This window comes from Humibacter ginsengisoli, assembly GCF_054780095.1.
The window spans coordinates 114,484-341,727 of the sequence record NZ_BAAGWZ010000006.1; the positions used below are offsets into that span (position 1 = coordinate 114,484).

Annotated in this window: 210 protein-coding genes, 5 tRNA genes and 1 riboswitch (2 of these 216 cut by a window edge); of the genes, 75 read left to right on the forward strand and 140 right to left on the reverse strand. The window is 67.7% G+C overall.

Annotated features, from left to right (window positions below):
- From leuA to hrcA, 14 genes are all read right to left on the reverse strand, one after another.
- A protein-coding gene (gene leuA / locus ACYVI5_RS08850) for a 2-isopropylmalate synthase (RefSeq protein ID WP_460579876.1) crosses the window boundary here: on the reverse strand, nucleotides 1-545 show its 5' portion. It extends 1,222 nt beyond the left edge of the window; the window shows 545 of its 1,767 coding nt (coding positions 1-545); its start codon is at nucleotides 543-545; its stop codon lies beyond the left edge, outside the window.
- A gap of 177 nt (nucleotides 546-722) precedes the next feature.
- On the reverse strand, nucleotides 723-1,601 hold the full coding sequence (locus ACYVI5_RS08855; RefSeq protein ID WP_460579877.1) for a fumarylacetoacetate hydrolase family protein: 879 nt from the start codon (nucleotides 1,599-1,601) through the stop codon (nucleotides 723-725).
- A 119-nt stretch (nucleotides 1,602-1,720) separates the two neighbouring features.
- Nucleotides 1,721-2,476, reverse strand: coding sequence for an alpha/beta fold hydrolase (locus tag ACYVI5_RS08860; protein WP_460579878.1), 756 nt, complete (start codon nucleotides 2,474-2,476; stop codon nucleotides 1,721-1,723).
- Between the two features lie 82 nt (nucleotides 2,477-2,558).
- The gene (locus ACYVI5_RS08865) at nucleotides 2,559-3,320 is read right to left on the reverse strand and encodes an ABC transporter ATP-binding protein (protein WP_460579879.1); all 762 of its coding nucleotides are present in this window, start codon (nucleotides 3,318-3,320) and stop codon (nucleotides 2,559-2,561) included.
- A 93-nt stretch (nucleotides 3,321-3,413) separates the two neighbouring features.
- On the reverse strand, nucleotides 3,414-4,070 hold the full coding sequence (locus ACYVI5_RS08870; protein WP_460579880.1) for a transcriptional regulator: 657 nt from the start codon (nucleotides 4,068-4,070) through the stop codon (nucleotides 3,414-3,416).
- The gene (locus ACYVI5_RS08875) at nucleotides 4,067-5,275 is read right to left on the reverse strand and encodes a sensor histidine kinase (protein ID WP_460579881.1); all 1,209 of its coding nucleotides are present in this window, start codon (nucleotides 5,273-5,275) and stop codon (nucleotides 4,067-4,069) included. The genes ACYVI5_RS08870 and ACYVI5_RS08875 overlap by 4 nt, the downstream gene beginning before the upstream one ends.
- 102 nt (nucleotides 5,276-5,377) lie before the next feature.
- The gene (gene era / locus ACYVI5_RS08880) at nucleotides 5,378-6,319 is read right to left on the reverse strand and encodes a GTPase Era (RefSeq protein WP_460579882.1); all 942 of its coding nucleotides are present in this window, start codon (nucleotides 6,317-6,319) and stop codon (nucleotides 5,378-5,380) included.
- The gene (locus ACYVI5_RS08885; RefSeq protein ID WP_460580570.1) at nucleotides 6,316-7,698 is read right to left on the reverse strand and encodes a hemolysin family protein; all 1,383 of its coding nucleotides are present in this window, start codon (nucleotides 7,696-7,698) and stop codon (nucleotides 6,316-6,318) included. The genes era and ACYVI5_RS08885 overlap by 4 nt, the downstream gene beginning before the upstream one ends.
- 11 nt (nucleotides 7,699-7,709) lie before the next feature.
- Nucleotides 7,710-8,171, reverse strand: a complete 462-nt coding sequence (gene ybeY, locus ACYVI5_RS08890; protein WP_460579883.1) for an rRNA maturation RNAse YbeY — start codon at nucleotides 8,169-8,171, stop codon at nucleotides 7,710-7,712.
- Between the two features lie 55 nt (nucleotides 8,172-8,226).
- Nucleotides 8,227-9,234, reverse strand: a complete 1,008-nt coding sequence (locus ACYVI5_RS08895; RefSeq protein ID WP_460580571.1) for a PhoH family protein — start codon at nucleotides 9,232-9,234, stop codon at nucleotides 8,227-8,229.
- Nucleotides 9,235-9,304: 70 nt separating this feature from the next.
- Nucleotides 9,305-9,661 carry a histidine triad nucleotide-binding protein gene (locus tag ACYVI5_RS08900; RefSeq protein ID WP_460579884.1) on the reverse strand — a complete coding sequence of 119 codons (357 nt, stop codon included), beginning with the start codon at nucleotides 9,659-9,661 and terminating at the stop codon, nucleotides 9,305-9,307.
- A gap of 93 nt (nucleotides 9,662-9,754) precedes the next feature.
- Nucleotides 9,755-10,492 carry an RsmE family RNA methyltransferase gene (locus ACYVI5_RS08905; protein ID WP_460579885.1) on the reverse strand — a complete coding sequence of 246 codons (738 nt, stop codon included), beginning with the start codon at nucleotides 10,490-10,492 and terminating at the stop codon, nucleotides 9,755-9,757.
- 6 nt (nucleotides 10,493-10,498) lie between these two features.
- Nucleotides 10,499-11,599 (reverse strand): molecular chaperone DnaJ, encoded by a 1,101-nt coding sequence (dnaJ, locus tag ACYVI5_RS08910; RefSeq protein ID WP_460579886.1) that lies wholly within the window; start codon nucleotides 11,597-11,599, stop codon nucleotides 10,499-10,501.
- Between the two features lie 58 nt (nucleotides 11,600-11,657).
- Nucleotides 11,658-12,704: a heat-inducible transcriptional repressor HrcA gene (gene hrcA / locus ACYVI5_RS08915; protein WP_460579887.1), complete on the reverse strand. Its 1,047-nt coding sequence runs from the start codon at nucleotides 12,702-12,704 to the stop codon at nucleotides 11,658-11,660.
- A gap of 338 nt (nucleotides 12,705-13,042) precedes the next feature.
- On the opposite strand from hrcA, the gene ACYVI5_RS08920 reads away from it, so the two are divergent.
- Both ACYVI5_RS08920 and ACYVI5_RS08925 read left to right on the forward strand, forming a co-directional pair.
- Nucleotides 13,043-13,648: a DUF4870 domain-containing protein gene (locus tag ACYVI5_RS08920; RefSeq protein WP_460579888.1), complete on the forward strand. Its 606-nt coding sequence runs from the start codon at nucleotides 13,043-13,045 to the stop codon at nucleotides 13,646-13,648.
- Between the two features lie 50 nt (nucleotides 13,649-13,698).
- Complete coding sequence (locus ACYVI5_RS08925) at nucleotides 13,699-14,106, forward strand: DUF4870 domain-containing protein (RefSeq protein ID WP_460529614.1); 408 nt, start codon at nucleotides 13,699-13,701, stop codon at nucleotides 14,104-14,106.
- Here the strand turns inward: ACYVI5_RS08925 and hemW are convergent.
- The 4 genes from hemW to ACYVI5_RS08945 are packed head-to-tail and all read right to left on the reverse strand — an operon-like array spanning nucleotide 14,099 to nucleotide 17,992.
- Nucleotides 14,099-15,325: a coproporphyrinogen-III oxidase family protein gene (gene hemW, locus ACYVI5_RS08930; RefSeq protein WP_460579889.1), complete on the reverse strand. Its 1,227-nt coding sequence runs from the start codon at nucleotides 15,323-15,325 to the stop codon at nucleotides 14,099-14,101. The genes ACYVI5_RS08925 and hemW overlap by 8 nt on opposite strands.
- Nucleotides 15,300-16,133, reverse strand: coding sequence for a DUF1990 family protein (locus ACYVI5_RS08935; RefSeq protein ID WP_460579890.1), 834 nt, complete (start codon nucleotides 16,131-16,133; stop codon nucleotides 15,300-15,302). Before ACYVI5_RS08935 ends, hemW begins: the two co-directional genes overlap by 26 nt.
- Nucleotides 16,134-16,145: 12 nt before the next feature.
- Entirely contained in the window at nucleotides 16,146-16,829 is a 684-nt protein-coding gene (locus ACYVI5_RS08940; protein WP_460579891.1) for a transcriptional regulator, read from the reverse strand.
- Entirely contained in the window at nucleotides 16,826-17,992 is a 1,167-nt protein-coding gene (locus ACYVI5_RS08945; RefSeq protein WP_460579892.1) for a sensor histidine kinase, read from the reverse strand. Before ACYVI5_RS08945 ends, ACYVI5_RS08940 begins: the two co-directional genes overlap by 4 nt.
- Before the next feature lie 164 nt (nucleotides 17,993-18,156).
- Between ACYVI5_RS08945 and ACYVI5_RS08950 the strand changes: the two genes are divergently transcribed.
- Nucleotides 18,157-18,849, forward strand: coding sequence for a hypothetical protein (locus ACYVI5_RS08950; RefSeq protein WP_460579893.1), 693 nt, complete (start codon nucleotides 18,157-18,159; stop codon nucleotides 18,847-18,849).
- Nucleotides 18,850-18,895: 46 nt separating this feature from the next.
- Here ACYVI5_RS08950 and lepA read toward each other — a convergent pair whose 3' ends face one another.
- Nucleotides 18,896-20,749 carry an elongation factor 4 gene (gene lepA / locus ACYVI5_RS08955; RefSeq protein ID WP_460529632.1) on the reverse strand — a complete coding sequence of 618 codons (1,854 nt, stop codon included), beginning with the start codon at nucleotides 20,747-20,749 and terminating at the stop codon, nucleotides 18,896-18,898.
- A 112-nt stretch (nucleotides 20,750-20,861) separates the two neighbouring features.
- Entirely contained in the window at nucleotides 20,862-22,085 is a 1,224-nt protein-coding gene (locus tag ACYVI5_RS08960) for an amidohydrolase (protein WP_460579894.1), read from the reverse strand.
- 176 nt (nucleotides 22,086-22,261) lie between these two features.
- On the opposite strand from ACYVI5_RS08960, the gene rpsT reads away from it, so the two are divergent.
- Nucleotides 22,262-22,522: a 30S ribosomal protein S20 gene (gene rpsT / locus ACYVI5_RS08965; protein ID WP_460529637.1), complete on the forward strand. Its 261-nt coding sequence runs from the start codon at nucleotides 22,262-22,264 to the stop codon at nucleotides 22,520-22,522.
- Nucleotides 22,523-22,633: 111 nt separating this feature from the next.
- Here the strand turns inward: rpsT and holA are convergent, their stop codons facing one another.
- From holA to ACYVI5_RS09015, 10 genes are all read right to left on the reverse strand, one after another.
- Entirely contained in the window at nucleotides 22,634-23,611 is a 978-nt protein-coding gene (gene holA / locus ACYVI5_RS08970) for a DNA polymerase III subunit delta (RefSeq protein ID WP_460580572.1), read from the reverse strand.
- Nucleotides 23,612-23,811: 200 nt separating this feature from the next.
- Entirely contained in the window at nucleotides 23,812-26,193 is a 2,382-nt protein-coding gene (locus ACYVI5_RS08975; protein WP_460579895.1) for a ComEC/Rec2 family competence protein, read from the reverse strand.
- 16 nt (nucleotides 26,194-26,209) lie between these two features.
- Nucleotides 26,210-26,881 carry a helix-hairpin-helix domain-containing protein gene (locus ACYVI5_RS08980; RefSeq protein ID WP_460529643.1) on the reverse strand — a complete coding sequence of 224 codons (672 nt, stop codon included), beginning with the start codon at nucleotides 26,879-26,881 and terminating at the stop codon, nucleotides 26,210-26,212.
- A 123-nt stretch (nucleotides 26,882-27,004) separates the two neighbouring features.
- Nucleotides 27,005-29,578 carry a leucine--tRNA ligase gene (leuS, locus tag ACYVI5_RS08985; protein ID WP_460579896.1) on the reverse strand — a complete coding sequence of 858 codons (2,574 nt, stop codon included), beginning with the start codon at nucleotides 29,576-29,578 and terminating at the stop codon, nucleotides 27,005-27,007.
- An 83-nt stretch (nucleotides 29,579-29,661) separates the two neighbouring features.
- Nucleotides 29,662-31,122: an anthranilate synthase component I family protein gene (pabB, locus tag ACYVI5_RS08990; RefSeq protein ID WP_460579897.1), complete on the reverse strand. Its 1,461-nt coding sequence runs from the start codon at nucleotides 31,120-31,122 to the stop codon at nucleotides 29,662-29,664.
- Between the two features lie 9 nt (nucleotides 31,123-31,131).
- Nucleotides 31,132-32,061, reverse strand: coding sequence for an ABC transporter substrate-binding protein (locus ACYVI5_RS08995; protein ID WP_460579898.1), 930 nt, complete (start codon nucleotides 32,059-32,061; stop codon nucleotides 31,132-31,134).
- A gap of 43 nt (nucleotides 32,062-32,104) precedes the next feature.
- The gene (locus tag ACYVI5_RS09000; protein ID WP_460529656.1) at nucleotides 32,105-32,839 is read right to left on the reverse strand and encodes an ABC transporter permease; all 735 of its coding nucleotides are present in this window, start codon (nucleotides 32,837-32,839) and stop codon (nucleotides 32,105-32,107) included.
- A complete protein-coding gene (locus ACYVI5_RS09005; protein ID WP_460579899.1) occupies nucleotides 32,836-33,525 on the reverse strand; it encodes an ABC transporter permease in 690 nt (229 codons plus the stop codon). Before ACYVI5_RS09005 ends, ACYVI5_RS09000 begins: the two co-directional genes overlap by 4 nt.
- A complete protein-coding gene (locus ACYVI5_RS09010) occupies nucleotides 33,522-34,427 on the reverse strand; it encodes an ABC transporter ATP-binding protein (RefSeq protein ID WP_460579900.1) in 906 nt (301 codons plus the stop codon). The genes ACYVI5_RS09005 and ACYVI5_RS09010 overlap by 4 nt, the downstream gene beginning before the upstream one ends.
- A 113-nt stretch (nucleotides 34,428-34,540) precedes the next feature.
- Nucleotides 34,541-35,188: a TetR family transcriptional regulator gene (locus ACYVI5_RS09015; protein ID WP_460529665.1), complete on the reverse strand. Its 648-nt coding sequence runs from the start codon at nucleotides 35,186-35,188 to the stop codon at nucleotides 34,541-34,543.
- A gap of 143 nt (nucleotides 35,189-35,331) precedes the next feature.
- Between ACYVI5_RS09015 and ACYVI5_RS09020 the strand changes: the two genes are divergently transcribed.
- From ACYVI5_RS09020 to ACYVI5_RS09030, 3 genes are all read left to right on the forward strand, one after another.
- Nucleotides 35,332-36,384 (forward strand): App1 family protein, encoded by a 1,053-nt coding sequence (locus ACYVI5_RS09020; RefSeq protein ID WP_460529667.1) that lies wholly within the window; start codon nucleotides 35,332-35,334, stop codon nucleotides 36,382-36,384.
- Between the two features lie 36 nt (nucleotides 36,385-36,420).
- The gene (locus tag ACYVI5_RS09025) at nucleotides 36,421-37,497 is read left to right on the forward strand and encodes a winged helix DNA-binding domain-containing protein (protein WP_460579901.1); all 1,077 of its coding nucleotides are present in this window, start codon (nucleotides 36,421-36,423) and stop codon (nucleotides 37,495-37,497) included.
- A gap of 87 nt (nucleotides 37,498-37,584) precedes the next feature.
- On the forward strand, nucleotides 37,585-38,277 hold the full coding sequence (locus tag ACYVI5_RS09030; RefSeq protein WP_460579902.1) for a TMEM175 family protein: 693 nt from the start codon (nucleotides 37,585-37,587) through the stop codon (nucleotides 38,275-38,277).
- 15 nt (nucleotides 38,278-38,292) lie between these two features.
- On the opposite strand, the gene ACYVI5_RS09035 is transcribed toward ACYVI5_RS09030, so the two are convergent.
- The 5 genes from ACYVI5_RS09035 to ACYVI5_RS09055 all read right to left on the reverse strand — a co-directional run bounded on the left by ACYVI5_RS09035 (nucleotide 38,293) and on the right by ACYVI5_RS09055 (nucleotide 44,580).
- Nucleotides 38,293-39,273, reverse strand: a complete 981-nt coding sequence (locus ACYVI5_RS09035) for a carbohydrate ABC transporter permease (protein ID WP_460579903.1) — start codon at nucleotides 39,271-39,273, stop codon at nucleotides 38,293-38,295.
- A complete protein-coding gene (locus tag ACYVI5_RS09040) occupies nucleotides 39,270-40,223 on the reverse strand; it encodes a carbohydrate ABC transporter permease (protein ID WP_460579904.1) in 954 nt (317 codons plus the stop codon). Before ACYVI5_RS09040 ends, ACYVI5_RS09035 begins: the two co-directional genes overlap by 4 nt.
- A gap of 4 nt (nucleotides 40,224-40,227) precedes the next feature.
- Complete coding sequence (locus ACYVI5_RS09045; protein ID WP_460579905.1) at nucleotides 40,228-41,610, reverse strand: type 2 periplasmic-binding domain-containing protein; 1,383 nt, start codon at nucleotides 41,608-41,610, stop codon at nucleotides 40,228-40,230.
- A 37-nt stretch (nucleotides 41,611-41,647) separates the two neighbouring features.
- Nucleotides 41,648-43,303, reverse strand: a complete 1,656-nt coding sequence (locus ACYVI5_RS09050; RefSeq protein ID WP_460580573.1) for a glycoside hydrolase family 13 protein — start codon at nucleotides 43,301-43,303, stop codon at nucleotides 41,648-41,650.
- A 269-nt stretch (nucleotides 43,304-43,572) separates the two neighbouring features.
- Nucleotides 43,573-44,580, reverse strand: a complete 1,008-nt coding sequence (locus ACYVI5_RS09055) for a LacI family DNA-binding transcriptional regulator (RefSeq protein ID WP_460579906.1) — start codon at nucleotides 44,578-44,580, stop codon at nucleotides 43,573-43,575.
- 92 nt (nucleotides 44,581-44,672) lie between these two features.
- Between ACYVI5_RS09055 and ACYVI5_RS09060 the strand changes: the two genes are divergently transcribed.
- Nucleotides 44,673-45,524 carry a UbiA family prenyltransferase gene (locus ACYVI5_RS09060; RefSeq protein WP_460579907.1) on the forward strand — a complete coding sequence of 284 codons (852 nt, stop codon included), beginning with the start codon at nucleotides 44,673-44,675 and terminating at the stop codon, nucleotides 45,522-45,524.
- Here the strand turns inward: ACYVI5_RS09060 and ACYVI5_RS09065 are convergent.
- Entirely contained in the window at nucleotides 45,484-46,986 is a 1,503-nt protein-coding gene (locus ACYVI5_RS09065) for an MFS transporter (protein ID WP_460579908.1), read from the reverse strand. The two genes, ACYVI5_RS09060 and ACYVI5_RS09065, sit on opposite strands and share 41 nt — an antisense overlap.
- Nucleotides 46,987-47,153: 167 nt before the next feature.
- Here ACYVI5_RS09065 and ACYVI5_RS09070 point away from each other — a divergent pair, with 167 nt between their 5' ends.
- From ACYVI5_RS09070 to ACYVI5_RS09085, 4 genes are all read left to right on the forward strand, one after another.
- Nucleotides 47,154-48,344 carry a coiled-coil domain-containing protein gene (locus ACYVI5_RS09070; protein WP_460579909.1) on the forward strand — a complete coding sequence of 397 codons (1,191 nt, stop codon included), beginning with the start codon at nucleotides 47,154-47,156 and terminating at the stop codon, nucleotides 48,342-48,344.
- Nucleotides 48,345-48,386: 42 nt separating this feature from the next.
- A complete protein-coding gene (locus ACYVI5_RS09075; protein ID WP_460579910.1) occupies nucleotides 48,387-49,400 on the forward strand; it encodes an LLM class flavin-dependent oxidoreductase in 1,014 nt (337 codons plus the stop codon).
- A gap of 93 nt (nucleotides 49,401-49,493) precedes the next feature.
- Nucleotides 49,494-50,333: a MerR family transcriptional regulator gene (locus ACYVI5_RS09080; protein ID WP_460579911.1), complete on the forward strand. Its 840-nt coding sequence runs from the start codon at nucleotides 49,494-49,496 to the stop codon at nucleotides 50,331-50,333.
- A gap of 206 nt (nucleotides 50,334-50,539) precedes the next feature.
- Nucleotides 50,540-50,920 carry a septum formation family protein gene (locus tag ACYVI5_RS09085; RefSeq protein ID WP_460579912.1) on the forward strand — a complete coding sequence of 127 codons (381 nt, stop codon included), beginning with the start codon at nucleotides 50,540-50,542 and terminating at the stop codon, nucleotides 50,918-50,920.
- Between the two features lie 80 nt (nucleotides 50,921-51,000).
- Here ACYVI5_RS09085 and ACYVI5_RS09090 read toward each other — a convergent pair whose 3' ends face one another.
- On the reverse strand, nucleotides 51,001-51,828 hold the full coding sequence (locus tag ACYVI5_RS09090) for a helix-turn-helix transcriptional regulator (protein WP_460579913.1): 828 nt from the start codon (nucleotides 51,826-51,828) through the stop codon (nucleotides 51,001-51,003).
- Between the two features lie 112 nt (nucleotides 51,829-51,940).
- Between ACYVI5_RS09090 and ACYVI5_RS09095 the strand changes: the two genes are divergently transcribed.
- The gene (locus ACYVI5_RS09095; RefSeq protein WP_460579914.1) at nucleotides 51,941-52,630 is read left to right on the forward strand and encodes an SDR family NAD(P)-dependent oxidoreductase; all 690 of its coding nucleotides are present in this window, start codon (nucleotides 51,941-51,943) and stop codon (nucleotides 52,628-52,630) included.
- Nucleotides 52,631-52,660: 30 nt separating this feature from the next.
- Here the strand turns inward: ACYVI5_RS09095 and ACYVI5_RS09100 are convergent, their stop codons facing one another.
- The gene (locus ACYVI5_RS09100) at nucleotides 52,661-53,149 is read right to left on the reverse strand and encodes a MarR family winged helix-turn-helix transcriptional regulator (RefSeq protein WP_460579915.1); all 489 of its coding nucleotides are present in this window, start codon (nucleotides 53,147-53,149) and stop codon (nucleotides 52,661-52,663) included.
- Nucleotides 53,150-53,335: 186 nt separating this feature from the next.
- Between ACYVI5_RS09100 and ACYVI5_RS09105 the strand changes: the two genes are divergently transcribed.
- The 5 genes from ACYVI5_RS09105 to ACYVI5_RS09125 all read left to right on the forward strand — a co-directional run bounded on the left by ACYVI5_RS09105 (nucleotide 53,336) and on the right by ACYVI5_RS09125 (nucleotide 58,257).
- Nucleotides 53,336-54,376, forward strand: coding sequence for an LLM class flavin-dependent oxidoreductase (locus ACYVI5_RS09105; protein ID WP_460580574.1), 1,041 nt, complete (start codon nucleotides 53,336-53,338; stop codon nucleotides 54,374-54,376).
- Nucleotides 54,373-55,047 carry an NADPH-dependent FMN reductase family protein gene (locus tag ACYVI5_RS09110; protein WP_460579916.1) on the forward strand — a complete coding sequence of 225 codons (675 nt, stop codon included), beginning with the start codon at nucleotides 54,373-54,375 and terminating at the stop codon, nucleotides 55,045-55,047. The genes ACYVI5_RS09105 and ACYVI5_RS09110 overlap by 4 nt, the downstream gene beginning before the upstream one ends.
- 30 nt (nucleotides 55,048-55,077) lie before the next feature.
- Entirely contained in the window at nucleotides 55,078-56,004 is a 927-nt protein-coding gene (locus ACYVI5_RS09115; RefSeq protein ID WP_460579917.1) for an alpha/beta hydrolase, read from the forward strand.
- 265 nt (nucleotides 56,005-56,269) lie between these two features.
- On the forward strand, nucleotides 56,270-57,472 hold the full coding sequence (locus ACYVI5_RS09120) for an MFS transporter (RefSeq protein ID WP_460579918.1): 1,203 nt from the start codon (nucleotides 56,270-56,272) through the stop codon (nucleotides 57,470-57,472).
- A 38-nt stretch (nucleotides 57,473-57,510) separates the two neighbouring features.
- Entirely contained in the window at nucleotides 57,511-58,257 is a 747-nt protein-coding gene (locus ACYVI5_RS09125) for an SDR family oxidoreductase (RefSeq protein ID WP_460580575.1), read from the forward strand.
- Nucleotides 58,258-58,408: 151 nt separating this feature from the next.
- On the opposite strand, the gene ACYVI5_RS09130 is transcribed toward ACYVI5_RS09125, so the two are convergent.
- From ACYVI5_RS09130 to rplU, 10 genes are all read right to left on the reverse strand, one after another.
- Nucleotides 58,409-58,484: transfer RNA gene (locus ACYVI5_RS09130), tRNA-Ala, on the reverse strand.
- Nucleotides 58,485-58,561: 77 nt separating this feature from the next.
- Nucleotides 58,562-58,936, reverse strand: coding sequence for an RsfS/YbeB/iojap family protein (gene rsfS / locus ACYVI5_RS09135; protein ID WP_460529729.1), 375 nt, complete (start codon nucleotides 58,934-58,936; stop codon nucleotides 58,562-58,564).
- A gap of 105 nt (nucleotides 58,937-59,041) precedes the next feature.
- Nucleotides 59,042-60,286, reverse strand: coding sequence for a hypothetical protein (locus tag ACYVI5_RS09140; RefSeq protein WP_460579919.1), 1,245 nt, complete (start codon nucleotides 60,284-60,286; stop codon nucleotides 59,042-59,044).
- A gap of 161 nt (nucleotides 60,287-60,447) precedes the next feature.
- The gene (gene nadD / locus ACYVI5_RS09145; protein WP_460529735.1) at nucleotides 60,448-61,068 is read right to left on the reverse strand and encodes a nicotinate-nucleotide adenylyltransferase; all 621 of its coding nucleotides are present in this window, start codon (nucleotides 61,066-61,068) and stop codon (nucleotides 60,448-60,450) included.
- A 12-nt stretch (nucleotides 61,069-61,080) separates the two neighbouring features.
- Entirely contained in the window at nucleotides 61,081-61,320 is a 240-nt protein-coding gene (locus tag ACYVI5_RS09150) for a hypothetical protein (protein WP_460579920.1), read from the reverse strand.
- Nucleotides 61,321-61,436: 116 nt separating this feature from the next.
- Nucleotides 61,437-62,726: a gamma-glutamyl-phosphate reductase gene (locus ACYVI5_RS09155; protein WP_460579921.1), complete on the reverse strand. Its 1,290-nt coding sequence runs from the start codon at nucleotides 62,724-62,726 to the stop codon at nucleotides 61,437-61,439.
- A gap of 57 nt (nucleotides 62,727-62,783) precedes the next feature.
- A complete protein-coding gene (proB, locus tag ACYVI5_RS09160) occupies nucleotides 62,784-63,605 on the reverse strand; it encodes a glutamate 5-kinase (protein WP_460579922.1) in 822 nt (273 codons plus the stop codon).
- Nucleotides 63,606-63,609: 4 nt separating this feature from the next.
- Nucleotides 63,610-65,124 carry a GTPase Obg gene (obgE, locus tag ACYVI5_RS09165; protein WP_460579923.1) on the reverse strand — a complete coding sequence of 505 codons (1,515 nt, stop codon included), beginning with the start codon at nucleotides 65,122-65,124 and terminating at the stop codon, nucleotides 63,610-63,612.
- A 129-nt stretch (nucleotides 65,125-65,253) separates the two neighbouring features.
- Nucleotides 65,254-65,505 (reverse strand): bL27 family ribosomal protein, encoded by a 252-nt coding sequence (gene rpmA / locus ACYVI5_RS09170; protein ID WP_460529750.1) that lies wholly within the window; start codon nucleotides 65,503-65,505, stop codon nucleotides 65,254-65,256.
- 21 nt (nucleotides 65,506-65,526) lie between these two features.
- Nucleotides 65,527-65,835 carry a large ribosomal subunit protein bL21 gene (gene rplU / locus ACYVI5_RS09175; RefSeq protein WP_460579924.1) on the reverse strand — a complete coding sequence of 103 codons (309 nt, stop codon included), beginning with the start codon at nucleotides 65,833-65,835 and terminating at the stop codon, nucleotides 65,527-65,529.
- Nucleotides 65,836-66,033: 198 nt separating this feature from the next.
- Between rplU and ACYVI5_RS09180 the strand changes: the two genes are divergently transcribed.
- Nucleotides 66,034-66,330: a DUF4031 domain-containing protein gene (locus ACYVI5_RS09180; protein ID WP_460579925.1), complete on the forward strand. Its 297-nt coding sequence runs from the start codon at nucleotides 66,034-66,036 to the stop codon at nucleotides 66,328-66,330.
- A gap of 37 nt (nucleotides 66,331-66,367) precedes the next feature.
- Here the strand turns inward: ACYVI5_RS09180 and ACYVI5_RS09185 are convergent, their stop codons facing one another.
- A complete protein-coding gene (locus ACYVI5_RS09185; RefSeq protein ID WP_460579926.1) occupies nucleotides 66,368-68,995 on the reverse strand; it encodes an Rne/Rng family ribonuclease in 2,628 nt (875 codons plus the stop codon).
- A 381-nt stretch (nucleotides 68,996-69,376) separates the two neighbouring features.
- On the opposite strand from ACYVI5_RS09185, the gene ACYVI5_RS09190 reads away from it, so the two are divergent.
- On the forward strand, nucleotides 69,377-69,988 hold the full coding sequence (locus ACYVI5_RS09190) for a vitamin K epoxide reductase family protein (RefSeq protein WP_460529762.1): 612 nt from the start codon (nucleotides 69,377-69,379) through the stop codon (nucleotides 69,986-69,988).
- A 72-nt stretch (nucleotides 69,989-70,060) separates the two neighbouring features.
- On the opposite strand, the gene ndk is transcribed toward ACYVI5_RS09190, so the two are convergent.
- From ndk to ileS, 4 genes are read right to left on the reverse strand one after another with little or no spacing between them, the layout of a single operon-like run.
- Nucleotides 70,061-70,477 carry a nucleoside-diphosphate kinase gene (gene ndk / locus ACYVI5_RS09195; RefSeq protein ID WP_460579927.1) on the reverse strand — a complete coding sequence of 139 codons (417 nt, stop codon included), beginning with the start codon at nucleotides 70,475-70,477 and terminating at the stop codon, nucleotides 70,061-70,063.
- Nucleotides 70,474-70,887, reverse strand: coding sequence for a DUF4233 domain-containing protein (locus ACYVI5_RS09200; RefSeq protein WP_460579928.1), 414 nt, complete (start codon nucleotides 70,885-70,887; stop codon nucleotides 70,474-70,476). The genes ndk and ACYVI5_RS09200 overlap by 4 nt, the downstream gene beginning before the upstream one ends.
- A gap of 37 nt (nucleotides 70,888-70,924) precedes the next feature.
- Nucleotides 70,925-72,286, reverse strand: coding sequence for a bifunctional folylpolyglutamate synthase/dihydrofolate synthase (locus ACYVI5_RS09205; protein WP_460580576.1), 1,362 nt, complete (start codon nucleotides 72,284-72,286; stop codon nucleotides 70,925-70,927).
- A gap of 5 nt (nucleotides 72,287-72,291) precedes the next feature.
- Complete coding sequence (ileS, locus tag ACYVI5_RS09210; RefSeq protein WP_460579929.1) at nucleotides 72,292-75,627, reverse strand: isoleucine--tRNA ligase; 3,336 nt, start codon at nucleotides 75,625-75,627, stop codon at nucleotides 72,292-72,294.
- Between the two features lie 340 nt (nucleotides 75,628-75,967).
- Here ileS and ACYVI5_RS09215 point away from each other — a divergent pair, with 340 nt between their 5' ends.
- From ACYVI5_RS09215 to ACYVI5_RS09245, 7 genes are all read left to right on the forward strand, one after another.
- Nucleotides 75,968-77,512: a multicopper oxidase family protein gene (locus ACYVI5_RS09215; protein WP_460579930.1), complete on the forward strand. Its 1,545-nt coding sequence runs from the start codon at nucleotides 75,968-75,970 to the stop codon at nucleotides 77,510-77,512.
- 81 nt (nucleotides 77,513-77,593) lie between these two features.
- On the forward strand, nucleotides 77,594-78,943 hold the full coding sequence (locus ACYVI5_RS09220) for a sensor histidine kinase (RefSeq protein ID WP_460579931.1): 1,350 nt from the start codon (nucleotides 77,594-77,596) through the stop codon (nucleotides 78,941-78,943).
- 25 nt (nucleotides 78,944-78,968) lie between these two features.
- Entirely contained in the window at nucleotides 78,969-79,604 is a 636-nt protein-coding gene (locus ACYVI5_RS09225; protein WP_460580577.1) for a response regulator transcription factor, read from the forward strand.
- A gap of 95 nt (nucleotides 79,605-79,699) precedes the next feature.
- Complete coding sequence (locus tag ACYVI5_RS09230; protein WP_460579932.1) at nucleotides 79,700-81,067, forward strand: MFS transporter; 1,368 nt, start codon at nucleotides 79,700-79,702, stop codon at nucleotides 81,065-81,067.
- A 104-nt stretch (nucleotides 81,068-81,171) separates the two neighbouring features.
- Nucleotides 81,172-83,790: a valine--tRNA ligase gene (gene valS, locus ACYVI5_RS09235; protein ID WP_460579933.1), complete on the forward strand. Its 2,619-nt coding sequence runs from the start codon at nucleotides 81,172-81,174 to the stop codon at nucleotides 83,788-83,790.
- Between the two features lie 167 nt (nucleotides 83,791-83,957).
- The gene (locus ACYVI5_RS09240) at nucleotides 83,958-84,413 is read left to right on the forward strand and encodes a GNAT family N-acetyltransferase (protein WP_460579934.1); all 456 of its coding nucleotides are present in this window, start codon (nucleotides 83,958-83,960) and stop codon (nucleotides 84,411-84,413) included.
- A gap of 2 nt (nucleotides 84,414-84,415) precedes the next feature.
- Nucleotides 84,416-84,670 carry a hypothetical protein gene (locus tag ACYVI5_RS09245; protein ID WP_460529789.1) on the forward strand — a complete coding sequence of 85 codons (255 nt, stop codon included), beginning with the start codon at nucleotides 84,416-84,418 and terminating at the stop codon, nucleotides 84,668-84,670.
- Between the two features lie 54 nt (nucleotides 84,671-84,724).
- Here the strand turns inward: ACYVI5_RS09245 and ACYVI5_RS09250 are convergent, their stop codons facing one another.
- Both ACYVI5_RS09250 and ACYVI5_RS09255 read right to left on the reverse strand, forming a co-directional pair.
- On the reverse strand, nucleotides 84,725-84,925 hold the full coding sequence (locus tag ACYVI5_RS09250) for a hypothetical protein (protein ID WP_460579935.1): 201 nt from the start codon (nucleotides 84,923-84,925) through the stop codon (nucleotides 84,725-84,727).
- On the reverse strand, nucleotides 84,922-85,578 hold the full coding sequence (locus tag ACYVI5_RS09255) for a helix-turn-helix domain-containing protein (RefSeq protein ID WP_460579936.1): 657 nt from the start codon (nucleotides 85,576-85,578) through the stop codon (nucleotides 84,922-84,924). The genes ACYVI5_RS09250 and ACYVI5_RS09255 overlap by 4 nt, the downstream gene beginning before the upstream one ends.
- Nucleotides 85,579-85,682: 104 nt before the next feature.
- On the opposite strand from ACYVI5_RS09255, the gene ACYVI5_RS09260 reads away from it, so the two are divergent.
- Nucleotides 85,683-87,710 carry a M3 family metallopeptidase gene (locus ACYVI5_RS09260; RefSeq protein WP_460579937.1) on the forward strand — a complete coding sequence of 676 codons (2,028 nt, stop codon included), beginning with the start codon at nucleotides 85,683-85,685 and terminating at the stop codon, nucleotides 87,708-87,710.
- 24 nt (nucleotides 87,711-87,734) lie between these two features.
- On the opposite strand, the gene ACYVI5_RS09265 is transcribed toward ACYVI5_RS09260, so the two are convergent.
- The gene (locus tag ACYVI5_RS09265; protein WP_460579938.1) at nucleotides 87,735-87,923 is read right to left on the reverse strand and encodes a hypothetical protein; all 189 of its coding nucleotides are present in this window, start codon (nucleotides 87,921-87,923) and stop codon (nucleotides 87,735-87,737) included.
- Between the two features lie 140 nt (nucleotides 87,924-88,063).
- On the opposite strand from ACYVI5_RS09265, the gene ACYVI5_RS09270 reads away from it, so the two are divergent.
- Nucleotides 88,064-88,399 (forward strand): hypothetical protein, encoded by a 336-nt coding sequence (locus ACYVI5_RS09270; RefSeq protein WP_460579939.1) that lies wholly within the window; start codon nucleotides 88,064-88,066, stop codon nucleotides 88,397-88,399.
- Nucleotides 88,400-88,401: 2 nt separating this feature from the next.
- On the opposite strand, the gene ACYVI5_RS09275 is transcribed toward ACYVI5_RS09270, so the two are convergent.
- From ACYVI5_RS09275 to ACYVI5_RS09305, 7 genes are all read right to left on the reverse strand, one after another.
- On the reverse strand, nucleotides 88,402-88,827 hold the full coding sequence (locus tag ACYVI5_RS09275) for a four-helix bundle copper-binding protein (RefSeq protein WP_460579940.1): 426 nt from the start codon (nucleotides 88,825-88,827) through the stop codon (nucleotides 88,402-88,404).
- A 67-nt stretch (nucleotides 88,828-88,894) separates the two neighbouring features.
- Nucleotides 88,895-90,175, reverse strand: a complete 1,281-nt coding sequence (clpX, locus tag ACYVI5_RS09280; RefSeq protein WP_460529810.1) for an ATP-dependent Clp protease ATP-binding subunit ClpX — start codon at nucleotides 90,173-90,175, stop codon at nucleotides 88,895-88,897.
- 152 nt (nucleotides 90,176-90,327) lie between these two features.
- Nucleotides 90,328-91,002: an ATP-dependent Clp protease proteolytic subunit gene (locus ACYVI5_RS09285; RefSeq protein ID WP_460579941.1), complete on the reverse strand. Its 675-nt coding sequence runs from the start codon at nucleotides 91,000-91,002 to the stop codon at nucleotides 90,328-90,330.
- Nucleotides 91,003-91,038: 36 nt separating this feature from the next.
- Nucleotides 91,039-91,623, reverse strand: a complete 585-nt coding sequence (locus ACYVI5_RS09290) for an ATP-dependent Clp protease proteolytic subunit (RefSeq protein WP_440294764.1) — start codon at nucleotides 91,621-91,623, stop codon at nucleotides 91,039-91,041.
- A 156-nt stretch (nucleotides 91,624-91,779) separates the two neighbouring features.
- On the reverse strand, nucleotides 91,780-92,256 hold the full coding sequence (locus tag ACYVI5_RS09295; RefSeq protein ID WP_460579942.1) for a tetratricopeptide repeat protein: 477 nt from the start codon (nucleotides 92,254-92,256) through the stop codon (nucleotides 91,780-91,782).
- 101 nt (nucleotides 92,257-92,357) lie between these two features.
- Nucleotides 92,358-93,728, reverse strand: a complete 1,371-nt coding sequence (gene tig / locus ACYVI5_RS09300; RefSeq protein WP_460579943.1) for a trigger factor — start codon at nucleotides 93,726-93,728, stop codon at nucleotides 92,358-92,360.
- Between the two features lie 45 nt (nucleotides 93,729-93,773).
- Nucleotides 93,774-93,851: transfer RNA gene (locus tag ACYVI5_RS09305), tRNA-Pro, on the reverse strand.
- A 166-nt stretch (nucleotides 93,852-94,017) separates the two neighbouring features.
- Between ACYVI5_RS09305 and ACYVI5_RS09310 the strand changes: the two genes are divergently transcribed.
- From ACYVI5_RS09310 to ACYVI5_RS09320, 3 genes are all read left to right on the forward strand, one after another.
- A tRNA-Gly gene (locus tag ACYVI5_RS09310) sits at nucleotides 94,018-94,091 on the forward strand.
- A 147-nt stretch (nucleotides 94,092-94,238) separates the two neighbouring features.
- Entirely contained in the window at nucleotides 94,239-94,844 is a 606-nt protein-coding gene (locus ACYVI5_RS09315) for a hypothetical protein (RefSeq protein WP_460579944.1), read from the forward strand.
- An 84-nt stretch (nucleotides 94,845-94,928) separates the two neighbouring features.
- On the forward strand, nucleotides 94,929-95,414 hold the full coding sequence (locus ACYVI5_RS09320) for a Dps family protein (protein ID WP_460529825.1): 486 nt from the start codon (nucleotides 94,929-94,931) through the stop codon (nucleotides 95,412-95,414).
- Between the two features lie 59 nt (nucleotides 95,415-95,473).
- Here ACYVI5_RS09320 and ACYVI5_RS09325 read toward each other — a convergent pair whose 3' ends face one another.
- The 3 genes from ACYVI5_RS09325 to ACYVI5_RS09335 form a co-directional block, all read right to left on the reverse strand.
- A complete protein-coding gene (locus ACYVI5_RS09325) occupies nucleotides 95,474-96,484 on the reverse strand; it encodes an Fpg/Nei family DNA glycosylase (protein WP_460579945.1) in 1,011 nt (336 codons plus the stop codon).
- Between the two features lie 5 nt (nucleotides 96,485-96,489).
- Nucleotides 96,490-96,978: a ribose-5-phosphate isomerase gene (locus ACYVI5_RS09330; RefSeq protein WP_460579946.1), complete on the reverse strand. Its 489-nt coding sequence runs from the start codon at nucleotides 96,976-96,978 to the stop codon at nucleotides 96,490-96,492.
- 81 nt (nucleotides 96,979-97,059) lie between these two features.
- Nucleotides 97,060-97,659, reverse strand: a complete 600-nt coding sequence (locus tag ACYVI5_RS09335; protein ID WP_460579947.1) for a mycothiol-dependent nitroreductase Rv2466c family protein — start codon at nucleotides 97,657-97,659, stop codon at nucleotides 97,060-97,062.
- 166 nt (nucleotides 97,660-97,825) lie between these two features.
- Between ACYVI5_RS09335 and pepN the strand changes: the two genes are divergently transcribed.
- The 6 genes from pepN (at nucleotide 97,826) to ACYVI5_RS09365 (ending at nucleotide 105,952) form a co-directional block, all read left to right on the forward strand.
- Entirely contained in the window at nucleotides 97,826-100,366 is a 2,541-nt protein-coding gene (gene pepN, locus ACYVI5_RS09340; RefSeq protein ID WP_460579948.1) for a M1 family aminopeptidase, read from the forward strand.
- Between the two features lie 92 nt (nucleotides 100,367-100,458).
- The gene (locus ACYVI5_RS09345) at nucleotides 100,459-101,370 is read left to right on the forward strand and encodes an ABC transporter ATP-binding protein (protein ID WP_460579949.1); all 912 of its coding nucleotides are present in this window, start codon (nucleotides 100,459-100,461) and stop codon (nucleotides 101,368-101,370) included.
- Complete coding sequence (locus ACYVI5_RS09350) at nucleotides 101,367-102,245, forward strand: ABC transporter permease (protein ID WP_460579950.1); 879 nt, start codon at nucleotides 101,367-101,369, stop codon at nucleotides 102,243-102,245. The genes ACYVI5_RS09345 and ACYVI5_RS09350 overlap by 4 nt, the downstream gene beginning before the upstream one ends.
- Nucleotides 102,246-102,459: 214 nt before the next feature.
- Complete coding sequence (locus tag ACYVI5_RS09355) at nucleotides 102,460-103,704, forward strand: mechanosensitive ion channel family protein (protein ID WP_460579951.1); 1,245 nt, start codon at nucleotides 102,460-102,462, stop codon at nucleotides 103,702-103,704.
- Entirely contained in the window at nucleotides 103,701-104,093 is a 393-nt protein-coding gene (locus ACYVI5_RS09360; RefSeq protein ID WP_460579952.1) for a globin, read from the forward strand. The genes ACYVI5_RS09355 and ACYVI5_RS09360 overlap by 4 nt, the downstream gene beginning before the upstream one ends.
- 137 nt (nucleotides 104,094-104,230) lie before the next feature.
- Nucleotides 104,231-105,952 carry an FAD-binding dehydrogenase gene (locus tag ACYVI5_RS09365; RefSeq protein WP_460579953.1) on the forward strand — a complete coding sequence of 574 codons (1,722 nt, stop codon included), beginning with the start codon at nucleotides 104,231-104,233 and terminating at the stop codon, nucleotides 105,950-105,952.
- Between the two features lie 4 nt (nucleotides 105,953-105,956).
- Here the strand turns inward: ACYVI5_RS09365 and ACYVI5_RS09370 are convergent, their stop codons facing one another.
- Nucleotides 105,957-106,646, reverse strand: coding sequence for a hypothetical protein (locus ACYVI5_RS09370; RefSeq protein ID WP_460529855.1), 690 nt, complete (start codon nucleotides 106,644-106,646; stop codon nucleotides 105,957-105,959).
- Nucleotides 106,647-106,764: 118 nt separating this feature from the next.
- Here ACYVI5_RS09370 and ACYVI5_RS09375 point away from each other — a divergent pair, with 118 nt between their 5' ends.
- On the forward strand, nucleotides 106,765-107,634 hold the full coding sequence (locus ACYVI5_RS09375; protein ID WP_460529858.1) for an acyl-CoA thioesterase: 870 nt from the start codon (nucleotides 106,765-106,767) through the stop codon (nucleotides 107,632-107,634).
- Between the two features lie 172 nt (nucleotides 107,635-107,806).
- On the forward strand, nucleotides 107,807-108,301 hold the full coding sequence (locus tag ACYVI5_RS09380; protein ID WP_460579954.1) for a QcrA and Rieske domain-containing protein: 495 nt from the start codon (nucleotides 107,807-107,809) through the stop codon (nucleotides 108,299-108,301).
- 94 nt (nucleotides 108,302-108,395) lie between these two features.
- Here ACYVI5_RS09380 and ACYVI5_RS09385 read toward each other — a convergent pair whose 3' ends face one another.
- The 4 genes from ACYVI5_RS09385 to ssb all read right to left on the reverse strand — a co-directional run bounded on the left by ACYVI5_RS09385 (nucleotide 108,396) and on the right by ssb (nucleotide 111,989).
- Nucleotides 108,396-108,887: an acyl-CoA thioesterase gene (locus ACYVI5_RS09385; RefSeq protein WP_460579955.1), complete on the reverse strand. Its 492-nt coding sequence runs from the start codon at nucleotides 108,885-108,887 to the stop codon at nucleotides 108,396-108,398.
- An 81-nt stretch (nucleotides 108,888-108,968) separates the two neighbouring features.
- Nucleotides 108,969-110,651 (reverse strand): ABC transporter ATP-binding protein, encoded by a 1,683-nt coding sequence (gene ettA, locus ACYVI5_RS09390; RefSeq protein ID WP_460579956.1) that lies wholly within the window; start codon nucleotides 110,649-110,651, stop codon nucleotides 108,969-108,971.
- A 75-nt stretch (nucleotides 110,652-110,726) separates the two neighbouring features.
- A complete protein-coding gene (locus tag ACYVI5_RS09395) occupies nucleotides 110,727-111,239 on the reverse strand; it encodes a DUF6993 domain-containing protein (RefSeq protein ID WP_460579957.1) in 513 nt (170 codons plus the stop codon).
- 174 nt (nucleotides 111,240-111,413) lie between these two features.
- A complete protein-coding gene (gene ssb, locus ACYVI5_RS09400) occupies nucleotides 111,414-111,989 on the reverse strand; it encodes a single stranded DNA-binding domain-containing protein (protein ID WP_460529873.1) in 576 nt (191 codons plus the stop codon).
- Between the two features lie 186 nt (nucleotides 111,990-112,175).
- On the opposite strand from ssb, the gene ACYVI5_RS09405 reads away from it, so the two are divergent.
- Together ACYVI5_RS09405 and ACYVI5_RS09410 are read left to right on the forward strand one after the other, a co-directional pair.
- A complete protein-coding gene (locus ACYVI5_RS09405; RefSeq protein WP_460579958.1) occupies nucleotides 112,176-113,183 on the forward strand; it encodes an aldo-keto reductase family protein in 1,008 nt (335 codons plus the stop codon).
- Nucleotides 113,184-113,259: 76 nt separating this feature from the next.
- Nucleotides 113,260-114,000, forward strand: coding sequence for a hypothetical protein (locus ACYVI5_RS09410; protein WP_460579959.1), 741 nt, complete (start codon nucleotides 113,260-113,262; stop codon nucleotides 113,998-114,000).
- 123 nt (nucleotides 114,001-114,123) lie between these two features.
- On the opposite strand, the gene nadE is transcribed toward ACYVI5_RS09410, so the two are convergent.
- From nadE to ACYVI5_RS09430, 4 genes are all read right to left on the reverse strand, one after another.
- Complete coding sequence (gene nadE / locus ACYVI5_RS09415; protein ID WP_460579960.1) at nucleotides 114,124-114,963, reverse strand: ammonia-dependent NAD(+) synthetase; 840 nt, start codon at nucleotides 114,961-114,963, stop codon at nucleotides 114,124-114,126.
- A gap of 54 nt (nucleotides 114,964-115,017) precedes the next feature.
- Nucleotides 115,018-115,632 (reverse strand): hypothetical protein, encoded by a 615-nt coding sequence (locus ACYVI5_RS09420; RefSeq protein ID WP_460579961.1) that lies wholly within the window; start codon nucleotides 115,630-115,632, stop codon nucleotides 115,018-115,020.
- 76 nt (nucleotides 115,633-115,708) lie between these two features.
- Nucleotides 115,709-117,442 carry an FAD-dependent oxidoreductase gene (locus tag ACYVI5_RS09425; protein ID WP_460579962.1) on the reverse strand — a complete coding sequence of 578 codons (1,734 nt, stop codon included), beginning with the start codon at nucleotides 117,440-117,442 and terminating at the stop codon, nucleotides 115,709-115,711.
- 159 nt (nucleotides 117,443-117,601) lie between these two features.
- On the reverse strand, nucleotides 117,602-117,997 hold the full coding sequence (locus ACYVI5_RS09430) for a VOC family protein (protein WP_460579963.1): 396 nt from the start codon (nucleotides 117,995-117,997) through the stop codon (nucleotides 117,602-117,604).
- 687 nt (nucleotides 117,998-118,684) lie between these two features.
- Between ACYVI5_RS09430 and ACYVI5_RS09435 the strand changes: the two genes are divergently transcribed.
- The 3 genes from ACYVI5_RS09435 (at nucleotide 118,685) to ACYVI5_RS09445 (ending at nucleotide 122,331) form a co-directional block, all read left to right on the forward strand.
- A complete protein-coding gene (locus ACYVI5_RS09435) occupies nucleotides 118,685-119,425 on the forward strand; it encodes a phosphotransferase enzyme family protein (RefSeq protein WP_460579964.1) in 741 nt (246 codons plus the stop codon).
- A 976-nt stretch (nucleotides 119,426-120,401) separates the two neighbouring features.
- Nucleotides 120,402-121,055 (forward strand): hypothetical protein, encoded by a 654-nt coding sequence (locus ACYVI5_RS09440; RefSeq protein WP_460579965.1) that lies wholly within the window; start codon nucleotides 120,402-120,404, stop codon nucleotides 121,053-121,055.
- Between the two features lie 55 nt (nucleotides 121,056-121,110).
- Entirely contained in the window at nucleotides 121,111-122,331 is a 1,221-nt protein-coding gene (locus ACYVI5_RS09445) for an HAD-IA family hydrolase (protein ID WP_460579966.1), read from the forward strand.
- 36 nt (nucleotides 122,332-122,367) lie between these two features.
- On the opposite strand, the gene ACYVI5_RS09450 is transcribed toward ACYVI5_RS09445, so the two are convergent.
- From ACYVI5_RS09450 to ACYVI5_RS09460, 3 genes are all read right to left on the reverse strand, one after another.
- Nucleotides 122,368-123,084, reverse strand: coding sequence for an HAD family hydrolase (locus ACYVI5_RS09450; protein WP_460579967.1), 717 nt, complete (start codon nucleotides 123,082-123,084; stop codon nucleotides 122,368-122,370).
- Between the two features lie 174 nt (nucleotides 123,085-123,258).
- Nucleotides 123,259-123,331 (reverse strand) — tRNA-Arg (locus ACYVI5_RS09455).
- Between the two features lie 34 nt (nucleotides 123,332-123,365).
- Complete coding sequence (locus ACYVI5_RS09460) at nucleotides 123,366-123,626, reverse strand: YbbN family protein (RefSeq protein WP_460529895.1); 261 nt, start codon at nucleotides 123,624-123,626, stop codon at nucleotides 123,366-123,368.
- A gap of 100 nt (nucleotides 123,627-123,726) precedes the next feature.
- Between ACYVI5_RS09460 and orn the strand changes: the two genes are divergently transcribed.
- Together orn and ACYVI5_RS09470 are read left to right on the forward strand one after the other, a co-directional pair.
- Nucleotides 123,727-124,347: an oligoribonuclease gene (gene orn, locus ACYVI5_RS09465; protein WP_460529898.1), complete on the forward strand. Its 621-nt coding sequence runs from the start codon at nucleotides 123,727-123,729 to the stop codon at nucleotides 124,345-124,347.
- Nucleotides 124,348-124,382: 35 nt separating this feature from the next.
- A tRNA-His gene (locus ACYVI5_RS09470) sits at nucleotides 124,383-124,458 on the forward strand.
- 132 nt (nucleotides 124,459-124,590) lie between these two features.
- Here the strand turns inward: ACYVI5_RS09470 and ACYVI5_RS09475 are convergent.
- Nucleotides 124,591-126,069, reverse strand: a complete 1,479-nt coding sequence (locus tag ACYVI5_RS09475) for a protein kinase domain-containing protein (protein ID WP_460579968.1) — start codon at nucleotides 126,067-126,069, stop codon at nucleotides 124,591-124,593.
- Nucleotides 126,070-126,238: 169 nt separating this feature from the next.
- On the opposite strand from ACYVI5_RS09475, the gene ACYVI5_RS09480 reads away from it, so the two are divergent.
- A complete protein-coding gene (locus tag ACYVI5_RS09480; protein WP_460580578.1) occupies nucleotides 126,239-126,586 on the forward strand; it encodes a metallopeptidase family protein in 348 nt (115 codons plus the stop codon).
- A 6-nt stretch (nucleotides 126,587-126,592) separates the two neighbouring features.
- Here the strand turns inward: ACYVI5_RS09480 and ACYVI5_RS09485 are convergent, their stop codons facing one another.
- Genes ACYVI5_RS09485 through ACYVI5_RS09505 form a run of 5 tightly spaced genes read right to left on the reverse strand, consistent with a single transcriptional unit; the run spans nucleotide 126,593 to nucleotide 130,358 of the window.
- Nucleotides 126,593-126,853, reverse strand: coding sequence for a hypothetical protein (locus ACYVI5_RS09485; RefSeq protein ID WP_460529904.1), 261 nt, complete (start codon nucleotides 126,851-126,853; stop codon nucleotides 126,593-126,595).
- Nucleotides 126,850-127,482: a nucleoside/nucleotide kinase family protein gene (locus tag ACYVI5_RS09490; protein ID WP_460579969.1), complete on the reverse strand. Its 633-nt coding sequence runs from the start codon at nucleotides 127,480-127,482 to the stop codon at nucleotides 126,850-126,852. Before ACYVI5_RS09490 ends, ACYVI5_RS09485 begins: the two co-directional genes overlap by 4 nt.
- On the reverse strand, nucleotides 127,469-128,248 hold the full coding sequence (locus ACYVI5_RS09495; protein ID WP_460579970.1) for an energy-coupling factor transporter transmembrane component T family protein: 780 nt from the start codon (nucleotides 128,246-128,248) through the stop codon (nucleotides 127,469-127,471). The genes ACYVI5_RS09490 and ACYVI5_RS09495 overlap by 14 nt, the downstream gene beginning before the upstream one ends.
- Nucleotides 128,245-129,741 (reverse strand): ABC transporter ATP-binding protein, encoded by a 1,497-nt coding sequence (locus ACYVI5_RS09500; protein ID WP_460579971.1) that lies wholly within the window; start codon nucleotides 129,739-129,741, stop codon nucleotides 128,245-128,247. The genes ACYVI5_RS09495 and ACYVI5_RS09500 overlap by 4 nt, the downstream gene beginning before the upstream one ends.
- Nucleotides 129,738-130,358 carry an ECF transporter S component gene (locus tag ACYVI5_RS09505; RefSeq protein ID WP_460529916.1) on the reverse strand — a complete coding sequence of 207 codons (621 nt, stop codon included), beginning with the start codon at nucleotides 130,356-130,358 and terminating at the stop codon, nucleotides 129,738-129,740. Before ACYVI5_RS09505 ends, ACYVI5_RS09500 begins: the two co-directional genes overlap by 4 nt.
- Nucleotides 130,359-130,418: 60 nt before the next feature.
- A riboswitch (TPP riboswitch) is annotated at nucleotides 130,419-130,529 on the reverse strand.
- A gap of 136 nt (nucleotides 130,530-130,665) precedes the next feature.
- On the opposite strand from ACYVI5_RS09505, the gene ACYVI5_RS09510 reads away from it, so the two are divergent.
- Nucleotides 130,666-130,875 carry a hypothetical protein gene (locus ACYVI5_RS09510; protein ID WP_460529919.1) on the forward strand — a complete coding sequence of 70 codons (210 nt, stop codon included), beginning with the start codon at nucleotides 130,666-130,668 and terminating at the stop codon, nucleotides 130,873-130,875.
- Nucleotides 130,876-130,929: 54 nt separating this feature from the next.
- Here the strand turns inward: ACYVI5_RS09510 and ACYVI5_RS09515 are convergent, their stop codons facing one another.
- A complete protein-coding gene (locus ACYVI5_RS09515; RefSeq protein WP_460579972.1) occupies nucleotides 130,930-131,271 on the reverse strand; it encodes a hypothetical protein in 342 nt (113 codons plus the stop codon).
- Between the two features lie 10 nt (nucleotides 131,272-131,281).
- Entirely contained in the window at nucleotides 131,282-132,556 is a 1,275-nt protein-coding gene (locus ACYVI5_RS09520) for a Y-family DNA polymerase (RefSeq protein ID WP_460579973.1), read from the reverse strand.
- Between the two features lie 193 nt (nucleotides 132,557-132,749).
- Between ACYVI5_RS09520 and ACYVI5_RS09525 the strand changes: the two genes are divergently transcribed.
- Nucleotides 132,750-133,754: an aldo/keto reductase family protein gene (locus ACYVI5_RS09525; protein ID WP_460529927.1), complete on the forward strand. Its 1,005-nt coding sequence runs from the start codon at nucleotides 132,750-132,752 to the stop codon at nucleotides 133,752-133,754.
- A 13-nt stretch (nucleotides 133,755-133,767) separates the two neighbouring features.
- On the opposite strand, the gene ACYVI5_RS09530 is transcribed toward ACYVI5_RS09525, so the two are convergent.
- The 3 genes from ACYVI5_RS09530 to ACYVI5_RS09540 form a co-directional block, all read right to left on the reverse strand.
- Complete coding sequence (locus tag ACYVI5_RS09530) at nucleotides 133,768-134,418, reverse strand: hypothetical protein (protein WP_460579974.1); 651 nt, start codon at nucleotides 134,416-134,418, stop codon at nucleotides 133,768-133,770.
- Nucleotides 134,419-134,503: 85 nt separating this feature from the next.
- Nucleotides 134,504-134,866: a gamma-glutamylcyclotransferase family protein gene (locus ACYVI5_RS09535; RefSeq protein WP_460579975.1), complete on the reverse strand. Its 363-nt coding sequence runs from the start codon at nucleotides 134,864-134,866 to the stop codon at nucleotides 134,504-134,506.
- The gene (locus ACYVI5_RS09540; protein ID WP_460529936.1) at nucleotides 134,863-135,198 is read right to left on the reverse strand and encodes a hypothetical protein; all 336 of its coding nucleotides are present in this window, start codon (nucleotides 135,196-135,198) and stop codon (nucleotides 134,863-134,865) included. The genes ACYVI5_RS09535 and ACYVI5_RS09540 overlap by 4 nt, the downstream gene beginning before the upstream one ends.
- Before the next feature lie 70 nt (nucleotides 135,199-135,268).
- Here ACYVI5_RS09540 and ACYVI5_RS09545 point away from each other — a divergent pair, with 70 nt between their 5' ends.
- From ACYVI5_RS09545 to ACYVI5_RS09560, 4 genes are all read left to right on the forward strand, one after another.
- On the forward strand, nucleotides 135,269-135,934 hold the full coding sequence (locus tag ACYVI5_RS09545) for a Rossmann-fold NAD(P)-binding domain-containing protein (protein WP_460579976.1): 666 nt from the start codon (nucleotides 135,269-135,271) through the stop codon (nucleotides 135,932-135,934).
- A 60-nt stretch (nucleotides 135,935-135,994) separates the two neighbouring features.
- Nucleotides 135,995-136,657 (forward strand): DinB family protein, encoded by a 663-nt coding sequence (locus ACYVI5_RS09550; RefSeq protein ID WP_460579977.1) that lies wholly within the window; start codon nucleotides 135,995-135,997, stop codon nucleotides 136,655-136,657.
- A gap of 28 nt (nucleotides 136,658-136,685) precedes the next feature.
- Nucleotides 136,686-138,395, forward strand: coding sequence for an acyl-CoA synthetase family protein (locus ACYVI5_RS09555; protein ID WP_460579978.1), 1,710 nt, complete (start codon nucleotides 136,686-136,688; stop codon nucleotides 138,393-138,395).
- Nucleotides 138,396-138,465: 70 nt separating this feature from the next.
- The gene (locus tag ACYVI5_RS09560) at nucleotides 138,466-139,119 is read left to right on the forward strand and encodes a DUF1345 domain-containing protein (RefSeq protein WP_460579979.1); all 654 of its coding nucleotides are present in this window, start codon (nucleotides 138,466-138,468) and stop codon (nucleotides 139,117-139,119) included.
- Here ACYVI5_RS09560 and ACYVI5_RS09565 read toward each other — a convergent pair.
- The 9 genes from ACYVI5_RS09565 to ligA form a co-directional block, all read right to left on the reverse strand.
- Nucleotides 139,109-140,041 (reverse strand): oxygenase MpaB family protein, encoded by a 933-nt coding sequence (locus tag ACYVI5_RS09565; protein WP_460579980.1) that lies wholly within the window; start codon nucleotides 140,039-140,041, stop codon nucleotides 139,109-139,111. The two genes, ACYVI5_RS09560 and ACYVI5_RS09565, sit on opposite strands and share 11 nt — an antisense overlap.
- Before the next feature lie 26 nt (nucleotides 140,042-140,067).
- Nucleotides 140,068-140,484 (reverse strand): DUF3054 domain-containing protein, encoded by a 417-nt coding sequence (locus tag ACYVI5_RS09570; protein WP_460579981.1) that lies wholly within the window; start codon nucleotides 140,482-140,484, stop codon nucleotides 140,068-140,070.
- A gap of 24 nt (nucleotides 140,485-140,508) precedes the next feature.
- On the reverse strand, nucleotides 140,509-142,161 hold the full coding sequence (locus tag ACYVI5_RS09575) for a DUF7059 domain-containing protein (RefSeq protein ID WP_460579982.1): 1,653 nt from the start codon (nucleotides 142,159-142,161) through the stop codon (nucleotides 140,509-140,511).
- 12 nt (nucleotides 142,162-142,173) lie between these two features.
- On the reverse strand, nucleotides 142,174-142,500 hold the full coding sequence (locus tag ACYVI5_RS09580) for a YciI family protein (RefSeq protein ID WP_460529960.1): 327 nt from the start codon (nucleotides 142,498-142,500) through the stop codon (nucleotides 142,174-142,176).
- A 181-nt stretch (nucleotides 142,501-142,681) separates the two neighbouring features.
- Nucleotides 142,682-144,187, reverse strand: coding sequence for an Asp-tRNA(Asn)/Glu-tRNA(Gln) amidotransferase subunit GatB (gene gatB, locus ACYVI5_RS09585; RefSeq protein WP_460579983.1), 1,506 nt, complete (start codon nucleotides 144,185-144,187; stop codon nucleotides 142,682-142,684).
- Complete coding sequence (gene gatA, locus ACYVI5_RS09590) at nucleotides 144,187-145,740, reverse strand: amidase (RefSeq protein WP_460579984.1); 1,554 nt, start codon at nucleotides 145,738-145,740, stop codon at nucleotides 144,187-144,189. The genes gatB and gatA overlap by 1 nt, the downstream gene beginning before the upstream one ends.
- Nucleotides 145,740-146,039, reverse strand: a complete 300-nt coding sequence (gene gatC / locus ACYVI5_RS09595) for an Asp-tRNA(Asn)/Glu-tRNA(Gln) amidotransferase subunit GatC (RefSeq protein ID WP_460529969.1) — start codon at nucleotides 146,037-146,039, stop codon at nucleotides 145,740-145,742. Before gatC ends, gatA begins: the two co-directional genes overlap by 1 nt.
- A gap of 44 nt (nucleotides 146,040-146,083) precedes the next feature.
- Nucleotides 146,084-147,994: an alkaline phosphatase family protein gene (locus ACYVI5_RS09600; RefSeq protein WP_460579985.1), complete on the reverse strand. Its 1,911-nt coding sequence runs from the start codon at nucleotides 147,992-147,994 to the stop codon at nucleotides 146,084-146,086.
- Nucleotides 147,991-150,393, reverse strand: coding sequence for an NAD-dependent DNA ligase LigA (ligA, locus tag ACYVI5_RS09605; RefSeq protein ID WP_460579986.1), 2,403 nt, complete (start codon nucleotides 150,391-150,393; stop codon nucleotides 147,991-147,993). Before ligA ends, ACYVI5_RS09600 begins: the two co-directional genes overlap by 4 nt.
- Nucleotides 150,394-150,491: 98 nt before the next feature.
- On the opposite strand from ligA, the gene ACYVI5_RS09610 reads away from it, so the two are divergent.
- Nucleotides 150,492-151,034, forward strand: a complete 543-nt coding sequence (locus ACYVI5_RS09610; protein ID WP_460579987.1) for an RBBP9/YdeN family alpha/beta hydrolase — start codon at nucleotides 150,492-150,494, stop codon at nucleotides 151,032-151,034.
- Nucleotides 151,035-151,082: 48 nt separating this feature from the next.
- On the opposite strand, the gene mnmA is transcribed toward ACYVI5_RS09610, so the two are convergent.
- Together mnmA and ACYVI5_RS09620 are read right to left on the reverse strand one after the other, a co-directional pair.
- Nucleotides 151,083-152,189: a tRNA 2-thiouridine(34) synthase MnmA gene (mnmA, locus tag ACYVI5_RS09615; RefSeq protein ID WP_460579988.1), complete on the reverse strand. Its 1,107-nt coding sequence runs from the start codon at nucleotides 152,187-152,189 to the stop codon at nucleotides 151,083-151,085.
- Between the two features lie 118 nt (nucleotides 152,190-152,307).
- Nucleotides 152,308-153,555 (reverse strand): cysteine desulfurase family protein, encoded by a 1,248-nt coding sequence (locus ACYVI5_RS09620; RefSeq protein ID WP_460579989.1) that lies wholly within the window; start codon nucleotides 153,553-153,555, stop codon nucleotides 152,308-152,310.
- Nucleotides 153,556-153,574: 19 nt separating this feature from the next.
- Here ACYVI5_RS09620 and glgX point away from each other — a divergent pair, with 19 nt between their 5' ends.
- Together glgX and ybaK are read left to right on the forward strand one after the other, a co-directional pair.
- Nucleotides 153,575-155,623: a glycogen debranching protein gene (gene glgX, locus ACYVI5_RS09625; protein ID WP_460579990.1), complete on the forward strand. Its 2,049-nt coding sequence runs from the start codon at nucleotides 153,575-153,577 to the stop codon at nucleotides 155,621-155,623.
- 2 nt (nucleotides 155,624-155,625) lie between these two features.
- Nucleotides 155,626-156,123: an aminoacyl-tRNA deacylase gene (gene ybaK, locus ACYVI5_RS09630; RefSeq protein ID WP_460579991.1), complete on the forward strand. Its 498-nt coding sequence runs from the start codon at nucleotides 155,626-155,628 to the stop codon at nucleotides 156,121-156,123.
- 8 nt (nucleotides 156,124-156,131) lie between these two features.
- Here the strand turns inward: ybaK and glgP are convergent, their stop codons facing one another.
- Nucleotides 156,132-158,690 (reverse strand): glycosyltransferase family protein, encoded by a 2,559-nt coding sequence (glgP, locus tag ACYVI5_RS09635; RefSeq protein WP_460579992.1) that lies wholly within the window; start codon nucleotides 158,688-158,690, stop codon nucleotides 156,132-156,134.
- Nucleotides 158,691-158,827: 137 nt separating this feature from the next.
- Between glgP and ACYVI5_RS09640 the strand changes: the two genes are divergently transcribed.
- Together ACYVI5_RS09640 and glgB are read left to right on the forward strand one after the other, a co-directional pair.
- The gene (locus ACYVI5_RS09640; protein WP_460579993.1) at nucleotides 158,828-160,894 is read left to right on the forward strand and encodes an alpha-1,4-glucan--maltose-1-phosphate maltosyltransferase; all 2,067 of its coding nucleotides are present in this window, start codon (nucleotides 158,828-158,830) and stop codon (nucleotides 160,892-160,894) included.
- A gap of 9 nt (nucleotides 160,895-160,903) precedes the next feature.
- The gene (gene glgB, locus ACYVI5_RS09645) at nucleotides 160,904-163,144 is read left to right on the forward strand and encodes a 1,4-alpha-glucan-branching protein (protein WP_460579994.1); all 2,241 of its coding nucleotides are present in this window, start codon (nucleotides 160,904-160,906) and stop codon (nucleotides 163,142-163,144) included.
- On the opposite strand, the gene ACYVI5_RS09650 is transcribed toward glgB, so the two are convergent.
- Together ACYVI5_RS09650 and ACYVI5_RS09655 are read right to left on the reverse strand one after the other, a co-directional pair.
- Nucleotides 163,145-164,104, reverse strand: a complete 960-nt coding sequence (locus ACYVI5_RS09650) for a tetratricopeptide repeat protein (protein ID WP_460579995.1) — start codon at nucleotides 164,102-164,104, stop codon at nucleotides 163,145-163,147.
- Entirely contained in the window at nucleotides 164,101-166,023 is a 1,923-nt protein-coding gene (locus ACYVI5_RS09655; protein WP_460579996.1) for a hypothetical protein, read from the reverse strand. The genes ACYVI5_RS09650 and ACYVI5_RS09655 overlap by 4 nt, the downstream gene beginning before the upstream one ends.
- Nucleotides 166,024-166,375: 352 nt before the next feature.
- Between ACYVI5_RS09655 and ACYVI5_RS09660 the strand changes: the two genes are divergently transcribed.
- Entirely contained in the window at nucleotides 166,376-167,824 is a 1,449-nt protein-coding gene (locus ACYVI5_RS09660; RefSeq protein ID WP_460579997.1) for a coiled-coil domain-containing protein, read from the forward strand.
- Nucleotides 167,825-167,846: 22 nt separating this feature from the next.
- Complete coding sequence (locus ACYVI5_RS09665) at nucleotides 167,847-168,887, forward strand: AI-2E family transporter (RefSeq protein ID WP_460579998.1); 1,041 nt, start codon at nucleotides 167,847-167,849, stop codon at nucleotides 168,885-168,887.
- 10 nt (nucleotides 168,888-168,897) lie between these two features.
- Here the strand turns inward: ACYVI5_RS09665 and ACYVI5_RS09670 are convergent, their stop codons facing one another.
- The 10 genes from ACYVI5_RS09670 to ACYVI5_RS09715 all read right to left on the reverse strand — a co-directional run bounded on the left by ACYVI5_RS09670 (nucleotide 168,898) and on the right by ACYVI5_RS09715 (nucleotide 178,548).
- Nucleotides 168,898-169,194 carry a hypothetical protein gene (locus tag ACYVI5_RS09670; RefSeq protein WP_460530008.1) on the reverse strand — a complete coding sequence of 99 codons (297 nt, stop codon included), beginning with the start codon at nucleotides 169,192-169,194 and terminating at the stop codon, nucleotides 168,898-168,900.
- Nucleotides 169,195-169,243: 49 nt separating this feature from the next.
- Nucleotides 169,244-170,980 (reverse strand): cation:proton antiporter, encoded by a 1,737-nt coding sequence (locus ACYVI5_RS09675; RefSeq protein ID WP_460579999.1) that lies wholly within the window; start codon nucleotides 170,978-170,980, stop codon nucleotides 169,244-169,246.
- 18 nt (nucleotides 170,981-170,998) lie between these two features.
- Entirely contained in the window at nucleotides 170,999-171,580 is a 582-nt protein-coding gene (locus ACYVI5_RS09680; RefSeq protein ID WP_460580000.1) for a lysozyme family protein, read from the reverse strand.
- A gap of 278 nt (nucleotides 171,581-171,858) precedes the next feature.
- Entirely contained in the window at nucleotides 171,859-172,401 is a 543-nt protein-coding gene (locus ACYVI5_RS09685; protein ID WP_460580001.1) for a DivIVA domain-containing protein, read from the reverse strand.
- An 83-nt stretch (nucleotides 172,402-172,484) separates the two neighbouring features.
- Nucleotides 172,485-173,498 carry a phosphatidate cytidylyltransferase gene (locus tag ACYVI5_RS09690; protein WP_460580002.1) on the reverse strand — a complete coding sequence of 338 codons (1,014 nt, stop codon included), beginning with the start codon at nucleotides 173,496-173,498 and terminating at the stop codon, nucleotides 172,485-172,487.
- A 7-nt stretch (nucleotides 173,499-173,505) separates the two neighbouring features.
- A complete protein-coding gene (frr, locus tag ACYVI5_RS09695; RefSeq protein WP_460530022.1) occupies nucleotides 173,506-174,060 on the reverse strand; it encodes a ribosome-recycling factor in 555 nt (184 codons plus the stop codon).
- A gap of 69 nt (nucleotides 174,061-174,129) precedes the next feature.
- Nucleotides 174,130-174,843 carry a uridine monophosphate kinase gene (pyrH, locus tag ACYVI5_RS09700; RefSeq protein ID WP_460580003.1) on the reverse strand — a complete coding sequence of 238 codons (714 nt, stop codon included), beginning with the start codon at nucleotides 174,841-174,843 and terminating at the stop codon, nucleotides 174,130-174,132.
- Nucleotides 174,844-174,958: 115 nt separating this feature from the next.
- A complete protein-coding gene (tsf, locus tag ACYVI5_RS09705) occupies nucleotides 174,959-175,786 on the reverse strand; it encodes a translation elongation factor Ts (protein WP_460580004.1) in 828 nt (275 codons plus the stop codon).
- 38 nt (nucleotides 175,787-175,824) lie between these two features.
- Nucleotides 175,825-176,796: a small ribosomal subunit protein uS2 gene (rpsB, locus tag ACYVI5_RS09710; protein WP_460580005.1), complete on the reverse strand. Its 972-nt coding sequence runs from the start codon at nucleotides 176,794-176,796 to the stop codon at nucleotides 175,825-175,827.
- Nucleotides 176,797-177,054: 258 nt separating this feature from the next.
- Nucleotides 177,055-178,548 carry a sugar porter family MFS transporter gene (locus tag ACYVI5_RS09715; RefSeq protein WP_460580006.1) on the reverse strand — a complete coding sequence of 498 codons (1,494 nt, stop codon included), beginning with the start codon at nucleotides 178,546-178,548 and terminating at the stop codon, nucleotides 177,055-177,057.
- A 166-nt stretch (nucleotides 178,549-178,714) separates the two neighbouring features.
- Between ACYVI5_RS09715 and ACYVI5_RS09720 the strand changes: the two genes are divergently transcribed.
- On the forward strand, nucleotides 178,715-179,305 hold the full coding sequence (locus tag ACYVI5_RS09720) for a murein hydrolase activator EnvC family protein (RefSeq protein WP_460580007.1): 591 nt from the start codon (nucleotides 178,715-178,717) through the stop codon (nucleotides 179,303-179,305).
- Between the two features lie 244 nt (nucleotides 179,306-179,549).
- On the opposite strand, the gene ACYVI5_RS09725 is transcribed toward ACYVI5_RS09720, so the two are convergent.
- From ACYVI5_RS09725 to nirD, 12 genes are all read right to left on the reverse strand, one after another.
- The gene (locus ACYVI5_RS09725; RefSeq protein WP_460580008.1) at nucleotides 179,550-180,455 is read right to left on the reverse strand and encodes a tyrosine recombinase XerC; all 906 of its coding nucleotides are present in this window, start codon (nucleotides 180,453-180,455) and stop codon (nucleotides 179,550-179,552) included.
- 45 nt (nucleotides 180,456-180,500) lie between these two features.
- Nucleotides 180,501-181,877 carry a DNA-processing protein DprA gene (gene dprA, locus ACYVI5_RS09730; RefSeq protein WP_460580009.1) on the reverse strand — a complete coding sequence of 459 codons (1,377 nt, stop codon included), beginning with the start codon at nucleotides 181,875-181,877 and terminating at the stop codon, nucleotides 180,501-180,503.
- Nucleotides 181,874-183,409, reverse strand: a complete 1,536-nt coding sequence (locus tag ACYVI5_RS09735; protein ID WP_460580010.1) for a YifB family Mg chelatase-like AAA ATPase — start codon at nucleotides 183,407-183,409, stop codon at nucleotides 181,874-181,876. Before ACYVI5_RS09735 ends, dprA begins: the two co-directional genes overlap by 4 nt.
- Nucleotides 183,409-183,774 carry a YraN family protein gene (locus tag ACYVI5_RS09740; RefSeq protein WP_460530050.1) on the reverse strand — a complete coding sequence of 122 codons (366 nt, stop codon included), beginning with the start codon at nucleotides 183,772-183,774 and terminating at the stop codon, nucleotides 183,409-183,411. Before ACYVI5_RS09740 ends, ACYVI5_RS09735 begins: the two co-directional genes overlap by 1 nt.
- Nucleotides 183,775-183,941: 167 nt before the next feature.
- Nucleotides 183,942-184,265, reverse strand: a complete 324-nt coding sequence (locus ACYVI5_RS09745; RefSeq protein ID WP_170024148.1) for a DUF2469 domain-containing protein — start codon at nucleotides 184,263-184,265, stop codon at nucleotides 183,942-183,944.
- Nucleotides 184,266-184,440: 175 nt separating this feature from the next.
- Nucleotides 184,441-185,283: a ribonuclease HII gene (locus ACYVI5_RS09750; protein WP_460580011.1), complete on the reverse strand. Its 843-nt coding sequence runs from the start codon at nucleotides 185,281-185,283 to the stop codon at nucleotides 184,441-184,443.
- A 10-nt stretch (nucleotides 185,284-185,293) separates the two neighbouring features.
- Nucleotides 185,294-186,058, reverse strand: a complete 765-nt coding sequence (gene lepB / locus ACYVI5_RS09755; RefSeq protein ID WP_460530056.1) for a S26 family signal peptidase — start codon at nucleotides 186,056-186,058, stop codon at nucleotides 185,294-185,296.
- A gap of 113 nt (nucleotides 186,059-186,171) precedes the next feature.
- Complete coding sequence (gene rplS, locus ACYVI5_RS09760; protein WP_460530059.1) at nucleotides 186,172-186,519, reverse strand: 50S ribosomal protein L19; 348 nt, start codon at nucleotides 186,517-186,519, stop codon at nucleotides 186,172-186,174.
- A gap of 213 nt (nucleotides 186,520-186,732) precedes the next feature.
- Nucleotides 186,733-187,224 carry an MFS transporter gene (locus tag ACYVI5_RS09765; protein WP_460580012.1) on the reverse strand — a complete coding sequence of 164 codons (492 nt, stop codon included), beginning with the start codon at nucleotides 187,222-187,224 and terminating at the stop codon, nucleotides 186,733-186,735.
- A gap of 97 nt (nucleotides 187,225-187,321) precedes the next feature.
- Complete coding sequence (gene trmD / locus ACYVI5_RS09770; protein WP_460580013.1) at nucleotides 187,322-188,008, reverse strand: tRNA (guanine(37)-N(1))-methyltransferase; 687 nt, start codon at nucleotides 188,006-188,008, stop codon at nucleotides 187,322-187,324.
- A gap of 31 nt (nucleotides 188,009-188,039) precedes the next feature.
- Nucleotides 188,040-189,677 (reverse strand): acyl-CoA dehydrogenase family protein, encoded by a 1,638-nt coding sequence (locus ACYVI5_RS09775; protein WP_460580014.1) that lies wholly within the window; start codon nucleotides 189,675-189,677, stop codon nucleotides 188,040-188,042.
- 123 nt (nucleotides 189,678-189,800) lie between these two features.
- Entirely contained in the window at nucleotides 189,801-190,181 is a 381-nt protein-coding gene (gene nirD / locus ACYVI5_RS09780) for a nitrite reductase (NAD(P)H) small subunit family protein (RefSeq protein WP_460530071.1), read from the reverse strand.
- 327 nt (nucleotides 190,182-190,508) lie between these two features.
- On the opposite strand from nirD, the gene nirB reads away from it, so the two are divergent.
- The 7 genes from nirB (at nucleotide 190,509) to ACYVI5_RS09815 (ending at nucleotide 200,846) form a co-directional block, all read left to right on the forward strand.
- On the forward strand, nucleotides 190,509-193,139 hold the full coding sequence (nirB, locus tag ACYVI5_RS09785; protein WP_460580015.1) for a nitrite reductase large subunit: 2,631 nt from the start codon (nucleotides 190,509-190,511) through the stop codon (nucleotides 193,137-193,139).
- Nucleotides 193,136-193,969 (forward strand): uroporphyrinogen-III C-methyltransferase, encoded by an 834-nt coding sequence (gene cobA / locus ACYVI5_RS09790; protein WP_460580016.1) that lies wholly within the window; start codon nucleotides 193,136-193,138, stop codon nucleotides 193,967-193,969. The genes nirB and cobA overlap by 4 nt, the downstream gene beginning before the upstream one ends.
- Entirely contained in the window at nucleotides 193,966-195,105 is a 1,140-nt protein-coding gene (locus ACYVI5_RS09795; RefSeq protein ID WP_460580017.1) for a uroporphyrinogen-III synthase, read from the forward strand. The genes cobA and ACYVI5_RS09795 overlap by 4 nt, the downstream gene beginning before the upstream one ends.
- 138 nt (nucleotides 195,106-195,243) lie before the next feature.
- Nucleotides 195,244-196,635 (forward strand): MFS transporter, encoded by a 1,392-nt coding sequence (locus ACYVI5_RS09800; protein ID WP_460580018.1) that lies wholly within the window; start codon nucleotides 195,244-195,246, stop codon nucleotides 196,633-196,635.
- Complete coding sequence (locus tag ACYVI5_RS09805) at nucleotides 196,635-198,266, forward strand: FAD-dependent oxidoreductase (protein ID WP_460580019.1); 1,632 nt, start codon at nucleotides 196,635-196,637, stop codon at nucleotides 198,264-198,266. The genes ACYVI5_RS09800 and ACYVI5_RS09805 overlap by 1 nt, the downstream gene beginning before the upstream one ends.
- On the forward strand, nucleotides 198,263-200,374 hold the full coding sequence (locus tag ACYVI5_RS09810) for a molybdopterin oxidoreductase family protein (RefSeq protein ID WP_460580020.1): 2,112 nt from the start codon (nucleotides 198,263-198,265) through the stop codon (nucleotides 200,372-200,374). Before ACYVI5_RS09805 ends, ACYVI5_RS09810 begins: the two co-directional genes overlap by 4 nt.
- A 238-nt stretch (nucleotides 200,375-200,612) precedes the next feature.
- Nucleotides 200,613-200,846, forward strand: coding sequence for a hypothetical protein (locus ACYVI5_RS09815; RefSeq protein ID WP_460580021.1), 234 nt, complete (start codon nucleotides 200,613-200,615; stop codon nucleotides 200,844-200,846).
- Between the two features lie 39 nt (nucleotides 200,847-200,885).
- Here ACYVI5_RS09815 and ACYVI5_RS09820 read toward each other — a convergent pair whose 3' ends face one another.
- The 8 genes from ACYVI5_RS09820 to aroA form a co-directional block, all read right to left on the reverse strand.
- The gene (locus tag ACYVI5_RS09820; protein WP_460580022.1) at nucleotides 200,886-202,298 is read right to left on the reverse strand and encodes a PQQ-binding-like beta-propeller repeat protein; all 1,413 of its coding nucleotides are present in this window, start codon (nucleotides 202,296-202,298) and stop codon (nucleotides 200,886-200,888) included.
- A 229-nt stretch (nucleotides 202,299-202,527) separates the two neighbouring features.
- The gene (rimM, locus tag ACYVI5_RS09825) at nucleotides 202,528-203,193 is read right to left on the reverse strand and encodes a ribosome maturation factor RimM (RefSeq protein ID WP_460580023.1); all 666 of its coding nucleotides are present in this window, start codon (nucleotides 203,191-203,193) and stop codon (nucleotides 202,528-202,530) included.
- A gap of 6 nt (nucleotides 203,194-203,199) precedes the next feature.
- On the reverse strand, nucleotides 203,200-203,427 hold the full coding sequence (locus tag ACYVI5_RS09830; RefSeq protein WP_460521038.1) for an RNA-binding protein: 228 nt from the start codon (nucleotides 203,425-203,427) through the stop codon (nucleotides 203,200-203,202).
- A gap of 4 nt (nucleotides 203,428-203,431) precedes the next feature.
- Nucleotides 203,432-203,851: a 30S ribosomal protein S16 gene (rpsP, locus tag ACYVI5_RS09835; protein WP_460580024.1), complete on the reverse strand. Its 420-nt coding sequence runs from the start codon at nucleotides 203,849-203,851 to the stop codon at nucleotides 203,432-203,434.
- A gap of 174 nt (nucleotides 203,852-204,025) precedes the next feature.
- A complete protein-coding gene (locus ACYVI5_RS09840; RefSeq protein WP_460580025.1) occupies nucleotides 204,026-206,119 on the reverse strand; it encodes an FAD-dependent oxidoreductase in 2,094 nt (697 codons plus the stop codon).
- Nucleotides 206,120-206,130: 11 nt separating this feature from the next.
- The gene (locus tag ACYVI5_RS09845; RefSeq protein WP_460530107.1) at nucleotides 206,131-206,994 is read right to left on the reverse strand and encodes an SDR family oxidoreductase; all 864 of its coding nucleotides are present in this window, start codon (nucleotides 206,992-206,994) and stop codon (nucleotides 206,131-206,133) included.
- A 66-nt stretch (nucleotides 206,995-207,060) separates the two neighbouring features.
- Nucleotides 207,061-208,248 carry an acyl-CoA dehydrogenase family protein gene (locus ACYVI5_RS09850; protein ID WP_460580026.1) on the reverse strand — a complete coding sequence of 396 codons (1,188 nt, stop codon included), beginning with the start codon at nucleotides 208,246-208,248 and terminating at the stop codon, nucleotides 207,061-207,063.
- On the reverse strand, nucleotides 208,245-211,355 hold the full coding sequence (aroA, locus tag ACYVI5_RS09855) for a 3-phosphoshikimate 1-carboxyvinyltransferase (protein ID WP_460580027.1): 3,111 nt from the start codon (nucleotides 211,353-211,355) through the stop codon (nucleotides 208,245-208,247). Before aroA ends, ACYVI5_RS09850 begins: the two co-directional genes overlap by 4 nt.
- 246 nt (nucleotides 211,356-211,601) lie before the next feature.
- Between aroA and ACYVI5_RS09860 the strand changes: the two genes are divergently transcribed.
- The gene (locus ACYVI5_RS09860; protein ID WP_460580028.1) at nucleotides 211,602-212,768 is read left to right on the forward strand and encodes a glutamate--cysteine ligase 2; all 1,167 of its coding nucleotides are present in this window, start codon (nucleotides 211,602-211,604) and stop codon (nucleotides 212,766-212,768) included.
- Nucleotides 212,769-212,817: 49 nt separating this feature from the next.
- Here the strand turns inward: ACYVI5_RS09860 and ffh are convergent, their stop codons facing one another.
- The 3 genes from ffh to ftsY are packed head-to-tail and all read right to left on the reverse strand — an operon-like array spanning nucleotide 212,818 to nucleotide 215,839.
- Nucleotides 212,818-214,413: a signal recognition particle protein gene (gene ffh, locus ACYVI5_RS09865; protein WP_460580029.1), complete on the reverse strand. Its 1,596-nt coding sequence runs from the start codon at nucleotides 214,411-214,413 to the stop codon at nucleotides 212,818-212,820.
- Between the two features lie 33 nt (nucleotides 214,414-214,446).
- Nucleotides 214,447-214,947, reverse strand: a complete 501-nt coding sequence (locus ACYVI5_RS09870; RefSeq protein WP_460580030.1) for a DUF2004 domain-containing protein — start codon at nucleotides 214,945-214,947, stop codon at nucleotides 214,447-214,449.
- Between the two features lie 19 nt (nucleotides 214,948-214,966).
- The gene (ftsY, locus tag ACYVI5_RS09875; protein WP_460580031.1) at nucleotides 214,967-215,839 is read right to left on the reverse strand and encodes a signal recognition particle-docking protein FtsY; all 873 of its coding nucleotides are present in this window, start codon (nucleotides 215,837-215,839) and stop codon (nucleotides 214,967-214,969) included.
- 57 nt (nucleotides 215,840-215,896) lie between these two features.
- Here ftsY and ACYVI5_RS09880 point away from each other — a divergent pair, with 57 nt between their 5' ends.
- On the forward strand, nucleotides 215,897-217,255 hold the full coding sequence (locus tag ACYVI5_RS09880; RefSeq protein WP_460580032.1) for an FAD-binding oxidoreductase: 1,359 nt from the start codon (nucleotides 215,897-215,899) through the stop codon (nucleotides 217,253-217,255).
- A gap of 10 nt (nucleotides 217,256-217,265) precedes the next feature.
- On the opposite strand, the gene smc is transcribed toward ACYVI5_RS09880, so the two are convergent.
- Nucleotides 217,266-220,823 carry a chromosome segregation SMC family protein gene (smc, locus tag ACYVI5_RS09885; RefSeq protein ID WP_460580033.1) on the reverse strand — a complete coding sequence of 1,186 codons (3,558 nt, stop codon included), beginning with the start codon at nucleotides 220,821-220,823 and terminating at the stop codon, nucleotides 217,266-217,268.
- A gap of 138 nt (nucleotides 220,824-220,961) precedes the next feature.
- Between smc and ACYVI5_RS09890 the strand changes: the two genes are divergently transcribed.
- Nucleotides 220,962-222,035, forward strand: coding sequence for a GNAT family N-acetyltransferase (locus ACYVI5_RS09890; RefSeq protein WP_460530134.1), 1,074 nt, complete (start codon nucleotides 220,962-220,964; stop codon nucleotides 222,033-222,035).
- A 3-nt stretch (nucleotides 222,036-222,038) separates the two neighbouring features.
- Here ACYVI5_RS09890 and ACYVI5_RS09895 read toward each other — a convergent pair whose 3' ends face one another.
- The gene (locus tag ACYVI5_RS09895; RefSeq protein ID WP_460580034.1) at nucleotides 222,039-222,755 is read right to left on the reverse strand and encodes a hypothetical protein; all 717 of its coding nucleotides are present in this window, start codon (nucleotides 222,753-222,755) and stop codon (nucleotides 222,039-222,041) included.
- Between the two features lie 200 nt (nucleotides 222,756-222,955).
- Between ACYVI5_RS09895 and ACYVI5_RS09900 the strand changes: the two genes are divergently transcribed.
- From ACYVI5_RS09900 to ACYVI5_RS09910, 3 genes are read left to right on the forward strand one after another with little or no spacing between them, the layout of a single operon-like run.
- Nucleotides 222,956-223,684, forward strand: a complete 729-nt coding sequence (locus ACYVI5_RS09900) for a response regulator transcription factor (protein ID WP_460580035.1) — start codon at nucleotides 222,956-222,958, stop codon at nucleotides 223,682-223,684.
- Between the two features lies 1 nt (nucleotide 223,685).
- Nucleotides 223,686-225,089 carry a sensor histidine kinase gene (locus ACYVI5_RS09905; RefSeq protein WP_460580036.1) on the forward strand — a complete coding sequence of 468 codons (1,404 nt, stop codon included), beginning with the start codon at nucleotides 223,686-223,688 and terminating at the stop codon, nucleotides 225,087-225,089.
- A gap of 24 nt (nucleotides 225,090-225,113) precedes the next feature.
- Nucleotides 225,114-226,136, forward strand: coding sequence for an alcohol dehydrogenase catalytic domain-containing protein (locus ACYVI5_RS09910; protein ID WP_460580037.1), 1,023 nt, complete (start codon nucleotides 225,114-225,116; stop codon nucleotides 226,134-226,136).
- A 79-nt stretch (nucleotides 226,137-226,215) separates the two neighbouring features.
- On the opposite strand, the gene mutM is transcribed toward ACYVI5_RS09910, so the two are convergent.
- Together mutM and rnc are read right to left on the reverse strand one after the other, a co-directional pair.
- Nucleotides 226,216-227,175, reverse strand: a complete 960-nt coding sequence (mutM, locus tag ACYVI5_RS09915; RefSeq protein ID WP_460580579.1) for a bifunctional DNA-formamidopyrimidine glycosylase/DNA-(apurinic or apyrimidinic site) lyase — start codon at nucleotides 227,173-227,175, stop codon at nucleotides 226,216-226,218.
- Nucleotides 227,153-227,244 carry the final stretch of a ribonuclease III gene (gene rnc, locus ACYVI5_RS09920; RefSeq protein ID WP_460580580.1) on the reverse strand. It continues 652 nt past the right edge of the window, so 92 of the gene's 744 nt are visible here — the last part of the coding sequence; its start codon lies beyond the right edge, outside the window; the stop codon is at nucleotides 227,153-227,155. The genes mutM and rnc overlap by 23 nt, the downstream gene beginning before the upstream one ends.

The window sequence follows — 227,244 nt, forward strand, 5'->3', positions numbered from 1 at the left end:
TCGTAGTAGATCGTCGTACCGGGAACCGTCGACTCGAGCTCTTTGCACTTACGGGCCCCGCGCAGGGCGATGTCGACGATGCCCCGCTGGTCGGTGCGGAACACCACGGCACGTTGCAGAACGCTCGTGGAGTTGTACAGGTGCACGATGGCCTGCTTGGCGCCCCGGATGGCCTCGTACGTACGCTCGATGAGGTGGTCACGGGCCTGCGTCAGCACCTGGATAGTCACGTCGTCGGGGATGGCTCCGGTCTCGATCAGGCTGCGAACGAAGTCGAAGTCCGTCTGGCTGGCGCTCGGAAAACCGACCTCGATCTCCTTGTAGCCCATGCGCACCAGAAGGTCGAACATGATGCGCTTGCGCTCGGGGCTCATGGGATCGATCAAGGCCTGGTTGCCGTCGCGGAGGTCGACGGCGCACCACCGTGGTGCCTTGGTGATGCGGGCATCCGGCCAGGTGCGGTCGGGAAGCTCGACACGGATCTGCTCGTGAAACGGCCGATACTTGTGGATCGGCATTGCAGACGGCTGCTGGGTGTTCTGCATGGTCTTCTCTTCTTCTCGTTCTCGCGAAACTTGTTCAGCCGACGACGAACTCCGCGACGAGGGAGGCCGAGAGACTAGGCCTCGTCGCGGCAGCTAAGAAGGAGCATGCCGAAGCGCACGAGATCAGGGTACACCCGTCGCCCAGGCGTTCCGTCACCGCGGCATCCGGGCGGCCTGTCAGATCTGCCGAGTGCTCGCTGCCACAAAACGCTGACGGATGCTTCCCAGTCCCTCGATCTCGCTCGTCACGCTCTGTCCCGGCTCCAGGTACACACGGGGGCTACGCCCGAGGCCGACGCCCTCGGGGGTGCCGGTGAAGATCACGTCTCCCGGCAGCAGCTCGACGAGCGCGGAGAGGCGGGCGATGAGCGACGGCACGGAGAAGATCATGTCGCTCGTGCGTCCGTTCTGCAAAACCTCGGTCCCGCCGTCGGCGCGGGTGAGCGTGCATCCGATCGAAAGGTCGGATCGGTCCGCAATCGTCGCCAGTTCGTCCAACGTGACGACGGCCGGACCGATCGGGGCGAAACCCTTCAGGGATTTGCCGATCGAGAACTGCGCGGGCGCACCCCAGAATTGCACGGTGCGGTCGCTGATGTCCTGGCCGATGGTGAGGCCGGCGACGTGGCTCCAGGCGTCCTCCTCGCGGATGTCGCGACCACCCTCGCCGATCACGGCCACCAGCTCGACCTCCCAGTCGACGGTGTCGCTGGTGAGTTCGACGTCGACGTCGGCCCCGGTGAAGCTCGAGACGAACTTCGTGAACACCATGGGATTCTCCGGGATGTTCAGTCCGGACTCTCCCGCGTGGCTCGCGTAGTTCAGCCCGATCGCGAACACCTGCGGCGGCCGCGGAACGGCCGGCCCGAGGTCGCGAGCCACGAAGGGGGCACCGGCTGAGGCATCCTGCGCGCCTGCCCACTGCACGAACTCGCGCCAGCGGTCGTACACGGTCTGCGGATCCGACGAGAAGCGTCCTTCGCTGGCCTGCTCCACGTCGAGGGCGCGGTCATCGGAGAGGAGCACGAGTCGTCCGGAGAGGTTGGCGATGCGCACAGCTACCTGCTTTCGGTGCAATACGGAGTGAGAATCTGCGACAGAGCCGGAGGAAACATCCGACCAATCGAGCGTAGCGGAACTCTGTCTGGGCGTTCCCGCTGGGAGGCTCAATCGCGTCAGCGAACGAGGAAGTCGCGCATGGCGATCCCGAGCGCCGGATCGGTGACCGCGCTCATGTGGTTGCCCGGGATCTCGACGAACCTCGCCAGCGGCATGGCATCGGCCAGTTCGGGACCGGAACCGTGCCCGCGGTCATCCTCGCCCATGACGACCAGTGTCGGAGTGGCGATGCCGGCGAGCTCCTCCATCGTTGCTCCCACCGAGGTCTCGAGCACGAGACGCAACGGCACCGGGTCGCCTCCGGTGGTATGCATGAAGGCCTCCGAGCGCCACTCCTCGGTGCCCCTCTCGTGCGTTCCAAGGCCGTCGAAGACGCGAGCGAAGAACTGGTTGCGCTTCTCCACCTCGGTGATGCCGCCGAGACCCATGCCCGCGACTATCGCGCGACGGGGCTGGGCGCCGCGCACGAGCATCCGCACCGTCGTGCGCGCCCCGAGCGAGTAACCGCCCAGGTCGTACTCGGTGAGCCCGAGCTGTTCGATAAGGCCGAAAGCATCGTCCGCGAGCACGTCACGCGGATAGTGCTGCGGATCGTGAGCCTTGTCGCTGTCGCCGTGTGCGCGCAGATCGGGCATGATCACCCGGAAGCCGGAGTCGGCCAGCAGCTTCGCGTGTCCGTAGCGAATCCAGTTCACGTAGGCCGTGGAGAAGAATCCGTGGATCAAGACCACGGGGCGACCGTCGCCGAGCTCGCGATAGGCGAGGGCTGCGCCGTCGCGTCCTCGGTAGCGGTTCACGGGCAGATCGGGCATGCGCGGCATCCCTCCAGCCTACGGATGCCTGACCGCCTGCTGCGCTATGAGGCGAACGCTCGGCTGCCGGTGTCACCGGCGGTCATCGCACCGCCTCAGCGGACAGCATGAGCTCCGCCACGTCGGACGCGGCCATTCGCGGCCCATCGTGCACGATGCGGCCGTCGGCGAGCATGATGATGCGATCCGCGTGGCTTGCGGCGACCGGATCGTGGGTCACCATGGCGACGCTCTGCCCATAGCCGGCGGATGCCTCGGCCAGCAGCGCGAGCACCTCCCGTCCCGTACGGGAGTCGAGGTTGCCGGTCGGTTCGTCGGCGAAGATCACCTCGGGCCGTGTCGCGAGCGCCCTGGCGATGGCCACCCGCTGCTGCTGGCCGCCGGAGAGCTCGTACGGGCGGTGCGCCGTGCGGGCTGCGAGGCCGAGCGCGCCGATCAGCTGATCGATCCAGCCGAGTTCCTCGGCACTCGGCCTCCTCCCGTCGAGTTCGAACGGAAGCAGGATGTTCGCGCGCACGTCGAGCACCGGCACGAGGTTGAACGACTGGAACACGAACCCCGCCGAGCGACGGCGGACTCGAGTGAGCTCGCGGTCGCCGAGCGCGGTCAGTTCCCGGTCGCCCAGCCACGCACGCCCGCTCGTCGGGCCGTCGAGCCCTGCCATCACGTGCATCAGAGTCGACTTGCCCGAACCGCTTGCACCGATCACGGCGGTGAACTCGCCGCGGCGGATGCCGACGGAAACGTCGTCCAGAGCGGTCACGGCACTGCTTCCCGTGCCGTAGGTCTTCGTGAGGCCTGCGACGCGCGCGGCAAGCCCGAGGTCCGAAGGAGAGATCTGCATACCTTCGACGCTACGGATGACCCCTGGCGTCATCGTCGGCCGAGCGGGCCATTCCGATGCGACCTCAGGATGACCCGCACCGTTGCCGTCGGTCTACTCCACGAGGCCGTTCTCGTAGGCGTACGCGACCAGCTGCACGCGATCGCGCAGCCCGAGCTTGGTCAGCACGCGCGAGATGTGCGTCTTCACGGTCGCCTCGGAGAGGTACTCGCGCTCGGCGATCTCGCCGTTGCTCAGAGCCCGCGCGGCGAGATCGAAGATCTGCCGTTCCCGAGTGGTCAGCGTCTGCAGCTCGGCAGGAACCCGCTTCTGAACGCGCGTCGTGAACTGCTCGAGCAGCCTGCGGGTGGCTGACGCCGCGATGACGGCGTTGCCGGCATGCACGGTGCGGATGGCGGCGAGCAAAAACTCGGGGTCGGCATCCTTCAGCACGAATCCGCTCGCGCCGGCCTGGATGGCCCTCGCCGCACTCTCGTCGACGTCGAAGGTCGTGAGCACGAGCACACGCGGCGTCGCGCCGGTGTTTCGGGCGACGATCTGCGCTGTGGCGGCGACGCCGTCGAGCTCCGGCATCCGCACGTCCATCAGGATGACGTCGGGTCGCTCACGCGTCGCCAGCTCGACCGCCTCTCGTCCGTTCGCGGCTTCTCCGGCGAACTCGAGGTCGGCTTGCGACTGGACGAGCATGCGCACGCCGGCCCGGAACAGCGCCTGGTCGTCGACGAGTGCCACTCGGATGCGATCGGTCACTCTGCAGCCTCTCCTCGGGGCGCCACCGTGGTCGGCAGCATCGCGAACACTTCGTACATCCCTGCCGTGTCGGGCGCGGGTCCAGCGGACACCGTGCCACCCGCCAGTGCTGCTCGCTCGCGCATGCCGGGAAGGCCGTGCCCCGCCGATCGTACGGCGTCGACGGGGGCTGTTCCGGCGGGAACGCTCACCACAGCATTGCGCACGCGCAGATACAGGGCTTGCGGCTCCCAGAGCAGCTCGACGCTCACCGCTCGCGCGGGGTCGCCATGTCGAAGCGCATTCGTCAGCGCCTCCTGCAGGATGCGGTACGCGGCGAGTCCGGTCCCTTGCAGCAGCGGAACGGGGGTGCCGCTCGTGGACTCGGCGATCCTCAGCCCCGCACCCCGCATGCCGGCGATCAGCGCAGGCAGGTCGTCGAGCGAGGGCTGCGGGCCATCGGGCACTTCCTGCCGCAATTGGGTGAGCAGCAGACGCACCTCGGTGAGCGCGGATCGCGCGGTCGCCGAGATCGTGCCGAGGGCATCCGACTGCACTTCCGGACTGGTCGCCCCCGCGTAGCGTGCACCATCGGCTTGTGCGATCACCACGGCCAGGGAGTGAGCGACGACGTCGTGCATGTCCCTGGCGATGCGTGTGCGCTCCTGCTCGATCGCGGACTCGTACGCGGCACGCTGAGCGGCGACGGCCGCCTGCACTTTCGCCTCCCGCGACTGGCGCACCGTGCGGGCCAGCAGCCCCAGAGTCCAGCTCAGCACGAACAACGTGAGCATGCCGATGCCGAGGGCGATCAGCGTCACGAGGGTGTGCGTCGGGGACCCGACCGGGTTGAAGTACTGGTCGCGTGACGACAGCGACAGATACACCGCGGCGATAGCACCGCCCGCGATCGAGGATCCGAGCCCGATGAGCCGCACGGTGCGGGAACCGTAGGATGCCGATGCGTAGGCGACGCCGAGCACGGCGGCATCCGCAGGGGTGACGGCCATGAGCACCGCGATCTGCAGCAGCGCGCCCGCCCAGGCTCCGATTACCGCCAGTGCAGGGCTGAGCCGGCGCACCGCGAGAGCGCCGCAGAGCAGCAGGGCGACGACGGGTCCCGCGATGACCGACTCGGCTGTGGCGCTCCAGATCACGAACAGCAGCAGCACGCTCGCGACGACGATGTCGACGATGAGCTGTGTGCGGCTGATGGATCGGATCACCCGTCAACGGTACTGGCGGCGACCGCACGCCCGATGCCGATCCCGGCCGGAATCATCCTCGAGGCGGATGCGCGTGCATCCGATCGACGGAGGCCATCCGGTTCAGAATCCGAGACGACCGAGCTGCTTCGGGTCGCGCTGCCACTCCTTGGCCACCTTCACCCGCAGCGAGAGGAAGACCTTTCCCCCCACCAGCGGCTCGATCTGAGCCCGCGCGGTCTCGCCGATGGTTCGCAGCCGCGAACCGCCCTTGCCGATCACGATGGCCTTCTGGCTGTCGCGCTCCACGAACAGGTTCGCGTAGATCTCGGTGAGCGGCTTGTCGTCGCGCTCCACGATGTCGTCGATCGTCACCGCGAGTGAGTGCGGAAGCTCGTCTCGCACATCTTCGAGCACTGCCTCGCGGATGTACTCGGCAATCCTGTCCTGCAGCTGTTCATCGGTGATCGTGTCATCCGGGTACAGCTGGGGCGAGACGGGCAGAAGCCGGATCAGCTCCTCGACGAGGATGTCGAGCTGGTCATTGCGCACCGCAGAGAGCGGGATGATCGTATCCCACTCGCGCAGGCTCGACACGGCAAGCAGCTGGTCGGCGACTGCGGCCTTGGATGCCGCGTCCGTCTTGGTGACGATCGCCACCTTCTTGGCGCGCGGGAAGTCGTCGAGCCGCTCGTTGATGAAGCGGTCGCCCGGCCCGACCTTCTCGTCGGCGGGCACGCAGAACCCGATCGCGTCGACGTCGCCGAGCGTCGACTGCACGAGCGAGTTCAGGCGCTCTCCGAGCAGCGTGCGCGGGCGGTGGATGCCCGGGGTGTCGACGACGATGAGCTGACCGTGCGGCCGGTTCACGATCCCGCGGATCGCCCGCCGTGTCGTCTGCGGCTTGGAGCTCGTGATGGCCACCTTCTCGCCCACGAGCGCGTTCATCAGGGTCGACTTGCCCACGTTCGGGCGCCCGACGAACGAGACGAATCCTGCCCGGTACGGCTGGTCGTGCTCGGCCGGATCGTCCTTGGGCTCGTGGGTGCGCTTCGCGCGGCTCATTCGTTGTTTCCTCTCGCCCGCCCCGCCGGCTGTGCCGGAACGGGGCCCGTTCGCTCACGCCCGTCGTCGGAGCGACCTCGTGTCGGCGCCGCTTCGATCGCACCGCCGGATGCCTCGGCGATGCCGAACAGGGCGGCGTCGCGTTCCGCCAGCACCGTGCTGATCCGGCGCCTCCGACCCTCCGCTCGGTCCGCCGTCAGCCGCAGCCCGCCGATGGTGGCCACCGACCCTTCTACCGGCAAGCGCCCCAGCGCCTTGGCCAGCAACCCGCCAACTGAATCCACGTCGTCGTCATCGAGCTCGATGCCGAACAGGTCGCCGAGCTCGTCGACCGGCAGCCGTGCGCTGACCCGGAACCTGTCCTCCCCGAGCGGTTCCACGAGCGGCACGTCGTGGTCGTACTCGTCGGAGATGTCGCCAACCAGCTCCTCGATCAGGTCCTCCAGGGTGACGAGGCCGGCGATGCCGCCGTATTCGTCGACAACCATCGCGAGGTGGTTCGACTCCAGCTGCATCTGCCGCAGCAGGGCATCCACCTTCTTCGACTCCGGCACGAACAGCGCTGGGCGGGCGAGAGCGCCGATGGTGGCGACGTCCACGTCGAGCGGCCGCTCGTACGCCTCCTGCGCCAGGTCGCGCAGGTACAGGATGCCGGACACCTCGTCGACGTCGTCGCCCACAACCGGCATGCGCGACACGCCCTTCGCGAGGAACAGGCTCATCGCGGCCGAGACGGTGGCGTCGGCATCCACGGTCACCATGTCGGTGCGAGGGATCATCACCTCGCGCACGAACGTCTCGTTGAACTCGAAGATGGAATGGATGAGCTCCCGGTCGTCCTCCTCGAGCACATCGAGGTCGGCGGCCTCGTCCACGATGCTGAGCAGTTGTTCCTCGTTGGCGACCGCCGCCGATCTCGCCCGAGACGGAGTCACCCGGTTGCCGAGTTCGACGAGTCCACGGGCGATCGGGCCGATCAGAACCCGGATGCCGTGCACGAGCGGAGCCGTCGCGACGAGCAGTCCCTTCGCGTGCGCGCGACCGACGCTGCGCGGACTGGTGCCGACGAGCACGAACGACGCTCCCGTCATGAGCGCGGCGGAGAGGATGAGTGTGAGCCACCACTGCGAGAACACGCTCGCGAACGCGAGGGTGACGAGCACGGCGGCCGTCGTCTCGGCGACGATGCGGGAGAAGCTCACCGCGTTCAGGTGCGCTCCCGGATCGGTGGAGATCGCCTCCAGCGACCGACGGAAGCGCGACGTCTGCGCCAGCTCCGCGACATCTGCACGTGACTGCACCGAGATGGCCGCATCGACGGCCGCCATAAGACCGCCGAACGCCACCAGCAGCAGCGCGATGACGAAGAACAGAGCGATCACGTGAGCGCCTATCGTCGTCGTTCGGCGACCGCGAACCCCACGAGCACGTCGCGCTGGATGGCGAACATCTCGCGCTCCTCATCCGGCTCCGCGTGGTCGAATCCGAGCAGATGAAGGATGCCGTGCGCGGTGAGCAGCTTCAGCTCGTCCATCAGCCCATGCCCAGCAGCTTCGGCCTGAGCGCCCGCCACCTGCGGGCAGAGCACGACGTCGCCGAGCAGCCCCGCCGGCGTCGGCTCGTCTTCGGTGCCCGGCCGCAACTCGTCCATGGGAAAGCTCAAGACATCCGTGGGCCCAGGCTCATCCATCCACTGCACGTGCAGCTGCTCCATGGCCGCCTCGTCGACGAGAAGGATCGCCAGCTCCGCCTCGGTCGACACGTGCATCATGTCGAGCGCGTAGGCGGCGAGGCGCTGCAGCGCCGCCTCGTCGACCTCGATGGCCGATTCGTTGTTGACTTCGATGCTCACGGGGGTCCTCTTCGCGTGTCTTGGCTTCGGCTGCTGCGTGCGATCGTGCTCGGCGTCAGCGACGCTTGGGCGGCAGGTGGTCGCGCGGAATCGATCCGCGGCGTTCGGCGCGGTTCGCGAACTCCCTTGCCTGCTCACGCTCGTAGTGCTCGGCCTGCTTGCGCGCGTCGTACTCGGTGTACGCATCCACGATGCGTCCGACGAGCGTGTGGCGTACGACGTCGTCGCTGGTCAGCCGTGAGAAGTGGATGTCCTCGATGCCGTCGAGCACGCGCGTCACCAGCCGCAGACCGCTCGCCGATGTGGGTAGGTCGATCTGCGTGATATCGCCGGTCACGACCATCTTCGAGCCGAACCCGAGTCGCGTGAGGAACATCTTCATCTGCTCCGGCGTGGTGTTCTGCGCCTCGTCGAGCACGATGAACGAGTTGCTCAGGGTTCGCCCGCGCATATAGGCGAGCGGTGCGATCTCGATGGTGCCGCTGGCGAGCAGCTTCGGCACGAGCTCGGGGTCCATCATCTCGTTCAGCGCGTCGTAGAGAGGACGCAGATACGGGTCGATCTTGTCTGTCAGCGTGCCGGGCAGGTAACCGAGCCGCTCTCCCGCCTCGATCGCCGGCCGGGAGAGGATGATGCGCTCGACTTCCTTGCGCTGCAGCGCCTGCACGGCCTTAGCCATCGCCAGATAGGTCTTGCCGGTGCCGGCGGGTCCGATGCCGAACACGATCGTGTTGTGGTCGATCGCGTCGACGTACTCTTTCTGCCCGAGCGTCTTCGGCCGGATGGCCTTGCCGCGAGACGTGAGGATCGCCTGACCGAAGACGTCGGCTGGGCTCGATCCGTTCTCGATGATCCTCGCCGAGCTCGTCACCTCCACCGGTGAGAGGTCTTGTCCTTCGCGCACCATGACCAGCAACTCCTCCACGAGCGTGCGGGCGGACTCGACTTGGGCCGGATCGCCCGTGATCGAGATGTCGTTGCCTCGCACGTGCACGCTGACCAGCGGGTACTGCTTCTCGATCGTCGTCAGCAGGCGATCCTGCGCCCCGAGCAGTCGCACCATGGCGACGCCGTCGACGTGCAGCCGGGCTTCCGCGTTGTCGCGGGCGACGTCGGCCGCGGCCGACGTCTCATCACTTCGAGCCAAGTGTTCCTTCCGCTAGATCCCCACCGAGCACATGTGCGTGCACATGGAAGATCGTCTGGCCGGCCGATTCGCCGTTGTTGAAGATGAGACGGAACTCGCCGCCGGCGCGCTCATCGGCGACTTGCTTCGCCACCTCGACGACGTGCGCCAGCAGCACCGGGTCTTCTGCGGCCAGCTCGACAACGTTACGGTAGTCGGCCGTCTTGGGCACAACGATGACATGCACGGGCGCCTGCGGAGCGATGTCGTTGAACGCGATCACCGAGTCGTCCTCGTACACCACGTCGGCCGGGATCTGCCGTTCGATGATGCGCGTGAAGATGCTCGGCTCCGTCTGAGTCATACCTTTCATTCTACGAAGAACGACCACGCCGGCGGGCTTGGTTCTGCACGGCCATCGCGTCGCGATCGTCGGTCGATCGCCGCCGGCCGCCGATCACCAGCGTCCGATCGCTGCATTCAGCACCGCGATCGCCGCCGGCCCTGCGCTCGACGTGCGCAGCACGGAGTCGCCGAGGCGAACCGAGGTCGCGCCCGCGGCCGTCAACCGTTGCGACTCCTCCGGGGCGATGCCGCCCTCCGGGCCGATCACCACGACGAGGTCACGATCATCTCCGGCGACCAAGCGGATGCCCGTGAGCGGCACCACCGCGCCCGGCTCGAGCACGAGCATCCGGCTGGTGGACGCGCGCTCGGCCAACCGTGCGGTCGTCACCGGTTCGGCCACGTCGGGCAACCATGCGCGCACCGACTGCTTCGTGGCTTCGCGCACGATGGCGCGCCAGCGCTCAACGCCCTTGCGTGCCTTGTCACCCTGCCAGCGCGACACGGACCGGGACGCCTGCCACGGCACCACCTCGTCGACGCCGAGTTCGACCGCGGCCTGCACGGCCAGCTCGTCCCGGTCGCCCTTCGCCAGCGCCTGCACCAGCGCGATCCGGGGCCGTGCGCGGTCGATCTGCGAGACGGCATGCACGCGGACGACCACCCTCGACGGCTCGGCCGTGAGCACGGCACCCTCGACGACGAGCCCGCGCCCGTTCGCCACCTTCAGTGCGTCGCCCACCCGGGTGCGGCTCACGCTGACGATGTGCCTGGCCTCCGCGCCCTCGAGCACGACCTCGGCACCCGTGGCGGCATCGTCGAGGTCTTCGCGCAAGTAGAGGTTGGCCATGCGCGTCTAGAGGAATCTGTCGCGCAGCTTGGCGAACAGTCCCTGCTGGAACCGCGCGAGCGACGGCTCTTCCGTCTTGTGATGTTTGGCGAACTGCTCGATGAGGTCGCGCTCCTTGCGGTCGAGCTTGGTCGGGGTAACGACCTGCACGCCCACCCGCAGGTCGCCGCGTCCCGTGCCGCGCAGGTGCGTGATGCCCCTGCCCTTCACGACGATGACGTCCGCGCTCTGCACACCCGGCTTGAGTTCGAGGTCGATGTCGCCGTCGAGCGCCTTCACCTTCGTGTGGGTGCCGAGCACGGCATCCGCCATCGACACCGTCAGCGTGCACAGCAGGTCATCGCCGTCGCGGCTGAACACGTCGTGGTGGCGCACCTTGATCTCCAGATAGAGGTCGCCGTTCGAACCGCCCGCCGGACCCGCCTCGCCACTGCCGGGCATCTGGAGCCGGAGTCCGGTGTCGACACCGGCTGGAATGTCGACCGGCACGGTCCGCCTGGCCCGCACCCGCCCCTGCCCCTGGCAGGTCACGCACGGCGTGGCGATGACCGTGCCGTATCCGCGGCAGGTGCCGCACGGCGAGGAGGTCATGACGTTGCCGAGCAGCGAGCGCACCGTGCGCTGGATGCTTCCCGTTCCGTGGCAGATGTCGCATGTGACGGGCGCGGTGCCGGGCTGGCAGCAGGAACCCCCGCAGGTCTCGCACACAACGGCGGTATCGACCTCGAGATCGCGGTGAGCTCCGAAGATCACCTCGTCGAGGTCCACCTCGACCCGCAGCAGGGCATCCTGTCCGCGTTCCCGGCGCGAGCGCGGGCCGCGTTGAGCGCCGCCGGTCGCGCCGCCGAAGAACGTCTCGAAAATGTCGCCGAAGCCGCCGAAGCCTCCCCCGTCGAAGCCGGGTTGTGGTCCCAGGTCGTACTGCTGCCTCTGCTGGGGGTCGCTGAGCACGTCGTAGGCGTGCGTGACGAGCTTGAACCGCTCGGCGGCGTCGGGGCTCGGGTTCACGTCGGGGTGCAGTTCACGCGCGAGCCGGCGATATGCCTTCTTGATCTCGTCGGGGCTGGCGTCGCGGGCGACGCCGAGTACTTCGTAGTGGTCGGCCACGGAAGAGGGGTTTCCTTAACTGATCGTGTACTGAACGTTTCTCACCGCCACGGCAGGGTCACTCGCCGAGCAGCCGGGAAAGATAGCGGGCCACCGCACGCACGGCGGCCATGTTGTTGGAGTAGTCCATTCGGGTCGGTCCGAGCACACCCAGCCTGGCAGCGTCGATGCCCGAACCCGCATAGCCGGTGGCCACGACGGATGCCTCGGAGAACGGCGAGACCGCGTTCTCGCGTCCGATCCGTACCGAGACGCCGTACTGCTCTCTGTCCAGCTCGCGGGCCATCTCGCCGAACAGCTTCAGCAGCTCCACCTGCTCCTCGATAGCCTCCAGCACGGGCGTCACGCTGCCGGTGAAGTCGTTCTCGGTGCGCACGAGGTTCGCGGCTCCCGCCATGATGAGACGCTCCTGACGGGTCGCCTCGATCTGATCGACGATCACCTGGCACAACGAGGCGACGGTCTCCCGCGCCTGCGCGGTCCACCGCTCGGCCGGAAGAGTGGAAGGAAGGCGACGGAGCACGACTGCCGCATCCGCCAGTCGCAGCCCCGCGCTCTGGGCGTTCACCTGTGCGCGCACCTCGGCGAGGGCATCCTCTCCCAGGTCGCCATCCGGTTCGGCGACGCCCTGCTCCACGACGCCCGAGTCCGCGATCAGCACGCACAGCACGCGGCGCGGGGCGAGCGGCACGAACTCGATGTGCCGCACCCTGGCGCGTGACACCGACGGGTACTGCACGAGAGCGACCTGGTGGGTCAGCTGCGCGAGGAGGCGCACCGTGCGCGCCAGAACGTCGTCCACGTCGACGGACTGGCCGAGGAACACCTCGATCGCCTGGCGCTGAGCGCTGGAGAGCGGGCGCAGTTCGGACATCCTGTCGACGAACAGCCGGTATCCCTTATCGGTGGGCACACGCCCTGAGGAGGTGTGCGGGGCCGCGATGAGCTCCTCCTCCTCGAGGGCCGCCATGTCATTGCGGATGGTCGCAGCGGAGACGTCGAATCCGTGCCGCTCCACGATACTCTTCGAGCCGACCGGCTCTCGGGATGCCACGTAGTCCTGCACGATGACCCGGAGGACCTCGAGGCTGCGTTCTGTCACCATGGCGCCAGCTCCCTTCCGGTCATCGACTCCGGCCCGCACGCGATTGGCACTCGTTGCGGTCGAGTGCCAATCATATCCCGGGCGCACGACGAGGGCGTCTCCGTCCACGGTGCGGCACAGCATCCACCCGCTGCGTTCCGAACAGATGAAAGGAGTTTCAGGCTAGCGACCCACGATGCCCACCGTGAAACTGCTCCTCTTCGGCCACCGGTGGTAGAGGTCGAGTCCGCTTACTACGGCGCGGAATCATTGCAGTCGAGCATGGCGAGCAGTACTTTTAGCGCTATCTCGCAAAGGGCGAGATACGCATCTTGCATGCCGTCGAAAGGCGCACCGTCATGAGCGATCCGAATCTCCCTCAACAGCCGGCCGGTGAAAACGCACCCCCGGCGCCGCCCCCTCAATACGGGCAGCAGCCTCCGCAGTACGGGCAGCAGCCTCCGCAGTACGGGCAACAGCAATACGGCCAGCAACCGCCCGGGCAGCAGCAGCAGCCGCAGTACGCGACTCCGGCTCCGGCCGGGCCCCTGACACCCGAGCAGGACAAGTCCTACGCCGCGTGGTCGCACTTCGGCGGCGCGATCGCCTTCCTCGCCTTCTTCAGCGGGTGGCTCGCCATCCTGGCGATCGTCCCGTCGCTGGTGTTCTATCTGGCATTCGGGAAGCGCGGAGAGCGGGTGCGCAATGAGGCGAAGGAGGCGCTGAACTTCCAGATCACCATGGTGGGAGCCATGATCGTCTGGGCGATCGTCGCCGCCATCATCTACGCGGCCCTGTTCGTTCCCCTCGTGCTCGGCGGCGGCTGGTTCGTGCTGGGGCTGATCCTCGCCCTGGTCGGGTGGGCGCTCGTGGTGATCGACGTGGTCTTCTCGATCATCGGCGGCGTGCGCGTCAACGCGGGAGGCAGCTACCGCTACCCGTTCGCGGTGCGATTCATCAAGTAGCCGACCGTCGCAACACGCGGACGGCATTCATCACCTACGAAGGAGAGCTCATGAGCAACGTCCCACCCCCTCCCCCGCAGAATCCGTATCCGCAGAGCCAGGCGCGCCAGATGCAGCCCGCCGACGAGAAGCTGTGGTCGATGCTCATCCACCTGGGTGGCGCGATCATCTCATTCCTCAGCTACGCGAGCCTCGCCTTCCTGCCCGCGCTGATCGGGTTCCTCGTACTGAAGGACCGGGGGCCCTTCGTGCGCGAGAACACGAAGAACGCCCTCAACTTCCAGCTGACGATGCTGATCGGTGTCATCATCGGCTGGATCACGGCGTTCATCCTGATCGGATTCCTGATCCTTCTCGCGGTCTGGATCGTCAACATCGTGTTCAGCATCATCGCGGCGGTCAAGGCCAACCACGGGGAGAACTACCGGTACCCGATCACCATCCAGTTCATCAAGTAGCAGTCAGCCGTCGCACGACGGCGTCGGCCAGAAGCCGTCCTGTGCGGGTCAGTTCCACCGATCCGTGCAGGGCGGCTCTCGCATTGACCAGACCGTCCGCGATGAGGCCGGCGACCGCGGCGCGTCCTGTCGCGCCGAGCGCTTTCGTCGGCAGTCCGTCGCGGATGCGCACCCGCAGCAACACGTCCTCGAATGCCCGCGTCGCGGCATCCAGAGTCTCCCGCCCTGCCGCGGGCGAGTCGCCGGAGAGCACACGTTGCGCGTAGGCGGCAGGGTGCTTAACGTTCCACCAGCGCACGCCGCCGACGTGACTGTGTGCACCTGGACCGACTCCCCACCAGTCGTGCCCCAGCCAGTAGCCGAGGTTGTGCCGGGAGCGGTGTGCGGCATCCGCGGCCCAGTTGCTCACCTCGTACCATTGGAGTCCGGCGGACTGCAGCCGGTCGTCGGCGAGTTCGTACATGTCCGCCTGCAGGTCGTCGTCGGGCCCCGGAAGGTCTCCTCGACGGATCTGCCGCGCCAGCTTCGTGCCATCCTCGACGATGAGCGCGTAGGCGGAGAGGTGATCGGGCTTGCACTCCAGCGCGGCGTCGACCGACGCCGACCAGTCGGCGAGGGATTCCCCCGGGGTGCCGTAGATGAGGTCGAGGCTCACCTGCAGGCCGGCATCCTTCGCCCAACGCACCACCTGCGGCACGCGTTCCGGATCGTGCGTGCGCTCGAGCGTGCGCAGCACGTGCGGAACGGCCGACTGCATGCCGAACGAGACCCGGGTGAATCCGGCGGCGGCGAGCTCCGCGAGGTACCGGGCGTCCACGCTGTCGGGATTCGCCTCCGTCGTCACCTCGGCCCCTGCGGCGAGGCCGATCGTGTCTCGGACCGCGCTCAGCATCGAGTTCAGATCGCTGGACGGGAGCAGAGTCGGCGTGCCGCCGCCGAAGAACACTGTGGCGGCGGGACGAGCCGCAACGCCGGAACGCTCCAGAACACCGGCCGCGAATCGCACCTCCATGGCCGCCTGCTCCGCGTAGTCCGCCTGGCGTGCACCGCGCAGTTCCGTTGCCGTGTAGGTGTTGAAGTCGCAATATCCGCAGCGCACGCGGCAGAACGGCACGTGCAGATACACGCCGAGGTCGCGCGTGGTCGCGCCATCGGCTGCGCTCGCCGGCAGCAGCCCGTCGGCAGGAGCGGGATCAGCGATCGGGAGTGTGCTCGGCACCCTCGACCCCATCGGAGTCGTCGTCCGTCTCGCCGGCAGCCACATCGGCAGCTGCCGGAAGCTGCGGTTCGTCATGCACCGTCACGTGCGTCACCGTGAGCGCGGTCGGCGCGTTCCGCTGTGCGTCATCGCCGCCGGCCCCGGGGGTCTGCGCGACGCCAGGGCTCCCGGTGACCGGGTGCAACGCACGCAGGTAGCGCTTGCCCAGCCGGCGCTGCGAGGCGAACGACACCGGGGCGATCATCTTGCGCACGCCACCGGCGGCCCGGGAGAACGACCGCATCGTGAGCCACACCGAGTCGTCTTCGCGCTGCTCGAGCACGAACGACTCCTCGCCGGAGAGCGGATGCCCGTTCATCGTTCCGTAGCCGAAGCCGACGCGGTGCTCCTCCTCGATCACATACACGACACGCACGGGGGCGTTCACATGGAACGGACCGAACGGAACGCGCAGCACCGCTGTCATGCCGTTGGCTATGTACGGATGCCCGTCCTCGTCGAAGACCGCCTCGGTACCGTGGTGCGGCTCGAGTCGCTCGGGGGTGCCGTCGGCCGCGTAGCGCACGCCGGCGTACTCCTCGCCGGTTCCGGGATCCACGTGGGTCACCTCGACGCCGCTCCCGCGCTGCACGCCCCACGTCATGAGCGCTCGCGCCGACGTGGTGAAACGCTCGTCGCCGCTGCCGAGCCTGATCGAACGCGACGTCGGGCGGTAGCCCTTCGGGGGATGCTGCGTGAGGTCGTGGGCGAGCGTCGCTCCGACCGCAGCGTAGGTCACCGGCTGGTCGGTGAAGGTACTGCGTCGCATGGCCATCAGAGTCTAACCAAGGTTGCTGCCCGATCCCTGACCCGGTTCCACCAGCCCCGACTCGTACGCGGCGATCACCGCCTGCACGCGGTCGCGAAGTCCGAGCTTGAACAGCACCCGGCTCACGTGCGTCTTCACGGTGCCTTCCGCCATGTGGAGCCTTGCGCCAATCTCCGCATTCGTGTGTCCGTGCGCTATCTCGGCGAGCACCTCGCGTTCGCGCTCGGTGAGCGTGCTCAGGGGTGGGTCATCCGCTCCAGGCGGAGGCGGGCGATGCACGAACTGCTCGATGAGCCTGCGCGTGAGCGAAGGAGCCAGCAGCACATCACCGCTCGCCGCGGCTCGCACGCTGTTCACGAGAGCCTCGGGCGTCACGTCTTTCAGCAGGAAACCACTGGCGCCCGCGCGGAGGGCCTCGTAGACGTACCGGTCGACGTCGAACGTCGTCAGCATCACGATCCGGATGCTCGCGTGTGCACTGAGCACGCCCCCGATGGCGTCGATTCCGTCCACCCCCGGCATACGGATGTCCATCAGCATCACGTCTGGCGCGGTGCGCCTGGCCAGTGCGATCGCCTCTCCTCCGTCGCCGGCCTCACCGGCGATCCGCATGTCCGGTTGCGACTCGATGATCAGCCGCAGTCCGGCTCGGATCAGGGGCTGGTCGTCGACGAGCGCTACGGACACTTCGCTCATACCGGGTCTCCCCGCAACGGCAGCATCGCCGACAGCGTGAACGAGCCGTCGGCATCCTCGTGCGAGGTCAGCTCACCGCCCATGAGCTCCACCCTCTCGCGCAAACCGGAGAGCCCGCGTCCGGCACCCGGAACGGTATCCGACTTCGTACCCGGTCCGCTGGTCACCGTGATCAGGAGGCGGTCTGCCGGTTCTGCAATGCCAACCCGGACGACGGTGTCGACCGTCCCCGAGTGCTTCAGTACGTTGGTCAGTCCTTCCTGCACGACCCGGTACCCGGTGAGTTGAAGGCCGAGCGGAAGCGACTCTGCACGCTCGGACACGAACAGCGAGACGGGCAGCCCGAGGCGCCGCATCCGCTCGCAGAGATCCGCGAGCCCGGCGAGCGTGGGCTGCGGGTCACCCCTCTCGTCCGTGTCGCCTCGGAGGACCGTGAGCAGCGCTCTCAGCTCCCCGAGCGAGTCCCTGCCCAGTTCCTCGATCTGCGCCAGCGCCGTCACGGCCGCGCCCGGGTCGCGCGCTGCGGCCACCCGTCCACCGCCGGCTTGGACCACGATCACGGTGATGGTGTGGGCGATGACGTCGTGGAGTTCGCGGGCGATTCGTGCGCGTTCCTGTTCGCTTGCCCGTTCCGCTGCCTGGGTGCTCTCGATCTCGGCACGCAGGGAGTTGTCACGATGAACGGCCCAGCTGCGCGCGAACAGCCCAAGAGTCCACGACGCGACGAGGAAGGCGCCGTTGTAGAGCACGTCTCCCGGGTCGCTCATCTCGGGAAAACGCACTGCTATGGATGCGAGCGTCGCCGCGGCCGTCGCGAGCGCGATAAGCGGACGGAGCATGCCAGGCTCGTGCCGAGCGCACGAGTACGCGGCTACCAGCCAGGGTATGAACTCGCCCCAGTACGTGAGCGCGACGGGGAAGACCCAGGGCGGAATCGCGATCACCGCGACGATGACGATCAGGATGGCGAGCGGCTGCTTGCGCCGGAAGGTCAGCGCGGCACAGGCGATAACGGTCGGGATGACCGCCGTCACGGCCGGTGCCCTGCCCGTCGGCTGGCTGAGGCCCGTTGCGATGTCCAGGAGACCGACGACGAGGAGCAGCACCGGCGGTACGCCATCGATCGCGATGTTGCGCCAGTCGAACCTTCCCGGCCTCGCCATGGCATCACGGTAGCGCCGGACGGCGTCTGCCGCGTCTGCCACACGACAGATGCGGCATCAGTCCCGCGACCGATCGATCAGGGCTGGCTGATGGATGTCTGCGCGGCGACCGCGAAGCAGCCTGCCATGTAAGCGGTGTCCGGACACGCCGCCAGGAGGACATCATGAATTGGACATCAACCGACGGCGTACGTCGATCCGTCGTCGTCACCGGCCTGATCGCCGGTCCCGTGCTGCTCGTGGCGTCGAACGCGTTCATCGTGCCCGACGCCGCTGGCGGGATGCGCGCCGAGTTCGCCGCGATGGCGGCGCAGCCGTGGCTTCTGCTCGTGCAGTCGCTGCTCGAGGCGCTCGGCTTCACGATCGCGATGGCGTCGTACGCAGGGGTTCCGCACGCACTCCGCGGCAGAGGCGGTGCGCTCGGAACTTGGGGAGCCGCCCTCTGCATCGTTGGCATCCTCGGGTTCGTTCTCTCCGCTGCGGGCGGGCTCTTCCTCTACGTCGTCGCCCGGATGCCGGACGCGGACGCCGGATTCGCCGCGGGCGCCGCGCTGAACGCCGATGCGGTCACCGGGAACATCGTGATGATCCTGATGCTGGCCGGCGAAGTGGGAGTCTGCCTGATCGTGATCGGGCTGATGCGAGCCCGCCTGATCAGCCTCTGGCCCCTCGTGATCGTGCTGGCCGGCATCGTCGCGGACTACGTGCTGCCGTCCGTCTTCTCCGGGCTGACCGCAGACGTGCTGCTGCTCGCCGCGAGCACCTGGGTGGGGATGCGACTGGCGAGGGCCCCGAGGCCCGTGTGGCTGGGCGACCCGGTCGACGCTCGCCGGCCGCAGTCCGCAGCTGCGCGCTGACCCGTCGCGCCGGCGGACCGAGGCAGGCTGCTGTCGTCCGCCGGCGCTACTTCGACTTGTCCTTGCCCTCGACGTCGCCGGAGAGTGCGGCGATGAACGCCTCCTGGGGCACCTCAACGCGACCGACCATCTTCATGCGCTTCTTGCCCTCCTTCTGCTTCTCGAGGAGCTTGCGCTTGCGGGTGATGTCACCGCCGTAACACTTGGCGAGCACGTCCTTGCGCATGGCACGGATGGACTCGCGGGCGATGATCCGCGCGCCGATGGCGGCCTGCACCGGCACCTCGAACTGCTGGCGTGGGATGAGCTTCTTCAGCCGCTCGGTCATCATCACGCCGTATGCATAGGCCTTGTCCCGGTGCACGATCGCGCTGAAGGCATCCACCTGCTCGCCCTGCAGCAGGATGTCGACCTTCACAAGGTCGGCCTCCTGCTCGCCGGAGGGTTCGTAGTCCAGGCTCGCGTAACCCTGCGTACGGCTCTTCAGCTGATCGAAGAAGTCGAACACGATCTCGCCGAGAGGCATCGAGTACCGGATCTCCACCCTGTCCTCGCCCAGGTACTCCATGCCCAGCATCGTTCCGCGCCGTGTCTGGCACAGCTCCATCACTGTGCCGACGTAGTCCTTGGGGGTGAGGATGGCCGCCTTCACCATCGGCTCGCTCACTGCGCGCACCTTGCCTGTGGGGTATTCGCTGGGGTTCGTGACCGTGACCTGCTTGCCGTCCTCCGTCTGAACGTCATAGATCACGCTAGGAGCGGTGGTGATGAGGTCGAGGCCGAACTCGCGCTCGAGCCGTTCCGTGACGATTTCGAGGTGCAGCAGGCCGAGGAATCCGCATCGGAAGCCGAAGCCGAGCGCGACCGAGGTCTCCGGCTCGTAGACGAGCGCGGCATCCGAGAGCTTGAGCTTGTCGAGCGCTTCACGCAGGTCGGGGTAGTCACTGCCGTCGATCGGGTACAGCCCGGAGAACACCATGGGCTTCGGGTCGGTGTAGCCGGCGAGCGGTTCGGACGCCGGCCGCCCGGCATTGGTCACGGTGTCGCCGACGCGGGACTGGCGCACGTCTTTCACGCCCGTGATGAGGTAGCCCACTTCGCCGACACCGAGGCCCTTCGTCGGCACCGGCTCCGGAGAGCTGACACCGATCTCGAGCAGCTCGTGCGTGGCGCGGGTGGACATCATCTGGATGCGCTCCCGCGGAGTGAGCTGTCCGTCGACCATGCGCACGTAGGTGACGACGCCGCGATAGCTGTCGTACACGGAGTCGAAGATCATGGCACGTGCCGGGGCATCCGCCACACCGGTGGGCGCGGGCACCAGCTCGGTCACGCGGTCGAGGAGAAGATCGACGCCCGCCCCGGTCTTCCCGCTCACCCTGAGCACGTCGTCCGGGCTGCCGCCGATCAGGTCCGCGAGTTCACGCGCGTACTTCTCAGGCTCGGCGGCGGGCAGATCGATCTTGTTCAGCACCGGGATGATCGTCAGGTCGTTCTCCAGGGCGAGATAGAGGTTCGCGAGCGTCTGCGCCTCGATGCCCTGTGCGGCATCCACCAGCAGGATCGCGCCCTCGCACGCCGCCAGCGATCGCGAGACCTCGTAGGTGAAGTCGACGTGACCGGGAGTGTCGATCATGTTGAGGGCGTACGTATCGCCGCCGTACTGCCACGGCATCCGCACCGCCTGGCTCTTGATCGTGATGCCGCGCTCGCGCTCGATGTCCATGCGGTCGAGGTACTGAGCACGCATCGCCCTTTCCTCGACCACACCGGTCAGCTGCAGCATGCGGTCGGCGAGCGTGGACTTGCCGTGGTCGATGTGCGCGATGATGCAGAAATTGCGGATGCGCGCGGGGTCGGTCGCGGCGGGCTCGAGAGCCTTGGTGGCACGTGGGGACATCGTTCGGCAATTCTCCCATGAGCACGCCCGTGCTCATGGCGCCAGTCCCGGGCGTTCGGCACGACGGCGTACCCGCTTCGAGCAGCGTGCCGGCAGCACCATGCCGGTCTGCCTATCCGGCGAAGCGCTCCGCTCGCTCCACGACCACGCCGCGACCGTCGCGCCAGCTGTACACCTCGCGGCCCGAGATGAACACCTGCTCGGCGCGGCTCATCACCTCGAGCGGATCGCCCGACCACAGCACCAGATCGCCGTCGAGTCCGGTGCGGATGGCGCCGACCCGGTCGTCGAGGCCCAGGAACGACGCCGGGTTCACGGTGAGCGCCTCGAGCGCGACGACCGGGTCGAGGCCCTCCTTCACCGCCAGCGAGGCCTGATGCACGAGGAAGTTGATCGGAACGACGGGGTGGTCGGTCGTGATCGCGACCCGCACGCCGGCCGACGCCAGCTTGCCGAGGTTCGCGATCGCACGGTCGCGCAACTCCACCTTCGAGCGTGACGTGAACATCGGCCCGTAGATGACCGGGATGTCCCGCTCGGCCAGCACGTCGGCGAGCTTCGCACCCTCGGTGCCGTGATTGATCACGAGCCGGTATCCGAACTCGTCGGCCAGACGGAGCGCTGTGGCGATGTCGTCATGGCGATGCACATGCTGGTCCCAGGCGAGCTCCCCGTCGAGCACGCGTGTGAGCGTCTCCTTGGCGAGATCGCGGGCGAACGGCTCGCCCTTCGCCGCTGCCGCATCCCGCGAGGCCGCGTAGTTCTGCGCGTCCACGAACGCCTGCCGCAGCACGTATGCGACACCGAGGCGCGTGCTCGGCGTCTGCTTCTTCTCGCCGTACACGCGCTTGGGGTTCTCTCCGAGTGCGGACTTGACGCTCACGGCCTCCTTGATGACCTGCTCGTCGATGGTGCGTCCGCCCCAGGTCTTGATGGCCACCGTCTGGCCGCCGATGACGTTGCCGCTTCCCGGCTTCACCACCACCGAGGTGATGCCGCCGCTCAGCGCGTCGCGGAAGCCCTCGTCGTCGATGTCGATCGCATCGATGGCGCGCACACCGGCCGTGTTCGGGTCGGTCATCTCGTTCGTGTCGTTGCCCGCGCTGCCGTTGGCCTCCTCGTGGATGCCCACGTGACCGTGGGCCTCGATGAAGCCCGGCAGCAGCCAGCGGCCGGCCGCATCCACGACCCGAACGCCCTCCGGAGGAGCGATGTCACGGCCGACGGCGGTGATGACGCCGTTCTCCACGACGACGGTGCCGTTCTCGATCGGCTCGGAGGCGACCGGAACGACGTGGGCTCCTACGATGGCGATGGATGCTGCTTGTGCGCTCATCCCTCCACCCTAGGATTCAGGGTGGCCCGCTGTGATTCGTGTGCGGCAGGCGGTGTCTGGTATCGTGGTCTGCTGGCTTGCGTGTGGTTCCGGCCGCACGAAAAGTCACGCGACGCCCTCTCTCGTCTCGTGACACATCCCATCTGAAGCATTTCGAAAGAAGGACGTATCCACTCGTGGCAAACATCAAGTCGCAGCTGAAGCGCATCAAGACCAACGAGAAGGCTCGCGAGCGCAACAAGGCTGTGAAGAGCGAGCTCAAGACTGCTGTGCGCTCCACTCGCGAGGCCGTCGCCGCCGGCGACAAGCAGAAGGCCACCGCGGCGCTGGCTCACGCCAGCAAGAAGCTCGACAAGGCTGTCAGCAAGGGCGTGATCCACAAGAACCAGGCCGCCAACCGCAAGTCGGCCATCGCCAAGCAGGTCGCCTCGCTCTGAGCAGCAGACTCGTTCACTGAGCGTTGAAAGAACCCCGTCTCCGGACGGGGTTCTTGTCATTTGCCGCTTCGCCCATCACGTGCCACGGGCCCATCACCTGCCACGGGCCCATCACCTACCACGGGCACTGAGCACGCCGATCATGCGCTCGAGCGCGAACACCGGGTCACGCCCGGCGCCTTTGACGTTCGCGTCGGCGTCGGCGACCTCCTCGATGCTGCGCGCAAGGCCCTCTTCGGTCCACCCCTGCAGGTCGCGGCGGGCGCGATCCACCTGCCATGGGGCGAGACCGAACTGCGAGGCTAGCCCCGCGGAGCTGCCGCGCGCGCCGTACAGCTTCGCCATCGTGCGCAGCTTGCTGGCGAACGCCGCCACCATGGGCACCGGATCTGCACCGGATGCCAGCGCGTGCCGCAGCGTGATCAGCGCCTCGCCGTAGCGGCCGGCGAGGGCGGCGTCTGCCACTCTGAAGGCATTGGTCTCGACCCGGCCGCCGTAGTAACGGTCCACAGTTGATTCGGTGACCTCGTCGCCGGCATCCGAGATGAGCTGCTGGCAGGCGGCTGCCAGCTCGGCGAGGTCATCCGAGAACGCGCTCGTCACGGCACGAAGGGCACCGGGAGTGACTCGCTTGCCCGCCATGCGGAACTCGGCCTGCGCGAAGTCGTACTTGTCGGCATCCCGTTTCAGCTCTGCACAGACAATCTCGACTCCGCCGCCTGCACCCGAGCGGATCGCGTCGAGGAATCGCTTGCCGCGTTGTCCACCGCCGTGGCGGACCAGCACCGTGGTGTCGTCCGCTGGCGCCTGCAGGTACGCCACGAGATCGTCGACGAATGCGTCGTTCGCACGCTCTGCGCCGGTCACCCTGATCAGACGCGGCTCGCCGAAGAGTGACGGACTCGCCACCGATGCGAGCTCCCCGGCCGCGTAGTCCGCTGCGACGATGTCGGTGACCTCGAGGCTGGGATCTGCCTCGCGCAGCGAGTCCCGCAGGACGCGGATCGCGCGGTCGGCGAGCACGGTCTCGGTACCGCTGACGAGCACGACGGGCGCCTGCCGCACCTGGTGCCATGCCAGTTGAGGAATGACCGTCTTCGCGCTCGCGGAGCGTCCCGAGGATGCGCGTGCGGAGCCGCTGCGCGCCGAGGGCGATCGTGTCGACGACGAACGCGATCCACTCGACCGGGATCCCGCTCCCTCTGTTCTCGCCGCCACTCTCTTTACTCCGTTCGACGTGCTCGCGCTGCTGGTCAAGCCTATTCGGCGCGACCGACACGGCTGGCACATCATCCCGGCCGGGCAAGTTCCGCGGGCGTCGCGTGCCGCTGCGTCCACGTACGGAGGCCACCCGCGCCCTCCGCCGAGACCATGAGCATCCCTTCGACGTCGGTGCGCATCACCCTGCTGCCCGAACGACGCAGGATGCCCAGCGCCGTCGCCGTGGGGTGGCCGTAGTCGTTCCCGGTGCCGCACGAGATGAGTGCGACGGCCGCGCGGATGTGGCGGTACAGCGGCTCCGCCTGGTCGCGCGATCCGTGGTGCGCGACCTTGACGATATCGACGCGAGGAACACGGCCCGTCTTCAGGAGGGCATCCTGCGCGCGTTCGTCGAGGTCACCGAGGAACAGCGAGCGGATGCCGTCACCGCTGAACAACACGGTGACGCTCTGCTCGTTGCCCGGTTCCATGCCGTGCGACTCCACATCGGGCCACAGCACTCGCCACGACACGTCGCCGAGCCTGCCGTGGTCGCCCGTGTGCGCGACGTGCACGGTCGCTCCACCGCGCTTCAGCTGCTCCTCCATGCGGCGGCCGCGCGCGTCCGACGGCGGGCCGATCATCGCGACACCCACCTTGCCGATGACAGCCTGCGTGCCACCGACATGGTCCAGGTCGTAGTGGGTCAGCACGAGCAGGTCGATCCGCGATACACCGAGTTCGTTCAAGCAGGCAGTGAGCCGTGCGGGATCCGGTCCGGTGTCGACCAGAGCGCGCGTCCCATTGCTGCTGACCAGCACCGCGTCGCCCTGGCCGATGTCGCACGCGGCGATCGACCACCGGGCGGGCCGGTCGATCGCCTCGGCGATCTGCGCTCCCGCCACGCCGGCGAGCGAGCAGACGGAGATGGCCGCCGCGGCGGATAGCGCCGCGATCCGCGCCACCCGAGCGATGCGGTGCACCGGGCGCGCGACGACCAGCATGATCGCAACGGTCAGCACCGCCATGAGAACGACGCCCAGGGCCCCGTCGGCCCAGCCGATTCCGCTGGAGGGCAGCGCCGCGCTCACCCTGGCCACGGCGGCGATCCATGCCGATGGCACCCAGGCGAGATGCGCCAACAGCGCGCCGGCCGGAGCCCAGAGCGGAATGACGACACAGGATGCCAGCCCCAATACCGTCGCCACCGGTGCGGCGGGCTCCGCCACAAGGTTCGCGAGCACGCCGTACAGCGGCACCGTCGGATTCAGCATCAGCAGCACGGGCTGGCACACGACCTGCGCCGCGATCGGCACCGCGAGCAACGCTGCGAGGCGGGACGGCATCCACCGGGCCAGCCGCTCTGCCAGCGGTGGTGCGAGCAGCAGAAGCGCACCTGTGGCCAGAACCGAGAGCGCGAAACCGTAGCTGACCGCCAGCCACGGGTCGATCGCGAGCAATGCCACGACGGCCAGCGCCAGCGCTGGCACGGCGCGTCCGGGTCTGCCGGCCCAGCCGCCGAACACGATCACCGCCGCCATCACCGCCGCCCGTAGCACGCTCGGCTGCGGCGTGACCAGCACCACGAAGCCGGCCAGTGCGGTGAGCGATGCGATGGTCCTGCCGCCCCTGCCGAAACCGAGCGCGGCCGCAGCCGCTCCGACCAGGGAGACGACCACCGCGCAGTTCGCGCCCGACACCGCGGTGAGATGTGTCAGGCTCGCCTGCTTCATGTCGTCCGAGAGGGACGACGGCAGCTCGTGCACGTCTCCGATGGCGAGACCGGGCAGGAGCTTTCCTCCGTCTCCCGGTAGGCCGCGTGCCTGCGCCGAGAACGCCGAACGCACGGAGTCTGCAGCAGCGAGTAACGGCGGAGGCGGCGCCAGGGATCGGGGCCGAGAAGATGCGTAGACGAGCGCCGCTGTCTCCGATGACGTCGGCAGAACCTTCATCGTTCCGCTCACCGCGACCGTCTCGCCGATGCGCACCCTCGTGCCCGCCGGCGCGAACACGAGCACGGGCATCCTCGCGGCGTGCGACCGCGTTCCTGCGCTCATACCCACCGCGGTGGCCGAGAATCGCATGCCAGATGCACCGGGTCGGCCGAACCCGCCGCCGCTCCCCGAAGCCTGCGCGACAGAGGCGACCTCGAGGCGGAAGGCGACCGTGTGGTGCTCGAGCTGGGCCACGGCATCCGGATGTCGCGACGGCATCCCGGCGGCAGCCGCGCTCGCGACCAGTGCCGCGGCCGCCGCGGAGACGCAGACGGCCGCGGCGATGGCGGATGCTCTGCCGGGTGCGCGGTCGCGAGGAGTAGGACGCGTCATGCGGATCACCACCGCCGCCCCCGCGGCGGCGATCGCCAGCGCCCAGAGCGCGAGAGCCAGCCACCAACCGTTCGGCAGCGCGATCGCGACACCGCCGCCCACCCACGCCACCATCGCCGGCACTGCGAGTCTCAGGTCGATCATCCGAAGACCCCGCGCATCAGACGGTCACCAGGTCTTTCAGCCCGTCGAACGTCTTCTGACCGATACCGCTGACGTTCATCAGGTCTTCGATCGACGTGAAGCGCCCGTTCTGAGTGCGCCACGCAAGGATCTTCGCCGCCATCGCCGGGCCCACCCTCGGCAGCGACTCGAGTTGCTCCTCCGTCGCCGTGTTGAGGTTGACCTTGCCGCCGGGCACGGCGCCCGTCGACGTACCGGCCGGACCGGCAGCGCCTTGCGCGGGTTGCACAGGGTCGCCGACGTGCGGCACGACGAGTTGCTCGCCGTCGGTGAGGGGCCGGGCGAGATTCACGCCCGCCTGCTCGGCGTCCGCTGTCATCCCACCTGCGACGCCGACGGCGTCGACCACCCGCGAGCCGGCCGGCAGCGTGTACAGCCCTGGCCGAGCGACGGCGCCGAGCACGTGTACATACAGAACGGCTGCGGGGGTGGGAGTCGGTGTGCTCGTGCCCGAGTCTCCTGCCGTCACGCTCACCGCCGGAACGTGCCCGGATTCCCCGTGCGGCGAGAGCATTCCGACCAGCACGGCTGTGGCGAAGGCCGCGATCAGCAGCACGGCGGCGGCGCCGACCCCGATCCGCACCTTGACGGAACGGGGAACGGCACGCGAACGCTGATTCAGCTGGTCGAAGGGGTCGTCGGCATCCACTCCCGCGACGCTATGACGGCGCCGACGAGCTCTGCGGCGCTCTCAGCGGGGACGGGGATGACTGCCCTGCCGATGCAGTTGTGGAGGACGACTACGCACCGATCGCACGGCGCGGGCGTCGCGCTATTTCTTCGTGGCGATGTTGACGACGCGCGGGGGACGCGCGATGACCGCCGCCACCTCCCGGTCGCCGAGCGCACGCTGCACGGCTTCGGATGCCCGGGCCAGTGCCTCCAGCTCCTCTGCACCGATGCGTGGCGACACCTCGAGGCGATCCCGCACCTTGCCGTCCACCTGAACCACAGCGGTGACGGACTCTTCCACGAGCAGGCTGGGGTCGGCTTTCCGCCACGTCTGGGCTGCGACGGTCGGTTGGTATCCGAGCGTCGACCACATGTCTTCGGCGGTGTACGGCGCGAACAGGTTGAGCGCCAGTGCGACGCTCTCCGCCGCTTCGCGTACCGCGGCATCCTTCGGCCCAGGGCCGGAATCGATCGCCTTCCTCGTCGCGTTCACCAGTTCCATGAGCCGTGCGATCACCACATTGAACTTGAACGACTCGACCAGTGCCGGCGCATCGGCCAGGAACCGGTGTGTGATGCGTCGCAGCGAGACATCACCGGTGCGCCAGTCGACCTCGGGAGCGCTTTCGACGTCACGGGCAAGCCGCCAGGCGCGCGCCAGGAACTTGGCGCTGCCTGCAGCCGAGACATCCGCCCAGTCGATGTCGTCCTCCGGCGGCCCGGCGAACGCGAGCGTGACGCGAAGAGCGTCGGCGCCGTGCTGACGCAGCTCATCGGCGAACTCGACGAGGTTGCCCTTCGACTTGCTCATGGCGGCGCCATCCAGGATCACCTGCCCCTGGTTGAGCAGCGACGTGAACGGCTCCGTGAACGACACATAGCCGAGGTCGAACAGCACCTTCGTGATGAAGCGCGAGTAGAGCAGGTGCAGGATCGCGTGCTCCACGCCACCCACGTACTGGTCGACCGGCGCCCACTTCTCCACCTCGGCGGGATCGAACGCCTGAGTACCGTCGTTCGCGGACAGATAGCGCAGGTAGTACCAGGAGCTGTCGACGAACGTGTCCATGGTGTCGCTGTCACGTGTGGCTGTGCCGCCGCACTTCGGGCACTCCACCGTCGACCACTCGGTCGCGGCGCCGAGAGGGCTTGTGCCCTTCGGTTTGAGGTCCAGGCCCTCCGCATCGGGCAGGAGCACCGGCAGCTGGTCTTCCGGCACCGGCACCTCGCCGCACTCCGGGCAATGGATGATCGGAATCGGCGTGCCCCAGTACCGCTGCCGCGAGATGAGCCAGTCGCGCAGCCGGAAGTTGCGCGACGCATGCCCGATCGACGCGGCATCCAGTGCCTCCGTGATGCGGTGGATCGCGTTGTTCTTGCTCAGCCCGTTGAACGGCCCGGAATTGATCAGGCGACCATCGCCGGTCAGCGCCACGCCGGTGGATCCGGGATCCAGCGGTGGAAGGTCCTCGGGCAGCAGCGCCTCGCCTGTCGCCGGGTCGGTGGGAATGACGGGAATCGCACCGGTCACGGGCGCATTCGTGTCGACCACCACCCGTACCGGCAGACCGAACTCACGCGCGAAGTCCAGGTCGCGCTGATCGTGCGCAGGCACGGCCATGATGGCGCCGTGACCGTACTCGGCCAGCACGTAATCCGCCGCCCAGATCGGGAGTCGCTCCCCGCTCAGTGGATTGATGGCGTACCGCTCGAGGAACACCCCGGTCTTGGCGCGGTCCGTGCTGAGCCGGTCGATGTCGGTGATGGACTGCGTCTCCCGCAGGTACTGGTCGAAGCGTTCGCGCACCTCGGGAGAGGCATCCTGCACCAGTTCGGCAGCCAGATCGGACTCGGGTGCCACGACCATGAACGTCACGCCGTAGAGCGTGTCGGGCCGCGTCGTGTAGACGGGGACCGGCTCGTCGCGACCTTCGATCCTGAAGTTCACGTCGGCGCCGATCGACCGGCCGATCCAGTTGCGCTGCATGGTCAGCACGCGAGGCGGCCATGCGCCCTCGAGCTGATTGAGGTCGTCGAGCAGCCGATCCGCGTAGTCCGTCACGCGGAAGTACCACTGCGTGAGCTTCTTCTTCTCGACCAGGAAGCCACAGCGTTCGCAGTGCCCGTCGATCACCTGCTCGTTGGCGAGAACGGTCTGATCGTTGGGACACCAGTTGACGGAGCCGTCCTTGCGGTAGGCCAGCCCCTCTTCGTACAGCTTGAGGAACAACCACTGGTTCCACTTGTAGTACTCAGGATCGCTCGTGTGCAGCTCACGGCTCCAGTCGAACGAGGGCGCGTAGATGCGGAAGCTGCGCTTCTGCTGGGCGATGTTGTCGTACGTCCAACCGCGAGGGTCGATGCCGCGCTTGATCGCGGCGTTCTCGGCGGGGAGCCCGAACGAGTCCCAGCCGATCGGGTGCAGCACGTTGAATCCCTGTTGACGCCAGTAACGTGCGACGACGTCGCCGAACGCGAACGCCTCGGCGTGACCCATGTGCAGGTCTCCGGAGGGGTACGGGAACATGTCGAGCACGTACTTGCGCGGACGGTTGTCACCGGGAGCATCCGTGCGGAACGGACGCAACTCCTCCCACACCGGCAGCCACTTCGCCTGAATGGCAGCGAAGTCGTACCGGGCGTCAGTCGCTTCTCGCTCGTCGTGTTGTGACACGTCGCTCTCAATCTCTGTGCGGGACGGGTGTGCGGACCCCGGCGTCCGCAGAAGAAAAAGGGGGCTCGGAAAAGATTACCCGGTCAGGGGTGCCCAAGGGCTGCCAGCAGTGCCGCCGCCTTCAGCCGGGTCTCGGCCAGCTCGTTCTCGGGCACCGACAGAGCGGTGATGCCGCCACCCGTGCCGACCGAGGCTTCTCCCCCGGCCATGACGATCGTGCGGATGACCATGGCGAACTCGGCGGATCCGTCCAGTCCCAGGCGACCCAGGCATCCGCTGTACACACCGCGGGGTCCTCCTTCGAGCTCGTGAAGGATGCCCATCGCGCTGAGCTTCGGCGCACCGGTCATCGAACCCGCGGGAAAGCATGCGTGAAGAACATCGAGCGCGTCGACGGCCGGAGCCAGTTCGGCTCGCACCGTGCTGACCAGCTGGTGCACGTGGGTGTGAGTCTCCACCGCCAAGAGCTCAGGAACGGACACGCCGCCGACGCGCGCCACCCGGCCGAGGTCGTTGCGCATGAGATCGACGATCATCAGGTTCTCCGCGCGCTCTTTGGGGTCGGCCATCAGCTCGCGCTTCAGTGCGGCGTCCTCGCTCTGTGATGCGCCGCGGCGTCTCGTTCCCTTGACCGGTCTGGTCACCGCGACGCCCTCGCGCACGCGAAGGAACAGCTCTGGCGATGCGCTCAGCACGGACACGTCGTCGACACGGATGAACGCGCCGTGCACGGCGTGGGAGATGCGCCGCACTGCCTTGTAGACGCCCAGTGGATCTGCCGGAGTGGATGCCTGCACTTCGTTCGTGAGACACAGCTGGTACGCGTCGCCTGCGCGAATGAACCTCTGACACTCCGCGATCATCTGCAGGTAGTCGTCATCGCTGTGCCGCCACAACGGCTCCGGCGGATGCTGAGCCTCGGGGAGCTCTGCTGGGGGCCGATGCTCGTTACGCGATGTGCTCGCCGTACGGGCGCCGCCATCCTGCTCCGACGCCTCAGGCAATGAACGGAGAAGCTCCTCCGCCTCGGCGGCCCACGCCCGACCGTCTGCGTCGTCGAAGAACCACAGTGCGGACTGACCGGCGTGATCGATCTCGATCACGCGGTCGGCGGCCAGCATCACGGCATCCGGATAACGCGACGACGCGGCGGCCACCCCGAGCCGCCGCGCACCGTACTCGTAGCCGAACCAGCCGACCCAGCCCAGCGGGCACGGTCCCGCCGAGACATCCGTCCGACCGACCGCCGCGAGGCGCTCGGGCAGCCAGGAGCGCAGAACATCCTCTAACGTGCCGGCCACGGGCATCCGCTCGCCGCCGAGCATGCGTACGAGCCCCTCCCCCGTCAGCAGCCAACTCGGCCGAACCGGCGACGCCGCGCCCAGGTAGCTGAAGCCGGTGCCGGCGTGGATGCCCGCATCAAGCCAGAACGCGTGCCTCTCCCCCGAGAACATGGCCTCGAACACGCGCTCGGCGTCGACAAGAACGGGAAGCCGTTCCCGGCGCACGGGCACGGATGCGCCCCGCGCCGAGAACGGCTCCATGTGCGCCGCCTACTTGAAGAGGTTCTTCGAGGCGAGCCACTCCTTCGCGATCTGCGCCGCGGACTCTTTCGCGGAGCCGGAGCTCTTGTCGTTCATCGTCACCAGATCGTCCGTGGTCAACGTGCCGGACACCTTGTTCAGCACGTTCTTCACGGTGTCGGTCACCTTGCTCTCGTTGATGATCGGCACCACGTTCTCGGCGATGATGATGTTCTTCGGATCCTTCAGCGTGACCAGGTTGTTGTCCTTGATCGCGGAGCTCGTCGTGTAGATGTCGGCCAGCTGCACCGTTCCGTCCAGGAGAGCCTTCACCGTCAGCGGTCCGCCGCTATCGCTGATCGGGTCGAGCGTCGCCGTGACGCCGTAGGCGGACTTGAGCCCCTTGATCCCGTACGGCCGATCCGCGAACTCCGGGTTCGCGCCAACGGTGAGCGGAACCGTGACCTTCTTCAGGTCGGAGAGGCTCTTCACCCCGTACTTGTCCGAGAACGCTTTCGTGACGTTGTACGAGTCCTTGTCCTGCGCCTTCGACTGGTCGAGCACTTCGAAGCCCTTCGGGAGGGCGTCGCTCAGAGCCGCGTACACGTCGTCGCTGGACTGTGCCGTGCTCTTCGCGTTGTAGTACTGCAGAAGGCTTCCGGAGTACTCGGGCACGAGGTCGATCGAGCCGTCTTGCAAGGCCTTCAGGTACACCTCGCGCGCACCGATGTTCGGCTTGATGCTCGCATCCACCCCGTTGTCCTTCAACGCCTGGGTGTAGATCTGCGCGATGATCTCCGACTCGGGGAAGTTGGCCGAACCGACGACGATCGCACCGCCGGATTTCGACGCAGCGGTCGACGAGGAGTCAAGCGGGTTGCCCGACGAGCAGCCGGCAAGAGCGAGGGCACTCACCGTCGCAACGGCTGCGAGGGCGATAGCGCGTGTTCTCAGTGACATGGTGCTTCGCTTTCTTCTGTGGGGCCGAATCGCCGTGAGCGGCTCAGCCTGCTGTGGTGGACTGCGAGGTCGTGGTGAGCCTCTTGGACGACCGCGCACGCACGTCGGATGCACGCCCGACGACGACGCCACGCGGCACTACGAGTCGCTGAACGACGACGAAGATGCCGTCCGCGATCAGCGCGAGCAGGATGACGAGTACGGACGCGCCGAGCATCTCGGCGTAGTTCTGCACGGCGTACCCGTCGTAGATGAACCGGCCGAGGCCGCCGAGCGGCAGATACGCCGCCACTGTCCAGGTCGCGATCACCTGAAGGCACGCCGAGCGCAGGCCGCCGATGATGATCGGCATGGCCAGCGGCAGCTCGACCTTGACCAGCACCTGCCAGCCGGTCATGCCGATGGATTTCGCCGCATCGATCGTCGCCCGGTCGACGGCATCCACTCCCGCGTACGCACCAGCCAGAACCGGCGGGAGCGCGAGCAGCACCATCACGATGAGAGCTGGCCCGATGCCCAGCCCGATCCAGAGCGCGACAAGCAGCAGCACGCCGAGAGTAGGCAGGGCGCGCAGCGCGCCCGACAGTTGCACGGCCACGGCACGGCCTTTGCCGGTGTGACCCACGGCCACACCGACCGGAACCGCGATCACGACAGCGATCACGAGAGTGATCAGCGTGTACAGAACATGCTCGCCGAGGCGCGTCGGGATGCCACCGGGACCGGCCCAGTTGGCGGGGTCGACCAGCCACGCGAACGTCGAGTTCCACAGGCTCATGCAGCGCCCACCACCTCGAGCTCGGGGTCGACCCGCGCGCGCCGAACGCGCCGTGTGCCGCGCGTCCACGGCAGCAGCAGCCGGCCGAGCAAGGCAAGGATGAGGTCGAAGATCACGGCGATCACGATCGTGCCGACGATGCCGACGATGATCTCGAGCGGGAAGTTGCGCTGGAACCCGTCGAGGAAGAAGTAGCCGAGACTCGTCACTCCGATGACGGAACCGACGCTGAGCAGGCTGATCGTGCTGACGGAAACGACCCGGATCCCCGAAAGCAATACCGACCCGGCCAGCGGAAGCTCCACCGACCAGAACCGGCGCCAGGTGGAGAATCCGACGGCGGTGGCCGAGAGCTTGACGTCGATGTCGACGGAGGCGAAGGCATCCGATGCGGTGCGCACCATGATCGCGAGCGCATACAGGCTCAGCGCGACGATGATGTTCAGCGGGTCGAGGATGCGCGTCCCCAGGATGCCCGGCAGCACGATGAAGAGCGGCAGCGACGGAATCGCGTACAGCAGTCCGACGATGGCAAGCACCGTGCCGCGGCTCGCACGGTAGCGGTTAGTGAGCCATCCGACCGGGATGGCCAGCACGAAGCCGACCACGATCGGCACGGCGGAGAGGCCGGCATGAACCAGGGTCAGCTGCAAGATCTGACCCGCGTTCTCGATCAGCCAGCTCACGGCTGCCGATCACCCTGCGCCGAAGCACCCGAAGCGGCGGCGGCCGCTCCGGCCTCATCGATGACTGAGTCGCGGTGGCCGGATGCGGCGTCGCGTACGAGAACGCCGGCGGGACGACCATCGCCGTCCACGACGACGTCGCTCCCGGATTCCGGCCTCAGATGCAGCACGCGCTTGCCGCGATCCGCTCCCACGAATCGGGTGACGAACTCGTCGGCCGGGTGGGCCAGGATCTGCTCGGGCGTACCGACCTGGGCCACGATGCCGCCCGGCTTGAAGATGACGATCTGATGGCCAAGCAGAAGGGCCTCGTCGATGTCGTGCGTGACGAAGACCACGGTTTTGTCGAGCTCGTGCTGCAACCGCACGAGCTCGTGCTGCAACTCGGCGCGCACAAGCGGGTCGACCGCGCCGAACGGCTCGTCCATCAACAGGATGTTCGGGTCGACGGCAAGCCCGCGTGCCACGCCGACGCGCTGCTGCTGACCACCGGAGAGCTGGCTCGGGTACCTGTCGGCGAGTGAGCGGTCGAGACCGACGGTGTCCATGAGCTCGAGCGCCCGCGCACGGGCATCCCTGCGGTTCACTCCTTTCAGGAGCGGCACGGTGGCGATGTTGTCGGCCACCTTGCGATGAGGCAGAAGGCCGGAATTCTGCATGACGTAGCCGATGCTGCGACGCAAGCCGACCGGTTCCAGCGTGGCGATATCGTCGCCGTCGATCTCGATCGTGCCGCTCGTCGGGTCGACCATGCGGTTGATCATGCGCAGGATGGTCGTCTTGCCACTCCCGGACGAGCCGACGAGAACGGTGGTCTTGCGCGAGGGGATGACGAGACTGAAGTCCCGCACCGCGACGGTGCCGTCAGCGAATTGCTTGGTCACCGATCGGAATTCGATCACCGCACCACTATGTCGTACCCCACCGACATTCGCTTGCGATGCTCAGGAAATACGCCGTAACAGGTGGCCCTCGTGTGGGCTCCGATCCCGCGCGACCGGGCGCCGACGAGCGCCTATGAGTAGTACTTCTCCAGGTAGGCGATGGCGACCACGCCCGCCTCGGCGAGCACGCGATCGTCGCCCTTCGGCTCACGCAGGTAAGCGCGCTCGATGAGCGACTCCGCCATCTGGCAGGCGATGTCGAGCCGGAACACGAGCTCCTCGCTGTAATCGAAGCCGTAGCTGGCGGCGAGGATCTCCGCGACGCGCTCCGCGAACTCGTGCACGTGATCCACGGTGACGGCGCCCTCGTCGACGCCGCGCACTTCCTCGAACCGCATGATGCGGAACCCGGGCTCGGTGCGGAACATGCCTGCGAACCGGGCGACGAGCAGTGCCATGGCATCCTGCCAGGTCGCGGGCTGCTTGCGCTCGAGCTCTTCGGAGGCCGCCAGGCGGTATCGCCTCACGGCGCGGTCGCGCAGCGCGACGAGCAAGGCGATGCGATCCGGGAAGTAGCGGTACACCGTACCGATGGATGCCCCGCTCAGCTCGGCGACCTGTGCCGTGGTCAGCCGGTCGAAGCCGACCTCGTCGACCACCGATGCCGCCGCGTCGAGCAGGGCGTCGATCCGCGCCAGACTCCGCTCCTGAGCCGGCTCGACGCGCAGCGCTCCCGCGTTCACGATCTCCTGCGTTCCGACGAGGATCTCTTCGATCATCTTCCGGCCAGCTCCCTTCCTCCGTGCACGACGCTGCGCCCGCTCGTCGAATATGCCCGATGCGACGGTACCCGACTGTTCTTCAGGTTGACAGGGATACCGCCCCTTCTCATCGAGGTCGCGGCCCGTGAAAGACTGTACCGATGGCCCGACGTCCCCGCTCCGTGACGAGGATGCATCGCGCCGCGCGCATCGAGGATGCCTTCCACGGTTTTCGGGCTCGACGTGCGCTGAAGCGCGGGTACTTGCCGACGGTGCTCTCCTACACGGGATACGGGACGACCGAGTGGATCAGGGTGCTCGGACGCGTCGTGCTCGCGAAGGATCCGCGGCCCGGCTCTCGCGCTGAACGCAAGAATCGCAAGCGCGAGGAGAGCGTGCGCGGATGGCGCAGCTTCGTCAGCGTGCCGTACAGCGAGGTCGACGTGGTCGTCGAGGTCGACGGCACGAAGCTCGCCGTGCGACCGGACCGCGGTGGTGTCATCGACGAGGTGATCCCCGTGCGGCTCGAGCCAGGCACCCACACCGTGACGCTGCGTGCGGACACCAGCGACCACGCCGCGACGTCGCCCGTGCTGGTGGCGCCCGATGAGGCATCCTTCGGGCTGATCTCCGATGTCGACGACACCGTCATGGTGACGGCGCTCCCTCGCCCGCTGCTTGCGGCATGGAACACGTTCGTGCTCGACGAACACGCTCGGGTGCCCACGCCGGGGATGGCCGTGCTGCTGGAACGGCTCGCGGCGACGCATCCGAACGCGCCCGTGCTCTACCTCTCCACGGGTGCTTGGAACGTGGCGCCCGCGGTGACGCGGTTCCTCTCCCGTAATCTCTTTCCGGCCGGGGCCCTTCTGCTCACCGACTGGGGGCCGACGCACGATCGCTGGTTCCGCAGCGGCCGTGAGCACAAGGAGCAGAGCCTGCAGCGCCTGGTCCGCGAGTTCCCGGCCGTTAAGTGGCTGCTGGTCGGCGACGACGGCCAGCACGACGAGGCGATCTACGCCGCGTTCGCGAAGGAACACCCCGGCAACGTGGCAGCGGTGGCCATCCGGCAGCTCTCGAACGCGGAGTCCGTACTCGCCGGCGGTCGTTCGACGGCGGAGAAGCACGCCCAGACGAGCGGGGTCCCGTGGGTGTACGGCGCTGACGGCGCCGACCTGCTGACGCAGCTCAAGGACCTCGGCATCCAGGTCTGAGCGCTGAGTGTCGCCGGCTGCTGCGATCATGAGCGGATGACGGCCCCGCCTCAGCAAGCATGGTTTCGCGCCCAGCGTCTCCGTTCGCAGCACCTGGACGGCCGAGCGGCCAGCCCGCTCGAGGTCGTGCGCACGCTGGGAGCCGTTCAGGCGCAGAACGGATCGGCTGCCCGATGGGCCATCGGCGTGCGCTCCCCCGGATGCGCGCAGGCCGACATCGAGCGGCTCTTCGATTCCGGCGACCTGGTGCGTTCGTGGACGATGCGCGGGACTCTGCACATCGTCGCCGCGGACGACCTCGGATGGATGCTCGCACTCACGTCGGCCAGGCAACGTGCGGCGGTCGCGCGTGAGGCCCGCATTCGCGGCATGGACGAATCGGAGTTCGAGCGCGCATCCGAGCTGATCGTTCAGGACGTGGAGCAGAACGGGCCGCGTACGAGGGCGGAGGCGCTGAGCACGTTGGAGGGGGCCGGCATCCCTGTCGGCGACGAACGCGGATACCGCTTCATCAGAGACTCAGCTCTGCGCGGGCGAGTCGCCTGGGGGCCGATGCGCGGCAAACAACCGCAACTCGTGCTCGTGCAGCCCGCAGGTGAGCACGACCGTGACGAACTGCTGGCAAGGTACCTGGTGCGATATGTCGCGGGACACGCACCGGCGACCGTCCGCGATTTCGCCTGGTGGTCCGGCCTGACTCTCACGGACGCACGGCGCGCGCGCGAGGCGGCCGGCTCGGCGCTCGAGACCGCCGGCGACGAGGAATGGCTGATCGAAGCAGGGCGCACGCAGAGCGACGCAATTGCCTCGACGCCCTCTGGGGTGCAGGCGGTCCCCGGCTGGGACGAGTACGTACTCGGCTATGCCGATCGCAGTCCGGTGCTCGACCCGGAGTTCGCGCCGCGAGTCTCTGCGACGGGCAACGGTGTATTCCTTCCGACCATCCTCTCGGCCGGCCGTGTCGTGGGGACATGGCGGCAGAGTGTGCAGGGACCGCGCGTTGTCGCGGAAGCGCAGCCGTTCACGCGGCTGACGGCGGCGGAGCAGCGCGGCTTCGACGGCTCGATGCACAGGCTCTCCCAGTTCCTCGGTCTCGAGGCCGCGCCGCGATAGAGGCGATTGAGGCGAGGACGAGCAAGCTTGCTCGCTCGTCGGAGCCGATTGAGCCAGTGGGCGCCGAAGGCGCGATAGGTTCGGCGTATGCCAGACGACCTGACGAAGGCGCCGAAGGCCGGCGACCTTCCGAAGACGCTCTCCCCTCGTCGCCTCGAGGCGTACTCAGACGGCGTCTTCGCCATCGCCGCGACTCTGCTGGTGCTAGACCTCAGCATCTCCGAATTCCACGTCGGTTCGAATCCCTCGGACGCCGCAGTGTGGAAGGCACTCTTCGACATCAGCGACAAGCTCGTCAGCTTCGTCATCAGCTTCCTGATCCTCGGCGTGCTGTGGGGCATTCACGTTCGTCAGTTCGAGTTCGTGGAGCGCGTGGATCAGGTCGTGCTCACGCTCAACACGTTCCGTCTGCTCGGGGTCGTGCTCGTGCCGTTCACGACGACGGTCACCGACAACTTCAGCGGTACCGTCCCCGGACGGTTCCTGCTGCCGCTCAACTTCTTCTTGATCGTCGCGGTGAGCCTCTGGCAGTGGTGGTACATCTCCTCGTCGGCACGCAACCTCACACCGAACATCTCCGATCGCTACCGACGCATCTCGCGTCGCAACGCGCTGGTCGCGGCGATCATGGCGGGCATCATTGCGATCGCGTCGATCTGGATCGGCTCGTTCGCGTTCCTGCTCTTCCTGCTGAACAACGTGGTCGACGTGCTCGATCGGCGCGAGGCGAAGAAGGAGCCTGGCCGGCGCACCCGCGCGGAACGACGCGGCGGAGCGTGACCGGCGCGACCGCGATCATCCCTTGACCGCCCCGCCGAGCCCGCCGCCGCGCAGGAACGTGCGCTGGAAGATGAGGAAGATGACGACCGGGATGAGCGTGGCGATCGTGAGGGCCGCCAGATACACACCCAGGTCGGTGGAGGACTGGATCTGCGGGAGCCGCACCGACAGCGGCTGAATGCCGATGTCTTTCAGCACGAGGTTCGGCCAGAGGAAGTCTGCCCACGCCGCGTTGATCGCGAACACCGAGACCACGCCGAGGATGGGCTTCGACATGGGCAGCACGATCGACCAGAACAACCGGAACGTTCCCGCCCCGTCGGTCTTGGCCGCCTCGAACACCTCCTTGGGGAGGCTGTCGAAGAATCGCATGACGAGGAGCACGTTGAACGCGCTCGCACCCGCGGGCAGCCACACCGCCCAGAACGTGTTGATCAGCGAGTGCCCGATGAGCGGCGGGTGCAGCACCGTCAGATACAGCGGAACGAGCAGCACCACGGCGGGCACGAAAAGCGTCGCGAGCACGAGCCCGCTGATCAGCTTGCCGTACTTGGGTCGCAGCACCGAGAGCGCGAAGCCGCCCGTGGTGGCGACCAGGAGCTGCACGGCCCACTCGCCCGCGGCCATCCAGATCGTATTGAAGAAGAAGTCGCCGATCTGCACGTCATTCCATGCCTTCACGACGTTCGACCAGTCGACGCCGCCCGGAAAGAGGGCGAGCGGATGCGCGAGCGTGTCCTGAGTCGGCGTGATCGCCGATTTGAGCAACCAGAGCAGGGGCAGCAGTCCCGCCACGACCAGGCAGACGCCGAGCAGCACGTTCAGCGCGGTGCCGAGCACGCGCACATGCGGTCGTCTCCGATCAGCGGCAGAAAGAATGCCCCTGTCGCCGGCCTCCTGCACGATCTGTCTGCGCTTTCGCGCTTTCGCTTCGAGCCTCTGCCCGGGGAGCTCGGCTTCCTGCACGGGCTGCTGAGTCGGAACGGTGGTGGTCAATTGTCGCTCCATCTCGCGGTGAGCCGGAAGTACACGATCGACAGGATCGCCAGGAAGGCAGCAAGCATCAGGCTGAGCGCGGTCGCCTGGCCGTAGGCGCCCCCGAGGGACTGCGTGAACGCGTACTGGTAGATGAGCAGCAGGATCGTCGTGGTCGAGTTGACCGGGCCGCCGCCGGTGAACAGAAACGGCTGAAGGAACACCTGGGCGGTGGCGATGATCTGCAGGATCAGCGTGATGAAGAGGATGCCCCGCAGCTGCGGCAGCGTCACGTGCCAGATCTTTCCCCAGATGGATGCGCCATCCACCTCTGCCGCGTCGTACAGGTCGGGCGACACGGAGGTGAGCGCGGCCAGGTAGATGATGATCGTTCCGCCTGCGCCCGCCCACGTCGCCTCCAGCACCAGGGAGGGCATGGCGGTGACGGCATCCTGAATCCATGGCTGTGGAGGAATGCCGACCCAGCCGAGGATCGTGTTGAACACACCGTTCGGGCTCGCGTCGTAGAAGATCTTCCAGAGCAGCACCGAGACGACCGGCGGGATCACCACCGGAAGGTAGGCGAGCACGCTGTAGAAGCCCTTCATGCGCTTCACCTCGCTCATCAGCACGGCGGCGATGAGCGGGATCGGGTAGCCGAAGAGCAGCGCGAGCAGGGCGAAGAAGCCGGTGTTGCGCACGGCGATCCAGAACACCGGGTCCTCGAAGACGACGACGAAGTTGTCCCAGCCGACGAAGACGGGTGCAGTCACGAGGTTGGTCTTCTGGAAGCTCATGATCACGGCTTCGACGATCGGGGTCCAGGAGAAGACGCCGAAGATGATCAGGAGCGGCAGGAGGAAGAGGAGCGTGGTCAGCCCGCCGCGCTGCACCCACGTGACCGGGTTGTGGCGGCGCCGGGTGCGGGCGGCCTTCGCCACCCGCACCCGCGCCGGGGAATCAACGGTCATCGTGCTACTTGCTGTCGGCGTCGACCAGCGCCTGCACCTTGGTGTCGACGCCCTTCAGCATGGCGTCGACGTCGGCGTTCTGATTCGTCAGCACGGCCTGCACGACCGCGTCGAGCGCCCCGTACAGATCCTGGGTGTGCGACGGCGGCTCCGGTGAGATCTTCTGGTTGAAGATGTTGTCGTTGAACGGCTTCAGATTCTCGACCGGGATGTTGTCGTACGGCTTGATCCACTCCTGGTTCTGCTCCCAGGTGGCCTTGTCGAACACCGGCAATGTCGGAGCATTCACGGCCTGATCCCCCTTCGCGAGGGTCTTCGCGTTGTTCACTGCCGCCGTCTTGTCCACGGTCGGCTGCGTGCGGTAGAAGTCGATCCACTTCACCGCCGCCGCGATCTGCTCAGGGCTGTCCTTGACGTTCACCACATCGACGTTGCCGCCGGAGAGGATGCCCGCATTCGGGCTCGAAGAGAGCGGGAACGTGGTCACCCCGTACTTCTTCTGGTCGAAGCCGTTGGCCTGCATGAGCGAGCCGATGACATCCGATCCGCTCATGTACATGGCCACCTGGCCTGAGGCGAACGCCTGGTTGATGCCGCTCCAGTCGAACAGGAAGTTGCTGCCCATCGCGTTGTCGTCCCAGCGCAGCTTCTTCAGCCAGGCGAGGGCCTGCTTCGTCTGCGGGTTGTCGGCCGTGACCGTGACCTTGCCGTCGGAGCCCACCTTCTCGAGCTTGCCGCCGAGTGACTGCGTGAGAGTCGCCAGCTCCCATCCTCCGGTGTTGTCCTTCGTCATCTGCATGTAGCCGGCGACGCCGGGCACCTTCTGGGAGATGATCTTCGCGTCCTGCTCGATCTCATCCAGAGTGGTCGGCGGCTTGTCGGGGTCGAGCCCCGCCTTCGTGAAGATGTCGCGGTTGTACGACAGCGCCATCGCGTACGGGCCCCACGGGATGCCGTACACCTTGCCGTCTTTGCCGGTTGCGACATCCAGCACGTTCTTGTTCCACTTGCCGGCGGTCGCGGTCTGCTTGAAGTACTTCGTGATGTCGGCGAGCTGGCCATTGTTCGCGAGCGTCTTCGAGTCGGTGAACGGCACGTTGAACACGTCGGGCAGCGTTCCGCCGGCAAGCTCGGCCGCGAACGTCGTGCCGGTCCACTGGTACTCGATCGCCTTGACGTTGATGTTCGGGTACTTCTTCTCGAACTGCTGCACGCGATCGTGCAGCGCCTTCAGCGCGTCGGCCGTCGCTCCGGGCAGCACGGGCGCGACGACGAGGTTGACCTTGCCGTCGTCGCCTCCGCCGCTGCTCGAGGAGCATCCGCTCAGGATGCCCACACCGGCCAGTGCCGCTGCGGCGAGTACCGCGAGCTTTCCTGGTGACTTCATTGTCGTGTCCTTTCGTTCGAAGGTGATTGCAGGTTGGTCAAGTGGTTGCGGGGTTGGCGAGCCATGCCGTGGAGTCGGGTGGCAGCATTCCGTTCTGCAGCGGGCTGCTGGCCAGAAGGATGCCGCCGCTTTCGGGCAGCTCGATGCTGTGCGTGGAGAGATTGGTGACCGAGAGGAAGTGCTCGCCGCGGTCGAAGGCGAGCACGTCGGGCTTCGATTCGCGCCAGGAGAAGGACGCGCCGGATTCCCGGTTCAGTGCCCTGCGGATGCGCAGCGCCTGCTTGTACAGCCAGAGCATGGACGACGGGTCGGCCTGCTGCGCCTGCACCGTGAGCGCTGCCCAGGAGTCCGGCTGCGGAAGCCACGGTTTCGCGGCCGCCTCTGCCGGGCTGAACCCGAAGGGCGGGCGCACACCGCTCCACGGAAGCGGCACCCGGCATCCGTCTCTCCCAGGATCGACGCCGCCGGAGCGGAAGTGCATGGGATCCTCCAGCAACTCCTCGGGAAGGTCCTCCACCTCGGGCAGTCCCAGTTCGTCGCCCTGGTAGATGTACAGGGCGCCGGGGAGCGCTGCCGTGAGCAGGGCTGCCGCCCGCGCACGGCGGGTTCCGTGGGCGAGGTCCGTCGGTATGCCCGCGCGCTTCTTGGCGAACGCGAACGAGCTGTCCTCCCGGCCATACCTGGTCACCGGGCGTGTGACATCGTGATTGGAGAGAACCCAGGTCGATGGGGCGCCGACCGGAGCGTGCGCGCGCAGGGTCTCGTCGATCGACGCCCGCAGCTCACGGGCATCCCACGGGCGCGCCAGGAAGTCGAAGTTGAACGCGGTGTGCAGCTCGTCGTCGCGCAGGTACTTCGCGAAGCGATCGATGTCGGGCAGCCAGAGCTCGCCGACCAGCACCCTGCTGCCCGGGTACGAGTCCGCGATGGTGCGCCAGTCGCGGTAGATGTCATGCAGCTCGTCGCGGTCCTGGCTGGGATGCTCGCCTGGCCTCGGGTGCTCCGGAACCTCTGGCAGGGCCGCATCCTTCACCAGCAGCGCGGCGGAGTCGACGCGAACGCCGCCGACGCCGCGATCGAACCAGAACCTGAGCACGTCTTCGTGCATGCGGCGCACGTCGGGATGATTCCAGTTCAGGTCCGGCTGCTGAGGCGTGAAGAGGTGCAGGTACCACTCCCCTGGCGTGCCGTCGGGATTCGTCGTGCGCGTCCAGGTCTCGCCCGAGAAGTTGGACTCCCAGTGCGTCGGCATCTCGGCGCCGTCGGAGCCCTTGCCGGGGTGAAACCAGAATCGTTCGCGCTCAGGCGAGCCGGGGCCGGCCGCCAGGGCGGCCTGGAACCATGCGTGGCGGTCGGAGATGTGGTTCGGAACGATGTCGATGATCGTGCGGATGCCTAGGGTCAAGGCGTCCCGGATCAGTGCCTCGGCCTCCTCCAGAGTTCCGAAGCGCGGGTCGATCGACGTGTAGTCGGCGACGTCGTAGCCGCCGTCCGCCAGCGGCGATGCGTACCAGGGCGTGAACCAGATGGCGTCGACGCCGAGGTCCTTCAGGTATCCCAGCCGGCGGCGGACGCCCGCGAGGTCGCCGATGCCGTCACCGTTGCCGTCGGCAAAGCTGCGCGGATAGATCTGGTAGATCGTCGCGTGGCGCCACCACAGCGGGTCGTCGTCCGACGGGCCGGCCGGAGCGATGGGCGCGGGAGATACCGCATCGGCGAGGGAGGGCACGTTCAAGGAAGGAGCCTTTCGTAGGCAGCGACCGTGGTGCGAAAGGCGGCGCTGCCGGAGCACGAGAGCGAATGGTGAGTCGGCCGACATCGGATGCCCGTGCGGCTTGAGAACTCAAGGTAGCTATCTCGACAAAATGACGCAAGAACTAAACATCGAGCAATTGGCTTGCGCGGGATTGCGCTCGGTTGCAGTCGTGAGTCTCTCGAAAGACCCGTCGAGCAGTGCGGAGTTCAGCGCGGAGCCGGTCCCGTTGACGCGCGGACCACAAGCTCCGGCTCGAAGAGGAACTCGTCGACCGAGGGCCTCACGCCGCTGATCTGCGCGGTGAGCAGTTCCATGACCATCCGGCCCATAGGCTCGATCGGCTGACGCACAGTCGTCAGCGGCGGCTCCACGCATCCCATCAGAGCCGAGTCGTCGTATCCGACGACCGATACGTCTTCGGGCACGCGTAGCCCCGCGCGACGAACTGCCCGGATCACACCGAGCGCGAGAGGGTCGCTCGCGCAGACGATCGCAGTGACGCCGGTGCCCAGCAGCTTCGTGGCTGCCGCCTGGCCGGCTTCGAGGGAGTACAGGGATCGCACCACGAGCCGTTCGTCGAGCTCGTTTCCCGCACGGGCGGTCTCGGCCTTCGCGGACTCGTACTTGCGCTTCGACGGCACATGATCGTGCGGGCCCAGTACGTAGCCGATCCGGCTGTGGCCGAGTTGGTGGAGGTGTCGCACAGCGAGCCGGGTGGCGACGCCGTCGTCGCACGACACGGTCGGAAAACCGATGCCCTCGGCCGGAGCACTCACGAGAACGGTCGGCAGCTTCACCTCTCGCAGCTTCTCGTAGTGATCGTGCGCGCCGAGCTCTTGCGTGTACAGGCCGCCGGCGAACACGACGCCGGAGACATGCTGTTCCAGGAGCAGGTCGACGTAGTCGGCCTCTGAAATGCCGCCGGCCGTCTGGGTGCAGAGCACCGGCGTATAGCCGTTCTGCGCGAGGGATCCGCCCACAACCTCGGCGAAGGCCGGGAAGATCGGGTTCGACAGCTCAGGCAGCACAAGTCCGACGAGCCGGGCGCGCTCCCCGCGCAGCTTCGTCGGTCGCTCGTAGCCCAGCACGTCGAGCGCCGTCAGCACCGCCTGCCGTGTCGCCTCGCTCACTCCGGGCTTCTCGTTCAGCACGCGACTCACCGTTGCTTCACTGACGCCTACCTTGCGCGCCACTTCGGCGAGTCGTTTGGCCATGGAGCAATTCTTGCAATTGCTTGCAGCGAAACGCAAGATCCCGACAAGACCGGCCATCCTTCGCGGAGTCCCTCGGCCCATAGCATGTCTGCATGCCCAAAGCCGTGCGCGGTCTCGCTCTGGCCTGTCATCCGGGGCCCGCGCTCGTGGTCACTGTGATCGCCGCGGTGCTGGGGGCATCCGTCGGCTATCCGGCTGCCCGAGTGGCGCTACTCGCGGCCGCGATACTAGCCGGCCAGCTCTCCGTCGGTTGGTCGAACGACTGGATCGACGCCGAACGAGACCGATCGGTGGCCCGCGCCGACAAACCCATCGCCGTGGGACTGGTCTCTCGCGGCACGGTCGGTGCGGCGGCCTGGATCGCTCTCGCGGCCGCGCTGGTACTGACCGTCCCGCTCGGCGTGCCCGCGCTCGTCGCCCATGCGATCGCGATCGGCAGCGCGTGGGCCTACAACGCCTGGCTGAAGCGCACCGTGTTCTCGGTGATCCCCTATCTCGTAAGCTTCGGCATTTTGCCGGCGATCGTCACCCTGGGGTCCATCGATCCGACGTTCCCGACGTGGTGGGTCGTGACGGCGGGATGCCTGCTCGGCGTGGCTGCACACGTCACGAACGTTCTCCCCGACCTCGAGCAGGACCGTCTCACGGGCATTCGCGGCTTCGCGCATGTGCTCGGAGCACGCGTCGGCGGACTTGTCTCGTTCGGCGCGCTCGCGTTGGTCGGCATCGTCATCGCGGTCGGCGCGATCGGTATCGGCGGCCTGAGCGGTGCAGCAGCCGTGCTCGTGCTCGCCGGCAGCGTCATCACCCTGATGGTGGCGGTGGCAGGGGTACTGCTGACGCTGCGCGGCGAGCGCTCACGGTGGCTGATGCGCCTCATCATGGCTTGCGCGATCGTCGACGTCATCGCGTTGGTCGCTGCGGGTCCGGTGCTGTCGGCCTGATCCGCCCGATCGATGTGCCGAGTCGAGGCGTCGACGTGTCCGAGTGACCAGGGGACGCGGTTGCGGGTGTCGAACCGATGGCGGGCGGCGGGGTCTCGGTATCTCCAGCGGCGACGGCCGAACGACGCTTGTTCTGGATGCCGATGCCCGACACCACACCGCCCACCAGCAACAGTGCGACGCACACGAGCAGCACGCGCTGCAGCCCGGCCTGCGCGAGCGGCCCGGCCACGATGAAGCCGGCGCAGGCGACCGCGACCAGGCCCGCTATGCGCGCTACCGCATTGTTGATCGCTGAACCGATCCCGGCGTGCTCGGGCGGCACGGCGCCGAGGATGGCCGCCGTGAGCGGCGCGACGGTGATGGACAGACCCAGACCGAACACGAGAATGCCTGGCAGCACTTCGAACCAGTAATCGACGTGCGTGCCCATGGTGAGCATGAGCGCGTAGCCGCCTGCGGCGACGATGGGACCGATCGCCATGAAGAGCCGGGGGCCGATCTTGCCGGAGAGCGCGCCGAAGCGACCGGAGAGCAGGAGCATCACGACGGTCGACGGGATGAGTGCGAGTCCGGCGAGCGTCGCTTTGTAGCCGGCGACCTCCTGCAGATAGATGCCGATGATCAGGGTGCCAAGCGACAGTGCCGCGTAGACGACGAGAGTGGCGAGATTGCCGACGCCGAAGTTGCGGATGCGGAAGAGGGCGAACGGGAGCATCGGCTGCCGAGAGCGCAACTCGACGATCGCGAACGCGGCGAGTGACAGGCATCCGACCGCGCCTATCCCCCACACCAGAGGGCTCGCCCATCCGACCTGGCTTTGTTCGATGAGGCCGAAGACGACGCCGCCGAGCCCGAGCGCTCCGAGAACGGCGCCGAGGTAGTCGACGTGGCCGTGAGCGTGCTCGTGATCGAGTTGCACGCGCCACAGGATGATCACGGTCACCGCGATGGGCAGCGGGTTGATCCAGAACACGAGGCGCCACGACAACGTGTCGACGAACAGCCCGCCGAGCAGCGGACCGGCCAGCATGGCTGCGGACGTCCAGGCAGTCCAACGTCCGATCGCTTTCGGCTGGTCGTCCTCACTGAAGACCTGGATGATGATGGCGAGCGAACTCGGCACGAGGAGCGCACCGGCGATCCCCTGCAGTGCGCGAAACAGCACGAGCGACACACCGTCCGGTGCGAGCGCGCAGGCGATGGAGGCGACGCCGAAGCCGAACAGGCCGATCATCAGGATGCGCTTGCGGCCGAACGCGTCGGAGAGCGAGCCGGCGAGCAGGATGAGCGCACCGAGGGTGATGAGGTAGGCATCCACCACCCATTGCTGCAGCACGAGGCCGCCGCCCAGCTCACGCTCGATCGCCGGCAGGGCAACGTTCACGACCGACCCGTCGAGGAACGCGACGAGGGATGCCAGGATCGCCACAGTCAGCACCGCGCGTTGCAAGGAGCTCACCCGGCTCAGTCAAGCACTCGCCCCCGTCATGCGCGCCACCGATTTTCGTCAGGCCATCCGGACCCGGGAACTTGGGCTTATGTCCGCAGGGATGGGCGCCCGACGAGCTCGCGGCATGCCGCGGGATCGCGATGGATCCGCGACAAGATCTGCCTATGGTGGAACCCGTGGCTGTGCGCGCAAACCGGACAGGGACCGACCGACGACGTGTCGGGGCCCGGCTGCGCCTGGCTGCGCTCGGTGCCGCCGTCGCGGTCGCGATCCCGCTCGTGACCGCGCTGCCCGCACACGCCGACGACTATCCGAGCTGGGACGAGGTGCAGGCCGCGAAGGCGAATGCCGCCGCCGCGCAAGCGGAGTACAACAAGATCGCCGGTCTTATCGTTCAGTTGCAGCAGCAGGCGCAGGCCGCCGCCGCGGACGAGCTCAAGAAGGCGTTCGAGTACACCCAGGCGAAGAGCGCGCTGGACGACCAGACAGCAAAACTCCAGTCGATCAACGAGCAGGTCGCCACTGCCCAGAAGAGTGCCGGTCAGGCGAAGTCCCAGTACGGAAAGCTCGCTTCTCAGCTCTATATCTCCGGCGGGGGAAGTCTTACAGCCAAGCTCCTGCTCGGCAACGGCAACGGCACCGGCAAAACGACCGGCGGGAATGACAATCTGCTCGACCAGCTCGGTGCCATGAGCCAGCTGACCGACCACATGTCTCAGCTGCAGAACTACGCGAAACAGAAGCAGAACGTGGTCACGTCTCTGCAAGGGCAGGCGAAGCAGGCCGAAGACATCCGGACGAGCCTTGAGCAGGACGCGAACACGAAGTACCAGGCTGCGCAGGCCGCGAAAGCAGCGGCAGACGCCGCGCTGGCGACTCAGGAACAACAAGGCGCGGTCCTGCAAGCCCAAGCGGCGACCCTCAACGCACAGGCGGCTCAACTCGCCCAGGAGCGTGCCGCCGGGATCGCACGCGATCAGGCCAATCAGAACGTCACGACGGGAGGCGGAAGCGACAGCAATGTCGACCTGTCGGCATCGTGCACAGGCGGATGCTCGCCCGGGGCCGCTCAGTCGTACGCGAGCAGCGTCCTCGGCAGCTATGGCTGGGGTCAAGATCAGATGTCGTGCCTCGTCAGCCTGTGGAACATGGAATCCGGCTGGCGCTGGAACGCGTACAACTCGTCCAGCGGCGCTTATGGCATCCCACAATCACTGCCGGCGGACAAGATGTCGTCGTCAGGCGGCGATTGGATGACCAACGGGAACACTCAGATCAGGTGGGGACTCTCATACATCTCGGGCCGTTACGGCACCCCCTGCGCGGCGTACGACCACGAGATGTCGCAGAACCCCCACTGGTACTGACCGTACGGGAATAGCCGGACCGCACACCGGGCTGGAGATGCAGTGAAACGCATAGGCTTTCTCTCCTTCGGGCACTGGTCTCCGGCGCACGGAGCAGTGGTGCGCAGTGCCTCCGATGCCCTGCTGCAGACCATCGAGCTGGCCGTGGCTGCCGAAGAGCTCGGAGCGGACGGCGCATTCGTGCGCGTGCACCACTTCGCGCCTCAGTTGGCGTCCCCGTTCCCGCTGCTCGCGGCGATGGGCGCGCGCACGTCTCGCATCGAGCTCGGCACCGCGGTGATCGACATGCGGTACGAGAACCCGCTGTACGCGGCAGAGTCCGCTGCCGCGGCCGACCTCATCGCCGGTGGCAGGCTGCAGCTCGGCATCAGCCGGGGTTCTCCCGAGACCGCAGACAAGGGCTACGAGTCGTTCGGCTTCATTCCCGCCGAGGACCAATCGGATGCCGACATGGCGCGTTCGCACACGGAGCTCTTCCGCGCCGCGATCGCAGGCGCGGGTCTCGTCTATTCGAACCCGCAGATGACCGGTCAGCGGGTGCCGCTCGCGATCGAGCCGCGCTCGGAGACGCTTCCCGATCGCATCTGGTGGGGCGCTGGCAGCCGCGCCACCGCCGTGTGGACGGCCGAGCAGGGCATGAATCTCATGAGCTCGACGCTGCTCACCGAAGACACCGGCGTGCCGCTGTCGGAGCTGCAGGCGGAGCAGCTACGACTCTTCCGTGACACGTGGAAGCAAGCAGGGCACGAGCGTGAACCGCGGGTTTCGGTGTCGCGGAGCATCCTGCCGATCATCGATGACGAGACGCAACGCTACTTCGGGTTGCGCGCGCAGGCCGATGCACACGACCAGGTCGGCTACATCGGCGACGAGCTCGCCCGGTTCGGACGCAGCTACATCGGCGAGCCCGACGTCATCGCAGGGGAACTGGCGCAGGATGCCGCCGTGCAGGAAGCCGACACGATCCTCGTCACCGTGCCCAACCAGCTCGGTGTGGACTTCAATGCGCGGGTGCTCGAGTCGATCGTGCGCGACATCAGACCGGCGCTGGGCTGAGCACGGGCATCCTTCTCTCCCACACCGATTCTGAGAGTCTTCGACGCTGTCGTTGACCCTCACACGGTGTCAGACTCCAACGTTGGAGGCGTCATGTTGTTCATCGGAGAGTTCGCGTCGATCGGAAGGGTATCCGTACGGATGCTCCGCCACTACGACCGGATCGGCCTGCTGCGTCCCGCGCGGGTCGATGCGCTCACGGGATACCGCGCGTACGCCGCCACGCAGTTGACACTGCTCAGCCGGATCGTGGAGCTCAAGGGTCTAGGACTCACACTCGAGCAGGTCTCGCATGTGGTCTGGGGCGACGTGGACGACGGCCAGGTCGAACGGATGCTGGAATCCGCTCGCACGGAGCTTCAGTCCACCATTGCGGATGCCGAGGCACGGCTGAGGCGCCTCGACGCGAGCCTCAAAAGAATACGAGGAGAAACAGTCATGCCCAGCTCACAGACCATCACCGCCGAGGTGCGATCCATCGAAGCGCAGCGAGTGGCCACGCTCACGCGCAAGGCGCCGGGATTCGGACCCGCCAACGTCTCGCCCGTCATCGGGCCGATGTTTCCCGAGTCGGCCGACCTCATTCAGGCCGCAGGGATCCAGAAGTTCGGCCCCGCAGTCGCACTCTACGAGGCGGACGAATCCGGCGACGGAACCGGTGCACTCGTGACCGCAGGCTTCGTGGTGCCCGACAACACGGCGTCGATCGACGGCCTCGACGTCGGAACCCTCCCGGGCATCGCCCAGGCCGCGGTGACCGTGCATCGCGGCGAAGTCGCCGGAATCGGAGAGTCGTGGAACGCGCTCATCGAGTGGGCGCGTGAACACGGCTACGAGCTGGACGGCATCTGCCGCGAGGTCTACTGGACGCCCGGCGACCGCCCGCAGTCGGAGTGGGTGACCGATCTCATCCAGCCGGTACGTCTACTCTGAGGCTCGTGCCACGACAGCAGCGCCGTTTCCCTTCTCGGCACGCTGTTGCCTGTGCCTCCGTCGTGGCGGCGATCGTCGCCTGCTCTCTGGCCGGATGCACCACAGCTCATCCCGCACCCGTCGCGTCGGCGTCTCCCCGTCCATCGTCTGCAGCGACTGCCGCTCTCACATCCACTCCCAATGCAACGCCGACCGCCGGCGTGCCCGTGTCCGCGCTGGCGGTTGGCGACTGCCTGACGAACCCGGCCGGATCCGACCAGGTTGAAGACGTCCGATTCCTGGTGGTGCCCTGTTCTCTCGCGCACTCGTCGGAGGTGATCGGGTTGCCGTCGCTCGAGGGCGGCGCCTATCCCGGAGACGACTCGGTGTCGGCTCAGGCGGATGACACGTGCAACTCGGTGTTCACCGCCTACGTCGGCGTGAGCATCTACGACACGACCGCGATCGACGTGAGCGCCTATACGCCGGGCCGGGCGGACTGGGCAGCCGGGCGTCACACCGTAGTCTGCGTGGCCTTCTCCCCCGCCGGAGACACCATCGGAACCGTCAAGGGGATCGGAGCGGCGGCACCCCGGACCGCGCCGTAACCGACGGGCGCGCCACCAGCATCATGTCGCCCGCGACATCGCACACCGGCATCCAATCGCTCCCCCGGCGGCGTTCCGCCTCACGGCGCGACCGGTTGTATCTCCAGCGAGGCCAGCAGGGCCAGAGAGTCGGCGCCGGCTGTTCCCGGTGCTGCGGTGAACAGCACGACCCTCAGATCCGATCCGTGCACAGTGAGCACGTCACAGTCGAGGTCGAGCCGACCGAGTTCGGGATGCTCGATCGTCTTGTGCGTGTCGTGCACCGTCTCGACAAGCTCGGCGCTCCACAGTTCGCCGAATCGCGGGTCCGTCGCACGAAGAGCCGTGATCAACCGGTGCACACGCGGATCGTCGGGAAATCGGGCGGCTGTAACGCGCAGGTCCGACACGTACGCCCTGAGGTAGTCGTCGCCCTCGCCCGGCCGGCGACGCACCCGGGTAGGCGCGCCGGTGAGGTACCGCCAGAGCAGATTCGTCTCCAGACCCTGCCATTGACCGGGGTTACCGAACAGCACCGCATATGCCCGGTTCCAGGCGAGCTGAGTCCACAGCGCGTCGTAGACCATGACAGGTGTCTGCAACTGGGTCAGCAGCCTGCTCACGCTCGGCGTCAAGTCCACTCGCATTCGGTCCCGACGCGGCGCGTGCCGGCCCAGCATGAACAAGTGATCCCGTTCCTCGGAAGAGAGGCGCAATGCCCGCGCGAGCGATTCAAGCACCTGCGCGGAGGGCGCGGCCGCCCGGCCTTGTTCCAGGCGAGTGATGTAGTCAACGGAAACCGCCGCCAGCTGGGCGAGGTCCTCGCGCCGTAGGCCCGGCGCGCGTCGTCGCGTGGTGACCGGGAGACCCGCATCGGCCGCCGAGAGGCGGTCGCGCCAGCCGCGGAGGGCGGCCCCCAGTTCCGTCATGGTGCCGATTTTCGCACGCACGGCGCCGGATGCCCAGGTCAAGCGTGGTATCGGCATTCCCAGGACAGCGAGACCACTGGGTAGCCGCGCGCCTGCCTTACACGCTTGGTACATGACGACAACGCTGGTTACCGGGGCCTCGCGAGGTCTGGGGTACGAGACCGCTCGCCGATTGACGGATGCAGGTCACACCGTCTACCTGGGAGTCCGGGACGTGACGCGGGGAAGATCCCTGGCCGCCACCATCGGAGCAACAGCGATTGAACTCGACGTCACCGAGGAGGCGACGGTGCGGGCGGCGGCTCAGCAGGTTCGCGACGGCTCTGGTCGACTTGATGTCTTGATCAACAACGCCGGAATCGCCGGAGACCAGCGCCCTCCGGACGAAGCGACCATCGACGACCTGCGGCTGGTGCTGGAGACGAATGCGATCGGTGCGGCGCGAGTGCTTTCCGCATTCACGCCGCTTCTCGAGGCCTCCGAAACCCCGGTCGTGGTCAACGTGAGCAGTGCCGTCGGGTCTCTCACCCTGAACTCGGAGCCGGAAGCGTCGTGGTCGATGGTGGCGTACCCCATGTCGAAGGCTGCACTGAACATGCTCAGCATTCAGTACGCACGTGCCTTTCCCCGGTGGCGGGTCAACTCGGTGACTCCGGGTCTGACCGCCACGGGATTCGCGCCGCCGGTCGCGGGCGGACACTCGGTCGAAGAAGGCGCGGAGGTGCTCGTGCGAATGGCGAGAATCGGCTCGGACGGGCCGACCGGCTCCTTCATCAGCAGTCTGGGAATCGTGCCGTGGTAGTCGCTCCTGTCTGTCGCCCTGTGCCGCCCCTCACTGGCCGGCCGAGTTCGTTCGCTGTCGTTCCGGCTCGTCCGGTGCCTCCTGCTCGCTCAGCCGGCGCCAGACGTCGGCCAGCCTGGACAGGTCGTCGGAGTCGAGCCGGTCGAAGAACAGCTGGCGAAGTTGGGCGTACTGCTTGCGCCAGGCCTTGCGCAGCAGCGAGCGGCCATGGCTCGTCAGGACCGCCTCACTTCCCCGGCCGTCCGCCGCCGAGCGGCGGCGTTCGATCAGGCCGCGCCGTTCCAGGCGATCGGCCAGCCGGGTGAATCCACCGGTGGACATCAGCCGGCGGGCGGCGAGATCGGACATCCGCATTCCGCTCGGCCCCGCCTCGCCGAGCAGCGCAAGCACGCTGTACTCCGCCATGCTCACATCGAGAGCGGAGAGCCCGGCCTCCAAGGCACGCCACAACCGGTCATGGGTGAGCAGGAATCCCCGCCAGGCGGCATCCTCTAGCTCGCTCATCTTCTCCGTTGTCATATGCGGAACTCTAACGTCCTGCTTCGGCGGCACCGACGCGATCATTGACCTCAATTTCGGCCGACGCGACCAGGGAATAGAGCGAGCGTAACGTCAGTTATCTGCCTGCGCAGGCACCTATATTGCCAATCGATACCGCGAGTCGGTGCAGGAGAGAGGTCAGTGATGAGTTTCGAGATCGGGATCATGACGTTCGGCGAAGTGACCAAGGATCCACGGACAGGGCGGCTGCCTTCGCCGCGGGAACGGGTTCTGCAGACGATCGAGCAGGCACAGCTGGCCGATCAGGTCGGACTGGACGTATTCGGCATCGGCGAGCACCACCGCAGCGACTTCGTGGGATCCGCGCCGACGATTCTGCTTGCCGCGGCGGCCCAGGCGACCCGGAACATCCGGCTGACCAGTTCGGTGACCGTGCTCAGTTCGGAGGATCCGGTGCGCGTCTGGGAGCAGTTCGCCACCATCGATCTGCTTTCGGCCGGTCGAGCCGAGATCATCGCCGGACGCGGCTCGTACACCGAGTCGTTCCCGCTGTTCGGTTATGACCTGGCGGATTACGCCGACCTCTTCAGGGAGAAGCTGGATCTGCTGCTGAGGATCCGCGAACAGAACCCGCTGAGCTGGTCCGGAAAATTCCGGGCGCCGTTGGTCGATGCCGACATCGCCCCACGCGCCGACGGCGCATCGATCCCGATCTGGGTCGGGGTCGGCGGTTCTCCCGCATCGGCTATCAGCACCGGTCGGCTCGGGCTGCCGATCGCTCTGGCGCAGCTTCTGGGACCGATCACGCTGCATGAGCAGACGGTCGAGCTGTATAGAACGGCCGCCGAGCAAGCCGGCCACGATGTCACGTTGATGCCCATCAGCATCAACACGCACGGTTACGTGGGCGGCACCAGTCAGGAAGCCCGGGACACCATGTACCCCTACTTCGCGCAAGGGATGGCGGAGAACAACCACCAGCGCGGAGCGGGCATGCTGATCCCGCGCGCGGTGTTCGAGGCTCAGGCGACCCCGGGATCGGGGCTGCTGGTCGGCAGTACCGACGAAGTTGTCGACAAACTCCTGACCTATCACCGCCTGTACGGGGTCAGCCGAGCCATTGTCCAGATCGGATTCGGCGGTATGCCTCAGGAACAGCACCTCGCCGCGATCGAGCGGCTCGGCACCCAAGTTGCGCCGGTGGTCCGCCGCGAGGTGCGTGCGGTCACGGAGCGTGCGGCATGAGCACGGCACTTGTGGACGGTTCGCCTGCTGCGCCCTCGCGCTCCGGTCAATCCCGGGTGCTGCGGGTGGTGGTGATCAACGGCAGCCCACACGAGAACTCGAAGACGATGGGCCTGGTCGACGTCGTGCTGTCCACGCTGGAAGACCTGCTCCCGATTTCCGCACACCGGATCGACATCTACCGCCTCGGCACCGGGCTTACCGCGGCCAGCGAACGCGAGGAAGTCGCACCGGGCATCGAGGCCGAGCTCCAGGCGGCCGAATCGGCCGACCTGCTCATCGCAGCGACGCCGATCTATCGCGGCTCCTACACGGGTCTGTTCAAGCACTTCTTCGATCTCATCGACCAGTACGCGCTGGCCAACAAGCTTGTTCTGCTGACCGCAACCGGCGGGAGCGACCACCACGCCCTCGCGTTGGAACACGCGCTGCGCCCACTGTTCGGCTTCTTCCAGGCGATGACCATTCCCGTCGCGATCTTCGCCTCCGCCGGAGACTTCGACGGCACCACCGTGCTCAACCCCCGCGTCTACGGCCGGATCGAAATAGCCCTCACGGATGTCAAGGACCTGCTGTCCAGCCGTGCAGCCGGCGTGCGACCCAGTACAGCGGCCAACGGTGCGAACGAGAAGCCCGCCACGGCGCGTACCCCCACCGTGCCGCAACCCTGAGGAGGATCCTTGAGTAGACAACAACGACGCGTGCTCGACGCCGAACTACGGTCACATCCACAGCCGTCCGGCCCGGTGCCGGTGGAGGACATGCGCGCGGCGTTCGCCGCCCTCATGGCCAACTTCCCCGTACCCGACGGGATCCGGCAGACACCGACCGTGCTCGGCAACCGACCAGCCGTCCTTGTCGAGCCCACCGAAGCAGACGATGGCGCAGCCCAGCCGGGCACGATTCTGTACTTCCACGGCGGCTCGTTCTCGCTGGGGTCACCGGAGACCGCAATGGTCCTCACTGCCCACCTCGTGAAACGGACGGGCGTGCGCGCCATTTCGCTGGACTACCGACTCGCCCCCGAGCACCCGTTCCCGGCCGCGATCGAAGACTGCGTGGCGGCCTACCGAGACCTGCTCGCCAATGGCCATGAGCCGGACAGCATCGTGTTCGCCGGCGACTCCGCCGGCGGAGGCCTGACGGTCACGACCTGCCTTGCAGCGCGCGATGCCGGCCTGCCGATGCCGGCAGCGCTGCTCGCCTTCTCCCCGGGACTCGACCACACCCACGCCGGGGCTTCGATGACGACCAAGGAAGGCATCGACCCCATCTTCACCCCGGCCGGGTTGGCCCGCAACGGCGATATCTACCTCGCTGGTCAAGACCCCCACCAACCGCTGCTTGCGCCCGCCGTCCTCGCCGACCTCACCGGCTTCCCGCCCATCCTCCTGCAGGTCGGCACCAACGAGCTGCTGCTCGACGACGCAGTGCGCCTGGCCGGACGAGCCCGTGATGCCGAGGTCGACGTCATCCTCGACGTCGTCGCAGGGGTCCCACACGTCTTCCCAGTCTTTGTCGACGCCATCGACGAAGCCGGCCAGGCGCTCGATCGGGCCGCGCTGTTCCTGACCCAGCACCTTCCCTTTCCGTTACGACTGCGACCACCCCGACCTGGCTGGCAATGACCATTTGATCTTTTCCAAGGGCCGGGCGTCGCCGTTGTTGTACGCGGTCCATAAGGCCGTCGGCGTCATCAGCGGCATCGATGCCGACAGCATCGTCGAAGCGGCCCGCTGCACGAAGTAGTCACGCCTCACACACGGCTCTCTCGTCAGGAGGAATCTCATGTCGAATACCACTTCGGCCAAAGGCAGGCGCACGCGGCCGCCCCGACGTGACGCGGCGCGCACCCCAGTTCCAACCGCGCACGGCTCAGCCGTCGGATTCTGGATGGTCGCCAGCGGCTTCGCAATCATCGTCGGCTTCTCCGCCGTGCCGACACCGTTGTACGGGCTGTACGCCGCCCGCGACGGATTCGGTCCGCTGATGATCACGGTCGTCTACGCGACGTATGTGGTCGGTGTCGCGGCAGGACTGCTGGGCGCAGGACACATCTCCGATTGGTACGGCCGGCGGCGCGTGCTGATCCCGGCTCTTGCGACGGCCGCCATCTCCGCCGTGCTGTTCCTCGTCTGGCGTGACCTGCCCGGTCTGATGGTCGCACGTCTCGTCGGCGGACTCGCCGTAGGTGTCACCGGTTCGACCGCGACCGCCTGGCTGAGCGAACTACACGCGGCCAGGCATCCTGACGCGAACAGCCGCCGTGCCGAGATCGTCGCTACGGTCTTCAATTTCGGTGGCATCGGCGTGGGTGCGCTGATCGCCGGCATCCTGGCGCAGTGGGTCAGGATGCCGTTGACCGTGCCCTACCTGGTATTCCTCACCCTGATGGCTGCAGCCGTCGTCGCACTCGCTCTCACCCCGGAGACGAGCATCGTTGCCGCGGCCGATCGGCCGCCTTACCGGCCCCAGCGGATGCGAGCCCCCGCGCACGGGCGCGGCAGGTTTTACGCGGCTCTGACCGGAGCCTTCATCTCGACGGCAGCCATCGGATTCTTCACATCCCTTGCACCCAGCTTTCTCGCCGGCCCATTCGGCCAGCCCTCCGTTGCTCTGGCGGGAACGCTCGTTCTCGTCGTCGCTGCCGCGGCCGCAATCGCTCCGATCACTCTCGTGCGCGCTCGGCAAGGCATCCAAGCCGGAATCGGCGCGGCGAGCATGAGCGCCGGTACGGTCGCCATCGTCATCGCCGTCGAGTTGCCCAGCCCGAGCCTGTGGCTGTTCCTGTGTGGCGGAGCTCTCATCGGTATCGGTGGCGGCACCTACTTCCGGAGCGCACTGACCGGAGCGCTGGCCTTGAGTGACCGCAGCAGCCGTGCCGGCACCCTCGCGTCGGTATATCTAGCCAGTTACGTTGGTCAAGCCGTCCCGGTCGTCGGGCTCGGTGTGCTCATGCAGAACATCGCGGCCGGCACGTCGTTATTGATCTTCGGCGTGCTCCTCATCGCTGGCGTCGCCGCCAGCGCGCGGCCGATGATCCACGGGCACGCGGGCTCCGAGCCGCAACGCGCGCCCGCCGGGAAAGGAAAGTGAGTCTGGTGACGCAAACCACGGATTGGAGTGTTCAGAACATGTCGCGCTACCGCAACAAGCGCGCAGCCGTTATCGGTGGCACCAGCGGAATGGGTCTCGCCACCGCCCGTCTGATGCAGAACGAGGGCGCCGCTGTTCTCGTGACCGGACGCACAGCCGGCAGCATCGACGCCGCTCGCCGGGTACTCGGTGAGGATGCGATCGTGCTGCGCAGCGACGTCACCAGCCGTGCGGATATCGACGAGCTTGCACAGCAGGTCCGCGACCACTACGGCGAACTCGATGCACTCTTTTTCAGCGCCGGAACCAACCTCAGCTCCTCAATCCAGAACACCGGCCGGGAGACCTACGACGAGGTCTTCGACCTCAACGCCAAGGGCGCGTACTTCACCTTGCAACAGCTGGCCCCGGTGATGCGCCGGGGCGGCGGCATCGTGATCGCCACCTCGGTTTCCGACGTCAAGGGCCTGCCGGACAATAGCGTGTACGCGGCAAGCAAGGCCGCCTTGCGCTCGATGACACGCACGTTCGCGCGCGAACTACTGCCAGGCGGCGTACGGGTCAACGCTGTCAGCCCCGGGCCGATCGACACCGGCATCCTCGACCGGTCGATGCCGCCTGAGGCAGCGGAAGCCCTCAAAGCCCGCATGATCAGCAACAATCCGATGGGGCGTTTCGGAAGACCGGATGAAGTCGCGAGGGCGGTCGCCTTCCTCGCGTTCGACGCCACCTTCACTACCGGCGCCGAGCTCACCGTCGACGGCGGAGTCTCCCAGCTGGTCTGATCCGAGTTGTCGCTTTTCACGGCAGACAGCCAAGACGCACGTGTGCCCGCTGCGCCCTGCGCGGGGCCGGTCACGTTTCTCGCCGGTCTTCACAGACCCCGTCGAGTGGAGAAAGACCGAGCCCCGGAGTTCGGTTGAACTCCGGGGTTCTTGGTGGATCTGAGGGGACTCGAACCCCTGACCCCCTGCATGCCATGCAGGTGCGCTACCAGCTGCGCCACAGACCCGCGATTCGCCGTTCCGACGTGCGGAGCAACCTGATTAGAGTACTACATCGCCGTGACGGGTACGAATCGGATGCCCGTCACGCCTCCCGCGCGACCGGCAGGTGGAACGGCACAGTCGGGCAGTCCTTCCAGAGCCGCTCCAGAGAGTAGAACGACCGGTCCTCTTGGTGGAACACGTGCACCACCAGATCGCCGAAGTCGAGCAGGATCCATCGCCCTTCGGAGCGGCCTTCGCGCCGCAAGGTTCGTGCTCCTGCCTCGTTCAGCCGGTCCTCGACTTCTGCGGCGATGGCGATCACATTGCGCTCGGAATTTCCCGACGCCAGCAGGAACACGTCGACCAGGGGCAGCGGCCCCGAGACGTCGAGGGCGACGAGATCGGTCGCCGCCTTGGAGTCTGCGGCCTCCGCCGCGAGTTGGAGCAGTTCGCGCGAGAGCGCGGACGCGGTCATACGGATATCACCTCGTGGGGTCGGAAGTAGCAGGAGTCACTGACGAAGCGACCTGCAGAGAACTGTACAGACTTGGCCGGGCTGTGCGGCTCGAGCGTATGCAGATCAGAAGGCATGGAAGGCGAAGCCGGCGACCAGCAAGGCTGCGACGCCGATCGCGAGGAAGGCGGCTGTCACGGCCAGCACCACGGGAAGCTTGTTCCCGCGTGCCTTCGGCGGAGTGATCATGCCTCGCGTCGAGGTGTGGGTCGCAACGGCCTTGCTCGCACGTACCGGGGCGACACCGGATGTGGCCGGTGCGGCGTCCGATTCCTCGAACAAGCGGTCGATGTCGGACGAGTCGAAGTGGTCAGGGTGCTGCCCCGTCGCACCCAACGACTTGGGAAGATCGATCGAGCCGGTGACGATCACCTCGCCGGTGCTCGTCAGCGGTGAGGTCGCGAGACCGGCCGAGGGGATCGAGGGCAGGATCAATGCGTTCGCGGTGGTCACGCTTCCGGTCGACACGGCGGACCGCGGAGTCCCATCGGTCGCGTTCTCATCGTCCATCGTGGACCAATGGCCCGCAGCCCTGGCCCGCAGCTGTGGATCGGTTGCCGGACCCGTTGTCTCCACGGCTCGATCGGTTGCGGCGGGTGTTGCGCCGGCCGGTGCCGCGCGGTCCGGGGCCGGAGCCTGCGGCCGTCCGCCGACGGCCTCGGGAATCACAATCGGTGACACGGATGACGTGCCGCGGGCTGCGGCAGGCGTCGACACGGCGCTGATCGGAGTGCGCGGGTCCGACTCGTCGGGCCGCAACGGCGCTGCCGGCGGAACCACACGCTGCGTCGTCTCTTCAGCATGCTCGGTCGCGGTCACCGACTGTGCTGGCGGCCCTGGCTCTGTGGCTGTGCCGGGCTGCGCTGCCTCATTCGCGGCTTGAGCCTGCAGCATTGCGCGCAGTTCGCGACGAGTGAGCGGATGGCCGTCCACCGGCGAGACCGTAGGCAGCGGCGGCGCAGGCTGCTGGGCAGCCGATTCCTTCGAGTCCGAGGAGGACCGGGCGTCCGCCGGGGATGCCGGAACGTACGACAACGGTGACGCCTGCGACGGGAGCGGAGCGGACGAGCCCGGCGCCTGGCCCGATGAGGGGGAAGTGCCGGCCGCGGACGCGACGGTGGCAGGCGCGCGGTCGTCTGCGGGTGCGGCTCCGTTCGGTCCACCGGCATGAGAAGCGGCGAGGAGGCTGTCGAACGAGAGGTCTTCGTAACGGGGCGTGCGCGGTCGAAGCGGCGGAGCATCCGTGGGAGCAGCATTCTGCTGCGCCCCCGCGTCGCGCTGTGCCGAGGCGAACGAATAGGGCGTGGCCACGTCCGGAACTTCACCTGCGGTCGTGGGTGTGACGGTGACGGCGCGACGTGAGACAGGAACCGGTTGCTGCTCCGGGGAAGCCGAGCCGACTTCGCGCTCAGCGGCGCGTTGACTCTCTCTAGCCTGTCGCCGCGTCTGTGGCGGCTGGTCTGGCCACGACGTCATGCCACACTCCGATAAAGGTGATGCTTGGAGATGTACTGGACAACTCCATCGGGTACGAGGTACCAGACAGGGAACCCCCTGCTGACACGGTCCCTACAGTCGGTCGACGAGATGGCCAATGCCGGAACCTCCAACAAGCTTACGTCGCCGTTGGGTAGACCCGTCACTTCCAACAGATGTCCCGGTCGACTCACAGCGACGAAATGGGCCAGTTTCCACAGCTCTTCGACGTCTCGCCAGCTGAGGATCTGCGCGATCGCGTCTGCCCCGGTGATGAAGTAGAGGTCGGTGTCGGGGCGCGACTCCTGCAGATCGCGCAGCGTGTCGATGGTGTAAGTGGGGCCGGCTCTGTCGATGTCCACCCGGCTCACCGTGAAGCGCGGGTTGGATGCCGTAGCGATCACGGTCATCAGATACCGATGCTCCGGCTCGGTCACATGCCCCTTCTGCCACGGCTCACCGGTCGGGACGAAGATGACCTCATCGAGATCGAAGGACTGCGCCACCTCGCTCGCGGCGACCAGGTGGCCGTGGTGGATCGGGTCGAACGTGCCGCCCATGACGCCGACGCGCCGGCGACGTTCTCCCGACGGCGTTGTGGTCGCTGACGGCCGCATGGACGCGCTGGGTTAGTGATCCTGCGCCGACGGATGACCCTGCCCGTGATGGTACGCACCGGGCGCGCCTGCGTGCTGCGCGGCATCCGCTTCCGCCTTGTGGCTGTGACGGTTGGCGACGTCCCGGTAGGTCCAGGTCACGAAGGCCAGAGCGGCGAACACGCACAGCACGACGACGCCGAGCACCCACGGCTCCATACCGAACACGGCCGGCTTGCCGACCTCGGCTACGACTGCTGCTGCGAACGACATGCGACTCTTTCCTCTCGCGGCGAATGCCCGATACCCCAGTCTATAGGCGACCGAGGTGAGCGAAGGCGAGCTTGCCCGGTTTTCCGAACCGAGACCCTGTGCGGGACGAAGTCCCGCTACTCGCGCACCTGGCCGCTTCCACGCACGACCCACTTAGTGCTCGTCAGTTCGGGAAGGCCCATCGGACCTCGGGCGTGCAGCTTCTGTGTCGAAATGCCCACCTCGGCGCCGAACCCGAACTCGCCACCGTCGGTGAAGCGAGTCGACGCATTCACCATCACGACGGCCGAATCCACCTCGGCGAGGAACCGCTCCGCGTTCGCGAGGTCGTCCGTGATGATCGACTCCGTGTGCTGCGTGGAATAGCGCCGGATGTGCGCGATCGCCTCGTCGAGCGAGTCAACGACGCCTACGGAGACATCGAGGCTCATGTGTTCCGTAGCCCAGTCCTCCTCGGTGACCGGCACGGAATCCGGGAAGATGGCGCGGGCACGCGCATCCGCGTGCACCGTCACACCCTCCTGACGCAACGCCTGCAGCACGGGAGGAAGAAGGCGCGATGCCGCGCCGCTGTGCACCAGAACGGTCTCGACGGCGTTGCACACGCTCGGTCGCTGCACCTTCGCGTTGCGCACGATGTCGACGGCCCAGCCCTCGTTCGCGCTCTCGTCGAGCACGATGTGCACGACACCGGCCCCGGTCTCGATGACGGGGACGGTGGACGACTCCACGACCGTGCGAATGAGTTCGGCACTGCCGCGCGGGATGAGCACGTCGACGAGTCCCCTGGCCTGCATGAGGCGGGTGCCGCCCTCGCGGCCGAACTCGTCAACCGTCTGCACCGCGCGCGACGGGATGCCTGCACCGGCGATCGCCTCTTGGATCAGCTCCACGAGAACGCGGTTGCTGGACTCGGCCGCACGGCCACCGCGCAGCACGACGGCATTGCCGCTCTTCAGCGCGAGGGCCGCGATGTCGACCGTGACATTCGGCCGGGCCTCGTAGATCGCGCCCACGACGCCGAACGGCACGCGCACCTGCTGGATCGAGACCCCGTTCGGCAGGCGACTGCCTCGCACCGACGTTCCTACGGGGTCGGGCAGCGCCACGACGTCGCGCACAGCTCCGGCAAGGGCGGCGATGCGGCGCTCGTCCAGCGTCAATCGGTCGAGCAGCCCGTCGGAGAGCCCGTTCTCACGGCCACGGACGAGATCGTCGGCGTTCGCCCGGATGATGCTGCTCTCGTTGTCGACCAGTGCTCGTGCGATGCGCTCGAGCGCATCGTTCTTCTGCGCGGTGGTCGATGTCGCCAGCGGTACGGACGCCGCCTTCGCGTCCTCCAGCTTTCGTACGAAGGAGGGCGCATCCGTCGCCACGGGTACGGATTCGAGGATGCTGGGGGCCATCGCACGAGTTTATCCGGCTGGACTCAACGCGCCGTACGCGAGCGCGATCGGCACCCGTCAGTCCGGAATCGCCTCAGCCGCCGGCATCTGCTCGCCTCGCTCGTGCGGTGCGAACCAGGTGCCCACCGGTTCGCCGCACAGGGCTGCAGAGACCAGCCGGGTCGACGTGAGCAGCACGGCGCTTCCCGCCTCAGCCGCGTGACGTGCCGCTGAGACCTTGGTGATCGCTCCCCCGGTGCCCACACCGGCGAGCCCGGTCGATCCGATCTCGACCCCCTGCAGCTGGTCTCCGGCGGCGACGTGCCCGATGGGTCGAGCGCCCGGCTCGTGCGGAGGCCTGGTGTAGAGCGCGTCGACGTCGGAGAGCAGCACGAGCAGGTCAGCGCCGATCAAGGTGGCGACCAGCGCAGCAAGGCGGTCGTTGTCGCCGAACCGGATCTCGTGCGTCGCCACCGTGTCGTTCTCATTCACGATGGGCAGGATGCGCAGGTCGAGCAGGCGCTCCATCGCACGTCGCGCATTCGACCGGTGAGTCGGATTCTCCAGGTCACCCGCGGTGAGGAGCACCTGCCCGGCGACGATGTCGTACCGATCAAGACTGTCCTGGTACCGGTAGATCAGCACGTTCTGTCCCACCGCCGCCGCCGCCTGCTGAGTCGCGAGGTCGTTGGGGCGGCCGTTCAGCGCAAGATAGGGGATCCCGGTCGCGATCGCTCCCGACGAGACGAGCACCACCTGAACTCCACGGCCGTGCGCCGCGGCGAGAGCATCGACGAGGGGACCGATCTGGTGCGCATTCTCGCCGCTGATCGACGAGGATCCCACCTTCACGACGATGCGCCGGGCGGCAGGCACCAGCGAGCGGTCGGTGATCACCATCGGGCTACGCGTCCTCCTCGTCGTCGTGCCAGAGGCCTGCCTCGCGCTCGCGCAGGAGCTCCGCACGCGCCTCCGCCTTGGCATCCATGCGCTCGTGGTACTCCTCGCGACGCTGTCCGCGAGTCGGCCGCTGGTTCGGGTCGAGACGGGCATCGGTTCCGCGCGGGGACGTCACCAGCTCCGCTGTCGAGGTGAGCGTGGGCTCCCAGTCGAACACCACACCGTTGTCCGCACCGATCACGACCGTCGAACCGGCGACCGCTCCGGCCTTCACCAACTCGTCTTCGACGCCGAGCTTGGCCAGCCGGTCTGCGAGGAATCCCACCGCCTCGTCGTTCGCGAAGTCGGTCTGGGCGACCCAGCGCTCTGGCTTGCCGCCGAGAATGCGATACACCGGTCCATCCGATCCGCCTTCGACGCGCACCGTGAATCCGGCATCGTCGACAGCACGCGGACGGATGACGATGCGCGGCTTCGAGTCGGCGCTCGCGGCCTCGTCTTTCCTGGCATCCTCGACCACCTGGGCGAGCGCGAACGACAGCGCCCGCAGACCCTGGTGGCTCACCGTGGAGATCTCGAACACGCGGTAGCCGCGCGCCTCGAGATCGCCCCGTACGAATTCGGCGAGCTCGGCGGCATCCGGCACGTCGACCTTGTTCAGCGCGATGAGCTGCGGGCGTTCGAGCAGCGGGACCTGGCCCTCCGGAACCGGATAGGCGCCGAGTTCAGCGAGGATGACCTCGAGATCGCTGATCGGGTCCCGGCCCGGCTCCAGCGTTGCGCAGTCGAGCACATGCAGAAGCGCGCTGCAGCGTTCGACGTGCCGAAGGAACTCCAGTCCGAGGCCCTTCCCCTCGCTCGCGCCCTCGATCAGGCCGGGCACGTCCGCGATCGTGTACCGCACGTCTCCGGCCTGCACGACACCGAGGTTGGGGTGCAGCGTGGTGAACGGGTAGTCCGCGATCTTCGGTTTCGCCGCCGACAGGGCGGCGACCAGGCTGGACTTGCCCGCCGAGGGAAAGCCGACGAGCGCCACGTCCGCCACCGTCTTCAGCTCGAGAACGACGTCGCCCTCCCACCCGGGCGTGCCGAGCAGGGCGAATCCGGGTGCCTTGCGCTTGGGTGAAGCGAGCGCGGCGTTGCCCAGACCGCCGAGACCGCCGGGCGCGACGACGAAGCGCATGCCCGGCTGGTCGAGGTCGACGAGAAGCTCGCCGGAGGCATCCTTGACGACAGTGCCGACCGGCACGGGGAGTTCGAGGTCCGCGCCCGATGCGCCGCTGCGGTTGTCGCCCATGCCGAAGCCGCCGTTCTCCGACGAGCGGTGCGGATGCCTGTGGTACGCGAGCAGCGTCGTGACACCCGGATCGGTGACGAGCGCGATGTCGCCGCCGTGCCCGCCGTTGCCGCCGTCGGGACCGGCGAGCGGCTTGAACTTCTCGCGGCGCACCGACACGCAGCCGTTACCGCCGTGGCCGGCCCGCAAGTGCAGCGTCACGGTGTCGACGAACGTCGCCATGGTGCTCCTCTCCCCCGCATACGGGCCTTCATCGGATGGGATGCCCGTTCGTCTCCGAACGCGCGACCTGTGCAAACACGGATGGGCGGGCACGAGGCCCGCCCATCGGCTGTGTTCGTCACAGGAAGATCAACTGACCACCACGTTGACGACCTTGCGGCCGCCCTTGGTGCCGAACTCGACAGCGCCCGGTTCGAGCGCGAAGAGCGTGTCGTCGCCACCGCGGCCGACGTTCGCGCCCGGGTGGAAGTGCGTGCCGCGCTGACGGACGATGATCTCGCCCGCGTTCACGACCTGGCCGCCGAAGCGCTTCACGCCGAGGCGCTGCGCGTTCGAGTCGCGGCCGTTGCGAGTGGAGCTCGCTCCCTTTTTGTGTGCCATGAGTGTCTCTCCTCGCGCTGCTTACTTGATGCCGGTGACCTTGACGCGCGTGAGCTCCTGGCGGTGGCCCTGGCGCTTCTTGTAGCCGGTCTTGTTCTTGAACTTCTGGATCACGATCTTCGGGCCACGGAGGTCTCCGAGCACCTCGGCGGTGACCTTCACCTTTGCCAGGGACTCGGCGTCGCTGGTGATCGTGTCACCGTCGACGAGGAGCACCGCGGGCAACTCCACGGTGCCGTTCTCGCTCGTCTTGACGCGGTCCATCGTCACGATGGTGCCGACCTCGACCTTCTCCTGCCGACCGCCGGCGCGCACAACTGCGTAAACCACTACTCGTACCTATCTGATGAGGGGCGCAAAGAGCCCCAGACTGACGTTGATTTTCGCTGGTCACGCCCCCAAGTGGGAGAAGGGTTCGAGCCAGAAAACGAAAGGATGCTGGCCGCGATAAGTCGACACGCACCAACGGTCGAGCTTACCAGACACCGGAAAGCCGCTCAAACCGAACGCCACCGTAGACTCGCCCCCATGGCCATCCTGATCGACACCCCGATGTGGCCGAACCACGGCACGCTGTGGTCTCATCTGGTCAGCGACGCCTCGCTCGACGAGCTGCACGCGTTCGCACGCGCGAACCGCGTACCCGAGCGGGCATTCGATCTCGACCACTACGACGTTCCTGCGGAGCGCCACACCGAACTGGTCAGTGCGGGAGCGCTGCGCGTGTCGAACCGCGAACTCGTCGTGCGGCTGAGGGCCAGCGGCCTTCGCATCACCCAGGCAGCGCGCCGGAAGGCGGCTCGAGCCGACCCCCACCGACACTGACACGCTCGGCGCGCGCCTCGGTAGCGGCGCCGAACCGTCAGCTCGCCTGCGAGTCGTCGTTCCGAGGTGCTACCGCACCGCCGGTCAGGCCCGCCGTCGTCACGCGCCTGCGCGACCGCCCGTGGCCGGGCTGCTTCGGCTCGGGAAGAGCATCGAGCACGGAGCCCAGGATCTCCTGCGCCTGCACCCTGTCCACTCGCGGCTTCTGCTCGGTGTGCGCGGCCACCGGGATGTCCAGGATCGACAGCGCTGATTCCGCGTCGACTCCCGAGGGCACCTTCGTCGGTTCTTCTGCAGCTGCGGGGGATGCTTCGTCGGCCCCCCGACGCGAACCGCGACCGCGATTGCCTCGGCGGCCCCGCGGGGCATCCTGCTTCTCGCCCTGCGTCAGGTCAGCGGGCTCGGATGCCGCTTCCTGCGGCTCGGCCGCGTGCTTCGGTCCCTCGGCGCCCGCACCGTCGCCCTGAACCGGCTCGCTCGCGACCGATTGGGGCGGCACGGTGGCGGGCACGGCGGCAGCGGACTCGGTGACGGCGGCCGGAGCATCCGTCGAGCCGTCCTGGTGCGGGTGGAGTGTGCTGGCCGCGATCTGAGCGAGCGCGTTCTTCGCGTCATCGGTGATGGCGTGCGTACCGGTGTGCGTGTTCGAGGCGCCGTTTGCGTTCGACGGCACCGACGAGCCACCGTTCTTGCCGCCACGTCGGCGCTCGGGAGGCTGTGGTGCTCGGTGCCGCGTGACCGGATCGTGGTGCACGATCACGCCACGGCCGGCGCAGACCTCACAGGGCTCGCTGAACGTCTCGAGCAAGCCGAGGCCGAGCTTCTTGCGCGTCATCTGCACGAGTCCGAGCGAGGTGACCTCGGCCACCTGGTGCTTCGTGCGATCTCTGCTGAGGCACTCGACGAGCCGGCGCAGCACGAGGTCGCGATTCGACTCGAGCACCATGTCGATGAAGTCGACGACGATGATGCCGCCGATGTCGCGCAGCCGAAGCTGGCGCACGATCTCTTCCGCCGCCTCGAGGTTGTTCTTCGTGACGGTCTCTTCGAGGTTTCCTCCGGAGCCCACGAACTTGCCCGTGTTGACGTCGATCACGGTCATCGCCTCTGTGCGGTCGATGACGAGCGAGCCACCGGACGGCAGCCACACCTTGCGCTCGAGAGCCTTCTCTATCTGCTCGGTGATGCGGAACTCGTCGAACGCGTCACGCGATCCCTCGTAGGCCTGAACGCGATCGAGCAGGTCGGGAGCGACCTGGCGCAGGTAGCTCTCGATCGTCTGACGGGCATCGTCGCCCGCGATGATCAGCTTCTGGAAGTCCTCGTTGAAGACATCCCGGACGATCTTGATCAGCAGGTCGGGCTCGCTGTGCAGCAGCGCAGGCGCCTGCACGGTCTCGGTCTGCTTCGAGATGTCCGCCCACTGCGAGGTCAGCCGGTTGACGTCGACGGTGAGCTGTTCCTGCGTGGCACCCTCCGCTGCCGTACGCACGATGACGCCGGTGTTCTCGGGGAGCACCTCCTTGAGGATCTTCTTGAGCCTGGCGCGCTCCGTGTCGGGCAGCTTCCGGCTGATGCCATTCATCGAGCCGTTCGGCACATACACCAGGTAGCGGCCGGGAAGGCTGACCTGGCTCGTCAGCCGGGCGCCCTTGTGCCCGACCGGATCCTTCGTCACCTGCACCAGGACCTTGTCGCCCGGCTTGAGCGCGAGCTCGATACGCCGGGGCTGGTTGCCCGTCTCCGCCGCCTCCCAGTCCACCTCGCCGGAGTACAGCACGGCGTTGCGGCCGCGGCCGATGTCGACGAAGGCGGCCTCCATGCTGGGCAGCACGTTCTGTACCCGGCCCAGATAGACGTTGCCGATCAGCGACGCCTCCTGGGAGCGAGCGACGTAGTGTTCGACGAGGACCCCGTCTTCGAGAACGCCGATCTGGATGCGCCCGCTCTTGGATCGCACGACCATCTGACGGTCGACGGCCTCACGACGGGCGAGGAACTCGGCCTCCGTGATGACCGGACGCCTCCGGCCCGCATCGCGGCCGTCACGGCGACGCTGCTTCTTGGCCTCGAGCCTGGTCGAACCCTTCACCTTCTGCGGCTCGGTGATGAGCTCGGGCTCGCGCTGCCGCTTGCCGCCCTCTTCGGCACCCTCACCGGATGCCGCGCGACGACGCGTGCGGCGCCTCGAGGTCGAAATCTCCTCGCGCTCCTGCTCCTCGTCCTGCTCCGCGGCCGGCAGCGGCGGAAGCACCGGCGGCGCCTGGAACAGCAGGGCTGTGCTCGGCAGCCCCGGCGCCTGCGCCGCGTGCGTCGTGGCTTCGGATGCGCGGGCATCCTGTGCTGCGTCGCCGGAAGCGAGCGCCTCTGCGCCACGTTGCCGGCCCGGCATGCGCTGCTCGTCGTCGCCGGCGACCTGCTGCTCGGCAGCAATCGGAGCCGGCGCTGCAGCGGGTTGCTGCGTCTGCTGCCCGGCTGCTGGCACCGTCTCCGACGCGTCGTCGGTCGGTGCCGGAGCCGCCGAATCGGCCTTGGGAGCCTGCGGCGCTTCGGCCTTGCGGCCTACGCGACGTCCGCCGAAAAAGCGACTGCGTCTGCGCTGCTGTCCGCCTTCCGCGTTCCGTGCTCCCGATTCATCCCATGCATTCTGATCGTTCTCCACCATCGCTGGTGCACTCCTCGACCGCACGGCGCACGCGCGCGCCGGGTACGGCTGTACTCGTGCGGGCGGCGCTCAGAGCGCTCGTCCGCCAATCCTCGGTTCGGCGTTCGAAGGGGTGCGCGATGGATGCTGCGCTTCGTGGCGCGCGGTCCGCTGCACTCGTCTTCGTTCGCCCGTCCCTGTCTCTCGTGGTCTGCACTGTCTTCTCGCCCGGTCGCGCGCGGCCGGGCCCCCGGGCATCCGACCTTTCAGCGGTTCCCGGAAAAGCTTCTTCGTCTCTGCCCGGACGGCGTCCGGTCAGCTGTCTGCCATTATCGCACGGCCGCCGTGGAGCCCCGTTCAGGCCCGGGAAGAGCTCATTTGCCGCTCTGCCATAATGCGATGGTGTCGCTCGACTCCCCCACCGAAACCAAGCGGCCTTTCGGGCTCGCGATCTTTCTCATCGTTGCCGGCGTCATCGGATGGTTCGCCGCCTTCGCGCTCACGCTCGACAAGTTCACGCTCCTGGAGCATCCGAGCGCGCAGCTGACCTGCAACATCAACCCGCTCGTAGGGTGCGGCAAGAACCTCGATTCGTGGCAGGGGTCGGTACTCGGTTTTCCGAACCCGATCATCGGCGTGGCGTGCTGGGCCGCGCCCATCGCAGTAGGGGTCGCCATCCTCGCGGGGGCACGGTTCCGCCGTTGGTTCTGGATGCTCTTCAACCTCGGAGTGCTCGGTGCGATCGTGCTCGTGATCTTCCTGATCTACTCGAGCCTCTACGACCTCTACGTGCTCTGCCCGTACTGCATGATCACGTGGACCGTGACCATCCCGACGTTCTGGGCCGTGACGTTCTACAACCTCAAAGAGGGGAACATCCCGACCAACGCTCGGGTGCGGAACTTCTTCGCCGCCGCATACACCTGGATCCCGCTCATCACGTTCATCAGCTATGTGATCGTCGCGGTGTTCGCGCAGATCCAGGTGCAGTGGATCCCGAACGCCTTCCGTTAGCGCGCAGGCGTCGGCGGAGGCCAATTGGGCCAGCGCCGACGCCGGCGCCGAGACGGCTGTGCTGCCTCGGCGCTAGAACCAGAGCTTGAGCTCGCTCGCAGCGCTCTCCGGCGAATCGGAGCCGTGCACGAGGTTCTGCTGCACCGGTAGGCCCCAGTCCCTGGCGAGGTCGCCGCGGATCGTCCCGGGAGCGGCGCTCGTGGGATCGGTCGCTCCTGCCAGCGAGCGGAATCCCTCGATCACGCGGTTGCCGGCGACGCGGATGGCCACGATCGGGCCGGACTCCATGAACTCCACCAGCGGCTCGTAGAACGGCTTGCCCTGGTGCTCGGCATAGTGCTGCGAGAGCAGCTCGCGGTCTGCTTCCACCAGTTTGATGTCGACGAGCGCATAACCCTTCGCTTCGATCCTTCTCAGGATCTCTCCGGTCAGTCCGCGGGCCACGCCGTCGGGCTTGACGAGCACGAGGGTCTCTTCGATGGTGGTCATTCGTTCTCCTGTTCGGTGGATTCGGACTGGGATGCCCGGAAGGCCGCGCTGCGCCTGTCGAGCCGGGCGCCCGCGATCATCGCGTACGCCCAGATGGCGGTGAAGATGACGCCGACGATGAAGAGCATGCCTACGAGGAACCCGGCGGCGATCACGCCGAGCTGGATGAGCCAGCCGAGCCAGTAGCCGACACGGAATCGAAGCAGCAGGATCGCCACGATCATCAGCACGATGAACACGGCACCGCCCCCGAGCGCCTGCACGGGAGGCAGTGCGTGCAGACCGAAGACGACGAGCGCGCCGAGGAAGACGACGACGAGCTCGAAGCCGAGCACGATGGAGCCGAGGCTCTCTTGCGCCGAACGCTCTCGACGCGGGCGACGCGTGCGCGCAGGGGTGATGCCGGTCATCGTCCTTGCTCCGTCGTACCGCGGGTGTCGGCCCCGCTCATTCGGTGGACGCCTTCCACTCGCGCTCCTGCGCGAGCCCGAGAGCCTCGCCGATCAGGGCTATCGATCCGGTGACCACGACGGCGCGGCGCGGATGGGATGCCGCCCACTGCCTTGCGGCCTCGATCGCGTCGCCGAGGTCGTGGTGCGCTTCCGCGTGCTCATGCGTCCACTCCTCCACGTGGTCGGCGAGCTCTGATGACGAGGTGGAGCGCTCGGAGTGCGACTGGGTCACGAAGATGCGGGCCGCGAGCGGTGCAAGCGCGTCGACGATTCCGTGGGCATCCTTGTCGCGAAGGATGCCCAGCACGAAGGCGATTTCATCGAAGTCGAAGAACTCCGGAAGCGCTCTGGCCAGCGTGAGTGCGCCTGCCGGGTTATGGGCGGCGTCAACCAGCACTGTCGGATCCGTGCCGATGAGCTGCAGCCTGCCGGGCGAGGTCGCAGTGGCGAACGCCTCCTCGAGGAGCGGGACGCGCAAGGGTTCGCTGCCGTCGCCGAGGAAGGTCTCGACGGCCGCCACAGCCACCGCGGCGTTCTGTGCCTGGTGCGCACCGTACAGCGGAAGGAACAGGTCGGAGTAGGTGCCGGCACGACCCCGGATGGTGACCAGCTGGCCGCCGACAGCCACCGCGTCATCCTGAACATCGAAGTCGACGGGCTGAAAGGCGATGGATGCCTCGCGCAACTCGGCCGCACGCACCAGCTCGTGCGTGGCATCCTCCACCTGGGCAGCGCTCACGACGGCGGCCGACGGTTTGATGATGCCGCTCTTAGTGCGGGCGATCTCCGCGATGGTCGAGCCGAGCCGGTCTGTGTGATCGAGCGAGATCGGCGTGAAGACGGCGACCTGACCGTCGCCGACGTTCGTGGAGTCCCATTCCCCGCCCATGCCGACCTCGATCACGGCGACGTCGACCGGCGCGTCTGCGAAGCAGGCGAACGCGAGCACGGTGATGACCTCGAAGAACGTGAGGCGCTGCTCGCCCTGCTCCGCCAGCTCGGCATCGGCCATCTGCACGTACGGCGCGACGTCATCCCAATTGCGCGCAAGGGCCTCGTCGCTGATCGGTTCGCCATCGATCGTGAAGCGTTCATTGAACCGCAGCAGGTGCGGGCTGGTGAAGAGCCCGACCCGCAGGCCGTACGCCCGCAGGATGCTCTCGATGATGCGACTCGTCGACGTCTTGCCGTTGGTTCCGGTCACATGGATGATCGGATACGCGCGCTGCGGGTCTCCCAGAAGTTCGACGGCCCGCCTCGTCGGCGCGAGCCGCGGGCGCGGGCTGCCCTCGCCCAGCCGGGTGAGGAGCGTCTCGTAGACCGCGTCTGCCGCCTCGCGGTACTCGTCATCCGTCAGATCTGTCACCGAACCTTCTCCAAGCTCACCAGTAGCGCGGACCCGGCGCCGACGGGTGCGGACTCCGCCGCGTCGGCGACCGCATCGTCCACATCGACGTCGAGCTCGACGGCGAGCGTCTCGGCGCTCACCAGCTCGGCGTGCGTGCGTACGGCGTCCGCACCCGCCGTGTCGAGCACGAGCCGCAGCCGGATGCGGTCGCTCACGTCCAGTCCCGCCTGCTTGCGGCTCTCCTGCACGACACGCACGGCATCCCTGGCCAGACCCTCGGCCTCGAGCACCTCGTCGGTCGTCGTATCGAGTAGCACGAAGCCTGCACCAGGAAGAAGAGCGAGCGCGCGTCCGGTGTCGTGCGTCTCCGATGTCTCGAGCACGAGCTCGTACTCGCCATCCTGCAACGGGATGCCGCCGGCTGTGACGACGCCGTCGCTCTCGGTCCATTCGCCCTCGCGCGCCGCACGGATCGCCGCCTGCACGCTCTTGCCGAGGCGCGGTCCGGCGGCTCGTGCGTTGACGGTGAGCCGTTTGCTCACGCCGTACTCTGCGGGGCTGTTCTCCGTCAACTCGACCAATCGCACACGCTTCACGTTGAGCTCGTCGCGCAGGATGCCTTCGAACGGCTCGAGCGAGGCCGCGGCGTCCGTCACCACGGTCAGCTCGGCAAGTGGCAGGCGTACGCGCAGACCGGCTGCCTTGCGCAGCGACAACGCGACCGAGCTCACCTGCCGCACCCGGTCCATCGCCGTCACGAGCGACTCATCGGCCGGGAACGTCGATGCGTCAGGCCAGTCGGTGAGGTGCACGCTGCGCCCGCCGGTGAGGCCCTTCCAGATGCGCTCGGTGGTGAGGGGCAGCAACGGTGCAGCAACACGCGTCAGGGCCTCGAGCACCGTGTAGAGGGTGTCGAAAGCCTCCGCATTACCACCGTCGGGCGTGACGCCCTCCCAGAACCTGTCTCGGGAGCGACGCACGTACCAGTTCGTGAGCACGTCGGCGAAGTCGCGGATCTTGGCCGCCGCGAGCGTCGAGTCGAAGTTCTCGAGATCGAGGGTGACGGCATCCACCAACTCCCTCGTCTTGGCCAGCAGATAGCGATCGAGCACGTCGGACGAATCCGTGCGCCAGCTCGCGTCATAGCCGCACGCGTTCGCGTACAGGGAGAAGAAGTACCAGGTGCTCCACAACGGAAGCAGCGCCTCGCGCACCCCCTGTCGGATGCCCTCCTCGGTGACGACCAGGTTGCCGCCGCGCAGCACGGACGACGACATGAGGAACCAGCGCATCGCGTCCGAGCCGTCACGGTCGAACACCTCGGCCACATCCGGATAGTTGCGTAGCGACTTCGACATCTTCTGGCCGTCGCTGCCGAGCACGATGCCGTGGCTGACGACCCGCTTGAACGCCGGCCGGTCGAACAGCGCGGTGCTCAGCACATGCATGAGGTAGAACCAGCCGCGGGTCTGCCCGATGTACTCGACGATGAAGTCGGCCGGATTGTGCGCCTCGAACCAGTCTTGGTTCTCGAACGGGTAATGCACCTGCGCGTACGGCATCGAGCCGGAGTCGAACCACACGTCGAACACGTCGGGGATGCGTCGCATCGTGGAGCGTCCCGTCGGATCGTCCGGGTTCGGCCGCGTTAGCTCGTCGATGTACGGGCGATGCAGATCCGGTTCGCCGTCCGCGTTCACGGGCAGCCGCCCGAAGTCGCGCTCCAGGTCGGCGAGCGACCCGTAGACGTCGATCCGCGGATAGGCGGAGTCGTCGCTCTTCCATACCGGGATGGGCGAGCCGAAGTAGCGGTTGCGGCTCACCGACCAGTCGCGTGCACCGGAGAGCCACTTGCCGAACTGTCCGTCTTTGACGTTCTCCGGCACCCATTCGATCTGCTGGTTGAGCTCCACCATGCGGTCGCGGAACTCCGGAACCCGAACGAACCAGCTCGACACCGCCTTGTAGATCAGCGGGTTGCGGCATCGCCAGCAGTGCGGGTAGCTGTGCTCGTACGATGCCTGCCTCAGCAGCCGCCCCATCGCCTTCAGCGCCTGCGTGAGCGGCTTGTTCGCGTCGAAGACCTGCAGCCCCGCGACATCCGTCACCTCCGGCAGGAACCGGCCGCCCTCGTCGACGGAGACGACGACCGGGATGCCGGCGGCCGCGCACACCCGCTGGTCGTCCTCGCCGTACGCGGGCGCCTGATGCACGATACCCGTGCCCTCCTCGGTGCTGACGTAGTCGTCCACGAGGATCTGCCAGGCGTTCTGCGTGCCGTACTTCTCGGCATCCGCGTAGTAGTCCCAGAGCCGGTCGTACTGCACGCCGGCCAGCTCCGCACCGGTCACAGTGCGCGTGACGGCGGCACGGGCGTCTTCCGCCTTCTCGTAACCGAGGTCTTTCGCGTAGGAGCCGATCAGGTCGAGCGCCAGCAGGTACTCCGCCGCGAGCACCGTGACGTCGCCTCGCTCGGCGGCGCCCTCGCGCTCCACCTCCGCGTCCGGCGTGCCGTTCGGCCCGGCCGGAACGACGGCGTACTCGATCTCCGGGCCGACCGCCAGGGCCTGGTTGGTGGGCAGCGTCCACGGCGTCGTCGTCCAGGCGAGCGCACGCACGGCGGTGAGGCCAAGCGCCTCGGCCTTCTCCCCCACCAGCGGGAACGTCACGGTGACGGTCTGGTCCTGGCGCATCTTGTAGACGTCGTCGTCCATGCGGAGCTCGTGGTTCGACAGGGGCGTCTGGTCGCGCCAGCAGTACGGCAGCACGCGGTAGCCCTCGTACGCGAGCCCCTTGTCGTACAGCTGCTTGAACGCCCAGAGCACCGACTCCATGAACGTGATGTCGAGCGTCTTGTAGTCGTTGTCGAAGTCCACCCAGCGCGCCTGGCGGGTGACGTATTCGCGCCACTCGCGGGTGTACTTCAGAACGGATGATCGTGCCGCGGCATTGAACGCCGCGATGCCCATCTGCTCGATCTGGCTCTTGTCGGTGATGCCGAGCTGTCGTTCCGCTTCGAGTTCGGCAGGCAGACCGTGAGTGTCCCAGCCGAAGCGGCGATGCACCTGCTTGCCGCGCATCGTCTGGAACCGGGGGAACACATCCTTCGCATACCCGGTCAGCAGGTGGCCGTAGTGCGGGAGGCCGTTCGCGAACGGCGGGCCGTCGTAGAACACCCACTCCGGGGCGCCCTCGCGCTGGTCGACGGACGCCCGGAACGTGTCATCGCGCTTCCAGAACGCGAGGACCTCCTCCTCGATCTGCGGAAAGCGCGGCGACGGAGTGACGCGACCGGAGGCATCCAGCTCGGCGTCAGGACGATTCGAATCATCGGATCGGGGGTACGGCATGCTTCTCCTGGCAGGTGAGGACTTCTGCGCGAGGACGCCGCCGCACGTGTGAAACACGATGCGGGAGACGCGGTACCACCCCGTTTGCCGTACCCCGGCATCCATCGGCGAGGCACGACCACTCAATGACAGGCTGTGACGGGCCCACCCGCCCGGTTCTACTGGATGCTTCGGCCATGCCGCAGCGTCGTTCTTCCGGAGACTCCCCGGTGATGTCCGGATCTCAGTCGTTGCCGTCATTCTACAGGGCTGCGAGGGCCGTCCTGGTAGGGGTAACCCCCCGCGCTTTTCGGGAACCAGCCGGATGGGGCACGCCCGCCTGCTTCGCCAGGCTGAAGGCATGCCTGCACTCCGACTTCGCCGCCCACGCGCCGTCATCGCCTCGATCGGCGCCATGACGGCTGCCGTCGTCGGGCTGGCCATGCTGGCCGGATGCACGGGGAACCCTCGCGCCCGGGTCGACACCGTCGGCCAGGTCTCGTTTCAGAATCCCCTTCGTCTTCCCCCGGCAGATTCCGGCACGCTCGGGGCCGACGGAATCCGCCGCTTCACGCTCGTCGCACAGAAGGGCACCACGACGTTCCGGAACGGCGAGTCAACGCCGACGGTGGGCTACGGCACGCCCGAGCAGCCAGGCGCATACCTGGGACCGACGATCATCGCGAACCGCGGCGATCGCATCAGGGTGCGCGTGAAGAACGAGCTCGACGAGGTGACGACGCTGCACTGGCACGGGATGCACCTGCCTGCCGCGATGGACGGCGGGCCCCACCAGCCGATCGCGCCAGGGGCGTCACGCACACCGGCCTTCACCATCGACCAACCCGCCGCCACCTTGTGGTACCACCCCCATCCGCACGGCGCGACGGAACACCAGGTCGCAGCCGGCATGGCGGGAATGGTCATCCTTCACGACGAGCAAGAACAAGCGCTCGGCCTGCCGAATGAGTATGGAATCGACGACATCCCGGTCATCGTGCAGGATGAGCACTTCGACCGGAACGGACGATTCGCGCCAGGGGACCGTGGATTCGTCGGCACCCTGGGAGACACGCTCCTGGTCAACGGCACGGTCGGTCCCTATCTGGATGTGACAACAGATGCCGTCCGCTTGCGCCTGCTCAACGCATCCTCCGCACGCACCTACGACTTCGGACTCGACGACCGTCGCCCGTTCGCCCTCATCGCAACCGATGGCGGCCTGCTGTCCGCGCCGGCGGCCATGTCGCACATCCGTCTGTCCCCCGGTGAACGGGCCGAGATCGTCGTGCGCATGACCCCGGGCGAGACCCTCACGCTGCGTTCCACTCCACCCGACCTCGGAATCCCCAAGGTTCTTGCCGCACCGAACGGGGGAACCGACCGGTTCGACGTGCTTCAGCTCCGGGCCGCCGATGCTTTACGGCCGCTGGCCGAGCTCCCCTCCACCCTCGCACCGATCGAACGGCTGAAGACGGCCCCCGGCGCACCGATCCAGCGTTTCACCCTCGATGGCCATCTCATCAACGGCCAGAAGATGGATCCGAACCGCATCGACACCACGGTGACCGCCGGGCAGGTCTCGGTGTGGGAGGTCACGAACGCCATGGACATGCCGCACAACTTCCACATCCACGACGTGCAATTCCAGGTGCTGTCCGTCGGCGGCAAAGCGCCGCCAGCCGAGCTGTCCGGATGGAAGGACATCGTCTACCTCATGCCGCATACTCCGTTGCGCCTGATCATGACGTTCCGCGATTACACGGACCGGCACATGCCATACATGTTCCACTGCCACCTGCTCGCGCACGAGGACGCGGGCATGATGGGTCAGTTCCTCGTGCTGAAACCCGGACAAAGCGCCGGATCGCCACCCCCGCTGCCGCGCGACTCCCAACAAGAATGAACCATGAGCACTGAGACGATGAGCACTGAGACGATGAGCACTGAGACGATGAGCACTGAGACAACCGACCAGACTGTGAGCATGGCAGCAAGCACGCCGGGCATCGTTCCCGTCCAGCGTCCGTATGACGGGCGCGGAGGGTTCTGGGCGTTCTACGGCCGCCTCTGGGCGCGGATGCCTGGCGAGGCCGGCGTCTTGTTCATCGCCTTCCCGATCGCCGTGGTCGCAACATCCGTGCTGTGGCCGCTGTTCTTCACGGGCGTGGGAATGCTCGTGCTGATCCTCGGGTTCTTCCCCGTGCTCGCGGCCCTGTACGTTGCGCGCGGCTTCGGCGGTGCGACGCTGACGCTCCTCGAGGCAACGGGTCAGCCGCATATCGCCAGGCCGGTCTGGAACCGCAAGGTCGGCACCGGCTTCTTGGGCCGCGTGTTCGGACCGTTCGCCAACGGTCACTCGTGGCTGTATCTGCTGGACGCCATGGTGGTGCAGATCGCACTCTCCACCGTGACGTGGGGAATCCTCATCGCCTGGGTATCCATGTCGTTCGGTGGCGTGACCTACTGGATCTGGGGCGGATTCATCCCCCACCAGGGGCAGAGCGTGTGGATCTCGCAGGTCATCTGGGAATGGGTGACCCGGTCGTCCGCGACCTTCGACCCGCTGACCGGTGACATGGTGTTGTACGCCGTGGCCGGCGTCATCTCCCTCTTCACGCTCCCGTTCGTCACCCGCGGCCTCGTGAGCCTGCACTGGCTGGTGGCACGCGGGTTCCTCGGCTCATGGCCCAGTGACCGACTTCGCCGCGAGGTGAGCGAGCTCTCCCAGTCGCGCGCGGCGGCCGTTGCGGCCGAGGACCGGGAGCTCCGACGGTTGGAGCGAGACATCCACGACGGGCCCCAGCAGCAGCTGATCCGCCTCCGTATGGACATCGCCGCCGCTCAGCGCCGCCTCAACGACGACCCTGATGCGACGAACAGCCTGCTGGAGGAGGCAGGGGCACGCGCCCAAGACGCACTCGACGAGTTGCGCGCGCTCTCGCGCGGATTCGCTCCTCCCATACTTCAGGACCGCGGGCTGGGCGCGGCGCTCGACTCCCTTGCGGCACGAAGCGTCGTTCCCGTCACGGTGGTCAATGAGCTCGGCGAGCGCCCCGTTCCCTCCGAGGTCGAACGCAACATCTACTTCGTGGCGGCCGAATTGCTCACGAACGTGGCCAAACACGCGAGCGCCGGCTCGGCGCGGCTCCAGGTGAGCATGGATGACGGCACCCTTGTGCTCAGCGTCGCCGACGACGGACGAGGCGGGGCGACCGAAGCCGCGGGTCACGGATTGGCCGGGATCCGGGAACGGGTCACAGCGATGCGTGGCACCGCGCAGTTCACGTCAGGCCCGGCAGGCACGACAGCAAGGATCTCCGTGCCGTTATCGTGAGAGCGTGACCGGGCCCCTTCGAGTGATGCTGGCCGACGATTCCGTACTCCTGAGGGAAGGACTCGTCCGAGTACTCGAGGAGGCGGGCTTCGACACCGTCGGGGCGTTCGGTGACCCCGACTCCCTGCTCGCAGCGGCGCGCGCGACACCCTTCGACGTAGCCGTGCTCGATGTGCGTATGCCGCCCACGTTTCGCGATGAGGGTGTGCGCGCCGCGCTGGAACTGCATCGCAGTCATCCCTCGTGCGGCGTGCTCCTGCTCAGTCAGTACGTCGAGACGACGTACGCGCGGGAACTGCTCGGAGGCGGTGCCGGCGGCATGGGATACCTGCTCAAGGACAGGGTGGCGAGCCTGGACGAACTCGCGGATGCCGTGACACGCGTCGCCACGGGCGGCACCGTGCTCGACCCCGAGGTCGTCGCTCAGCTCGTGGGACGACGGGCCGATCCGCTGTCGGCGCTCACCCCGCGCGAACGGGAGACCCTCCAGCTCATGGCGGAGGGCCGCACCAACGCAGCCATCGCCGAGCGGCTGCACATCGGCATAGGCGCTGTGGAGAAGAACGTGACCGCTATCTTCGCCAAGCTCGGTCTCGAGGACTCGGGCGCCGATCACCGCAGGGTGCTCGCCGTTCTGACCTGGCTCGATATCGGAGGCTGACGGCCGCCCCTGAGAGGTGGTGCACAACTTCGGCGTCCTGACCCTGGAGGAAACATTCGCCACCGTCCGGTGCGCAGGCACCACACTTGAAGCCCGTGACCGATTCCACAGCCATCGCCGCACGCAACGCCGACCGCAACGCCTGGCGGGTGACCCTCGCGTCCCTCGTCGGCACCTCGCTCGAGTCGTACGACTTCTACGTCTTCAGCTACTTCAGCGCTCTGTTCAGTGCGGCAGTGTTCTTCCCGGCCGAGAACAAGGTCGCGGGCACTCTCCTCGCCTTCCTCACCCTCGCGACCTCGTACTTCGTCCGTCCCATCGGCGCGATCGTCTTCGGCCACCTCGGAGACCGCCTCGGTCGCCGCGCGACGCTGATCTGGACGATCGGCATCATGGGCGTCTCGACCGCGCTGATCGGTGTGCTCCCCGGCTACGCCACCATCGGAATCGCCGCGCCGATCCTGCTCGTGGTGCTGCGGATCATCCAGGGCATCTCGCTCGGCGGCGAGTGGGGCGGCTCGATACTGGTCGGTGTCGAGCACTCGACTCAGCGGCGCCGCGGGTTCTATGCCGCGCTCCCCCAGCTCGGCTCGCCGATCGGCACCATCGTCACGGCTGTGCTGTTCCTGGTACTGAGCTTCAACATGTCAGCCGAAACACTGGCCGCCTGGGGCTGGCGCATCCCCTTCCTGCTCGCCCTTCCGCTGCTGGCGGTCTCGCTGTATCTGAGGCTGTCCATCGATGAGACGCCGGTCTTCTCGCACCTGGTGCAGGAGAAACGGCGCACACGGATGCCCGTGCTCGACGTCTTCCGCCTCCAGCCCGTCGCCCTGGTGGTCGCGATCGGCGCCGCGCTGCTCGGCATCGGCTCGTACTCGCTGATGAACACCTACACCATGAGCTACGGCGTCGCGACGCTGCACTTCGACTACACCCAGTTGTTCATCGCCACGACGATCGGCAGCCTGCTGCAGCTTGTAACGATCCCGCTGTTCGGCGTTCTGGCCACCCGAATCGGCTCGGCCCGAGTGGTGTGGATCGGTGCACTCACGACACTGCTCATCGCGTTCCCGATGTACTTCCTGCTTCAGTTCGCGACATTCCCGATCCTCGTCGGCACGATGATCGTCGGCGGCATCTTCCCTACGCTGAGCTGGGCGGGGCTCGGCGGACTGATGGCCGACATCTTCGGCCAGTCCATCCGTTACAGCGCGCTGTCGATCGCGTACGCCGTGGCGGCGGCCCTATCCGGGCTGATCCCCATCCTGACCGAGGCGCTCGGCGCCGCCACGCACAACGCGTGGTGGCACCCTGGCATCGTGCTCGGCATACTGTCAGCGATCACGCTGGCGACGGCACTGGCCGCAGCGTCCATTGCACGCCGCCGCCGGGAAGGACTCGCAGATGCCGAAGACGTGCTCGAGTCCGAGCAGGCAGCAGAGGCGGTGCCGGCGACCGAGTAGCCCGCTTCGCGACCGGCTACCGGGCCCACGGTAGAATGGCGGGAATCCCACACTCAGGCACCAGTTGACGCGGTGCCGCACATACTGACCACGAAAGATCCGCCATGACCGACGCCGCGAACCACGACGCATCCGCCACGACCGCTTTCGGCAGGATCCCCGACAAGCCGGCGCTCGAGGGTCTCGAGCAGGTGTGGGACGAACGGTGGCGCGCTCAGCGCACCTACCACTTCGACCGGGACGCCGCCCTGGCCGCCGGGCGGTCGGCGATCTACTCCATCGACACGCCGCCACCCACCGCCTCTGGCTCCCTGCACATCGGGCACGTCTTCAGCTACACGCACACGGACATCGCCGCTCGCTACCACCGCATGCGGGGCAAGCAGGTGTTCTACCCGATGGGCTGGGACGACAACGGGCTGCCCACCGAGCGCCGGGTGCAGAACTACTACGGCGTGCGGTGCGATCCGTCGCTGCCATACGATCCCGACTTCGTGCCCCCTTACGAGGGCGGCGACAACAAGAGCTCGCGAGCGGCCGACCAGAAGCCCATTTCGCGCCGCAACTTCATCGAGCTGTGCGCAAAGCTCACGGTGGAAGACGAGAAGCATTTCGAAGCGGTATGGCGCAAGCTCGGTCTCTCCGTGGACTGGAACCAGACGTACCGCACGATCGGTGATGAGTCGATGTTCGTCTCGCAGCTCGCGTTCCTGCGCAACGTCGAGCGCGGCGAGGCCTACCAGGCGATGGCTCCCACACTGTGGGATGTGACGTTCCGCAGCGCTGTCGCGCAGGCGGAGCTCGAGGATCGCGACCAACCGGGCGCGTTCCACACGATCTCGTTCCACGGCGAGGCCGGCCCTGTCGTCATCGCCACGACGCGTCCCGAACTCATAGCGGCGTGCGTGGCCCTTGTCGCGCATCCGAGTGACGAGCGCTACAAGCCGCTCTTCGGCAAGACCGTACGCACGCCGGTGTTCGGCGTGGAGGTACCGGTGCTCGCACACCACCTCGCAGAGCCCGACAAGGGAACGGGCATCGCGATGGTCTGCACGTTCGGCGACATCACGGATGTGACGTGGTGGCGCGAACTCGACCTGCCCACTCGCCCGATCATCGGCTTCGACGGCCGCGTGCTCGCCGACCCGCCCGAGGCGATCGCCACGCAGGAGGCGAAGGACGCCTACGCCCAGTTGGCGGGCAAGACCGTGTTCTCGGCCAAGCAGGCAATGGTCGAGCTGCTGAAGGCATCCGGCGATCTCCTGGAGGATCCGAAACCGATCACACATCCGGTCAAGTTCTACGAGAAGGGCGACCGGCCGCTCGAGATCGTCTCGACCCGCCAGTGGTACCTCACCAACGGCGCGCGCGACGGGAAGCTCTCCGACCGGCTCATCGAGCTCGGCCGCGAGATCGACTGGCACCCCGACTTCATGCGCGTGCGCTACGAGAACTGGATCGGCGGGCTCTCCGGCGACTGGCTCGTGTCGCGACAGCGGTTCTTCGGCGTGCCGATCCCCGTGTGGTACCCGGTAGACGCGGATGGCGAGACAGACTTCGACCACCCGATCCTGCCTGCTCGGGAGCAGCTGCCGGTCGATCCCACGATCGACACCGCCCCCGGGTTCGAGGAGGCGCAGCGTGGCGTGCCGGGCGGATTCGTCGGCGAGGTGGACATCCTCGACACCTGGGCGACGTCATCGCTCACTCCGCAGATCGTGGGGGGCTGGGAACGCGACCCGGAGCTGTTCGAGTCCGTGTTCCCCTACGACCTCCGTCCGCAGGGTCAGGACATCATCCGCACCTGGCTGTTCTCCACCCTCCTGCGTGCTCAGCTCGAGGAGGGCGTCGCGCCGTGGAGGCACGCTGCTCTCTCCGGATTCATCGTCGATCCCGACCGCAAGAAGATGTCGAAGTCCAAGGGCAACGTCGTGACGCCCGCAGACATCCTCGAGAAGCACGGCTCCGATTCGGTGCGCTATTGGGCCGCATCCAGCAAGCTCGGCACCGACTCCGCGTTCGACCCGCAGAATCCGACGCAGATCAAGATCGGGCGGCGCTTGGCCATCAAGGTGCTGAACGCGGCCAAGTTCATCCTTGGCTTCCCGGAGGGCGACGGTGCAGTCACGGAGCCGTTGGACCGCAGCATGCTCGCCTGGCTCGCCGACGTGGTCGCCGACGCGACCACAGCGCTCGACGGTTATGACCACGCAAGGGCGCTCGAGGTGAGCGAATCGTTCTTCTGGACGTTCTGCGACGACTACCTGGAACTGGTCAAGGAACGCGCTTACAGCGAGGGCCCTGGCGCCGGCTCGGCGGTGGCCGCCCTCCGGATCGCGCTCTCCACCATGCTCCGGCTGTTCGCCCCGGTCATCCCGTTCGCCACGGAGGAGGCCTGGTCCTGGTTCCAGGCGGGCTCGGTGCACAGGACGGAATGGCCCTCCGCCGACGAGGTGCGAGCAGCGGCGGGCGAGTCGACACCGCTGGTACTGAAGGCGACGTCGGGTGTGCTGACGGGCATCCGCGGAGCCAAGACGTCCGCGAAGGCGTCGCAGAAGGCACCGGTCGCCCGTGCCGTCGTCACCGCGCCCGACGACGATCTGCGGGCCATCGAGCAGGCCGCTGCAGACATCCGTGCCGTCGGCCGCATCGCCGAACTCGAGTTCGTTCCGGGCGACGAGCTGACGGTCGACGTGGAACTCGCGGACGAGTCTGCCGCATAGAAATGGTCTATCGCGGCAGTGCCGCTCAGAGGCTCAATCGGCTCGACCGAGCAAGTGAACTCGCTCGGCTCTCGCCTCAATTGCCTCTAGGCGCACTGTTCCGCCTGACAATAGGTTGTAGACACGTCTCGCGCGTACCGCGAAGGGCGTGCCCAGAGGGGGATTGAATGGGAATCACGATCCGCGAACCGGCAGAGGGAGACTTCTTCTCCTGGCTCGCCCTTTACGAGGATTACGCTGCGTTCTACGGACGCCAGCTCACCGACCAGGGCGCTCTCCTGGTGTGGAGCTGGCTGACGGATGCCGCGCACAGCGAGCGCGGGCTGGTCGCCGTCGACGACGAAGGCGCCCTGGTCGGCCTCGTGCACTTCCACGACGTGCCGCGTCCCCTGGAGGGCGGCCACGCACTGCACATCGACGACCTCTTCGTGCTCGAGGAGCACAGAGAGCAGGGTTACGGGCGCACGCTCATCGAAGCCGTCGCTTCCCTCGGCGCCGCGTCCGGCATTCGCGTCGTGCAGTGGCTGGCGAAGCCGGAGGACTCGGATGTCCGTGGCTTCTACGACGAGATCGCCGATGCCTCCGAAGAGGTCGTCTACCGTCTGCGTCCTCAGGAGTCCTGACCGTGCAACTCGGCACCCGCTGGCCCGTTGGCGGCACCGCGCCGGATCGCCTTCCCTCCGTCGTCGTCTCCGCCGTGCGGGCCGTGGAGGATGAGCTCGAGGCGCTCGACGTCGACGCCTCGACCTGGCGGTGGACGCTGACCTGGCTCGAGGGCAAGCCCGTTGTGGAACTGGATGATGGAACGGTCATCCGCTATCACCCCGAAGAGGACACGGCTACCGTCTCCCAGCCAGACGACGGCGATATCGCCGGTTGACCTCGTCAAACCGCCCGTTGGTTCGACGAGGTCCGCCCACGGCGCGGTCGCAACTCAGGGCAGCAGCTGCCCCCGCAGAGCGGCCGTGCGCACCGCGGCTTGCTCTTCGACCTCCGCCTGACGACGGTAGAGCGCCTGCCGCTCCGCCTCGAGTCGCTCACGCCGCTCGCCCCAGGAGACCAACGCCCTGCCGATCCTGATCGCTGCACGCCCGCGCCCGAATCCGCGATCGGGAACCGCTCCGATCGTGCTCATGATCCCTGCTCCACTCCCCCGATGATCGGGAACGCATTGAACTGCACCTGCACCGGCCGCGCCCCTGCCGGCACCTCTCGCTCGCGGAAGGCGACGATCGCCTCGTCGAGCACGTCATAGACCTTCGCGGAGAGCTCGGCGAGCTCCTCGGCCGTCATCCGCAGGTTGGACGTCGAGATCGTACTGGCCTTCAGCCACGTCTCAGAGAACGTGTCGGCCGCCCGCGCCATGAAGTCGTTCAGCGCGTTCTCCTGGTTCCTGCGGAACTCCCTGTTGACGAGGTCGTACGCCTCGCGTCCGGCAGCGGTGTCGCCGAGCTCCGTCGGATCCATCGAGAGCCCGACCGGCGCGCGGCGCCACCAGCGCTCTCTTGCGCTGCCCTTGCCCTCCACCTCGCGAACGAAATCATGCTTGGCAAGCTGCCTCAGGTGATAGCTGGTGGCGCCGCTCGACTCTCCGAGACGTTCTCCCAGGCCACTGGCTGTCAGCGGTCCGAATTTGGACAGCTCGTCCAGGATGCGCACCCGCAACGGGTGGGCCATCACCTTCAGCGCTGCGAGGTCGATGTGCCGATCGGTGCGACGCAGCGGCTGCTCGGAGGTTTCTCCCCCCTCAGCTGCCGAAGTCGCCTCGGCCGACTCTTCGTCGTTCATGCCACGAGACTACGCGTGCAAAGTATCCTTTGCAAGGATTCCTTTGCATAGTGCCCTTTGCAACCACTTCTTTGGATGCCGAGTTGCGGCCCTAGGCTGGGCACATGACGAACCCGCTCATCAGCGACAGCACGCTTCCGCACGGCCTTCCCCCGTTCGCCGAGATCCGCGACGAGCACTACCTCCCCGCGTTCGAGCAGGCCATGGCCGACCACCGTGCAGAGGTGGCCGCGATAGCGGCCGACCCCGCGGAGCCCACCTTCGAGAACACGTTCGTACCCCTGGAACGCTCCGGCCGTCTCTTGCGCCATGTCTCCGAGGTGTTCTTCAACAAGAGCTCGGCCGACTCGAGCGACGAGATCAGCGCCATCGAGGAGAAACTCGCACCCGACCTCGCCGCACACGAAGACGCGATCCGGCTCGATCCCGCACTCTACGAACGCATCAGTGCCGTGCACGCCCGCCTGAACGAACTGGGCCTGGACGCGGAGTCCCGCTATCTCGTCGAGCGCTACCACGAGGAGTTCACGCTGGCCGGCGCCGGACTCGCGGATGCCGACAAGGAACGTCTCAAGCAACTGAACGCTGAGCTTTCCACGCTCTCGACCCGGTTCGAGAAGAACCTTCTCGCAGACACGAACGACCTCGCTGTGCACGTGGACGATGCGGCGCAGCTCGATGGTCTCTCCCCTGCGGAGCTCTCCGCGGCTGAGCAGGCCGCGCATGAGCGCGAGCTCGACGGGTACCTGATCACCCTGGTGCTGCCCACCGGCCACCCGTACCTGGCGCGGCTGACCGACCGTGGTGTGCGCGAGCGGGTGATGCGGGCATCCCGCTCCCGGGGCATTCACGGCGGCGACCACGACACACGCGACCTCGTTCTGCGCATCACTTCGTTGCGCGCCGAACGTGCCCGCCTCCTCGGGTTCGCGAACCACGCAGCCTACGTCACCGCTTCGCAGACGGCGCGCACTCCGGATGCCGTGGCTGGCATGCTGGGCCGCCTCGCCCCGGCCGCAGCCCGGAATGCCGCCGCGGAGAAGAAGGACCTGCGTGCATCCGCCGGTTTCGACATCGAGCCGTGGGACTGGGCGTACTACTCCGAGAAGGTGCGCGCGGCGAAGTACGACGTGGACACCGCCGCGATGCGCCCGTACTTCGAGGCGGAGCGGGTGCTGCGCGACGGCGTGTTCTTCGCCGCGAACCGGCTGTACGGCATTCGTTTCGAGGAACGCACGGATCTGACCGCGTATCACCCGGATGCCCGTGTGTTCGAGGTCTTCGACGAAGACGGCACGGCGATCGGCCTCTACATCAACGACCTCTACACCAGAGACTCCAAGCGCGGCGGCGCGTGGATGAACGAGCTGGGCGAACGCACGCACCTGCTCGGCGGATCGACCATCGTGGTCAACAATCTCAACGTTCCGAAGCCAGCCGATGGCGAGCCGACGCTCCTGACGTATGACGAGGTGGGCACGCTGTTCCACGAGTTCGGGCACGCGCTGCACGGGCTGTTCGCCGTGACGAAGTATCCGAAGTTCGCCGGCACGAACGTGTTCCGCGACTTCGTTGAGTTCCCCAGCCAGGTCAACGAGATGTGGCTGCTGTGGCCCGACGTGCTCGACAACTACGCACGCCACTACGAGACCGGCGAGCGGATGCCTGCAGAGCTCGTGGAGCGCATCCGCGCCTCAGAGGCGTTCAACCAGGGCTTCGCCACCAGCGAGTACCTTGCTGCGGCGATGCTCGACCAGGCCTGGCACCGCATCGACGCCGGCGCGAGAGTGGAGTCCGTCGAGGAGTTCGAGGCGGCCGCCCTGAGGGAGGCCGGACTCCACGATCCCGCCGTGCCGCCGCGGTACGCGAGCACGTACTTCGCTCACACGTTCTCGGGCGGCTATGACGCCGGCTACTACTCCTACATCTGGAGCGAGGTGCTCGACGCGGACACCGTCGAGTGGTTCAAGGAGAACGGCGGGCTCTCCCGTGAAGCAGGCGAGCGGTTCCGCCGCCGCCTGCTCGGTGTAGGCGGTTCGAAGGATCCGCTGGAGGCGTACCGCGACTTCCGGGGCCGGGATGCCGTTATCGAGCCGCTGCTGCGCCGTCGCGGTCTCGACGCGGCGGGCTGAATTCGCCGAGCCGGTGCGGGACCGTCAGCGTGTCAACGAGAGGACGGTGACGACCGTGACGAGGGTGCCGATGATCCCCGTCGTCAGGCCGATACAGAACCAGCGGAGCCGACCGCCGACTCGTTCCGGAGCGGTTGGCAACCCCGGCATCGCACCGCCGCCGCTCTTCATCGTCACCGGCCCCATCGAGCCCGGGCCGAGTCCATTGCTCATGACTCGACCATATCGGAGCAGGCGCAAAGCGGCCGTATGTCGTCGTGTGACGACTGCGGATGCGCTCGTCCACGCCTGCTGCGTACCCTGAACGAACCGAATCGCGAGACCCGCGATTCCTCGACGCAGGGAGCCAAGTCATGTCCGTCCGAGCCGACCAGCACACCGCCGCCTCGTGCGCGTGGGAGCAGGGCGGCATGTGCGCGGACAACCGACCAGGTCACGGACTGCACGCGGTGCAGCTGCGCCTCGCGGCCGCCACGCCCTCTCAGTGGCAGGACCTGCTCGTGGTCCTCGTCCGTAACGACGGCTGGGTCGAGGCCGCGACGCTGGACGGCTGCCCGGTCTCGCTCTGGAACCACGGCGACCTCGCGGACGTGGTGGCCGCGGGCGATCCCGTCGCGCTGCACCCCGTTTACAACGTGCTTTCCGCAGGCGCACGGCGCTTCAACGTGCTCGCCGAGAGCGCGGCCTGAGTTCAGACCGCTTCGGCCTGACGCATCATGTCGAGCATGGCCTGGCATGCCTTCATGCAGGCATCGCACGCCATGGCGCACATGCGGCACGTCTCGCTCATCTCGGAGTGATTTCCGCACTCGTCGGAGCACGCCGAGCACATCGCCATGCACGCCTGCAGCATCGACTGCATCGCGGCCATGTCGAACCCGCTCGGACGCATCATCATACGCATCATCGTGTTGCAGACATCCGCGCAGTCCATGCACATCGACGCGCACTTGATCATGCCATCTGCCATGGCGTTGTCGGCGCACATCGTGCACGCCTGCTCGCACGCCGAACACGCCTCCATGCACTCCTGCATGGTCATCGTGTCCATAGCAGGCATGCCGATCGCATCCATCGACATGTTCTGCATCATTTCGGCCGTCATCTTGGTGTCCATCGGAGCCCCCGTTACGTCATCGTGACGGTTGCGATGCTACGCGCGAGCGGCCTCGACTGCTACGGACTCAGGCGGACTTCTCTTCGCGCCGCGTTCGACGATGCGGAACGATGGTCGGCGCCGCGTTGTCGAGCACGGCCTCGCGAGTCACCACGACGCGGGCTACCTCGTCGCTGGAGGGCACCTCGAACATGATCGGTCCGAGCACCTCCTCCATGATCGCCCGCAGTCCGCGAGCTCCGGTCTGGCGCAGCACGGCGAGGTCGGCGATGGCGTCGAGCGCCGCAGAGTCGAACTCGAGCTCCACGCCGTCGAGCTCGAACATGCGCTGGTACTGCTTGACGAGCGCGTTCTTCGGCACGGTCAGAATTTGAATGAGCGCCTCGCGGTCGAGCTGCGTCACCGTCGTCACGACGGGCAGCCGGCCGATGAATTCCGGAATGAGCCCGAACTTGTGCAGGTCTTCCGGCAGCACCTCGCTGAAGAGGTTGACGTCGTCGCCCTTGCTGTGCAGTGGCGCACCGAACCCGATGCCCTTCTTGCCCGCACGGGAGGAGATGATGTCTTCCAATCCTGCGAAGGCGCCGGCGACGATGAACAGCACGTTCGTCGTGTCGATCTGGATGAACTCCTGGTGCGGATGCTTGCGCCCACCCTGCGGAGGAACCGATGCGACGGTGCCCTCCAGGATCTTCAGCAGGGCCTGCTGCACGCCCTCCCCCGACACATCGCGTGTGATCGACGGATTCTCGGCCTTGCGAGCGATCTTGTCGACCTCGTCGATGTAGATGATCCCGGTCTCGGCGCGTTTGACGTCGTAGTCCGCGGCCTGGATGAGCTTGAGCAGGATGTTCTCGACATCCTCCCCGACGTAGCCCGCCTCGGTCAGCGCTGTTGCGTCGGCGAACGCGAACGGCACGTTGAGCCGCTTCGCGAGCGTCTGCGCGAGGTAGGTCTTGCCGCATCCGGTCGGGCCGATGAGCAGGATGTTCGACTTCGAGATCTCGATGTCGTCACCCACGGACTCGGCCGGCCCGAGCGTCGTCCGCGCCCGGACCCGCTTGTAATGGTTGTAGACCGCGACCGAAAGCGCCTTCTTCGCCGCATCCTGGCCGATGACGTATTCCTCGAGGAAGGCGAAGATCTCCTTCGGCTTGGGAAGGTCGAACTGCCCGGTGTTCTCCTCACCGGACTCCGCCATGCGCTCTTCGATGATCTCGTTGCACAGCTCGACGCACTCGTCGCAGATGTACACGCCAGGGCCCGCGATGAGCTGCTGGACCTGCTTCTGGCTCTTTCCGCAGAACGAGCACTTGAGCAGGTCGGCGCTTTCTCCGATGCGAGCCATGGAACCTCCCGATTGGGCTGCTTCGTACGAGCCTAACCTGTGGTGCAGACAATGACCGGTAGGCATCTGTCGGGTGTGGCAATCTCGTGCCCGGGTGCGAAAAGCGGCGGAGGACTGGTCGTTTCCTCCGCCGCCTTCTTGTGTCTTGCGACCTACTTCGCCGTGAGAGCCGGCAGGCTCTTGCGGCTGCTCAGCACCTGGTCGATCAGCCCATACTCACGGGCCTCCTCGGCTGAAAGGATCTTGTCGCGATCGATGTCCTTGTTCACCTGTGCGACATCCTTGCCGGTGTGCTGGGCGAGCGTCTCCTCGAGCCAGGTGCGCATACGCATGATCTCGTTCGCCTGGATCTCGATGTCGGATGCCTGCCCCTGCCCCGCCTCGCCGACGGCGGGCTGGTGGATCAGGATGCGTGCGTTCGGCAGCGCGAGGCGCTTGCCGGGCGTGCCCGCGGCAGTGAGCACGGCGGCGGCCGAGGCGGCCTGGCCGAGCACGACGGTCTGGATCTGCGGGCGGATGTACTGCATCGTGTCGTAGATCGCCGTCATGGCCGTGAACGAACCGCCGGGCGAGTTGATGTACATCACGATGTCGCGGTCCGGGTCCTGGCTTTCCAGTACCAAGAGCTGCGCCATGATGTCGTCGGCCGACGCGTCATCGACCTGCACGCCGAGGAAGATGATGCGGTCCTCGAAGAGCTTCGCGTACGGGTCCTGCCGCTTGTAGCCGTAGGCGGTGCGCTCCTCGAAGCTGGGCAGGATGTAGCGGGAACTCGGCATGGCGATGCGCGAGCCGCCGGCCAGACCGGAGAAGTTCGGGGTTTCCATTACGTGTGGTGTCCTTCGTCTCGTGGCGTTCTGCGCCTACTCCTGGGTTCCGCCGCCGCCGACCACGTCGGTCGCCGACTCGCGGATGTGGTCGACGAAGCCGTAGTCGAGCGCCTCCTGGGCGGTGAACCAGCGGTCGCGGTCGCCGTCCGCGTTGATCTGCTCGACTGTCTTGCCGGTCTGCGCCGCGGTGATCTCGGCGAGGCGCTTCTTCATGTCGAGGATGAGCTGCGCCTGTGTCTGGATGTCGCTGGCCGTTCCGCCGAATCCGCCGTGCGGCTGGTGCAGCAGCACCCGTGCGTTCGGCGTGATGTACCGCTTGCCCTTCGTGCCGGCGGTGAGCAGCAACTGACCCATCGATGCGGCCATGCCGATGCCGACGGTCACGATGTCGTTGGGAACGAACTGCATGGTGTCGTAGATGGCCATGCCAGCGGTGATCGAACCACCGGGCGAGTTGATGTACAGGTAGATGTCGCGCTTCGGGTCCTCGGCAGCCAGGAGCAGCAGCTTCGCCGCGATCTCGTTGGCATTGTCATCGCGCACCTCCGAGCCGAGCCAGATGATGCGGTCCTTCAGCAGTCGGTCAAAAACACTGGGTTGCAGTGTCGGTTCGGCCATGAACGTGCTCCCTTTTTCGTACGTGCTCTCGAATCTATCGAAGCGGTCGCGCGGTCACGGCCCTGTTCGCCGTCGGCAGAGCCGATGGCGAACGAGACAAGCAGGGCTCGCCGCAAGCGCAGCTTGCCGTCGGCAGAGCCGACGGCAAGCGAAGCGTCAGATGGCGATCTCTCTCGCGTACGCCGTGACGGACTTCGTGTACAGCGGAAGGTGTGGTGCGAGTGCGCCGAGCGCGATCGATGCTGCACGCTCGGCTTCGCCGCTGCTCACGAGAGCGAGCGCGTAGAACGCGGCGACGGCGTCCCGGTAGGGCGACGTGGAGTGATTCGCGTGCTCGTCGCCGAGCATCCACACCGCTTCGTGCACTCGTCCCAGGTTGCGCAGGGTGCTGGCGAGTTGGATGACGGCGCGCACCCTGTGATCGTCGTCCAGGCCCAACTGCAGCGCGCGCCGGTAGAGCGGCTCGGCCTCTTCCTCCTGTCCGGCGGAGTCCCGCGCTCCTGCCCTGTGGAAGAGGGCGACGGCGTTGTCGCCCCAGACCGCGGCCAGCCGATCGATGCGCTCGATGCGTTCGATGTCGCTCAGTTCTTCGTCGGCCCACACGGCATCGAACTGCTGGTCCCAGTCGGTCATGGCATCCTCCGCGCTGAAAAGGGGACGTACAAGAAGAAGGGGGCGGATGCAACGCACCCACCCCCTCGCAAGACCCTATCGGCTTGCCGGACTTGTCCTTCTTACTTCTCCTCGGCTTCCGGCGCTGCCTCGTCGGTCGCCTCGGCGTTGTCGGATGCCTCAGGTTCGTCGGATGCCTCAGCCGCGTCGGCCGGCTCGTTCACCGCGGCGAACTCGGAGAGGTCAACCTGCTGGCCGTTGGAGTCCTTCACGACGGCGCGGCCGAGGAGTACGGCGATCGTCTTGTTGCGAGCGACCTCACCGAACATCTGCGGAAGCTGGCCGTTCTCGCCGAGCAGCTGCACGAACTCGTTCGGGTCCATGCCGTACTGCGCGGCGGCCTGAACGAGGTAGTTGCTCAGCTCGTCCTGGCTGACCTGGATGTTCTCCTTCTGCGCGATCTCGTCGAGCAGCACCTGCGTGCGGAAGGCCTTCTCGCTGGCCTCCTTCACCTCGGCACGGTGCTCGTCGTCTTCGAGCCGGTTCTCGGACTCGAGGTGGCGGTGCACCTCGTCTTCCACCAGGCCCTCCGGGACCGGGATCTCGGTGAGCTCGAGCAGCCGGTCGACCAGCAGGTTGCGCGCCGCGTTGCCCTGATCGAACGTCTTGCTGCGAGCGGCTTCGCCGCGGAGGCTCTCGCGGAGCTCGTCGATGGTGTCGAACTCGCTGGAGATCTGCGCGAAGTCGTCGTCGGCATCCGGGAGCTCACGCTCCTTGACGGCGTTCAGCGTGACGGTGATCTCAGCGTCTTCGCCCTCGTGATCGCCGCCGAGCAGCTTGGAGGTGAATGTCGTGGTCTCGCCGGCAGACAGCGCGTCGAGCGCCTCGTCGATGCCCTCGACGAGCTCGCCGGAACCTACCTCGTACGAGACGTTGCTGGCGGTGTCGACCTGCTCGTCCCCGATCGTGGCGACCAGGTCGAGCTGGGCGAAGTCGCCCTTCTTCGCAGGGCGGTCCACCGTGACCAGCGTGCCGAAGCGGCTGCGCAGGCGCTCGAGTTCGGCCTCGACGTCCTCGTCGGTGACCTCCGCCGCGTCGACGGTCAGCTCGAGGCCGTCGTACTCCGGAAGCGTGATCTCAGGGCGAACGTCGACCTCGATGGCGACGATGAGGTCACCCGAATAGTCCTTGTCGCTGGGCCACTCCGTGATGTCGGCCTCGGGGCGGCCGACCGGCTTGACGTCGTTCTCTTCGACCGCGTTGCGGTAGAAGCCCTCGAGCCCCTCGTTGACGGCGTGCTCGAGAACGGCAGCCTTGCCGACGCGCTGATCGATGATGGGCGGCGGCACCTTGCCCTTGCGGAACCCGGGGATGCTCACCTCCCCGGCGATGTGCTCATAGGCATGCTTGATGCTGGGCTGCAGCTCTTCCGGGGTCACTGCGATGGTGAGCTTCGCGCGTGTCGGGCTCAGCTTCTCGACCGTGGTCTTCACGTGGGAGATCTCCTGTTTTCGAAAGTGGTTCAGTCAGAGTCGACGTGGTCGGGGCGACAGGATTCGAACCTGCGACCTCCCGCTCCCAAAGCGGGCGCTCTAGCCAAGCTGAGCTACGCCCCGGATCGTGGTGACCCGCTAGGTGACCGGCCGGGCACGCGCCAGGGCGTTCAGCAAGCCGAAATGACCTCGCACAGTCTACCGAAGAAAGAAGGATGCCCGCTCCGGCCGGTTCCGCACCCCTCAGCCGGCATGCACTACACTTGCACAGCGCGGTTCACCACCGCTCGGGGATGTAGCTCAATGGCAGAGCCTCAGTCTTCCAAACTGATGGTGCGGGTTCGATTCCCGTCATCCCCTCCACTGGTTCTGACGTCGGCCGTCGTTGCTGCAGGACGACACCGTGACGCTCCAATCGGACACGGTCGAGAGGGCGTCAACGAAGGTCCACGGTCTTTGGGAGAATGTCCACGGCTCCGCCGCCCCTTCCGCCCACGAAAAGGCCCGAACATGACACCAGACGAAGCAGCCGCCCTTCTCGACGTCGCGAAGGATGCCTCGGCATCCGACATCCTTGCCGCTTACTCCGCCAAGGCGCAGGCGGCGGGTGGCGCGCACTCCGGCGATATCGAGGCGGAGAAGGCCGAGGTGCAGCTGCTCGGCGAGGCGCGGGTCACGTTGATGACGTACAGGCAGAAGATGCAGGGCACGCAGCAGCGCACGGCGGTCGCGCAGCGGGCCGCCGGAAAAGGCCCCGCCGCGGGTACACCGGAGTACGGCGAGCGCGCCGAGGCTCCGGTCTGGCCAGACGATGCTCCTGCCAAGGGCAAGGTGCGCACCGCTGAAGAGGAGCAGGTTCGCAAACAGCGATCCTTCGTGATCGCTGTGATCGGTCTCGTGCTCTCGTTGACCGCATGGGTGTGGTGGCTGCTCGAACCGATCTCGCTGTTCGGCATGGGTCTGGCGATCTGGTCGATGGTTCGCGTGCGCGGCTACGGCAGCGGAATGTACACCGGAACGCGGATCGTCGCATGGCTCGCTCTCGTGCTCGGTGCGCTGGCGCTGATCGGGAACATCCTCCTCGTCGTGAACGGACTGGGCGCCGCGAAGGGCTGAACTTAGCCCAGCCTCTGCTTCCTTGCGGAATGCGGGCGGCCGCGTAGCGTTGATCGAGACAACGAGCGAAGGGACTATTCATCCATGAGCAACACCGACACCACTCCGAAAGCCACCACCAACCCCGACGTCGCTGCGGGCACGGCACAGTTCCTGACTCCGGTGGTCATCGAGCTCGAGGCGCTCGTTGTCAACGGCAAGCAGGCGCACTGGAACCTGCGGGGGTCGAACTTCATCGGCGTTCACGAACTGCTCGACACGCTCGTTGCCGACGCCCAGGAGTGGGCGGACCTCGCCGCCGAGCGCATCGTCGCACTGGGGCTCCCGATCGACGCCCGCATCGCGACGGTCGCCGCGAACACGAAGGCATCTCCGCTCAGCGACGGATTCGTGCAGTCGGACAAGTCGATCGCCGAGGTCATCGGTCAGATCGACGTCGCGCTCGACGCCGTGAACACAGCGGTGCGCGAACTCGACGAGCTCGACCAGACCAGCCAGGACGTCGCGATCGAGATCGCACGCGGACTCGATAAGGACCGCTGGCTTCTGTTCGCCCACATCGCGAAGTAGTCGCGGCTAACACGACAGAACGGGAAGAGGGTCGTGACCGGAAGGTCGCAGCCCTCTTGCTATGCCTGGCAGACGGGGCACCAGTAGAGCTTGCGGGCGGCCATGAGTTCCATCGCGATGTTCGTCCCGCACACCCGGCACGGGAGCCCCTCCCGCTTGTACACCCAGTGGCGATCCTCCCGGCTCGCCATCGCCTTCGCCCAGTCCTCGGGGCCGAGGTCGTCCATTGTCATCATCTGGCCGGTGCGCACGCCGATGTCGAGCAGGTGCGCCCAATCCCGCCAAAGCGCTCGAGCGGTGTCCTTCGGAACCTTCTTGCCCGGCGTGTGAGGGTTCAGCCCGGCGCGGAACAACATCTCGGCCCGGTAGACGTTGCCGACGCCACTCATCACGGATTGGTCCATCAGCAACAGGCCGACGGGCGTCTGCTTCGACGTGATGGTCTCCGCAACCCGGTCCTCGACCTCCGGACCGTCGTCCACGAGAGGATCGGGGCCCAGCCCCGCGACCACCTTGGCGACGGAGGCCTCGTCGAGCACCTGGCACGCCGTCGGCCCTCGCAGGTCGGCCACGGCGGTGTCGGTGAGCAGCCGGGCCCGCACAGCGCCGACCGGTTCGGCTGGGAAGGCGAACGCGGTGTCGTCCTCTTTCTCGGACTCGGACATCCGGAGCCGAGCCCTTCGGGGTGCGCCCATGCTGGCGATCGAGTCCTCACCGCGCGAGTCCAGCACCGGAACGTCCGCCTCCGACACCGCTTCGGTCGGCACCGTCCCCCGCTGATTCGTCTGCCCCATGCGTCCGCGCGCGGACCGGATCGTATCGTCCACCGTGATCTCGCCGGCGAAGTCCCATGCGCCGTAGATGCCCAGGTGCACACGCAGCCAGAGCCCGTTCTCGAACTCGAGGAAGAGCTGCTTGCCGATGGCACGGGCATCCACCATCGTCTGCCCGTCGATGAGGGCGGCATCTGCGCTGAACCTGCCCTGCGGCGAACTGACCGCCACCCGTTTGCCGACGAAGTTGCGCTTGAACTGCAGGGCGATCCGGTGAACGGAATGACCTTCAGGCATCCGCGCTACTTGTCGACGTTCTTGCCGGCGATGTCGCCGGTCGCCTCGAACTCGGCCAGCTGCGCGATACGCCGCACGTGGCGCTCCTCGAACGAGAACGGCTCTGCGATGAAGGTGTCGATGTACGAGATCGCCTCGTCGACCGTGTGCTGCCTCGCGCCGATCGCGATCACGTTCGCATCGTTGTGCTGGCGTGCCAGAAGCGCCGTGCTCTCGTTCCAGACCAGCGCGGCCCGGATGCCCAGCACCTTGTTCGCGGCGATCTGCTCACCATTGCCCGAACCCCCGAACACGACACCGAGCGCCTGCACGCCCGATTGCTGGTCGGCGATGACGCCCTTGGCCGCATTGATGCAGAAGGCCGGGTAGTCGTCTAGGGGGTCGAACTCCTGCGGTCCGTGGTCGATGACCTCGTGCCCGGCATCCCTCAGGTGCTGCTGCAGGGTCTGCGAGAACTCGAGTCCGGCGTGGTCGGTGCCGATGTGGATGCGCATGGGCACCAGTCTAGGGACGCCGGCCAAGGTGAAACCCGCGCCCTCGAGGAGAAGAACCCGCACCCTCGAAGGAACGGGAGGTCAGTCGAAGATCGGGTCACGGGTGCGGCTGCGCTTGAGCTCGAAGAAGCCGTCGTAGGACGCGGCCGCCACCACGCCGTCCCACAGCGTCAGCGCCTGGTGGCCGCGCGGAGTCGGTGAGATGACCGGTCCGAAGAACGCTGTGCCGTTCACTGCGATCACCGGGGTGCCGACATCCTGTCCGACGCGGTCGATCCCGTCGGCGTGGCTGGCCCGCAGCTGCACGTCGTACTCGTCAGAGTCGGCGTACTCGGCGTACTCGGCAGGCAGCCCGACCTCGGAGAGCGCTTCGGCGATGATGGCTTCGGCGTCTTTGCGATGCTCCGGATGGATGCGCGTGCCCAGCGCGTCGTAGAGCGGCTTCACCGCCTCCTGCCCGCGCAACTCCCCCACAGCTGTGACGAGCCGGGCATAGCGCAGGGTGCGGGGCAGCTTCGCGCGGTAGGACTCGGAGACGTCCTTGTCCTCGTTGAGCACGTACAGGCTCATGATGTGCCACGTCACGTTCAGATCGCGGTGCGGGGCGACCTCGTCGACCCAGCGTGAGGTCATCCAGGCCCACGGGCATGACGGATCGAACCAGAAGTCAACATCGGTCATGACCACCATCTAAGCGGCCGTGCCCCGGAGCCGTGCCGGCCGTCGCAGTTCCGCTCTCGTGGGCGGGCCGCACCGCCGAATAGGCTTGACAGTCGGGCCGCGCACACGATGCGCCCGGAGCCCGAGCTTGCGTCGGACACCTTTCGCCAGGAGAAGAAGGAGAACCATGCCAGGAGAGAACCTCACGCGCATCGAGGCGGCCGAGCGCCGCGCCATCGTCGATACCCAGAGCTATGACGTCACGCTCGACCTCACCACGGGCGACGAGACCTTCCTCAGCACGACGACGGTGAAGTTCGCCGCCAAGGAGGGGGCGTCGACCTTCATCGATGCGATAACGGCATCCGTCGACTCGATCGTGCTCAACGGAGAGGCGCTCGATGTGGCGAGCGCCAACGACGGAGTGCGCATCCAGCTGAACGATCTCAAGGCCGAGAACGAGCTGACCGTCGTATCGCACCCTCGGTACACGAACACCGGCGAGGGCCTGCACCGCTTCGTCGACCCGGTCGATGGCGAGGTCTACCTCTACTCGCAGTTCGAGGTGCCCGATTCCCGCCGTATGTTCGCGGTGTTCGAGCAGCCCGATCTCAAGGCCGTGTTCACCTTCACGGTGACCACGCCCGAGAAGTGGGCCGTCGTCAGCAACTCGCCGGTGGCATCCGTCGAGCAGAACGGCGACGTGAAGACCACCGTCTTCGAGCCGACGCCGAGGATCTCCTCGTACATCACCGCGCTCATCGCGGGGCCCTATTCGAGCTGGCACTCGGAGCTCACCAGCCGCGACGGACGCACCATTCCGCTGGGCGTCTACGCGCGCGCATCGCTGGCGGAGTACATGGATGCCGACTACATCTTCGACAAGACCCGGGAGGGCTTCGCGTTCTACGAGGAGCGGTTCGACGTGCCGTACCCGTTCGCGAAGTACGACCAGCTGTTCGTGCCGGAGTTCAACGCCGGCGCCATGGAGAACGCCGGCGCGATCACGTTCACCGAGACGTACGTGTTCCGCTCCAAGGTGACGGACGCCATCAGGGAGCGCCGCGTCGTCACAATCCTGCACGAGCTGGCGCACATGTGGTTCGGCGACCTCGTGACGATGAAGTGGTGGAACGACCTCTGGCTCAACGAGTCGTTCGCGGAGTACGCCTCGACGCTGGCGACCGCCGAAGCGACCGAGTGGCGCGAGGCCTGGACCACGTTCGCGGCCATGGAGAAGAGCTGGGCGTACCGGCAGGACCAGCTGCCGTCGACGCATCCGATCGTCGCCACCATCAACGATCTCGAAGACGTGCAGGTCAACTTCGACGGCATCACGTACGCAAAGGGGGCGTCGGTTCTCAAGCAGCTCGTGGCGTGGGTGGGTCAGGACGACTTCCTTGCCGGCGTCTCGAACTACTTCAAGAAGCACGCGCACTCCAACACCGAGCTCCGCGACCTGCTGGTGGAACTCGAGGCCACCAGCGGCCGTGACCTGACATCGTGGTCGAAGCTGTGGCTGGAGACCGCAGGAGTGAACACACTGCGGCCCGAGATCGAGACGGATGCCGACGGCAACGTCACCGGGTTCGCCGTGCTGCAGTCCGCGCATCCGGACTACCCGACGCTGCGTCCGCATCGCCTCGCGATCGGGCTGTACAACCTGCGCGGCAACAAGCTCGTGCGGGACGGACGGTTGGAGCTGGACATCGACGGCGAGCGCACCGAGGTGCCCGAGCTGGTCGGCAAGAAGCGTCCCGATCTCGTTCTGATCAACGACGACGACCTCGCATACGCGAAGATCCGCCTCGACGAGCAGTCCCTGACGTTTGCGATCGAGCACCTCTCCGAGATCGAGTCGCCGCTGGCGCGATCGCTGGTGTGGGGCTCGGTGTGGGATGCCACGCGCGACGCCGAGACGCCGGCGAGCGATTACGTGCGCCTCGTGCTGGGCAACATCGGCACCGAGACCGAGTCGACGACGCTCCGAACGACACTGAACCAGCTCGTGCTGACCGTGCACTCGTACGTTGCGCCGCATCGTCGTGAGTCCTCTGCCCGACAGGCGGCGGACACCCTCTGGGAGCTCGCCTCGTCGGCACAGGCCGGAAGCGACGCGCAGTTCCAGTTCGTGAAGTTCTTCGCCGTGCTCGCCTCCACGCCGGAGCAGTTGGCGAAGGTCTCCGGACTGCGCGATGGATCCATCGTGCTGGTCGGCCTCACCGTCGACACGGATCTCTCCTGGGAGCTTCTCACCTCGCTGGTCGCCGGCGGACAAGCCGGCTCCGCCGAGATCGACGCCGCTCTCGCGGCCGACAACACCGCGACCGGCGCGCAGGCGGCCGCGCAGGCGCGCGCGGCGATTCCCACCCCCGAGGGCAAGGCGGCTGCGTGGGCGAGCGTCTTCGACTCCGACGACCTGCCGAACACGATCGTGCGGATGACCGGGGTCGGCTTCCAGCGCGCGCACGACACCGCACTGCTCGAGCCCTACGTCACGAAGTACTTCGACGCACTGCAGTCGGTGTGGGCATCCCGCACCTACAAGATCGCGGAGTACCTCGTCGAGGGCATGTACCCGTTCCCGCTGGCCGATCAGCGGCTCGCGGACGCCACGCGCGACTGGCTGGAAGCGAACCAGGAGCCGGCCGCGCTGCGTCGCCTCGTGTCGGAGAACCTGGCGTCGGTGGAGCGGGCGCTGCGAGCACAGGAGCGCGATGCGCATTAGTCGCTGATCGGGGTGCATCTCGACCGTGGGATGCACCCCGATCATCCTGTGGGTTGACGACGCGGACCCGCGGTCTCCGTAGCGTCGAGGTCATGATCGAAATCGATGGCCTCACCAAGAGGTATGGCCCCAAGCTGGCGGTCGACCACGTCAGCTTCACGGTGCGTCCCGGCATCGTCACCGGGTTCCTCGGCCCCAACGGTGCCGGCAAGTCCACCACCATGCGCATGATCATGGGGTTGGACAAGCCGACCGCGGGCAGCGCGCTCGTCTCCGGCAAGCCGTACGCACAGCATCCGTCGCCTCTGCACGAGGTCGGTGCGCTTCTGGAAGCCAAGGCGGTGCACACCGGCCGCACCGCCTTCAACCACCTGCTCGCGCTCGCGGCGACCCACGGCATCCCGAAGAAGCGGGTGCACGAGGTGATCCACCTCACCGGCCTCGAGTCGGTGGCAGGCAAGCGCGTGGGCGGGTTCTCGCTCGGCATGGGACAGCGCCTCGGCATCGCCGCGGCGCTCCTCGGCGACCCGCACACGCTCATCCTCGACGAGCCGGTCAACGGCCTCGACCCCGAGGGGGTGCGCTGGGTGCGCGAATTCTCGCGGCACCTCGCCTCTGAGGGACGCACTGTCTTCATCTCCTCGCACCTGATGAGCGAGATGGCTCAGACCGCCGACCACTTGATCGTGCTCGGCCGAGGGCGTGTGCTCGCGGATGCCCCGATCGCCGAGGTGATCGCCGGCGCCACACGGCGAGTGGTGCGCGTGCGCACACCCGACGTGCGCTCGCTCACCGCCGCGCTGGCCGGACCGGACGTGACCGTCACCTCGTTCGACGACGGTGCGCTCGAGGTCGTGGGACTGGATGCGGCACAGATCGGCGATGCCGCCGCGGCGCACGGAGTCGCGCTGCACGAATTGACGCCGGTCGACGCCTCACTGGAGGAGGCCTACCTCGAACTCACTCAAGACGAGGTCGAATACCACTCGGAGGTGGCACGATGAGCACGGCAACCAGCACCCTGAACCGGCCGACACCGACGGCGAGTCCGCTGGACGGCATCCGGCTCTCCTTCGCCGGGCTGCTCCGGTCGGAGTGGATCAAGCTGCGCAGTCTGCGCTCCACGGTGTGGTGCCTCGGCATCGTCATCGTGCTCGCGGTCGGCGTGGCGGCGGCATCCGCCGGGCTCTACCACCTGGAGAACGTCTCCGCCCTGCCGACGGATGTGGCGAACGGCTACGTGGTCTCCGCTGCCACCATCGGACTGTCATTCACGCAGCTGGCGGTCGCGGTACTCGGCGTACTCGTGATCAGCGGGGAATACGCAACGGGCATGATTCGCTCGACCTACACGGCCGACCCGCGACGGCTCGGCGCCTACTTCGCGAAGTTCATCGTGCTCGCCGTCGTGGTGTTCGTCGTGGGCGTCATCTCGGTCGGCATCTCGGCGATCGTGGGCACCCTGATCTTCGAAGGGCGCGGACTGCACCCCGATCTGTTCTCGTCGAGCGTTCTGCTTCCACTCCTCGGCGGTGCGGCGTACCTCACCCTCATCGCGATGCTCGCCTTCGCCCTCGGATCGATTCTGCGGAGCTCGGCAGGCGGCATAGCGACGATCCTGGGCTTTCTGCTGGTTCTGCCGGTGGTGGCCACACTGCTGGCACGGCTCACGCAGGCGACCTGGGTGGACAACGTGGCGTCGTTCCTGCCCTCCGAGGCGGGGCAGCACCTCTACACATACGTGCCGCCGAATGCTCACACGGTCGTCGCGAGCGGAGTGGTCTCGCTGGACGCGTGGCAAGGCGGGCTCGTCCTGCTGGCGTGGGTCGCGGTCACGGTCGCGGTCGGCGCCATCCAGACCAAGCAGCGCGACGTGTAGAACGGCACATCATTCGGCCGGTGTCCTTCGCCGGGACGCCATCCAGAGCGTGCGCGGCCTCTTTCGGGGCCGAGCGCCAACCGGGGGACCCCCGGGTGCGACACCACCCGGCGACGGATGCCCGTGAGTAGCGATCATCGCCGCTCACGGGCATCCGCCATTCACCAAGGCGCCGCCCAGGATGCGCCAAGTCCGCCCCCTAGAATCGGTCGCGATGACCTTCTCCGCATCTCTCCCCCTCGCGAACCTCACCAGCCCCACCTTCTGGAGCGACGTGTTGACAACCCTCGGTGAATGGGGTTGGAAGCTCGTGCAGATCGCCATCATCATTGCCGTCGCGTTCCTCATCGGATGGGTGATGCACTTCGTGCTCCGGCGTGTCGTTCGGCGCATCGTGACTGGGGTCAAGAACAAGCAGAACGTCGAAGACACCCAGGCGCTCACCGCTTCCCCGATCGCGGCAGTGCGGCTCGTTCAGCGCACCCGCACGCTCGGAACCGTTCTCAGTAACATCGTCAACATCGCGATCGTGATCATCGCTCTGGTCGCATGCATCAACATCGCCCTGCCGAACCTCTTCGGCTCCCTCGCACTCCTCACCGCCGCGATCGGTGCCGGCCTCGGCTTCGGCGCGCAGAACATCGTCAAGGACGTGCTCAACGGCCTGTTCATGGTGATGGAGGATCAGCTCGGGGTGGGCGACGTCGTCGACCTCGGCTCCGCGACGGGCATGGTCGAGGTCGTGGGCATCCGAATCACCCAGATCCGCGACGTGAACGGCACGCTCTGGTTCGTGCGCAACGGCGAGATCCTGCGCGTGGGCAACATGTCCCAGGGCTGGGCACGCGTGATCACCGACCTCGCAGTGCCGTACGACGCCGACGTCGACGCCATCGAGGATCGGATGATGCAGGTCGCGTCCGAGCTCGCCACCTCACCGCGCTGGCGGACGCGCATCGTGGAGAAGCCCGAGATATGGGGCATCGAGTCGGTCTCGACGGATGCCGTCGTGCTCCGCGTTGTGATCAAGACCCGCACGACGGCGAAGGACGACGTCGCGCGTGAGCTTCGCAAACGGCTCAAGGCGGCGCTCGATGAGATGCATGTCACGCTGCCGTCCCTCTCCAGCGTCGTACTGACCGGATTCGACGGCGCCGCGAGCATCACCGGCGCTCATCCGCCCCGCACCCGACCGAGCCCGGTGGTGACGACCCAGGATGCAAAGCTCAAGAAGCGCCGCGGCAAGCGCGGTGCCTCCGAAGAAGAGACCGCACAAGCGAACGCCGCTCCTCGCGGTGCCCGAGCCGGCACATCCGGTGCACCGGCGACTGCGAGGCATCCGCAGGCCATCACGAAACCGCAGCCGGCGCCGCCGCGCGACAGCGGTGCCGCACCCCGCCATCCGTCACCCGGTGAGCACGGGTTGCAGAGCGACCACCACGATGAAGGCAACCAGTGACCGACGCAATAGCAGACAACTTCTACGAACAGGTCGGCGGACACGAGACGTTCCGCCGGCTGGTCGCGTCGTTCTACCGTGGCGTCGCCGATGATCCGGTGCTGCGTCCGATGTATCCGGAGCAGGACCTCGGGCCCGCCTCAGATCGGCTGCGGATGTTCCTGGAGCAGTACTGGGGCGGCCCCACGACGTACAGCGAGCAGCGTGGTCATCCGCGACTCCGGCTGCGGCACCAGCCGTTCAAGGTCAACCCTGAGGCACGTGACCGCTGGCTCGCGCACATGCGTGCGGCTCTCGACGAGTTGGAGCTACCTCCGCTGCAGGACACCACACTGTGGGCCTACCTCGAACGTGCCGCGCATGCGATGGTGAACACCTTCGAGGAGTGAGGCACGCGCCGGACTCGTCCGACGCTGCGGCCGCACCGGAACTGGTCAGTTGACCAACTTGTTATCCGACACACGTCGTAGAGCCTGCTGCTCCACGCGATACTGGGACGACGCGATCCGATCGAAGGAGACCCCGGATGCCGACGGCCAACACCCCTATTGACCCGCCCGGGCGGTCGGCCGAACCGGCAGACCGCCCCGTGGACCTCAGCGGCGAGTTCGACGCCATCGTCGTCGGCGCGGGACTGGCGGGCCTCGTGACCGCTTCAGAGCTGCTGGATCGCGGCAAGCGGGTGGCCGTCCTCGAGCAGGAGCCATCCCAGTCGCTCGGTGGTCAGGCGTTCTGGTCGTTCGGCGGGCTGTTCCTCGTGGACTCCCCCGAGCAGAGACGCATGGGCATTCACGACTCCATCGAGCTGGCGCGACAGGACTGGTTCGGCACCGCAGGCTTCGATCGCAACGAGGATGCCTGGCCGCGCCGGTGGGCCGAGGCGTACCTTCAGTTCGCAGCCGGCGAGAAGCGCTCGTGGCTGCGCTCGAAGGGCGTGAAGCTCTTCCCCGTGGTCGGGTGGGCGGAGCGCGGGAGCGGCACCGCAGGCGGACACGGCAACTCCGTGCCGCGCTTCCACATCACGTGGGGCACAGGGCCGGGTCTGTTGCGTCCGTTCATCGAACGCGTACGACAAGGCGAGCGAGAAGGCAGAGCCGTGCTGGCCCACCGGTACCGCGTCGACGGTCTCATCGCCGCCAGCGGCGCTGTGATCGGAGTGCGCGGCAGTCTCCTCGCTCCCGACGGCATGGAACGCGGTGTCGCCAGCAACCGCGACGTGGTCGGAGAGTTCGAACTCCGCGCACCCGCCGTCGTGATCACATCCGGGGGCATCGGCGGCAACCACGACCTGGTGCGACAGAACTGGCCGGAGCGGCTCGGCACTCCCCCGGCGCACATGCTCGCCGGAGTGCCCGCGCACGTGGACGGACGGATGATCACGATCGCGGAGGATGCCGGCGCGCGCGTCATCAACGCCGACCGCATGTGGCACTACACGGAGGGCATCCAGAACTGGAACCCGGTCTGGCAGAACCACGGCATCCGCATCCTCCCGGGTCCGTCGTCACTGTGGTTCGACGCGGAAGGGAACCGCCTGCCCGCCCCTCTCTTCCCCGGCTTCGACACGCTCGGAACGCTCGAGCACATCCAGCGCACCGGGCATGATTACACCTGGTTCGTGCTGACTCAGAAGATCTTGGAGAAGGAGTTCACGCTCTCCGGCAGTGAGCAGAACCCCGATCTGACCGGCAAGGACGTGCGACTGCTGCTGCAGCGAGTCAGGCCGGGAGCGCCAGGCCCGGTCGAGGCGTTCAAATGGCACGGCGCCGACTTCGTCGTGGCGTCCACCTTGCCCGAGCTCTTCAGCGGCATGCGCGAGCTGGCGGACGTGCCCTTCGACGAGAACGCGATCGAGCGAACCGTGCTGGAGCACGACCGGGAGCTCGACAACACCTTCTCGAAGGACGCTCAGCTCACCGCGATCACCTCCGCCCGGCGCTATCGCGGCGACAAGCTCATCCGGGTGGCGTCACCGCACAAGTTCCTCGACCCGGGGTCGGGTCCGCTCATCGCCGTCAAACTGCACATCCTCACCCGCAAGACGCTCGGGGGCATCGAGACCGACCTGGAGGGGCGCGCGCAGAACGCCGCGGGCGAGGCGGTGCGGGGGCTCTACGCGGCGGGCGAGGTCAGCGGCTTCGGCGGTGGCGGAGTGCACGGTTACCGCTCCCTGGAGGGCACCTTCCTCGGCGGATGCCTGTTCTCCGGCAGGCAGGCAGCCCGCGGCGTTCTCGCCGACCTCGGCTGACCGTTCAGCCGCGCAACGACCAGGCGGGACGCTTCACGAGCACGTGCCCGCGCCGCAGTGTCAACCGCGTCCACGGGCCCGTCTCGTGCACCGTCACAGGCTCGTCCTGCTCGACGATGAAGCCGAGCGAGTGAGCGGCGAATCCCGCTCCCGTCGCGACATATTCCAGTTCCGGCATGGGCCTGCCCCAGACCTCACCGCGAACCCGCTGCACGAGCTGCTCCCCCGCCTCATGCGGGATCGCCTCCGCCACCTCGGCGACACCATCCACGGCCGCGCGCTGCAGTACGCTCGCCGTCGTCTCGCCCACCCGGCGCCAGCCGCCGCGCGGCGGAGTGATGCCCGCCCACGTGACCGTGCTCACCTGGAGCGGAAGCCGAATCCCGATCGGCGCGGCCTCGCCCTCGGGCTGCGGCGGAGCATCCGCCGCCCGTGCCAGCCTGTCCAGCAGAGACCGGGTCGGAACGACCGCGTCGAAGGTGGCATCCCTGTCGGTGGCGAAGGTGCGTAAGCCGAGCACGGTCGGGATGTGATCGAGCAGGCTGCGCGGGTACAGGATCGCCGTGTACGCGGCGAGAACGCCCGACCCGGCGACCAGCCGAACGGACCCGTCTTCGACGCGTCCGGCGCGCGACAAGTACACCTGGAGGTCGGAGACCGCGAGGGCGTCGACCAGGGAGAAGAACTCACTCATGTGCTGTCTAAACTAGGGCACATTGCGCCCGTCCATCGGCCGCGCGACGTCCGACTACGCCGCCGGCTCTGACGCGTCGCACTTCAGACGCGCATCCCGCCCGACGACGAGAGGCACCATGACGAAACCCCTCGACGGCCTGCTCGCCGCCCTCGATCTGACCGACACCGGCGCGCGCACCGACGAGGACATCTTCACCGGAACCAGCCAGTGGATGCCGCACGGTCGCGTATTCGGCGGACAGGTGCTCGCGCAGTCCCTCGTGGCCGCCATGCGCACGACGCCGGATGAGCGAGCGGTGCACTCGATGCACGGGTATTTCCTACGTCCGGGCGACGTGAACCAGCAGATCACGTTCTCCGTCGACCGCATCCACGACGGCCGTTCGTTCTCCACGCGCCGCACGCAGGCCTACCAGAACGGCCTTCCGATCCTGTCGATGATCGCCTCGTTCCAGGCGCCAGACGGCGGACTCGATCATCAGGTCGACATGCCGGCGGATGTTCCAGACCCGGAAGAACTGAAGAGCGACACGGAGCTGCTTGCCGGCTTCGAGCATCCGGTGGGGCGCTACTGGCGAGAGGAGCGGCCGTTCGATCTGCGGCACATCCCGTCACCCGTGTACTTCACAGTCGAGGGCGACCACGTCGCGCACCAGGCGGTGTGGTTCAAGACGCTCGGCGCACTTCCTGATGACGAGAACCTGCACCGCGCGGCGCTTGCGTACGCCAGCGACTACTCGATACTCGAGCCCGTGATGCGACGCCACGGCGTGGCGTGGGGAACACCGGGACTCAAGATCGCAAGCCTCGATCACGCGATGTGGTGGCATCGGTTCAGCCGGGTCGACGAGTGGCTGCTCTACGTGCAGGAGTCACCGAGCGCGACCGGCGGACGTGGACTCGCGCTCGGCCGCATCTACAACCGGGACGGGATGCTCGTGGCCAACGTCGCACAGGAGGGCATGCTGCGCGTTCCCCAGACGTAGCCGAGATCACCGCTCATAGCGATCGCCCGGGCGAGTCAGAGGAACACCCGGCATCGTAGAAGTCACGACCGACGCTTTCGACAATCGCGGCTTCGCCGCTCATTGGCTCAATCGGCCCGGTGCGCGAGCAGGCTCGCGTCACTCTCACCTCAATCACCTTTAGGAGACCCGGATGTCCGGAATCCCGCACGTTCCCTCGCCCGCCGTGATCACCCGCAGGGCCGCACTCGGCACCGCAGTCGGCGCCGCCGGTGTGTGCGTGCTCGCGGCGTGCTCCTCGCCGGGTGCGGGCGCAGGCTCGGGCGAATCGGGCAACGGTGGTGCCGGTGCGGGGAGCTCTGGCGGTTCGGGGTCGGACAGCACCTCGGGCCCGAACGCTGCTGACGGCATCTCCCTCAGCGACATCCCGGTCGGCGGGGCTATCTCCGCCACCTACAAGGGCGGCCCGATCGTGGTCGCGCAACCGGAGTCCGGTACCGCCGTGGCGTTCTCCGCGATCTGCACGCACATGGGCTGTGTCGTGGCGCCGGCCGGCAAACAGTTCGACTGCCCCTGTCACGGTTCGGAGTTCAGCGCGAGCACGGGCGATGTCATCAGAGGTCCCGCCACCAGGCCGCTTCCGAAGCTCAACGCAACGGTCTCCGGCGGCAAGGTCACCATTTCTTAGAGGCGACTGAGGCGAGAGTCGAGCGAGCTTGCTCGGTCGACCGAGCCGATGGAGCCTCTGAGCGGCAAGGCCGCGATAGAGGCGACTCGCCCGCTCAGCGCCGGTGGAAATGGATCGGCGGCTCCTCGTAGGGAGACCACGCCTCGCGTTCCCGCTCGTTGATGCGGCGGGGACGGCCGGACTCCCGATCGACAAGTACCAGCGTCGTGGCGGCTCGCGCGTACAGCACGGAGGGTTCGACCCCGGCCGGCGACCAGACCTCGTAACAGAGTTCCATGCTGGCGCCACCGAGCCTCGCAACCCACAACTGCACGTTCAACGGCTGCCGCTGGTACGGGATGGGCACCAAGTACTCGATCTCCTGCCGAGCCAGCAGGCTGAGCGTGTCGGCACCCGGCCTGCTGTCGAGCACCGCGGTGGACGCACCGAACGCTTCGCCGGCGTCGACCTCCGCACCCTGCTCGTCGGGAGTCCAGAACGCGAGGATGCGCGCCTCTTCGAGCAGGCGCAGCATCTCCGCGTTGTTCACGTGACCGTAGGCATCCAGATCGCTCCAGCGCAGCCGGATCGGCACGTTCAGGCGCACGGTCAGTCCCGCGTGTTCGGGTCGAGCCTCAACCCGACTCGATCGGCTCGGCAATGCGAGCGAGCTCTCATTGCTCTCTCCTCAGTCGCGGGTCAGCTTGCGGTAGGCGGAGCGGTGCGGCTTCGCGGCGTCGGGGCCGAGACGCTCGATCTTGTTCTGCTCGTACGCCTCGAAGTTTCCCTCGAACCAGTACCAGTCGGCTGGGTTCTCGTCGGTGCCCTCGTACGCCAGGATGTGCGTCGCGATGCGGTCGAGGAACCACCGGTCGTGCGTGATCACGACTGCGCAGCCCGGGAACTCGAGCAGCGCGTTCTCGAGGCTCGACAGCGTCTCGACGTCGAGGTCGTTCGTGGGCTCGTCCAGCAGCAGGAGGTTGCCGCCCTGCTTGAGCGTGAGGGCCAGATTGAGACGGTTCCGCTCACCGCCGGAGAGGACTCCTGCCTTCTTCTGCTGGTCAGGTCCCTTGAATCCGAAGGTGGAGACATAGGCGCGGCTCGGCACCTCGGTCTTGCCCACCTGGATGTAGTCGAGGCCGTCGGAGACGACCTCCCAGAGCGACTTGTTCGGGTCGATGCCGCCTCGGGACTGGTCGACGTAGGAGATCTCGACGGTCTCGCCGATCTTGAGGTCTCCGCCATCCAACGGCTCGAGTCCGACGATGGTCTTGAACAGCGTCGTCTTGCCGACACCGTTCGGGCCGATCACGCCGACGATGCCGTTGCGCGGGAGCGTGAAGCTGAGTCCGTCGATGAGCTGACGCTCACCGAATCCCTTCCGCAGGTTCTTCGCATCGATCACGACCTGACCGAGACGCGGCCCCGGCGGAATCTGGATCTCCTCGAAGTCGAGTTTGCGCGTACGCTCCGCCTCGGCGGCCATCTCCTCATACCTGGCCAGACGCGCCTTCGACTTGGCCTGGCGCCCCTTCGAGTTGCTGCGCACCCAATCAAGCTCATCGGCGAGGCGTTTGGCGAGCTTGGCATCCTTCTTGCCCTGTACCTGCAGGCGCTCGCGCTTCTTCTCGAGATAGGTGGAGTAGTTGCCTTCGTATGGGTAGAGGTGACCGCGGTCGACCTCGGCGATCCATTCCGCCACATGGTCGAGGAAGTACCGGTCGTGGGTGACGGCGAGCACGGCGCCGTGGTACTGCTTCAGGTGCTGCTCGAGCCAGAGAACGCTCTCGGCGTCGAGGTGGTTGGTGGGCTCGTCCAGCAACAAGAGGTCGGGCTTCTGGAGCAGCAGTTTGCAGAGCGCGACTCGGCGTTTCTCACCTCCGGAGAGAACGGACACCGGTGCATCCGACGGTGGGCAGCGCAACGCGTCCATCGCCTGCTCGAGCTGGGAATCGAGGTCCCATGCATCCGCCGCGTCGATCTGCTCCTGAAGCGTGCCCATCTCGGCCAGCAGTGCATCGAAGTCGGCGTCCGGATCGGCCATGGCGGCGGAGATCTCGTTGAACCGATCGACCTTGGCCTTGATCTCACCGACGCCCTCTTGCACGTTCTCGAGCACGGTCTTGGACTCGTCGAGTTCGGGCTCCTGCATGAGGATGCCGACGCTGTAGCCCGGCGTCAGCTTGGCCTCGCCGTTGGAGGGGATGTCGAGCCCCGCCATGATCTTCAGGATCGTGGACTTACCCGCTCCGTTCGGGCCGACCACACCGATCTTCGCGCCCGGCAGGAATGCCATGGTGACGTCGTCGAGGATGAGCTTGTCGCCCACCGCCTTTCGGGCGCGGACCATCGAGTAGATATATTCGGCCATGCGCTCCAGTCTATGGGCGGGCGCCCGGTGCCTCGCCCGGCCGGCAATCCGTCAGACAGCGAATCGCGCAGCCCCTCACTGGATGGGAACGGTGTCGCCGATCAGGCACTTTCCGGTGCCCAGCACGGGCGCCACGGTGCTGTGGTACCCGCCGATATCGTCGCCGAACTGCCCGATCAGGCATCCGCCGTTGATGAGAACGGAGAACTGAACCGAACCCGGCGTGAGGTTCACGGTGGTCTTGTCCGCCGTCATCTGCATGTTCGCCTTCACGAAGCCGGCGGCCGCGAGACCGTCGACGAACTGCTGCGCCGTCGGATTCTTGTCTGCCGCGATCGTGCGGTTGTTCACGTAGTCGAAGAACGCGAGGTTCTGCTTCGCCGTGCCCTTCGGGTTCAATGCCGGTAGCGCGCTCGAGGTCGGCGTCGGTGCCGATGATGTCGTCGAGACGGATGCCGTCGGAGTGCGTGCCGGTCCCGCCGGCTGAGCGGTGCATCCAGCGAGTGTCAAGACGACTCCGAGGCCGAGCGCGACGGATACCGCGGCGAATACTCGCGATGTCGCCCGCGGCGTCGAGCCACCAGCCACCGATCCGACTCCCCTCCCGCATGTGCACCCGTGCGAAGCACAGGCGCGCGAGAAGTCTAGGGTGCCCAGATCAGTCGCGCACAACCAGACATACACGGCCCGCACATGCACGGCCCAGAGATGCATGGCCCACACCTGAACGACCCAGTGCGGCCCAGGTCAGAGATGCACAGATCAGAACGGCGGCTCCGCATCGGCGAACTCGAGTTCCGCCTGCACCGCCTCGGCATCGTTCCCTGAACCGTGCGCGACGTAGTCTGCGCCGCTTGTCGGCGCTTCTGCAGATCCGTGCGCTCCTCCCGGCAACGCCCAGCCGTCGGAGTCCACGACAGGCTGATCGGCCGGCGCCTGAGAGCCACCGACTGCTGCACCGCCTTCTTGGCTGGAAGAGCCACCGGCGGTCTTCGTGAACGAACTCGTTCCGAACGCCAGATCGTGCCCGATGCCCTCCGCCACGATCTCCACGGCGGTTCCGTGCTTGTCTTCCTTCTCCCAGCTGCTTACGCGCAGCCGGCCGGTGACGACGACCCGGTCGCCCTTCACGAGCGACTTGGCGGAGTTCTCCGCCAGCCATCGGAACGCCACGATGGTGTACCAGTTCGTCTCGCCGTTCTCCCAGCTACTGGCCTCGCGGTTGTACTTGCGCTGCGTCGAGGCGAGCCGGAAGGTCAGCCGTGCCAGGCCGTTGCCCACGATGTTGAGCGTCGGCTCCGTTCCCACGTGGCCGATCGCAGTGATGGTGTCAGGCATCTTCGCGCCTCCTCTTTCGGTGTTCTTCGAGTGGATGCGGCCGCGATGCGCTGGCCGCATGTCCACAGTGCGCGTACCGAAGCCGGCATCGGGGCGTCGTGGCGCGAACGGTGGGAACGCTGCACGACACGCAGCCTGTGGACGGAGAGGAACGAACCAATCGGGCGGACTCAATAGCATTCAGGAATGCCTTACGTTCCCGCAGACCACCGCTATGACTCGATGACCTACCGCCGCACCGGCCGAAGCGGCCTCGACCTTCCCGCCGTCTCGCTCGGCTTCTGGCACAACTTCGGCGACACGAGGCCGATCGACACCCAGCGCGCCATCGTGCGACGCGCGTTCGACCTCGGCATAACGCACTTCGATCTCGCCAACAACTACGGGCCGCCCGCGGGGTCGGCCGAACGGAATGTCGGACGCATCCTCGCCGAGGACTTCGCCGCATACCGCGACGAGATCGTGGTCTCGACGAAGGCCGGCTACCACATGCACCCCGGGCCGTACGGCGAGTGGGGTTCCCGCAAGTACATGCTCGCTTCGCTGGATGCCTCGCTGAAGCGCCTCGGGCTCGACTATGTCGACATCTACTACTCGCACCGCCCCGACCCCGACACGCCGATCGAGGAGACCATGGGGGCGCTCGCCACCGCCGTGCGGCAGGGCAAGGCGCTCTACGTCGGGGTGTCGAACTACAGCCCCGAGCAGACCCGGGCGGCCGCCGCGGCCCTCGAGGCGGAGGGCGTTCGCCTGCTGATACACCAGCCCAGCTACTCGATGTTCAATCGTCATGTCGAGAACGGTCTCCTTGACGTGCTGACCGAGCTGGGCATCGGCTCGATCGTGTTCTCGCCGCTGCAGCAGGGTCTCCTCACCGACCGCTACCTGACAGGCGAGGTTCCGGATGACTCCCGAGCGGCGACCAGCGTCTTCCTGCGTCCCGAGAACATCACCGTCGAGTACCTCGACCGTGCTCGTGCGCTGAACGAGATAGCCGCGGGGCGCGGGCAGTCGCTGGCGCAACTGGCGCTCACCTGGGTGCTCCGGCATCCGCAGGTGACGAGCGCGCTGATCGGCGCGTCCAGCGTCGTTCAGCTGGAGCAGAACGTGGCAGCCGTGCACGCCGCGCCGTTGACGCCGGACGAGATCGCCGCCATCGAGCCGTTCGCCGTGGACGGCACGGGTCGCCGATAGATCCGTCACCGGCCCAGTCGCCGACGCCCGGCACGCCTTCCACGAGATCGTTTGCGGCGCAGGTAATCTGCGCAACATGCAGTGGTGGAATGACTTCTGGGGGTGGCTCACGTCACAGGACGCGCAGCCGGTGATCTTCACCGCGGTCGTGCTCCTCGTGTCCATCGTCGTTGCCGGGTTGTTGTCGGCGTGGATCGCTCGTGGAGCGATCAGGGGTGTGCTCTCGCGTGCCGAACGCGAGCAGAAGGCCGCCGCCGTCGCTGCCCTCGTGGATGCCGCAGTGGAGGCATCCGTCTGGAATTCGCTGACTCCGGCCGAGCAGGTGCTCTCGGACCGCTCCGTTGGGCAGGCGGACATCCTGGTGCGACTGCTGCCGCTCAAGGGCGCGGCCGCCGCAGCCGACTGGGCTGCCCATCAGCTCGCAGAGCTGAAGCGCAACTCGGCAACCTACGGCTACAACCTGGAGCCGGCGATCATCGAGTTCCGCGACCGCCTCGTCGAGTGGCAGAACAAGCCAAGGCGTGCCCGCAGATTGTTCCTCGAAGACCTGGAGCGCTGGAGGTTCGAGCGCACCGCGACCGACGAAACGGCATATGCGGACCAGGATGCCTGGGTTGCGCGGCAGCACCACGAGCGGAACGCGCCGCCCTCCGACACCGCGCCGACGGCCTTGCTGCAGTCCACCGCACGGGCGGGGTCGGACACTGCGCCCGATGACGCCCCCGGCGGCACCGCAGCGCTCGACGACTACGACACCGTCGCGACCCCGGTAGGGGCCTACGCGTCGCGCAAACCCACCGGTCTTCAGGAGGACTGAATCGCCAAGTCTGATTGCCCGGCCGCAATCGAGGAGTGAGGGCCGCCATCTTGTGTGGCGGCCCTCACCGCATCCAGCGACTGGGATGCGCTAGTCCGGGGCCCGGGTAACCCTCCGGCGGAACTACTCCTCGAAGACCGGTGTGCGCCACCACGCGTCGAACGGCGACGCCGGTACGTGGCGCTTGTGCTCCGTCGCGAGATACTTGGCCTCGATCGCCTCGGCGACCGCATCCGGAACATCCTGACCCTGCAGGTATGCGTCGATGTCGCGGTAGCTGATGCCGAGGTTGTCTTCGTCGGTCTGCCCGGGAGTGTCGTCGAGCAGATCCGCGGTCGGCGACTTCTCGTAGAGCCTTGCCGGTGCGCCGAAGTACTCCAGGAGCTGTCGTCCCTGGCTCTTCGTGAGTCCGGTGAGCGGAGTGAGGTCTACGCCACCGTCGCCGTACTTCGTGAAGAAGCCCGTCACCGCCTCGGCGGCGTGATCGGTTCCGACCACGAGCAGCGCGCGCTGGCCGGCGATCGCGTACTGGGCGACCATACGCATCCGTGCCTTGACGTTCCCTTTCGTGAAGTCGAGGATGCGCTCCTGCAGAGCATCCCCGAACTCGTCCGCGACTCCGTCCACTCCGCGCTGCACGTTGAATGTGACGACCTGCTGGGGTGCGATGAAGTCCAGCGCGAGCCGGGCATCCGCCTCGTCGGCCTGTACGGCGTACGGCAGCCGCACGGCGACGAATTCGGCGTCGACTCCGGCTTCCCGCAACCGCTCGGTGGCGAGCTGGCAGAGCTTTCCGGCGAGCGTCGAGTCTTGTCCGCCGCTGATGCCGAGCACGTACCCGCGGGCGCGCGAACTCCGCGCATAGTCGACCAGGAAGGCGACACGAGCTTCCGCCTCGGCGGCCGGATCGATCGATGACTTGACATTGAGTTCGCGGATGATCTCCGCCTGAAGTTCGCGCATACGTTGAACTTTAGGACGAGCATGTTTCAGGCAGGCAACGGGTGGACAGCGCGTTCAGCGATGTGCCGACGCGTCGATCTGAACCGGGTATCCGGCCGTCAGTACCGCGAGCGTGGCCGGCGGAGTGATCACGGTCGCCCTTCCCGAGCGGGGACGGGTGATCGGTGGACCGTAGCCGTCCGGCGACCATTCCACGAGAGCATCGCCGAGCACGAGCCTCGGAGTGTCCCGTTCGAGAACGAAGGCGCCGTCAGGCAATCCGACGTAGGGCCTTTCGTGCAGCCGCCGACGATGCGTGCGCGGGTACAGCCGCTCGGCGTGGAGTCGCGCGTTCACGGTACCTGCGGACGGCCGCGGGCCGCCGAGCGCATCAGTCCACGCATCCAGGTAGGAGCCGTAGGAGCCACGGCGGCACTCGGCGCACGGGCGGTGGCCGGCGGCGAAGCCAACGGCCTCGTCGTGGAAGAACAGGAACGTGTAGTGATGCGGCGCCCACTGCGGCTGCCTGATGCCGCGGAACTCGAGCTCGCAGATCAACCAGAGGTCGCCGGAGTGGAACCGCACGATCTCGTGTCCCTCATGGATCTTGCCGCGATTGCCCGTCCACCTACCCCGGAGCGACGTCGCCACGATGTCGCCGAGCGGCGTCACCCGATTTCGTTGCGGCATGCGCGCCTCCTGGCGGTGATGACGATGATCGCAGCCACAGCCGTGGAGCTTCGAAGCTGATCGGCGCCCGTGGTACTCACTCTGAGCCTCGAGGGCCGGCTGCTGCAGCAGCCGTCGATTCGAGACCACTCCGCGTGCGTGCGGCCGGGCGCCTGGGGGGAAGCAGGTTGAAGCGCAGCGGCGTCTCCTTCCCGAGCACGAAGACTTCGAAGGCATGCTTGAAGAAGGCCTCCACCGGAGTAATGCCCTGCAGCACGAGGTCGATGTGAAAATGCACCCACAACTGCAGCCAGCAGGCGTCATGGGCCCAGATGAAGGAATGCACGATGCTGTTCCGGCTCAGCTGCCTCTGCGCGGCCCTGTGCATCTGCTGCTTCGAACGCTCCTTCCGCACGGCGAGGTGGTAGACGGCCAGGTCAGCGGCGTTGGTGGCACGCATCGGACCGAACGTCGTCCACAGTGCGGTTGAGGAGGCGAGCACAGGGAAGTCCGGAACTATGAAGTGGTTGTACAGCTTGGCGTTCGGGTCAAGGGTGACGGCCGTCCCGTCTTTCGTCAATCGCAGAGTGTCGATTCCGGTGCTGTTGCCGGTGGCCCAGATGACGACGTCGGCCGGCAAAGAGGTGCCGTCCTCGAAGACGAGCTGGTCGTCCTGAAAGCGCACCGGGTTGCCGATCGTGTAGGGGACATTACTCAGCTCTCGGCGCTGTGTAGGGCAAAGGAGCCCACCGTGGAAGCGCGTGAAATCGGTATGTGGATGCCCGACCGCGTGCAGGTAACCCGAAGACCAGTGCAGGATGGCCCCGAAGCGCCGCGAGACCCCGGTGAACAGCACCGTCGCAAGATACGTGAGGCCACGCAACTTGTTCATTGGTGACGCGTTGTGAAGCAAGGCTTCGTACTTGTAGAACAGGTACGGCCGACGCATCACCCACGTGAAGTTGTCATATCCACCGCGCCGGAGACCCAGCGCGACATCACAGGCCGCTTTACCGGCGCCGACGACCACGACCTTCTTGTTGTCGCGCACGATCTCGTCGAATTCCGCATCGGAATACGACACCGTATGCAACTGCCGTCCGCGAAACTCCGCCGCGCCCGGCAGCTCGGGAATCGAACCGACGGCCGCCATGGATGCCCAGATCACAAGGTCATAAGGGCCAGCGGACCGTGCTTCGCCGGTTCCGCTATCGGTGATCGTCAACGTTGCGGTGTGGTTCGCGGACGAGTAATCCACCGACTGGACTGTGCTGTTGAGCTGGCACCGCGACTTCAGATCTCGTGCGTCGGCGAAGCGATGGATATAGCGCTCCACCTCTTCGGCCATCACCTTCCCTCGCTGCACGTCAGGGTCTTCGCTATACGGAAACCCGTCGAACGAGGTGACGGTCATGCTGCCGTGGATCTGAAGGCCGTGGTAACGCAGGTGCGGGCTCCACGTGCCACCGATGTCGCCGAAACGCTCGAATACGTCGACTTTCTCAACTCCGATCTCACCAAAGCGCTGAAGGCACTGCAGGCCGCTCCATCCGGCACCGATGATGGCAATACGAAGATCGGCCGGCGAGCGGCGATAGCGCAGCGTCCTGCGCCACAGCCGGCGGCCGACGATCGCAGCGAGGAGAAGCGGGGACAGCGCCAGCACGATCGCGTAGAAGACCACGCTCGTTGCGGCCACGAGCACCCAGCCGGCCGGTGCCCACCACGGCCAGCACTCGACCGGTGTACCGATCTCCGAGAACGGCGTGACCTGCCTCGGTACATCGAAGTGCGGCTCCGCCTGATCCGGCACACCACTCATGGTTCCCATGGCCGGATGTTACTGCTCTGGCAGCCTCACCATGCCCATTCATCCGCGCACCGAGCCCCAGCGTCGTACAGCGAACGCCGTCCTCAGCGCGGGTTCGCGTCGTCGACGGTTCAGAAGTGGGCCATGACGACGGGCGAATCCCGGGCCGCGCGATTCCCGTCAGAGCCCGGGGTTGTGCGCGACCTCCCATCTGAATCCGTCCGGGTCGGCGAAATAACCGGAGTAACCGCCCCAATCACGTTTCACCGGAGGCGCCGGAATGCTCGCCCCAGCAGCCTTCGCCTCACCGAGCACGGCGTCGACCTCTGCCTCACTGCCCACATTGTGCGCGAGGCTGAACGGCATGGCTCCAGGCACACGCCCGATCGGACCGAGTTCGCCAACTGCCTTGTCTTCCTGCCAAAGAGACAGAAGCACACCCGGGGCAAGCCGCACCATGACGACCTCTTCGGGAGCTTCGAACTCGACCCGCCAGCCCAGTCCTTCGATGTAGAACCGGCGGCTTGCGGCCAAGTCGCGAACGACGAGCGAAAGGAGAGTAAGGCGCGGTTCCATACCCCCAGCGTGATTGGGGTACATAGACATTGTCCAGCGCCAGAACTAAGTCGGACGGTTTTGCTCACTCACGGTCGTTTCAGAGCTCGAGGGCGGCAGCGCCGTCTGGTTCTGGAGGCGGGCCGTCGGCGAGGATTGCGTCGACCATGTGCATGGCTCTGCCACGCAGGTAGTCGCCGGGATAGAACTCTCCGTAGAGCGTCTCGGCCTCCTTCCGCGTGGTCGGTCCGCCACAGACCCGTGAGCAGCCGGATGTCCCGGGTGTCCCGTCCGGCTCACCGCGACGAAGACATCGAACCAGCGGAACCGTGCACGTACGGGACCCGATTGCGGACAGCTCGGAGAGCAGTGCGAGCCTTCACTGATAATCTCCAACCGCTTAACCGGGAGGCCGAAGTATGGGAACCAGTATCGGAAGCTTGGTCGCCGTGTTCGCCACGCTGTTCGTGGTCGCGATCGTGGTAGTCGTCGTCGCCCGTCGCAGGCGATAGAGCAGCCGAAACAAACGCTGCCGAGTCGCTCATCGCCTAGAAGCTCTCAGTGGACGGATTCTGGCACCGGAACCCGGGGACGAATCCTCTCGGGGTCGCCTAGATCAAGCGCTGCCGTATCAGTGCTTGACTATCGACTGTGACGCCTCGACCTCAGCTTGAAATGTTGTGGGAGGCCGTCGACTCGAATGAAGCGTTGACGACCCGATTCGGGCTCGTGGACTCGAACGACGCGACTTCTTGGCTCGGTGACACGCTCCGGCACGCCTGGGGTCTATCCCTCCAGAGTTGCGATCGCCTTGTGATCAGCGCGGACAAGCTCCTGGCCTGGCTAACCATCGACGGAATAGGCTTGATCGCCAAATGCGCCATCAACCCCGCGCTGTTCACCCGGCTAGCCGAAGTCGACGCGCTCATCACCTGGCTCGACGGCGAAGGCATCCCGGTCGCTGCTCCCCTGCCCGCGTCCGACGGACGCTTGCGCGTTGACCGTGACCGTTACTCGATGAGCCTCTATCCACTCGTGGACGGGGAACTGCTTGATGTGAACGACGAGAACCAAGTCGCGGCCGCCGGCCGCATGCTCGCGACGCTACATCGCGTGCTGTCCGCCTACCCAAAGCCCTTCGCTGGCGTGCACGCTCCGGAGGGACAGCAGTTGGTGCACGGCGACTTCCGATCCGCCAACGTGCTTTACAACGGCGGTGTCACCGCGGTCCTTGACTTCGACGAGGCGACACATCGCAGCCGAGCTGAGGAACTGGGGCGGTCGGCGGTTCTGCTCGGCACCCGTTATCACAACTGGCAACCGCTCCCGCCAGCGGTGCGAGCAAAGTTCGTCACCGCATACAGCGACACCTGCCCGCTGACGGATGCCGAGTGGGATGAGTACGCCCGCGTCGTCGCCGGGGTCTCGGCGCACTTCGGATGGGCCTGAAGCAGTACCCGCACACGTTCGATAGCAGGTCCCCCACGCGCACCGATCGCCCGCCACCTCCGCCCACGACCACGGCATCACTTCCGGGTCGGACGTGCAATGTGTCGAGATCTCAGCCGCGCCAGCGTCGCGCAGCGACACGATTGGGCGTGATCGATCGAGCAAATTGCCCGAACTTCTAATCTCTTGGTCGCAGGTTCGATTCCTGCCGCACGCCACCCGACGGGACATCGAGCCAGCAAGACAGTGCACATAAGAGACAGCGAACATAGGCATTCCGCCGCCGGGCGGGTCATTGCGTGGCTGACGGTGTAGGGATCGTGGTGTTTGCTGGCGACGGGGCAGCCGGGGCGAATGGCCCAGGCTCGCCATGCCAAACCTTGACCCTGCCGTCAATGCCGAGACGTGCATCGGCACTCCACCACGTTTGCGTACCGCACGCGCCTTGCACTTGCGTTTCTTCCAGTCGCACCGTACTGCTACCGTGCAGTTCCGCCGCGTTCGCCGATGTCACTGTCAACGTGTACCGGTCCTTGGGGGGCGGGTAGCTCACATTCGGGATGACGAGCTGAAGGATCGCGCTGTCTTGCGCGCTGGTCACACATCGGCTGTCGAGGCACGCTCGCACTGTTGCGCCAGGATGTGCTTGCAGCCAAGGCGACACGTCCAACCACACCCCTGGCGGATATGCGGCCGCTTCCGAGCATGCCGTGGGGCTGCATCCTGTCAGCATCGGCATCACGACCACGCCGAGGAGGGCGACCACCGCTGCTATCCGTCGCACAACACCGTCCGCCCTTCCCCTACAACTCGTGTGATTGGATGCCCGAGCCCCCAATTCAGGACCGTACCGTCGAATCAGACCGGTACGCCCAGCGGCCCGCACACAACCGAAAACCCGCTGAAGCGAAAGCACGGCACGCAAGCGGATCCCCGTTTGAGGCATCGCGATGTGCGACCTGACTACCATCGGGCCATGCGCCTTTACGTCCATGGTGGCGGCCGTACGGGTGCTGACGCGTGGCCGAGCGCCACTCGTGAGGATGCGGTGTTCGCCGAGTTGGACACCACGACTCGGGCCGCTGAGCAAGCCGTCGCCCTGTCGCGGATTCAGGTCCTCGGCCCCGCGTCGGTCATTGCGCACTCGTTCGGTGCCGTCCCGGTGCTGATTGCGTTGCGCGACGCTCACATGAGCATCGACCACCTCGTGCTGGTGGAGCCCGCCCTTTACGACATCGCGCGCGGCGATCCAGCGATCGAACATCACATCTCGGCCATGTCTAAAGCCAGGCAGCATGCCCACGAGGGTGACCTCGTCGCGTACTGGCGGATCGTTCGCCCACTCATGTTCGGCGGCCCGTTCGCACGCGAGAAGTGGAACTCCGAACAGATGCTGGCTCGCCGATTCTCACATCAGACACCACCCTGGGGACACAGCATCGCCCCCGAGGTCATCGAGGGCGTCCACACTCTCGTTCTCACCGGTGGGTGGAACGCCGAGTACGAAGCCATCGCCTCAACCCTGACCGGCCACGGCGCCACCCGCATCCGGTTAGAAGGCAACAAGCACCGAGTCCAAGACCACGCCGACTTCGAACGGGTTGTTGCAGACTTCATCACTTCCCGATGATCCAGCCCTCAGCTTGCGGGAATTGATGGCCTCGGTGCAGCTCTAGGCTCGAGTCGTGTCACTCATCGCGTTCGATCTGGATGGGACGCTCGTCGACCAGGCCGCCGCGGCTGCGGCGTGGACGGCCGAGTTCGTGGCACGGTGGGCGCTCCCCGCCACTGCGACCGAGATAATCGCGTCCGCGCTGTCGGCCCGCAGACCGAAGGGTGTCGTATTCGATCAGATCGTTTCCGCCTGGTCGCTGCCGGTCAAAGGTCACGAGGTCTGGGCGGAGTACCGTGAACGTCTCCCGAAGCTCGTTTCGTGCACGGACGCGACCCAAGAAGCTCTGCGGCACCTGCGAGCCGCCGGCTGGGCGCTCGGGATCGTCTCGAACGGGGTGGCAGACAACCAGGAAGGCAAGATCCGGAACACCGGTCTGGCGGAGCTTGTCGACGGTTGGGTGGTGTCCTCCGAAGTCGGTGTCCGCAAACCCGACCGGGCAATATTCGAAGCACTCGCAGAGAGGCTTATGTGTCAGCTCGACGGTTGGATGGTCGGTGACAGCCTGGAACACGACGTGGCCGGTGGCGCTGCGGCCGGACTTGCGACAGTCTGGATCGACCCGATCGGAACCATCCGTCCGAGTTGTCGAGCCCACTCTCACTGCGCCCTCAGTTGCCGACGCAGCTGCAACTATCCTCGAGCGAACAACGCATTAGGACTGATTGGCACGCGGATCCCCTTACGTGCCTCGTCACCTTCGGCCTGGCGTTACGGTGTTGCGGTGGAGATCAGCGTTCGGCGTGCGCAGCTCAGTGATGTTCCCGGGCTTGCACGCGTTCATGTCGAGTCTTGGCGTGAGACTTACCGCGGGCTGTTTCCCGATGTGATTCTTGACGATCCCACCGCAATTGAACGACGGGAACGGTTCTGGACTGCTGCGCTCACGGACGAGCGATACGCCGGCAACCGTGCCGCGACTGCGCTTCTCGACGGCACCATCGTGGGTGCGGCAATGGCGGGGCCCGCTCTCGATGAAGATGCTACTTGGGACACGCAGCTCTATGTTCTCTACACGTATGCCGCTGTCCATGGGCAAGGTGCGGGTGAGGCGCTTCTCGATGCAGTCCTCGATGCGGATGCACTGGCTGCCTTATGGGTGGCAGACCCGAACCCACGCGCGCAGGCGTTCTATCGCAAACACGGCTTCCGAGCCGACGGACATTCCAAGATCGAAGATGACGTACGCGAAATACGCATGATCCGGGCCCCTGCTGACGTTCGTCCGAAATAGTCGGCTTCAGGGTGCGCGAGCCCACATAGCGATCGATCAGCGAGCCGGGTGGTCTTCACCTGAGTGCGAGCGGCCACCGCTTTCGACGATCTGGTTCGCAGCGTCGGTCAGGGTGCAGTTCGGGCCTATGTGGATCGCACGGATACCAACTGCCTCAGCTCCGCCAATGTCCGCAACAGGGTTGTCGCCAATCATCCACACGTCGTCGCCAGCACCCGCGATCTCAATCGCGTGCTCGAAGATGCGCGGGTTCGGCTTCTCCGCGCCGACCGCTGCGCTCGTAACGGTCCTGTCGATCAAGGGGGCAAGACCAAGGTCAGCAACGAGTTGGGGCAGCTCTGGCGCGTGGTTGCTGAGGATCACGTTCCGATACCCCGCGGCAGCGGTGGCGTTGAGCGCTGGCACTGCGCCCGGAGCGGGCGTCCATGCGGTCGGACGGTAATACTCGCGTGGGATGGCAGCGATCGCGCGTTCCGCGTCGTCCGCGGCCACGCCTGCGTCGATGTACGCGCGAAGAAACAACGAATGCTGCGCGGCCCACCAGGCGGCGGCGGACTGCGTCACCCGAACGACGTCAGGCGCGTACCATGGGAACCCCACCGAGAGTTCAGTGCGAAAATCCGCTGCGCTGAGGCCAAGTTCGGGAGCGATTGGCAGCAACGCGCGCTCCAGTGTCGAAGACCAGAGACCATCCCGCGCTGCAAGCGTGCCATCGAAGTCCCAGAAGACAACGCGTTCCGTCCCGTGCCGCACGTCGTCAGACTATGCGCGGATGAAGGGAACCACAGAGCCAAGAAGACCCACGGATCGAAATTGGCAATGCACGCGCACTTTCAGTGGGTCCCTGTCATTGCCTCCGCAAGCACAGGGGTTGCGCGTAAATCTCCCTGCATGGGAAATCGATGCGGCCCGAGATCGTGGAGTCCGTGCCCCCGGCAGGAATCGAACCTGCGACCAAGAGATTAGAAGGCTCCTGCTCTATCCGCTGAGCTACGGGGGCTCAGTGCGACACTCAGGTTACCGCAGGCCAGCACTCAGACCGCTTTGGCGGCTGCCACGAGCACCTGGGCGAGGTTGGGCACGCCTTCCGCCCTGAACACCTCAGCACCCTCAGCGTTCAGCACGATCACAGTCGGTGTGGAACGGATGCCTGCAGCCTGCGCCCGCTCCTCGTGAACCACGACATCGAACTCCGTCACCCGGGCGTCCGGCACCAACCGCTCGGCCTCTGCGAGTACGCCCCTCGTCTGCAGACACGGCTCACAGAACGCCGACGTGTACAGGTGCAACTCCACGAACGCGATTGTAGATCGCGTCGCGCTTCCAGAGGACAGCGTACGTGCGCGGCTTACGGTCACAGCAGACGCGTCGGAGGCCGCCGATAGACTTCACCGCATGCCGACTGCGAATGACGCCCTCGTCTGGATCGACTGCGAGATGACCGGGCTCGACCTCGAAAAGGACGAGCTCGTCGAAATCGCAGTGGTCATCACCGACTTCGACTTGGTGCCTCTCGACTCCGGCATCGACATCGTGATCAAGCCCGACCAGAGCGCACTGGAGAATATGGGCGATTTCGTGCGCAAGATGCACACGACGAGCGGACTGATCGAGGAGATCCCGAACGGCAAGAGCCTGGCAGAGGCCGAGTACGAGGTGATGGAGTACATCCTCCAGTACGTCCCCAGCGAACAGAAGGCTCCGCTGGCCGGGAACTCGATCGGCACCGACCGGATGTTCCTGGCCAAGTTCATGCCGCGGCTCGACGCGCACCTGCACTACCGGAACGTGGATGTCTCGTCCATCAAGGAACTGGCGCGACGGTGGTTCCCGCGCGTCTATTTCAACGCCCCCGAGAAGAACGGCGGGCACCGGGCCCTTGCGGACATCCGCGAGTCGATCCGAGAGCTCGACTACTACCGGCGCGCCGTGTTCACACCCGAGCCCGGCCTCAGCTCGGACCAATGCCAGAAGATCGCCGACGACGTGGTGAAAATCTGGACCCCTCGCATGTAATACAATCGTGTGGTTGCCCGCACGCGGGCGGCATGGTGGGTGTAGCTCAGTTGGTAGAGCGCCTGGTTGTGGTCCAGGAGGTCGCGGGTTCAAGCCCCGTCACTCACCCCAAGGAGAGCCGAGAGCAGTGTGAGCTTGCTCGCACTGCCGAGGCCGACGCAGGGGTCGCAGGCGCTCAGCGCCGATCACCCCGAGGAGAGCCGAGAGCAGTGTGAGCTTGCTCCCAAGGTAGACGGCTCGGATTCAGGCCGCTGCCGGTGCGCGCAGGGCGGCCGCATCCCAGCCGAGGACGAGCGCGGCGAGGTCTGCCAGGTCGTGCAAGGTGTCGACATGGGCCGAGTCGATCGGACGCGCCGCCGTGTCAGCGACGCAGAGCGTGCCGATCGGCTCATCATCCTCCGATTGGACCGGCACCGCGGCGTAGAAGCGCAGCTGTGCCTGACCCGTGACCAGGACGTGATCCCGCACACGCACGTCGAGTGAGGCGTCTTCGACGAGGAGCGTCTGGCCGAGATACGCCTCGCTGGTGCAGACGCCCTCCCACTCGCTCGCCCGCTCCGGGCTGACACCTCGGTGCGAGAGGAAGTGGACGGATCCACCGCGCACCATGCTCAGGACGGCGACCGGTACGCCGAACGTGCGCGCCGCGATGCCGGTGATGCGGTCGAACGCGTGCGCCAGCGACGGCCCGGGCACCCTCCCCGTCGGAGCCGCGCGGTGCCTGCTGCTCTCGGCGAGCTCCAGCTGACGCAGCGCCTGCACAAGTTCGCGGCCGACCGGACGATCGACGGGATCGCGGCTCGTCATCGCGGCCAGCAGCATCCGCCAGGCGTCGGGCAGGTCGTCGGGGATCTCCGGATCCGACGTCAGACGCGCGAGCGCTGACTGCACGGGGGTACCGGGGAAAGTCAGCTTGCGCGTGTGGCATTCGAGCAGCACGAGGCCGAGGGCGTACACGTCGCTCGCGCCGGTGAGCGCGTCGCCGCGAGCCTGCTCGGGGCTGAGGTACGCGGCCGTGCCCGTCGTGACGCCCTCCATGGTCGCCCGCTCGGCGCCGGTTGCCAGCGCGATGCCGAAGTCGGTGAGTCGTGCTCTGGTGCGGCCGTTCTCATCGGAGACGACCAGCACGTTCCCGGGCGTGAGGTCGCGGTGGATCACGCCGCGGGCGTGCACGTATTCCAGCGCCTCGGCGAGGTCGCATCCGATCTCTGCGATGTGGCGCAATGAGAGCTCGGTGCGCTCGAGATGCCTGCGCAGGTCGACGCCGTCGACACGTTCCAGCACCAGGTAGCGATGCGGCACGCCCTGCGGGTCCGGCGCGATTCCGGCGTCGATGAGGGTCACGATCGCGTGATGGCTCAGGCCGGCGAGCACGTCGATCTCCGCCTCTTGCCGGGTGGAGTCCTCGCCGGAGATCGCGTGCTTGAACACCTTCACCGCGACCTCGCGGCCGATGTGCTCGTCGATCGCCTGGTACACGACCGACATGCCGCCCTCGCCCAGGGTGCCGATGATCGTGTATCTGGAGGGCGGACGGCCGCCCATCACGCCAGGCACCGACTGCAGTCCGCCGTCGGTCGCCGGGTCTGTGATCGTCGTCATGAACCCGTCACCGGTATGGCCATCGGCGACCGGCCCGGTGTGAGCGCCACCGGTGCGCGCGCCGCTGGGACCGGTCGCCAGGGCAGCACCGAAGCGCGGCAGGGACTGAGGGTCGGTCATCGGGTCCTCGGGGGGCTGGTCCGAAAAATGAATTCGGAGACGGTCTGGCGGGGGCCACCGGTCGAACGAGTGTACCCGCTGCTCCCGGCCCTTCGCCGGGGATTGCCTGAGATGACGTCGACCGCTAAGCACGGGCGCCTTGCGTCGTTCATGGCACGCTGGGTTCGTGATGAGCATGGAAGCGGATGCCTTCGAGCGCCTCGTCGTCGATGAGCTCGATGCGCTGCCCGATGAGATGGTCGACGGTCTCGAGAACGTCGTCTTCCTCGTGGAGGACCGCCCGGCCGACGGGTCGCTGGACCTGCTCGGGGAGTACGACGGCATCGCTCTCACCGAGCGGGACCGGTACGGCTTCGGTGAGGTGCCCGATCGCATCCTGCTCTACCGCGAACCGCTGCTCGCGATCTGCTCAGACGAGAAGCAACTGCGCGACGAGGTGCACGTCACGCTCGTGCACGAGATCGCGCACTTCTACGGGATCGACGACCATGAGTTGCACGAGCTGGGCTGGGCGTAGCCCGGCTCAGCGCGCGGGGTCGTCCTCGGGGTCGCTCTCATAGGGGTCGCTGTCGGGAGCGTCGAACGAGTACCTCACGTGCAGCTGCCCGTGCACCTGACGGCTGTCGAGCGCCCTGTACTCGAATTGCGACTCGATGCCGTCGATGGCGGCATACGCACTCACCGTCTCGTCGTACTTGCCGCCGATGAGGTAGCGCCGGTCTGCCGTGCCCGCGAGGGGCCCGTCCACGTATTCGACGATGTACTCGGTAGCCGTGTCGCTCATGGCACCACGGTACCGCGGGAAAAGCCCTCGGTCGTGGTAGGTCGTGATCCCGCCGTCGTGTCGATGACGACATCGGCCAGCGTCGCGGGAGCTTCGCGGCCGACGAAACGCTCCCACTGCCGCTGCCAAGTGTCCCAGTGCGCGTCGAAGCCGCCCCCGTCGCGGGACAACGCCCTCCGCTTGCGCACGTCGTCGGCGGCGGTGAGCCAGATGCGCAGATCCGCGAGAGGTGCAGCGTGGCGGCTGAGGCATCCGCAACCCTCGATGATCAGTGGATGCTCCGCCGTTACGCGATGCCACTCGGCAGGCTCCGACGTCGCCCAGTCCCATCTCCGCCAACGGCCGGCGCCTTCCGTGCGAAGCGGCACCAGCAGTTCGTCTGCGAGCTGGATGGATGCCGTCTCCAGGCCCTCCCAACCCGGATAGAGATCGTCCATGCGAACGAGCCGCGGCGGGCGATCCGGCCACGCGGCGACGAGCGCATCCGCGAATGTGGACTTGCCCGCGCCGCTCGGCCCGTCGATGAGCACGATCGGATGCTCGGCTCGAGCCGATGTGCGTGCGATGAGGTCGCGCACCGTCTTCGAGTCGGCCCGCCCTCGGGATACCGCCGCCTCAGCCGATGACAAAGCGCCAGCTTCCGGTGATCACGGACACCGTGACCGCGAGTGCGGCGACGAGCACGCCCACACCGAGCACGACCCAGTCGCGGGCGCCGAAACGCGAGGGTCGCGCCCAGGTGCGGGTGACGGTACTGCCGAATCCTCGTGCCTCCATCGCGGTCGCGAGGGAGCTCGCGCGCCGGATCGAGAGCACGAACAGCGTGAACGCCTGACCGAGCGCCCGCTTCACCGCGCCGCGCCCGGCAATCCCCCGCGCTCGCCTGGCCAAGCCCAACGCGCGCCAATCGTCGGCGAACAGGCCGAGCAGCCGGAACGCGGCGAGGGCGCCCAACACGAAGCGTGCGGGCAGGCGGAGCACTTGCGCAAGGCTGTCTGCAAGGTCGGTGGGATCGACCGTGATGAAGAGCAGCACGGCGGGCACGCCGACGGCGAGGATGCGCAGGGCGGTGGCGATCGCGAGTCCGACCGAGCCGTCGCTGACCTCGATCAGCCACCAGTGCAGGTAGATCCGGCCCGACGACTGGCCGTAGAGCAGGGTGGTCAGCCCGGCCAGCGCGGCCGCCACCAGGATCGGGCTCAGGCGAAGTAGAGCGGCGCGGAACGGGAATCTCAGGCACGCCAGCAGCGCGCACTCGGCGGCGAGTGCCACGGCGGCCGAGACCCAGTCGATGCTGGCCAGGAGCGCAAGCGCGATCGTGAAGGCCGCGCCGAGCTTCGCCACCGGGTTCACCGAGGCGAGGCGCGTAGCGCGCAACGGCTCTGTGAACGTCACGGCGTACCGACCAGCCGTCCGGCGACGGTCAGCTCTCTGCGCTCCGCGCAAAGGGCGGTAACGAGCTCGAGGTCGTGGGTGGCGAACACGAGTGCGCTTCCGGCGTCGCGCACCTCGGCGAGCAAGGCGACGAGTTCTCGCCAGGTGACGGCATCCTGTCCGAATGTCGGTTCGTCGAGCACGAGCATCCGTGGTGCCGTGACGATCGCGGTGGCGACCGACAGCCGGCGCTTCTGGCCGCCGGAGAGGGTGAACGGGTTGGCACGGGCGAGGGCATCCAGTCGAAGGCGGACCATCACGTCGTCGATGATGCGGTCCGCCTCGGGGCCACGGATGCCCGCTGCTCGCGGTCCGATGGTGAGCTCGTCCCGCACTGTGGCGGCGACGAACTGGTGCTCGGGGTTCTGGAACACCGATCCGATCCTGGTGACCAAGGCGGACGACTTCCAGCGGAACGGCGATGCCGTCAGTCCGTTCCGCAACTCATCCGACGCCGCGACGCCTCCGTCGATCGGTGGGAGGAGCCCGCCGAGCGTGAGGGCGAGCGTGCTCTTACCGGCGCCGTTCGGTCCGGTCAACGCGAGGGCGGAGCCCTCCTGCGCCGCGACATCACCGACATGAATTCGCGGACCTCGTGGTCTGCCGACGGTGAGGTCGTCGCCGGTGAGCAGAACGCCGCCCGGCGTTCCTGGTCGCCGTATGGCCTCCCAGCGAGGCGGCCTGTGTTCCCGGGGCAGCCACACCCCCGCCTCGGTGAGCTCGGTACGACTCCTCTCGAAGACGTCGTCCGGGCGGCCGTCGGCGAGGAGCCCTCCTCGGCCGTCGAGCACGACGACTCGGTCGACCAGGTCGAGCCAGATGTCGACCCGGTGCTCCACGACGACGAGCGTGGCACCGCTGGCCTCGAGCGCCAAGCGGACGGCGTCCCGAACCTCGACCACGCCATCCGGGTCGAGATTCGCAGTCGGTTCGTCCAGCAGCAACGCGCCGGGCCGCATCGCGAGCAGGCCGGCCAGCGCGAGGCGCTGCTTCTGTCCTCCACTCAGCGCCGATGTCGGATGCCGCAGGTCGATATCGAGTCCGACGGCATCCAGAGCTGCGTGCACCCGGGGCCAGATCTCGGCACGGGGCACTCCGATGTTCTCGCACGCGAACGCCACGTCGTCGCCCGCGCGGGCGAGCACTGTCTGGGACTCGGGATCCTGCAGCAGCAGCCCCGCTCTACCTCGCACCGCTGCGGGTTCCGCGCCGTCGACGAGCAGCCGTCCTTCTGCTTCTCCGTCGTCGTCACCACCGAGCACCCCTGCGATACCGGCCAGCAGAGTGCTCTTGCCCGATCCCGACCCTCCGAGAAGGAGGATGCGCTCCCCCGGCGCCACGTGCAGGTCGAGGTGACGCACGGCCCAGGCCGCGCGCCCGGCATGCCGCCAGCCCCACCCGGCCGCTTGAATGGCGGCCGGGCTTCCGTCCACGGCCCCGCGGGAGCGGCTCACACCCGCTCCGTCACCTCACGGCCGGCGCCGAATCTGCTCAGGGCCCCGGTCTTGGCAAGCCCCTTCACGATCGCCCAGGAACCGAGGCCGCCGATGACCGCGCCGGAGAGAATCGTGCCCGCTGCATAGACGACCGCGAACGACGCCTTGGCCCCGGGATACCAGACCAGCAGGTCGAGCACCGACTCCCCGACCCCGGCTCCCGCACCGGCGATGAGAGCCACGACCCAGTTCCATCGCGCGTACAGCACGATCAGGAAGACGAGTTCGGCGCCGGCGCCCTGCACCAGCCCGGAGAGGAGCGTGAGGGGGCCCCACTGCGTGCCGATCAGTGCCGAGACGGTCGCCGCCACGAGCTCGGTGAACAGCGCGGCACCGGGCTTGCGAACGACGAGTCCGCCGAGCACGCCGGCGAACAGCCAAGGACCGTTGATGATGCCCTGGAGGCCGGGAAGCGCCGCCGTGATCGGTGCGCCGACGGGGTTGGATGCCTGATCCCACACCCAGAAAACCAGTCCGGCGACGACCGCGAGGACTGCGGCGACGACGATGTCGACGACGCGCCAGCGGAGAACTCTGCGGGTGCGCCCTGGGGTGGTTGCGATGGTTGCGTGCACGATTCGTGCCCTTTCGTTCGCTCAAACGTGGGCACGGGTGGATGCCCCGCACGTGCGGAGCGCCCGAGAGACGTAGCTCCCTGCGCTGGCATGACCCAGATCAGGTTCGACGGTCGAAGGTTGGAGTACCTTCCTCTCAGCCCGGCTCACCGGACTCCCGTGTTCGAGTGACGATTATAGTCGGTGGTGCGGTTCTGAGGACGGCTCACAGGTGACGACGGATTCCCAGGCGAAGACCCAGGAAACAGGCGCGTAATGTGGACCTCGCGCCCGCGCCGGTTCGCGGGCCAGCACCGAGGAGGCAGCCATGGTCATCATGTGGGTGCTCCTCGCCGTGGGGCTGGCGTTCGTCATCCTGCTGCGCCTCTATGTCATGCGGATGCGCAAGTTCGAGCGCATCGTCGCCGAACGCAGAGCCGAAGCGGCACGGCTCGCCGCGGCACGGGCTGCCCGGGACTCCGCAGCACGTCGCGCGCGAGAACTCGAAGAAGCCGAAGGGCGCACGACCACCGAGTGACGTGCCGGATCACCGGCACATTGCGCGACGCGATCGCCCCGTCGGCCGAGCGGTTCAGCGACGCCGGCGACGCAACGCGCGGAAGATCAGCGCGACACCACGCGTGGCGACCCAGGCGAACGGCATCGCCACCGCCAGGAGTGCGATCGGGTTCGGCTCGAACCGCACACCCGTCTTGTCTTTGATGTAGGCGCCGATCGGAACACTCGCGCCCCCGCCGCCCCCTCCGGATCCCGACGCCGGTTCCTGGGTTCCCTCTCCCCCGCCGAACCCGAACCAGGCGAGCGCCACCGGGATGACGGTCACGTCGTCGAGTTTCACCGGGTCGCCGTACGCGGTGCGAACCCCTGCGGTGGACTTGACGGAGTCGGCGAGCTTGAGCACGAAGTCAGCCATGCGGCTCACGCTACCCGGGCTGCTCGCGCTCGCGCAGCACCTTCGCGTTGCCGGTGTCGCCTACGCGGCGCGGCCCGTTACCCACCAGTGCCGCTGAGGTGACCGCCCCCGCGCCGAACCGCGCCGCCACACGGTCGATCGCGTTCTCCGCGTCGCGCCAGTCCTCGTCGGGATCCCAGAGAACCGGCGCGCTCGATCCGTCCGGGAGCAGTTGCTCCGCTCGCACGCCCAGAAGCCGGATGGCGTCGCCCGACTGCAGCACGGCATCCAAAAGCGATGCAGCCTCCTCGTAGAGGCGACGACCGACGTTGGTGGGCTCGGGCAGGGTGCGGGACCGGGAGATCGTGCGGAAGTCGGCATAGCGCAGTTTCAGCGCCACGGTTCTCGACGTGAGACGGTGCGCGCGCAGCCGTGCGGCGACCTGTCCGGAGAGCCGGAGCAGCTCGCGCCGGAGCACCGAGGCATCCGTCACGTCGTACTCGAACGTCTGCTCGTGTCCGATGCTCTTCTCCCGCGACACTGGTTCAACGCCTCGGGGATCGACGCCGTTCGCGAGCTCGTGCAGCCTCACGCCCGACGCATCCCCCACCCACCGGCGCAACACGTCGAGCGGCGTCGACGCGACGTCGCCGACAGTTCGGAGTCCGTAGCGATGCAGGGTCTCCTGGGTAGCCGGTCCGACACCCCACAGGGCACCGATCGGAAGCGGATGCAGGAACGTGAGCGTCTCGGCCACGGGAATCACGAGCATCCCGTCCGGTTTCGCCCTGGTGGAGGCGAGCTTCGCCATGAACTTCGTGCCGGCAACACCTACCGAACACGTCAGCCCCGTCTCAGCGAGAACTCGGCGACGGATGCTCGCACCGATGCTCGCAGGCGACCCGAGTAGTCGCACGGCACCGGCGACGTCGAGGAAGGCCTCGTCGATGCTGACCTGTTCCACCAACGGCGTCACATCACCCAGGATGCCCACCACCCGTGCCGAGTAGCGCGCGTACTTGTCGAAGTGCGGCTCCAGCACGACGGCGTCCGGGCAGAGCCGCAGCGCCTGCGCCACCGGCATGGCGCTACGCACTCCGGCGAGTCGTGCCTCATAGGTGGCGCTGGAGACGACGGACCGGCCGGATGCGTGCCCCACGATGGCCGGTCGCCCGCGCAACTCGGGACGATCCAGCAGTTCGACGGAGGCGTAGAAGGCGTCCATGTCGACGTGCAGCTTCGTCGCGCCCGAGTCATCGACGGGACCGACAGTCACCTGCCTGTCTCGCCCGTCGCCGCGTCCCACGCGGTCCAGTGTCGCACAGGCGATTGAGGCGAACGTGATGAATGCTCGCGTTCATCACATGAGCCGATTGAGCCTGTTGAGCGGCTCAGCCGCGAGCAGCTGGGTCTGACAAAGCGAATCACCATGTCGAGCGGTGCAGTCGCGATCAGGCATCCGTCTCACGGGCCCGGTGCAGGCCAGATAGCGTTATCTCATGCACTTCAGATATCTGGGAAACAGCGGACTCAAGATCTCCGAGATCATCTACGGCAACTGGCTCACTCACGGTTCTCAGGTGGAGAACGACACCGCGACGGCCTCGGTGCACGCGGCGCTCGACGCCGGCATCACCACGTTCGACACGGCGGACGCCTACGCGAACACCGCCGCGGAGAAGGTGCTCGGCGATGCGCTGAGGGGACAGCGTCGGCAGTCGCTCGAGATCTTCACGAAGGTGTATTGGCCGACCGGGCCCGGCGGGCACAACGACACCGGCCTGAGCCGCAAGCACATCATGGAGTCCATCAACGGTTCGCTCGAACGACTCGGCACCGACTACGTCGACCTCTACCAGGCGCACCGCTACGACTACGAGACGCCGCTCGAGGAGACCATGCAGGCGTTCGCCGATCTCGTGCGCACCGGCAAGGTGCTGTACGTCGGCGTCAGCGAGTGGACGGCTGAGCAGCTGCGGGCGGGTCACGCTCTCGCCAAGGACCTCGGTTTTCAGCTCATCTCGAATCAGCCGCAGTACTCCATGCTGTGGCGTGTGATCGAGGAGAAGGTCGTTCCGACGTCGGAAGAACTGGGGATCTCGCAGATCGTGTGGTCGCCGGTGGCGCAGGGCGTGCTCACCGGAAAGTACAAGCCGGGAGCGCAGCTGCCCGAGGGTAGCCGCGCCACCGATGAAAAGGGCGGCGCGAGCGCCATCAAGCGGTTCCTGACCGATGATGTGCTCACGGCGGTGCAGAAACTCCAGCCCATTGCCGACGAGGCGGGGCTGACGCTCGCCCAGCTCGCCGTCGCCTGGGTGCTGCAGAACCCGAACGTGGCCGGCGCCATCGTGGGTGCGTCTCGTCCGGAGCAGGTGGAGTCGAATGCCAAGGCCGCCGGTGTCGAACTCGATGAGGCCTTACTTGCACGCATCGACGAGGCGATCCTCCCCGTGGCCGTGACCGACCCGTCGCACACGAAGTCGCCGGAGTCGCGGGTGGTCTGAAACCGGCCGCGCGTCACACCAGCGCGGCGACCAGCGGCTCGAACCAGCGACGGAACGCCGCGTGGTCGTCGCGCAGGCTCCAGCTGACGACGACCGTGTCTGGGCCCACCACCCAGGCTCCCGGCTCTGCCAGAGGCAGAGCTTCGATATCGAGCCGGAACGAACCGGCCTGCCTGCGCACGTCGTGTTCACGTTCCCGCACGATGTCGACGATGTCGGCCGAATACTGCAGGTGGTTGGCCAAGTCATCGGCGACGTACTCGGCGCGGCGTTCTCGCGCCCAGGCGACGGCATCCTGGAATCGCTCGATGACGAGGTCTTGCAGAGCCAGTTCGCGGTCGAACGCGGCGAAATGCGGCGGCAGGAACACCGTGCTCCAGGAGCCGACCGCGTTCGCCTGCACCACCGCCCTGCGCCACCAGTGCGTCCACTCCTCGCCGAGCTGGGCGGACGGATCGGGCTGCGAGGCATCCCAGGAAGCGGATGCCGCGCTCGCCAGCACGCGATGCGGCACCGGCTGCCGCTGCACCGCCGGCACGACAGCGGGCAGCACAGGATCACCGACGCCCGCAAGCCCTGCGAGGTCGCGAAGGCAGAGTCCGATAAGCAGGTCGAGAGGGCAGTCCTCCGTCACCCGCCACCGCAGCGTGCCCTCCACGAGCATGATCTCAGAATAGGTTCCGGCGCCGGCGACGGCACCCGATTGACAGCAGATCACCTGGCCGGGTCGAGAACGGTCTCGATACTCCCTACAGAGCCGGCACACCGGGGAGGCTCGCGGCGTCGACGTACAGCCAGGCGGTCTCCCCGGTGGAGAGCGTCACGGCGATCCGCGTGTAGTCGTCGACCTCGTATTCGTCTGCGGCCGCCAGCTCGTCATCGGTCAGCTCGAGCACAACGCCGTCCACGACGTCGGCCGGATCGCCCGTCGCACGCGCGAACGGATGCACGGCACTGCCACTCAAGTCGACGACGCGCGGGTCGGAGATGGCGACAGTGTCGAGCACGTAACCGGGGAGCGCCGCCGTGCGCATCGGCATCCGTCTGCCGAAGGTGGCCTCCTGCACCGCAGGAAGCCGCAGGGTTCCGTAGGAGAACAGCAAGTGCGTCACGAGTCGATGGTCCCCTCAGCGGCGTCGCCCGACGCGTCGGCAATGGGCGCGGTCACGAGCAGGTACTCCGGGATGTTCGCCTGCGCAACGGGTCCTGTTCCGTCGACCCGGTACTGCGGCTCGTCGAACGCGACCGTCCAGACGCGTCCGGAGAGCGGCTGCACCTCGAACGCCCCGTGCGCAATCCCGGAAGCACTCGCCACGATCACGCCGGTCGGGTCACCGACCCAGCCCTTCGGTCCCTGGCGCTCGTCGTCGATCACGTGCACCTGCACGCCGACGCCGAATGATTCGTCATCGCCGCCAGGAGCCCGCTTTTCCCGCCACCACACGCCTGTCATTGTCCCACTGCGCACGCCGGGGTCACCTGCACGGAGTCCCGAGGGCGAGCATGATGGAGACATGACACGCGTGGCGATCATCGGTGCACACGGAAAGGTCGCGCAGCAGCTCATGCGGGTGCTGTACGACGAGGGCGACGACTTCGTCGGGATCGTCCGGAACGAGGATCATGCCGACGACATCTACCGGTTCGGCGGAGAAGGCGTGCTCCTCGACATCGAACAAGCCGAGCCGGATGCCCTCGCTCACGCCATCGAGGGATCCGATGCGATCGTCTTTGCCGCAGGTGCCGGAGCGGGGTCCGGACCCGAGCGCAAGGCGACCGTCGACTACGGCGGGTCCGTGAAGTCGCAACGCGCGGCCGAGTCGGCGGGCATCCGCCGGTTCGTGCAGGTCTCGGCGTGGGGCGTCGACGATCCCGTCCCGGACGACTCCGACGAGTCCTGGCGCGCCTACGTCGCCGCCAAGCGCGACGCGGATGCCGAGTTGCGCCGTAGTCCGCTCGAATGGACCATCGTGCGCCCCGGCTCGCTCACACTCGACGACGGGACCGGCCTCGTCGAGGCGGCAGCCCACGTGGAACGCGGCTCCATACCTCGCGAGGACGTCGCGCGCGTGATCGTCGCTACCCTGCGCAACCCCGGTACGGTGAGAACCCAGTTCGAGCTCGTCTCAGGGGCGACGCCGATCGACGAGGCGGTCGCGCGAGTGACGGCCGGCGACTGAGCTTTTGGCATGCGGACGGACGACGAGGCACGGACGGCATGGATGTGAGCGAGTGAGGGAATGAACGAACGCGACCCCCGGTTCTGGAACACGCACGACGAAACACTGCGCGACGACCACGCACAGACGACCGGCATCGAGAAGGGCCACCACATGTCATTCGCCGACTGGCTTCACGTGCAGCAGCGGGCGCACCTCGCCTTCGGCGAGCGTCTCACGCTGGTGACCGACTGGAGCGCGCCGACGCCCGACGAGGACTGGGACGTGAGTGCCCTGGTGCGTCACGTGATCGAGGAGCAGCAGTGGGTTCCGCTGCTGCTGGCCGGGCGCACCGTCGGTGAGGCCCGGTCACGGTTGCAGCCGCTCGGCGACGATCTCGCGGCGGAGTGGGAGCGGTACTCTGCGGACGCGACCCGGGCATGGGCATCGGTCGACCCGGACACCATGGTGAACCTCTCGTACGACTCGGTGCCGGCGAGCGCCTACCTGCGCGAACAGGCCTCCGACGTGATCGTGCATACCTGGGACCTGGCCCGCGCCGTCGGGGCCGACGAGAACCTCGACGAGTCGCTGGTGGCTGCCGCGTGGACCGTTTTCGAGCCGCAGAAAGACACGCTGGAGGCCAGCGGTCTTTTCGCTTCACCCGTGTCGATTGCGGAGGATGCCTCACTGCAGTCGCGCCTGCTCGCTCTGACTGGCCGCGACGACCGTTCGGCCGCCTGAGCATTCGGCCCCGCCCTACGCTGGGCACATGACCGAATCCGCCGAGCGCCCCTGGTTGTCGAGCTACGCGGCCGGAGTGCCCGCCGACATAGAGCCACCGTCCGGATCTCTTCCGCGCCTCATCGAGGACTCCGTCTCTGCGTACGGTGAGCATGTCGCTCTCGAGTTCTTCGGCGCCACGACCACGTACCGGCAGCTCGGTGACGCGATCCAACGCGCTGCAGGCGGTCTTGCCGCCCTCGGCGTACGCGCCGGCGACCGAGTGGCGATCGTGCTGCCGAACTGTCCGCAGCACGTCATCGCGTTCTACGCCGCCCTGCGCCTCGGCGCCGTCGTCGTCGAGCACAACCCGCTGTACACGCCGCGCGAGATGCGGCACCAATTCGAAGACCACGGCGCGACGATCGCCATTGCGTGGACCAAGGTCGTGGCCACGCTGCAGGACATGCCTGCCGATATCGGCCTGAAGACGATCGTCGCCGTCGACATCGTGGATGCCATGCCCGCCCGCATGCGCTTCGCCCTGCGCCTCCCGGTGAAGAAGGCGCGCGAGTCGAGGGAGAGGCTGCGCTCGCGGGTCACAGGCGCGGTGAGCTGGGAGTCGCTGGTCAGGGCGGAGCCGGTCGACGCATCCGTTCCCCGGCCCGAGGTCGACGACCTCGCGCTCATCCAATACACCAGCGGCACAACGGGTGTGCCGAAGGGCGTGATGCTCAGCCACCGCAACCTCGTGGCGAACGCTGCACAGGCGAGGGCATGGGTCCCCACCGTGCCGCGCGGAACATCCGTCGTCTACGCCGTGCTCCCGTTGTTCCACGCGTACGGGCTCACGCTCTGCCTCACGTTCGCGATGAGCATGGGTGCCAGACTCGTGCTCTTCCCCTCGTTCGATGCAGACCTGGTGCTCCAGGTCGTGAAGAAGCGTCCTGCAACATTCCTGCCCGCCGTGCCGCCGATCTACGAGCGCCTTGTGACGGTCGCAGAGGCGCGGGCAGTGTCGCTGTCGGGCATCCAGATCGCGATCTCGGGTGCGATGAGCTTGCCGTCGACGATCGTCGACCTTTGGGAGAACGAGACCGGAGGATACCTCGTGGAAGGCTACGGGCTGAGCGAGGCATCCCCTGTGCTCATTGCGAACCCGGTGGGCAGCACGCGCAAAGCCGGCACGGTCGGGCTGCCGCTGCCCAGCACCGAGGTGCGCGTCGTCGACCCGGACGACCCGGACCGCGTGCTTCCGTACGGCGAGGCCGGAGAGCTGCAGGCGCGCGGCCCGCAGGTGTTCGGCGGGTACTGGCGCAAACCGGAGGAGACTGCGAAGGTTCTGGATGCGGACGGCTGGCTCCGCACCGGCGACGTGGTCACCATGGACGAGCAGGGCTTCGTGAGCATCGTCGATCGCATCAAGGAGCTCATCATCACCGGTGGCTTCAACGTGTCGCCCACCGAGGTGGAGGAGGAGTTGCGCGCATACGAGGGCATCGCGGATGTCTCGGTCGTCGGCCTGCCGCACTCGCACGGCGGTGAGGAGGTCGTCGCCGCCGTGATCATGAAGCCGGGCACGCCATTCGACGAGGACGCCATCCGGGCGTTCGCCAGGTCGACGATGACGCCGTACAAGGTGCCGCGCCGGGTATTCGAGGTGGATGAGCTGCCGAGGTCGATCGTCGGCAAAGTGCTGAGGCGGCAGGTCGTGGAGCTGCTGACGAAGCGGCTGTCCGGCGGCCCCGCGGAGGGGTGAGCCGCTCGGTACGGGCCGGGTATCGGCGCGCCCGCAGGACGCGGGCCTCGCCGCGTGTCAGCATCGTGCCGTGACGTTCGCCCTCGACCCGGATGGCCGGAACCGTTCGCGCTTGCGCCTGATCTCCATGCTCGTCGTGGGTCTGATAGTCGGCGTGACGATCGGCATCACTGCGTCGTGGTGGTACGCAGCGGTCGGCGGTTGGGCGGCGGCATGCGCGGTGTACATCCTGTGGGTCTGGCTGGTGGTCGGCCGGTTCGACGGCGCGACGACGAGAACGCACGCCACCAGGGAGGATCCGGGGCGCGCGACCAGCGACCTTCTCGTGCTCTGCGTCACCGTTGCAAGCCTCGCGGCCGTGGCCATCCTGCTGCTGCACACGAGTCGCGCACACGGGGGTTCGCAGGCTGTCGGCGCCGGGATGTCAGTGCTGAGCGTCGCCCTGTCGTGGACACTGCTGCACACGGTGTACACGCTCCGTTACGCCCGCTTGTACTATGAGCCGCCCGTGGGCGGCATCGACTTCAACGACGACGAGGATCCGCGCTACGTCGACTTCGCCTACCTGGCGTTCGACCTCGGGATGACGTTCCAGGTATCGGACACGAACATCCGGTCGACGCGGCTGCGGGCCGTCATCCTGCGGCACACGCTGCTTTCGTACGTGTTCGGCACCGTCATACTCGCCACCACGGTGAACCTCGTCGCGGGGCTCACGCCATAGGTTCGCTACCGGCGCTCTGCAGCCGGGCCAGCCGCACTCGCGCCGCTCGCTCCCCTGCGGTCTGCGGCCCGAGCAGCGTGCCGGCACCGCGGAGCACCAGGCGGGTCGCGGATGCCACGGGCAACGGCACTGGGCCGAGACGCGGCAACTTCAAGCCCAGCATTTCGCGGAATCGTGGCTCCAGCGAAGCGACAGCGCCGGCGAACAGCACGGCGTACGACGGCTTCAGGCTGCGACGTACCGGCGCCCTGCGCACGAACTCCACCACCTCGCGCGTGCGGTCGTCGCACCGCAGCTCGCCCACGTCGGCGAATCCGTGCAGCGCCGCCTTGAGTTCGGCCCGCGAATGCGGCGGATCGGGAACGCCCATCATCGTGCCGGCAACAGCCCACTGATCGACGTAGGCATCCGATCCGCCGGGGATCGGGCCGCCCCAGAGCTCGTGCGCGGTGAGGAACGCGTCGGCAAAGGCGAGATGCACCCAGGTCGACAGGTGTGGATCGTTGGCGGAGTAGCGCGCCGGATGGCCGTGCCCGTCGATGTAGTCGCCGGTCACGTGCTCGTGCAGTCGCTTCACCCACGCGGAACCTGCGCGTGCCTGAGCGGTGTCGCCGTAGCTGACGGTGAAGATCCAGCGGATGGTGCCGTTCAGCCTGCCGAGCGGGTCTTCCCGGAAACGCGAGCGGTCATAGACCCCGGCGAGAGCGCCCGGGTGCAGCGCCTGCATCAGTAGCGCACGGATGCCCGCCACCAGCGTCGGCATACCGCCGTGCACAGCCCATACGGCGGAGCCTGGTCCGAAGAATCCGGCGTCCTCCCCCGACTCGAACTCGGTGACCCAGGCCGGCACCCCGGTCTGCTGTCCGCTCAGCGTCTCCTGCAGACGGGCGCGCAGCGGTTCGGTCAGGCCGGGCCGGATCACGCGCGACACCGGAGCGTGCCGATCGCTCAGGCCCGACGGCGCGCGCGGAGGGCGGTGACGGCCAGCGCGATCCCCCGCCAACCGATCAAAAAGACGGCGAGCACGACCCCGGCCACGATCACGAACGACACGGCGATGCCCTGGCTGCTGACCACGCGCAGCAGCATGCCGAGCACGAGCGTCGCCGCCCACACGACCACGCCGGTCGGCCAGAGTGCGGCCGGGCGCCGCCAAGCGAGGCACGCGATCCAGCCGACCGCGAGACCGACGAGGAATGGCCAGAACGTCACGAGAGCACCGGCGAGAACGTTCTCACCGTGGCTTCCGCGGCCGATCAGCACGAAGGCCAGAACAAGCACCACGTCGAGCACGGCCGCTGCCCAGACGGGCACGCCGCGTGTGCGGGAGGTGCTGGAGGAGGTCACGGCGACGGGTGAAGACACGAACGAAATACTAGGTCGTGCACCCTAGTCGACGCCGAGCGGATCCATCATGCCCACGAAGACCAGTTCACGCACACGCGGCAGCAGATCAGCGGCGAGTTCGGCGGCATCCACATCGAGCAGGTCCGCCAGGGCTCCGACGATGACACCGACAGGGAGGTCGCCATCGCACGCGCCCACGAAGGCGGCAAGGGCAGTGTCCGCCTTCAGACGCCGGCCGAAGCCGCCGCCCTGGATCAGCGCGAGCATCGTGGGGTCGTCGTCGCCCGGCCAGTAGTGCCGCTCCTCAGTGACATCGGCCGCGGTGATCAACGTTGCGAGCCCGAGTTGCTCGTCGTCGACGGATGCGAGCCACCGCGCCATACGAAGCCCGCGCGCAAGGTGCGACCCGAGCGCACCATCCGCAGAGCCGGACGACTCGTGCGAACCGGTCGACGCGACGGACTCCAGTCTGCGCAGCGTGACCTGCTCGTCCGCAGGACGACGCAGGGTGACGTACCCGAATCCGACATAGCGCACGTCGCGGGCCGCGAAGTCGTCGAGCCAGGCATCCGTGAGCCGTTCGAACTCGTCGCTGCCGCGCCTGGTACCTCCGTCGCGAATCCAGGTCTCGGCGTACTGCGGGGCATCCTGCAGCTCTCGCTCCACGATCCAGGCGTCCAGCGCTCCTGCCTCGTGCTCGTCGCCGAGCCACGAACGTACGCGGTCGAACGCCTCGCCCTCACCGTGGTACTCCCAGTTTCCGAGAAACTGCGCGACGCCCCCGGGCTTCAGATGTTCGCGTGCGCCGCGCATCACGGCCTGCACAATGGCGTCGCCGGTGAGGCCGCCATCACGGTACTCGTACTCGGGAACGCCGGCGACGCGCGGAGTGATGACGAACGGCGGGTTCGAGACGATCAGGTCGAATGACTCCGCCGCGACGGGCTCGAAGAGGTTGCCCTGCCGGAACTCGATGGTGTGCACGTCGTTCAACAGCGCGTTGAACTCCGCGAAGCGCAGGGCACGGTGAGAGATGTCGGTGGCGACGACACGGTCGGCGTGCCGCGCAGCGTGCAGCGCCTGGATGCCGCATCCGGTGCCCAGGTCGAGCGCTGTTCCGACCCGGTCGCGGATCATGATCGCACTCAGCGTGTTCGATGCGCCGCCCACGCCCAGCACGTGGTCCTCGCGGAGCGCGCGGCCGAGAGCGAGCTCGCCGAGGTCGGAGCAGATCCACCACCCATCGCCGGCGCCGTCGTCGTCGAACGAATACGGCCGCAGGTCGACGAGCGGCCGGGCAAGCATGTCGTCCGCTGGGCCCTCGGCCCCCTCGTCCAGTGCGACAAGGCCCAGACTCCACGCTCCCTCGAGCGCCAGCGCCGGTAGAGCGGATGCCAGTGCGTGCGCAGCAACCGGCAGCCCGAGTACGAACGCGGTCGCGAGCACCGCCAGCGGCTCGCACCGGACGAGGCCCGGGGCGGCAGCACGTCGTGCGGCGACGCGCTGACCGCGGAACAGCGCGGCCGCCGCCTCTTCGCCCCAGAGGGCATCGAGCGCGCCGACGGTGAACCCGGCCGACTCGAGGTCGTCGCGGAGGCGCCCGATCAGTGCGGCGTCGACGCCGACAACGTCGTGCGGTGCGGCAGGTACTGGCTTGAACGCGACGGAGGAGCTTTCGGGAGCGTCATCCGGCATCCCGCCATTCAATCACTCCGTGTAGAACTGCCGCACCTCGACGAGGCCGCCGCGGGCCATCGGGTGACGTGCGGCGATCTCCAGCGCACGGTCGAGAGACTCCGCCTCGATCAGATCGAACCCGGCGATCTGCTCCTTCGTCTCCGCGAACGGGCCATCCGTGATCAGCACCCGGTCGCCGCGCCTGCGCACGACCTTCGCGGTGCTGGCGGGAAGTTGCTCACCAACGATGCGCTCGCCCGAGGCATCGAGCTCGTCCACCCACTCGTCGATGGACACGTCGGCATCCGCCTCGGACTCTCCGGTCGGGTCTGTGCAGATCAACAGCATGTATCGCATGAGCGTTCCTTTCGTCTGGCAGTCACTCAACAACACGTCGAAGGGACGCCCACGCTTACGACAAATTGCATGAGACGTTTTTCTCCGCTGCGCGAGACAGGCTCCGCTTATGCTCCCGTCTCCGCTGCGCGAGACAGGCTCCGCTTATGCTCCCGTCCCCGCTGCGCGAGACAGGCTCCGCTTATGCTCCCGTCTCCGATGCGCGAGACAGGACGAGCTCGCGCACCCGGGCCGCGTCGGCCTGGCCCTTCATCGCCTTCATCACGGCGCCGATCACCGCACCGGCGGCCTGCACCTTGCCGTCGCGGATCTTCTGAAGCACATCAGGCTGGGCGGCCAGGGCCGTATCGATGGCCGCGATCAGCGCGCCGTCGTCGGAGACGACCTTGAGGCCGCGCGACTCGACGACCTCGGTCGGTGAGCCCTCGCCATCGATGACGCCCTCGAGCACCTGCCGGGCGAGCCGGTCGGTGAGGTCGCCGTTGTCCACGAGGGCGACAAGCTCAGACACATGCAGAGGCGACACCAGCGTGGTCGGGGCCACGCCGCGGGCGTTCGCGATGCGGGTGATCTCGCCGGTCCACCACTTGCGGGCGGATGCCGGCGCCGCGCCCTCCGCGACCGTCGCCTCGACGGCATCGAGAAGGTCGCCGTTGACGACGTCCTGGAATTCCAGCGCTGTGAACCCCCACGCCGCGCGCAGCCGGGCCCGACGCTCCGACGGCGGCTCGGGAAGAGTGGCGCGCAACTCCTCAACCCAGTCCCGGCTTGGCGCGACCGGCACGAGGTCGGGCTCCGGGAAGTAGCGGTAGTCGTCGGCGTCGCTCTTCGGCCGTCCGGAGGAAGTGGTGCCGGTGTCCTCGTGCCAGTGGCGCGTCTCCTGCGTGATGGTGCCACCGGCATCCAGGATCGCGGCCTGCCGCTGGATCTCGTACCGAACCGCGCGCTCCACCGAGCGCAGCGAGTTGACGTTCTTAGTCTCCGTGCGCGTGCCCAGCACGTTCGACCCCCGCGGACGCAGCGATACGTTGGCGTCGCAGCGCACGTTGCCCTCCTCCATGCGGGCGTTGGAGACGGCGAGTGCCTTCACCAGCTCACGTATGTGCGCAACGTACGCGCGCCCGACCTCGGGTGCGTCGCCGTCCACGCCCTCGATGATCTTCGTGACGATCTCGACGAGAGGAACGCCGCCTCGGTTGTAGTCCACGAGCGAGTAGTCCGCGCCCTGGATGCGACCTGTGGCCCCGGCGTGCGTGAGCTTGCCTGCGTCTTCCTCCATGTGCGCGCGCTCGATGAGGATCGTGACCTGGCGGCCGTTCTCCAGCTCGACCGTCACCTCGCCGTCGTGGGCGATCGGCTCGTCGTACTGCGACGTCTGGAAGTTCTTCGACGTGTCGGGATAGAAGTAGTTCTTGCGCGCGAAGCGGGAGCTCTCCGCGATGTTGCAGCCGAGTGCGAGCCCCAGACGGATGCTCGACTCCACCGCCTTGTGGTTCACCTGCGGCAGGCCGCCGGGCAGGCCGAGGCACGTGGGGCACGTGTTCGCGTTCGGGCCGGAGCCGAACTCGTTCGCGCAGCCGCAGAACATCTTGGTCTTCGTGTTCAGCTCGACGTGCACCTCGAAACCGAGCACGGGCTCGAAGAGCTCGAGAGCACGGTCGTAGTCCATCAGCTTGTCTTTGGCCATCAGACCGCCCCTTCCTCGCTCGCGAACATCTCTGTCTGCGCCAGCTGCGGCGCCTGGGCGAGCAGCGAATGCCCCCAGCCGCCTTCGAGCAGTCGCTCGAGTGCTGCACCGACCGTGTACAGTCGCGCATCCTGCCGTGCGGGCGCCATGATCTGAAGACCGACGGGCAGGCCGTCCTCCGGCGCGAGGCCCACGGGCAGCGCCAGACCGGGAACTCCCGCAAGGTTCGCCGGGATGGTGGTGATGTCGTTCAGATACATGGCCAGGGGGTCATCGACCTTCTCGCCGATCTTGAACGCCGTCGTCGGCGCAGCCGGGCTGATCAGCACGTCCGCCTGCGCGAACGCGGTCGCGAAGTCGCGCTGGATGAGGGTGCGCACCTTCTGCGCGCTGCCGTAGTACGCGTCGTAGTAGCCGGCACTCAACGCATACGTGCCCAGGATGATGCGGCGCTTCACCTCCGCGCCGAACCCGGCGTCACGCGTGGCGGCCATGACGCGCTCACTCGTCACCGGCCCGCTCGCCGGCGGGACGCGCATCCCGAAGCGCACCGAGTCGAAACGTGCCAGGTTGCTGGATGCCTCGGCCGGCAGGATCAGGTAGTACGCGGCAACCGCGTACTCGAAGCTCGGTGCCGAAACCTCGACCACTTCGGCGCCCGCGGCGCTGAACAGGGCGACGGTCTCGTCGAACCGCTGCTTCACGCCGGGCTGGAAGCCCTCGCCAGTTCCGGAGATCTCCTTCACGACCCCGACGCGCACACCCTTCAACGCGTCGTCGCGCAGCCCCGCACGTGCTGCCGCCGCCATGGACGGCCAGTCCTCGACGAGCGAGGTGGAGTCCAGCGGGTCGTGCCCGGCGATCACGTCGTGCAGCAGCGCTGCGTCGAGAACGCTGCGGCTCACCGGTCCGACCTGGTCGAGCGAGCTGGCCAGGGCTATCGCCCCGTAGCGGCTCACGCCACCATAGGTGGGCTTCACGCCGACGGAGCCTGTGACGGCGGCCGGCTGACGGATCGACCCACCGGTGTCGCTGCCGAGCGCGAGCGGAGTCTCGAAGGCGGCGACCGCGGCAGCCGAGCCACCGCCCGAGCCACCGGGGATGCGCTCCAGGTCCCACGGGTTGTGCGTCGGTCCGAACGCCGAGTGCTCGGTAGAGGAGCCCATCGCGAACTCGTCCATGTTCGTCTTACCGAGCGGCACCAGGTCCGCGTCGCGCAGTCGCTTCACCACCGTCGCGTCATACGGCGGAACCCAGCCCTCGAGGATCCGCGAACCTGACGTGGAGGGCATGTCGTAGGTGCAGAGCACATCCTTGATGGCCACCGGCACGCCCGCGAGAGGGCCGAGCTTCTCGCCGGCCGCGCGACGGGCATCCACCGCTTCCGCCGTCTCGATCGCCTGCTCGGATGCCACGTGCAGGAACGCGTGCACGTCCGGGTCGACGGCGTGGATGCGGTCGAGGTGCGCCCGGGTGGCCTCGGCACTGGAGACCTCGGACGCGGCCAGCTTCTCGGCCAGCTCGGCCGCGCTGAGTCTGGTCAGGTCGGTCATCACGCCTCCTCGTCCAGGATCGGCGGCACCCGGAAGTAGTCGCCCTCGCGGTCCGGCGCACCGGAGAGCGCCTGCTCGACGGTGAGCCCAGGTCGCACGGCGTCGTCGCGGAACACGTTCGTCATCGGAATGGGATGGCTCGTCGCCGGCACGTCGGCCGTCGCCACCTCGCTGACCTTCGCCACCGACTCGACGATCTGGCCCAGCTCGGTGGTGAGGCTCGTCAGTTCGGCTTCGCTCAGGTCGATGCGGGCCAGTTCGGCAAGATGCCGCACCTGGGCTGCGCTGATGTCGGGCATGCGTCTCCGTAGCTCAAGAAAAGTGTCGAGGGATGACGTCCAGTCTATTCGGCGGGGGTCGGCGGCGACGTCGTGGCGGGCGTGGGCGCCGGCGCCGGCGAAGGCGATCCGGTAGAACCGAGCGGAGGCAGGAGCGGCTCCATCGGGTTCGGACCGGTGCCGAACACTCCTTTGCCCGAGACGGTGATGAGCTCGTAGGCCTCGCGGTACGTGCGCGGCACCTTGGTCTCGTCGCCTTCGTAGTGCGCAATCAGCATGCCCAGCAGCCCGACGCCGGGCGGCCCGAGCGGGCGGTCATCGTCGCCGCCCGGCACTGGCGGACCGGCCTCCGGGTTCGGCGGCACCCATTGCGGATGAGTCTGCGGCCACGTGGTGGGCTGCCGGGGCGTGCGCAACGTCACGGCGTTGTCGATGGTCGGCGCGCCCGCGTCCCGGTCGGTGAGGGGCTTCAGCCGGTACTTCCTCTCCAGCGTGGCCATCATGCTCGAGTGGTGCATGGTCTCGTTGATCACGTGTCCCTTTGCTGTCCACGCCGAGATCGCGAGAGCCGGAACGCGCACGCCGAGGCGGTCGAAGCCGAAGCCCATCTCGGTGTCGCCCAGTTTCTTCGAAGGGGGCTTCGCTGCCGGAGGCGGCACATGGTCGTACAGGCCGCCGTGCTCGTCGAACGTGACGAACAGCATCGTGTTCATGGCGTTCGATCCGTTCAGGGTGGCGCTCTCCCGTATGGCCGAGTACACCCGGTGCAACAGGGCTTCACCTGCGCGCACATCGGAGATCGCGCCGCTGGCGATCACGTGGCCGTCGACATCCGTTCTGGTGAACGGTCCGACCGGCGGGTGCATGTCGTTGTGGTCGTAGGTCAGCCGAGGCTCGATGAACGAATACGCGGGGAGCTCACCTCGCTTCACGTCGTCGTAGAAGCGGGTCATGGTGCGGAAGTGATCGGTCTTCCAGAACTTCCGGAGCGCTGGTGCGTGGATGAATCCGGTCAGTGACAGGAACTGGTTGTCATCGAAGTAGATCGCCCAGCCGATACCGGCACTCTCGAGCCGGTTGAAGATAGTGCCCTCCCCGGCGTCGACGCCGAACCACTTGCGGTAACCACCGCTTCCGTTATTGGTCACGAAGCCGTGAGAGGTTGCTGCGTGGAAGAACGACCGGTTGCAGAACGTCTGCGACGGCACGGCGCAATGCCAGTGGTCATACACAGCGAACTCCCGCGCGAGCGTCGAGAACACCGGCAGCATCGTGGGGTCGAAGGCTCCCATGATGCGCCGGTACTCGTCGATCTGCGGTGTGACCCCTCGCCGGTCCACCCGGATGTGGTCGATGTAGTCGGCGAGGAATCCGCTCATGTCCGGCTTCGCACCTGTGGGCGGCGCGTTGAACGGCGGCTCCATCTGCTCGAGGAACTTGTCCGCGTTGCCTGGCGGATCGACCCTCCCGAAGAGCTGCTGGTTGACGTAGGGGTACTCCTCGCCCGGATCCGGGTCGGGCTGGCTCATCACGAAATCGGTCGTGCCGTTGTAGACGTGCACGGGGATGTCGAGACCGGTGAGCGGGTCCCGGTTCATGTCGCGGTTCACATCGAGTCCCTCGAAGTGCTGACCGCGGGGCGGATCTCCGTCTGCGTAGAGGAATCCGAGGATGTTGTCGAACGACCTGTTCTCGAACATGATCGCCACGAGGTGGTCGAAGCCAGGCTTCGACGGCACCGGGAGCAGGCCGAGCTCGCGCTCGATCTCCGGATGCACGCTCGCCCGGCCCGCCGCAGCTCCGATCACCCCGCCCACGACGCCGCCGACGATGCCTCCCGCTGCCGCACCCGCCGCGGCGATACCCGCTCCGCGGAGGAAGTCGCGGCGTGACGCATCGCGGCCGGCGGAGTCGGCCGGCTCCGCACCGGAGTCACCCGGATCGGGCTCCCCGGGCTGGACGCCGTGCGTGGTCACCGCTCGGACGCGCCTTCCTCGACCGGGACGTTCTCGTCGTCCACGCCGCGCGGCGCGCCGGCCAGGGCGGCCGGACCGCCCTCCAGCAGGAGCTTGAACTGCTCGGCGTCGAGGATCGGCACGCCCAGCTCCTCCGCCTTCGCCAGCTTGGACCCGGCCCCCGGACCGGCCGCGACGTAGTCGGTCTTCTTCGACACGCTCGACGCGGCCTTGCCGCCTGCGGCGATGATCGCCTCCTGTGCGCCCTCACGCGTGAAGCCCTCCAGCGACCCGGTCGCCACCACGGTGAGGCCCGCGAGCGGACCGCCCGCCTCCTCCGCGTGTCCCGGACCCGGATGCCCTGGGGTCGCGAACTGCACGCCCGCCGCCGCCCATCGCTCCACGATCTCCCGGTGCCAGTCGACCTCGAACCAGTCGAGCACGGCGTCGGCGATAATGCCGCCCACGCCGTCGACAGCGGCGAGTTCCTCCCTGCTCGCCGAGCGAATGGCATCCAGCGACCCGAACCAGTTCGCCAGAGCCCGTGCCGCAACGGGCCCGACGTGCCGGATGCTCAGCGCCACGAGCAGGCGCCACAGCGGCTGCGTCTTGGCCTTCTCGAGTTCGGCGAGAAGGGTGACGGCCGCCTCGGACGGCGAGACGAGCCGATGGTTCTTGCGGATGCCCGCCGCGCGTCGTTCCGCGGCGCTCGCGTTCTCGAACCCGGGCGGGTACACCAGCGCGACCTTCTGGAACGGCGCGCGCCGCACAGGCAGTCCCGTCTCCTCGTCCACCTTCGGCGCCCCGGTCTCGACGTCGCGCACCACCACCTCGATCGGGACGATCTCGTCTTCGGTGAGCTCGAACAGCCCGGCCTCGTTCGCCAGCGGCGGCTCGGCCGGCACCAGGGGCTGCGTGAGCGCGGCGGCCGTGACCTCGCCGAGCGCGTCGATGTCGAGCGCCCCGCGCGAGCCGATGTGTTCGATCCTGCCGCGCACCTGCGCTGGGCACGACCGCGAGTTGGGGCACCGCAGATCGATGTCGCCCTCTTTCGCCGGCGCCAGACGGGTGCCGCACTCGGGGCAGAGTTCGGGCATCCGCCATTCCCGCTGCGTTCCGTCGCGTCGTTCCTCCACGGCGCCGAGAATCTCCGGGATGACGTCGCCCGCCTTGCGCAGCACGACCGTGTCGCCGATGAGCACGCCCTTCGCCTTCACCACCTGCTGGTTGTGCAGCGTCGCCTGGCGCACGGTGCTGCCCGCCACCTTCACAGGCGTCATCACCGCGTAGGGAGTCGCCCTTCCCGTGCGGCCGATTCCGACCAGGATGTCGAGCAGGGTCGTGAAGACCTCCTCCGGCGGGTACTTGTACGCGATCGCCCACCGCGGCGCACGACTCGTGGCCCCGAGCTCGTCGTGCGTTGCGAGGTCGTCAACCTTGATCACCACGCCGTCGATCTCGTGCTCGAGCGAGTGGCGCCGCTCCCCCATCTCGGCGATGTAACCGGCCACCTCGTCGAGACCATCGAGCACGCGGTTGTGCGGCGAGACCGGGAGCCCCCAGGAGCGAAGCAGGTCATACATCTCCGACTGGGTACGCACGGGCGGGTCGGCCCACGCGCCGATGCCGTGCAGGTACAGCGAGAGCCGTCCCTGCCGTTCGCGCATCAGTTCGAGCTCCTGTGCCGACTTGTTCTCCCGCCGCTGGCGCAGGCTCCCGGCCGCCGTGTTGCGCGCGTTAGCGAACTCCGGGTAGCGGGTCTTGATCTCCTCGTCGGTCTTGCCCTTTGCGCGTTGCGACTGGGCGAATTGCTCTTGCAGCTGGTGCTGCCGTTCGTTGAGGAACTCGAAATCCGCTGTCTTGAGGAACACCTCGCCGCGCACCTCGAAGAACGACGGCCATCCGCTGCCGATGAGCCTGCGCGGGATGACCGGGATCCAGTCCACGTTCTCGGTGATGTCTTCGCCCACGGTTCCGTCGCCGCGCGTGGTGGCGGTCTCCAGCACGCCGTCGCGGTAGGCCAGGCTGATCGCGAGCCCGTCGATCTTCACCTCGGCGAGCCAGCGGACCGGATGCCCGGCCGCCAGCTGGGTCTTGTTCGCCCAGTCGCGCAGCTCGTCGATGCTGAACACGTTGTCGAGGCTGAGCATCCGTTCCGCGTGCTCGTGCGGTGGGAATCCGGCCGATGCGATGTCGGCGCCCACGGTCTGTGTCGGGCTGTCCTGGCTGACCAGCTCTGGGAAGCGCGCCTCGATGGCCTCGAGCCGGTGGATGTCCGCGTCGTACTCGGCGTCGCTGATCAGGCTGCCGCCGGCGTAGTACGCGATCCGATTGCTCTCGATGCGCTCACGCAGCTCGGCGGATTCGGCGCGCGCGGAGTCGAAGTCGGCGGAGTCGAAGTCGGCAGGATTGTCCGTCACGTCGCCATCATAGGTTCGGCCACCGACGACGCCGCGGACCTGCGAGGATGGCGTTCCCCGATTGCATCCCGCAATCGTGGCCGCTCAGAGGGAGGATCATGCGCATCGTCATCGTTCCCGGAATCGACGACTCCCCGCACGACCACTGGCAGCCGATCTGGCAGGAATCGCTCGGGCCTGCTGCGGTGCGCCTCGCTCCCGCCTCGTTCGCCGAGCCGCAGAGCGAGGATTGGGTGCAGGCCCTCGGCCGCCTTGTCGAGGCCGACGACATTCTCGTGGCGCACAGCCTCGGATGCCTCGCCGTGGCACTCTGGGTCGCTCGCGGCGGCCGCGCGACCGGCGCCTTCTTCGTGGCCCCACCCGACGAGAACGCGCCTGCGTTCCCCGCGGAGGCTAAGGGGTTCCAGGCACCGCACCGGGCGCTGGCTATTCCGGCTGTGATCGTCGCGTCTGAAGACGACCCCTACAGCTCACTCGACCATCTCCGCGAGTTGAGCACGTGGTGGCACGTCCCGCTCGTCAACGTGGGGCAGCACGGGCATCTCAACCGCGCGAGCCGGCTCGGCGAGTGGGACGAGGGTCGCCGGCTCCTCACCGCGTTCGCAGCGGGCACCGGAACGGTGCTGCCGCCATGGCCGTGAGCCGGCCGCTTGCGCTGTTCGGGTGCCCGCTCCTCGGATCCCGGCTGCTCAGGCCCGCACGGGCGCGGCGCTGACCGTTCGATCGATCGTGCACTGCCCGAGAACGCGCGTCCCCACGTAGACGACCGCGCTCTGCCCTGTCGCGACACCGTTGATGGGCGTGGCAGGCCGGATGACCAGCTCACCGTCGTGCACGAACGCCACGGCGGGCACCGGGTCCGCGTGGGCGCGAATCTGCACCTCGCACCCGAAGGGCGTCGCGGCATCCTCGGGAGGCGGTCCGGCCCAGCTCACACGGCTCCCCGCTAGCTCGGCGATGTCGAGCGCCTCCTTGGGGCCGACGACGACCGTGTTCTCCTTCGGACGCACCTCGAGCACGAACCTCGGACGCCCATCGGGTGCCGGCACCGTGATGCCCAGGCCGCGGCGCTGGCCGATCGTGTATGCCGTCGCGCCCTCGTGGCTGCCGACGACGCTGCCCTCGCGGTCGACGATGTCGCCCGGCGCGGTGCCGACGTTCTCGGCGAGCCAGCCACGCGTGTCACCGTCGGGAATGAAGCAGATGTCGTGCGAGTCCGGCTTCGAGGCCACCGTGAAGCCGCGTTCGGCCGCCTCGGCCCGCACCAGGTCCTTCGACGGCGTCGCACCCAGCGGGAACATCGCGTGGGCCAGCTGCTCTGCCGTGAGCACGCCGAGCACGTACGACTGGTCTTTCGCCCACGCCGCCGCTCGGTGCAGTTCGCGGTTGCCTCGTTCATCCGTCACGATGCTCGCGTAATGTCCCGTGCACACCGCGTCGAAGCCGAGTGCCAGCGCCTTCTCCAGGAGCGCCGCGAACTTGATCTTCTCGTTGCAGCGCAGGCACGGGTTGGGCGTGCGGCCGGCCGAATACTCGGCGATGAAGTCGTCGACCACGTCGAGCTTGAACCGTTCGGAGAAGTCCCACACGTAGTACGGGATGCCGATCAGGTTCGCCACCCGCTGGGCATCCATCGAGTCCTCGATGGTGCAGCAGCCGCGGCTGCCGGTGCGCAGCGTTCCAGGCATCCGGCTGAGTGCCAGGTGCACGCCGACGACATCGTGACCGGCCTCCACGGCGCGCGCCGCCGCCACCGCGGAGTCCACTCCGCCGCTCATCGCCGCCAGAACACGCATGGGCTACAGCCTACGAAAGTGTCCCTGGATGTTCATCCCGCTGGCGTCTCGGCCTCCGACGGCGATCGGGCCGGGTTGCCGGATGTCGTTCAGCGGTCGGGCCGTGGCGGTGGGTGCGTCAGCGGGCGCCAAGTGCCGACTCGCGGGCGGCGAGGCCGGCGCGGGAGGCCTGCGCGTACGCGGCGGGGAGCGCCGCCAGGAATGCGTCGACGTCGGCGTCCATCGAGGTGCGTCCAAGGGTGATGCGCAGCGCGCCGCGCGCCTCGTCCTCTGTGCGGCCCATCGCGCGGAGCACATGAGAGGGTTCGGGGATACCCGCCTGGCACGCGGATCCGGTCGAGACTTCGACGCCGGCCGCGTCGAGGAGGAACAGCAGGGAGTCGCCCTCGCAGCCGGGGAACGTGAAGTGCGCGTTCGAGGCGAGGCGGGCATCCGGATGTCCGTGAACGGTGCCCGGACCCGGTTCCGGACCGCTGAGCACCGCGTCGGGCACCGCGCGACGCACGCCCGCGATGACACGGTCGCGCAGCGCCGTGAGTCGCTCGGACTCGGCTGCTCGGACCCCATCCGCGGCAACCGCCGCCACCGCGAACGCCGATGCCGCGGCGACATCCTGCGTTCCGCTGCGCACCTGGCGCTGCTGCCCGCCGCCGTGAATGAGCGGCACGATCGTGGCGTCACGCGACAGCACGAGCGCGCCGGCCCCGACCGGCCCGCCGACCTTGTGCGCCGAGACGCTCAGTGCCGTGAGCCCCGCTCCCGCCTTCGAGCCGGTGCGCAGGCGCATGCCGGCGAAGTCCACGGGTAGGTGTCCGAATGCGGACACGGCGTCCACGTGCACAGGAACGCCCGCGGATGCCGCCAGCCCGATGATCCGCTCGGCTGGCTGGATGGTCCCCACCTCGTTGTTCGCCCACAGGAACGTGAGCAGAGAGACGGCGTGCGGATCGCGTGACAGAGCGCGCTCCAGCGCGTCGAGCCGCACGAATCCCTGCTCGTCGAGAGGGAGCCACTCCACCTCTGCGCCCTCGTACGACCGCAGCCACTCGACGGTGTCCAGCGTGGCGTGGTGCTCACCCTCCGGCACGAGGATGCGATTCGCGCCGCGACGGGCCCCTGCCCAGTACAACCCCTTGATGCCCAGGTTGATCGCCTCGGTGCCCCCGGAGGTGAGCACGACCTCGATGCCCTGACAGCCGAGCGTTCCCGCGAGCTGCTCACGGGCATCCTCGAGCGTGCGCTTCGCCAACTGGCCGGCGGAATGGATGCTCGACGGGTTGCCGACCTCGGTCAGCGCGCGCGTGTACGCCTCGATCGCCTCGGGCAGAACGGGGGTAGTGGCGGCGTGGTCAAGGTAGACCGGCATACGAATTACTGTAGAACGCATGTCCAGCGAGGATCCCCTGTCGCAGCTCGGCGTTCGCGCCGAGGCGGACGGCGGGACGATCGGGGTGTACTCGAAGAACGCGACCTCGATCGAGCTGCTGATCTTCGACGACTCCGATCCGAACTGGCTGATCGAGACGGTGCCGCTCACCCGCGGCCACGGCGACGTGTGGATCGCACAGTCGCCGCACCTGAGACCGGGCACCCGCTACAACATCAGGTGCTCGGGACCACGCGGACCCGAGCACCATTTCAATGAACGCAAGCTGCTGATCGAGCCGTACTCGCGCGGCCTGCTGCGGGCCGGCACGAAGGAGTGGCGCTCCGTCGTCATGGACGGCGACTTCGACTGGGCTGGTACCGGCAAGCCACGCGTGCCCACCGACCACACGGTGGTCTACGAGGCGCATGTGAAGGGCCTCACCACGCTCAACACGGCGATTCCGGAGGACCTGCGCGGCACCTACGCGGGCCTCGCTCATCCGGCGACCATCGAGCACTTCCACCGGCTGGGTGTCACCAGCATCGAGTTGCTGCCGGTGCATGCCTTCGCCACCGAGCAGCGCCTGTCGCGGCTCGGGTTGTCGAACTACTGGGGTTACAACACGCTGAACTTCTTCACTCCGCACGCGCCGTACGCCACCAAGCAGGCGCAGGCATCCGGAGCCGCTGCGGTGCTGCGGGAGTTCAAGGGCATGGTGCGGCTGCTGCACGAGGCGGGCCTCGAGGTCATCCTCGATGTCGTCTACAACCACACGGCGGAGGAAGGCCTCGGCGGCCCCACGACCAGCCTGCGCGGCATCGACAACGCCACGTACTACCGGCAGAACCCCGACGGCTCGTACATCGACACCACCGGCGTCGGCAACACGATCGACTACGGCAACCCCGTCGCCGATCGGCTGGTGCTCGATTCGCTGAAGTACTGGGCGAACGACGTGCAGATCGACGGCTTCCGCTTCGACCTCGCCGCCGCCCTCGGTCGGGACGAGACCGGCGAGTTCGCGGGCGACCACTCGCTGGTGACCGCGATTGTCGACGACCCGTACCTCGAGGGCGTCAAGCTCATCGCCGAGCCGTGGGACATCGGTCCCGGCGGCTGGCAGACGGGCGGGTTCCCGAACGGCTGGCACGAATGGAACGACCGCTACCGCAACCGGGTGCGCTCGTTCTGGCTGGCGGACATCGCGGATGCCCGTGCGCACGGCTCCGCGCCCACCGGCATCGGATCGTTCGCGACCAGCCTCGCTGGATCGTCGAACCTCTTCACGCAGGAGCGTGGGCCGCTGGCCTCGGTCAACTTCGTCACCGCGCACGACGGCTTCACGCTCGCCGACCTCGTCTCGTACGACGAGAAGCACAATCTCGGCAACGGCGAGAACAACCGGGACGGAACGAACGACAACCGTTCGTTCAATCACGGGGTGGAGGGACCGACCGACGATGAGAGCATCCGTGCGGTGCGACGGAAGGCGGCGCGCAACCTGATGGGCACGCTGCTGCTGTCTGCGGGCATCCCGATGATCACGGCGGGCGACGAGTACGGCAGGAGCCAGTCCGGCAACAACAACGCGTACTGCCACGACGACACGCTCACCTGGTTCCGCTGGGACTGGGACGAACGGCAGAGGGACTTCGCCGCCGTCACCGCTGAGCTGATCAGGCTGCGCAGGGAGAACCCCGCACTGCGTCCCGTGCGGTTCGGCAAGTTCGGCGAGACGGTGCCGAGCGCCAGCCAGCTGGACTGGTACGACGCCTCCGGGAAGACAATGGCTCAAGCGGACTGGGACTCGCCCGAGAACCGCACGCTGCAGTACCTCGCCGCGTCGACGCCCGAGTTCGAGGAGTTCAACCGCATCCTGCTCGTGGTGCACGGCCTCGAGACGGACACCGTGGTGACGCTGCCCGAGCGCGAGGGTGTCGCCGGCTACACGCTGCTGTGGGACAGCGCACGGGAGACGGTGGCCGGCGCCGACGGCGAACACGCACCGGGCGACGCCGTCGACATGGGACCCACGTCGATGAAGCTGTTCCGGGCGCACGAGTAGCGGTGCCGAAGAAGTCTGCGTCAACGCGGCCGGCAGGAACACCGGCGACGCTGGCGCTCACGCACGCCGGTGTTCCGTTCGCGGCGCACGCCTACGAGCACGATCCCGGCGTGACGGCGTTCGGGATCGAGGCGGCGACAGCGCTGGGCGTCGAGCCGGCGCGGGTGTTCAAGACGCTGATCGCCGACGCCGACGGCCGGCTCGTCGTCGGCATCGTCCCGGTCACCGGTCAGCTCGACCTCAAGGCGCTGGCCACCGCCGTCGAGGCCAAGCGGGCATCAATGGCCGACGCCGCGGCCGCCCAGCGCAAGACGGGCTACGTCGTCGGCGGGATCTCCCCGGTCGGTCAGAAGTCGCGACTGGAGACCGTGCTGGATGCCTCGGCCTCCGCCTTCGAGACCGTCTACGTCTCGGGCGGTCGCCGCGGCTTCGACATCGAGCTGTCTCCGGCTGACCTTCTCGCGGTCACCGGCGGGCGTCTGGCCGCCATCGCGCGCTGACGCCGGGCTCAGCGGGCAACGGTGACCAGGCCGAGCTCAGCCGGGCTCGCCATGGCGCGGTTGCACGGCAGTACGCGCACCGTGTAACCGAACGACCCTGCGCGGTCCAGCGGCACGGCGCCTTCGAACGCGGACGTGCCGCCGGCGCCGCCGTCGTGGTGGCTCAACCGCTGATGCCCGACCTTCTCGAGCTCGTCGTCCTCGCCGATGCGGCCGTACACGACCTCCACCGCGACGTCCGACGACTCCAGGGAGCCGAGGTCGACGTGGGCGCGCAGACGGAGCCTGTCGCCGACCTGCGGAACGGCATCCAAGCCCCCGGACTCCACGTGCACGACCGCCACCTGCGGCCACGCGTCGGTCACCCGTTGCTTCCAGGTCGCGAACTCGCGGGCGCCCTGGTACCGGTTCGCGGCCAGCTGCGTCGCCTCGGCGTACGCGGGCACGTACAGCTCGGTGACGTACTGGCGCACCATGCGATCCGCGCTGAGCTCTGGGGACAGGGTTTTCAGGGTGTGCCGCACCTGCTGCATCCACGTGATCGGCACCCCGCTCTCGTCGCGGTCGTAGAACCGGGGCGCGATCTGGTGCTCGATGAGGTCGTAGAGCGCGTTGGCCTCGAGCGCGTCGCGTTCCCCGGCGTCGCCTGCCGCGTCCGCTGACGGAATGGCCCAGCCGTTCTCGCCGTCGAAGTACTCCGCCCACCAGCCATCGAGGATGGACAGGTTGAGCGCCCCGTTCAGCGCCGCCTTCATGCCGCTCGTGCCGCACGCCTCGAGCGGCCGCAGCGGATTGTTCAGCCAGATGTCGCAGCCCGGGTACAGCGTCTGCGCCATGGTGATGTCGTAGTCCGGCAGGAACACGAGGCGGTTGCGCACCTCGGGCGAGTCCGCGAACTCGACGAGTTCCTGGATGAGCCGCTTGCCGCCGTCGTCCGCCGGATGCGCCTTGCCGGCGATGACCAGCTGCACCGGACGCTCCGGATCGTTCAGCAGGCGAGTGAGCCGCTCCTTGTCGTGCAGCATGAGAGTGAGCCGCTTGTAGGTGGCGACCCGCCGCGCGAATCCGATGGTGAGCACGTGCGGGTCGAGCACACCAGCCAGCCACGCGGGAGCGATCGCTCCGCGCGACCGATGCTGCCATTCCCCGGCGACGCGGGTGCGGGCATCCTGCACCAGGTTCTCGCGCATCCTCCCGCGCACGTTCCAGAGGTCGTGATCGCTGAGCGCCGGCGAGAGCCAGTCGGCGTGAGTCGTGTCAGACGTGCCGAGCGCGTTCTGCGCCAACTCCGTCAGAAGCGGATCGGTCCAGGTCGGCGCGTGCACACCGTTCGTGACCGAACCGATCGGCACCTCGTCGTAGTCGAATCCCGGCCAGAGCCCCGCGAACATGTGCCGGGACACGTTGCCGTGCAGCTTCGAGACACCGTTCGCGCGCTGCGCGAGTCGCAGCCCCATCACGGCCATGTTGAACACGCCCGGCGATCCGCCGTCGTAGTCCTCCGCGCCCAGGCGCATCACGTCGTCGACGTCGATTCCCGGTACCAGCTCGTGCGCCTCGAAGTAGCGGTGCACGAGGGATGCCTCGAAGCGGTCGATGCCCGCGGCCACCGGCGTGTGCGTGGTGAACACGGTGCCGGCCCGCACCGCCTCCAGCGCCTGCGGGAATGCGAGGCCCTCGCCGATCAGCTCGGCTATGCGTTCGAGCCCCTGGAACCCGGCGTGGCCTTCGTTCGTGTGATACACGCTCGGCGCGGTGAGGCCGAGCAGGCTCGTGGCCGTGCGCAGAGCCCGGACGCCGCCGATGCCCAGCAGCAGCTCCTGCAGCAGCCGATGCTCTCCCCCGCCGCCGTACAGCCGGTCGGTGACGCTGCGCAGGTCTTCGTCGTTCTCCGGGATGTTCGTGTCAAGCAGGAGCAGACGCACTCGGCCCACAAGCGTGGTCCAGATGCGGGCGCTCAGCGTGCGGCCGTCGGGCATGGCGAGCGCCACCACGGCCGGCGTGCCGTCCGCGTGGCGCAGCACCGACAGCGGCATCCCGTCGGGATCCAGCACCGGATAGCTCTCCTGCTGCCAGCCGTCGGCGGTCAGCGACTGCGCGAAGTACCCGGACCGGTAGAACAGCCCTACTCCGGTGAGCGGCACGCCGAGGTCCGATGCGCTCTTCAAGTGGTCTCCGGCGAGGATGCCGAGCCCGCCGGAGTACTGCGGAAGCGCCGCCGCTATGCCGAATTCTGGCGAGAAGTACGCGATCGACTGCGGGGCATCCTGAAGGCTCTGATACCACCGCGGTTCGCCGATGTAGCGGCGGAGGTCGTCGCGCAAGCCGTTCGCCCAGCCGATGAAGCCGTCGTCGCCGGCAAGTTCGGCCAGGCGTTCGGGGCTGACCGCACCGAGCAGCGCGATCGGATCGTGGTTCGTACCCCGCCACAGGTTCTCGGAGATGTGGCGGAACAGATCCCTGGTCGGCTCGTGCCACGACCAGCGCAGATTCGAGGCGAGTTCGTCAAGCGCTTGCAGGGAGTCCGGGATGACCGCGCGGACGGTGAATCGACGGATGGCTTTCACTCGCGCAACCCTACCCACGCCGCATGTCGAACGCACGAACGGATGCCCGGCACGAGCCTCGCGCGGGAGTGTCGCGGCGACGCGCGCGGCGTGCAAGGGGTGGCGATTTCGGGCCCCCATCGCGCTACGGTCGGAGAATGCCGACCACGTCGTCACGCTCGCCGCGTAATCGCCCGGCGGAAGCAGCACCGCGGAGCGAGTACCGGCCCGTGCTGGGCAGGCTTCCGATCCTCGACGTCGGCCCGGTCGTCGAAGGCGGCGCCTGGCCCGCCAAAGCGTACGACGGCGAGGTCGTGCCGTTCTCCGCCGTCGCGTTCCGCGAAGGTCACGACCTGATCGGTGTGGAGCTCGTACTCACTGCGCCCTCGGGCACGACGCTGCGGCGCAGGATGTCCCCACTCGCGCCAGGCACGGACCGCTGGGGAACCACGGCGCTCCTGAACGAGCAGGGCACGTGGCGCTTCCACATCGAGGCGTGGGCCGACGACGTGGCGACCTGGTGGCACGCCGCAGGCATCAAGGTGCCCGCAGGAATCGACACCGACCTGATGCTCGCCGCAGGCGCCGAGCTCCTCAATCGAGCCGCAGCCGAGCAGCCGAACGAGGCGGACGGGCGATGGCTCGCAAGCGAAGCGAAGGCGCTCGTGAAGGAAGGGGAACCTGCGACAGTACGGCTGGACGCCGTGGAGCTGAACGGGGTGCTCGACCACCTGACCCGCAAGCCGCTGCGCAGCCTGGTGACGGCATCCCGCGAATACGAGGTGCTCGCCGAACGGGAACGCGCCGGCGTCGGCGCATGGTACGAATTCTTCCCACGCTCCGTGGGCGCCGTGCGCAACGCCGGCGGTTCCTGGAAGTCGGGCACGTTCCGCACGGCGGAGTCCCGGCTGCCCCGGATCGCCGAGATGGGTTTCGACGTGGTCTACCTGCCGCCCATCCACCCGATCGGGCTCGCCTACCGGAAGGGCCCGAACAACTCGCTCGATGCCGGCGAGAACGACCCCGGTTCACCGTGGGCCATCGGTTCAGCGCAGGGCGGACACGATGCGATCCACCCCGACCTCGGCACCGAGGCCGATCTCAAACGCTTCGTCGCGCGGGCGAAGAAGGCGGGACTCGAGGTGGCGCTCGATCTCGCGCTGCAGGCGTCCCCTGACCACCCGTGGGTGCGTGAGCATCCGGAGTGGTTCACCCGGCTCCCCGACGGCTCGATCGCCTACGCCGAGAATCCCCCGAAGAAGTACCAGGACATCTACCCGGTCAACTTCGACAACGATCCGGAAGGCATCCGCGGCGAAGTGCTGCGCATCGTGCGGTACTGGATCGATAAGGGCATCCGCATCTTCCGCGTCGACAACCCGCACACGAAGCCCGTCGACTTCTGGGAGTGGCTCATCCACACCGTGAACGCGGAGGAGCCCGACGTGGTGTTCCTCGCCGAGGCGTTCACCCGGCCCGCCGTGATGCAGACGCTCGCGAAGGCAGGCTTCCAGCAGTCGTACTCCTACTTCACGTGGCGCAACACGAAGGCCGAACTGGAGGAGTTCCTCGACTCCATCGCGCACGAGACGGATGCCTTCATGCGGCCGAACCTCTTCGTGAACACGCCGGACATCCTCACCGAGTACCTCCAGTTCGGCGGCCGGCCGGCGTTCAAGCTGCGTGCGGCGATCGCGGCGACCGGTGCCCCGCTCTGGGGCGTGTACTCCGGCTACGAACTGTACGAATCGGTGGCTCGCAGCGGCGCCGAGGAGTACATCGACAACGAGAAGTACGAGTACCGGCCGCGCGACTACGACGGCGCCGAGGCGCGGGGCGAATCGCTGGCGCCATACCTGACCATGCTCAACCGGGTGCGGCGCGAGCATCCTGCGCTTCGGCAACTGCGCAACCTTCACGTGCACTCCAGCGAGGACGACGCCGTACTCGTCTACAGCAAGCACCTGCCCGCCGAGTTCAGCGGAACCGGCGATCCCGATACCGTGATCGTGGTCGCGAACGTCGACCCGCACGCGGTGCGCGAGACGCTCGTGCACCTCGACCTTGCGGAGATCGGTCTGGCGCCCGGCGCAACGTTCGAAGTGACGGATGCCGTCACCGGTCAGACATGGTCGTGGGGTGCCACCAACTACGTGCGGCTGGATGCCTTCCACGAGCCGGTGCACATCCTCAGCGCGAACTTCCCTGCAACTCCCATGGCGTAAGGCGGCCGGATGTCCGAGAACGAGATGACGACGACGGCGCACGCGGACGGGTCCGCCGCGATGCAGGCACCCGTGGTGGACGACGCGGCGCTGCTGGCCGTCGCCGAGGGGCGCCATCACGAGCCGCACTCAGTGCTCGGCCAGCACTTGGTGGCGGCGGACGGCGTCGCGGACCGCGTGACCGTCATCCGGGCCCTGAGGCCTCTTGCCCGATCGGTCACGGCCGTGCTCGCCACCGGCGCCCGAGTCTCGCTCGGCCATCTCGGGCACGGCGTGTGGCAGGGCGTGAGCGTGCTCGGGTCGCAGCCATACCTGGTGGAGGCGCGCTACGAGGACGGCTCGGTGTGGACCGCTGAGGATCCGTACCGGTTCACGCCCACGATCGGCGAGCTCGACCTGCACCTCATCGGAGAGGGCCGTCACGAGCGGCTCTGGGACGCGCTCGGGGCGCACTACCGCGAGCACGAGGGTGTCTCGGGCACGGCGTTCACGGTGTGGGCGCCGAACGCGACGGCCGTGCGCGTGGTGGGCGACTTCAACGACTGGAACGGCACCGGCTCCGCGATGCGCTCCATGGGCGCCAGCGGCGTGTGGGAGTTGTTCCTACCCGGCGTCGCACCCGGCGCGATCTACAAGTTCGAGCTGCGCGGCAAAGACGGCGCGTGGAGCCTCAAGGCCGACCCGATGGCGCGGCTCGCCGAGGTTCCGCCCGCCACGGGTTCCGTCGTCACCTCCAGCGACTATGCGTGGGACGACGGCGACTGGATGCTGGCCCGCCGCTCCCGCAACCCGCACACCGGCCCGATGAGCGTGTACGAGCTCCACCTGGGGTCGTGGCGCCCGGGGCTCGGCTACCGCGAGGCAGCGGACGCCCTGATCGACTACCTCACGGCGCTCGGGTACACCCACGTGGAGTTCCTGCCGTTGGCGGAGCATCCGTTCGGCGGCTCATGGGGCTACCAGGTGACCGGTTACTACGCACCGACCAGCCGATTCGGGCATCCGGACGATCTGCGCTATCTCATCGACCGGCTGCACCGCGCGGGCATCGGCGTCTTCATGGACTGGGTGCCGGGGCACTTCCCGAAAGATGCCTGGGCCCTCGCGCGGTTCGACGGCGAGGCGCTGTACGAGCATCCGGACCCCCGCCGCGGCGAGCAGAAGGACTGGGGCACTTACGTGTTCGACTTCGGCCGCCCCGAGGTGCGCAACTTCCTGGTGGCGAATGCGTTGTACTGGCTCGAGGAGTTCCACGTCGACGGACTGCGCGTGGATGCCGTGGCCTCCATGCTGTACCTCGACTACTCGAGGGCCGACGGCGAATGGCTGCCGAACGTGCACGGCGGCCGCGAGAATCTGGAGGCGATCTCGTTCCTGCAAGAGGCGACGGCCACCGCGTACAAGCGCAACCCGGGCATCGTGATGATCGCTGAGGAGTCCACCGCCTACCCCGGGGTCACGGCTCCGACGAGCGCGGGCGGGCTCGGATTCGGGCTGAAGTGGAACATGGGCTGGATGCACGACTCGTTGCAGTACATGCACGAGGACCCGATGTACCGCTCGTACCACCACGGCGAGATCACGTTCTCGTTCGTGTACGCGTTCAGCGAGCACTTCATGCTGCCGATCAGCCACGACGAGGTGGTGCACGGCAAGGGGTCGCTGCTGTCCAAGATGCCGGGCGACCACTGGCAGCAGCTCGCGAACGTGCGCGCCTACCTGGCGTTCATGTGGGCGCACCCGGGCAAGCAGCTGCTGTTCATGGGCCAGGAGTTCGGGCAGCCGTCGGAGTGGAGCGAGGAACGCGGCCTCGACTGGTGGATCCTCGACCAGCCAGCGCACCGCGGCCTGTGGGACCTCGTGGCGCGGCTCAACGACATCTACCGCGACGAGCCGGCGCTGTGGCGTTACGACCAGGACCCGCGCGGCTTCCAGTGGATCGACGGAGGAGACGCGCAGGGCAACGTCGTGGCGTTCGCACGCCGTGCCGACGGCGATCCGCTGGTCTGCGTCGTGAATTTCGCCGGGGTGCCGCACAACGGCTACCGCCTGCCGATGCCCTTCGCCGGCGACTGGGAGGAACTGCTGAACACCGACGCGGCCGAGTACGGCGGCTCGGGTGTCGGCAACCTGGGCGTCGTCAACGCGACGGATGCTCCGTGGGGCGGGATGCAGGCATCCGCCGTTCTCGACCTGCCGCCGCTCGGCGCCCTCTGGCTGCGCCCGAAGCGCGCCACCGCAGCTGACTAGCTAGTACAGCAGCGACGCCAGGCGGCCGCGTGCCTTGATCACCCGCGGGTCGGTGACGCCGACGATCTCGAAGTAGTCGACGAGGCGGGTGCGGATGAGATCGCGGGTGGCCGCGTCGGCGGTGGCGAACAGGTCGAGCAGCCGGCCGAACGCGTCGTCGACGTGTCCACCGGAGAGGTCGAGGTCGGCGACGGCGAGGGCGGCATCCGGGTCTTTCGGAGCGGATGCCGCGGCATCCCGAACCTGATTCGCGTCGACGGTGGAGAGCCGCTTCAACAGGCTCACCTGTGCGAGACCGGCCACCGCCAGGTTGTCTGCCGGATTCTGCGCGATCGCCAGCCGGTACTCCGCGATGGCCCCGTCGAAGTCACCGCGCTCGATCGCGTCGTACGCCTCCTGGTGGTGCGGCGGCAGCGGTTCTGGTTCGGGCTCGGATGCCGTCTCGGCGCTCTCCGTGCCGGCCGCGTCGTCGACGCTCACACTGCCCGTCACGCCGTTCTGCTCCGCGATCTGCAGCACCTGCTCGAACACCTCGCGCACCTGCTGCTCGGGGATGGCGCCCACGAACAGCGGTGCCGGCCGGCCTCCGATGATGGCGACGACGGTCGGAATCGACTGTGCCTGGAACGCCTGCGCCAGCTGGGGGTTCGCGTCGACGTCGACCTTCACGAGCACGAGACGGCCGGCGTAGTCGTTGACCGCGCGCTCCAGCGCCGGCGACAGCTGTTTGCACGGCCCGCACCATTCGGCCCAGAGGTCGACGATCACCGGCACGGTGTTCGACAACTCGATGAACTGCGTGAAGTTCTGGTCCGTGCCGTCGTAGACGAGACCGGGCAGCGTCTGGACGGGCGCGGCATCCGCGCCGTCCGTTCCGGCGGGCTGCCCCGCCGGACGGTTCGCGAGAGCGGAGAGGTCGACGGCGCCGCGGAAGGATGCGGCATCAGGGGTGTTGGTCATCCGAGTTCCTTCGCACCGAGCAACGCCTGCGTGAAGCCGAGCATCACGATCTTGTGCTTCGACTCCGCGGGCGGCACGTAAAACAGTAGCTGGTAGCCGTACGTGGTCTCGAGGCCCTTCGTGCTGTCGGTCACTCCCGTGAGCGCCTGCACGTTCGGGTTGCTGGTCGACACGGTGGCACCGGCCTCGACCGGCTTGAGTGTGGACACCTCGTTCAGGCTGGTGGCGACGATGGCGCCCGAGTCGTTCGTCGCCATGGCGATCGGTCCATCCGTTCCGGGCTGGCTTGTGAACGTGAGCGACGCGGTCTTCGGCAGGTTCGTGATCTGCGACGCCTTGTACGCCGCTCCCACCTGGGGCGCCAGCTTGTCGGACTTCGAGTCGAAGAGGCTGTAGTACTTGCTCTTCTCGCCGTTCTGGAGCACGTCGCCGTAGTACTCCGCCAGCTTGTTCGGCGCGACCGACAGCAGCTTCGAGTCCGGCGGCACGATCGACGTGCCGATGTTGGCCGGTGGCAGGTCCGGCACATTCGCGTCGGCCTCCAGCGCGATCGCGTACTGCACCGTGTAGTTGTCACGTGGGGCCTTCTGGATCATCACCAGGTCGAGAGGAGCCGCCTTGGAGTCCTTCGGATCGTGCACCACGGCGCTGACCACGCGCGGCCAGTCGTTCGTGGCCTCTGGCAGGGCCAGCGAGACCGAGTTGCTCGGAATCGCCTGCTCGGCCGGTGCATCCGACTTCTTCGCGCGCAACGCGTAGTCGCCGGTTCTGGCATCCAGTGCTGGACCACTGAACCGCGTCGCTGCGAGCGTTCCGTTCAGAAGGCTGTCCGCCTTGCTCGCCACTGCAGCGATCTTGTTCACGATGTTGTCCAGCTGCGGACCGGTGACCGCCGGCGGTGGCGTGTCTTTTCCCTGCCCGGGCAGGTTGGTGGCGATCGGCGTCGAGGTCGGAGTCGCCGTCGAGCCGCCGAACTGGGGCCAGTAGTCCGACGAGCATCCTGCGAGCACGAGCGTTCCCACCAGCACAACCGGAACTGCGACGAATGCTCGGCCGATCGAACGCCTGCCCTTCGGCGGCCCCTCCACCTCGTTCGTCGGCTCGTAATCGCTGGGCTTCGGCGGCTTGGAGCCGCGTGGGAGCTTCGGCGGCTTGCCTCCCCCACGACGCGGGCCGCGCGAGCGCCGCATGTGGCGGATGGCGAGCACGTACATCAGCACTCCGAACGCGGCGACGACGATTCCCCCGACGATGAGCGGACCCGCGAACGGCGTGCGGCTGTCGAGCGGCCAGTTGATGGTGATCTTGTCGGGTGCCGGCTTCGTTCCGTCAGTGGCGACGATGACGCTGACCGTCCGCGGCACGTTCATCTTCGTGATCGAGGCGGCGTCACCGCTGAACTCCTCCAGCCACAGGTCCGATCCCGCCGGATTCGGGCCGGTGCGGTTCGAGTTGTTCGCGGAGTCGCTCGAGGTCGAACCGGAACCGGCCGTTGCGCTCGGTGTCGGTGCGGGGGTCGACGTCGGGGCAGGGGTCGACGTCGGCCCAGGAGTGGCCGTGTCGGAGGGCTTCGGCGTGGATGCCTTGCTCGGCTTTGCCCTGACCACGTGCGACGACAGGGTATTCGTAGCCGGGTTGTAGGAGACCTTCGCGTACTTCTCCGTGCCGAGCCAGGCGAGCACGTCGGAGGTGCGGCCGTAGGCGACGAACGGCTTGCCTCCGCCGGAGACGGTGAGCGTCTGCTGGCCAGGACGTGCACGCAGCACGGATCCGTCGATGACGGTGAACGGCGCTCCGCCCTCAACGACGGTGCCGGTGACGATGTTCGTGGGCGGAATCCAGATGGTCCGCTGAGCGAACCCCAGGCCGATCATCACGGCCGCGGCGATGAACGCCAGGATGGCGATCAGGAATCGCACGAACTCTCCTTCGCTGTCGCATCCGCACGCTCTGTGCCGTCGCGACGGGCGCAACCGGCGCCAATGAGTGGCGCCCGCAATCAGTGTTTCGGGTGACGGCCGCCGCGCGCGGCGCCCGGCAGGCATCCCACGATACCGAAACACCCCTGGGAACCCGCTCCCAGCGGCCCGAACGGCGGGTCGCGGAGCCGCGAATCGGACCCGGGCACCCCCCCAACGGATGCCAGGCCCGACTACACTCGAAACGCCCGGCGCGTCGTCGCGCTCGGCTTCGTGCCTCTGCCGGCTCCCCCATACGGCAGCGCCGCGCGCGAACATCCAACCCCCGATACCACCCGGAGAGAAGAAGCCCGTGGCCCCCGAAGAGACAGAGTTCACTCAAGTCTTCCGCGGTTATGACAAGGACGAGGTCGACAAGGCGATCCAGGATCTGCGGCGCGAGCTGATCCAGGCGAACGCGCAGACCGCGGATTCTGCCAAAGAGATCAAGCGCCTTTCCGCCCGCATCGATGAGCTCAATGCGGAGATCGAGGAAGTCGGAAGCCCGACGTTCTCCGGTCTCGGAACCAAGCTCGAGAACACGCTGCGCGTGGCGGAGGAGCAGTCCACGCGCATGATCGCGCAGGCCGACATCGACGCCGAGAAGCTGCGCTCCGCCGTCGCCGCCGAGGTCGAGAAGACCCGCCGCACGGCCGAGGAACAGGCCCAGCGCATCCTCGCCGAGGCGCACGCACAGGCGGACACGACGTTGCAGGACGCCGGCATCGAGGCGAACGAGCTGGTAACCGAGGCTCGAACCAAGGCAGACACACTGAACCAGGAGTCGCAGCGTCAGGCGGCTGCCGTGCGCGCTTCGGTCGCCACCGAGGTCGCCGAGCTGCGGGCGACGGCCAAGCGCGAGGCGGCGGCCATGCAGGCCGAGGCGGAGCACGAAGCGGCAGAGACGAAGGCCGCCGCCAACCGCGAGGCGGCCGAGGCACGGACGGATGCCGAAGGGCTGAGCCGCGAGGTCGAGGAGACGAGGGCGGCTCTCGCCAGGGAGGTCGAGGCGCGGCGTGCCGAGGTCGAGGCGGAACTGGCCGACCGTCGCACTGTGGTCGACCAGGAGATCGCCCAGGCACAGCGTGACCTCGCCGCCGACACCCAGCAGGCGCGCATCGACCTCGCCAACGAGATCGAGCAGGGCCGTGCCGCGCTGGCGCGCGAGCTCGATCAGCGCAAGGCGGAGGCCGCCGCCGAAGCGGAGAAGGAGCGCAAGGCGTTCCAGCGGGCCGCAGAGAAGGCAAGGAAGGAACTCGAGGAGGAGCTCGCGGGCATCCGATCGGAGATCGCCGCGGAGTCGGAGCGGCTGGCCCACGAGGCCGAGCGTGCGCGGATGGAGCTCGAGGTCGAGCTCAAGGCACGCCGCGACGAGTCCGAGAAGGAGCACCTCGCTCGTCATCAGGAGGCGGTCGCGCAGACGCAGAAGTACCTGGACGACGCGAACGCGGAGCTCGCTGAGGTCACGAGCCGCACCAACGAGGTGCGCTCTGAGGGCGAGGCCATCGAGCAGGAGATGCGTTCCGAGGTGAAGGCGGCACGCAAGGAGGCCGAGGCGTCGGCGCGCGAGATAGTGCGCTCGGCAGAGGACCGGGCGGCCGCGATCATCGACGAGGCTGAAGAGCGCACACGCAGGCTCGTGGCTGACGCGGAAGAGCGGCTCTCTCAGATTAGGATCGAACGCGAAGCCGTCGCCGGGTACTTCGAGAGCCTGCGTAGCGTGCTGAGCCAGGCGGAGCAGGTGACTGCCGTAGACGACTGACGGTGCAGGCGAGGGGGACCGCGTGAAGATCCAGAACGCATTCCGGGTCGGACTGATCGGAACCCTCGGAGTCGGGCTCGGCGTTCTCATTCTCACGTCGATCGTCTCGTTGTCGACGATCCTCACCTATATCGGGGCGGCCCTGTTCCTTGCGCTCGGCATCGAGCCGATCGTGGCATTCCTGGAGCGGCGCAAGATACCGCGCTGGGCGGCAATCCTGATCGTGCTCGTCGTGCTGCTCGTGCTTCTCGGCCTGCTGCTGTGGGCGATCATTCCGATCATCGTCAGCCAGGGCACGAGCCTGGTGAAGCAGATCACGAACTTCGTGGAGAAGGGCACGTATCAGGAGTGGTATCAGACACTCCAGAAGCAGTTCCCGGCGGTCGACTTCGACAAGTCGCTCCAAGAGATCTGGGCGAACATCCAGAAGTCGGCCGGCAGTATCGGGGCGGGGATCCTGTCGGTCGGGATCGCCATCGTCTCCGGCTTCTTCGGCGCACTGATCGTCATCATCCTGACGATCTACTTCACGGCGTCGCTGCCGAACATCAAACGGGCCGCGTACGAACTGGTGCCTGCGAGCAAGCGCGGCCGGTTCGCCGACATCGCAGAGCAGATCACCGACTCTGTCGGCAAGTACGTGATGGGACAGGTCGCGCTGGCGCTGATCAACGGCATCCTCAGCTCGATCTTCCTCACCATCATCGGTGCGCCGTTCCCGATCCTGCTGGCCGTGATCGCTTTCCTGTTCTCTCTGATCCCGCTGGTGGGCACGATCTCCGGCTCGATCATCATCGCGCTGCTGTCGCTGCTGCTGGCCTCACCGCTGACCGCGCTCGTGGCCATCATCTACTACGTGATCTACATGCAGGTCGAGGCATATGTGCTGAGCCCGCGCATCATGAACCGTGCCGTGGCGGTGCCGGGCGCGGTCGTCGTGATCGCCGCGCTCGCGGGTGGCTCCCTGCTGGGCATCCTGGGCGCACTGATCGCGATCCCGGTCGCGGCGTCGATCCTGCTGATCATCAAGCAGGTCGTCATCCCACGGCAGAACGAACTCTGACCTCACGCCCTCACGCGATGCGCCAGCATCCGCTGTGCCAGTGCCGCCTCGCCTCGAGGTCGGCGGCGTCGCCCGTCACACCGTCGGCGCGCCACACGACCACGTGTGCGACGCCGGGTGCGATGACGCCGCCGCATCCAGGGCACGTGTAGCTCTTCGCAGCGGATGCCTCGCCCACCGGCTGCACATTCCACTCGCGTCCCCTGCGCACCTCGGTGCGGCGCCACCCGTCAAGGAGCCGGCTCAGATCCCCGTGCTCGGTGTGCGCCGGCGAGCCGCGCCTGCGGGATCGGTTGTTGCGCGGCATCCGCCCATTCTACGATTCGCCGGCCGGGCCGACCGGCAGCGGGCGTGCCTCACTCCCCCACGTCGCGGCGCTCCAGGCGAGCCTCCTCCTGGTCGAGCAACGCCTGCGCCTTGCCCAGCACCCGGGATGGATACGCGCCCTTCGAGCGCGCCTCCAGCAGAGCCTCGCGTTGCGCATCGATGGCGATCCGCAGCAGCAGCCCATACTGGGCGTGCGGGCCCACCGGGCTTTCGCCCTCGCGAATGGCCGCACGCTCCCACGTCGACTCCGCCAGCACACCGATGTCGTCGCGAAGCCGCTGCACGACATTCGGGTCCACCGACTGCCCCTCTGGCAGTTCGATGTGGGCCTCGTCGATGGCGTGGTCGGCGGCCTCGGCGATCTCGTCCAGAAGCGATGCCAGCTCGCGCGTGTCGGCAGTCGCGTCAGTTCCACGGATTCCGGTCAGCCTGATGATCCACGGCAGCGTTCCGCCCTGAGCCAGCAGCGACACGATGGCGACGACGAATGCGATCAGGATGAGCTGCGGCCGGTACGGCGTGTCGTTGGGCAGTGACTGCGCGGCCGCCAGAGTGACGACTCCGCGCATGCCTGCCCAGGTGAGCACCACCCCGTCGCGCCAGCCGACGTTGTTCTTCTGCAGGTCGACCATGTCGGCATCCCGCTGTGCTATCCGATGCTCGGCACGATCGGCGCGCTGCTGAATTCGATCGTCGTCGAAACGCTCCCGCCATGCCTTCATGCGTTCCCGGAGCGTCGACAACCGTTCGCGTCCGTCGTCGGCCCGGCCGGCGGCCCTGCGAACGCGCCACAGCACCGGGGCGACGATCAGGGCGCGCACGACCAGCAGCACGAGCACGACGAGCAGGCCCAACGCGAAGGTCTTGGGAAGTCCGATGTCCGGATGCTTCACAGATGCCTGCACCAGCCCGGTGAGCTGGCCGCCCATGATGAGGAAGACGCCGTTCTCGATCACGAAGGCGATCACGCGCCAGTTCACCTGCTCGCTGATGCGCGACTGCGCGCTGAACTTTCGCGCACCCTGGTGCCCCGAGTACAGGCCGGCCACGACGACCGAGAGTGCACCGGATGCCTGCAATGCCTCCGCCGGGATGAAGGCCGCGAATGGCACCACGAACGAGATCACGGTGTCGAGCACCGGCTCGGAGAACTTCGAACGCACCCACACGGTGACGAACCCGATCACCACGCCGACGACGATCGCCACGATCACCGACCTGGCGAAGTCGCCTACAACGCTCCACAGGCTGACGGATGCCGCGGTGGCGGCGATCGCGGACTTCAGCAGCACCAGCGCGGTCGCGTCGTTGACCAGGCTCTCACCCTCCAGCAGCGTGACGTCTCTCGCGGGCAGGCCCAGCCGCTTGGCGACCGCGGTCGCCGCGACGGCATCCGTCGGACTGACGACGGCCCCGAGCGCGATGGCCGCGGCGAGGTTCAGCTGGGGCAGCAGCGCGTACAGGATGAACCCGATGACGACAGCGGAGATGACCACCAGCACGACGGAGAGCATGCCGATGCCACCGAGATTGCGCCGAAAGTCGACGATCGGCACCTGTACGGCCGCGGCGTACAGCAGAAGCGGCAGGAGCAGGTCGAGCACGACCTCGGGGTTCAACGCGAGATGCAGCGCCCCCGGTACGAACGAGTAGCCGATGCCGATGACCACGAGCAGGATGGGCGTGGCAATGCCCATCTTTTTGGAGAACGCTGCCGCGGCGACGAGCACCACGATGCCGGCGATGACCAGAAGCGCGTACTCCATGCGGTCAGATTAGTGAGGCTAGTACCAGCCGGTCGACTCCGAGTGGTCCCAGGCACCGCAGGGGGTGCCGTAACGGCCGTCGACGTAGCCGAGTCCCCAATTCACCTGGGTGACGAAGCTGTTCTGCCAGTCGGGGCCCGCCGATGCCATCTTGCTGCCGGGAAGTGCTTGCGGGATGCCGTAGGCGCCGGATCCCGCGTTGTACGCGTAGACGTTCCAGTGAGACTCGCGATTCCACAGCGCCACGAGGCAGTTGAACTGGTCGTCGCCCATCCCTTGGGACGCGAGCACGCTCTTGGCATACGCCTGGGCGCTGCCGGGATCTGGTGTGCCTGCAGCGGGTGCACCGCCCGAGGATCCGCTGTCGGAGGAGGATGACGACGTGACGGTCGGCTTGACGACCGGCTTCGGCGCTTCCTTGGAACTGAAGGTGTCGATGCTGACGGTCTCTGCCGTGGCCTTGCCCGACACGTCGAGCTTCTGGATGGGCTGGTCGAGGAATCGGGAGTGCGCCGATGCGAACTCGGGAGACGCGGCTGCGCCGGAGTACGGATCCACGATGTTCACCAGGAAGAAACCGATGGCCGCGAGGAAGGCCACGCCGACGACGACGGGACGAGCACCGCGACGGAAACGCGTCCGCGACCGCCGACCGCTGGGACGGTGGCGCTCTACCGGCTCGGCCCGCTGAACCATCTGGGGTCGCCGATCAAACGCCTCCACCGTGTTTCGGGTTGGTGTCGGAGGCTCTGCTAGGTGTCGTACTCGCCTGCCCACGATCACACTACGATAACGAAGATCGTCCCAAGGGCAAAAGCGAAGCGCATGCGATTCGCTTCAAATCCGGGATTCTGGGTTTGCGAATGCCCTGATTCGAATCACCGCACGGCCAGCATCACGTCCACGACGGCATCCAGCAGAAGGTCCACCTGCGCCTCTCGGTACCCGTGCCGCTGCTGCCGGAAGACGACCGTTCGCACCTCCTCGACCGACATCGGCATGCCGTCCCGGAAGTAGCGCACCAACCGCTTCGCGAATCGGTCGACCTCGCGCTTGTTGTATCCGATGGTGAAGATGCTCGTGCGATCGAACCGGTGGGCTTCGGGGCGGCCCAGCCGGTTGAGTATGACCTGGGCCGTGCCGCGTGCCTCGTCGAGAAAGCGACGGTCCCCCAGCTCCTGGCGGGCCTCGGTGCGCTCACGTGCGGCGAAGGCGTCCTCGAGACGCTCCAGTGCCCCGTCGACCACGTCGGGCTGGTAGCCGCCGCGCTGCAGCGCGAAACCGGTGCGACGGATGTCCTCGGCCGTGAGAGGCACGTCGGGATCGCCCTCGTAGGCGCGCCGGGCGAGCCGCAGGAACCGGTCGACCTCTTCGGGGTCGTATCCGCGTTTGCTGCGCTTGACGGTGGGAAACGTGGCCACGGGCTCATTCTCTCAAAACGGATGGTGTGCACCTCACAGCGAGCCGTGGGCGCGTGGCGGCTCAGGGCATCCGGAGCCCCCTGCTAGCGGAACAGCGGCTCGAAGACGACGTACAGCACGTAGGCGAGGGCGACAGAGGGCAGGATCGAGTCCAGGCGGTCGAGGAATCCGCCGTGTCCGGGGAGCCATGAGCTCATGTCTTTGATGCCGATGTCGCGTTTGATCAGCGATTCCGTGAGGTCACCCACGGTCGCGGACACCAGGATCAGCGCACCGAACACGAGCCCGAACCACCAGGGCGCGTGCAGCATGAAGATCGCAAGGACGACGCCGGCGACGAGTGCGGTCGCCGCGGCCCCGGCGAATCCCTCCCAGGTCTTCTTCGGACTGATCGTGGGCGCCATCGGATGCTTGCCGAACGACAGTCCCGCGGCATACGCCCCGGTGTCTACCGAGACGACGACGATGAGCGCGGCCAGAGTCCACCACTGCCCGTCGGGTTGCGCGACGAGCAGCACGGAGAAGCACGCCAGGAACGGCACGTACAGGATGGCCAGCGCGGATGCCACGAGGTCGCGCACGAGTGCCGGTGCGCCCACCCGCCTGGACGACGGCAGGCCCTCCGCGATGCGCCACAGCCAGAGGAACAGGATGCCGGCGATGGCCACCACCCACTCCCCCGACGCGTGCAGGTAGTATGCGGCAGGCACGAGAACGACGCCGACGACCGTGAGAGCGATGCGCGGCACCCGGAGCCCCGCGATGCGCAGGGCCGTGGCGAACTCGAACCCGGCGAAACCGGCCAACGCCGCGGCGAAGACCATGAAGATCTCCTTGACCACGATCAGGCTGACGAGCAGCAGTGCGCCGCCCACCAGACCGATCAGGATCGCGAAGATGAGGTTGCGGCCCGTGCGCTGCCGGATCTTCTCATTCGTGGCATCCAGCTGCGCTTTGGTCGCCTGCACCTGGGCCTGGACCTGGCGCTCGAGGTCGGCGCGGCGGTCGCGGATGCGGCGCCCGAACGGCGACGGTTCCCCGCTGTGACGCGCGCCGTCGTCCGGCGGTGGCGGGGATGCGTCGGGCGGCAGGGTCATCTCAGGCTCAGACCTCGAGGAGTTCGGCTTCCTTGCGCCCGAGGGCGTCGTCGACCTGGTCGATGTGCTTCTTCGTGATCGACTCCAGCTCCTTCTCGGCGCGCGCCACCTCGTCGTCGCCGACCTCCGACTTGAGCGCGTCGAGCTCGTCCTTCGCCTTACGACGGATGTTGCGGATCGACACGCGGGCATCCTCCGCCTTCCCGCGCACGATCTTCACGTACTCCTTGCGCCGCTCCTCGTTGAGCTCGGGCATCGTGACCCGGATGATCGTGCCGTCGTTGTTCGGCGTCGCACCGAGGTTCGGGGCGGCGACGATCGCCTTCTCGATCTCCTTCAGCGCCGACTTGTCGTACGGCGTGATGACGAGCGTGCGCGCCTCAGGGTTCTGCAACGAGGCCAGTTGCGCCAGCGGGGTGGGCGTTCCGTAGTAGTCCACGAGGATGCGCTGGAACAGCTGCGGGTTCGCGCGCCCGGTGCGCACGGTCGAGAAGTCGTCCTTGGCCACGTCGACGGCCTTCGTCATGCGCTCTGTCGCCGCGGCGAGTGAGTCAGCGATCACCTGTCGCTCCTTCGTTCGTAGGGGTCAGGTCAAGCTTAGGGCCGCCGGGGCCGGGCATCGGGCGACTGCTCAGCCGCCGACGATCGTGCCGATCTCCTTGCCCAGGATGGCCGCCGTCACGCTGCCCTCCGGCTCGATGCCGAAGATCTGCATCGGCATCGCGTTGTCACGGCACAGGCTGAGCGCCGTCGCGTCGATCGCCTTGAGATCGCGTACGAGGGCGTCCTGATAGGTGATGCGCTCGAGCTTGATCGCCTGGGGGTTCTTGCGCGGGTCGTCACTGTAGAGGCCGTCGACGCCGTTCTTGGCCATCAGCACCGTGTGTGCACCGATCTCCAGGGCGCGCTGCACGGCGACGGTGTCGGTGGAGAAATAGGGCAGCCCGGCGCCGGCGCCGAAGATGACGACACGGCCTTTCTCCAGGTGCCGCTCGGCACGGCGCGGGATGTAGGGCTCCGCGACCTGCGTCATGCTGATCGCGGACTGCACGCGCGTCTCGGCACCCGCCTGCTCCAGGAAGTCCTGCAGCGCGAGCGCGTTCATCACGGTGCCGAGCATTCCCATGTAATCCGCGCGTCCGCGGTCCATGCCGCGCTGGCTGAGCTCGGCGCCGCGGAAGAAGTTGCCGCCGCCGACGACGACCGCCACCTCGACGTCTTCGGCTGCACGTGCGATCTCGCGCGCGACCGAGCTCACCACGTCGGGGTTCACGCCGAGGGCGCCGCCGCCGAACGCCTCACCGGACAGTTTGAGAAGGACCCTCCGTCTCGTGGCAGTTGGCATGTGGCGAGTCCCTTCTCGAGCGTGTACGGAATCTAACGTAATGGCGGCCGGTTAGACGCAGCGCACAGAAAAGGAGTCCGGATCGATGGACGATCCGGACTCCCCTTCATGCTGCTTAAGCGCCGACCTTGAACCGGGCGAAACCGGTGATCGTGATGCCCGCGTCGGACGCGACCTTGCCGACGGTCAGCTTGTTGTCCTTGGCGTAGTCCTGGTCGAGCAGTGAGACCTGCTTGAAGTAGGCACCGAGGCGGCCCTCGATGATCTTCGGCAGAGCGGCCTCCGGCTTGCCCTCGTTGCGCGAGATCTCTTCGACGATGCGGCGCTCGTTCTCGACCTTCTCGGCAGGAACGTCGTCGCGTGTGAGGTACTCCGGGTTGGCGAACGAGATGTGCTGTGCGATGCTGCGCGCCGTCTCTGCGTCGTCGCCGGTGTAGGCGAGGATGACGCCGACCTGCGGAGGCAGGTCCTTCGACGTGCGGTGCAGGTAGATCGAGAACGCGTCGCCGTCGAGGCTCGCAAAGCGTCGCAACTCGACCTTCTCACCGAGGATCGCGGCCTCGTCGTTGATGACGTCGGCCACGGTCTTGGTGGCAGCAGGTGCTGCCAGCGCCTCCTCGAGCGTCGTGGCGCCCGCCTCGACGACGGCCTCCTCGACCCCGCCCGCGAGGGCGATGAACTTGTCGTTCTTCGCGACGAAGTCGGTCTCGCAGTTCAGCTCGAGCATGTAGGCGCGACCGCCGTGCTCGCGGGCCGTCACGAGGCCCTCGCTGGTGGAGCGGTCCGCTCGCTTGGCGTTACCCTTTGCGCCCTTCAGACGCAGGATCTCGGTGGCCTTCTCGATGTCGCCATCGGCCTCCTCGAGCGCCTTCTTGGTGTCGACCATGCCGGTGCCGAGCTGCTCGCGCAGCGCCTTGATGTCGGCGATGCTGACGTTTGCCATGGTGGTGTGAACTCCTGAATGAAGAGAAAGAAGGTGGACTACTTGGCTTCGGCGGCTGCGCCCTCGGCGGCCTCATCCGCCTCGACGACGGCCTCGGCCTCGGCATCCGCACCCTCGGCATCCGCCTCGGACTCGGTGGCCTCGACCTGCTCGGCCTCCTCGTCGACGATGGCGGCAGCCTCCGCCTTGCTCTCGGCGAGGTCGGCGTCTGCGCGCCTGGCAGTCTCGGCGCTGGACTGCACCGCGCCGTCACCGGTCTCCAGCAGCTCGCGCTCCCACTCGGCCAGCGGCTCCGCGCCTTCCTCGCCCTCCTCGGGCTTCTGGTGGCGCTGGATGAGACCCTCGGCCGCGGCGTCGGCGACGATGCGGGTGAGCAGCGACACGGAGCGGATCGCGTCGTCGTTGCCCGGGATCGGGTACTGCACCTCGTCGGGGTCGCAGTTGGTGTCGAGAATGGCGATCACGGGGATGCCGAGCTTGCGCGCCTCGTCGATGGCGAGGTGCTCCTTCTTGGTGTCGACGACCCAGATCGCGCTCGGAGTCTTGCTGAGGTTGCGAATGCCGCCGAGCGACTTGTGAAGCTTGTCGAGCTCGCGCTTCTTGATCAGCAGCTCCTTCTTGGTGAAGCCGCTGGTGGTGCCCTCGAAGTCGAGCTCCTCGAGCTCCTTCATGCGTGCGAGACGCTTCGACACGGTCTGGAAGTTCGTGAGCAGACCACCGAGCCAGCGCTGGTTCACGTACGGCTGGCCGACGCGCTGCGCCTGCTCGGCGATGGCGTTCTGGGCCTGCTTCTTGGTGCCGACGAACAGCACGGTGCCGCCGTGGGCGACGGTCTCCTTGACGAAGTCGTACGCCTTGTCGATGTAGGCGAGCGACTGCTGGAGGTCGATGATGTAGCTGCCGCTTCGCTCCGTGAGGATGAAGCGCTTCATCTTCGGGTTCCAGCGTCGGGTCTGGTGTCCGAAGTGCACGCCGCTGTCGAGCAGCTGGCGCATCGTGACGACGGCCATGGCCGTTCTCCTTGTCTCAAGGCTCTGCGGCGCGGGGCTGCAACATGCCTTGGTCGGTTTCTTCGCGAGAGCCGGACGGCCCCGCGCCTAGCGCTCGACAGGAATCCGCCTCGACCGGAGTCGAAGACCGAAGGATTCCTGTGCCGATTGGCGAAGGCTCCGAGCGAATCGGGGCTCCACCGGCGAACGGGCACGCGTAGTCACCCCGACTCGGCGGGGTGCCCGATCATCATAGCAGCAGCGAGACGACGCCCGAGTTCAGCCGGCTTCTGCGTGCTCGCGGTGCAGGCGCTTGAGCTTGGACTTGTCCTCGAGCTCGAGCCCGGTGATCTCCGGCAGGGCGGCGAACACGAACCAGAACGACAGTGCGGCGAACAGCGCGAAGCCCGCGTAGACCCAGCCGAGTCCGACCGCCTGGCTGAGGATCGGGAACAGCAGGGTGACGAGGAAGTTGAAGACCCAGTTGAAGGCCGCAGCGATGCCAAGGCCGAGGCCGCGGATCTTGTTCGGGAACACCTCGCCGAGCACGACCCACATCACCGGGCCCCAGGTGGCGGCGAAGAAGATGACGAACAGGTTGGCACCGATCAGGGCGATGACGCCCCACGGCTGCGGCAGCGTCACCGTGCCCCCGGAGGTGTGCGCCTGGGAGAACGAGATCGCCGCGAGCACGAGCCCGACGAACATCCCGGCGGAGCCCCAGAGCAGCAGTGCCTTGCGTCCGACCCGGTCGACGAACAGGATCGCGACGAACGTGAGCACCACGTTGATCACTGACGTGATCACGGAGGTGACGAACGAGTCGCTGGAGCTGAAGCCGACCGACTTCCACAGTGTCGTCGAGTAGTAGAAGATCGCGTTGATGCCGACCAGCTGCTGGAAGGCGGCCATGCCGATTCCCACCCAGAGGATGGGTTGCAGGCCCAGGGCCTTTCCGCGCAGGTCGCGGTAGCGGGCGCGGCGCTCACTCTCCAAGCTCTCCTCGATCTCATCGATGCGCTTGTCGATGTCGATTGCGCCGGTCACCTCCCGCACAACCGTTCTCGCGTCGTCTCGCCGCCCCTTGCGCAGCAGGTATTGCGGCGATTCGGGGATGGAGAGCGACAGGATGCCGTAGACCACGGCGGGGACGACGCCGACGAGAAGCATCCAACGCCAGGCCGGCAGCCCGAACCAGAGTGCGCGCATCGCGTTCCCTTCGGAGCCGGCAAGCGCGGCATCCGACAGAAGTGCCAGGAAGATCCCGAGCGTGATCGCCAGCTGCTGCAGCGAGCTGAGGCCACCGCGCAGCTTCGCGGGTGCGATCTCGCCGATGTAGGCCGGCGCGATGACGGAGGCGATGCCGATGGCGAGTCCGCCGATGAATCGCCACGACATCAGGAACCAGTCGGCGAATGCGAGCCCGGATGCGATCGAGCTCGCCACGAACAGGATGGCCGCGAGCAGCATGACGGACTTGCGACCCCAGGCGTCGGCCAGCTGCCCCGCGAACCACGCGCCGACCGCGCAGCCGATCAGAGTGATGGCCACCGTGAAGCCGATGGCCGCCGACCCCAGATTGAACGTGTGCTGGATCGAGTCGACCGCGCCATTGATCACGGACGTGTCGAATCCGAAAAGCAGTCCGCCCAGCGCCGCCGATATCGTGACACCGAGCACCTTGCCGGTGTGCGCGGTGCCCATCTTGGAACTGGCGGCCGCGACCGGCCCGCTCTCTGCCTCGTCCTGCTCGTTCGTCTGACGGTCTGACATCGAGATCGCCCCCCTCGCTCTCTCGTTGGCACGCCAACAGTTAGCACGCTAACACCACGGGGTCCGGCAGGGCGTCTTCCCCTCCCCCGCGGCCGTGCCCGGCGGTCCATCCACAGCGCGCCATCCGCCGCCCTTTCCGGGCAGCGTTCGGTGTCAGGATCTCGTCATGTCGTCGCCGCGCCGTCTCATCGCAACCCGAGCGGTGAGCGCCGTCGCGGCGGCGACGCTGGCGCTCGCCCTCACCGGCACCCCCGAGCCGGCGAGCGCGAGCCCTTCCTCGTCTGGTTCCGTGGCTCGCCCGCCTGCCGCCTCACCGACATCGGTCTCGACCCCGGCCGTCCAGCAGGATGCCGGATGGGTGTGGCCGGTTGCGGGGCCCCGCACCGTCCTGCGCCCCTACGAGGCGCCGGCATCCCGTTACGCGGCCGGACATCGCGGTATCGACATCGTAGCGCCGCCCGGCGCTTCGGTGCTCGCCCCGGAGTCGGGAACCGTTCGGTTCGCCGGTGTCGTCGTCGACCGGCCCACCGTCACAGTGCAGGCAGGGCCTGGCGTGCTGATCAGCATCGAACCCGTCGCCACGACGCTGTCGGCCGGCGACGCCGTGACTCGGGGTGGTGCGCTCGGAGCGGTTGCGACGGGCGGGCATTGCGATGCGAGGTGCATCCATCTCGGCGTGCGAGTCGACGGCGAGTACGTCTCGCCGATGCGGTACTTCGGCGGGGTGCCGCGCGCCGTGCTGCTTCCGTTGAGGTGACTGCCGAGCTTCCACCGCAGCGTCAGAGATCTCGCGGGATCGGCCGGCCGGACCGAGTCGAGTGCACCGGGCGGCCGGACCGAGTCGAGGCACCGGTTCTCGCGCGAGGGCGCCCCGCATTCGGACACGCGTGCAGCGGTTCAGGCGCGAGGGCCGCCCGCGTTCGGACACGCGTGCAGCGGTTCAGACGCGAGTGCGGCCCGCGTTCGGACAGGCGTGCAGGTTCAGAGTCGAGGGCAGCGGTTCAGGCGCGAGGGTGCGCCCTCTGGTAGCTCTCCTTGAGTCGTTCCGCCGATACGTGGGTGTAGATCTGCGTCGTGCCCAGGCTGGCGTGGCCGAGCAGCTCTTGCACCGCCCGAAGGTCGGCCCCGCCGTCGAGGAGATGCGTTGCGGCTGTGTGTCGAAGAGTGTGCGGTCCCGAGGGTCCAGAGCCGGGGAGTTCCTCGAGCAGGGAAGAGACGAGCCGGTACACCGTCCGCGTGCCCAGTCGTCCACCCCGAGCACCGAGGAACAGCGCGGCGGCGTCGGACCTGGTCGCGAGTGCCGGGCGTGCGGTGCGCAGATAGTCCACGATGGCGTTCAGCGCGGGCACGCCGAACGGTACGACTCGCTCCTTCGACCCCTTGCCGGTGACACGCACCGTGAGACGGTCGAGGTCGACGTCGTCCACGTCGATGCCGGTCAGTTCGGAAACCCGCAGGCCCGACGCGTACAACAGTTCGACCACGGCGAGGTCGCGCAGGGCACCGGGCTCGCCTCCGGCGGCTCTCGCCTTCAGACTGTCGAGCAGAGTGGATGCCTGGCCTCGCGTCACCACTCGCGGGAGCCTCCGGTCTGCTTTCGGAGCACGGAGGCGACGACCGGCATCCGCCGGGGCCGCTCCCGACCGTTCCAGCCAGGCGGTGAAGCCGCGGGCAGCAGCAGCCCTGCGCGCTATCGACGCCTTCGCGAGGCCGTCCTGCTGAGACCTCCAGAGCCAGTCCCTCAGCAACGGAAGCCCGAGGTCGCAGGGTGACTCCGCTCCCGCGTGGTGCGCGAAACCGGCGAGCGACCGCAGGTCGGAGCCGTACGCCCGTACCGTGCTCGGGGAGTATCCGCGCTCGGTGCGCAGATGCGACTCGAAGTCTGCGATCGCCTCTTCCCACGACATGCTTCCAGCTTGGTCCCGCACGAACCCGCGGTCGGCGCGACACTCTCAGGCGCGACGTGGAACGGCCCGCCAGCCATCGGCATCCTCCCGCACTCTGGCCTCGACCTCGAGGGCGCCGAGCACGCCGATCACCACACCCATCGCCAGACCGGATCGGGCGGCGATGTCTCCTGGCGGGCGCGACACCCTCGTGCCGAGCGCATCAAGTACGCGCACCGTTTCGGGGCTATCGCGCGTTGAGCCCTCGCCCATCGCATCGACTCCGTGGGAGCCGGCCCCGCTCGCAGGGCTTTCCGATCCGGTATGGTCGGCCGCTCCTCGGATGCCGCGTGGGCGCGGCGGGGCGAGTTCGGCGATCTCCTTGGCGTTGGTGACACAGACGGCGTCGTACTCGCGCAGCAGTCGGTGACATCCCGCGGAAGCCGGCGATGTGACAGGTCCGGGAAAGGCGCCGAGTGGCCGGCCGAGGGCCGAAGCGTGCCCCGCGGTGTTGAGCGAGCCCGAGCGGGCCCCGGCCTCCACGACCACTGTGGCGTCGCTGCACGCTGCGATCAACCTGTTCCGCTGCAGGAACCTCCATTTCGTGGGTGCCGCACCGCACGGCAACTCGGACAGCACCACGCCGTCCTGGGTGATGCGACGCAAGAGGTCGTCGTGACCTGCCGGGTAGAAGCGATCGACCCCGCCGGCGAGGAACGCCATTGTGAGCCCGCCCGCCGCCAGAGCGGCGCGATGGGCCATTCCGTCGATTCCGTATGCGGCACCGGAGACGATCGCAAACCCGAGTTCGACGAGACCCGCGGATGTTTCGCCCGCCACGTGCTCGCCGTACCCGGTGGCCGCGCGAGCGCCGACGAGCGCCACGCCGGCACGCTCCTCGGCGATCAGGGCCGGATCCCCGCGCACCCACAGGGCAATCGGTGCGTATGGGCCGAGGTCGTCGGCGCCCATGGGCCAGGGTCCGCGCTCGCTGCCGGGTACGAGCATCCGGGCGCCGACGTGTGCCGCCAGCAGCAGAGCGCGCTCCACGTCTCCTGAGCGCATCCGGGGACGCCAGCGGTCGAGCCCGGCCCTCAGCTCGGCCGAGTCGATCCCGGGCCCTCTCGCCGCGTCCGTCGCACTCTGCGGCTCATCAGTCACACCGCGTGAGGTGCCGGAGAGGTCCGGGGACGCGGGAGATGCACCGGCGGTTGTGCGACTCCGTGCATCGCCCAGCGCGAAACGCAGTGCCTCGGCGGCGCCGTGCTCGGCGATCAACGCTCCCGCCGTGCCGTCACCGGGCTCTGTGATCACGGACCACGCTGCGCGTGCGAAGCGATCCGCCACCTGCCGGTCATCGAGGTCGACGTGCTTCTCCCGAGACCAGCAGACGCTGGTGACGAGTTCCCTCACGTGTACCTGATCGAGTCCGAAGACGGTCATGTCGCGATTCCCCTTCTGAGGTAGAGGGCGGTATGGATGTGCTCGGCGGTGGGCCGCTCCGCCCCCGCGACATCGGCGATCGACCAGGCGAGGCGCAGCGACCGGTCGTAGCCACGCATCGTGATCGCTCCGCGCTCCAGCGCGCGGTCGAGCACCGAGGTTGCACCGCGTGGGAGCATCCGGGCGCTCTCACGAAGCCATGAACCTGGCACCTGAGCGTTCGCACTCCACGGCGTGCCGGCCAGGCGGGCGGCGGCCGCTTCGCGCGCCCTCACGACCCTCGAGCGGGCTTCGGCGGTGCTGGTTCGGGGAATCTCTGCAGCGAGCTTCAGTTGCGCCGCCGTCACCCGGCGGACATTGAGCCGGATGTCGACGCGGTCGAGCAGCGGACCCGAGATCTTGCCCAGGTACCGGCGGATGGCCGAGGGCGCACAGGTGCACTCGGCGTCGCCGACGTTGTACTGGCCGCACGGGCACGGGTTCGCCGCCATGATCAATTGGAAGCGGCCGGGGAACGTCGCCGTCGCGTTGGCGCGGTGAATGCGGATCTCGCCCGACTCGAGCGGCTGGCGCAACACGTCGAGCACAGAGCTCGGGAACTCTGGCGCCTCGTCGAGGAACAGCACCCCGTGCGCTGCCCTTACGGCCGCTCCCGGACGGATCTGCCCGCTGCCGCCGCCCACGATCGCGGCCGCGGTGGCGGTGTGATGCGGAGCCTCGAAAGGCGGTCGGGTGACCAGGCCGGTGACGGAGCCTCCGGCCAGAGAGCGGATCGAGGTGGCCTCGAGCGAGGCATCCGTTTCGAGGTCGGGAAGGAGCCCGGGCAGCCGCTCCGCCAGCATCGTCTTGCCCGCGCCGGGCGGTCCGAGCAGGAACATGTGGTGCCCGCCTGCGGCAGCGATGATGAGCGCCTCGATAGCCTCCTCGTTGCCGACGACCTCGGCGAGATCCGCGTGTGCCGCACCGGTGTCATCCAGTGCCGCCGTCGACGTCCACGCCTCGACCGGAACCGGATCGAGGTCGGCTCCGTGCCGGATCGCCGCATCGCGCAGCGACGCCACAGGGATGACCTGCATTCCGGGCACGAGGCTCGCCTCCTCCGCATTCGCGGTCGGCACCATCACCCGGTGGAGGCCGGCGCGAGCTGCACCGATGACCGCCGGAAGCACGCCGGGCGTCGGCCGCAACCTTCCGTCGAGCCCGAGCTCCCCGAGATGGACGGTGGATGCCACCGAGTCTGGCGGCACGTCTCCGGCGGCAGCGAGCGCGGCCAGGGCGACACCCAAGTCGAACCCGCTGCCGTGCTTGGGAAGCGCCGCTGGCGACAGGCTGACCGTGAGCTTGCGGGACGTGATCGGCAGGCCGGAGTTCGACGCGGCGGCACGCACACGATGGCGGGACTCGCCGAGCGCCGCATCCGGAAGGCCGATGACCGAGAACGCCGGCAGCCCCGGCGAGATGTCAGCCTCCACGTCGACGATGTGCGGAGTGAGGCCCACAAGGGCTATGCCCCTGGTGTGCGCGATCGCCATCAGCACACTCCGATCAGGTGCTCGATGACGACGTCGGCATCGGCGATGCCGGCGGGGGCCAGCACGGCAATGGCGTCGATGCGCAACGACCGCGGAGGGTGCGCGGATGCCTCGCACCAGAGCCCGGCAAGCAGGCGCAGCCTGGCGGCCTTCACCGGTGTGATCGCGTCGAACGGATGCCCGTACACGGTCGAGGAGCGCGTCTTCACCTCGACGACCGCCAACTCGCCGCCGCGCTCGGCGACGATGTCGATCTCACCCTGCGGGCAGCGCCAGTTGCGCTCTATGACGCGGTATCCGCGCGCCTTGAGGTATCGGGCCGCGAGCTCTTCACCGCGCCTGCCCAGTTCGTCCTTCTTCGCCATCGGGTGCCTCCGCCGACAGCATGTCGGGAAGGAGACGGGCGAAATCGCGTGGGAGCGCCGGGTCGGGACAACCGGCCGATCCGCGCACCTTGGGACGGAAAGCTGACCCGTGCAACCGTGGAAACCGAGGCGACGCGATCACTGGGGAAGGCGATCCGCAGACGCGCCTACTCGTCGAGCGCGAGCTCCTTCGGCAGCTCGAACTCCTTGCTCGAAAGCTCCTCGATGTTGACGTCTTTGAACGTCAGCACACGCACGGACTTCACGAAGCGATCGGCCCGGTAGACGTCCCAGACCCAGACGTCGTGCATCGTGATCTCGAAGTAGAAGTCGTTCGCGGTGTCGCGGCGTACGAACTCCACCTCGTTCGCCAGGTAGAACCGGCGCTCGGTCTCGATCACGTACTTGAACTGCGAGACGATGTCGCGGTACTCGCGGTACAGAGCAAGCTCGACCTCGCGGTCGTAGTCGTCGAATTCGTCCTCGTCCATCGCAGACAAGCTTAGAGGCGATTGAGGGTTGCGCGGGCGAGCTTGCTCGCACGTGCAGCCCGATTGAGTCAATGAGCGGCGCAGCCGCGATAGAGGCGATTGAGGGTTGCGCGGGCGAGCTTGCTCGCACGTGCAGCCCGATTGAGTCAATGAGCGGCGCAGCCGCGATAGAGAGCTAGGCCGCCGTCTCGTCGGCGCCGTCCGCAGTCGAGATCTCGGCGTCTGCTTCTTCGCCGAGGTCGAGCTCCAGCTGGACCTCGGTGCGCTCGCGGTGCAGCCACGTGCGGCGGTGCAGTGCGCTCGGGCCGAGGCGGTCGATGGCCTCGAAGTGCGCTTCGCTCGCGTACCCCTTGTTGCTCGCCCAGGCGTAGCCGGGGATGACGGCATCCTGCTCGATCATGATTGCGTCGCGATGCACCTTGGCGATGACGGATGCCGCCGCCACTGATGCACAGGACTGGTCGGCTTTGATGCGCGACACCACGGGCACGCGTATAGGAAGTGCACGCGTCAGGTAGTCGTAATTCCCGTCGAGGATGATCGTGCCCGCGTCGAGTGGCGCACCAGCGGCCTGCAGGGACGCGAACGCTCGTGCTCCGGCCATGCCGAGGCAGGCCATGATGCCGTACCTGTCGATCTCCTCCGCCGACGCCAGCCCCACCGCGTGGTGGCGTACCCACCGCATGCAGAGCGGAGCGAGCTCCTCGCGCTTGGGCTCCAGCAACAGCTTGGAGTCGCGCAGCCCCTTCGGCCAGCGGCCGACTTCGGCATCGACCACGACCATTCCTACGGCCACCGGGCCCGCGAGTGCACCGCGGCCCACTTCGTCGCATCCGATCACGACAGCGCTGCCCGCGGTGTGCAGCTCGGTCTCGAACCGGTAGTTGGGCGCCGGCAGGCGCTTACGCTTGCGGGCAGGCTTCGTCGCCGTGCGGATCCGCGGCGGGGTGTCGGTCGACGCGCTGTCCGGCGCGGAGCCATCCAGCTGCGTGCGGGCATCCGTTGCTTTCACTGCCACGCCTTCGACGTTACTTCTTCTCACTCTCGACGCCGCTGAACACGTCCGGGTAATTCGAGAGCCAGGTCCAGCGACTGATCGGCCAGCTGATCAGGATGGCCCGACCCACGACATCCTTCTCGGGCACGAAGCCCTTGCCTGGCAGATTCTGGTTGCGGGAGGAGTCCTGCGAATCCCACCTGTTGTCGCCCATGACCCAGAGATCGCCTTTGGGAACGGTGACGCTGAAGTGCAACGAGGCCGCCTCGTTCTCCCCAGGTGGGAGCTTGATGTATGGCTCGTTCAGCGGTGACCCGTTCACGCTCAACTGGCCCAGCGCATTGCAGCACGACACGTGGTCGCCTGGCAGCCCGATCACCCGCTTCACCAGGTGATCGTCGCTGTCAGGAGCCGCCAGTCCGATCAGAGACAGTGCCCACTCGACCGGGTTCGTGTTCGTGTTCTTCTCGGTCGACGGCGGCAACCATCCGCCCGGGTCGGTGAAGACGACCACGTCGCCGCGGTGGATCGGCATGAGGTTCGGCTCGAGCTCGTTCACGATGATCAGATCGTTGATCTGCAGTGTGTTCTCCATCGAACCGGACGGTATGTAGAACGAACGGACGATGAACGTCTTGATGAGGAACGAGACGAGGATCGCGACCAGGAAGATGATCAGCAGATCGCGCAGGAAGTACTTGATGCTGCGCTGTTTGGTCTTCTTCTCCGATGCGGCGCGGTCGGACCGCCTCGACAGGGACTCGTCGTGCCGGCCGGGCAGAGATTCGTCTGTCATCTGTGTGTGAATTCCCGCCCTCGAACACTCGAGCCGGCCCCTCAACGACCTGAGCTCCCGCCCCATCATAAGGGGGTCGGGAGCTCAGGATCGCGATTCCGGTTGAGCGCGGCCTACGCCTCGCGCTTCTCCTTGATCTTGGCCTTCTTGCCGCGCAGTTCACGCAGGTAGTACAGCTTCGCGCGACGAACGTCACCGCGCGTGACGATCTCGATGTGGTCGATCACCGGCGAGTGCACGGGGAAAGTGCGCTCCACGCCGACCTGGAAGCTGACCTTGCGCACGGTGAAGGTCTCGCGCACGCCCTCGCCGCTGCGGGCGATGACGACACCCTGGAAGACCTGGATGCGGGAGCGGTTGCCCTCGGTGATGTTGACGTGCACCTTGACGGTGTCGCCCGGCCGGAACTCGGGAATGTCGCTGCGCAGCGAGGCGGCGTCGACGGCGTCGAGGATGTGCATGATGATTCGCTCTCTGCGCCCGCCACCGGTCGAACGCGGATCAAGTGGATGAAGAATCTGGATGTCGTGCCGTTCGCGCTTCGATCATGAAGCGCAGTGCGTGACTCCCCGGAGGCAGAGCACGTGCCGCGGCACAGTCTTCCATTCTGCCATGAAGCGGATGCCCCGCCAAAACGGCGACCGGCCTCACGGCGTTCGCGCCGGTGGCCGCGCTCAGCGACCCGACTCGTGCACGATGATCACGTCGCCGTCGTCCGGTCCGCGACGTCGACTTTGCCCTTCGGCGGCCTGCTTCCGTGCATCGGCAGCGGATGCCCGTGACACCGCCGACGAGACCCGGTCGCGCCACTCGTGCACGAGCTCCCACAGGGTGAGCCAGAACGTCGCGAGGCCGAGAACTACCGCGGCGACGCCGAACGCGACGCCCGTCGCACCGAAGAAGCCGAGGCCCACGAGGGCGAGATGGAAGGCGAGTGTGGCTGCGGCATCCCACCAGCCCGGAGCCTTCTCCCCGCGAACGCGAGGACGCAACCTCGTGAGCCCGGCAAGTACGGCGAGAAAGACGAACAGCACTCCGGAGCCGAGGAAGAGCAGGAAGAACCCGCCGACACCGCCGCCGAAGACGCCGAATCCCACCAGGAGCCACAGCGGCAGCACCGGGACGGCGAACAGCTGCCACCTCAGAAGAGCCCTGCGGAGCGCCATGCAGCAAGGCTAGGCGTCGGCTATGCGCATCGGCTGGGAAGCCGGGCGAGTTCGCCCAGGGCGTGACGCGACTGCGGTGGAGTCGCCCGAGAGACGCTCAGCCCTCGTCGAGCAGGTCGGGCCGCACGCGGCGAGTGCGCTCGAGCTGCTGCTCGCGCCGCCACGCTGCGATCGCGCCGTGGTTGCCGCTGAGCAACACGGGCGGCACCTCGCGGCCCCGCCAGACCGGCGGCTTCGTGTAGGACGGATACTCGAGCAGGCCGTCCTCGTGCGACTCCTCGACGAGGCTCTGCGGGTTGCCGACCACGCCGGGAATGAGTCGTGCGATGGCCTCGACCATGGCCATCACGGCAACCTCTCCCCCGTTCAGCACGTAGTCGCCGAGGCTGACCTGCCGTACCCGGGCGCGGGACTGCGCATCGTCGAAGACGCGCTGGTCGATTCCCTCGTAGCGTCCGCACCCGAACACGAGGTGTTCCTCTTCCGCGAGCTGCCTGGCCATGGCCTGGGTGAAGACCTCGCCTGCGGGTGACGGGAAGATGACGACGGGGTCGCCGTCACGCAGAACGTCGTCCAGCGCCTCGCCCCAGGGCTCCGGCTTCATCACCATTCCGGCCCCGCCGCCGTACGGAGTGTCGTCGACCGTGCGGTGGCGGTCGTGCGTGTACGACCGCAGGTCGGTGACGCGCAGGTCGATGATGCCGTTCTGCCTGGCCTTGCCGAGCAGCGAGATGTCGAGCGCGTCGAAGATCGCGGGGAAGATCGTGACGATGTCGATGCGCACACCGTGAAGTCTAGGAGGGGCATGGCGCTCGTCAGGCGCGAGCCAAGATCGTCTCCACGTCGACCCCGGACGGCAGCGTGCCGTACAGTGCACCGCCGCCGTTCGCGAGACGGGAGACGCAGAACGCGTCGGCGACGGCATCCGGAGCGCCTTTGACGAGCACGGCTGCCTGCAGCGCCAACGCGAGATCCTCGGCTAGCCGGCGGGCGTCGAAGGCGACGTCGTCCGGCTCGCGTGCGGACGCCCGGGCAAGTCGCTCATCGATCGAGCGCAGCGCCTCGGCGAGGCGACGATCGGCGGAGGCAGCGGAGGCGAGCTCGTCGCGGACCGCGGCCACGGCATCCGGTTCCCGGGACAGCACGCGCAGGATGTCGAGCGCGATCACGTTGCCCGAGCCTTCCCACACGGCCATCACCGGCTGCTCCCGGTAGCGGCGGGCGAGCGGATAGTCCTCCGTGTAGCCGTTGCCGCCGAGGCACTCCAAGGCTTCGTACGCGTGGCCCGGGCCGCGCTTGCAAATCCAATACTTGGCCACGGCGGTGGCCAGCCGGCGGAACGCGGTATCGGAGTCGGAGGCATCCTCGTCGTGCGCCCTCGCGAGGCGCAGCCCGAGCGCGGTGGCCGCTTCGGACTCCAACGCCAGGTCGGCGACCACGTTGCGCATCAGCGGCTGGTCGATCAGCGTGCGACCGAACGCCGCGCGGTGTCGCACGTGCCACGCCGCCTCTGCCACGCTCTGCCGCATGCCGGCCGCCGTGCCGAGCACGCAGTCCAGCCGCGTGCGAGCGACCATCTCGATGATCGTGCGGATGCCCCGCCCCGGCTCGCCGACGGCGTACCCGACGGTGCCGTCGAACTCCACCTCACTCGACGCATTCGACCGGTTGCCGAGCTTGTTCTTCAGTCTCTGGATACGGAAGACGTTGCGCGTCCCATCGTCGAGCACGCGGGGGACGAGGAAACAGCCGACGCCCTCATCCGTCTGCGCCAGAACGAGGAACGCGTCGCTCATCGGCGCCGAGCAGAACCACTTGTGGCCGGTCAGGAACCAGGCGTCGCCCGCGGCTCGGGCGACTGTCGTATTGGCGCGAACGTCGCTGCCGCCCTGCTTCTCGGTCATCGCCATGCCGAACAGCGCGCCCTGCTTGCCGGGGCGGAGCCGGCCGTCATACTCGCGGCTCAGGATGCGGGGCATCCACTTCGCTGCGAGCTCGGGTTGCTGACGCAGCGCGGGGACTACCGCGTGCGTCATCGAGACCGGGCACGCGTGTCCGGGCTCGACCTGCGCGAAGAGCATGAACGCGGCAGCGCGCGCCACGTTGGCACCCGGTCGCGGCCGCGCCCACGCCGAGGTGTGAGCACCATGGGCGACCGCAGCGCCGATGACCCGGTGGTACGACTCGTCGTAGTGGACCTCATCGATGCGGATGCCGTGCCTGTCGAACGCGTGCAACGTCGGCTCGTTCACGTTCGCCAGCTCCGCATCGCGCTGGAAGCCGGCGCTCCCGACGAGCGTGCCGATCTCCGTCAGTTCGGGGATCGCCCACGCGGCATCGTGTTCGGCGACGCCTTCGACGAGTGCCGCGTTCGTCGTGAACTCGTCGATGCCGACGCGATCGGGCGCCTGATTGGCGACCTCGTGTGTGACGTGCGGTGCCGGTCTCGTCATCGAAACCCGTCCTTCCGGCCGAAGCGTGCGCATCCATCCTCGCCCAGGGGCGGGACGAACGAGCACTCTCTAGGGGAAGAACCCACACCCTCGCGGGGAAGAACGCACACCCTCGCGGGTGTGTCAGGCGGCGAGGGCGATCTCGATGTAGCCGGCCACGATCCTGGTGGGGTAGGTGGCGAGGGCGGGGCCAGGCTCGCTCAGGCACTCCCCCGTCGCCAGGTCGTACACCTGCTTGAGCAGCGGCGAAGCCACTGTGGTGCGCTCGCCCTTCGATCCCACGATTCCCCTGGCGATAACCGGTGCTGAGGTCTTCGGGTCGATGTGGTCGACGGCGTACAGCTCGCGGTCGTCGAGACGGAAGAGGGCGACCTGTCGCTCGGCGACGAGCACAGCCTCGCCCCATCCGGCCTCGAGGTCATCGACGCGGCACACCCGCTTCCACGGGTTCGGCGGTGCATCCGGTGCTGTGCGGGTCGCGGGTCGCTCGACGGTCAGCGTCATGGTGCGCTCCTCTCGGGCGCCGGACGAACGCCTTGCTGGTGTGGCGGGCATCCGTCGCGGCATCGATCGTGATGTCGTGATCGACCGTAGGAGTCGCGTGTTACGGCCGATCGCACCGGTGTTTCGCGTGCGTGAAGTCCATCTCACCGTGCACACCACGCGGTTGAAGGTGCGCCGTAACCGCTGTTCACAACCACGAAAAGCGTTCGAAACAGGGCACTCATAGCCTCGAGCACAGTTCGGGCACAGTGGCCGTGCGCTCCGGCCGCGAACGCGGTCGGTGTCTTCGCAACGATCCGCGGGAGGCCCGTCGGGAGGGGAACGCCCATGGCGAACACAGGCGCAACCGCAGGCGAGATGCATGGCCGGCCGCGACGGGTGGTGGTGATCGGAGCGGGTCCCGCTGCACATCGGCTGGTGGATGCCGTCGCCTCCCGCGACGAGGCCCTTGCCGTACATCTCACCGTCGTCGGTGAGGAGCCATACCTGCCGTATGACCGTGTGTCGCTGAGCCACCGGCTGCACGACCAGGAGGATCTCACCCTGCAGCCCTCCGCCGTCTGGGATGACTCGCGCGTGAGCCTGCGCACCGGTGTGCGTGCGATCTCCATCGACCGTCACGAGCGGATCGTGCACACGGACGACGGTGAGCGGCTCCCCTATGACGATCTCGTGCTCGCGACCGGATCCAGCGCACCGGTCCCCGGCATCCGGGGCAGCGAGCACGCCTGCGTGTATCGCACGATCGACGACGTGGACGCCCTCGTCGCCGAGTGTGAAGTCGTACGTGAGCGGCGGGGGCGCGCGCCGAAGGTGCTCGTCGCGGGCGGTGGTCTGCTCGGACTGGAAGCGGCCGGCGGGCTGGCGCAGCTGGGTGCTGAGGCATCCGTCGTGCACTCCGGCGGCTGGCTGATGTCGGCGCAGCTGGACGAGGGTGCCGGACAGGCGCTTTCCCGCCTCATCGCGGGGCGGGGCATCCGGCTGCATCTCGGCACCCGGCCCCAGGAGATCCTCGTGGACGAGGCCGGTGTGAGCGAGGTCAAGCTCACGAACGGACAGCGAGTCGACGCGGACATCGTGGTCTTCGCCATCGGTGTGACTCCCAGGGATGAGCTGGCGCGAGAAGCCGGACTCGAGCTCGGCGAGCGGGGCGGCGTCGTGATCGGAACCGATTGCCGCAGCTCCGACCCGCACGTGTTCGCGATCGGCGAGGTCGCCAATGTGTTCGGCCGCTGCGTCGGCCTCGTCGCCCCAGCCAACGCCATGGCCGAGACCGTCGCCGACCGCCTGCTCGGCGGCGACGCCGAGTTCTTGACGATCGATGACGCGACGAGCCTCAAGCTCTCCGGTGTGGACGTGGCCAGCTTCGGCGACGCGTTCGGCTCGACATCCGGCGCCCTGGAGATCGTCTACGCGGACCCCGCGCGTGGTCTGTACCAGAAGATCGTCGTCACCCAGGATGCCAAGACCCTGCTCGGCGGGGTGTTCGTCGGAGACGCCGCACCCTATTCGGCGCTTCGCCCGCTGCTCGGCCGCGAGCTCTCGGCCGAGCCGGCCGCCTACCTCTCCGCGGGCGGCGAGCTGCCGGAGGGCACCGATCTGCCCGACGACGCACTGGTGTGCTCGTGCAACAACGTCTCGGTCGGCGCCATTCGCGACGCCGTGCACTCCGGAGGTGAGGACGGGGCAGGATGCCACGATCTCGGCGACCTGAAGTCGTGCACGCGTGCCGGCACGCAGTGCGGTTCGTGCGTGCCGCTCGTCAAGAAGCTGCTGGAGAAGGAGCTCGCCTCCGCGGGAATCGCTGTGTCGACGGCGATGTGCGAGCACTTCCCGATGAGCCGCCAGGAGCTGTTCGAGGGCGTACGGATGCTCGGGCTCACCTCGTTCGACGACATCGTCGCCCGATTCGGCACCGGCCGCGGCTGCGACATCTGCAAGCCGGCGGTGGCATCGATGCTCGCCAGCCAGCACGGCGGTTACATCCTGGACGGCGGCCGGGGCACCCTGCAGGACACGAATGACCGCGCCCTCGCGAACATGCAGAAGGACGGCAGCTACTCCGTGGTGCCGCGGATTCCCGGGGGCGAGATCACTCCGCAGAAACTCGCCGTCATCGCGGCTGTCGCCGAGGAGTTCGGGCTGTACACGAAGATCACCGGTGGCCAGCGCATCGACCTGTTCGGCGCCCGTCTCGACCAGCTGCCCGACATCTGGCGCAAGCTCGTCGACGCCGGCTTCGAGTCCGGCCACGCGTACGGCAAGGCGCTGCGCAATGTGAAGAGCTGCGTCGGATCCACGTGGTGCCGGTTCGGAGTACAGGACTCGGTGGGCATGGCGATCCGCCTCGAGCTGCGCTATCGCGGGCTCCGCGCCCCGCACAAGCTGAAGATCGGCGTCTCCGGATGTGCGCGCGAGTGCGCCGAGGCCCGCGGCAAGGACGTCGGCGTGATCGCCACAGCCGAGGGCTGGAACCTGTACGTCGGCGGCAACGGCGGAATGCAGCCTGCCCACGCCCAGCTGCTCGCATCGGATCTCGACGACGAGACTCTCATCAGATACATCGACCGCTATCTCGTCTACTACATCCGCACCGCCGACCGCCTTCAGCGCACCGCCCGGTGGATGGAAGACCTCGACGGGGAACTCGACCACGTGCGCAGCGTCGTCGTCGATGACTCCCTCGGCCTGGCCGAGGAGCTCGAGGCGACCATGCGCAGGCATGTCGACGACTACGAGGACGAGTGGGCCGCCACCCTCGCCGACCCCGACCGGCTCAGACGCTTCCGATCCTTCGTCAACGCACCGGACGCACCCGACACCGGCATTCCTCGGGTGATCGAACGAGGCCAGGCGCGCCCCGCCAGGCCTGGTGAGCGGGCCGTCGCGCTGGGAATGCCATCGACGCGACGCGCGGATGCCGATGCTGGAGCGGGCCGAGAAGGCGTTCGACAGTGAGCAGCAACGCCTCCGGCGCCGGGGGTGAGGTCACTCTCGTCGGCGGCGGCCCCGGCAGTCTTGACCTCATAACCGCCGGCGGCCTCGACGCACTGCGCCGCGCCGACGTCGTGCTCTACGACCGCCTCGCGCCGCACGAGCGGCTCGCCGAGCTCGCTCCCGATGCGCTGCTGGTCGATGTCGGCAAGCGGCCGGGCCATCACGCGGTTCCCCAGGACGAGATCGAACGGATGCTCGTGCGTCACGCTCTCGAAGGATCCCGCGTGGTGCGGCTCAAGGGTGGTGACCCCTTCGTACTCGGACGAGGCGGCGAGGAGGCGGCCGCGTGCCGCAAGGCGGGCGTGCCGGTGCGCGTCATCCCCGGGGTGACGAGTGCGACGGCGGTGCCGGCTGCTGCAGGCATCCCACTCACCCACCGCGGCGTCAGCCACCTCTTCACCGTGGTGTCGGGCCACGCTCCGCTCACCGACGACGAGCACCGCCACCTCGCCGGGCTCGGGGGGACGATCGTCGTCCTGATGGGCGTGGGCACGTTGCCCGGTCTCGTCGCCGGACTTGCCCGTCACGGGCTGGATGCCGGCACTCCGGTCGCGGCGATCGAGCGCGGATTCGCGCCCGACCAGCGCACCACGATCTCCGATCTCGGCGGCATCGTGACGGCATCCGTCGTCGCAGGTGTCAGTTCACCGGCCGTCATCGTGATCGGCGAGGTCGTGCGCCTGGCGACGGGAGGCGACCACGTCGCCGCCTGGCAGTTCGAGCGCGCGCACGAGCTCGCGCGGCAACCGGTCTCGTCGGACAGCGTGGGATCCGCGGAGTCGGCCCGATGACGACCGAGGCGACCACGGTGCCCGGATTCCGGCCCGACCAGCTGCACGGCTTCCGCATCGGGGTGACGAGCGATCGACGCAGCGCCGATCTCATCGACGCGTTCGAGCGGCGCGGCGCCCAGGTACTGCACGCGCCGACGATCCATCTCGTGAACGCCGATGCCGACGACCCGGTCATCTCCGACACCAGGGCGGTGATCGACGCGGAGCCGCAGCTGCTGCTGGCGACGACTGCGTATGGCATCCGCCGCTGGTTCGAGGTGGCGGATGCCTCAGGGCTCGGTGACGCGCTGCTGGGAACTCTGGCGAGCGCAGACATCCTCGTTCGAGGCCCGAAAGCACGGGGCGGTGTACGCGCTGCAGGACTCGACGACGCAGGGATGAGCGACGAAGAGACCACCGCATCCCTCGTCGATCGGGTGGTCGAGCGGTACGAGCCGGGACTCACGATCGTGGTGCAGGTACACGGGCACACCGATGAAGCCCAGTTGGAACGGCTGCGCGCTGCGGGGCACCAGGTGCTCACCGTCGCCCCCTATCGCTGGCGCGCTCCCGACGCGGCCGACCGGCGAGTGCAGCAGCTCATCGAGGCGGCCTGTACCGACCAACTCGACTGCGTCACGTTCACCAGTGCCCCCGCGGCCGAGGCGCTCCTGGATGCGGCAGACGAACACGGGCGCCGCGACGAGCTGCTGGATGCCTTCACCGACCAGGTCATCCCGGCCGTGGTCGGACCGGTGACGGCCGCTCCACTGATTGCCGCAGGCATCCAGCCGATCCAGCCGGAGCGATTCCGCATGGGCGCCCTGGTGCGGCTCGTGTGCGAGGAGCTGGAGAGCCGCAGCGCACACGGACTTCGAACCGCGCACGGCGACCTGCAGCTACGCGGTACCGTCGTGCGGATCGGCGAACGCGCCGTGCCGCTCACGCCGGCCCAGCTGGCCGTGTTCCGGCCGATCTTCCGTGCCGGAGGAGCCGTCGTGCCGCGCGACCGGTTGTCACGCATCCTCGTCGGCTCCCCCGACGACCACGTACTCGACATGGCGCTCAGCCGGCTGCGATCGGTGCTCGATGCGCCGGGACTGGTGTCGACGGTCGTGAAGCGCGGGTATCGGATCAACGTGCTGGAGGAGTGAGCCACCTCGCCTCACCGCGGAACCGGAGCGCGGTGCGGACAACGTTCCGCGGCGGTTACCGGCAGCGCGATTCACCGAAACGGCGCCTCCGTAGCGTCGCAGGCATCCGCTTCTCCCCCTATCGCGTAGGAGGTCCCCATGACGGAATTGGTCGATACCGAATCCGCTGCGCAGGCCAACGGAGCCGCTCTCGTACGGCGCCCGGGTCGCTGGATCGACGGCTGGAATCCCGAGGACGCCGCGCAATGGCAGACCGCAGGCAGGGCGATCGCGCGCCGCAACCTGGGCTGGTCGGTGTTCGCCGAGTTCCTCGGGTTCGTGGTCTGGCAGCTCTGGTCCATCGTGGTCGTGCTGCTGCCTGGCGCCGGCTTCCACCTCACCACGACCGAGAGCTTCTGGCTGATCTCGCTGCCGAGCCTGGTCGGGGCGACGTTGCGCATCCCGTACTCGTTCATGGTTCCGCTGATCGGCGGCCGCAACTGGACGATCGTCTCCGCCGGGCTGCTGCTCATCCCGGCCGTGGGTCTGGCGCTGGCCGTCAGTTCCCCGCACACCCCGTTCTGGGTGCTCCTCACGGTGGCTGGGCTCGCCGGGTTCGGCGGAGGCAACTTCGCCAGCTCGATGTCGAACATCACGTTCTTCTTCCCGCACGCGCAGAAGGGCTGGGCGCTCGGCCTGAACGCGGCGGGTGGCAACCTCGGCGCCGCGGTGGCGCAGTTCACGGTTCCGGTCGCGGTCGCGCTCACCGCGGGGGTCGGGCTCGGCGTTGCCGGGTGGATCTGGGTCCCCCTGATCGTGGTCGCCATGATCGGGGCGTGGAAGGGCATGGACAACCTCTCCAGCGCCCGCAACGACTTCTCCGCCTCGCTGTGCGCGTTGAAGGAACCGCATCTCTGGCTACTCGCGCTGCTCTACATCGGCACCTTCGGTTCGTTCATCGGCTTCTCCGGCGTATTTCCGAAGCTCATCGCCGACCAGTTCCCCTCCTTCGCCACGATTCCGATCGGCACGATCGCCGTCTCGCTGGCGTTTCTCGGCGCCCTCGTCGGCTCCCTGAGCCGGCCGTACGGCGGCAGACTCGCCGACCGATTCGGCGGCGCGAAAGTGGCTGCCGGTTCGTTCGCCGTCATGGGGGTCGTCGCGCTGTGCGTGGTCATGACGCTGCACCTCGGGTCGTTCTGGCTCTTCCTCGGATGCTTCCTGGTGCTCTTCGCCGCCAGCGGCGTGGGCAACGGCGCGACGTACCGCATGATCCCCACCGTGTTCCTCGCGACAAGCGGCGCCGACTCGCCCGACGACCCTCGCGCACAGGAAGCCGGCCGCCGGTCGGCTGCGGCGCTCGGCATCGTCTCTGCGATCGGCGCGTACGGAGGCTTCGTGATCCCGCAGGTGCTGGGCGCATCCGTGGCGGCGACCGGCGGCTACGCGTCCGCATTCCTCGGCTTCGTCTGCGGCTACGCCGTGCTCCTCATCGTGACGCTGACCGTCTACGCCCGTCCCCGTGGACGCCTGACGGGGCACCGCATCTGATGCGGGTGCTCATCGTCGGTGTCGGCCCGGTGGGAGCACGGCTGGCCGAGGAGCTGCTGCCGGCCGTGCGCTCCGGGTCGATCGATCTGACGATCGTCGGCGCCGAACCGGTTGCCGCCTACAACCGGGTGCTGGTGGCCGAGCACGCGGTCGGGACCGTCTCCCTCGAGGAGATCATGCTGCAGGATGCCGGCGAGCTCGCATCCGCCGGCGCAGACGTGCGGCTCGGCGCACGCGTGACCCGTGTGGACACCTCGCGGCGGATGGCGACCGTGGACGACGGCACGGCGCAGCCGCAGTATGTGCCGTACGACCGAATAGTCTTCGCAACCGGGGCACGCGCGAACATACCCGCACTGGACGGCGTTCCACGAGCGGCGGACGGCAGAGACCCACTCGGGCGCCAGGGCGCGCATCCGATCGGTGTCGACGATCGTCTGTCCCCGGGGGTCACAACGCTGCGAGACCTCGCCGACGCGGCCCGTGTGGCGGCAGCGGTGCGGCGGCGCGATCGCATCGTCGTGCTCGGCGCCGGGGTGCTCGGCCTGGAGTTCGCACTTCTGGCCGCGCGATCCGGATGCGAGACGGTCGTCGTGCATCACGGCCCGACGCCCATGCCGCGCAACCTCGACCGCGGCGCGGGTCTCACGCTGGCGCGGTCTCTGAGGGCGGCGGGCGTGACAGTGCTTCCGCACTCCCGAGCGGAGGCGATCAGTCTGCGGCACGACTCGGCCGATGCCCCGGACGAAACTGCTCGCTTCGATGCCCTCATCACTGCCGACGGAAAGCACGTGCATGGCCGACTGCTCGTGCTCTCGTGCGGAGTCGGAGCACGCAGCGAGCTCGCCGACCTCGCGGGATTGCGGGTGGCGCGTGGCATCCTCGTCGATCGCACGCTCACATCGTGGAGCGATCCGAACGTGCACGCCATCGGCGACTGCGCACACGTCGCCGATCCTGCCGCGAATGATTCGGGAGACACCGTTGCGGGGGGCCCGAGCGGTCTCGTCGGTCCGGGGTGGCAGCAAGCGGACTGGCTGGCCGCTCGGCTGATGGCCGAGGCGGACGGGCATCCATTCGACCGGGAGCCGCCTAGGGAGCGACCGGCGATCGTAATGCTGAAGGGCGAGAACGTAGAGTGCGTCGCGGTCGGCGACGTCACCCCTGAGCCCTGGGACTACGGGCCGTACCACGGATCTGAGGGCGGCCGGAGTGTGACGCTCTGGACCGATCCGGAGCACGGCGCGTACGTCAAGACCGTGACCGACCACGGCGTGCTCACGGCGTTCGCGGCGGTCGGGATGCCTCGAACGGCCGCCGAGCTCACGCTTCTGTTCGAGCGCGGCGCCCAGCTGCCGGCCGACCGGTCGCTGATCCTGCGCTACGACGGGGTGGACCGCGAAGCCCTCGAGCCCACGCACTCGGACCCGGACGCGACCGTCTGCTGGTGCAACGGCGTCAGCGCAAGGCAGATCGCCGACGCCGCACTCACTGCCGGAGAAACGCAGCACGACGTGTGCACCGTTGCGGACATCGGAGCGGCCACGCGCGCAGGCACCGGATGCGGCGGATGCCGAGGTCGCATCCAGTCGATCCTCGACGGACTCACGGATGCCCGGGTGCCGGCATGAACGACGCCGCTCCGAGACCGCTCCCCTCGGGTACGGCCACCCACTGCCCGTACTGCGCGCTGCAGTGCGCGATGACGTTGAGCACGCCTGCACTGCGCGACCCGGGCGCTCCGCTGCTCGAGGTCGTAGGGCGCGACTTCCCCACCAACGGCGGCGGACTCTGCAAGAAGGGGTGGACATCCGCCGTCGTGCTCGATGCACCTGGCCGGCTGACCGAGCCGCTGATCCGCGATGCGAGCGGACACCTCGTGCCGGTGGCGTGGGAGACCGCGCTGGATGCCGTGGCCGAACGGATCGCGGAGGCGCAGGCGTCCTACGGGCACGACGCCGTCGGCGTTTTCGGTGGCGGCGGCCTGACGAACGAGAAGGCGTATCAGCTCGGCAAGTTCGCCCGCGCCGCCCTAGGCACGTCCCGTATCGACTACAACGGGCGGTTCTGCATGTCGTCGGCCGCCGCGGCCGCGAACCGCGCGTTCGGCCTCGACCGGGGGCTGCCGTTCCCGGTGACCGACCTCGATTCAGCGCGGACGGTGCTCGTGCTCGGGTCGAATATGGCAGACACGATGCCGCCGTTCTTGCGCCACCTGCAGGGCGCGCGGGCGGCGGGCGGGCTCATCGTGGTGGATCCGCGTCGTTCGTCGACGGCGAAACTGACGGTCGACGGGGCCGGGATGCACCTGGCTCCGGCCCCGGGGACGGACCTCGCGCTTCTTCTCGGGCTCGCGCACCTCGTCATCGCCGAACGACTGGTCGACGCCGAGTTCGTGGAGTCGCGTACCACGGGTTACGAGGCCGTGCGCCGCAGCGTGGCCGAGTGGTGGCCGGAGCGCACCCAGGCGGTCACGGGCGTGCCCGCCGAACGGATGCGCGCGGTCGTGCGGCGGCTCGCCGAGGGCGACGCGTACATCCTCACCGGTCGCGGGGCCGAGCAGCACTCCGACGGCACCGACACCGCGACAGCCGCGATCAATCTCGCGTTGCTGCTCGGGCTGCCGGGGCGTCCGGGCAGCGGTTACGGCACGATGACGGGCCAGGGCAACGGGCAGGGCGGGCGCGAGCACGGGCAGAAGGCGGACCAGCTGCCCGGCTACCGGTCGATCACCGATCCGGATGCCCGTGCTCACGTCGCGGCCGTGTGGGGCGTGGACGCGGACGAGCTCCCCGGCGCGGGTGTGCCGGCCGTGCAACTGCTGGAGACCGCCGGCGCACCGGGCGGTGTTCGCTGCCTTCTGGTACACGGGGCGAACCCGGTCGTTTCCGCGCCCAACGCAGGCGTGGTGCGTGAGGCGTTCGACCGGCTCGACACGCTCGTCGTGTGCGATTTCGTGTTTAGCGAGACCGCCCAGCGCGCACACATCGTGCTGCCCGTGACCCAGTGGGCAGAGGAGGACGGCACGATGACGAATCTCGAGGGGCGGGTGCTGCGCCGTCGGCGTGCGATCGCTCCTCCCGGGCAGGCGAGGAGTGAGCTGTGGATCCTCGCCGAGCTCGCCAGGCGCCTTGCTCCGCACGTGAGCTTCGACTCGGAGCCGGAGGAGGTGTTCGAGGAGCTCGCACGGGCATCCGCGGGCGGCAAGGCCGACTACTCGGGCATCCGTTACCGGATGCTCGAGAGCGGCGAGCCCGTGCATTGGCCGTTCACCGCAGGCGGATTGTCGACGCCCCGTCCGTTCACCGAGCGCTTCTGGCACGAGGATGGGCGCGCCCGATTCGTGCCCGTGCGGCGCCGACCGGGAGCCGAGACTCCGCGCGGACGAGACGAGCTGTGGATGGTGACGGGACGGCTGCTCGAGCATTACCAGTCCGGCGCGCAGACCAGGCGTGTGCCCGAGCTGATGACGGCGCGGCCTCGGCTCGTCGCGGTGCTGCATCCGGCGGCGGCGGCAGCACGGGGCCTGCGCGACGGCGATCTCGCGGTCATCGAGAACGGCAGGGGCCGCGTGACGGCTCCGGTCGAGTTGGATGCGGGCATCCGCGCCGACACCGTGTTCCTGCCGATCCACTTTCCCGACGCCGACAGCGCCAACCTCCTCACGAGTGACGCCGTCGACCCCGTGTCGGCGATGCCGGAGTTCAAGACGGCGGTGGTGACCGTGTCGCGGGCCTGAGCGTGGGACCACAAGCCGAACAGATACTGGGACCATGCGGTTCAGACACCTGTTCGCCGTCACAGGATCCACCCTTCTGCTCGCGGCGCTATCCTCGTGCTCTGCTTCGCCGCCTACGGCATGCTCGGCGGTGGGGTACCTCAACTCCATTCGCGTGCATGTCTCCGGTCAAACCTCGCGTGTCGCAAACGTCGGGTTCTGTGGCGGGGCCACTTGCACACCACGCAGGGTAGGTGTGGTGCATGCCGGCAGTAGTTCGACACCGACGCTGATGTTCCCCGCCACCCACGACGGCAATATCTGGTCGGTCCCCATCGGATTCGCGCGGCCCCGGATCGGCCGCGTCGCCGCATTCGACACTCACGGCAGCATCATCGCCGACAGTCGCGTGCACTTGGTGTGGCACAACAAGGGCACCGAAACGTGCCCGGGCCCTTACGAGGCATCCACTTCGCTCGTCGTCGAGGATTGATCCGTTGGAGGAGCTGCCGCGGACCGGCACGCGCGACGATCACCTGCCGAATGCGATGACGCCCGTGCGTGTGCCGATGAAGAGCATTCCTGCGGCGAACGATGGGGTGGCGAAGGTCGGCAGCGCCCCCGTGTCGAGCGACTGCCGGCGGGTGCCCGAGTTCGCCGTGTAGCCGGTGAGTCCTCCCGCCGGGTACTGCGCCGCCCACACCGTGTCGCCGACCACGATCGGGGCGCCGTTCGCGCCGGGGAGCCGCGGGCCCAGCATCCGCTTGGCGACGTCGATGACCTGGATGCCGCCGCCACGGCAGGGCACGAACAGTCGCTGTGTCGTCGGGTCGTACGCCGGGCCGCCGTCGGGGTCACTGCCGCAGACGTCATGGATCACGGCGACGCGACCGAGGTCGGATGCTCGCAGCAGGTATCCGGCATCCGTCTTGCCGACTGCGAAGACGAGTCCGCCGGGCAGCAGAACCGGATTGCCGGTGGCGAGGTCTTCGTCGCCGCTCGCCGTCCGGTCCTTGAACGAGGCGAGCACCTTCAGGCTCGGCGACAGCTTCACGACGCTCTCGGTGTACTCGAACCGGTCCTGACCAGGCGGAAACGGGTTGGCGTTGCCCGTGGTGATGTAGATGCTGCCGTCGGAGCCGATCGCCGGCGCGCCGCCTGAGAGCCAAATCGCTCCGCCTTCGCCATCGCGCGCCACCTCGAAGCTCACGAGGTCGCCGGGCGTGGTCTCCGATGCTCCCACGAGCCAGCCGTGGTAGCTGCCGCAGTCTCCGATGTTGCCGCCGTAGCCGATGTAGACCCGGCCGTTGCCGATCGCAAGACCGGCGCGCTGCAGCAGATGGATGCTCTTCTCCCCCGCAGGCAGGGGCGGGTCCACGTTCTCGTTCAGCAGTTCCCGCCCGGTGTCGACCGCGAGGCCCACGAGCTTGTGCTGCACCGAGTCACCGTCGACGACCTCACCGACGGCGAAGACTTCGCGTTTGCCGATGTCGATCGCGAGCGTCGAGGTGATGCCGAGTGGATCGATGTTGCCGCAACCTGCTCGCTCGCTGACGTTCGTGAGCGGTGCGCCGAGCCGATACGACCAGAGCCGGCGTCCAGAGCTGCGGTTCAGCGCCACCACCTCGTTGGATTCCGTACCCACGATGACCGTGTCACCGATCACTACCGGCTGGCCGTAGACAGCGGCGCCGAGGTCAGCTTTCCACGCACTTTGTGCCGGGTCCGGTACGGAGACGGGCACCGCCGCCGTCCGCGCCTGGTCGGCGTGGTAGCTCGGCCACAGCGGCGTGGTGCCCGTTGCGGAGGGCGGCGTGACCGGTCCGGTCGCTTGCATCGTGGGGCGAAACGTCGCGGGCTCGTGCGGCCCGCCGCCGCTGCACGCGGTGAGGGCGAGTGCCGCGCCGCACGCGATGGCGGCGCGGAACAACCGTTGCCATCGCATGCCTTCAGTCTCCCCGGATCGACGCCGCGAGGCCACGGGGGCATCAGATCGACGGCGAATCGGCGGCTTGCCCGCGACGCAACACGGATCCGCTACACCTATCGGCATCCGCTACAGGATCATTGTGTGGCGGATGCCGATACGTGTAGCGGATGCCGATACGTGTAGCGCGAGCGTTCTCTAAGGACGTCGCGAGCAGCGTCGAGAAGGACGCGAGCAACCTCGGCTGTTACTCCGCGAAGCCCTCAGTGTCGGGCGCGGTCCGTTCGTCCGACTCGACGGCATCCGTGATCGACGCGTCGGGCTCCCCCGTCTCAGCACCGCTGGCATCCGCGTCGCCGTCGTCCGGCACGTCCTCGAACAGCCCCGTCGGAGGAGTCACCGTGACGGTGCCGGCCTTGATATCAACTTCTGGGACTATCGCGGAGACGAACGGCACGAGCACCTCGCCTTCATGCGTCTTCACCGCGAGCAGATCTTGAGCTGGCAGGTGGTCGACCCGGGCGATCGTGCCGACCTCGGTGCCCTCGCGCAGCACCCGAAGGCCGACGAGTTGGTGGTCGTACCAGGCATCCTCTTCGACCGTGTCGTCCTGGTCGACCCAGAGGATCGCCTTGATGAGCGTCTCGGCCTCGGTGCGGTCGGTGACACCCTCGAAGAATCCGACCGGATGCCCGTTGTACCAGCGCATCTCCGCCAGGCGGATGGTCTTGCCGTGCCACTTCGATCCGGTGGGCACCTGCAGCGAGAACTCGGCTCCCGGCACGAAGCGACGCTCAGGGTCGTCGGTGTAGAGCTCGAGCTTGATGGCGCCCTTGAGACCGTGCGCCTTGGTCAGTCTGCCGACGCGAAGCTGCTGCCTCGGCTGTTTCGGCTCGGTTCGCTTGCCGCTCACCGTTCGTCAGTCGATGAGGTCGACGCGCACGCGACGACCGTCGGCCAGCGCGTTCACGACGGTGCGAAGAGCCTTCGCCGTGCGACCGGAGCGGCCGATCACGCGGCCGAGGTCCTCGGGGTTCACACGAACCTCGAGGACCTCTCCGCGCGATGACTCCTTCGCCACGACATGCACGTCGTCGGGGTGGTCGACGATTCCCTCGACCAGGTGCTGAAGAGCGGGAGCGAGCAAGGTCTTACGCCTCGGTGGTCTCGTCGGCGGGCGCGTCAGCCTCGGCTACCGGCTCCGCCTTCGGCGCCGACTTCTCGCTCTTCGGCTTGAGAACCGGCTTCTTCTTCTCGTCGGCGACGAACGCGACCTTCGCCTCGGGGGTCTTGACGGTGCTCGTGGCGTTCTTGTCGCCCTTGAACTTGCCCCAGTCGCCGGTCAGCTTCAGGATGGCCAGCACTTGCTCGGTCGGCTGCGCGCCGACACCGAGCCAGTACTGTGCGCGGTCGGAGTCGACCTCGATGAACGAGGGCTCCTCGGTGGGGTGATACTTGCCGATCTCCTCGATCACACGACCGTCGCGCTTGGTGCGCGAGTCGGCGACGACGATGCGGTAATACGGGGCACGGATCTTTCCGAGCCGCTTCAGGCGGATCTTGACAGCCACTTTTCTCCAGAGTTTTCGTGTTTCGCGCGAACTGACTGCCGAGGGCGTGGGGCACACGCGGCAGGAGGTCTGATGAGTGAGTCTCCCCACGAAAGATAGAGGGTCGTTCCGTGAGAACTCGACTGACCATTCTTGCAGATTCCGCGCCCCGACCGATAATCGTGGCTCACGCTGTCAAGCGGCGATGCGGCGCGCGGCGGCGAGGCCCTCGGTCGTCGCCCGCACGGCGTCGACGCGTGAGGCATCCCTTGCACCGCCGACGACTTCGAAGCGGATGCCTCGCGCATCCAGCTCGTGCCGCAACGGGTCGTGAGACTCCTGCCCCGCACACACCACGACGGTCGCTGCCGGGACGAGCTCCACCGAGCCGTCGCCGGTTTCGATCTCCACGCCATCCGGCGTGATGCGCCGATAGGACAGCCCGCTCAGCATCCGCACGCCGGCATCGCGCAGCCCGCCCAGCACAACCCAGCGCGCGGTGATCCCGATCCCTTGCCCGAACTTGCCGGAACGGCGCAGAACGGTCACCTCGCTCCCCGGGCGCACGCTGTTCGACGGGTTGCGATTCGCCCACGCCTCCCGCTGCTCCTCCAGAAGGTCAGCGGACCAAGGCAGACCGAATCGCGTGGCGAAGCCGGCGGCCCGCTCACGGGCATCCGCCGGCTCGACGAGCATGGTGGCGACGTCGACTCCGATGCCGCCTCCGCCGATCACGGCCACCGGACCCTCCGGCACACCGGAGAGAATCGCTCGCTCGTAGTCCATGACGTGCGGCAGGTCGGCACCGGGGATGTCAATTCGCCGCGGGCGCACGCCGGAGGCGAGCACGACCCCTTCGAAGTCCGCAAGACGGTCGGCGGTGGCGATCGTCGACGTGGCGATGACCGCGCCGAGCCTGCCGAGCTCGGAGGCCACCGACCGGGGGGTCGCCGCGTAGTCCTCCTTGCCCGGAATGCGCGAGGCCAGCGCGAACTGGCCACCGAGGGCGTCCGCCGCCTCGAACAGGGTCACCGCGTGCCCGCGGCGCGCGAGATCGAGCGCCGCCGCCATGCCTGCCGGACCTCCGCCCACCACCGCGATCCGCGAGCGCGTACCCGTGGCCAGCAGCGGATACTCGCTCTCACGTCCGGCCCGCGGGTTCACCAGGCACGACACCGGCTCGAAGACGAGCGAACGATCGATGCACGCCTGGTCGCAGCCGATGCAGGTGTTGACTGCGGCGAAGTCGCCCGCCCGCGACCGTTCGATCAGCAGCGGATCGGCGAGGAACGGTCGAGCCAGTGCGACGGCGTCCACGGTACCGCGACGCAGCACCTGCTCCACATCACGCAGGTCCGTGAACCGATTGCTGGCGATGACCGCCGCGCTCCGACCGGCATCCGCGAGCGCCGACGAGACGCGTTCGGCGGCGGCCAGCCACGCACCGTGCGGAACGGATGCCTGCACCGTCGGCACGCGCGACTCGTGCCACCCGATGCCCACGCTGATCGCATCCGCTCCTTCGGTCGCGAGCCGCACGGCCAGCCGCGCGTACCGGTCCGGCGCGGGAGCGCCCGGCATGAGGTCGTCGCCCGAGATCCGCACCGTGACCGGCAGCTCCCCCACCGCGTCGCGCACGGCACGGACCACCTCGATCGCGAACCGCTCGCGGCCTTCCTGATCGCCGCCCCACTCGTCGTCGCGGAGGTTCGTGACCGGCGAGCAGAACTGATTGATCAGATAGCCCTCGGAGGCCATGACCTCGACGGCGTCGAACCCGATCCGTTTCGCGGCGGCCGCCGCCGCGGCGAACTGGCGGACGATCTCCCCGACCTCCGCGGTGGGCAGCTCCCTGGGCACCTCGCCTCTCGCCGCCGCCCACGGAACGGGCGACGGGGCCACCGACTGCAGCGGCGCCCCGGCGTCGCCGGTAAGCCCGCCCAGCACGGCATAGCGGCCTGCGTGGAACAGCTGAGCACATACCGCACCGCCGGCCGTGTGAGCGGCGTGCACCGCGAATGCGAGGCGCTCCTGCACCTCGGGGTCGGACAGCACGACGTAATCGGGACCGCCGCGGCCCTCGGGCGAGACCGCTAGCCCGCCGGTGACGATGAGGGATGCTCCTCCCGCGATCCGCTCGCGGTAGAACGCGGCGAGGCCCTCGCCCCCGTCGTCCCGCGCCTCCAGCCCGGTGTGCATGCTGCCCACCACCACGCGGTGCGGCAGGGACAGCGAACCCAGCGACCACGGGGTGAAGGTGCGGGCGAGCAGCTCGGCCGGGGCGGGCATCCGTCGGCGTTCTACCGGTCGGCGGGCTCTGACGACGCCGACTCCGAGCCGTACACTGCGGCACGCAGTTCACCGCTGGTGTCGGCCCAGAACGGGGGCGCGACCACGGTGAGGCCGCCGTCGACGGTGAGGATCTGCCCGGTGATGTAGCCGGCGTGCGCACCGAGCAGGAACTCGACGGCGGACGCCATGTCGTCCGCCGTTCCCGGCCGGCCGAGCGGCACCTTCTCGATCACGCTCGACATGGGTGCCATCCCGGGCACGCGCTGGTAGAAGTACTCGAGCGAGTCCGTGTCGATGAGGCCGCCGTTCACTGCGTTCACGGTGATGTTGCGGGGGCCGAACTCCGCGGCCATGAACTTGACGTACGACTCGACCGCGGCCTTCGCCGCACCCAGCGAGGCGTACGTGGGGAACGCTCGCAGCGATCCGTAGCTGGTCAGGGCAACGATGCGTCCGCCGTCGGTCATGAGCTGCGCCGCACGCTGCCCGCCCAGCACGAACGAGCGCACGTTCATCGCCCAGTTGCGGTCGAGGTGATGCAGCTTGAGCGCCGAGATCGGCTTGAACGCGCTGGCCGCGGCGTTGGCGACGAACCCGTCGAGGCGACCGTACTCCTCGCGTACCTTCTCGAACAGCGCGTCGATGTCGTCGGGCTCCTCGATGTTCGCCTGCACGGCGATGCCGCCACCGCCCGCCGCACGCGCCTCGCGGACGACGTCTTCGGCCAGGTCGGCGTTCGTCTTGTAGTTCACCACCACGTGCTCGCCGCGGGCGGCGAGCTTCAGAGCCAGCACGCGGCCGATGCCGCGGGAACTGCCGGTGATGAGGGTGACGCGGGGGGAAGCGCCGGAGTCGGTCGGGGCGGACGTCATGGGCTGAGGTGCTCCTGTTCGGTTCGTTCGTTCGTTCGGGGGAGATGTGGCGGTGATCGTGAGCGGTCAGACCTGACCGGTCAGCACGGCACGGCCGACGACGAGCTTCTGGATCTCGTTGGTGCCCTCTTCGAAGCGCTGCGCACGGGCATCCCGGTACACGCGCTCGATCGGGTTGCGCTTCCAGTAGCCCTGGCCGCCGTGGATCTGCAGCGCCTTATCGGTCACCCTGGTCAGCATGTCGACGGCGATCATCTTGCTGGCGCTGGAGAGCACGCCCGCCTCGGGGTCGTCGTTCTCGTAGGCGCGTGCGGCCTCGAGCACGAGTGCCCTCGCGGCACGGATGTCTGCGAAGTTCTCCGCGAGCAGGAACTGCACCGCCTGCCGCTCGGCGAGCTTCTTGCCGAACGTCTCGCGGCGCTGCGCGTACTGCACCGCCAGTTCTTGCGCCCGCTCCGCGAGCCCGATGCAGCTCATCGCAACGGAGACGCGGCTCGGCAGCAGGAATCCGCCGAGCATGACCTCGAGCCCCTGGTCCTCCTCGCCGACCCGGTTCGCGACCGGCACCGGGGTGTCGTGGAAGCGCAGGATCGCGTGGTCGGTTCCGTGCACGCCCATCGTCTCGGAGTCGTCGATCACCTCGGCGCCGGGCAGCCCGGTGTTCGGCACCATGAGCGCCACCACGCCGTGCTTGCCGCTGGAGCCCTCCAGTCGCGCTGCCAGCAGCCACCAGTCGCACTTCACGCCGAACGTGATCAGGTGCTTCTCGCCGTTCAGCAGATATGTGTCGCCCTCGCGGCGCACGGTGGTGTGGATGTCTGCACCGGTTCCGCCCGTCGCCTCGGTGAGTGTGAAGGCGACGAGTTTCTGACCCGTGACGGAGGGCACGACGAACTCCGCGCGCTGCTCGTCGGTCATGTACGGGTCCATGGCGCGCCAGGTGCCGTTGATCACGTGCACGAGCATGCGGATCGACGCGTGCGAGCGGGAGAAGATCTCCATCAGCTCCAGGTACTGCGGGAACGGGATGCCGCGCCCACCGAGCCGCTCGGGAGCCGCCAGCGAAAGGTAGCCGCGGTCACGCAGCTCGCCGAACAGCTCGGGCGGCAGGGCGCCGGCTGCCTCGATCCGCTCCGCGTAGTCCTCACCGGGACCGGTGACCCAGTCGGTGACCTCGCGCTTGAGAGCGGCGAACTCGCCCTCCCCGAACGGACTCACGGCGGTCTCGTACTCCGTGCCGGCGACCTGGCTCATGCATTCTCCTTCTTGTGCGCGGCGGTGCTGTTCTCGTGCTCGGCGGCCACAAGCGCGGACGCCTGCTCGCGCAGCAGGTTCTTCTGGATCTTCCCCACCGCATTGCGAGGCAGCGCGTCGATGTGCTCGATGCGCTCGGGCCAGTAGTACTTCGACGTGCCCGCACGACCGAGATAATCCTGCACCTCGGCAAGGGTCAGAGGCGAACCGTCGGCGGCGGGGACGACGAACGCGCACGCCCGCTCGCCCAGACGCGGGTCCGGCATCGCGACGATCGCGACGTCGGTGACCTTCGGATGCTGATACAGCAGGTTCTCGATCTCGACAACGGGGATCTTCTCGCCGCCGCGGTTGATCACATCCTTCACCCGGCCGGTGATGTGAAGGAATCCGGCCTTGTCGAGGTAGGCGAGGTCACCGGTGCGGTACCAGCCGTCGGCGGTGAAGACGTCAGAGGTGAGGTCGAAGCGGTCCAGGTATCCGTCGAACACGGTCGGCGACCGCAGCTCGTAGTTGCCCTCGACACCCGCCTCCACCGGCTCACCCTGGTCGTCGACGATGCGCACGTCGACGCCGAAGAGGGCGCGACCGTCGCTGCCCCAGGCATCCTCGGGCTTGTCGTCGGCGCCCGCCAGGGTGCCAAGGCACGTCTCGGTCGTGCCGAACGCGCCGAGCACCTTGGTGCCGAGCACGTCCGTCGCGCGCTGCGAGAGCGCGCGTGGAACGGCCGCACCCGTCGCGACGAAGATGCGCAGGCTGCTCGGCGCCGGCTCGCCGGCCTCGACGAGCGTGAGGAGGTCGGACAGGAACGGCGTGGCCGCCTGCACGAACGTGGCCTTCCCCTCGCCGAACGCCCTTTCGAGTGCCACGCGGCCGTCCCAGATGGGCTGGATGACCACCGCGACTCCGAGCCGCCAGGCCAGCAGCATGCCATAGAGGAATCCGGTCTGATGGGCCAGCGGAGACGGAACGTAGATGCGGTCGTCGTGCGTGAGGCCGAGGTGCCGCACCTCCATGGCCGTGGCGAGGCCGAGACTGCGGTACGTGTGCTGCACGCCCTTCGGCTCGCCGGTCGTGCCGGAGGTGAACAGCAGCTGGCAGTAGTCGTCGAGCCGCGGGGCGACACGCGCGAGAACGTCGTTGTCGACGGTTACCGCCTCCAGCGCCGCGTCGTAGTAGCGCCAGTTCCAGTCCGTCGCCCTTGCATCTTCGAGCGCGTCGTTCGGGATCGGCGGAACCTCCACCGACGAGTCCGCCCCGCGGCGGTTCTCACTGCGCAGCACGACCACGTGCTCGATCGAGAGCCGCCTGCCTCGTGCCTCGGCCTCGTCGATAGTGGCAAGCAGCTCCACGACCGGCTGCCGTCCTCGGAAGTAGTTCGGCAGGAACACGACGCGGGCGCGCGACCGGCTCAGGGTCATCGAGGTCTCACGCGGTCCGAACACGGGCATGATCGGCGTCACGACGGCGCCGACCTGCATGATGCCGAGCGCGATCGCGACGAACTCGCTCCAGTTCGGCAGCTGCACCGCGACGGGCTCGCCGCGGCGCACACCCATCTCCAGCAGCAGCGCGGACACCTTGTCGGCCTCCTCGCCCAGCTCACGCCAGGTGAGCGAGGTGAGGGCGTGGCCGTCCGCCTCCAGCACGGCCGGGGCATCCGGCTCGGCCGCCCTGGTCGCTGCGACGGCCTGCGTGAGAAGCAGCGGTTCGGCGAGGGCGCCGAGCGAGGCCGCCAGGTCGTCGGCGGTCGCGGCGTGCTCCTCGCGCTCGTCCTCGACCGGTTTGGTGCCGACATCCATGTGCAGTCCGATGCCGTTCATCTCGTCGAGGAACATCGGATACGAGATGCGATAGGCGTGCGGATACGTGAGCGTCGACCGGCCCTCGGCACGCGTGGCCGCCACGGCCAGCGCCATCAGCACGCGATGGTCGTTGAACGACGACATCGCGGCACCGGTCAGCGAATCGACTCCGGTGATCCGGAGCTCGTCGGGGCTCTGCTCGAGCCGGCCGCCCATGCGGTTCAGCTGCAGCATGGCCGCCACGCGGTCGGACTCCTTGAGCCTGATGTGCTTCACGTTGTGCAGTCGCGACGTGCCGTCGGCGAACGTGGCGAGCGACGAGAGCACCGGCAGCAGGTCGGGAATCGGCCCGCAGTCCACGTCGATCGGCTTCAGCTTCAGGCCGTCGTGGGCAATACGCACGAACCCGGTCTTCTCGTCCCTGATCATCGGCACGCCCATCTCGGCCGCGAGGTCGAGGAACTCGGCTTCGGGATGGTCCGTCTCGGCCGCGCGCGTCGCCGAGAGTCCGCGGAGCAGCACATCGCCCGGGTGCAGCGCCGCCGCCGCGATCCCGAACGCCGCCGACCCGATGTCCGGCGGGATGGTGTACTCGGTCGGTGTCGCGGTCTGGCCCGCGGGAACCCGGTAGGTGAGCCAGTCGTCGGAGACCTCGACCCGCAGCCCGAACATGCGCATCATGCGCACGGTCAGGTCGACGTAGGGCTGCTCGTTCAGGTGACCGCCCGTGACGTGGATGGTGGTGTCGTTCTGCGCGAACGGTGCGAGCAGCAGCAGGCCGCTCAGCCACTGGGAGAGCGTTCCTGCGATGGAGACGTCTCCGCCCTGCGGTGCCTGCGGCTGCACCGTGATCGGCGGGCAGTCGTCAGTGCTCTGCAGCTGCACGCCCATCTGCCGGAGCGAGTCGAGCAGGGCCTTGATCGGCCGGCGCTGGAAGTACTTCATGCCGGTGAGCGTCATCGGACGATCCGCCAGCGATGCGAGGCCGACCATGAAGTACAGCGTCGTGCCGCTGGAACCCACGTTCAGCACACCGTCCGGGCCGCTCGACCCCCGCTCGACGACGTCGGACGCCCGGTACCTGCCTCCGTGCACGATGTACGAGTCCCCGTCGATGTCGATCTGCGTGCCGAGCGCGCGCAGCACGCTCACCGTCCACTCGATCTGCCGGGTCGCCGACAGCCCCCTCACCACGCTCGTGCCCTCAGCCAGCGACGCCAGCACGAGGGCACGGTGTGCGTGATATTTCGAAACGGGGATGTCGAGTTCGTTCTCCAGCCGATCCCGGGTTCCTTGCACCATCAGTCGCATATGTGTCTCTTCCGTTCCGCTCACGCCAGGTCGGGACCCCTCCCCTGAAGTCGCGACCCTGCGACACCGACGGGACCGGCCGTGGCGCCTGTACCGAGCCTCCCACGATGGTGAACTCAGCGAACGATAGGCTAGCCCCAAGTCCCGGTCGGGAAATCTGTCACGTCCGTCAATCGCAGGATCGAAGGCGCGAAAGACACTCTCGACTCGACGATGACACCGCGAAGGGGACGGCCCATGCGGATCGATTTCGCCGAATCCGAGCGCTCCACAGTGGGCATCGAGTGGGAGATCGCGCTCGTCGACCGTGACACCGGCGACCTGGTGCAGGTAGCCGACGAGGTGCTTCCGGCACTCGGTCCTGGCGATGGCAGCGAACATCCGCAGATCACGCACGAGCTGCTGTTGAACACCATCGAGCTGGTCAGCCGCGTGCACCGCAGCGTTCCTGACGCCGTCGCCGACCTGCAGGGGCTCATCGGCCTGGTGCGCACCGTCACGGACGAGATGGATGTCGAGCTCATGTGCGCCGGAACGCACCCGTTCGCGCAGTGGTTCGACCAGCGCTCGACGCAGTCGGAGCGCTATGACCACCTGCTGGAACGCACGCAGTGGTGGGGGCGGCAGATGCTCATCTGGGGTGTGCACGTGCACGTGGGCATCGATGACCGCGACAAGGTGCTCCCGATCGTGAACGGGCTGCTCACGTACTACCCGCACCTGCAGGCGCTCAGCGCGTCGAGCCCGTTCTGGGGCGGAGTCGCGACCGGGTACGCGTCGAACCGGGCACTGATGTTCCAGCAGCTGCCCACAGCCGGACTGCCCTGGCAGCTGACCGAGTGGAGCGACTACGAGGGCTACGTCGACGACCTGATCACCACCGGCGTGATCAGGGACTACACCGAGGTGCGCTGGGACATCCGGCCGTCTCCGCACTGGGGCACGGTGGAGATGCGGGCGTGCGACGGGGTGTCCACCGCGACGGAGCTCGGAGCCCTGGCGGCCGTCATCCACTGCCTCGTCGACCGGATGTCCGACCAGCTAGACAGCGGAGATTCGCCGATGGTGCTGCAACCGTGGTTCGTGCGCGAGAACAAGTGGCGGGCTGCGAGGTGGGGCATCGACGCGGACATCATCGTGGATGCCGGCGGAGCGCAGGGCGCGGTGGCCGATGGCATCCGCTCGCTCGTGTCGGAGCTGGCGCCAACGGCTGAGCGACTCGGATGCGCTAGGGAGCTGGCCGACGTGGAGCGCATCCTCGAGCGAGGCATCAGCTATCAGCGACAACTCGCCGTCGCCGACGCGAACGGCGGAAGCCTGCCGGCCGTCGTCTCCTCGCTCACGAAAGAGCTGCGCAACGGGCTCGACTGGCACCCGGCGTCAAGCGGAAACGGCGCCGGCTGACTCGGTCGGCTGAGAGCCAGGTCGGCCGGACGGGAGGGGCCGGGGCCCGCTAGCCGCGGCCGAAAAGCCGCTGCACCGCCGCGAGTTCCTCGCCTGTCGGAGGCTGCTGGCCGCCCTTCTGACCGGCCGCCGGTGCCGTGCCCTGCTGCCCGGCGAGGCCGAAGCCCGATCCGCCCGCTGAGGAGCCGCCGGGCTTCACTCCCGCCGCCAGCGCCGCGTTCTCGGCGGCGCGCTTGGCCGGGTTGCCCGAGCGCGACGACTTGCCCTTCTTCTGCTGCTGCTTGCGTCCGCCGTAGCCGGCGCCCGGGATAGGCCCCATGCCCGGCACATTCGGCACGCCGCCCTTGGCGACGGTCTTCATCATCTTCGAGGCCTGCTCGAACCTCTGCACCAGCTGGTTGACATCCGTCACCGTCATGCCGGCGCCCTTGGCGATGCGCAGGCGGCGGGAACCGTTCAGGAGCTTGGGGTTGTGCCGCTCGGCGGGAGTCATGGACTGGATGATCGCCTCGGTGCGCACGACCTCCTTCTCGTCGAACTGGTCGAGCTGCTGCCGCATCGCGCCCGCGCCGGGCAGCATTCCGATCATCTTCTTGATCGAGCCCATGTTGCGCAGCTGCTGCATCTGCTTCAGGAAGTCGTCGAGCGTGAAGCTGTCGGTCGCGAACTTCTCAGCGACCCTGCGCGCCTCGTCCTCGTCGAACGCCTGCTGCGCCTGCTCGATGAGCGTGAGCACGTCGCCGAGATCCAGGATGCGGCTGGCCATGCGATCCGGGTGGAACGGCTCGAAGTCGTCGAGCCCCTCACCGGTGGACGCGAAGATGATGGGCCTGCCGGTGACGGAAGCGATCGAGAGCGCCGCCCCGCCTCGGGCGTCGCCGTCGAGCTTCGTGAGCACGACGCCGGTGAAGTCCACGCCCTCCTGGAACGCCTTAGCCGTGTTGACCGCGTCTTGTCCGATCATCGCGTCGATGACGAACAGCACCTCGTCGGGGTTCGTCGCCTTGCGGATGTCCGACGCCTGCTTCATCAGCTGGGCATCGATACCGAGGCGGCCGGCCGTGTCGATCACGACGACGTCGTACTGCTGTCTCTCGGCCTGCTTGACGGCATCCTTCGCCACCCGGACCGGGTCGCCGACGCCGTTGCCGGGCTCGGGCGCGAACACCGGAACTCCCGCCTGCTCGCCGACGACCTGGAGCTGGGTGACCGCGTTCGGACGCTGCAGGTCGGCCGCGACCAGCATCGGGGTGTGGCCGTCTTTCTTCAGCCACTTGGCGAGCTTGCCTGCCAGGGTGGTCTTACCGGCGCCCTGCAGACCGGCCAGCATGATGACGGTCGGCGGGTTCTTCGCGAACTCGAGCCTGCGCTGCTGCCCGCCGAGGATGCCGATCAGCTCCTCGTTGACGATCTGCACCACCTGCTGCGCGGGATTCAGCGCCTGGTTGACCTCGTCGCTGAGCGCGCGCTCGCGCACGGTCGCGGTGAACTGCTTGACGACATCGAGCGAGACGTCCGCATCGAGCAGGGCGCGACGGATCTCGCGGACGGTGCCGTCGACATCCGACGCCGAGAGCTTGCCCTTGGTGCGGAGGTTCTTGAAGGTCTCGGTGAGCCGGTCGGAGAGCGTGCCGAAGGTAGCCATGGTGGGCTCAATGGTAGTAGAGCGTGCTGAGCCCTACTCGCCGTCGTCCACGGCCACCACGTCGCCGCGGTCGTCGAAGCTCACCTGCAGCACCGCATCCGTCTCGTCGGGGTCGATCGAGTAGGTGAAGACCGCGAAGGCGTCGTCGTCTCCGGTGACATCCGGGCGCAGCGACACGGCGAGAAGCTGCAGGGAGCGCAGCACATCCATGGCGATGTCGCCCGAGTTGTGCACGAGCAGGTCGAGCAGCGACTCCCCCATGTCGTCTACCCGGTGGTCGATGTACTGCGTCGTCACCGAACCGCGCTCGCTGAGTTCCGCGATGAGCGCGTCACGGGCGCGGGCATCCATTCCCTCCAGCGAACGGATGACCGTGGCAGCGGCATCAAGACCGCTCTCGGCGACGTCGCCGGCGGCCGGTGCCCTGAGCTCGACCTGCACGGGCTGTTCAGCCACTTCGACGGTCTCGCTCCAGTACAGACCGCCCGTGGAGTCCTCCTCGACGATGCCGAAGAAGTCGTGCTCTATCGCCATGCCCGTATCCCTTCCGCGGTCAGCCGACCAGCTGCTGGGCGAAGACGTGCGGCGTGAATCCGGTGAGGTCGCCGATGCTTTCACCCTGCCCGACCAGCTTGATCGGGAGCCCGGTGCGCTCCTGCACCGAGAGAACGAATCCGCCCTTGGCCGAGCCGTCGAGCTTGGTCAGCACGAGCCCTGTCACGCCGGCGTGCTCGATGAATGCCTGCGCCTGAGCGAGCCCGTTCTGGCCGGTCGTCGCGTCGAGCACGAGCAGCACCTCCGAGATCGGCGCCTGCTTCTCCACAACGCGCTTGATCTTCGACAGCTCGTCCATCAGTCCGCCCTTCGTGTGCAGGCGACCGGCCGTGTCGATGATCACGATCTCGGTTCCGGTGTTCTTGGCGTACTCGATGGTCTGGAAAGCGACGGATGCCGGATCCTGCCGCTCCTGCTGCGGCCGCACGATCTCGGCGCCCGCACGCTGCGCCCAGGTCGCCAGCTGCTCGACCGCGGCGGCGCGGAAGGTGTCGGCGGCGCCGACGACGACGGAGCGATCGAAGTTGCGCACGAACTTGGCGAACTTTCCGATCGTGGTGGTCTTGCCGACGCCGTTCACCCCTACGACGATCACGACGGCCGGACGCTCCGTGAGCTTCAGGGTGGGATCGAAGCGGGCGAGACGTTCCTCGATGGTCTCGCGGAGCATCCGTTGCAGGTCGGCGGGGTCCGTCGTGCGGTAGCGGTCGACCTTCTGACGCAGCTCATCGACGATCTCCTCCGTGAGCGCGGGGCCGAAGTCTGCTGTGATGAGGGCGGTCTCGAGGTCGTCCCAGGTCTCGTCGTCGATCGTGCGCTTCGCGAACATGCCACGGAGCGCGCCGGCCAGGGACCAGGAGCGTTCAGCCATGCGTCAAGACTATGGGCAACGGCGCCGACGTCAGTGGGTGCACGTACTGTCGAGCGCATGCAGACGCCCTCCTTTCTCGACGAGCTTCGCTCCAGCCTCTCCGGCACCCTGTTCCTTCCCGACGACGACGGATATGACCAGGCGCGGCTCGCCTGGAACCTCGCCGTCGACCAGCGTCCAGCCGCCGTCGCGGTTCCGGCGGACGTCTCCGATGTGCAACGCGTCGTGCGAACGGCCGCCGCAGCCGGGCTCGGCCTGCTGACCCAGCCGAACGGGCACTCGGCCGCCCGCGACCTCTCCGGCATCATCCTGATCAGGCCGAGCGCGTTCGACGAGGTCTCCGTCGACGTGGAGCGTCGCACGGTTCGCGTGGGTGCCGGCGTCAACTGGGGGCGGGTGCTTCCGCTTCTGGAAGGCACGGGCCTGATCGCGCTGGCCGGGAGCAACCCCGAGGTGAACACCGTCGCCTATTCGCTGAGTGGCGGGCACTCGATGTTCGGGCGCGCATACGGGTTGCAGGCTCCTGCGCTCACGGCGGTGGAGCTCGTGGATGCCGCCGGCGACGTGCGGCACATCAGCGACGACAGTGACCCTGAGCTGATGTGGGCGCTGCGCGGCGCGGGTGGGCTGTTCGGTGTGGTGACCGCGATCGAGTTCTCGTTGTTCGACGGCGACGAACTCTACGGCGGCAAGCTCATGTTCGCCCCCGAGCGTGGCGCCGATCTGCTCAGCGCCGTGTTCGAACTCGCGAACACCGAACCCGCGCTCGGCCTCTCGTTCGGCATGATCAACTTCCCCGATGCGCCGGCACTGCCCGAGGCGCTGCGGGGCAACACATTCGCCTCGGTGGACGCCCTTCACCTCGGAGACTCGAGCTCCGGCGCCCGGCTGATCGAGCCGTTGCGCGCAGTGGGAACGCCGATCGCCGATACGTTCAGCACGTTCGGCATCGGGTCGCTCGCAGCAGTCGCCGCCGAACCCACCGACCCGATGCCCTACGAGGACTGGGGCAGAGCGACAGCCGGCGTCGATACCGCGTCGGCCGAGCGTCTGGTCGATGCGTTCCACCAGGCATCCGCACACGGGCTGTTCCGATTCGAGGTGCGCCCGTTCGGCGGGTCTCTCGTCAGCGGCGACCGCTTGCGCTCCGTCGCGGCGCACGTCGCTGCTCCGGCGTACGTGGGCGCCAGCGTGATGGTTCACGGTGGCCCGGGAACGGCGGAGGTCGATGCGGCATTCGCACCGCTGACATCCGCTGTGGCCGCCACGCCCGCCACAGGGAACGTGCTCACCTTGACGGATGCGAGCGCCACGATCGCGGATGCCTACGATCCGGATTCGATCGCGCGTCTGCGCCGTCTCAAGGAGCGGCACGATCCGAAGGGAGTCATCCGAGCGGCACGGGAACTGCCGTAGGCCGCCAGGCTCAGGCGGTCTGCCGCTCCTCCTCGACGGCCTCGGCTCGGGTCTCCCGCTCGGCGACCCGCTGACCGACGACCGCCGATACGCCGTCCTGGCGCATCGAGACGCCGTAGAGCGCGTCCGCGATCTCCATCGTGCGCTTCTGGTGCGTGATGACGATCAGCTGGCTGTCTGCTCGGAGGTCTTCGAACGTCGTGAGGAGGCGGCCGAGGTTGGCGTCGTCGAGCGCGGCCTCCACCTCGTCCATGATGTAGAAGGGGCTGGGTCGCGCCTTGAAGATGGCCAAGAGGAACGCCACGGCCGCCAGCGAACGTTCGCCGCCGGAGAGCAGCGAGAGCCGCTCGATCTTCTTCCCCGCGGGCCGAACGGTGACCTCGATGCCCGTCGTCAGCAGATCGTCCGGGTCGGTGAGACGGATGCTTCCGCTGCCGCCAGGGAACAGCACCGGAAACACCTCGGCGAACGAGCGGCGAGTGTCTTCGAACGCGTCCGAGAAGATGCCCTGCATGCGCTCGTCGATGTCGGCGATGATCGTGAGCAGGTCCTTGCGGGTGTTCGTGAGGTCGGTCAGCTGCTCGGTGAGGAACTTGTGTCGCTGCTCGAGTGCGGCGAACTCCTCCAGCGCGAGCGGATTCACCCGGCCCAGCCTGCCCAGCTTGCGCTCGGCATCCTGCAGCCGCTTCTCCTGCTCGGCGCGCACGAACGGCCGCTCATCGCCGTCTTCGGTCTCAGCGGGAATGGGCGTTTCGGGCCCGTACTCGGCCACGAGCACGTCTTCGACCAGCCCGAGCTCGCTGCCCGCACGTTCGAGCAGGGATGACAGGTGCAGCTTCTTCTCATAGATCTGCAGCTCGAGTCCGTGCACGCTCTCGCTGACCGCCTGCAACCGGTCGCGTAGTGCGGCCTCATCGCGGCGCAACGCCGTCAGTTCCTCGTTCTGGCCGGCCCGGGCGGCCTCCGCGGCCGCCAGCTCCGTGCGTGCGCTGCTCACGGACCGGTCGACGGAGTCGAGCACACTCGGCAGCGACGCGATTACCCGCTCGGCGGCATCCACCTGGTGCCTGCGGACGACCTCACGCCGCGCGGCTTCCGCCGCCGCGGTGCGTTCCTCCTCGAGCCGTTTCACGAGCGACGCGGTTCGCGTCTCCTCGGCGCGCACTCGCTCCCGCGCGGTCTCCGCGGCCATCCGGGCCTGAACCTCCGCTTCGCGGCACGATTCGAGCTCGGCCGAGACGGCATCCCGCTCACCGACATCGAGAATGGGGCGCGGCTTCGACGCATGCGTCTCATGGGCGCGTTTGGCGGCGGCGGCCGCCTGCTCGGCCTCGGCGACCTTGGCCTCCGACTCGGCGATGCCCCGGTCGATACGGCCGGCCTCCGCGTTCGCCGCCTCGAGCTGAGCCGTCAGCCGGCTCGACTTCTCGGTCTGCTCGGCGAGCTGTGCGTCGTAAGCCCGCAGCTGGGTCAGAGCCGCCGCGGATGCCTGCTTGGCCGCCTGCAGCGCCTCGCGCTGCCCGTCGTGCTCCGCCTTCGCGGTCGCGATGGCCGACTCCAGCTCGTCGAGACGCGCGGCGGCGGCGTCCCGCTCGGCCAGCAGCTCGATACGGCCGGCTCCCTTGCCCGAACCGCCCTTGAGCGTGTGCTTCGACAGCACCTCGCCGGTGCGTGTCACGAGCACCGTGTCGTCGCCCGTGCTCGGCCAGATCCGGTGGGCCTCGTCCAGGCCGGCGACGACAACCGTCTGCCGCAACAGGTCGCGGATGCTGTCCGTGCCTGCCAGCAGCAACTCCTCGGCGCGCCGTGCGCCCTTCGGCATGTCGGTCAGCACATCGGCGTCAGCTCCGGCACTCCTGCTGGTGATGCCGGCTCCGACGACCAGCTCGATCGAGCCGAGATCCTCCTCGGCGGCGAATCGGGCGGCGCCGACCGCGGCATCCCGGTCGGCCACGAGCACGGCATCGGCCAGTGAGCCCAGCGCTGCCGCGATGGCCACCTCGAATCCGGGCTCGACCTTGATCGCGTCGGCCACGCGGCCCTCGACTCCCGTGCGTCCCGCGGCGATGAGTGCGGCCGAGCCGTCCCTGGCTTCCAACGCTCGACCGAGTGCGTTCACTTGGCCGGACAACGCATCGCGCTCCCGTTCCAGCGCGCGCAACTCGTCACGGAGCCGTTCGATCTCCGCCTCGGCCTCGAACACCGCCGCCTGCGCGACCTCGTACGCCTCGGCCAGCTCGCTCTGCGCGTCCGCTCTCAGCGGGGAGTCGCCCTCGCTGTCCGAGAGCGCCTCCTCGGCCGCCGCTCTCCGCTGTTCGGCCGCCTCGAGCTGGTTCCGCTGCCGGAGTACCTCACCGCGGAGAGCCGCGAGGCGCTGCGCTGCGGCATCCGCCTGCCCGGCCAGCTTGGTGAGCTCGAGGTCGTGCTGCGAGACGAGCGCACTCTGCGCGGCGATCTGCTCGTCGAGCGCATCGAGGCGCGAACGCGCGGCACGGGTGGCGGCCTGCGCGGCCGACACCGCGGCATCCGCTTCGCCTACCCCGTCGCGCAGCAGAGCCGCCTCCGCTTTCGACGCCTCGATCATGTCGGGGGTGACGGTGCGCGCCGACTCGGAGAGGTCTGTCTGCGAGCCCAGGAGCGCCAGCCGCTGGTTCGCGAGTGTATAGAGGGAGCGCAGCCGTTCCTGCGCCGACTCCAGCGCGAAGGCGGTGCGCCGGGCCGCATCGACCGCGTCGCCGACCTGCTCCTGCTCGATGCGCGCGATCCGCAGCTGCTTCTGCTCGAGCTGTTCCTGCAGCACGATGCGTTCGCTGTGCCGCTGCGATTCGTCGCGCGAGTAGTCGTCGAGCGCGGCACGCAGTCCGACCACCTCGTCTGCCAGCAGCCGCGCACGTGCGTCGCGCACGATCGCGGCGATGGTCTGCGCCTCCCTCGCCACCTCGGCCTGCGCACCGAGCGGCTTCAACTGACGTCGGATCTCGCCCGCGAGGTCGCTGAGACGCGTGAGGTTGGTCTGCATCGCCTCGAGTTTGCGCAGGGTCTTCTCCTTGCGCCTGCGATGCTTCAGGATGCCTGCCGCCTCCTCGATGAAGCCTCGCCGGTCGTCGGGGCTCGCGTGCAGAACGGCATCCAGCTGTCCCTGACCGACGATGACGTGCATCTCGCGCCCGAGGCCGGAGTCGCTCAGCAGCTCCTGCACGTCGAGCAGACGGCACTGCTTGCCGTTGATGGCGTACTCGCTGCCGCCGTTCCGGAACAGTGTGCGACTGATCGTGACTTCGGAGTACTCGATCGGCAGCGCACCGTCGGCGTTGTCGATCGTGAGCGTCACCTCGGCACGGCCAAGCGGTCCCCTGGTCGACGTTCCGGCGAAGATGACGTCTTCCATCTTCCCGCCGCGAAGCGTCTTGACGCCCTGCTCCCCCATCACCCAGGCGAGGGCATCCACGACGTTCGATTTGCCGGATCCGTTCGGCCCGACGATGCACGTGACACCGGGTTCGAAGGCGAAGGTCGTCGGCTGAGCGAAGGACTTGAAGCCCTTGAGCGTCAAGCTCTTCAGATGCAACCGGCGCCCCCTTCTGAAGCCTCATCTCGTCCCGTTTGCGCCGACGGGGCGCGAAGCCGTCTCTACGGTACCCGACGCCTGGCGGCCAGGCGGGCAGCTGGATAGGCTGTTCGGCTAATTGCCGTTGCAGGGAGTCTCATGCGGGTGACGATCGAGCGGGTGGCCGTGCCCGAGAGCATGGCTGCCGACGCCGACGACTTCACCGGATTCGTGGATGTCGGCAACGACTGCGCCCTTCACCTGTGGCACAACGACGACTTCGTCTACAACCCATCGGACCAGCTCGCCTGGTACCGGGACAGTTCGTTCCGACTGCGGATGCTCTACCTCGCCCGGCTCGACGGCGTTCCCACCGGGCGCCTGCTGGTCACGGTTCCGCTCGAGGAGGACGCGACCACCGCCGAGATCGAGGTGCACGTCATCCCGGCCGCTCGCCGGCACGGCATCGGTGCGGCCCTGCTCCGCCAGGGCGAGGAGCTGGTCGCCGACGCCGGCCGCGTCGACATCTCGACGTTCACCGAGCACGTGCTGGCGGACATCCCGCCGGATGCCCGCACCGTGGCTCCTGAGGCGGGCCCCACGGGGCTGCCGATGGACGACGCGACGAGGTTCGCCCTCGAATCGGGTTACCGGCTGGGCCAGGTGGAACTGGTCAGCAGGCAGAATCTACCGTTGCCGGACGGCCTGCACGATCGGCTCCAGCGGGAAGCGGACGAGCACGGGACCGGGTATCGGATCATCACGTGGTGGCGGCGTTGCCCGGACGAACTCGTCGACGGCTACGCCGCGGCGCGCGCCCGCATGGTGCTCGACGTGCCGCACGAGGGCATCGTGCTCGACCCGGAGCACTGGGACGCGCAGCGGGTGCGCGACGAGGAGCAGCGCTGGATGCACGCCGGAGAGCCAACCCTCGTCGCCGCGGCGGTGCACGAGGCAACCGGTGAGGTGGTCGCGTACACGATCCTGCTCGTGGCCGAGGGCTCGAAAAAGGTCGAGCAGTGGGACACGCTCGTAGTGGCCGCGCACCGCGGGCACCGACTCGGCCTCGCGGTGAAGCTCGCCAACCTGCAGGCGCTGAAGCGGGTTGCGCCTGGTGTGGAGCGCGTTCTCACTTGGAACGCCGCGGAGAACGGCCCGATGCGGGCGATCAACGATGCTCTGGGCTACGAGTCGATGGCGCTGAACGGCACCTGGCAGAAGCACCTGGCCTGACGGTCAGGCTCCTGTCGTCGACGTCGGCGCGGGTGTGCTCGTGCTCGGTGTGGGCGTGCCGGTGGACGGCGTGGTCGGCTTGCTCGTCGATCCGGAGCCCTGCGCGCGCGCCACGCACGCGTCGAGCCGCGTCTTCGCCTTGTCGACGGCACCCTTCACACGGTCGCCGTAACCTCCGGACTCCGCCTTCGATGCGATGGCCTTCAAGTCGGACGTGCGGGTGTCACCGCTTGCGTCCTTCGCCTTCTTCAGGTCGTCCCGCAACGAGGACGGCAGACGATCCCATGCCGCCTTGAAGCCCGCGGGCGTCTTCTTGTCCTTCGCGACCGACTCGACATCCGTGCCATAACCGCCGGACTGCGCCTTCTTCAGCACGTTCTCCAGGGCCGTGCGCTTGGCGGACTTCGAGGACTGGTGCCGGGCGGATGCCACGTCCTTGAGCAGGGCATCGGGCAGCCTGTCGTAGTCGCGCTTCACCACGAGCAGCACCGCACCGCAGAGGCGACCCTTGGTCCCGGACGCGCTCGCGGCGGGCACGATCGGCGACGTCACCGCGACGGTGCGCATGGCCACCGTCTGCGCCGACGCCGGCACTGACGCCGCGGCGACACCGCCGACCACTGCGGCAACCGCCGTCACCCCGGCCACGGCAAGCGCGAGTCGTTCCTTGGCGACCCGGCGGCGAAACCCGCCGGCGATGTCCTTGTTCGGTTCCTTCATGGTGGGGATTCCCTTCGCTCTGCTCCCGGCTCTGCCCGGGAACACCTGCCGGGCGAGCGCGGCGCTCGCACGGTACGACCCATCGAGACTCGCAAACCCGTGTGCGGCAGCCGTCGGGCGCGTGTTCGAGGAATGTAAGGGTTGTCTGAGAGGCGCGGGAAGCCGGGGCACGGGCATTCTGCACCGGCTTGAATGGAGCCATGGATGCGCCCTCCGGACTCGTCGTCGTGGTCGAAGACGAGCGCGCGATCGCCGACCTCGAACGGCTCTATCTCACGCGCGCCGGGTTCGGGGTCGAGGTTGTAGGCGACGGGGATGCCGCGCTTGGCGTCATCCGTTCTCGCCGTCCGGTGGCCATCGTGCTGGATGTCGGCCTGCCGGGCGTGGACGGGGTCGAGGTGTGCCGACGGCTCCGGGCGGACGACGACTGGACGCCGATCATCTTCGTGACGGCGCGCGACGACGAGATCGAGCGGCTCGTGGCGCTCGAACTCGGCGGCGACGACTATCTCACCAAGCCGTTCTCACCGCGGGAGCTCGTGACCCGGCTGAAGGTCGTGCTGCGCCGCACTCACGGGGTGCCGAGTCGCCACGAGGTGCGCCTCGGCGCTCTCGTGCTCGATCAAGACACCAGGTCGGCCACGTTCGACGCCGCGGAGTTGTCGCTGACGGCGACCGAGTTCGACCTGCTTTCCTACCTGGCGCGGTCCCCCGGGCGGGTGTTCACCCGTGAGCAGCTGCTCTCCGCCGTATGGGGTCACGCCGACTACGCGTCCGGCAGGACCGTGGACGTGCACATCGCTCAGTTGCGGGCGAAGCTGGGGCCCGCGTCGGGCATCCGCACGGTGCGCGGCGTCGGATACGCGATCGACGCACAGGCGGCACCGGTGACGGATGCCAGCACCGGTGCGGCGCGATCGGCTGTCTGACATGCGCGTCCTCCCCCGCACCCTCGCGGGACGCATCGTGTTCACCACCGTCGCCGTCGCCCTGGTCTCCGCGGTGGTCGCCGGCGCAGTATCGCTGGGTCTGGTGCGCGCGGCTTCGCTCGGAGATGCCCGGTCGGAGGCATCCACGCTCGCCGATCAGCTCGCGGCGCTGCCGCAGAACCAGCTCGAGCAGCGCGTGAACGACCAGACCACCGGCTCCGCTGAGCCGAAGGTAGCGCTGATCAACGCGGACGGCACAGTCAGCGGATCCATCGGCGTCGTGCTGCGGCCCAAGGTGCGGCAACGCCTCGAACGAGGCTCTACGCTGTCCACGACGGTCGAGCTCGGTGGACGTCGCTTCATCGTGGAGGCGCGTCAGAGCCTCGCCGGAGGAACCGTCGTCGTCGCCCGATCGCTGACCTCGGTGGACGCCGCCGTGTCCCGGGTTGCCGGTCAGCTGCTCATCGCTCTGGCGATCGGGCTGGCGGTCGCGCTCGGGGCGGGCATCCTGCTCGCACGGGTCGTGTCACGGCCGCTGTCGCGAACGGCGGCGGCGGCCCGCAGGCTCGCGAAAGGCGATCGCAATGTCGAACTGCCGCACACCGCGACCGCGGAGGTGTCCGACGTGGTGAACGCGTTGGACGAGCTGGACGACGCGCTCACCGTGAGCGAGGCACGGCAGCGCGAGTTCCTGCTCTCCATCTCGCACGACCTGCGCACGCCGCTGACCGCGCTGCGTGGATACGCGGAGGCCCTCGCAGACGGCGTCGTCGGCGCGGAGGATGCCCGCGAGGTGGGATCCACGATGCTCACCGAGACCCGCCGCCTCGACCGTTTCGTCGCCGACCTGCTCGAACTCGCACGGCTGGAGGCGCACGACTTCGCCGCCGAGCTGACACCGGTCGATATTGCCGGGGTGATGGCAGAAGCCGCCGCCGCCTGGCGCGCTGTCGCCTCCTCGGCTGGCGTCGAGTTGCGCACGGACGTGCCACCCGGAGTCATCGCGAACACGGACGCCCACCGCTTGCGGCAGATCGTCGACGGCCTGCTCGAGAACGCGTTGAGAGCGACGCCGTCCGGTGGCCTCGTCGCCGTGGAGGCGGGCACCGTCTCGGCGACGGATGGCGGCATCCGCGTCGCCGTGACGGTGAGCGATAGCGGTGCCGGACTCACCGCCGAAGACCGCGATTCGGCCTTCGTGCGCGGAGCGCTGCATGACAAGTACCGGCAGACCAGGGCTGTGGGCACCGGTCTCGGCCTCTCGATCGCGCAGCGGCTCACGGCACGCCTCGGCGGCGCCCTGAGCGCGGTCGACACGACCGGAACGCCGTGGGGTGCGTCGTTTCGGCTGGAGCTGCCTGGCATCGACGCTCAGGAGAGCCTCCCTCCCGGCGACACGGCATAGCCGAACACGGCATAGGTTGGTCGGATGGGTGCTGCGACAGTTGGTTCCGGATCCATGCGCGCCGCCGTCATCCATGAACTCGGCCCGGCAGAGGCGATCAGGTTGGAGACCGTGCCCGTGCCGCAGCCTGGACCGAACGACGTGCTCGTGCGGGTGAGCGCGACCACCGTCAACCCGGTCGACACCTTCGTGCGCAGCGGCGCCTATCGCACTCGGATGACGTTCCCGTTCGTCGTGGGGCGGGACGTTGTCGGCGTTGTCGAAGAGTCGGGCGCCGCCGCGAGCGGCTTCCAGGTGGGCGACCTCGTCTGGAGCAACAGCCTGGGGCATGGCGGGCGCCAGGGCACTGCCGCGGAGTTCGCTTGCGTTCCGGTCGACCGGCTCTACCGCCTGCCTGCCGACGTGGACCCCGTCGAGTTCATCTCTGTGGTGCATCCGGCGGCGACAGCGTGGCTCGCCCTTGTCGAGCACGGGGCTCTGACGCGGGGTGGAACCGCGTTCGTCGGTGGCGGAGGCGGCAACGTCGGCTCGTGCGCCGTGTCGTTCGCGCGCTGGATGGACTGCCGCGTCGTCACCACGGCCGGTGCCCATGACCTCGAGCGCCTCACCGCGAGCGGTGCGACCGCCGTGGACTACCGCGGCGAGCGAGCCGACGCCGAGGTCGAAGCCGCCCTGCACCCGGCGGACTCGACACGGCACCCGGGAGCGGATGTCTGGCTCGACACGTCCGGCACGCTCTCGCTCTCACGGGCAGTGCCGTTGCTGGCCGAGCGCGGCCGTATCGTGCTCATCGCGGGCATTGCCCGGCACGACGTGCTCGAGTTCGGCGAGCTGTACACGCATGACCGTTCGATCGTCGGATTCGCGATCAGCAACGCCACCGTCGACGAACTCGCCCGCGCCGCGGACGCCATCATGCGCGCCGTGACGGATGGAGCGCTGCCGACACCACGCATCCGTAAAGCTCCTTTGGACTACGCCGCCGCCGCACACGCCGCGATCGAACATGGAGAGGTGCACGGCGAGCGCATCGTGCTCGTCCCGTGATGGACGCGGCAGGTTCGTCGTTATGGCGTCAGTCTCGTCGGTCGCAGGATGATCCGTTGCGCCGAGCAAGACGGAGCGATCAGCGGAGCCGCTGACAGCGCGGGCAGTAGTGCGACGACCGGTTCATGAACGACGCCCGCACCATTTCGGTCCCGCACCGCGGACACGGCTGACCGTCGCGTCCGTACGCGTTGAGGCTGTGCGCGAAGTATCCGGATGCGCCGTTCACGTTCACGTACTGCGCGTCGAAGCTGGTCCCGCCTTCGGCAAGCGCCTTGTGCAGCACCGCTCGCACCTCGGCGAGCAACTCGCGGGCCTTGCGGCTCGACAGAGTGGCGGTCGGCTGGTCGAAGTGGATGCGGGCCGCCCACAGCGCCTCGTCGGCGTAGATGTTGCCGACGCCGCTGACGAGCGTCTGGTCGAGGAGCGCGCGCTTGACCGTCGTGCGCCGGGAGGCCAGCGAGGTCAGGAATCGTCGGTCGTCGAATGCCGGGTCCAGAGGATCGCGCGCGATGTGCGCCACCTGGCTCGGTACCCGCGCCTGGTCGACGCCGAATCCGCCGGGCGCGCCGTCGGGAGTCGGCTGCATGCGGTCCACGGCGAGCGAGCCGAACGTGCGCTGGTCGACGAAGTGCACGGCCAGCTCCCCGTGCAGCGGATGCTCCACCATCAGCCGCACCCGCGCGTGGCGCTCGAGAGGCGCACCCGCTTCCCGCAGCAGCACCTGGCCGCTCATCCCCAGGTGGAGCAGCAGCGCGTCCTCCTGCGTCTCGGATGCCTCATCCCGTTGCCCGGATGGTCCGGCCTCGCTGTAGTCGGCCGCCGCCGTGCGACGGTCGAGCGGCAGCCACAGGAACTTGCCTCGGCGGGCGGCGCCGAGCATCCGCCGCCCCGTCAGCAGGGCGGAAAGATCGCCGCGCGCGCGATCGTGTCGGGTGAGGGCGCGTTCGTCGAGCACCTCGACGGAGGAGATCACGGCATCGGCGACCGCCGGTTCGAGACCGGCTCGCACCACCTCAACCTCGGGAAGCTCTGGCACTGCTGTCGTCGGCCGTCTCATCGGCCGCACCGGAGTTGGCCATCGACCACGCCCGGAGCGCTGCCGCCA

Excerpts from the sequence above, each read along its gene's own strand:
- nadD (WP_460529735.1), bottom strand. The coding sequence starts at position 61,068 with ATGCGGCCGTCAGCGACCACAACGCCGTCGGGAGAACGTCGCCGGCGC.
- valS (WP_460579933.1), top strand. The coding sequence starts at position 81,172 with ATGACCGACGCCGCGAACCACGACGCATCCGCCACGACCGCTTTCGGC.
- ACYVI5_RS09295 (WP_460579942.1), bottom strand. The coding sequence starts at position 92,256 with ATGACCGACTGGGACCAGCAGTTCGATGCCGTGTGGGCCGACGAAGAA.
- pepN (WP_460579948.1), top strand. The coding sequence starts at position 97,826 with ATGCCAGGAGAGAACCTCACGCGCATCGAGGCGGCCGAGCGCCGCGCC.
- ACYVI5_RS09650 (WP_460579995.1), bottom strand. The coding sequence starts at position 164,104 with ATGACCAACACCCCTGATGCCGCATCCTTCCGCGGCGCCGTCGACCTC.
- ACYVI5_RS09025 (WP_460579901.1), top strand. The coding sequence starts at position 36,421 with ATGACGGCCCCGCCTCAGCAAGCATGGTTTCGCGCCCAGCGTCTCCGT.
- ACYVI5_RS09120 (WP_460579918.1), top strand. The coding sequence starts at position 56,270 with ATGGTCGCCAGCGGCTTCGCAATCATCGTCGGCTTCTCCGCCGTGCCG.
- ACYVI5_RS09475 (WP_460579968.1), bottom strand. The coding sequence starts at position 126,069 with ATGACCGACCCTCAGTCCCTGCCGCGCTTCGGTGCTGCCCTGGCGACC.
- ACYVI5_RS09405 (WP_460579958.1), top strand. The coding sequence starts at position 112,176 with ATGCCTTACGTTCCCGCAGACCACCGCTATGACTCGATGACCTACCGC.
- hrcA (WP_460579887.1), bottom strand. The coding sequence starts at position 12,704 with ATGGTGACAGAACGCAGCCTCGAGGTCCTCCGGGTCATCGTGCAGGAC.
- ssb (WP_460529873.1), bottom strand. The coding sequence starts at position 111,989 with ATGCCTGACACCATCACTGCGATCGGCCACGTGGGAACGGAGCCGACG.
- ACYVI5_RS09345 (WP_460579949.1), top strand. The coding sequence starts at position 100,459 with ATGATCGAAATCGATGGCCTCACCAAGAGGTATGGCCCCAAGCTGGCG.
- ACYVI5_RS09410 (WP_460579959.1), top strand. The coding sequence starts at position 113,260 with ATGCAGTGGTGGAATGACTTCTGGGGGTGGCTCACGTCACAGGACGCG.
- ACYVI5_RS09640 (WP_460579993.1), top strand. The coding sequence starts at position 158,828 with ATGCCGACCACGTCGTCACGCTCGCCGCGTAATCGCCCGGCGGAAGCA.
- ACYVI5_RS08940 (WP_460579891.1), bottom strand. The coding sequence starts at position 16,829 with ATGAGCGAAGTGTCCGTAGCGCTCGTCGACGACCAGCCCCTGATCCGA.
- proB (WP_460579922.1), bottom strand. The coding sequence starts at position 63,605 with ATGGTGATCACCGACCGCTCGCTGGTGCCTGCCGCCCGGCGCATCGTC.
- ACYVI5_RS09105 (WP_460580574.1), top strand. The coding sequence starts at position 53,336 with ATGACGTTCGGCGAAGTGACCAAGGATCCACGGACAGGGCGGCTGCCT.
- gatC (WP_460529969.1), bottom strand. The coding sequence starts at position 146,039 with ATGCCCGACATCAGCGCAGCCCAGGTGCGGCATCTTGCCGAACTGGCC.
- glgX (WP_460579990.1), top strand. The coding sequence starts at position 153,575 with ATGTCCAGCGAGGATCCCCTGTCGCAGCTCGGCGTTCGCGCCGAGGCG.
- ACYVI5_RS09430 (WP_460579963.1), bottom strand. The coding sequence starts at position 117,997 with ATGGAACCGCGCCTTACTCTCCTTTCGCTCGTCGTTCGCGACTTGGCC.
- pyrH (WP_460580003.1), bottom strand. The coding sequence starts at position 174,843 with ATGCCAACTGCCACGAGACGGAGGGTCCTTCTCAAACTGTCCGGTGAG.
- ACYVI5_RS09100 (WP_460579915.1), bottom strand. The coding sequence starts at position 53,149 with ATGACAACGGAGAAGATGAGCGAGCTAGAGGATGCCGCCTGGCGGGGA.
- ACYVI5_RS09200 (WP_460579928.1), bottom strand. The coding sequence starts at position 70,887 with ATGACCGGCATCACCCCTGCGCGCACGCGTCGCCCGCGTCGAGAGCGT.
- ACYVI5_RS09270 (WP_460579939.1), top strand. The coding sequence starts at position 88,064 with ATGTCCGTCCGAGCCGACCAGCACACCGCCGCCTCGTGCGCGTGGGAG.
- ACYVI5_RS09850 (WP_460580026.1), bottom strand. The coding sequence starts at position 208,248 with ATGAGCCAGGTCGCCGGCACGGAGTACGAGACCGCCGTGAGTCCGTTC.
- ACYVI5_RS09240 (WP_460579934.1), top strand. The coding sequence starts at position 83,958 with ATGGGAATCACGATCCGCGAACCGGCAGAGGGAGACTTCTTCTCCTGG.
- ACYVI5_RS08895 (WP_460580571.1), bottom strand. The coding sequence starts at position 9,234 with ATGGTGCGACTGCTCGGGGCGCAGGATCGCCTGCTGACGACGATCGAG.
- ACYVI5_RS09325 (WP_460579945.1), bottom strand. The coding sequence starts at position 96,484 with ATGCCTGAAGGTCATTCCGTTCACCGGATCGCCCTGCAGTTCAAGCGC.
- ileS (WP_460579929.1), bottom strand. The coding sequence starts at position 75,627 with ATGCCGTACCCCCGATCCGATGATTCGAATCGTCCTGACGCCGAGCTG.
- ACYVI5_RS09740 (WP_460530050.1), bottom strand. The coding sequence starts at position 183,774 with ATGGCGAAGAAGGACGAACTGGGCAGGCGCGGTGAAGAGCTCGCGGCC.
- lepA (WP_460529632.1), bottom strand. The coding sequence starts at position 20,749 with ATGTCCCCACGTGCCACCAAGGCTCTCGAGCCCGCCGCGACCGACCCC.
- ndk (WP_460579927.1), bottom strand. The coding sequence starts at position 70,477 with ATGACCACCATCGAAGAGACCCTCGTGCTCGTCAAGCCCGACGGCGTG.
- ACYVI5_RS09150 (WP_460579920.1), bottom strand. The coding sequence starts at position 61,320 with ATGTCGTTCGCAGCAGCAGTCGTAGCCGAGGTCGGCAAGCCGGCCGTG.
- ACYVI5_RS08905 (WP_460579885.1), bottom strand. The coding sequence starts at position 10,492 with ATGGCCAACCTCTACTTGCGCGAAGACCTCGACGATGCCGCCACGGGT.
- ACYVI5_RS09720 (WP_460580007.1), top strand. The coding sequence starts at position 178,715 with ATGTCGTCGCCGCGCCGTCTCATCGCAACCCGAGCGGTGAGCGCCGTC.
- ACYVI5_RS09250 (WP_460579935.1), bottom strand. The coding sequence starts at position 84,925 with ATGAGCACGATCGGAGCGGTTCCCGATCGCGGATTCGGGCGCGGGCGT.
- ACYVI5_RS09480 (WP_460580578.1), top strand. The coding sequence starts at position 126,239 with ATGAGCATGGAAGCGGATGCCTTCGAGCGCCTCGTCGTCGATGAGCTC.
- ACYVI5_RS09095 (WP_460579914.1), top strand. The coding sequence starts at position 51,941 with ATGACGACAACGCTGGTTACCGGGGCCTCGCGAGGTCTGGGGTACGAG.
- ACYVI5_RS09425 (WP_460579962.1), bottom strand. The coding sequence starts at position 117,442 with ATGGGAACCATGAGTGGTGTGCCGGATCAGGCGGAGCCGCACTTCGAT.
- ACYVI5_RS09810 (WP_460580020.1), top strand. The coding sequence starts at position 198,263 with ATGAACGACGCCGCTCCGAGACCGCTCCCCTCGGGTACGGCCACCCAC.
- ACYVI5_RS09380 (WP_460579954.1), top strand. The coding sequence starts at position 107,807 with ATGTCCGGAATCCCGCACGTTCCCTCGCCCGCCGTGATCACCCGCAGG.
- ACYVI5_RS09610 (WP_460579987.1), top strand. The coding sequence starts at position 150,492 with ATGCGCATCGTCATCGTTCCCGGAATCGACGACTCCCCGCACGACCAC.
- mnmA (WP_460579988.1), bottom strand. The coding sequence starts at position 152,189 with ATGCGTGTTCTGGCGGCGATGAGCGGCGGAGTGGACTCCGCGGTGGCG.
- ACYVI5_RS08900 (WP_460579884.1), bottom strand. The coding sequence starts at position 9,661 with ATGACTCAGACGGAGCCGAGCATCTTCACGCGCATCATCGAACGGCAG.
- gatB (WP_460579983.1), bottom strand. The coding sequence starts at position 144,187 with ATGGCCAAAGACAAGCTGATGGACTACGACCGTGCTCTCGAGCTCTTC.
- ACYVI5_RS09620 (WP_460579989.1), bottom strand. The coding sequence starts at position 153,555 with ATGCCGGTCTACCTTGACCACGCCGCCACTACCCCCGTTCTGCCCGAG.
- ACYVI5_RS09330 (WP_460579946.1), bottom strand. The coding sequence starts at position 96,978 with ATGCGCATCCACATCGGCACCGACCACGCCGGACTCGAGTTCTCGCAG.
- obgE (WP_460579923.1), bottom strand. The coding sequence starts at position 65,124 with ATGGCGACGTTCGTCGACACCGTGACGCTGCACTTGCGGGCCGGCCAC.
- ACYVI5_RS09320 (WP_460529825.1), top strand. The coding sequence starts at position 94,929 with ATGAGCAACACCGACACCACTCCGAAAGCCACCACCAACCCCGACGTC.
- ACYVI5_RS09725 (WP_460580008.1), bottom strand. The coding sequence starts at position 180,455 with ATGTCGTGGGAAGAGGCGATCGCAGACTTCGAGTCGCATCTGCGCACC.
- ACYVI5_RS09225 (WP_460580577.1), top strand. The coding sequence starts at position 78,969 with ATGCTGGCCGACGATTCCGTACTCCTGAGGGAAGGACTCGTCCGAGTA.
- ACYVI5_RS09060 (WP_460579907.1), top strand. The coding sequence starts at position 44,673 with ATGCCCAAAGCCGTGCGCGGTCTCGCTCTGGCCTGTCATCCGGGGCCC.
- ACYVI5_RS09515 (WP_460579972.1), bottom strand. The coding sequence starts at position 131,271 with ATGGCTGACTTCGTGCTCAAGCTCGCCGACTCCGTCAAGTCCACCGCA.
- ACYVI5_RS09900 (WP_460580035.1), top strand. The coding sequence starts at position 222,956 with ATGGATGCGCCCTCCGGACTCGTCGTCGTGGTCGAAGACGAGCGCGCG.
- ACYVI5_RS09545 (WP_460579976.1), top strand. The coding sequence starts at position 135,269 with ATGACACGCGTGGCGATCATCGGTGCACACGGAAAGGTCGCGCAGCAG.
- lepB (WP_460530056.1), bottom strand. The coding sequence starts at position 186,058 with ATGACAGACGAATCTCTGCCCGGCCGGCACGACGAGTCCCTGTCGAGG.
- ACYVI5_RS09670 (WP_460530008.1), bottom strand. The coding sequence starts at position 169,194 with ATGCCGCGCAACAACCGATCCCGCAGGCGCGGCTCGCCGGCGCACACC.
- ACYVI5_RS09090 (WP_460579913.1), bottom strand. The coding sequence starts at position 51,828 with ATGACGGAACTGGGGGCCGCCCTCCGCGGCTGGCGCGACCGCCTCTCG.
- ACYVI5_RS09765 (WP_460580012.1), bottom strand. The coding sequence starts at position 187,224 with ATGGCGCTCCGCAGGGCTCTTCTGAGGTGGCAGCTGTTCGCCGTCCCG.
- ACYVI5_RS09555 (WP_460579978.1), top strand. The coding sequence starts at position 136,686 with ATGACCGAATCCGCCGAGCGCCCCTGGTTGTCGAGCTACGCGGCCGGA.
- ACYVI5_RS09580 (WP_460529960.1), bottom strand. The coding sequence starts at position 142,500 with ATGCGATACATGCTGTTGATCTGCACAGACCCGACCGGAGAGTCCGAG.
- ACYVI5_RS09155 (WP_460579921.1), bottom strand. The coding sequence starts at position 62,726 with ATGGCCCCCAGCATCCTCGAATCCGTACCCGTGGCGACGGATGCGCCC.
- ACYVI5_RS08865 (WP_460579879.1), bottom strand. The coding sequence starts at position 3,320 with ATGCAGATCTCTCCTTCGGACCTCGGGCTTGCCGCGCGCGTCGCAGGC.
- ACYVI5_RS08920 (WP_460579888.1), top strand. The coding sequence starts at position 13,043 with ATGAGCGATCCGAATCTCCCTCAACAGCCGGCCGGTGAAAACGCACCC.
- rpsB (WP_460580005.1), bottom strand. The coding sequence starts at position 176,796 with ATGGCCGTCGTCACGATGCGCCAGCTGCTCGACAGCGGCGTGCACTTC.
- ACYVI5_RS09045 (WP_460579905.1), bottom strand. The coding sequence starts at position 41,610 with ATGAAGTCACCAGGAAAGCTCGCGGTACTCGCCGCAGCGGCACTGGCC.
- ACYVI5_RS09365 (WP_460579953.1), top strand. The coding sequence starts at position 104,231 with ATGCCGACGGCCAACACCCCTATTGACCCGCCCGGGCGGTCGGCCGAA.
- rsfS (WP_460529729.1), bottom strand. The coding sequence starts at position 58,936 with ATGACCGCGTCCGCGCTCTCGCGCGAACTGCTCCAACTCGCGGCGGAG.
- ACYVI5_RS08975 (WP_460579895.1), bottom strand. The coding sequence starts at position 26,193 with ATGATCGACCTGAGACTCGCAGTGCCGGCGATGGTGGCGTGGGTGGGC.
- pabB (WP_460579897.1), bottom strand. The coding sequence starts at position 31,122 with ATGGAGCCGTTCTCGGCGCGGGGCGCATCCGTGCCCGTGCGCCGGGAA.
- ACYVI5_RS09880 (WP_460580032.1), top strand. The coding sequence starts at position 215,897 with ATGCAGACGCCCTCCTTTCTCGACGAGCTTCGCTCCAGCCTCTCCGGC.
- ACYVI5_RS08860 (WP_460579878.1), bottom strand. The coding sequence starts at position 2,476 with ATGCCCGATCTGCCCGTGAACCGCTACCGAGGACGCGACGGCGCAGCC.
- ACYVI5_RS08960 (WP_460579894.1), bottom strand. The coding sequence starts at position 22,085 with ATGAGCGCACAAGCAGCATCCATCGCCATCGTAGGAGCCCACGTCGTT.
- ACYVI5_RS09485 (WP_460529904.1), bottom strand. The coding sequence starts at position 126,853 with ATGAGCGACACGGCTACCGAGTACATCGTCGAATACGTGGACGGGCCC.
- ffh (WP_460580029.1), bottom strand. The coding sequence starts at position 214,413 with ATGGCTACCTTCGGCACGCTCTCCGACCGGCTCACCGAGACCTTCAAG.
- rplS (WP_460530059.1), bottom strand. The coding sequence starts at position 186,519 with ATGCACATCCTCGACGCCGTCGACGCCGCCTCGCTGCGCAGCGACATT.
- ACYVI5_RS09690 (WP_460580002.1), bottom strand. The coding sequence starts at position 173,498 with ATGACCCTGCCGCCCGACGCATCCCCGCCACCGCCGGACGACGGCGCG.
- ACYVI5_RS09030 (WP_460579902.1), top strand. The coding sequence starts at position 37,585 with ATGCCAGACGACCTGACGAAGGCGCCGAAGGCCGGCGACCTTCCGAAG.
- clpX (WP_460529810.1), bottom strand. The coding sequence starts at position 90,175 with ATGGCTCGCATCGGAGAAAGCGCCGACCTGCTCAAGTGCTCGTTCTGC.
- ACYVI5_RS09220 (WP_460579931.1), top strand. The coding sequence starts at position 77,594 with ATGGCAGCAAGCACGCCGGGCATCGTTCCCGTCCAGCGTCCGTATGAC.
- ACYVI5_RS09805 (WP_460580019.1), top strand. The coding sequence starts at position 196,635 with ATGCGGGTGCTCATCGTCGGTGTCGGCCCGGTGGGAGCACGGCTGGCC.
- ACYVI5_RS09285 (WP_460579941.1), bottom strand. The coding sequence starts at position 91,002 with ATGGAAACCCCGAACTTCTCCGGTCTGGCCGGCGGCTCGCGCATCGCC.
- nirB (WP_460580015.1), top strand. The coding sequence starts at position 190,509 with ATGGCGAACACAGGCGCAACCGCAGGCGAGATGCATGGCCGGCCGCGA.
- ACYVI5_RS09795 (WP_460580017.1), top strand. The coding sequence starts at position 193,966 with ATGACGACCGAGGCGACCACGGTGCCCGGATTCCGGCCCGACCAGCTG.
- ACYVI5_RS09080 (WP_460579911.1), top strand. The coding sequence starts at position 49,494 with ATGTTGTTCATCGGAGAGTTCGCGTCGATCGGAAGGGTATCCGTACGG.
- ACYVI5_RS09420 (WP_460579961.1), bottom strand. The coding sequence starts at position 115,632 with ATGCCGCAACGAAATCGGGTGACGCCGCTCGGCGACATCGTGGCGACG.
- ACYVI5_RS09575 (WP_460579982.1), bottom strand. The coding sequence starts at position 142,161 with ATGCCGGATGACGCTCCCGAAAGCTCCTCCGTCGCGTTCAAGCCAGTA.
- ACYVI5_RS09335 (WP_460579947.1), bottom strand. The coding sequence starts at position 97,659 with ATGACCGATGTTGACTTCTGGTTCGATCCGTCATGCCCGTGGGCCTGG.
- ACYVI5_RS09260 (WP_460579937.1), top strand. The coding sequence starts at position 85,683 with ATGACGAACCCGCTCATCAGCGACAGCACGCTTCCGCACGGCCTTCCC.
- ACYVI5_RS09290 (WP_440294764.1), bottom strand. The coding sequence starts at position 91,623 with ATGGCCGAACCGACACTGCAACCCAGTGTTTTTGACCGACTGCTGAAG.
- ACYVI5_RS09055 (WP_460579906.1), bottom strand. The coding sequence starts at position 44,580 with ATGGCCAAACGACTCGCCGAAGTGGCGCGCAAGGTAGGCGTCAGTGAA.
- ACYVI5_RS09040 (WP_460579904.1), bottom strand. The coding sequence starts at position 40,223 with ATGACCGTTGATTCCCCGGCGCGGGTGCGGGTGGCGAAGGCCGCCCGC.
- nadE (WP_460579960.1), bottom strand. The coding sequence starts at position 114,963 with ATGCGCGAACTTCAGGCGGAGATCATCCGCGAACTCAATGTCAAGTCA.
- ACYVI5_RS09870 (WP_460580030.1), bottom strand. The coding sequence starts at position 214,947 with ATGGCGATAGAGCACGACTTCTTCGGCATCGTCGAGGAGGACTCCACG.
- ACYVI5_RS09265 (WP_460579938.1), bottom strand. The coding sequence starts at position 87,923 with ATGAGCAATGGACTCGGCCCGGGCTCGATGGGGCCGGTGACGATGAAG.
- ACYVI5_RS09180 (WP_460579925.1), top strand. The coding sequence starts at position 66,034 with ATGGCCATCCTGATCGACACCCCGATGTGGCCGAACCACGGCACGCTG.
- ACYVI5_RS08935 (WP_460579890.1), bottom strand. The coding sequence starts at position 16,133 with ATGCGACGCAGTACCTTCACCGACCAGCCGGTGACCTACGCTGCGGTC.
- ftsY (WP_460580031.1), bottom strand. The coding sequence starts at position 215,839 with ATGGCTGAACGCTCCTGGTCCCTGGCCGGCGCGCTCCGTGGCATGTTC.
- ACYVI5_RS08995 (WP_460579898.1), bottom strand. The coding sequence starts at position 32,061 with ATGTCACTGAGAACACGCGCTATCGCCCTCGCAGCCGTTGCGACGGTG.
- ACYVI5_RS08945 (WP_460579892.1), bottom strand. The coding sequence starts at position 17,992 with ATGGCGAGGCCGGGAAGGTTCGACTGGCGCAACATCGCGATCGATGGC.
- ACYVI5_RS09840 (WP_460580025.1), bottom strand. The coding sequence starts at position 206,119 with ATGCCCGCCCCGGCCGAGCTGCTCGCCCGCACCTTCACCCCGTGGTCG.
- era (WP_460579882.1), bottom strand. The coding sequence starts at position 6,319 with ATGAGCCGCGCGAAGCGCACCCACGAGCCCAAGGACGATCCGGCCGAG.
- glgB (WP_460579994.1), top strand. The coding sequence starts at position 160,904 with ATGTCCGAGAACGAGATGACGACGACGGCGCACGCGGACGGGTCCGCC.
- rpmA (WP_460529750.1), bottom strand. The coding sequence starts at position 65,505 with ATGGCACACAAAAAGGGAGCGAGCTCCACTCGCAACGGCCGCGACTCG.
- ACYVI5_RS09185 (WP_460579926.1), bottom strand. The coding sequence starts at position 68,995 with ATGGTGGAGAACGATCAGAATGCATGGGATGAATCGGGAGCACGGAAC.
- dprA (WP_460580009.1), bottom strand. The coding sequence starts at position 181,877 with ATGACCGTCTTCGGACTCGATCAGGTACACGTGAGGGAACTCGTCACC.
- ACYVI5_RS09355 (WP_460579951.1), top strand. The coding sequence starts at position 102,460 with ATGACCTTCTCCGCATCTCTCCCCCTCGCGAACCTCACCAGCCCCACC.
- ACYVI5_RS09020 (WP_460529667.1), top strand. The coding sequence starts at position 35,332 with ATGGCCCGACGTCCCCGCTCCGTGACGAGGATGCATCGCGCCGCGCGC.
- ACYVI5_RS09775 (WP_460580014.1), bottom strand. The coding sequence starts at position 189,677 with ATGACGAGACCGGCACCGCACGTCACACACGAGGTCGCCAATCAGGCG.
- ACYVI5_RS09820 (WP_460580022.1), bottom strand. The coding sequence starts at position 202,298 with ATGCGATGGCAACGGTTGTTCCGCGCCGCCATCGCGTGCGGCGCGGCA.
- ettA (WP_460579956.1), bottom strand. The coding sequence starts at position 110,651 with ATGGCCGAATATATCTACTCGATGGTCCGCGCCCGAAAGGCGGTGGGC.
- nirD (WP_460530071.1), bottom strand. The coding sequence starts at position 190,181 with ATGACGCTGACCGTCGAGCGACCCGCGACCCGCACAGCACCGGATGCA.
- ACYVI5_RS09525 (WP_460529927.1), top strand. The coding sequence starts at position 132,750 with ATGCACTTCAGATATCTGGGAAACAGCGGACTCAAGATCTCCGAGATC.
- ACYVI5_RS09110 (WP_460579916.1), top strand. The coding sequence starts at position 54,373 with ATGAGCACGGCACTTGTGGACGGTTCGCCTGCTGCGCCCTCGCGCTCC.
- ACYVI5_RS09800 (WP_460580018.1), top strand. The coding sequence starts at position 195,244 with ATGACGGAATTGGTCGATACCGAATCCGCTGCGCAGGCCAACGGAGCC.
- ACYVI5_RS09255 (WP_460579936.1), bottom strand. The coding sequence starts at position 85,578 with ATGAACGACGAAGAGTCGGCCGAGGCGACTTCGGCAGCTGAGGGGGGA.
- orn (WP_460529898.1), top strand. The coding sequence starts at position 123,727 with ATGCCGACTGCGAATGACGCCCTCGTCTGGATCGACTGCGAGATGACC.
- ACYVI5_RS09550 (WP_460579977.1), top strand. The coding sequence starts at position 135,995 with ATGAACGAACGCGACCCCCGGTTCTGGAACACGCACGACGAAACACTG.
- ACYVI5_RS09530 (WP_460579974.1), bottom strand. The coding sequence starts at position 134,418 with ATGCTCGTGGAGGGCACGCTGCGGTGGCGGGTGACGGAGGACTGCCCT.
- ACYVI5_RS09315 (WP_460579944.1), top strand. The coding sequence starts at position 94,239 with ATGACACCAGACGAAGCAGCCGCCCTTCTCGACGTCGCGAAGGATGCC.
- ACYVI5_RS09715 (WP_460580006.1), bottom strand. The coding sequence starts at position 178,548 with ATGTCAGACCGTCAGACGAACGAGCAGGACGAGGCAGAGAGCGGGCCG.
- ACYVI5_RS09510 (WP_460529919.1), top strand. The coding sequence starts at position 130,666 with ATGGTCATCATGTGGGTGCTCCTCGCCGTGGGGCTGGCGTTCGTCATC.
- ACYVI5_RS09745 (WP_170024148.1), bottom strand. The coding sequence starts at position 184,265 with ATGGACGAGGACGAATTCGACGACTACGACCGCGAGGTCGAGCTTGCT.
- tsf (WP_460580004.1), bottom strand. The coding sequence starts at position 175,786 with ATGGCAAACGTCAGCATCGCCGACATCAAGGCGCTGCGCGAGCAGCTC.
- ACYVI5_RS09015 (WP_460529665.1), bottom strand. The coding sequence starts at position 35,188 with ATGATCGAAGAGATCCTCGTCGGAACGCAGGAGATCGTGAACGCGGGA.
- ACYVI5_RS09215 (WP_460579930.1), top strand. The coding sequence starts at position 75,968 with ATGCCTGCACTCCGACTTCGCCGCCCACGCGCCGTCATCGCCTCGATC.
- ACYVI5_RS09895 (WP_460580034.1), bottom strand. The coding sequence starts at position 222,755 with ATGAAGGAACCGAACAAGGACATCGCCGGCGGGTTTCGCCGCCGGGTC.
- ACYVI5_RS09890 (WP_460530134.1), top strand. The coding sequence starts at position 220,962 with ATGCGGGTGACGATCGAGCGGGTGGCCGTGCCCGAGAGCATGGCTGCC.
- ACYVI5_RS08950 (WP_460579893.1), top strand. The coding sequence starts at position 18,157 with ATGAATTGGACATCAACCGACGGCGTACGTCGATCCGTCGTCGTCACC.
- ACYVI5_RS09440 (WP_460579965.1), top strand. The coding sequence starts at position 120,402 with ATGCGCCTTTACGTCCATGGTGGCGGCCGTACGGGTGCTGACGCGTGG.
- ACYVI5_RS09000 (WP_460529656.1), bottom strand. The coding sequence starts at position 32,839 with ATGAGCCTGTGGAACTCGACGTTCGCGTGGCTGGTCGACCCCGCCAAC.
- ACYVI5_RS09860 (WP_460580028.1), top strand. The coding sequence starts at position 211,602 with ATGCGGATCGATTTCGCCGAATCCGAGCGCTCCACAGTGGGCATCGAG.
- gatA (WP_460579984.1), bottom strand. The coding sequence starts at position 145,740 with ATGACCGACCTGACCAGACTCAGCGCGGCCGAGCTGGCCGAGAAGCTG.
- aroA (WP_460580027.1), bottom strand. The coding sequence starts at position 211,355 with ATGGTGCAAGGAACCCGGGATCGGCTGGAGAACGAACTCGACATCCCC.
- ACYVI5_RS08925 (WP_460529614.1), top strand. The coding sequence starts at position 13,699 with ATGAGCAACGTCCCACCCCCTCCCCCGCAGAATCCGTATCCGCAGAGC.
- ACYVI5_RS09845 (WP_460530107.1), bottom strand. The coding sequence starts at position 206,994 with ATGACGTCCGCCCCGACCGACTCCGGCGCTTCCCCCCGCGTCACCCTC.
- ACYVI5_RS09735 (WP_460580010.1), bottom strand. The coding sequence starts at position 183,409 with ATGGCGATCGCGCACACCAGGGGCATAGCCCTTGTGGGCCTCACTCCG.
- ACYVI5_RS09125 (WP_460580575.1), top strand. The coding sequence starts at position 57,511 with ATGTCGCGCTACCGCAACAAGCGCGCAGCCGTTATCGGTGGCACCAGC.
- ACYVI5_RS09675 (WP_460579999.1), bottom strand. The coding sequence starts at position 170,980 with ATGGAGTACGCGCTTCTGGTCATCGCCGGCATCGTGGTGCTCGTCGCC.
- ACYVI5_RS09370 (WP_460529855.1), bottom strand. The coding sequence starts at position 106,646 with ATGAGTGAGTTCTTCTCCCTGGTCGACGCCCTCGCGGTCTCCGACCTC.
- ACYVI5_RS09275 (WP_460579940.1), bottom strand. The coding sequence starts at position 88,827 with ATGGACACCAAGATGACGGCCGAAATGATGCAGAACATGTCGATGGAT.
- ACYVI5_RS09350 (WP_460579950.1), top strand. The coding sequence starts at position 101,367 with ATGAGCACGGCAACCAGCACCCTGAACCGGCCGACACCGACGGCGAGT.
- ACYVI5_RS09910 (WP_460580037.1), top strand. The coding sequence starts at position 225,114 with ATGGGTGCTGCGACAGTTGGTTCCGGATCCATGCGCGCCGCCGTCATC.
- ACYVI5_RS09375 (WP_460529858.1), top strand. The coding sequence starts at position 106,765 with ATGACGAAACCCCTCGACGGCCTGCTCGCCGCCCTCGATCTGACCGAC.
- ACYVI5_RS09905 (WP_460580036.1), top strand. The coding sequence starts at position 223,686 with ATGCGCGTCCTCCCCCGCACCCTCGCGGGACGCATCGTGTTCACCACC.